Raw genomic sequence first — 211,085 nt, 5'->3', positions numbered from 1 at the left:
CCAATGGACAATGAGGTCAGATCGGCGCCGACCACCCCACGCGGCCGCTCCAAGGTGTACGGCAAGGAACGCTCGGGCAGCAGCCCGGTCAAGCCCTTCGCCACTCCCTCGTACGATGCGGGCCAGCCCAAAGCCCCGCGCAAACCCCGCCGGATCGGCCGGAAGATCCTGATTGGCCTGGCCATCTTCCTGGTGTTGCTACTCATCGCCGGAGTAGCCGGATATTTCTGGATCAGCTCAAAGATGAACAGCGTCGATGCCTTCACCGACTACGACGGCCGCCCGGCCGAAACCCCGGGCGCGGACTGGCTCCTGGTCGGCTCCGACAGCCGCGCCGGGCTCTCGGCCGCCGAGCGCAAGAAGCTCGCCACGGGCAAGGCCGTCGGCAAGCGCACCGACACGATGATGCTCCTGCACGTCCCCGCCGGCGACGGCCGCCCGACCCTGGTCAGCCTGCCGCGCGACAGCTACCTCCCGATCAACGGCCACGGCAGCGACAAGCTCAACGCCGCGTACGCCTTCGGCGGCCCCAAACTCCTCACCAGAACCGTCGAAGAGGTCACCGGCATCCGCGTCGACCACTACATGGAGATCGGTTTCGGCGGCTTCGTCGGCATTGTCGACGCGATCGGCGGCGTGGAGATCTGCGTCAAGGAAGCCATTGAGGATGAGAAAGCCGGAATCGACCTGAAGAAGGGCTGCCAGGTCATGGACGGCGGCACCGCCCTCGGCTATGTCCGTACCCGCAAGACCGGTGCGATTCCGGACTTCGACCGGACCGAGCGGCAGCGCCAGTTCTTCTCCGCCGTCGTGAAGAAGGCGGCCAGCCCTGGCACCCTCATCAACCCCTTCTCCTCCGTCCCGCTGGCCCTCAGCGCCGCCGAGTCCGTCGCGGTCTCTCCGGGTACGGGGATCTTCGACCTGCTTTCGCTGGGTCTGGCCATGAAGGGCAACCCGGTGACCACCGCGGTCCCGATCGGCTCGCTGCCCACCATCAACGGCCAAGCCGTCGTCAAGTGGGACAACGCCAAGGCCAACAAGCTCTTCGAGGCGCTCGAGAAGGACAAGCCGGTCCCGAAGGAAGTGATCACGAAGTAGCGGGGGTCAGCCCGCTCCCCCCGCCACCGCGGCCGCGATCACCGCGGCCATCACGGCGGCGTTGACGGCCTCGATGGTGGCGCGGACCGCGTCCGCTGCCCAGGCGCCCGCGGCGACTTCCTTGATCCGTTCCTTGTCGGCTTCGGGGAAGGCTTTGCGGGCCAGTTTGCAGGCGTGCATGAGCGCGATCAGCACGCCGATCCGCTCGTCCGGATCGGCCCCGGCGAGCACGCTCTGCACGCGCTGGCGGAGGTCGCGTTCGACGCTCCCGTCGAGTTCGGGGTATCTCTTGGTGGGGAAGATCCCGAGCAGCTTGCGCTGCTGTTCGGACAGGATGCCGCGTTCCGCCAGCCCGGCCAGCAGTCGTTTGCGCAGCTTGTCGGAGCTGAGCTTGCTCACGAACCAGGAAGGTTTGCGGGGTTTCTTCTGGTTCTCGGTGACGATCCGGGCGAGCACGGCGTCCAGCTCCGCATCGCCCACCGGAGCCGGATTGACCACAACAAGTGTCTTGTCCTGCACCGCGATCCGGTCGGCGATCGCCAGTTCGGCCAGCAGCGCGCCGGCGAGCGCGAGATCGAGCTCGCCCGCGCTGATCAGCGGCGTGCCCTTGTCCTCGCGGTAGGCCAATAACAGAACGTCTTCGGCGATAGCGCTCATGGTGCCGACCCTATGCCGTAAGAGTGTCGTAAGGCGCAACCCGGCTTCTGTCATGGCTTTCACGTGCTCTTCTGTCAGGAACGAGCAACGGAGAGGGACCATCGTGAAGATCGTGCTCCGCCATCCGGCCACGTGGATCGTGGTCGCCGCCGGCATCGCAGTCGCGCTGTACCTGTTCCAGCCCTGGCGCCTGTTCACCACGGTGGTGGTGAACGAACCGCCACCGGTGTCCATCGGAGAAACCATGACAGGGGAGGCGATGACGGACGACGCGATGACCCCGACGGCTTCCCCGGCATCCCCACGCGTCCTGTCCATGGGCAGCTTTATCACCCATGAGCACGAAACATCAGGAACCGCGAAGGTGCTCCAGCTCCCCGATGGCAAGCGCGTGCTCCGGATCGAGAACCTGAACACCTCCGACGGCCCCGACCTGCGCGTCTGGCTCAGCGACCAGCCGGTCAAAGAGGGCGAATGGCGGGTCTTCGACGACGGCGAATGGCTGGAACTGGGCGAACTGAAGGGCAACCAGGGCAACGCCAACTACGCCATCCCGGCCTCCGCCGACCTGGACACGCTGACCAGCGTCACGATCTGGTGCCGCCGCTTCGCCGTCTCCTTCGGCGCGGCCGGCCTGACGGCCTGATCAGACGTCCCAGAAGGCCAGCTCATGCGCCATACCCCGGGTGAAAAGATCGGCCGCCCGCCCGGGGTCCGGCCCCGCCTCGTCGATCATGACCGCGATCCGCTCGGCCAGCGCCGCGAACCCCGGATCGGCGTAGGTCTCCACCCACGCCCGATACCTCGGCTCATCCGGCGGGTTCGCCGCCAGGCGGCGTCCCAGCATCGAATACCCCCACATGCACGGATACAGCGCCGCGAGCCCGCTCGCGTAGTCCGCCGCCGCATCAAGCAGAAACGCGGTGTACGCCGTGCAAGCGGCCCCTTTCTCCGCCCCCTCCAGATCGGCCCCGAACTCAGCGGACAACGACCGATGCAAGCGCAACTCATCGTGAAAGGTGGAATGCGCCAGATCCACAAGATCGCCAAGATGCCCGTCGGGCGCCTGCCAGGCCAGCCGCGAGAACACGCGTACGTAGTCGAGCAGGAACAGATAGTCCTGCTCCAGCCACCTCCGGAACACGTCATCCGGCAGATCGCCACGCCCGATTCCGGCCACGGTGGGATGGATCAGCTGCGCCTCCAGCAGTGGACGCCCGATCCGATGCAGTTCACCAGAAATCCCCATGATCCTTATCCTGCCACCCGGCCAAGTTATCCCCAGCCTGTGGATAAAGGATCGGTACTGTGGTCCTATGCCGGAACTACCCGAGGTGGAGTCACTCGCCGAGTTTCTCCGCGAGCGCGCCGTCGGCCGTACGATCGCGGCCGTCGAGGTCGTCGCCTTCCACGCCCTGAAAACGTTCAACCCCCCGGCGAGCGCGCTGGGCGGCCTGACCGTGACCTCGGTGTCCCGGCACGGCAAGTTCCTCGACCTGGACTGCGACGGCCTGCACTTCGTCACCCACCTGGCCCGCGCAGGCTGGCTCCGCTGGCGCGACGACCTTTCAGCCGCCAAACCGGTACGCCCCGGCAAAGGCCCCCTCGCCGTCCGGGTACGACTCGCGCCCGACGATTCCGGCATGGCCCCCGGTTTCGACCTCACCGAGGCCGGAACCCAGAAACGCCTAGCCGTCTATGTCGTGAAAAATCCGGATGAGGTGCCGGGGGTTGCCAGCTTGGGTCCTGACCCACTGGCGGCGGATTTCACCCCCGAGGCGCTGGGGGAGATCCTGCGCGCGAGCCGTACCCAGATCAAGGGCCTGCTCCGGGACCAGAAAGTGATCGCGGGCATCGGCAACGCCTACTCGGACGAGGTGTTGCACGTCGCCAAGATGTCCCCGTTCAAGATCTCGGCGACCCTCACCGACGCCCAGGTGGCCGACCTGCACGAGGCCATCGTGACCACCCTCAGGGACGCCGTCGAGCGGGCGCATGGCCTGGCCGCCAAAGATCTCAAGGCGGAGAAGAAGTCGGGGCTGCGGGTGCATGGCCGTACCGGCGAGAAATGCGAGGTCTGCGGGGACACGATTAGGGAAGTGTCGTTCGCGGACTCATCCCTGCAGTACTGCCCAACCTGCCAGACCGGCGGCAAGCCCCTAGCCGACCGCCGCTTGTCCAAACTCCTCAAATAGCGCCGCTGATCAGAATGGCTCCTCTGACCGCGCTTTAGGGCCCGCAGAGAATCAACTTGCGTGCTCACCATGGGTTCGCCGAGGTCAGTGGCTTGAGGATCTATGAGTTATTGCTCTGCGGGCCCTTAGGGCATAACAGAGCTGCATTGCCCCTCTTGGTGCCGGTACGGCGAGAACCATCACCCGCGTAACGGCGCCGGATAACGGCGAGCAACCCGGCGACCTGTGTTGGTGCTCTCGGCGCCCACGTTGCCCGTGATGGGCCTATTGCGCCCACGGGGGTGAGATCACTGTGTCCCCGAGCGTGCCCTGAATGCCTGCGGATGTGCACACGGTCGCCAGCACGGCCTCGGTGTCGGAACCGTTGGCCAGCCAGAACAGGGTGTTCACCGGAATGATCAGAGCGTCGCCCGGTTCGGCTTCGTGCGCCACGCCGTTGATGGTGGCTACCAGCCGCCCAGCCTGGACCACGAACACCTCTTCCCGATCGACCGAATGCTCCGGCGAGCGCGCCCCGGGCGCGAACTCCAGCGACCAGACCGCGAGCTCCTTCGACCCCCGCGACGGCACCGCGAGCGAGTGGATCGTGGTCCCCGGCTGCTCGAACACCGGCGCGTCGGCCCGGCTCGCTGTGGTCATGCCATCCTCCTATAATGGTCAATCTGATTGACTACATTGAAGAAGGTAAACCGCGTTGACTAGTTCGTCAAGACGCCGTGGTGAGATCCCGCTCCTGCTGGCGATGATCTATCGCGCCATGAACGACGAGATCCACGACCGCCTGGCAGCCGAAGGCCGCGAACCCCTGCGCCCCGCTCACGGCTACACCTTCCGCCTCCTGCTCGCCCGCGACGACGTCACCACCGTCGCCCTCGCCGACCACCTGGGCATCACCAAGCAGGCCGCCTCCAAGATCGCCGCCGAACTGGAGACCTGGGACTACCTCGAACGCCGCCCCCACCCCACCGACGGCCGCGCCCGCGTCCTCGCTCTCACCGCCAAAGGACTCGCCTACGTCCGCCACGCCGACGAACTCTGGGGCCAGGCCGAAGACCGCTGGGCCGCCGTGATCGGCCCCGACCGCCTCGACCAGATCCACGCCGACATGCGCGCATACGTAGACGCCTCCGGGGGCAGAGCCGCCCTCCGCCCAGTCTGGTGATCACCACCTTGACCAGCGGATTCGACGAAAATTCGTCATTTGGGCAGCCACCGCCTGTGTGGCCTTCTTTGCGACTGGTTTCTCGTTGACTCGGCCCTAGTATGGGCGCATGACGCTCCAAGAGATCGCCGCGCAGGCCGTCCCCGAGAACGCGCACCTGCTCGACGTGCGCGAACTCGACGAGTGGCGGGCCGGTCATGTCCCCGACGCCCAGCACATCCCGCTGATGGAGCTGCAGAACCGCGTCGGCGAGGTCCCCCAAGGCCAGCCGGTCTACGTGATCTGCCGCGTCGGCGGCCGCTCAGCCCAGGCCACCGTCTGGCTCAACCACGTCGGCTGGGAAGCCGTCAACATCGAGGGCGGCATGCAATCCTGGGCCGCCGCCGGCAAACCCATGATCAGCGAAACCGGCCACCCACCCTACGTGGCCTAGCAGCCGGGGATCGCGTACCGCGCGGTTCTCAGGGCGTGATGATGGCGAAGTCAGGTGCCGGGTCGTCCAGGACGGCGGCGAGGCGTCGCAGGACGCCCACGTCCCCATCGTGATCCAGCATGTCGGCGCCCTTGCCCGCGAGCAGGCCGAGCAGTTGCGGTTTGGTGAGCCGTACGGTGAGGTCCACGGTGGCGGCGGGTGGGTTCGGCTGCTGGATGAGCGCTCCGTTCGACATGGTGGTGCGGTAGCGCTCGCCAGAATCGATAAGGTGCCAGTCGATGGCGAAGCGCTCGTTCCACGCCTGGGGCCCGTTGACGCGGATGGCCAGCGAATCGAAGATCTGCTCCACGGTCAGAGCGGCGATCATGTCGGGTGAGGTGACGTCGATCTCGGCGGGCACGATGTCGCCGTTCAGTTCCAGAGCGCCCATCAGGTAGACGTTGCGCCAGGTGCCGTTCTCCGCGCCGCGGCCAAGAGCTGTGTACACCTCGGCGAGCAGCTTGCGGGCCTCCGTGTCGTGCTCGTCGGCGAAGACAGCGTGATTGAGCAGCGTGGCGGCGAAGCGCAGATCCCCCTCGCCCACGTAGCGGCGGGCCAGCCCGACGACCGCGGCGGTGCCGCCCAGGCACTCCACATACCGTCTGGCCTGTTCGACCGGCGGATGTTCCCACAGGTGGGCCGGGTTGCCGTCGTACCAGCCCAGGTAGCGCTGGTAGATGGCCTTGACGTTGTGGCTGACCGACCCGTAGTAGCCGCGGGTGTGCCAGGCCTGTTCCAGAGCGGGCGGCATCTGCATGACCTCGGCGATCTCGATGCCAGTCAGGCCGCGGTTCATCAGGCGCAGGGTCTGGTCGTGCAGGTAGGCGTACATATCCCGCTGCTCTGCCAGGAAGCGGACGATGTTGTCCTTCCCCCAGGTGGGCCAGTGGTGCGAGGCGAAAGCGACGTCGGCCTCGTCGGCGAACAGCACGATCGCCTCGGTCAAGTAGCGGGCCCAGACGCGGGCGTCGCGCACCAGCGCGCCGCGCAAGGTGAGGATGTTGTGCTGGTTGTGAGTGGCGTTCTCGGCCATACACAGCGCGCGCCGGTCGGGGAACAGGAAATTCATTTCCGCCGGCGCCTCGGTGCCGGGGGTGAGCTGGAAGATGATGCGTACTCCGTCGACCGTTTCCTCCTGCCCGGTGCGGGTGATGTCGACGGTGGGCGCGATGAGGGAGAAGGTGCCGGTCGACGTGGTCATTCCCAGACCGCATCCGATCTGTCCTTCGGGCGAGCGGGGCAGCGCAGGGCCGTACATGTAGACCGTTCGTCGGCTCATGGCGATGCCGGCGTAGACGTTCTCGGAGACCGCGTGTTCCATGAACCCGGCCGGGGCGATGATGGGGATGCCCGCACCGTCGGTGATGCCGCGTACGCCACCGAAGTGGTCGCCGTGGGAGTGGGTGTAGATGACTCCGGTGACCGGGCGATCGCCGCGGTTGTCGCGGTAGAGCCGCAGCGCGGCGGCCGCGCACTCGGTGGAGATCAGCGGGTCGATGACGATGACGCCGGTGTCGCCTTCCACGATCGTCATGTTCGACAGGTCCAGGCCGCGTACCTGGTAGATGCCGTCGGCCACCTCGAACAGGCCCTGCTTGGCACACAGCTGGGCCTGGCGCCACAGGCTCGGATGAGCGCCCTTGGGACACTCGGCGTTGACGAAGTCGTACGAGTCGTTGTCCCAGACAACGCGGCCGTCGGCGGCCTTGATCACCGCCGGGCTCAGCCGCGCGACGAATCCCCGCTCGGCGTTGTCGAAGTCTGTCCGGTCATGAAAAGGAAGGTCAGCCATACTTGGCGACCTCCCCCACATGCAGTCTGTCCAGGGCGAAAACACCCCAAAGGTTCGGCCATGAGCGGTTCGGCCGCTGACAACTGCCAGCCGCCATGCGGCGGTCGGCGGGCCGACGGCCATCGGAACTGGCCATGGCCGCGATCGAATCATCCGAAACGCACTCGGGTCACCGTGTAGCCGACATGCTGCTCCAGCGGAACGTCTGGGCGACCCCCAGCAGCGCCAACGCCACCAGACCCGGCCACCACGAAAGGTTGCCGCCCGGCCGCAGGATCGGGGTGAGGCCAAGGCGATCCAGCACCATCGCCGCAGCGAGCCCGGGAAGCGCGCTACCGACGATCCCTGCCACGGCGACCGCACCGGCCAGGCCGGCGATCCGGGCCGAGTTGCCTTGGCGGAACGGCTCGCCGTCCAGGATCGACAACATCAGCTGGTAAAGCAGCACGGCGCCGAAACCGGCACAGAGACCGATGACCGCGACATCGCCACGCGCGAGCACCTGCTCCAGCACGGTCGAATCCCAGGCGAACAACTCCGTCCCCACCAACCGCACTGAGGACGGCAAGACAGCCCCGGCCGTTGGATCGACAACAACGACCACTTCGGCCCCCGCCTGAGTGACACCGTTCACGACGTAGGCGACACCCCACACCGCCGCGCCAGCGCCGATCCAGAGCGTCATCGCGATCAGGAAGGGGACACGACGACGCAAACTCCTCATCATTTGACGATACGAGTTCTTCAGGCCGCTGTCCCCGGCCTCAGCGATCTGGCCCGCCCAAGACCCTCACCGACCGCTACAACATCAGCGACGACACCGGACGGCGCCAACGCAGGCGTTCGACCCGGAAGGCTTCCTAGACCACCTCACTGCCCAGGGCGTCACGTGGTAGGTGGCTCGGCAGATAGGTGCACCAGCACCGCTTTGACGCGTTTGTGGATCTCCTGTTCCTCGGTCAGGCCGAGTGTGCTCAAGATGCTTGCTTCTCGACGGCTCGGACGGTGAGGACCAGGGCAGCGGCGATGGCCGGGTTGTCGTGGCCGGTCGCCATCCGGGCGCAGGACCGGACCGCTGCCTCCCGGGATCTCGTCACCGCCCTCTCCTTGATCAGGGGGCAGGTGGCTGCGTGTCGGCTCAAGCGTCGTCGGATTTGGTGAAATAGGCGGCGCCTTCGGCGTCCGTCGGGTAGTACAACTCGATCGCGACCTCGTCCAGGGTGATGTCCACCGGGGTGCCGAATGTGGTGGTGGTCGAGAACAGCCGCAGTTCTCGTCCGCCGAAGCGACGGAAGCCGGGGCCCGCTCATTCAGGACCAGATCGACGCGGCGGCATGTCCAGTGAGGAACTCGCACGGCTCGCCTCGCTGATCATTGCTTTGCATAACACCGCGAACAACACGAGGAGCTCAGGTCAGGCACCTGATCCACACCATGGCGAGTTGTTCCGGCGCCTCGGCGGATGCGGGGATCTCGATGGTTGCCAGCTCTACTTCTTTATTGGCAAGAAACTGCTGATCCGTTGTGTTGTTGAAGTCGGCCCGCAGGCAAGGCGGAATACTGTCTCTATGCAGGACATCCCTTGTTCGTTCCAGCCAGGCTGGACGTAGGTCGGTAACGAAGACGCTATCGGACCGCTCACGAACAGTGATCATCCGAGTCGAAAGATCAACCTGCGTAATCGTGGCGGTACGAACCTCGATATCCGCGCCTCTGACCAGATAGCCGAGGTAGAACGCGGCGCCAAGAGCAGCGGCTACCAGAAGGCATTGGATTCCACGCAACCAGACGGTCTTCAATGATTGGCTCGATTCTGCGGCCTAGCTCAGCCCCGGTGTCACGGCATTTTAGATGGACTTCGAATCGGGGTATGGGCCGAAACTCTGACCGGAACCGGCCGATGGCGGGCGGGATGTCGACATCGGACCCGGCGTCCACGCCCCCGTTGCCGAGATTGCCCGCCGGGTCAGGTCGGATACGTTGCCGGCCACGGTCGGCGTGGCGGCGCACCTCCGCAGAGTCGCCGATCTAGAGGGACAAGTTCGCGTCCATGACCAAGATCTTTTCGACATAGCGCGGTCGCGCCTCGTACACATGGGCGAGACGGAGGTGAGCTTGCTCCGCTTTCATCCGGACATTCATCCCGGACGCAACGCCAGCACGCTGACCGCTCAACCGACTGAGCAAGTTAGCGGGCAAGGCGGCGTTCTGGCTGTTCAGCGGGTTGATGCTCAGTAAGGCATATGAGGCAAGTAGGGGGTGCCTAGCGCGCAGGTTGAGTTCGTTGTGTTTCGTGCTCCCGGCCGCTCGCCGGGCGGGCTCGATCATGCGGTCCCGCCCGGGGCGCGGCAGCTGTCAGTCGTCGGTCTCGTAGTGCCCGACGGCGGTGTCGGCGAAGTCGCCGACAGGAGTGCCTCCGCTGATCTGTCCGGCCGTGTCGACGACGATCTCGCCAGCCTTGGTGACGAGCGGGCCGACGATGGGAACGATGTCGATGACCTGGCCGGTTTCTCCCAAGATCTTGCCCAGGCAGTGGATGACTCCGGAACACTGGGCGATCTGCTGCACCTTGCCGTCCGGCCCCGGGCCCGACAGGGCGCCAGCGGGTGCCGAAAGTGCAGCGAGGGTGATCACAGGAACGGCGAGTAGCGTGGCGATCGAGATGACGCGCATAGTTTCCCCCTGGTCGAGTTGCTGGTGCTCAGGAGCCGCAAGTTAGCCGACCGTCTGCCAGGCGACCTCCTGCTGCGCGCAAAGGCGTGGCCTGGCCCTGGGGAGCAGAGCAGCCTGATCCGACCTAGGTCATCCTGCGGCTGGCTCGGCGAGCCGGGCTTCCAGGTCGGTGATCATCTCGGTGAGCAGACCGGTGTTGTGGCGCCTGACCACCTGAGGGCCGATCTTGTCGATGCCGGCGATCTTCGTGATGTATTCGCCTCGCGACTGTACGATTCCGTGCAGATCGACCTGTGCCCTGACCAGGGGTGATGGGCCGAAAAGTACAGCTACCGTCCTGCACGTAGCTGTACGCCGGTGGACATCTACGGACGGTTGTTCGAAATCTGCGAACCCAAACTCGTGGTAGATCTTTGTCCGGTTATGGGGCATCATGGGGGTCGCACGCAGGGTTGATCCCGGGCGTGTCTTCAACTTCAGACCGCGGGAGCTCGGGCGTAACCGGGCTGAGAGGGTAGCCAGCGCTACCGACCGCATGAACCTGTCCGGGTAATGCCGGCGTAGGGAGCGTGTGTCAATGGCGCGTGTCGTCGTGGAGTCGGTTGAGGCTCCGCTCACTCTGGATGAGGCGCCGCCGAAGGCGTTGGGGGTGCTCGATCAGGGGGCGCTCTGGGCCAATCTCGGGGTCAGTCTGCTGGGGTTTTCGGGGGCTGTGGCGCTGGTCAATCCGCTGGGTGATCGGCCGTTGAGTTTTGTCGCGGCGTTGACGGCGGCGGTGGTGGGGAGTCTGGTCGGGACGGCGATGGTGGGGCTCGCGGCGATTCCGGGGACGCGGACGGGGGCTCCGGCGATGGTCCTGCTGCGGGGGCTGTTCGGGGCGAAGCTCTCGTATCTGCCGACCGTGCTGAACATCGTGCAGATGCTCGGGTGGGGCGCGTTCGAGCTGTGGGTGATCGCGCAGGGGGCGAAGGCCATCGCGGGGACGATGGGGGTCACCGTGCCGGATCCGGTGTGGGTGATCATTGGGGGAGCGATCACCACGGCGTTGACGATCCGGCCGCTGGGGGCGGTGCGGCTGTTGCGGCGGTACGTGACGGTCGGGGTGATCGTTTCGATGGTCTACTTCGGTTACGTGTTCTGGCAGCGCGGGGCCGAGTTGGGCAGCGGCTCGTGGGAGGCGTTCGCGCCCTCGGTGGACTACGTGATCGCGCTGTCGGTGTCGTGGGTGCCGCTGGCCGCGGACTTCTCGCGGTTCTCGCGGTCGAGCCGGGCCGCGTTCGGCGGGGTGGTGGGCGGTTACACGATCGCGCAGGTGGCCTGCCTGACCCTGGGGATCGCGGCGATGGCGCTGGTCGGCAACGATCCGGCGAAGGTCTGGGATCCGTTCGTGGCGGCCTCGTTCGGGGCCGTCTTCTTCGGGATCCTGGTGCTGCGGGAGACCGATCAGTCGTTCGTGAACGTGTATTCGACCACGATGTCGGTGCAGAACCTGATGCCCCGGGTGGACCGGCGGATCATCTCCGGGGTGGTCGGGGCGTTCGTCACGCTGCTGGCGATCTTCGTGAACGCGGATACGTACGCGGCGTTCCTCGGGATCATCGGCGCGGTGTTCGTGCCGATGTTCGCGGTGCTGGTGGTCGACTACTTCCTGCTCGGCGGGGCCGCGCGGTGGGACGTCTCGGAGCGGGCGCCGTCCCGGTGGCTGATGGTGCTGCCGTGGGCTCTCGGGTTCTGCGCCTGGTGGCTGCTCGGCGCGCTGCCGCAGGTGCCCTGGTGGGAGTCGCTGTGGATGGGCATCAGGAACGGTCTCGGGTTCACCCCCGCGCCGTGGATGAGCGCCGCGCTCGGCTCCTTCCTGGTCGCGGCGCTGGTGACGCTGCTGGTGGGCCGCCGCCGCACCTGATCGAGGTACGGCGACGGGAGACCATCAGCGAATCGACGCGAACGCGACACCGGCGGCGGAGGCGATCACGGTCGCCAGCACCACCAGCACGAGCGGCGACTTCAGCGGGTTGGGCCGCTTCAGCGGCGGCTCCGCCAGGTGCCTCCTGACCTTCGGAGGCGACGGCGACGGCGACGGCGACGGGCTCGGCGTCGCCGAGCTCGTCCGGACCATGGGGATGACCGTCCGAGGGGACGGCCGGGGCGCGGGCGACCGCGTCGGAGTGGGGCTCGGCTCCGGCGCGGGAGAACTCGGGGCCGACGTCGGATACGGTTCCGGCGACGGCAACGGTGTCGGCGTGTGCGGCGGCTGGTACGGAGGATGCGGATCGGGCGGGCAGGGATAGCCCCCGATCCCGATGCCCACGCGGAGGCTGACCACGAGGTTCACGTCAAGGCAGACCTCGATCAGCCCGTGCTCATCCCCATCATCCAGCGAGGAAGCAGCCGCGGGCCCCGCCGCGACGCTCAACCCGACGAGCACCCCCGCCAGCACCACAGGAAGCCGCATCTCAGCCCATCCCGGAGATCCGCTGGAACTCCTGCAGCGCCGCCGAGAACGCGTCCGGCCGCACCGCGAGGCCGCCATCGAAGACCCGGACGATGTCAAAGGTCAGGAACACCCCGACCCCGAGCAAAGCCGCCATCGCCAGCAACGGCACCAGCGTGGCCCCCCGCGGCCGGGCCCCCGCCATGAACGGGAACAGCAGCACCATCAGGCCGGTCACCACCGTCAGCACCAGGATCCCGGTGGGCGGGGTGGCCTGCGCGTCGGCGGCCCGCTGGCGGCGCGCCGAGGTCAGGTTCTGCACCTGCTCCAGCACCGCCATCTTGGCGTCCTCGGTGGTGCCCCCGGTCGTGTCCAGGCTCGCCACCTGGGTGCGGAGCGTGTTCAGCCGGGTGGAGCCCTCGGGGCTGAGGTTGCCCTTGGCCATCACCCGCCACTCCTCGTCGATCACGAACCCGACGTAGTCCCGCAGCTCGGTCTGGACCAGACCCGCGGTCGGGAACGGCAGCGCGCTGGCCGCCCAGTACGCCTCCACGGCCGCCTGGCTCTCCGCATAGGTGTTCTGCCGGGCCGAGTCCGCCGTCGTCCACGGCACGATGATCGCGATCGCGAAGACCAGCAGGAACAGGGCCGACAACATCGCCCCGGCGTGGCCGACGGTGGGGCCGCCCGGGTCCCGGTCGTCGGATCCGCGGTCGAGCTTGCGGAATAGGAAGGCGGCCAAGGCCACCACGCCGACCGCCGTCGCGATCGCGAAAACGCAGGCCACCATGGCCACTCCTCGTCACTTTGCTGATTGCATGCCGTGACATAGCTATCACATTAAGTGACGATCGCAAACCCAAGGTGACTAGTTCAGCACGCCTTCCATACGAAGAAGATGCTCTTTGGCGGGCGTGCCCCCCGCGTACGACCCGATCGAGCCGGAGGAATCGATCGCCCGATGGCAGGGCACGACCAGGCAGACCGGATTGGCGGTGATCGCGTTGGCCACCGCCCGCAGCGCCTGCGGTCGCCCGATCCGCCCGGCGATCTCCTGGTACGTGGTGACGCTCCCGTATCCGACGGCCACCATCATCGGCAGCACCGTACGCGCGAAGGGTGTCGCCAAGCGCAGGTCGAACGGCACGGTGAAGGCGCGCAACTTCCCGGCGAAGTACGCGTCGAGCTCGCGCCGTACCGGATCCAGGCGGCGCGGGTCAGGCCCGATGAACCTGCCCACATCACGATAAATCCGGGCGAACACCGTGTGCTCTGATTCGAAGCTGCACGCCACGACACCGCGTGCCGTCACCGCCAGGACCACGCCCCCGACGGGCGTTTCCGCCGTGCCGAACGCGACATCCGGCGGGGTCTCCCCGACGTAGTTGGGCGCGGTCACGCGAAGCAGGGCTTCGAGGTCCCCCGTGGACACCCCTTGAGACATGGCCCCACTTCCTCTCGCTCTCCCGAGCAGCGTAGCGGAGCCATGAAAAACACCAAGATCACGACCGGAAAACAGGCACGATGGAGGGATGGAGAGTGATCACAGGGACGAATGGGACACCGAGGACGATGGTCTGGCCAAGGCCGTGGTGGCCGCGGCCGCCAACGCCATCGTCGCCCTGGACCGCGACCTCTCCGTGCTCAGCTGGAACCCGGCCGCCGAGCGGCTGTTCGGCTGGCCCGCCGCGGAGCTGCTCGGCCGCCGCGCGCCGCTGGTGCCGAGCGAGCTGATGGCCGAGCACAACGCCGTGCTGGAGCGGGTGCGCAACGGCGGCCAGGTCTCGCTCAGGACCAAACGGTTCCGCCGCGACGGCCAGCTGCTGGACGTCCAGGTCGACACGAGCGCGCTCCGTACCGAATCCGGCACGCTACTCGGATATGTCAGCGTTTATCACCTCACCGAGGAGGACGAGGCCGCGCGCAGCCGGGTGGTTCGCCGGGCGCGTCTCGTCCGCCGCCTCACCGACGTGGTCGGCGACATCAACGCCGAACTGGACCTGCCGGTCGTGCTGGACCGGATCGCCGCCAGCCTCACCGAGCTGACCGGCGCGGACGCGGGCGGTTTCGTCCTGATCGAGAAGGACCGGCTCAGGCTGGTCGGCTCGCACCAGTTGCCCGACTCGATCCGCGGCGCCACCGCCGACCTGGGATCCAGCCTGGTCGGCAAGCTCCTGCGCACCGGCAAGCCGGTCATGCTGGAGACCGGGCACGACGGGCTCCAGGACCTCATCTGGGCCAAGCTCGACGGCCTGCACACCATCGCGGTCGGCATCGCGGCCGTCGGCGGCCGCCCCTATGGAGCGCTCTACGCCCTGTTCGCCAAGCGCAAACCCGGCCACCTCGAACTCGAACTGCTCGAACTCCTCGCCGGCCACGCCGGCATCGCGGTGGCCAACGCCACCGCCTACCAGGACGCGGTACGGCAACGCGCCCACGAGCGCGCGGTCTTCGACGCCAGCGCGGACGGCATCGCCGTACTGGACGGAACCGGCTGCGTGATCCAGTGGAACCCGGCCGCCGCCGAGCTCACCGGGTTCCCCGCGGACGAGGTCATCGGCGGCCCGCCCCCGTTCGCGCTGCCGCTGCCCGGCGAGAAGCTGACCATCCAGCTCCCCTCCGGACGCTGGCTGGACGTGCTCTGCGCCGAGATCGACGAGACCGGCGAGATCGTGGTCGACTTCCGCGACATCACCAGGGCCAAGGAGCTGGAGGAGGCCAAGGACCTGTTCCTGGCCACCACCAGCCACGAGCTGCGCACCCCGATCACGGTGGTGCGCGGGTTCGCCAGCACCCTGGACGCCCGCTGGGACAAGATGTCCGACACCGAGCGCCGCTCCGCCGTGCACACCATCGCGGAACGCGCCAAATCCCTCGGCCAGCTCATCGACCACCTCCTGCTCGGCGCCCGGGCCGGCGCGGCCGAGCCCCCGGTCCGCTCGGAACGTTTCGACCTGGCCGAACGGGTGCACGCGGCCACCCTCGGCCTGCCCGTGCTGTCCGACCGGCACCGGGTCGAGGTGACCATCCCGGAGGACCTGCCGGCCGTGCACGGCGACGCGCTGGCCACCGACATCCTGCTCGGCCAGCTGCTGGAGAACGCCTTCAAGTACTCCCCGGACGGCGGCCTGATCCGGGTCGAGGCCTGGCCGGAGGACGACAGCGTGGTGCTGGTCGTGGACGACGAGGGCATCGGCATCCGCCCGGCCGACCGGGAGCGGGTGTTCGAGCGTTTCGTCCAGGGCGACAGCGGCGACCGCCGCCGGTTCGGCGGGGTCGGCCTCGGGCTTTACATCGTGCGGAGTTTGGCCCGGGCCCAGGGCGGCGAGGTGACCGCGCTGGCCCGCCCCGGCGGCGGCACCCGGATGCGTTTCGTGCTCCGGGTGGACGCCGGGGAACCCCATTACAGGACCGGACTCACCGGCGCGGTAACGGACGGGTAACGGTACGTGTGACCTATCGTCCAATGTTCACAAGCTGTAATGGTCGATCGGTTTCCGCTCTCAGCTAAGCGGGCATTTCGGTCGTACTGGGGTGCGCGGTCCCTAGCGACCCTCAGCGGTACGGGAATACGGGGAGGTGAGTGCGTCGAGCGTCATCATGTTGCCGTATGCACTGGCGAGTGTCGCCGTCGCGCGACAACGCCTCAGCGCCGATCTGCTCGAATCCGGGGTGTACGCGGGAGCGGTCGACGACACCGTGCTGGTGATGAGCGAGCTCCTCAGCAACGCGCTGCGGCATGCGCACCCGCTCGCATCCGGGCAGCTCAGAGTGGCGTGGAGCTGTGCTGAGGGCCACGTGGAGATCTCCGTCAGCGACGGCGGCGCGGCCACGGAACCGCGCGCCGGCCGCCCGACGCTGTCGTCCCTCGGGGGCCGCGGGCTCGGCATCGTGGAATACCTGGCCGAGCGCTGGGGCGTACGGCACGAAGGGGAGTCCACGACCGTCTGGGCGATCCTGCACGCCCCTCAGCCTGCCCGAAACACGCAGACGCGGACGACCGGAATATGCGCGCTGCGCGAGGTCGTCTAAACGGTCCGTAGGGAACGTTCGGCGGTCGTCCAAGCCGTGCTGATCACGAGATAGATACCCGCGGCGAGCGGGAGGAATCCGGCGGCGATCACGCTTCCATAAGGCAACAGTCGAAACAGCCCCGACATCGGCACGTCCGGCATTTCGGGAATCAGCCGCGTCGACTGCCAGGCGACCAGCGCCAGCAGCACGAACAGCCCGAGGAAGATCAGCGAGGGCGCGCCGAACAGTCCCGAATGCGCGACCACCGCACCGAAATGTTCACCTAGTGGTACCCCAAGCGTACTTTGTGCCAGCAGGAGATTCGGCTGTCCTGCGATCGTCGCGGAGACGAACAACCGGTACATCACCAGGAAGAACGGGAGTTGCGCGAGCCCGGCGCCGAGCCCCGCGAACATGGACGTGCCCTCGCGGGCGTAGAGGGCGCCGAGTTCGCGCTGGAAACGTTGCGGATCGCCGGCGAACCTTTTGCGGAGTTTCGCCACGTCCGGGGCGAGCCGGGTCTTCGCCCGCTGGGCGCGGGCCTGGCGGAGACCGAGCGGAAGCAGGAGCAGCCGGACGCCGACGGTGAACAGGATGATGGCGAGCGTGGCGCCGGTCAGATCGGTGAGCGCGGTGAGCAGGTCGTAGGCAGGGGAGAGCACGAAGTCGAACATGGGTGGGAAGCCTTTCGTCAGGGTTTGAACATGACGAAGGCGCTCGCGGTCAGGCGAGCGCCGGGCTTCCCGATGGGGCTCTCGGGCGGGGGCGTCCGGCGGTGCCCGGGTCGCGAAGCCGTACGACGACGGCTTCGACGCCCGCCCCGAGCAGCGCGGACACGATCCTGGGCGCGGCGGCCAGCCGGCCGAGCGCCCAGGTGAGGAGCAGCAGGCCCACGGCGGCCAGCACGCCCACGCCGGCAGGCAGGGCGAGCAGTCCGAGCAGGGCCTGGAGGATCATCGTGAGCTCTTGCCCACCAGGGTGATCGTCACGACGACGGCGAGCGCGATCAGCGCGAAGATCAGCAGGAATTTCAGCGTCGCGAACAGGGCGGGGATCAGGAAGCTGACCACCAGCCAGATTGCGAGAAGGATGCCGACGACGGTCAGCGCGGTTCGGGCCATGACCTCAAAATACGCGCTGCCACCGACAGTCGCGAGAAGATCAGCGGTTTCACGTGAATCAATTACGGCGTTCTAACGGGTTCGCGGGGGTGTGGGGGGCGCACCCTAGTCTGGGAAGGTGACTGTCAATCCCGCCGCGCGCATCCTCGTTGTGGACGATGACCCGACCGTGGCCGAGGTGGTGGCCCGGTATCTGGAGCGGGACGGGCATGAGGTGGAATGCGTCGGGGATGGTGCTGAGGCGCTGCGGCGGGCGCTGGCCAATCCGCCCGATCTGCTGGTGCTCGACCTGATGTTGCCGAAGATGGACGGCCTGCAGGTGTGCCGGAAACTGCGCGAGCGCTGGCCGGTTCCGGTGATCATGCTGACCGCGCTGGGCGAGGAGATCGACCGGGTGATCGGCCTGGAGACCGGCGCCGACGACTACGTGACCAAGCCGTTCAGCCCGCGCGAGCTGGCATTACGGGTGCAGTCGGTGCTGCGCCGGGCGCGTGGCGCGCTGGTCCCGACCGGCACCGGGGTGCTCAGGGACGGCGACCTGGTGGTGGATGTGGGCGCCCACGAGGTCCGGCTCGGCGGCGCCGAGATCACTCTCACCGCGCGCGAGTTCGACCTGCTCGCCTACCTGCTGCGCAACCCACGCCAGGCGTTCAGCCGGACCGCGTTGCTGGATCGAGTCTGGGGCTGGTCGTTCGGGGATTCGTCCACGGTGACCGTACATGTGCGCAGGCTGCGGGAGAAGATCGAGGCTGATCCCACCGATCCGCGGAGGATCGTCACGGTCTGGGGTGTCGGCTACCGCTACGAGCCATTGTCGTGATCATCCAGGCCCTCGCCGTCAGCGCCGGGTTCGGCCTGATCATCGCGCTGCTCGGGGTCGCCGTGCTGCGCCTGCTGCGGCGGCGGTCGATCGGCGTGATGCTGAGCGTGGTCGCGGTGATCACCGTGCTGGCCACGCTGGCGGGGGTCGTGGCGATCACGATGGCGATGGTCATCGACGGGCGGCCGCGGGACATCGTGCTTACCATCATCGCGATCGGGGCGATCGTCGGCGTCGGGGTCGCGCTGGTCACCGCGCGGCGGCTGGTGGCGGCCAGCAAGGCGCTGGTCACCGCCGTCGAGGAGACCACCGAGACCGGCGAGTACGTCGCACCCGGCCGGATCGCGCTCCCCGCCGAGCTGGAGAAGGTCAGCCAGGCGCTCGACCAGGCGTACGCGCGAATTCGCAACGGCCGGGAGCGGGAGCGGACCCTGGAGAGCGCGCGGCGCGAGCTGGTCTCGTGGGTGAGCCACGATCTGCGTACGCCGCTGGCGGGCATGCGGGCGATGGCTGAGGCGCTGGAGGACGGCGTGGTCGACGATCCAGCCACAATCCGGCGCTATCACGCACAGATCAGGCTGGAGGTGGACCGGCTCTCCGGGATGGTGGACGACCTGTTCGAGCTGTCCCGGATCCATGCGGGTTCGTTCCGGCTGGCGAAGGCCCGGGTGGGGCTGGGGGATGTGGTCGCCGACGTGCTCGCGGGCGTGGAGCCCCTGGCTCGAGGAGTGCGGTTGAAGGCGGACGTGGAGCCAGTTCTACCGGTTCACGCCGATCCGGGGGCGATCGGGCGGGCGCTGCGCAACCTGCTGGTCAATGCGATCCGGCATACCCCGTCGGATGGTTCGGTATCGATCAGGGCGGTGACGGACGGGGAGATGGTGAGTTTGTCGGTCCTGGATGCGTGTGGGGGTATTCCGGCGGAGGATCTGGCGCGGGTCTTCGATGTGGCCTTTCGTGGCGAGCTGGCCCGCACGCCTGGGCCCGACGGCGGCGGGCTCGGTCTGGCGATCACGAAAGGCCTGGTCGAGGCGCACGGCGGCACGGTCACCGTGGCGAACGAAGGCCCAGGCTGCCGCTTCGAGATCCGCCTGCCGACAGCCCGACTCTGACGATCAGAACGCATCCGACATAGCGCGAAATGTCGGGCAGGGCCAGCGCCACATGCAACTGCGGCAGCGCAGGATCGGGTGCGCGGTATCGCTGGTGATGCCGCCCGCATCCCGCGGCTGATGCAGATCGAGCAGGCGCAGCCCGAGCTCGACGAAGCTGAGCACTTCCTCCCGCGCCCCGGCCAGGAAATCCAGATCCTCGACCGCCAGCTTCGCCTTGATCGGCACATACCCCTCACGATTGACGAGCGAGCGCAACGTCGCCGACGACTCCCGCCACGAGGTCGCCTTGTCGGTCCTGACCTGGATGAGCTCCAGCCGTTCCCGCAGGCGGCGGCGCAGCGGGTCTTCCGGAAGTTCTGTGTTCATGCGTGCTGTGGGCCCCGGTGACAGCCAGGGCCCTTCCCCCTTCCGGCCAGGCCGGTATCGTAGTGTCAAGCTTCGCGCACTCTGCGTTTACGCGGGGCCGAAATCGGGGACAAAGGGCGAACGACTCTTCGGTAATTCCCAGGAAACGTGACCCAGGGCGGGGACGGCGCTAGTGTGCGCGCTGTGGAGCTCAAAGTCTCGACGCGATCCCACGCCGGCCACGCCGTCATGGCCATCGCTGGTGAAATCGACCTATATACCGCGCCTCGCCTGCAGTCGGAGTTCACCCGCCTGCTGGAGGAGACCGGTCCCGACCGGGTGGTCATCGACATGTCCGGAGTCGAGTTCTGCGACTCCACGGGCATGAACGTGCTGCTCTCCGCGCTCAAACGGCTCAAGGAACGGGGCGGCGTGCTCGAAGTCGCCGCGCCCCGCCCGGCGGTCCGCAAGATCCTTCAGGTGACCGGCCTGGACTCGGTCTTCACCGTGCACGAGAGTGTCCCGGCGGACCTGGCGGAAAAGACCGGATGACCGAGGTGGTCCCAAGTCCGGATACCGCGGTCATCATCTCGGCGCGGGACGAGGGCGAACGGATCGCCGCCACGGTGACCGCCGCCCGCGAGCTGCCCGGAGTCGATCTGGTGGTGGTCGTCGACGACGGCTCGACCGACCAGACCGGCCGGCTGGCCAGGGCGGCGGGCGCCACCGTGGTCCGGCACAGCCGCAACCGTGGCAAGGCCGCCGCGATGGAGACCGGCGCGGAGGCCGTGCGCCTGCTGGAGGAGGGCCGGTCCGATCCGGAAGGACGGCCCTCGCACCGGCACCTGCTGTTCCTGGACGGCGACCTGGCCGAGACCGCGCTGGCCGCCGCCCCGCTGATCACGCCGGTCCGCACGGGCGAAGCCGACATGACCATTGCGATCTTCGCGAACCGGGTGAAACTGGGCGGTCACGGCATCGTGGTCAAGCTCGCGAAGGAAGGCATCAAACGCGCGACCGGCTGGGACGCCACCCAGCCGCTCAACGGGCAGCGCTGCCTGACCCGCAGCGCGTTCGAGGCGGCCCGGCCGCTGGCGCACGGGTTCGGCGTCGAGACCGGTCTCACCATCGACCTGCTGCGCCGGGGATTCCGGGTGGTGGAGGTCGAAGTCGAGATGGCGCACCGGGCCACCGGCACCGACTGGCGCTCCCAGCTCCATCGCGCCAAACAGCTGCGCGACGTCTCCCGCGCCCTCGCCAGCAGGGAACCCACGGTCACCAAGGCGCTGGATTCCCTCAAGCCGAAGTGAAAGTCTCGCTTGGGTGCATCGGCGGCTCACTGCTGCTGACGATCACCGTCGCTCTGCTGGGCCCGTCGGCCATGGTTCCCGAGCTCCCGGGCCTGGCCGGGCAGCCGCCGTACTCGCTGGAGATTTACCCGGACGGCCACCTGGTCATCGCACTGGCCGCCGCCGCGCTCGCGCTCGGCGCCATCGGCCTCCTCACCGGCCTGCGCGCCGACGGCCCTCACCCCCGCCTGCTCCTGATCACCGGCGGTACGGTCGCCGCGATCCTGGCCTTCCTCCCGCCCTTCGGCTCCGCCGACCACCTCAACTACGCCGCGTACGGATATCTGGCCACCCACGGCTTCGACCCCTACGTAACCGTCCCTTCGGACATCCCACTTTCCTGGGTCGAAGAATGGACGCACACCCCCAGCGTCTACGGCCCGCTCGCCACCGCCGCCCAGGCCCTCGCCAGCGGGATCGGCGGCTCCGTCCGCCTGACGGTCTTCATCCTGGCCCTGATCAACGCCGCCGCGTTCATCGTCACGGCCCTGCTCCTCCACCACGCCACCCGCTCAGATCCGGTACGGCAACGCCGCGCCGCCCTGCTCTGGACGGTCAACCCCCTGGTCGTCTACCAGCTGGCGGCCGGAATGCACGTGGACACCTTCGCCATCGTCTTCATGATCGCCGCTCTGGTGGTCGGCTCGCGTTTCGCCGTACGGCGAGGGATTCTGCTCGGTCTGGGCATCGCGGTGAAGGTCACCGTAGGACTGGTCGCGCTTGGCCCCGCGTGGGAGTCTCGCCGGAACCTGCCCAGGCTTGCCCTCCTCGCCGGGGTGGCGACGGCGACGGTCGGGGTCGCGTACTGGCTGGCCGGGCCGCACGCGTTCGATCAGGTCCTCAACGCCAGCAAGTCGATCTCCTGGGCGACTCCCTGGAAACTCGTCCAATACGGCCTGCAGGGGCTGTTCGGGGCGGGTGCTTACCGCGTCTGGATCCAGATCGCCTCCTTGCTCGTGTTCGTAGCTCTGGCTTGGGGTTTGGTGCGCAGGCTCGGCCAGGACACGGTGGCGGTTTCGCTGGCCTTCGTGGTGGCCTGGCTGTTCGCGAGCCCCTATGCGCTGCCCTGGTATGACGGACTCGCCTTCGCGCTGCTCGCCCTGATTCCGGCCTCCGCTCTGGATGGCTTCATAGCGGTACGGCTGGCTGTGCTCTCCTTCGCCTATCTCCCGGCCCGGCAAGCACACCAACCGCCCGATCTGGGCTGGCTCGTGGACGTCGTCAGGGCGCAGCTGGTGCCGTGGACGCTGCTGGCGCTGACGGTGGCGCTGGGGGTGTGGGCGTGGCGAGGCGCAGGGCGCGTACCGACGCCGCCAGGGTCAGCGGCACCGCGACCGTCAGCGCCATCGCCGGAATCGCGATCCCCGAGTCGTTGATCAGGAAGCCGGCCAGGGCGGCGGTGAGCGCGCCGAACAGGCCCGCGCGCAGGGCGGGGGCATAGCCGTACGCAAGGCTGAGCGCGGCCGCGCCCACCCTGGACGGGCGGGCCAGGACCAGGTAGAGGAACGCCAGCGCGACCAGGGAGAGCAGGGTCAGCGGGAGGTTGCCGAGGGTGCTCAGCATCGCGCCCAGTTTGCGGCCGATGACCGAGCCGCCTTCGCCGTCCATGACCTGCTGGACGAAGGCGCCGAGGTGGGTGCGCTGGTTGGGCGGGCGGAGCCAGTCGGCGGTCGCGATCGCGGCGATCAGGGCGGCTCCGGCGGCGGCGATGACGGCCAGCCTGGTGATCGAGACGCGGTGGCCGGAGAGCATCAGCATGAAGACGGCGAAACCGAGCACGAACGAGGGCACTCCGCCGAAGTCGGCGCCCCAGCTGGGCCAGCCGTCGGCGAAGATCGCTAGTAGGCCGTAGGCGAGGCAGAGGGCGATGGCCAGGCGTGGGCGGCGGCGCAGGGCGTGGGCCAGGCCGGCGAGGGCCAGGATCGTGCCGGTGGAGTAGATGGCGAAGGCCATGTTGCCGAAGCCGTAGAAGCGGCCGCCGGTGACGGGTTCGTAGCCGGTGACGGCGTTGACCTGGAGGTGGGAGCCGGTCATGACGTCGATGAGCAACGCGAGGGAGGAGACGGCGGCGACGATCGTGAGAGGGCCGAGCACGTCTCTGCGCCAGGGGCCGGCGAAGGCGGCGGCGGTGATCAGGGCGGCGGTGGCGAGGATTGTGGTGATGAGGGCGGGCATGGGGTTGCTCGCGCTCCACCACGGGATGAGTTGGGCCAGGAAGGTGGAGATCGGGATGGCGCCGCTGAGGACGGCGACGGTTTGGGTGGCGATCAGGGTACGGCGGCGGTGGGGGGTGGATTGGCGGCGGATGGCGATGGCGGCCAGGGCGTAGAAGATCAGTTGGAGGGCGACGAGGGTGAGGAAGAACGGTTCGCGGACGTCTCTGAGGACTTGGCTGGCGAGGTCGGCGTCGGAGAGTTGGGCGATGGTTTGGGGGGTGGTGTCGGGGGTGTCGCCGTTATTTGTCCAGGTGCGGCCGATCTTGGGAGTGGGGAGGGTGAGTTCGCTGAGGATGGTGGCGGTGGTGTCGGTGATCGTTACTAGGGCGTTTTGACGGGTGGAGGTGGCGGTTAGGAATTTGTGACGAAATTTCGGGCCTTGGGCGAGGGCGACGTGGAGGTGGGCGGTGGTGCTCGCGTCGGCTAGGCCGACAATGAGGACGGTGGAGTCTGGGGGGACTCGGTCGAGGATGGCGCCGACTGTTCTGTCAGCTTCGGTAGCGGCTGCTTGACGGGTGTTGTCGTCGAGGTCGCCTGATATTTCGGGGGATGTGGCGGATTGGGATTGGGTCCAGGCGCGGGATAGTTCATTGGCTTCTGCGGTGATGAGGGAGTAGGGGGTTAGGTCGGGGAGGTCTGCGGGTGTTGGCGCATATTTCTGGATATTTCCGGATTTGTCGGCGGCGGCTAGGGCGGCTCCTGGGCCGATCGCGGCGACCTTTCCGCCGGCGTCGGTGATTGTTTGGGCGAGCAGGCCGATTTCCGCTTGGAATGAGCTTGCTTGTTGGAATGCTAGGTATTCATCCCAGGCGGGGATTTTCGCGGAGCCGTCGGGGGCGATGGTCGGTGGTTCCGGCAGGCCGCAGTTGTCCGATCCAGCGCGCTGCCCGGCGGAGACGGTGAGCCATCCGGCGACGGAGCAGGTGATTCCCCGGCCCTCCGGGGGGATCGCACGGGTGGACAGGGAGGCGGACGCGCCACGTCCGACCAGGTCCCACAAACGCGGTGTCCGCGTTTCGTCCAGGTCGCTCCACTCCAGCCCGGGAACTCCGATAAGGACAACACGTCCCGTGGGAGCTGTCTTTCCGCCGGAAACCGCTCGTCCAGCGAGAGGCGTGGTGTCAACTCCGTCGTCGACAGCGATCCGCGAGCTGGTGAGACCCGCCTCTCCGGTGGAAATCGTGGCCTGACCTGTGGGGGTGAGGGTTGTGTGCTCGGTGGAGGCTGCGGCACGTGTGCTGCCGAGGGCGCCGATAGGTGCCGTGGAACTCGAACCTCGTGTGGCATTTGCGCTGTTGAGGGCGCCGATAGATGTCGAGGTGGGAGTTGGGCCTCGTTCGGTGGAGGCGGTGGCGGGGGCCGTACCGAGCAGGAGGAAGGCGACCACGAGGGTGAGCCGGGTGAGGGCTCGGGTGACCTGGGGTGATGGCACGAGGGCCGGATCCTCTTCTGGTGGGGCGGGCCGGATGAACAGCGTCCACGGTAGCCTGCCTGGTCGTGAGCACTGGCGAACCGGTAACGCTGAGCGTGCGGCGGCCCTGGTGGGGTTGGGCGTTGTCGCTGCTGATCATTGTGGTCGCCGCGTGGCCGCTGGTGGCGTACTGGCTGGGCAATCCGGAAGATCAACGTTTGGTCGATCTTGATGTGTATCGGACCGGGGGCTGGGCGCTGCTGCAGGGGCTTCCGGTCTATGACGTGATCACGCCTGCGCCGCAGTTGTTGCCGTTCACGTATCCGCCGGTCGCGGCGATGCTGGCCGTGCCGCTGGCGCTGATCTCCTGGGAGACCGTGCAGTGGGTGTGGATTGTCGCGATCATGCTCACGCTCGGGGTCACTGTTTGGTACGCCTTTCGGGACTCGCTCGGTCGCGTACCAGGCATTCCGGTGCGATCGGGGGGTGGCTCGCCTCAATCACCTTGGATGTCCGCCGTTTTCGTGCCGATCATGTTCGGGGTCGTCACTGTCGCCTGCCTGTATCTGATGCCGATCCGGGATCAGATCAGGTTCGGCCAGGTAGATCTTTTCCTGGTGGCGCTCTGCCTCCTCGACTGCGTGGTCCGGCGGCCCTGGTGGCCTCGGGGCATACTGATCGGCATCGCCACAGCCGTAAAACTCACCCCCGGCGTTTTCCTGATTTATCTCGCTATCACCGCCTGGCGCGACCCCACGCAGCGCAAGCCCTTCTTCACGGCGGCAGGCACCACGGCCGTCCTCACTTTGCTGCCATTTATCGTGATCCCGTCGGACGCCACCGACTTCTGGTTCTCCGCCCTGCTCGACTCCGAACGCCTAGGCGCCAACACCGCTACCACAAACCAGTCCATCCGCGGCATGCTCCTACGCCTGTACTGGCCCGACACCCTCACCACCATCCTCTGGCTCGCCGCCGTCGCTTTCATCGGCTGGTACGGCTTCCGCGCCGCCTACCGCGCCCACCGCGACGGAGACACCCTGACAGCGGTCGCGCTGACCGGACTGATGGCGGTGCTGCTCTCCCCGGTCGCCTGGATCCACCACCTCGCGTGGATGATCGTCGTCATCGCCGCGCTCGCTATCCGCAGGCCGCTCTTGGCGGCGGGGGTGTGGGCGTACTACGTGCTCCCGATCCCCTGGTGGGGGGCCTACATCAAGCTCTGGGAGATCCCCGTGCTCAGCCCCACACTGGGGAAGATCGTCCAGAACGCGTTCGGTCTGGGGGCGATCGCGCTCGTCTGGGTGCTCGCGCAGCGGAAATCGGGCAGGTCGGCGAAGGCTTGACTGTCTCCGCTCGTCTGGTTGTTCGCGCAGCGGAATGCGGGAAAGTCCGCGAGGACCTGACCATGCCTGCTCGTCAGGGCGTCGCGCAATGGAAGGCAGGAAAGCCCGTGAAGGCCTGACCATGTCCGCTCTTCAGGGCGTCGCGCAGCGGAATCCGGGAAGTCGGCGAAGGCCTGACCATGCCTGCTCGTCTGGGTGCTCGCGCAGTGGAATCCCGGGACGTCGGTGAAGGCCTGACCATGTCCGCTCGTCTGGGTGCTTGCGTACCGGAAGGCGGGAAAGTTGGCGAAGGCTTGACCGTGCCGTTACGCTCAGTGGCGTGCTGGTTACCGTTCTGGTCGTTGTCGGGGTCGTCGCCGGGGTCACCGGGGTGGCGATCGGCCTGCTGGCGTTGCGGAACGCGCGCGGTGCGGTCGAGGAGTGCCTCGACGTGCTGGCCCGGCGGTCGGCGGTCGAGGGGGTCGTCGACACCAAGGCCATCCGCGATGTCGCGGTCTACCGCTATGACGCTCTGGAGGAGATGACCGGGCGGCTGTCGTTCTCGGTCGCGCTGATCAACAGCCTGGGCGACGGCATCGTGCTGACCTCGATCAACGGTCGGACCGAGACCCGGACCTATGTCCGCCCGGTTCGCGGCGGCAAAGGCCAGCAACAACTGTCCCCCGAAGAGGAACAGGCCGTGCGGGCGGCCCGCCTGGGCTTAGGCCCAGAGATCGAAGCCAGCCTCGCGTCCGGAGGGTCCTGGTTACGCCCAGGAAATCGCTGACGCGCCGAAGGCTCTGCGGATGCTCATGGGCGCGCAGACCCGCCTGGTCTGGCCCGCCGGCCACGGCCTGCGCCGCATCCCGGTGACCGACCCGACGCCCGTCTACCCGCACTCGCTCCTGTGGCACCGCGACAACCCCCGCCCAGCGCTGGCCACCCTCCGCGCCCACCTTGCCGCCACAGCGGCCGGCCACGACGCCGCCGGGACCTGGACGCCGAACTGGGTGGCCCGGCCCCGGCCCCGTCCGCCGGAGCGCGCGGTTCGTATGACGTCGCCGCTGTTCGACGCGGTCATGGCCGGCGTTTCCGGTTACGTGCTCAAGCAGATCCACGGTTGGACCTGGTCGGCGCGGTGCGCGCGGTAGCGGGCGGCCATTCGCTGCTGGATCCCCAGAGCTGGATCCCCAGAGCTGGATCCCCAGAGCCGAACCCTAGACCACGGCCGCGATGCGGTTCGTGCGGACTGACCGGCCTTCCGGCACCGTCCGCCGAGGCGGGAGCGGCGGGTGTCGGGCTCCAGGCATTGGCATCGGTGGTGGTTCGCGACACGGGTGAGGCTTTTCGCGGGACTCGGTAAGTATTCACATACACCACTTGCGTGAGTCGCTAACCTGGTCGTATGTCGAAGCTCGCGTACCTGGGCCCAGAGGGCACCTTCTGTGAGGCCGCCCTGCGAATCCTGGCGCCCGACGCCGAGCGCCTGCCGTGCGCCAACGTCGGCGCCGCACTTGACGCCGTCCGCAGGGGGGAGGCCGATGGCGCGGTCGTGCCGCTGGAGAACTCGCTGGAGGGCGCCATCACGCAGACCCTCGACGAGTTCGCGTGGGGCGAACCGCTGCTGATCATCGCTGAGCTGCTGCTGCCGGTCGAGTTCTCGCTGCTGGTCCGGCCGGGGACGGAGATGCGGCAGATCAAGCGCCTGGTCACCCATCCGGCCGCGCACACCCAGTGCCGCAACTTCATCGAGCGCGAGCTGCCGGGAGCGGTGGTCATCCACGCCTCGTCGACCGCCGCCGCCGCGCAGGAAGTGTCCAACCCGGAATCTCCGTACGACGCGGCGATCAGTCCGGCCATCGCCGGTGAGCTTTACGGGCTCTCCGAGGTCGCCTCGGGGGTGGGGGACCGCACGGATACGGTCACCCGTTTCGTGCAGGTCTCTCCGTGTGGGCCACTGCCTGAGCCGACCGGTGCGGATCGCACGTCCATGGTCGCTTTTCTGAAGGATGACCACGCCGGAGCGCTGCTGGAAATGTTGAGCGAGTTCGCGGTGCGCGGAGTCAACCTGAGCCGGATCGAATCCCGCCCGACCGGTGATGGAATCGGCCGTTATTTCTTCCATTTCGACTGTGAAGGGCATGTCGCGGACGCCCGAGTCGGAGAGGCGCTTTCCGGCTTGCATCGGATTTGCGGAGATCTACGCTTCCTGGGCAGCTACCCTCGGGCCGACCAAGTCCCCACACAGATCAGGACCGGCACCGGCGACGCCGAATTCGCCGAGGCCGCCGACTGGCTGACGCGAATGCGCGCCGGACAAGTCTAGATTTATCGACTTCCGTAATTACGGTGAACATGCGTTCACTTGACATGCCGTTGAACATCCTTATCGTCGCCTTGTAAGGCGACGATAGTGGGTATTCGATTACCCGGATTTCCTTGGATTTCTCGGGTATTCGGGGCTATTGCCTGATTCGTCGCCGTGGTCATCGGCGCGGATTCGGGGAGTGCGAGCTGGGCGTCAGTGTCGGCCCGCGCCGCCGTGCCCATGACCGAGAGCACGAGGGACAGGGCGAGCCGGGGAGCGCTTAACAGGCGAAGAAGCCTCGTTTTCATGGCATGAACATTTATCGCATTCTGCTCACTAACATGGCTTCGAGGCACAGGCACAAGCGGGACGATTTCTACATCGTCGGCGAAGGCGTCCACGAGAAGTCCGCCCTGCGGCGGCCCTCCACTACCGAGGAGGTCCGCCGGCTTCCGCTTCTCCCGGCTCGGCCCGGTGGGGCCCGTCGTCGATCCCGCGTTGTGCGCCAAACTGGCCAGAGCGATGACCGCGCCGGAGGCCGTACAACAGGATGGCCGGATTGGCGCGGCTTTCACCTACCTCGGCCAGTTCGTCGACCACGACCTCACCATGGACCGCACCGCAGCCGCCCTCGGCGAGGACATCACCCTCCCCGAGCTCATCCAGGGCCGCTCCCCGACCCTCGACCTCGACTCCCTGTACGGCCCGCGGCCCGCGCTTCTTCGAGCCCGACGGCGTAGCCTCCGGATGGGTAGGACCGCGCCCGCCCCCGGCTTCGACGGCCTCCCACGTCGGCCTCCCACGTCGGACGAGCCGGCAGCGCGCTCATCCCCGACCATCGCAACGACGAGAACCGCGCCGTCGGGCAACTGCATCTGGCGTTCATCCGGTTCCACAACCGGGTGGTGGATCAGCTGGCGGATGCGGGCGTGCCAGGGGCGTACCTGCGTCGTGCTCACCCCCGACACGCTCATCAGCACAGAACGCGACAACCTGCTCTCCGCCACCCCGCTGTGGTTCTACATCTTCCGCGAATCAGAACTCAACGACGGCCTCCTCGACGGCGTCGGCGCCCGCATCATGGCCGACGTCTTCCACCGTTCCATTGAAGCCAGCCACCACTCCATGATCCGCGACCCCGCCTGGCGCCCCTCACTGGGCCCCGACTCCCACACCTTCCGCATAGTCGACCTCCTTCTCCACGCCTTCGAAGCCAACGCCGACCTCCTCAACCCCGTAGACGCCGAACCGGTCGCCGCCATCCGACGGCGCCGCCGACTCGGATAGCCACCCAAAGTTCGCCGCTGCGACGACCAAGGCTGCTGGTTTGGCGCAGCCGCGGCGAGAACTGCGGCAAACGGCGCCGGATAACGGTGAGCAGCATGGAGATCGCCTGCGGTGTCTATATGGCGCGCGAGCGGTAGTCGTATCTCGGTAGCCTTTGATTGTGATTGACCTGCGAACCCTCCGTGATGATCCGGACCGGCTCCGAGCGTCGCAGCGTGCCCGTGGCGAGGATGACTCGATCGTGGACGCGCTGCTCTCGCTCGACGAGCGCCGACGTGCCGCGCTGACCTCGTTCGAATCGCTGCGCGCAGAGCAGAAGAGCATCGGCAAGTCGGTGTCCAGGGCGTCGGGGGATGAGCGGCAGGTGCTGCTCGATCGGGCCAAGGAGCTGGCGGCGCAGGTGAAGGCCGCCGAGGTGGCTTCCGAGCAGCTCGGTGGCGAGCTCGACGAGCTGGTCATGCAGGTGCCCAACCTCGTCGAGGACGGCGCCCCGCACGGCGGCGAGGACGACTATGTGGTCCTGGAGGAGGTCGGCACGCCACGCGTGTTCGATTTCACCCCGCGCGACCACCTGGAACTCGGCGAGATGCTGGGCGCCATCGACATGGAGCGCGGCGCCAAGGTCTCCGGATCGCGGTTCTTCTTCCTGCGCGGAGCCGGAGCCCGGCTGCAGCTCGGGCTGCTCAACATGGCGATGCAGCAGGCCATCGAGGTGGGCTTCACGCCGATGATCACACCGGTGCTGGTCAAGCCGGAGTCGATGCAGGGCACCGGATTCACGATCGCCCACGACAGCGAGATCTACCGGCTGCCCGAGGACGATCTCTACCTGGTCGGCACCTCCGAGGTGCCGCTGGCCGCCTACCACGCGGACGAGATCCTGGATCAGACCTCCCTTCCGTCGCGCTATGCGGGCTGGTCGTCCTGCTTCCGCCGCGAAGCCGGGTCGTACGGCAAGGACACCCGTGGCATCATCCGCGTCCACCAGTTCGACAAGGTGGAGATGTTCTCCTTCTGCCGTCCTGAGGAGGCGTCCGAGGAACATCGGCGGCTGCTGGCGTGGGAGAAGGAGATGCTGGACAAGGTCGAGCTGCCGTACCGGGTGATCGACACCGCGGCGGGTGATCTGGGGATGTCGGCGGCGAGGAAGTTCGACTGCGAGGCGTGGATTCCGACCCAGGGCCGGTACCGGGAGCTCACGTCGACGTCCAACTGCACGCAGTTCCAGGCACGCCGCCTGAAAGTGCGCTATCGCGACGATGGCGGCCGTCCGCAGCATGTGGCGACGCTGAACGGCACCCTGGCGACCACACGCTGGATCGTGGCGATCCTGGAGAACCACCAGCAGGCGGACGGTTCGGTCGTCGTGCCCAAGGCGCTACGGCCGTATGTGGGGCTGGATGTGCTGGAACCGCTCAAGTAGGGCCGTACCCGATCTAGACGCCGAAGGCGGGCTCCTTGTGGGGGCCCGCCTTCGGTGTGTCAGTGGTCTAGATCGCTATTTCGCGACCCCGCGGCCTGGTCGTGGCGACCGAGCGTCGCCCGATCGCGTCCGATAAAACCCGGAATGCACGAAATATCGGTTTCTAGAGGGCGCGTACCTGCGACGCCTGCGGGCCCTTGGGGCCCTCGGTGACCTCGAACTCCACGCGCTGGCCGTCTTCCAGGTTCCGGTAGCCGTTACCCGAGATCGCGGAGAAGTGGACGAACACGTCCGGCGCGCCGCCGTCCGGGGCGATGAAGCCGAAGCCCTTTTCCGCGTTGAACCACTTGACGGTTCCCTGAGCCATTAACGCTCTCCCTAAGGAAGTGAATCTTGGGGTACACACCTCGCGCACCCCGGTGTGTCGCACAGCTCCCCGGGTGGCTCATATCAGTCGAACTGGTTTCGCGCTTGCGGGAACAGCTAATACAACGCCATGCCATCTAACACTATGGCGGACCCGGGGTGTTCCATGTCCGGGGGAGAATTCCTCTCCTGACATCCCCTTGTACGGCGCGCGCGCATCACAGTGCAAACTGGAACGTGTTATGGCTAGCCCGCATCTCCATCACCGCCCATCCCAGCTTCCTCGTCTGATCGCGACAGACCTGGACGGAACCGCCCTGCGCTCCGACGGAACCATCTCCCCCCGCACCGCCGCCGCCTTCGCCACCGTCGAACAAGCCGGTTCCACCCTCGTCTTCGTCACCGGCCGCCCGCCCCGCTGGATGCACACCGTCGCCGACGTGCTCCACCACCGTGGCCTGGCCATCTGCGCGAACGGCGCACTCGTCTACGACCTGCACACCGAGACCATCGTCGAGTCCCACCTGATCGACCCGCCGACCCTCGCCGAAACGGTACGGCGGCTGCGATTCGAGATACCCGAATTAACGTTCGCCGTGGAGTACGAGGGCGGATTCGCGCACGAATCAGCCTTTCGATTGGGCAGCTGGGACGCGGACCGCATCGGCGTCGCGAGCGTACGCGCACCCACGCTGATCTCCCGCCCCTGCGCGAAATTGCTCGCACTCCATCCATCGATGGGACCCGACGAGCTTTATCGGCGTGTTCATGCGCTTGTGGGGGATTTGGTAACTGCGACCCATTCGAGCGGGCGCGCGTTGATGGAGATGAGTGCCCACGGCATCACAAAGGCCTCCGCATTGGCCGGGCTCGCCGTACGCAACCAGATCAAAGCCGAAGAGGTGGTGGCATTCGGGGACATGCCCAACGACCTGCCGATGCTGACCTGGGCCGGAACCTCCTATGCCGTCGCCAACGCCCATCCCGACGTCCTGGCGGCCGTGGACCACGTGACCAGCACGAACAACGACGACGGAGTGGCCCAGGTGCTGGAGCGCCTGTACCGAAACTAAAACCAGATACGGCCGCGACTGCGGCCGATCTGGGCGGATTTAGAGGTACGGGCCGGACGCGCGCTGCCCGTGATCGTCGGGTTGGCCCTGGTTGAGGCCACCGGGCAGGGCACGCCGCATTTGTTCAAGTTGAGCGCGAGCGGCCATTTGCTGCGCGAACAGGGTGGTCTGGATGCCGTGGAACAAGCCTTCCAGCCAGCCGACCAGCTGGGCATGCGCGACCCGTAGCTCGGCCTCGCTCGGCGGCTCGCCCTTCTCGTCATCGGTGAACGGCAGCGAGAGCCGCTCCAGTTCGTCCACGAGCTCCGGCGCGAGACCGTCCTCCAGCTCCTTGATGGAGCTGGAATGGATCTCTTTGAGCCGTTTGCGGCTCGGCACGTCCAGCGGCGCCGCGCGGACCTCTTCCAGCAGCTGGCGGATCATGCTGCCAATACGCATCACCTTCGCCGGCTGTTCGACCAGGTCGGCGATGGAGCGCTCTTCGGGTTCCTTGTCCCCACCGAGCGAAAGTCCCTCAGGACCCACGACCACCACGTGCGGGGTGCTTTCCTCAGCGTTCATAGCTCTCAACTTACTAGCAGGATCTTCCCGACGTGGTCCCCGCGTTCGAGCAGCCGATGCGCCTCCGCCGCGTGCTCCATCGGGATCCGGGCGTGGATCACTGGCTTGATCGCTCCCGCGCTCACCAGCGGCCAGACATTCTCCGCCACACCCCGGCAGATCACCCCCTTCTCATCCGCCGGACGGCTCCGCAACCCCGCCGCCATGACCGACCCCCGCTTGCCGAGCAGCTTGCCGAGATCGAGCTCCCCGACCCCGCCGCCCTGCAACCCGATCACCACAAGCCGCCCGCCGGTGTTGAGCGCATCAACGTTCTGTTTGAGGTATTTCGCACCGATGATGTCGAGGATCACGTCGGCCCGCCTGGTAGAAAAGTCCTCCTCTCGGTAGTTGATTCCTTCATCTGCTCCGAGCTCCAGACAGCGCGCGACCTTCTCCGCCGACCCCGCGGTGACGATCACCCGCGAGCCGAACGCCTTCGCGAGCTGGATGGCCATCGTGCCGATGCCGCTCGCGCCGCCGTGGATCAGCAGCGTCTCGCCCTTGCGCAGCCGCGCGCTCATGAAAACGTTGGCCCAGACCGTGCAGGCGACCTCAGGCAGCGAAGCCGCGTCGACGAGCGCCGTCGGCGCGGGCATCACCTGCTGCCACGGTACGGCGACCCGCTCGGCGTACCCACCGCCCGCCAGCAGAGCGGTCACCTCGTCACCGATGCGCAGTCCGTCCACACCGGATCCGATTTCGGAGATGACACCGGAACATTCCAGTCCGGGGATTTCGGAGGCGCCCTCCGGCGGCGGGTAGAAGCCCTGCCGCTGCAGCAGGTCCGCCCGGTTCACCGCGGAAGCGGCCACGTCAACGACCACTTCACCCGGCCCGGGCACCGGATCGGGGACTTCCTGCCAGGTGAGTACGTCCGGCCCGCCGGGGGCCGAAATCATGATGGCTCGCATGTGACCTAAAGTAACGGAGAGGCGAACTCGACGGTTGGTCACGTTCGTTGTGTTACGGGGCGCTAACCTTCAATGTGGTTGCTGCCCCTTTAGCCCATCCCGAGGGGGAAACACGGTGGCAAGACACGATCGTGAGGATCCCCATTCTCTCGAAGACCAGTTGGCCTGGCTAGACGCGATCAAGGAAATGCCGGACGAGGTGGACATCGCGGTAAGCGCTGTCACCGCGTCCTCTTTGGCGTCCTCTGCCCCCGTAGGCCCTCCACCGGCGCCCCCGGAGGAGGCTTCGCCCTACCCCAAAGATCCATGGCTGTCGGTTCCGTCCGAACCGTCCTCCGGCCAACTGTTCCGCTCTTCGGTCGATTCCGGGTACGGCACCGACGCCTCCCCGGCTTCGGACGACGACGCCCCAACCAACCCACCCGCAGAGCCAGGCCCCTTCGTTGGCGGTCGAGGCGCGTTCGGCGAGTCACCGGTTGATACGGATTCGTACAACGTCGGAGCATTCGGCGGTTCGGACGCCCGGGTCTCGCACGCGGGCGATCAGGACGCCGCCGACGAGCCGGTCCGCGGCTGGCTGGAACCGGCACGACCGGTCGCCGACTCCGACCCCGGCGAGGCCGAACGTTTCACTGGACCGATCCCGATCGAGCGCTTCGGGGCCGCTGGGCGGGACGAGCACACCACCGAGCGCTTCGGCGGGTACGGCACGCGGGACGGCGTCTCCGGCCAGGACAGTTCATTTGGGACGCAGGAGGGCGGCTTCGGAGGAACGGAGCGCCCCTTCGCGAAGGACAACCCGTTCGGGGCGGAGGATGGTCCGTTCCGGAAGGACAGTTCAACCGGCCAGGACAGCTCGTCTTCCGGTGCGTTCCGGCAGGACAGTTCATTCGGCACGAAGGACGGCAAGTTCGGTCAGGATGGCTCCTTCGGACAGGACGGTGCCGAGGGTTCGGCTGCCTCCAAGGAGAGCTCGTTCGGGAGGAGCGGCGCGTTCGGGTCGAAGGACGGGCAGGACAGCTCATTCGACACCAAAGACGATCCTTTCGGCGCGAAGGACAACCCCTTCGGCGCCAAGGGTGGCCCGTTCGGATCCAGAGAGAGCTCCTTCGGCACCTCGGAGACCGCTTTCGGGGCAAAAGACGGATCGTTCAGCACACAAGAGGACGCTTTCGGCGCGAAGGACGACTCATTCGGCGCCAAGGGCGGCCCGTTCGGATCCAAAGGTGGCTCGTCCGGCACCCTCAGTGATCGCTTCGGTACCCGGGATGACACCCTCGGCTCTCGCGACTCGGGCAACACAGGCAATTTCCCTGACCCGCGCGACCTACGGGACTCGGGCAACACAGGCAACTTCCCCGACCCGCGCGATCTCCGCGAGGGCCGCGACCATCGCGAATCAGGAGATCTCCGCGACGGCCGCGACACCGGCGAAATACGGGAATTTCGCGACTTACGCGACTCCCGCAACGACAGCGGTCCCTTCGGCCTTCCGGCAAGAGACGAGAACCGGTTCGGCGGTTCCCTCCGCGAGGACCTCGCGGACCGCCCGGCATTCGATCGTGACCGTGACCCCGACAAGGACCGCGAGCCGTACCAGGCTCGTCGCCGTCAGGCCACCCCGGCACCGGCCGCCGCGTTCGGCTCCCCGTCCCGAACCTCGTCCTCCCGCTCGGGCGGCAAACCCTCTGCGGACAGCCTCGACCCCCTCAGCCTTCTCAAAGGCCGCAGAAACGCCCCCGAAAACGGCTGGCGCCGCCTGATCTACAAGGCCTCCGCCGGCATCATCAAACCCGGCGAATCCTCCGAAGTACGCCGCCGCCGCGACCTGATCGCCCGCGCCCGCACCCCCGTCGCCGCCGGCCACCACCGGGTAGCCGTACTCAGCCTCAAGGGCGGCGTCGGCAAGACCACCACCACCGTCGGCCTGGGCGCCACCCTCGCCCAGGTACGCGGCGACCGAGTCATCGCCGTGGACGCCAACCCCGACCGTGGAACGCTCTCCGACAAGGTCGAACTAGAGACTTCCGCCACCATCCGCGACCTTCTCAACGAACGCGCTCAGATCCGCCGCTACGTCGACATCCGCGCCTTCACCTCCCAGACCCAGTCACGCCTGGAGATCCTCGGCTCCGACCGCGACCCCTCGGTCTCCGAAGCCTTCTCCGCCGCCGACTACCAGGCGGTCTCCCAGGTCCTGGAAAACTTCTACTCCATCTGCATCACCGACTGCGGCACCGGCCTCCTCCACTCCGCCATGTCCGGCGTCCTCGGCCTGGCCGACCAACTAGTCCTGGTCAGCTCCCCCTCCGTGGACGGCGCCCGAGCCGCCTCAGCCACCCTCGACTGGCTCGAGGCCCACCACTACGCGGACCTGGTCAAAGCAGCCTCAGTCGTCCTGTGCAGCGTCCGCCCCCGCTCCAAATCCACGGTCGACCTCAACCGCCTCGAAGCCCACTTCGCGGCCCGCTGCCGCGCCGTCATCCGCGTGCCGTACGACCCGCACCTGGAAGAAGGCGCCGAAATCGACCTAGACCGCATGCAAGAACCCACCCAACAAGCCTTCCTCAAACTAGCCGCCTCCGTCGGCGACGGCTTCGCCGGCCCCCAGGCCTTCACCGAACGCCGCTACTCCGAAATCCCCGACCAGCTCTAGCCGCCCCCCTCTCCCGCTTCCCCCCGAACCCCTCCGAAGCGGGAGAGATCGTCTACTCAGTCGCGCCCCCACCCACCAACCCACTAAAGTGCACTCCAGACACACAACCAGGAGAGCTCGCCTAGTGGACGATGGCGGCGGTCTTGAAAACCGCTAGGCCGGGTGACCGGTCTCGTGGGTTCGAATCCCACGCTCTCCGCCCTACCTCCCAAAACGCCGCCTCACCAGCGCGTACGCCTGGCCGTAGCCAGGTGGATCAACGCCAGGTCAGGCAGCCGTAGGTCACCCTGAGCCGCTCTAGGTCGGTGTTCGCGGAATATACGCGGAATGATGTTGAAGGTGTTTGCCCAGGCGAGCTTAGAATCGGCCGGCGTCACGAAACCACACCATCATCAACATGGGTCCCAGCATGCTGACTGAATCAGCACTATTGGTGTAGTGCCTTAGGGAGATCGTTCCGTGCTGATGCTTGGCCCAGCCTTCGACTCCGCCAGGACTGCGGTTTCGTGACGTAGGTCGGGCGCTCCCCGTAGCTCAGCACACAACGGTGCAATGGAACGAACATTTATAGCACTTCACGTATATTGCCCACAAATGTATGACTTTGCGCCCTTTAGGTCTGGGTGTCGTATCTTGCGGACGCTACTGCAAAGCCGGTAAAGCAATACCAAGCGATCTATCTGGGTGGGATAGTGGTTATGTGAAGACTGAGAGTGCTGGGGATAAAGCAGAACGGCGAGCGCGGGAGGTCGCGGCGTATCTAGGTATCCCTGACTTCGTTTATGGGCAACCGCTTGTGCGTAAAGGCGCGGGGTGGCGGGAGGTAGGTGATGGGATGCTCATTGTTGGTGACCGTGGCGCCATTCTTCAGGTTAAAGCACGGGACCGACGAGCTGGACTTCGAGATTCTTCGGAAAAAGCGGAGCGCGTCATCCGGAAATATATTGATTCTGCCATTAGGCAGGGGTATGGAAGCAAGCGTACGATCCAGCAGTATCAAAAAGGGAAACCGCTAAGGGCAACTCCGGTCCGAGCGCTCGACTTTCCAGAGATTCGTCGACCCGATTTTGAGTTGGAGCTTTCCGTTCATTGTGAACGGTGGCCAATCATAGTAATTGTGGATCACCCGAAAAATCCAGAGTTCGTAGTCAACTTGCCGCGTAGGGTATTTTGTATATCTCTTGGTGACTGGGAACAGCTGCATGGACACATTCGGTCTGTGAGCGGAATTCTGCACTATATCGACTTGGTAGAAGAGTCGGGGATTCCGACGATCGTTGGTCGGGAGCAGGCCCGATTCTTCGAAATCTGCCACATCGCTAAGAAAGCGGGAGGGAGATCAAAGACATCCCATCCCTGGTTCTCATCTGCGGCATATGATGATCCGTTGGGAATAGAGCTGTATCAGGAGCTCATTGCAAAGGTTTGGAGTGGTCTTCCGCGTGGTCCAGGCCTTAGTCCTAAAGATATTCGTATGATCCTCGCATTTCTTGACGATGTTCCAACAAGCATAATGGCCACTGTGGGCCAGTGGACACTACAGAAGCGTCGCGAATTCAAAGAGGCTGCAATCTCGGCCAGTGGAAATATCGTCATTCAGGATAAGCTTCTTGTCTACCTTTGTGGATCTGAGAAGCATTGGCGTGATCAGTTCCAGTGGACCGCTGAGCTCTTTTATCTAACACTAGTGAGAATGAATGAGTGGGCCGAAACGCGCAAGACTAAAGTCGAGGCGCTAGGAATAGGGGTTCGCGAGGTTGCCCATGGTGTGGAATATACACACGTATACCTGGATGGGGTGAGTCATGTTCCAAAGGGTATTCGCGAAAAGATAGAATGGAATTATGGTGTAGCGAATCATATGTTTGGACACACTCGACCCTTCAGTCCAGGTCGCAATGACCCATGCCCCTGTGGTAGCGGACGCAAGTTCAAGCGCTGTCATCGCCGCTAGCTGTAGCCGGCTGTGTAGTGGCCGAATGTCAACGTAAGCGAAAAGGACCTCGGCATAGCCGTGGCCCTATAAGCGTTGGCGTGCTCAAGTTGTGAGGGCATCTTCTATCCGTTGATTCGCGATCTCCGCACCGCCGTCGATGCACTTCGCGTAGACCTTGAGCAGAACGTCAACGCCATGCCCCGCGCGTTCAGCAACGTCCGGAGGTGCAACACCAGCGTTCAGCCACAGGCTTACCGCCGCATGTCTGAGGTCGTAGGGGCGAGCCGCCATCGGCGAGGCCGTCTGTTCGGGCGTCATCGCGAAGGTCCGGGCCGCCCTCCACGCCGCACAGTAGGTTCCGATCGAGATGATCCCGCCACGTGAGGTCCGGAAGAGACGGCCATCCTCGTGGAAACCGAATTCCTCGATGTGCTCCCTCAAGATGGTGACCAGCTCGGGCGGGATGGGCACCGGCCGGCCTTCATCGTCGGCGCGATGCTTGAGGCCGCGATCGTCATGAGCCTTCCCGCTGTTCGTCCACCGTCTGTTCGCCTGTGGCTTGGATTTGGCGAGTAGGAGGCGTCCCCAGCCCTCATCTGGGAGGTAGCAGTTCTGAATACGCAGGTCGAGAGCCTCAGCAGGGCGTAACCCTGCGAAGTAGAGGGAGGCAAAGAACGCCCGCAGGTGACGGCCCCGGTCGAGCCTTCCCACATATGTCACTGCCGTTAGTAATTCGCGCGCTTGGCGTGGGTTAACGACAATCCGCCTATCTACGACCTCACGTACTTTGGGTGGCCTCCATGCCTTGACCTTGTCGATGGGATTGGACGTCAATTCTTCGAGGTCAACCGCATATTGCAGAGCATTGTAGAAGACTGAACGTTTTCGGGAAATCGTGGTAGCAGCGGCGGCCTCTCCGTCGAGACGCAATGTTATCGCGTCAAGGCCAAGTCGTACGTTGCGTACTTTCGCGAGGTCGGTAACCGGCAGGGAGTGTCGTTCCAGCCAGGTGAGAGCTGAGCGGATCGCCGAGGGCGGGTCGAGTCGCCGGGACGCGGGAGGGAGCGCGTATTGGCGAAGCGCCTCCCTGAGCACGTGGGGATCTGGCTTGTATGGGGCGTTCTCACTCACCAGGGCAGGCGTTACGGTCGCGAGTGCGTCCGTAAGGCTGTCTCTAGTCTTCGCGGCGGCGTGCGGCCATTTCATGTCCACGTACGCAAGTGCGAAGCCGTACCATGTGGTGGCGTTCTTGACCTTGATCATAGAAACCGGGAGGCCGGTATCTAGGTCGAATGCCTCACCTTGCTTTGCTGCCTGCCGAAGATCGGAGAGGAAACTTTCAGCAAGAGCTTTGGTCCGCAGCGTTTTGGACTTTTGGCGGCCGCCGACCTTCCACCGGACGACATAGGACGGCGTCTTACTCGACTGGTTCCGGCGGATCTCCCAGAACTTCACATCGTAGGAGGTGTTCATGACATCTCCCGCAGGGATTCAAGCCATGTGGTGAATTCGCTCCGGTAGATGCGGATTTCGCCGTTGGGCAGTTTGAGGCCCTTGGGCGCGTGGCCGAGTTCGCGCCAGCGGTAGAAGGTCCGACGCGAGACGCGCAGTTCGTCGAGGACCTCGGGGACGCCCATTAGTTCGTCGCGGCGGCTCATCGCGTACCGTCCGTGATCGCGTCGGCCACGAGCATGTCGCCGGAGGTGAGGCCACGTCCTGCGTATTTCCAGTCGGAGAACACGTGGACGGATTTCGAGTCCAGGTGGGGATAACGTCCACTGGCGATCAGCTGACCCATGACGTGGTTAGCGCGGTCGGCTCGGAGCGCGCTGAGAGTGGTGGAGTAGTGGCGGGATCGGGTGGCGAAGTGCCCACGGAAGCCGAGCATGTGAGCCCAGTGGATGAGCCGGAGGTGGCTCAGGTCGTTGCGTGTGCCCAGGCGGAGGCATTCGGCGATCATCCGTCGCGCATGATGGCGGATGGGGAGGGCGGACAGGTCTTCGAGGGGGTAGATACGCCGGTCGAGTGTGCCGGTGCATTCGGCGGCTTTGGTGGCGTACTTGCTTATGTAGGCCGCTACGGCTCGTGCCGTGAGGCCGCCGTCCAGGGTGATCGGGCGAATGTCGAGCTGGTTGCCCCAGCGCAGCGGCTTGTGGCCGTCGAGACCTACGGCGGAGACGACGTGGGCGGCCCGTCGTACCGCATCGGCCAAGGCTTCTTCCGTTGCCCAAATTGGAGGTGGGGAACCGGGTCCGGCTGGGCCGTCAAGGCGGATCACGGCGTGGAGGTGGACCACGCCACGGCGTTGGTATTCGGCAACTTTGGCGAAGGACATCACGACCTGTTCGCGGAGTTCCTTAACGGTCAGGTCGGCGCTCTTGGCCAGGTGACGGCGCAAAGCGTCGGTAAACCGCTTCCACAACAGCGGCGCCAGTGCGTTGAACAGCACCGAACCGGTGTAGTCGTAGCAATCGGGACACAGTGGTTCGCCGAGGCCCGGATCGTCGGAAGCGTGGCGAACCGTGCAGGACATGACGATGCCGTGTGGGCAGGTGGCGGCAGAGCGGCGGGCGTGGCACGGGAGCGGCCTACCGTTTCGTGCATGGTGGGTGTGGACGGCGCCGAAGGACGGCGCGGTGAGTGTGACGAACAGGCACGGGTGAGCGGTCACCGTAGCGGGAACGCCCTTGCCGCCGGCCAGGCCCGCGCGAATGAGTTGGTAGGTGTCGGCGCGGTAAGTCTTGGCGCACGCCTCGCAGCGTGAGGACCGTCGCGTCTTGCAGGCGATCCGCAGGGCGCCGCCGGGTTCCAGGCGGGTGCTGTAGCGGTGGATGAGGGTACCGGTCGTGGTGTCCCGGTGTTCGACTTTGCCGCGTAGGTGGATCGGTTGCCGGCAGCCGCCCGCGCGTCGGATCTGAGCGGCCCATCGGTCGAAGTCCGGGCGGTTGAGTCGGGTGATCACCCCCGTGATTGCGTGCGTGCTGGTGGTGTTTCGGGGCAAGATGGGGACCTCCTTTCACTCGTTCGGGTGAGGGGATGGCCTCCGACCTGGCAGGCGTCTTGGCGGATGTACGGCCAGGCCGGAGGCGCTTGCGCATTCATGCGCCGTGGTTGTCGATCCCGATTCCGTCGCAGTCGCGGCAGCGTTCGCCGTCGCCGTCGAGGCCGGTTCCGTTGCAGGTGCAGCAGCGGTAGCGGATCACCGGGAGTGGTTCGTCTGAGGGGTCCACCTCGTTCAGGTGGCGCAGGCCGGGATGTCGGGAGTGACGCAACCGAAGTAGGAGGTCTCAGCCTCGTAGGTGGCGCGTCGGTGGGCGAGGACGGCCAATGCGGTGTACTCGACCGGTCCGAAGTGGACTGAGGTGCGGTAGTACCCATGCGGGACGTCGTTCCTGTTGATCTCGCTGCCGAGCAGTGCGGCGACCTTGTCGACTTCGGCGCACATCTCGTCGTCCGCGTGCCGCGCCGGGAAGTGGTGAATGGTGACGTTGCGGGGAGCCGGGATGTTGGGATTGGTCTCCAGGAAGTCGGCCAGGTCGCGAAGGCCGGTGATCATGTCGTAGCGGTCGTTGGTCATGGTGGGGTCTCCTTTCGTTCAGGCGGGTTCTCGTACGGGTCGAAGGTCCCGGAGTAGCTGTGAGGCGAGTTGGTTGGAGACACCCAGGCGGGCGCGCAGGGCGTCGCGGGTAATGGGTTTGCCGTGTTTGGTGTGGTGTTCGTCGGCCACGCGCCGGGCGTAGTCGAGCAGCACGGGAGCCGGATCGGTCGTTTCGTCCTGGTTGGAGGAGTCGGCGGGGACGAGGACGGGACGGTCCGGCAGCGAGGACGGCATGGGGACGGGTTCCGTCTGAAGACCCGCCTCCGGCTTGGGGTCGGTCGCGCGGCGTTCGAGCATCGAGACCGCGACGAGGAAGGCGCCGGCGGGGATCGCAGCGGTCAGCCAGCCCCAAACGGTTGGTTCGGCCTGTTGCAGGTTGGCGGCCAGGGATAGCACGATTCCGGCGACCAGGACGAGCGTTGGCCAGGACATCAGTCCGTGCCGGGTGCGGCCGGTCCGCTTGTCGCGTTGCCGTTCCCGTGCGGCCATGACGCATGTCAGGTCGACGCAGACCGCCACCGCCCACGACATCCACCCGGTCTGCCCGTGATCGATGGCCGTGTCGCGAATGTGGGTGAACGATCCGGCACCCGCGATAGCGGCCAAGACGATGACCGGGCCCGAGTCGAGCAGCATCAGGGCAAGGCGTCGCATCGTTCCTCCTCTCGTGTTAGGCGGGGATGTCGTGTGGTTCGGGATTGAGGACCCGGTCCCAGTCGGGTGCCAGGTGGGCGTACGTTCGCGCGGTATGCTCCGCGGTGGCTTCGGCCACGTAGAAGGAGCGAGCCCGGTACCACTGGCCGTCTTGTCCGGCGACGATGGCGATGCCGGGTGTCTCTGCGGGGATGGCACGGGCGGAGACGAGAGCGGCCGGGTCGAGGTCGCCGAGCGTCATCGTCGCGGTCTCGGGATCGTTGACCCGGTGGCAGATCCGGCCGGAGCACTGGGCGCGCAGCGCGGTCACGCCTGGCCCGAGGTCGGAGCCGATCCGCTGGCCCGAGCAGAACAGGTAGATCCCGAAGGCCCGCCCAAGCTGGGCCACCCGCAGGAGTGCCGTCGAAATCCGGGCCACCTCATCTTTTTCGGACTTGTCGCCTATCAGGTACAGCTCTGCCAGTTCGTCGACAAGAACGACCACGGGCACGGGACGAATCGCCGGAGGAAGCCGCCACACGTTACGAGCGCCGGCCATCCGGCACAGGCCCATCCGGTCGATCATCAGGGCGATCAGATCAGCGAGCAGTGCCGAGCATTCGGCGCGTGTGGTGGCCAGTGCCGACAGGCGGGGTTCGTACGGGGTGAACTCAACACCGCCCTTGAGATCGAAGCCCACCAGGGCGACCGGTTGAGGAGCCAGCCCGACGATCAGAGCGTTCGCCAAGTTCGACTTCCCGGACTGGGTGGCACCGGCGTTAAGCCAGTGAGGGATCGTCTTGAAGTCGATCATCCACGGCGTACCGGATTCCAGGCGGCCCACAGTCACCCGGAGAAGTTCCGTGGAGGGTGGAAGCTGATCTATCCGGACGAGCGGATCTCGCACGGTCGCGGCCAGGACGACTCGCCCCGGACGTGGCGAAGAGGCTCGTACGGCGTGGACTCCCCAGGAGTGCGCGAGCCGTTCCGCAGCTTCGGAGTAGTCGGTGGGAGTCTGCCCTTCAAGGGTGTGCAGGGTGACGCGCCATCCGTGCCGGGTCGGCTTGGGGAGCCACATGAACGGGCGGGTGTCGACCGAGACCCGCTGGAAACGTCGCTTGACCTTGACCAGGCCGGTGGAGGCGACGCTTCCCGGTACGAGGGTGAACCAGTAGCGTTGCCGCTTCTTGGTCAGCCCGCAGCCCAGCGCCACTCGTCGCCAGGAGGCCCACACCGATAACGCGGTCATCGGGTAGCCGGCCACCAGCCAGAAGGACCGGTAGTGCAGGCGACGCCAGCCCGGCAGCCCCGCCGCCATGACGAGCACAGCGGCGAGGACCAGCAGCGGAAGGTGTAGGGACTCAGGCAACGCCGTCTCCCCGGGCGGAAGTGAAGGCGGTAGCCCGGTAGGAGATCCCCCACCGTCCGGAAATCTCCCAGACGTAGCCCGCCAGGTCGACCGGGATCACCTCGTCTCCGGAGGTGACGGGCGGTTCGCCGGAGACGGCGACCTTGACCAGCTCGATCCGTCCCAAGGTGTCTTCCACCGAGCAGATGACCTCGTAGACGACCTGTCCGGTCTTGTCGGTCTTGATCTCCCCGGTGTCCTTGTTCAGCAGGCGGGGGCGTGGTGACTTCACGCAGGTGAAGGTGAGCCTGTTCGTGTCGACGGGGATCGGGATGGTTCGCATGTCGTAAACCTCCTTAGCTCATAGCCAACATAGTTGACCTAGTTGGCTTGGTTGTCAATGTGCTCATGGTTGGCTTGGTCGGGTCTGCCGTGGTGAGATGAGCGCGATGGTCAAGAAGACGGGCAGGCCCGGATACCTTCAGATCGCCGACGAACTGCGGGAGCGGATTCGCGGCGGACTTCTCGCGCCCGGTGAGCCGTTGCCGTCCACCGCCCAGCTGGCCGAGCAGTTCGACGCCTCGTTGTCGGTCGTGAAGATGGCCGTGGGGATCTTGCGCAACGAGGGTCTTGTCGTCGGCCAGCAGGGCAAAGGCGTGTTCGTCCAGGAGGACGGGCAGCCGGAGCAGGATTCGGATCTACGGACCGAAGTCACTGCCCTGCGGAGTGCCGTGCAGGACCTGACCCGCCGCCTGGAGCAGGTCGAGGCGGCATTGCCCGCAGCCGATCCGAAGACACGTAACTAGCGCGGTCGTCGTAGACGTGGCAACCGGTCACCCGCCGGGCGAACGCCGACGAGACGGTCGGCGCATTGCTCGGGAGGTGCCGGCTGTTGTCCTCGCGGCGCATCCCGATCAGGACCACGACGAAGCCGACCAGTACGACTGCGGCCAGAATCGCCGCGACGATCAACGGAAGCCAGGTCATGACGTGGCGCCCACGATGGGCGTGCGGTGCGGGTCGCGCGGAGGGCGACGGCTGAGGTTGCGACGCCGCTTGAGGCGCAGCCGGGCCGCCTGACGCTTGGCCCAGCGTTCGCGAGCCGCGCACTTGCGGCAGAGTTTCTGCCCCTCGGCCAGGGCCGCGCCGCAGGCGCAGGTGGCGGGTTCCTCACCCGGGGCGGTAATCGTGTTGGTCAAGATCACTCCTCCTTTTCCTCGGTGGGTTGGTGCTCCATACCGAGGGTGCGAGGAAGTGTCAGGACGAGATCACTACACGACCGGACGTGTGCAAGACGTCCGGCTTAGGATGAACGAGTCCCCGAACGTCCCAGGCGGGCAGGTGAGATGGCGAACGAGCGACTACGCGCGGCTCTCTTGGAGCGCGGGGTAAGCGTCGTCGAGCTGGCCGCAGCCATCGAGGTGGACCCCAAAACCGTTGAGCGGTGGATCACCAAAGGCCGCGCACCATACCGAAAGCACAGGTACGCGGTCTCCTCACATCTCGGAATGGACGAGTCCTATCTCTGGCCGGAAGCGCTGACACGCGAACAGGTGGCCTCAGCATCAGAGAGCGAGATCGTCACCGTCTACCCGCACCGCTGGGCCGTCCCGCGTGACACCTGGGGACGTCTGTTCTCCGACGCCGCCGAGCAGATCGGCATTCTGGTCTACAGCGGCATGTTCCTTGCCGAGGATTCCGGGCTGGTCCGAGTTCTTGGCGAGAAGGCCCGCACCGGCGTTCAGATACGAATTCTCCTGGGCAATCCCGACAGTGCAGAGGTTGCCCAACGGGGTGTGGACGAGGGCATCGACGAAGGGATGGCGGCCAAAGTCCGCAACGCGCTGGTCCTCTACCGGCCCATCCTCCGCATTGACGGCGTACAGATCCGGCTGCACAGCACGATCCTCTACAACTCGATCTATCGCGCCGACGACCAGCTTCTCGTCAACACCCATGTCTACGGCGCCCCTGCCGCCAACGCCCCGGTTCTCCATCTACGCCGGGTCGCCGGCGGCGACATGGTGACCACCTACCTCGAAAGCTTCGAACGCGTGTGGTCCGAGGCCACCCCGGTAGAGTCCTGACCATGGGCAAACGGATCGACTTCTACGACGACCCCGACGCTCCCGCACCCAACAGCCTCGTCCCCTCGGTCAACGTCGTGGTGACCAACACCGCCGGAGACATCCTGATGATCCGCCGCAGCGACAACGGGAACTGGGCCGTCCCCGGAGGTGCGATCGATCTCGGCGAATCACTTCCCAACGCAGGCATTCGCGAGACCCTCGAAGAGACCGGAATTGTCTGCGAGATCACGGGACTGGTCGGGACCTATACCGATCCCCGTCACGTGATCCTCTACACCAGCAACGGCGAGGCCCGGCAGGAGTTCTCCATCGTTCTCACCGCCCAGGCCGTCAGCGGCGAGCCCACCCCGAGCAGCGAGTCAACCGAGGTTCAATGGGTGCCACGCGACCAGGTGGCGGATCTGAAGATGGATCGCTCGATGCGCCTGCGGATCGGCCACTACCTAGACCAGGCAGTCAAGCCGCACATCGGATAGCGCCAACCGGGTCTCCACGGATCGGACCGCCGACAGAATGTGCGGCTCAGCCCGATTAATGCACCAGGTGACTTCGTCGTCGGGTCCGTAGCGCGAGCGGATCTCGGCCAGCCGATCCATCACGGTCAACGGCAGCCCATCCGGGCTCGTGGTCATGTCGCAGAACGTCAGCGCCTCCACCAGGTCGCCGCGCTCCTTCGGGAACTCACCGGTGAGAATGTCGAGAAGGCCACGCTGGCCCGCCTCGATCTCAGCGCAGGTGTGGTGGGCCACCAGACGGCACAACAGTTCGTCGGCGCCGTGCACGTCGCGGAGATATCGGCCGCCGTCGATCGGGTGGAATCCGGTGTCGATCAGTTCAAGGGCGTAACCGATGTCGTGCAGCCACGCGGACGCGGCCAGGATCTCCGCGTCCTTGCCGAGGATCGGCGCCAGCGATTCGGCGCGACGGCCCACCCCTTGCGAGTGCTCCCAGCGGCGTGGCAGATGCCGCTCCAGAACCTTGCGTGCCAGCTCACGAGCCCATTCGACTTGTCTCATGCTGTTCACGATAAGGAGGTGACCCCGGGGGACATCTAGCCTTGCTGGTTGGACGTCCCGGGACGTCCTATTTCCGCAGGTGCGCGGCGGGTGACGTACCGGCCCTTGCCTTGTCTCGTCTCTAGAAGTCCCTCACGTTCGAGAACGGCCAGAGCCGAGCGCACGGTGTACCGGGAAATACCGAGTTCCTGCCGCAACATTGCTTCGCTGGGCACCGGGGCACCTGGTGGCAGGAGACCGGTCTGGATTTGCTCGCGGAAGACCCGGGCGATGCCCTCGTACTTGTACCGGTCCTGCTGTGGACATGCCTCCGCGACGACTACCCACCCCTTGGAAGGGATCGTATCCAGCAAGCCTTCTCGTTTGAGTTCAGTGAGCGCCCGCCGCAGCGTATTACGTGCGATCCGAAGTTCCTGGCATAGAGCGTTCTCGGAGGGGAGCAGCGATCCCGGCTGATACCCGGCCGCCGCGATCCTCTCGCGGATCTTCGTGACGATTCTTGGATAGACGAGTCGACGATTCAGCCGTTCCGGTTCGTCGTTCATCGACCCGTCCAGGACGTTGCGGTTGGTCAACGTAGGTGTCCCGACTCGCCAAGACGATCTACGCCTAGCCTGATCGGCCGGGCGTGGATTCGATTGATCGATGAGGCGAGCGTGTGATGTTTCATGCTGGTCGAGCCTCTAGCGGGAAGAAGGACCTATCCACCCCACACGAGGGACGTCTAGGGACTTCTTATGTTAGCGTCGCAGGCAGAGCCCACGCCCACGAGAGGTGCCCGTGAGCGACAACCTGCGATACGCCCTGATCAAAGCCCGCCTACGCCCCGTCGACGTAGCGTCCGCACTGGCCGTGGACCCCAAGACCGTCGACCGCTGGCTCAAGGGCCGCATCCCCTACCCACGACACCGCTGGGCCATCGCCGACCTCCTCCAGATCGACGAAAGCGAAATCTGGCCGGAAACCGTACCGCGCCGCCAACACGTCTCCAACGAGATCCTTGCCGTCTACCCCCACCGCTGGGCCGTCCCGCACGCAACTTGGCAAGCCCTCTTCGAGGGTGCCACCGAGGAAATTGGCATCCTCGCCTACAGCAGCCTCTTCCTCGCCGAAGACGCCGGCTTGCTCCGTACCATCGCCGACCGAGCCTGCAACGGCGTAAGAGTGCGCGTCCTCCTCGGAGACCCCGATAGCCAAGAAGTCGCCACCCGAGGAGCCGACGAACGTATCGGCGGCAGTACCATCTCAGCCAAGATCCGCAACGCGGTCACCCTCTTCCAGCCGCTCCGAGGACTCCCCGGCGCCGAGTTCCGGTTCCATCGCACGGTGCTTTACAACTCGATCTACCGAGCCGACGATGAGCTACTCATCAACGCACACGTCTACGGGACACCAGCGGCCGACGCCCCCGTGGTTCACCTACGTGCCAACGGAGACCAGGGCAGCTTCCCCGTGTACCTGACCAGCTTCGAACGGACCTGGGAGACGGCAGACCCCGGCACATGATCGAAAGAAACTTATCTCTACTTATTCAAGCCGCTATCGCGGAAGGCGGGGGTGGGGGAAGAGGAACGCCCGTTGGGGAGAGGGGCGCAGCTGGGCGATCCAGCAGAGAAGGCGGCCCCGCGGGGAGCGGACGTGTCGGGGAAAGGTTCGGGCGGCAAGCTATTCCTTCAGGCTGCTTCCCGGGCACTTCTGGGTTGAGTTCGAGGTCTTGAGTGGTGCAAAGCGCTGCCCAGATGCCATCACAGTCCGCACGAATGAGGGCACACGACGATGAGTTTCATGTGTTGGTCCGCGCGCTCGCCCGCCGGCGGCTGCGGCCTCTTCGGGCCGGTCCGCCGGCAGCGGCGCGCACCACGCCGACAAGCGGCGTGGGACATAGATGGCGGCAGTTGATTGTGCCGATGGGGTTCTCTCCCCAGCACGGTGAACGGGTCATGGCGGGGAAGAGGGTATGAGCCGAGAAGATTCCCGGAGACCAGTAGGACGACACTGGCGAAAGAGAGAAAGCCGGAGAAGGAGGAGGGATGAGCGAGAAGGTTGAATGGAGGGAAGACCTTGGGGCGCTGCCCCAAACCCCGGGGCACTCCTGCATCTGGGAAGCTCGCAGATCAAGAAGCTAAGACCCGTGAATGGCTGAGGACCCTGATCGTCCCGCCCGCCATCAACCCGGGCAAGCCCAGCAGACCAGCGACTCCAGCTCAAGCCCGGCTGTGCCGGCAGGGCAACCAGCGCGCGAGGAATGCCACCGGGAACATGTACACGCGAAGCCGAGCTTGACCCTCCGTCACCGGCCTACTGCCCCTCCGGGGCGGGTCGATAGCGGACGGGAAGATCAGTGCAAAGGGAAAGATGTGTGGGACTACCCGAGCTTGCCCCGTGAGTTGGACGATGGCGTACGGAGAGATCAGGCTGCGTACCGCAATAGCCGCCGATTGAAGACTTACTTCGGTGAGGGGGGCGCTATGAGCGTAAGCTGGACTGGGTGCCGGCCGTAGTAGAGAGCTACTTTTTCCTTTAGCTCTGTAATGGTTTCACACGTCTTGGCGATGCCAATCACTTGATTAATATGTGTTACAAGCTCTTTGAGTCCTTTGTGCTCGGTTAGCCACTGATGATAGTTCTGTCCGTGTCGTGGATCTGGTTTTGTATCCCTAAGCGCTTTGGCTACATCCGGATCGAGAGCCTCGTAGATCAATTCCATCACAAGCTTTCCCCACCACTTAGGGCGAGAGTGCAAGGGTCCTTGCCATCGTGTCAGGCGGCCAAATTCTTCCCAGAGCTGATCAGGAAAGGTCTTTTCCCATTCTCTAAGTTCTTCGGAAATGTAAGCGCGAAGTTTGAGTTGTAGTGCATCTTCTGCGCGCTCATACTGGTAGCCAGTCGCTTCGTCGATCAGAGCGATAAGGCCGACCTTTGCGCACGCTGAAAGGAGGATGCTTGCCCGAGTCGCGACCTGGTTCTGGCGTTCGGTACTCAAGCCGTTATCTGCTAGCGCACTTACATATGCATGGCAAATTTCAAGAAACGACTCCGCCCGGATTCCCTTGCCCGTGAATTGGGTTCCAGGAATGTGATATTCGATCGCAGATTCGAGAATTTCTTTGCTGTTCAGGTAAGGCTGCAGGCTTTGGGCGCCAATATAATTATCGAGATTGCCGCTATCAGTATCTGTGAGTGCACGTACCACCTCGCGCAGGGCGAGTACCCGCTCACCGTTGTCGAGGACATAGCACTCGATCTCATGGCGCCCGAGAGGCAAGATCCCACGGTGCTTAGCGAAAGGGCTGGGGGGCACAGACGCCCTATCGATGGCGCTCATCGAATCCTCCGAATAGGAGTAGTGGCGAAGACTGCGCGCTTGGCTTAAGTACACAGTCGGATAAATAGTACAATATGCGGCTAATAAGACAATACGGATGAAACGGGCGTCCCTGCGTTGTGCCTGTCACATCATACGGAGAGAATTAGGGCAAGCTAGTGCCGACGTTCGCACGGAATGACGATAAGCGCGGAGTAGGTGGCTTTTGACGTCACTTTCTCCGCGCTCATCACCTAGAGCTTCGCCGATGGAGCCGGTTCATGGCCTACTTAGATAGAGAGGCCAGCAGGTGGTCCTGCCCGTTGCTCTCCAGAATCTTCTGGATGTCCGGATCGTAGCCTATGACGTTCAGCAGGACAGCGGCGGCGGTCTCCCAAGCTGTGCGGCCAGCCTGGAGCTTGCCGGTTTCCGGATCGATGAGGTTGCCGGCGAAGATGGTGTCCTCGGTCGTGATGCCGGAGGTCTTTGCGGTGCGGTCGAAGTTCACTGAATCCAGCGCTCTCACGGCGTCCTTTACCGGGATCTTCAGTAGGAAGTGCGCCTGGTAGACCGCGAGGGCGATGGCGTACAGGACGCCAGCAGAGGTCAGATAGGTGGCCTCCCGCAGTTCAGGGGTCTTTATCTCACCGTCAACGACATCTGCGAATCGGACTAGTTCGCCGAGCGAAGTCCAGAACTCGGTCAGTTTCGCACGCGCCGCGTCGGCGTCGCTGACGACGGTGCCCTCGAACTTGGCGTTGACTGCCTTGTCCATGGTCGCCGGACTGCGGTAGCCGTTGCCGACCAGCAGTAGCCCGGAGACGTAGCGGACCGTCTTGAAGGAGAACAGCTTCGCCGACAGTTTCCCCGGGTTGTCCTTGAAATATTCGACGCGGTCGTTGAACAGGGGTACCACGTCGAACATCTCGCTCAACTCGCGATTGATCGGCTGTCGGCGGTCCATCGACTGGGCGAGGGATGCGGTAGGTGTCTTGACATTGCGCTGCAGGTCGGTGAAGTCCTGGGCGCGTCGCTTGGGGTTGTCGTCGATGACGATGATCATCGGCTGCCCTGATTTTGCTAGACGCTCCAGTACAGGGTCGTCATCGTCGCGCGTACTCACGATGTGTTCGTGGGCGCCGATGCGGTGCTGACCGTCGCCGATGTCGAACTTGGCGCCGATGTCCACGGCTAGCGTGCCGATTTTAGCGGCGTCGCTCTCGGTCGTGACGCCGGGGAGCTCTGCCGGGGTGAACGTGGCCTCCTTGGTGGTCAAGTAGAGCACCGCCGCCCCGAGGACGAAGTGCTCTTCCTCCACCAGGTACTTGACGATTCCCTGAAGGTGAGCGGGATCCCGGGGACGGTTGCCATGGGTGGTGGTCTTTACCGGGTCCCATGCTTCCGGCTTGGAGACCATCCGGACTAGATCGACCGGGCTCATAGCAGTAACCAGCATCTGCCGGCCACCCTGCTCGTAAGCGATCACGGGAATGTGGATCTTGGGCATAACGCCTCCATGCGTGCCCTGACGCAGATTCGGGGGAATCGGGAGGGCGTCAGGTGCCGAAATGGACTGTACTACGCAGGAATGGCATCTGGCAAACGGCTCAAATCCTGCGTAGTCATGAATACTTCTCGCGTAGTACTTCATTGGTGTGATGACGTGCAGGAATGGCTCGTTAACGCCTGCTGGCGGAGAAGACGGCCGAGCTGATGTCCCTCACTAGGCGCCCCCAGCCGCCAGCGTCGGCTGGCGGCTTCCCGCGCACTGGCCTACAGGGTGAAGTCGGCCTTGCTGGTCGCGTAGCCGCCCTTGACCGGCCAGATGACGACGATGTCCTGGCCGTGGGCGAGCGAGAGCAGGTCGGTGCGGGGCTCGGTCGGAAGCAGGATGGCTCGGATGGCTTCCGTGAGGAATCGGCCGTAGTCGGCGAGCTGACCGATTGCCATGCGGACGTTTTCCCGGGTGACGCTGCCCTTCGCCTCCACCAGAAGCGTCAGGTCCTTGTCGTACAGGTCGGTGAAGAGTGGTCGCGTTTCGCCTTTGGGAAGCATCTGGTGCCGGCCCACTGTGTGTCCCTTGCCGCGCAGGTAGTCAGCCAGGGCCTGTACCAAGCTGGCCTCCTTCCGTTCCGCTTCGTACGGCTCCTGCGCGGGGTTGACGAAACTGCGCTCGGTGAGCTGCTGCTCCAACGGAAGATCCTGCACCTGATCCTCAGCTTCAGGCTTGTCGGCAGCGGCGAGCAGGCGAGCAAGCTTGGTCTGCGGCGGTTGGGGGTCGGTGTCGAGCGGCTTCAGGCGGAAGACGATGACACGGCGCAGCGGCCCACCTCCGCTCTCGGGGGCGTCCGCCTCGTACCACGGGTCCTTGTTGTACACCTCGAACCTGCCGAGGTAGGTGATCGTTCCGCGAGCGCCCTGGAAGACATGCAGAGCCCTGCCTTCCTTCTGGTGGTTGAGGATGCTCGCGTTGCCGGAGATCATTCGCTGGTCGCCGTACTGTCCTTCGCCGCTGTAGTGGAACAGCCCATCGGGCATCCAACCGTCGAAGTAGCCGTGCTTCTCGCCCGCGATGGGGTCAGTGAAGATGAAGACGTTCGGCGTTCGGCTGGACGGGCCGATGCCGCCCTGGGTACGCCCGCCGAAGTGCTCGTGAAGCTTCTTACGTTCGATGGTGCCACCGGGGACGAGGGTCCACGAGGGGGATGCCTGGGGAAGGGCCGCGGTCATGCTTGCCTCGCTAGGTCGTGATCAACTACGCGGATCGTAGTGTCGACCCATATTCCTGGTCAAATCTGGACATAGGAATCGGATGTCGATTTTCGGCATCCGATTCACCTCCTGACTGGAAGGCCCAGGGGTGCAGGCGTGCCAGTGCTGCGCATCGCGAAGGGGATCGGCCTGCAACGAAGACTGCTCAATGCACCTCAACTCAATGCACCTCAACGACAGCCGAAGGCGGGGACCACTTGGGGACCACACGTCCTGCACACAGCCGAGCAACCCGCACGTCACTAGACGTCGTTCATGGCCACCTGACGGCCGCTGAGCTGCAAAATCGCCTACCCCACGCCCTGGGGGTCAAGAGGTCGCGGGTTTCAAATCCTGTCGTCCCGACCAGATCCTTCCTGGCCCTAGGGGTTTCGGAGATCATCCGAGGCTCTTTTCCGATCTTTGGGGAGCCAAACCCGGTGGCTCTTTCCGGGGTAAGGGTGTGTCCTCAACGAGGTCCGCACCGCACGCGACCGCGATCCTCTTGCGCCACACTCCCGGATCGGGCCACTGGTCCGGTGACGCCACGAAGGTCCCGCGCGATTGGCGGTAGAACACCCAACCCGCTTCCTGCAATATCTTCATCGCGTGCCGGACCGTATGCACAGAGACCTCATACTGCTTGCTCAGCGCGCCACGGGTGGGGATCGGCTTGTCCGGCGGGTAGACGCCCGCCCGGATCTGCGTGGCCAGGTCCCGGGCGATCAGCGCATACGCGGGCATCGAATACGGCGAGGGCGTGACGTCCCGCCGTCCGACGAAGGTTCCCATCGCCGGCACCGTGTACGCCAGGCCGCGCGTGCGCAACTCTCGATGCACCTGCCGCGCCGTACCCCGCGAAATCCGATAGGTCCGCAGCAGTTCCGTCTCGCCGGGAACCTGGTCCCCGATCCTCAGCTTCCCTCGCTTGATCCGGTCCGTCAGGATGTCGGCCACCTGGAGATACAGCGGTTCCGGGCCTTCCCGGTTCAGCTCATCCGGCTTTGCTCGCCGCCACTGCTCGTTGTTCATGCCAGCTCTTCCTCCGCGTATCCCGCACAACAGGTCGCCGTGCCCATCCCGAACCACAGCGCCTCATTCACCGCCAACCCCCACGCCCGCATCGCCGCGACGGTACGAACCACACCTCCACTTCCCTGACCGCTGCCGGGGCTGGTGGGGCAACCGGTGTCGTCTTGATCCCGAGGCGCGTGATGCAGGAAACGCCCCGCCAACCCCTCACAGAACGCCGCGTACTCACGGGTGTGAAGGATGAACACGTGCCACCCGACACCAACACGGGGCGAGAGCACATAGCCCCCGCCGGGCGCTCCGGCCAGTAGCCACAGAAACCCAGCGCCTCATTCATGACGCCTTCCGCCGAAGGCAGGTACAGACCCGGATGCTCGTGCACGATCCGCCGCGTCAGCCTGCCCCACAACACGTCATCGACCAGCTTTCGGACATGCTCCCGATGCGGCAACTCGGCGCTGAGCGGGGATTCGGGGAACAGCTCGGTCATTCCTCTGCCACCCTTGCGATCCGCGCCGCCGCCCTGGTGTCGAACACCTCGATACGCTGATCCCGGCTGCGGCCCCAGGTGAAAACCCATGCTCCATCCGTCAACCACGCCATCACCCGTATCGGGCCACGCGCCCGCGAGATCCGCACCGCGGGCACCCGCTCAGGCCCAAGCTCAACAGCCGGACTCACCCCCAGCGTGTGCAGATCCCACGCCAGCCGCACCAAGTGCACGTACTGCTGCTGGGCCATCTCCAAGGTCGAGCCTTGCTCAGTCGCCGCCGAGCTCATCTGGGTTCCCAGGATCCGTGGTACCGCCGCAGGCAGCTCCATCACGCACCCTCGTTTCCCATCGCTATGGCAACAGCCGACGCCGCCACCGCGTTGGCGACCAGTCCCGTGCTGACCAGGTGCGCACACGCGATCGGAGGGTTACTGCATAGGGGGTGCATATCGACTCCCGACGTCTTTGGCGATACGTCGTTGAGCCTCGTACAGCCCTATGGTCCCCCTACACCGCGACTAGGGACGTCTTGGGACATCTTCAAGGAAGTGCGGTACGTCCCTTCTCTTCCGGTCCCATGGCATGACCGCCATCTGCGCTGGCTTCCACTCGAAGGCATCGGGTGGCCAGGGCCGCAACGATCGCTCACTTCGGTGCGCGTTGTATAGGGTCGGGGCGATTAAGGCCGCGTCCCTCCTTCGTCGGGCCTCGGTACCGTGTTGACATGGTCAGCATGGCGATCTTGCTAATGGGTTTGCTGACAGCAACCGCCCAAGAGCGCATCGGGACAACAACCAGATCTAGGCGGGTGTCGTGCGGGATATGTGCGGGATGATCTTACTAGGAATCGTGCTCAGCTTGACTTTTGATGCAGGTCAGAGGCTAGGTACTGGCACGATGCTTAGTGGTCTTGAAAACCGCTAGGGGCGGTGACGTTCCTCGTGGGTTCGAATCCCACGCTCTCCGCTTAGCTTGGAAAACGTGGCTTGACCTGGTGGTATGGGCGCCAGGGGGACCGGTGCTCATTTCCCGGGTGTGCAGCCGTGGGCCGTCGTGAGCGACTCCATGTCGTTGATCACGGGATATTTCCGGGATGATCTTGGTCGCGTTTCTCCAGGTCGCTGCGGACATAGACGCTCCTCCATGTGATCGCCATCCGGGGCCGGTGTTTCCTGGGCGCACTACGGGCCGGCGCGCGTAGGCGAGGACACGGCCTGCGCGGTTGATGGGCCTCACTCATCACAGCTCAGCGGGACGGGGTGACAAGCGCGGGCTGTGGATGATGCCATCTAACGCCCAAATGACTGGTCGTCGCTTACCCGTCGGATTCCCGCGTACCTCGCCGCTTCAGGTGAAGTCATGGAGCCGTGTTGGCTGTGGCGTTTGGCTCGGAGGACCTGGGAGTGCGGACGCAAGCGCCCGCACCGACACCTCGCCCCCGCCATGGAGTGGCGGACCCAGGAGTTGCGTCCCCGAGTACCCTGCCGTGATGGCTACCTGGGGTGCTGAGTCCTCTGTGAAGACTACGGCTTGCCTAGGATCCCGGAGATGCGCTCGATCTGCAACCGGAGGAACGTGTGACCTCAATCGCCGCATGGGTTGGCGTTGACTCGCGGGCTATTTCGTCGCTTTACATTGTTAGCGATAGCAGAATTTCGTGGGGTGAGACAGACAGATGGGATCAAGGAAGAAAGGTTTTTGCCTGTTCGAATGAACCCCATCTTTTTGGATACTATGGTGATGTACTCTTCCCCGCTTTGGCGATCCCGAACATTGTTGACCGGATTGATCGCGGATTATTGCGCGAGGGTCCCGGTGGGTGGGGAAATAGCGTTCAGGAAGCATTGAGGCGATTGGCTTCCGACTATCCGATGGGTCGGCGGAGTAACTTCGGAGTCCTCCATGGCTATAGGTGTGGTGTCGGTATGGATAGCGTTTTTCGGCTGGAAATAGTCTCATATAACGCGCCGAGCCGCAAATGGTCAACCACTACCCCTGTCGTTCCCGCTGTGTCGTCGTTTCTGCACATAGCGGGAAGTGGGCACGCCTCGGTTAGAGACGCCGATGCGCTCTGGAGTCAGAGCCCCGATGGAAGTACTAGCCGAGCGGTATATTCCGCATTCCATGAATCGGTGGCCAGTGGAAAGGATTCAAAGTCGGGTGGAGCGCCGCAGCTGGGAGGGATATATCGTGTTGGTCCCGCTCGACTGATAGGGATTATTCAAGATGGTGTAAGGTATTTTGCGGGAGCGCCACTAATTGGACATGAGGATACGTCTGTGGTCGAGTGGCGAAATGAGCTCTTCGAGCGAATGGATGGAGCGAAAAAGAAACGGCTTCCAGCGGCTCAGCGGCATCGTTCGCGTCCGATGGAGTAATTCAAGAAGGCGCCGTCATCCGCGTCGAGCTGGGCGCGATCCTGCCCGGCTGGCCCGACAGGATCGTGCCCGCCATGGGCGGGCTCGGCAGTGTCCACCTGGTGGAGCACCAGGGCCACCTGCAGTAGCTCGACCTGTACCTAGCGCCCGCCGACCGTATCCCCGCCATCGCGGGACTGACCCGCGGTGTCCTCGTCTACACCAACCCGGACGCCGAGCCGGAGCCGCCTGACCCGGCTGTCGAGGCGTTCGTCCGCGACCGCCTGGCCGTGGCCCCGAGCTGTCGCGAGTTAGTCGTGGAGGCGCTCGTGCTGGCGAGCATGCTGCGCAAACGGCTGGCACACCAGCAGCGCATGATGGCGTACGCCGAGTACCACATGCTCGTCACGGCCGTCCGGTCCCTGATTCGCACGGCCCTGCAACCGAGCCGGGCGGCTTACGGTTGGTACCACCTGGACACCGAGATCGGTGCCTCGTCGCTGGGCCGTGCCTGCCTGAGCGACCTCACCACGCTGATGGACGCGCCCTCCGTGCCCACGTGCGATTCCCTCGCCCACGCCCTGGAGGTAGTCATCACAGTCGCCCACCGGGTGACCCCCGACACCATGGACGACCTGCGCCTCGACCTCGACGCCTATCTCCACCACATGACATGACCGCGCGTTCCACCCCGCGCCGGGCGGGGCCTGCGGTAGCGTCCACGCATGACCTGTGATCGGCGAGCTACCAGCGCCGGACGGGAAAGGGCCGCAGCAGCCTGATCCCGCCCGGTGCTTGGCCATGCCCATCCGCCGTCCGATCACGAAGGCTCCACGATGTCCCCTGCTGTTCGCCCGTCCTGGAATGACCTGCCCCAGGGCCTGCGCGACGCCCTTGTCCGTCGCCTCGGCCACGTCAGCACGGCAGAGGTGCAGTCGGGGGGATTCACCCCCGGTGTCGCCGTCCGCCTGGCCGCCGTCCAGGGCCGCGCGTTCGTCAAGGCCGTCCCCGCCGACCACGACCTGGCGCCGAAGTACCGCGCCGAGGCGGCCGTCGCCGCGCGACTCCCACACACCACGCCTGCGCCCCAACTGCGCTGGACCGGCGACCTAGACGGCTGGGTGGTGCTCGTCTTCGACGACATCGCCGGCCGGTACCCCGACCTGTCGCCGGACTCGCCGGACGTGCCGGTCGCGGTCGCCGAGGTCGCGAGCCTGGCCGCGACCCTGACGCCGAGCCCTGTCGATGCCCCGCTCGCGCCGATCGCCCGCGGCGGCCAGTTGCACGGCTGGGGCGAACTGCTCCGTGCCGGTGCCGGGGACAGGCTCGTCGCCGGACTCGGCCCGTGGGAGCGTGATCGGCTGCCACTGCTGGCCGAACTAGAACGCGCGTGGGTGCCTCGCGCGGCGGGGCCGTCGCTCGTCCACGGCGACATCCGCCCGGACAACTTGCTCATCCGCGACGAGGACGGCGCGCTCATGGTCATCGACTGGGCACAGCCGTCGATCGGGGCGCCCTGGCAGGATGTCGTGGACCTGATCCCCCACATGATCATGGCCGGGCACGAACCTCGCGCTGCGGAGAAAACCCTCATCGGGGTGCCCGCGTGGGAGGAGCTGCCCGCCGAAGTGGTCACCAGTTACGCTGCCGCCTACGCTGGCTACTGGACGCGTATGAGCAGGCAGCCTTCGCCGCCCGGCGTTCCGAACCTGCGCGCCTACCAGGCGCGCGCCGCCCAGGCCGCGCTTGCGTGGACCCGTGCCAGGCTGCTCCAGTGATTGCCTTGCTGGCCAGGAAGATGTAAGTCGGAAGCCTCCTCCTCCGGGAGGTCGCTCGTGGGGTTTGCCATCCATCGGACAGTAGCGGCAACCCTGATTTCCGGGGCTCGCGGCAGCGGCAACGCGCCAGTTTGCCCAACATCAGACAGGCTGCAGCCGACAAGGATGCCGCCAGGCGGCGCGTCGCGAGCGGGGATCGGTAGGGCTGGAATCACGTCAGCACGTCCGCACCACGTACGGGCAGGGTACGGATCTCCGGAACTGGTTGCCCGCCTGTGTAGACCACACCGGGTTGACACCGTGATCGCCGCTTCACGGACTCCGTTCCTGCGGAAGTTCCGGATCCCCCGCCTCGGGATCACGCTTGGCAAGCACGCGCAGGACTTCAAGGGCAGGCCCGCTTTCTCGGCCGGGCGTCTACGGTTTGCGGCCCACGCCGCCGTGGGTGTCGAGGGACGGAGCAGAGGGGTCGGTACCCCACCGGGTGATCTCGGTGAGGCCGGGTGGGACGAGGTCGAGGCCCTCGAAGCAGCGGGCCAGCTGCGCGGGGCTGCGCAAGTGGTAGGGGGCCGCGCCGGCCTCGATGAGGGCGGCGCCACCATCGTTGACTTCGGTGCTGGTGTTGGTGCCGTCCCAGAGCACGAGATGGCTGCCGGAGGGCATGGGCGCCATGGTGCGCGAGACGATGGAGCGTAGGACGGTGAAGTCGCCGACGTAGCCGAGCACGCCCATGAACATGACGGCGACCGGGCGGGTGAGGTCGAGCCCGGAGGCGCCGATGATGGCCTCGGGGTCGTGGTAGTCGGCCTCCAAGTAGGTGACTGATCCAGAGTTGTCTCCGAGCAGGGCGCGGCTTTGTTCGATGACCAGGGGATCGTTGTCGACGTACACGATCCGGGATTCGGGGGCAATCTCCTGGGCGACTTCGTGGGTGTTGGACATGGTGGGTAATCCCGTACCGATGTCCAAGAATTGCCGGATTCCGGCTTCGGCGGCGAGGAACCGTACCACCCGGATGAGGAACTGGCGGGACTCCAGAGCCATGGTCACGATGTCCGGGTAAACGTCGGCGACGGCCTTTCCGGCCGCGCGGTCGGCTGCGTAGTTGTCGGTGCCGCCCATCCAGTAGTTCCAGATCCGGGCGGCATGCGGAATTCCGTCGTCGAACCGATCCACGGGAACTCCCAAGAAACGAGTACGGCGGGGCTGGTCAAAGCGGTAATGCCAAGAAGGTCGTGCGTGGCCACCGTCCGGGTTCACCAAGCGCGGTGGCCAGTTCCGTCAGTACTTGATGGACCTGACCCCCAGCACACCACCTGACTCCCCATCACCACAAGATGATCGCTTCGGGCCAGTTCTTCGGTCGACGATGCCCGGTTCCGTCGGGCGTGACAGTGACGGCTACCCCGCCATAACCGTGGTCAGCGCCAGACAGGGGTGACGCATCCGGGCGGGGTGGCCATTGCGATCGGCAACCCGCTCACGTCGAACAGTCGGCCGTCGACGGCCCACCCCCCACAGCGCGGCACCGGACTCACCGCCAGTTCGTCAGCCCCGTGGACGGGCGTTCTAAGTGCGTAGCAGGGTGAGTACGGCGAGTACGCGGCGGTTGACGTCGGCTGAGGGTTCGAGTCTGAGTTTGCGGAACACCTGGGAGCAGAGGGCTTCCACCGTGCGTTCGCTGAGGCCCAGGCGGGTGGAGATTCCGGTGTTCGAGCGACCTTCGGCCATCAGGCCGAGGATTTCGCGTTCGCGTGGGGTGAGTTGGTTGAGTGGGGTGCCCGGGCCTGTGGCGCGCATCAGGCGGTTGACGATGGTGGGGTCCAGGACGCACTCGTGTTCCAGGACCCGGTGGAGCGCGTCGATGAGGATGGCGATGTCGGAGACCCGCTCTTTGAGCAGGTAGCCGAGCCCGGCTGGCTGTTCGGCGAGCAGGCGGCGCGCGTAGCGGGGTTCGAGGTACTGGCTTAGCAGCACCACGGCCGTCTCGGGGAACCCCTGCCGGATTCGATGTACGGCGACCAGACCCTCGTCGGTCTGGGTGGGCGGCATGCGGATGTCGACGATGGCCACGTCAGGCCGTTCCAGGGCGACGATGCGCAGGAGTTCGTCTGTGTTCGCGGCCTCGCCGACCACCTCCACTCCGGCGTCGGTGAGCAGCCGCGACAGGCCTGAGCGGATCAGCATGACGTCGTCGGCGACCACGACTCTCATGGGATCACCACGGTGAGCACCGTTCCCTCCTGGCTGAGCCGGTGATGCCCGCCGACGGCGCCCACCCGGTCGGCGATCTCGGTGAGATCGGTGCGCCAGACGGCATCGGTCTCGATTCTGGCCGTGAGCGGGTCGTCGGAGACGACGATATCGGCCGTACGCGCGGGATGGTCGAGGGCCCGGGCGACGGCGGCGTAGATCGCCATCGCCGTGTCCTGGTCGGGGACGCGGTTGAGCCGGACGTCGAGGCTCGCCCGTACGCCGGATGCCGCGACCAGATCGTCGAGCGCCGCGGCGAGGCCCTCGTCGGCCAGGACGCGAGGGAACAGCCCGTGGCTGAGCGTCCGGAGCGAGGCGAGTGCCTTGTGGACGGCGTCCTCGATCGCGGCCACCTGGTCGGCGTCCTGGCCCACGCGCGCCCTGGCCAGCCGCAGCTGGAACGCGGCGCTGACCAGGCGCTGCTGCGCGCCGTCGTGGAGGTCGCGCTCGATGCGCCGCCGTTCCGCATCGGCCGCGGCGACGACCCGTCGCTGGGACGCGCGTACGTCGGCGATGTGGACGTGGGCGAGCGCCGCGAGCCGGGCGTTCCGCAGGCCCCACTCGATAGCGGGGGTGAGCCCGGCGAGGACGTCGCCGGGGTCGGCGTGGCGGGAGACCAGCAGCCGGAGCCCGGGCCCGGCGGCGACCGTGCGGGTGCCCTCGGGCGGTTCGGCGTCCCAGCCACTCGCGTCGATCCACCTCGTCGTGCCGGGTACGGCGAAGTGGACGGCCCTGATCGGCCCGGCCGTGCCGGTGGCCAGCTGTACGGCGAGACGTTCGAGGGCGCGGCGCGTCCGGAGGGTGGCGAGGCCCGAGGCCCAGACTGCGCCGCTGGCGCCCGCGACGGCCAGCGGTCCGACCGCGATCAGCACGTCCGGCCAGGCGAACCCCTCCCACCAGGCCCAGCGAACCCCCCACCCGGCCGCGACCACCGCCGCGGCGGCGACCGCGGTCGACATCGGTGCGCTGGCCATCGCGACGGTCGCGGCGGCGAGGAGCCCGGTGACGATCAGTACGGTGGTCCTGGTGTCGAGGAACGCGAGGCCGAGCGGGTCGCACGTCCGCGGGCAGTTCGGATCGTCGAACGGCTCATATCCCACGAGGTGGACGGCCGCGGCGGCCGAGGCGAGCGCGACCGCCGAGCGCGTGCCGCGCGGGAAGGCCGCGCGGACGTCACGCGGCCAGTATCCGCGCCCACCACGTCGGGTCCTTCTGGCGGCGCGGGCACCACGTGGCCGGGTCAGCGCCAGACCCGCGACCACGAGCGGTTCCGCGGCCAGGGCCGCCGCGCGCAGCCAGGGAGGCAGGGAGCCCACCCCGCCCAGCGTGGGGAGCGCGACGGCGGCGGCCGCCACGAGCAGCCCGGCGGCGGTATGCGGTCGCAGCCCTCGCACCGTCCACGCCCCGCAGCAGGCGACCAGCACAGCCGCCACCACCACGCCTGTCATGTCTGGAATTGTGCGCCTGGACGGCTTCTCCGCGAACCGTGTTTTCCGCAGGATCGTGGTGAGGCACCACGGTCGTCGGCGTACGCCCCCGTCTTTAGCGTTCGAGACGATCAGAGAGGGGTCGACATGACCACGAGGCTAAGAAAGATGGGTTGCGCGCTGGCGGTGCTGGCGTTGGCTGGGTGCGCGCAGACCGTGGACAGGACGGGCAGCGGGGTCATCGAGTTGAGGCTCGCCACGATCGACGGGGTTCCCAACGCCAACGGGCAGTCGTACGGGCCTGAGGTGTTCGTCGCCAAGCTCGCGGATCTCTCCGGCGGGCGCATCAAAGTCGAGCTCGTACGGGAGTACGGCGGCGGGTCGGCGGAGGCCGAGTCGGGCATTGTCCGGGCGATCATCTCCGGCGAGGTCGACGGCGGCTGGCCCGCGACCCGTGCCTTCGCCAAGGCGGGCGTCCCCGGCCTGGAGGCGGTGGAGGCCCCGCTGACGGTGACCAGCTACGCCGCCGCGAAGGAACTGGTCACCGCTCCTGTCGCCGCGCGGCTGCTCGGCAAGCTGGAGGGCACCGGCGTCCTCGGCCTCGGGCTCGCGGTGGGGCCGCTGCGCCGACCCTTCGCTGCCGACGGGCCGTTGCTCGGGCCCGCGGACTGGAAGGACCAGACTTTCCGTACGTTCAACTCGGCGGTGCAGGCCGAGACCGTGACGGCGCTGGGCGCCGTGCCGGCGAACCTCAGCATCGCCTTCATCGACCAGATCCGCTCGGGCAACCTGCGTGGCGCGGAACTCGACATCCCCCAGTACTGGCACAACGGTTTCGCGCTCGAAGCCGGCAACGTCACGGCCAATGTGGTGCTCTGGCCGAAGGTGTTCGTCCTGGCGATCGGGAAGAAGAGATTCGACGGGCTAACCGAGGAGCAGCAGGGCTGGATAAGGGCCGCCGCGAGCGCGGCCGTTCAGGCGTCGGTCTCGCAGACCTACGACGAGAGCACACCGGCGAAGGCCCTGTGCGCGAGGGGGGTCCGGTTCCGCGACGCGTCGCCCGCGCAGGTGGCGGAGCTTCGGACCAGGACACGCCCGGTCCTCGACCGGCTCGCCGCCGACCCCTCCGGCGCCGAGATCCTCACGGAGATCCAGGCGATCGCCGCCAGGCATCCGCAGGTGGAGCTTGTGGACGTGCCCGCCAACTGCCGTACCGGCGTGGCCAGCGAGGGGGAGATCGGCGCGATCCCCACGACGGCGGCCGCGCTGCCCGAGGGGACTTACCGGGTACGGATCACCAAGCAGGACGTCGCGCAATTCGGCGGCGACGTCGCCGATTCGCACCCAGCCGGGACGTGGACGTTGAAGGTCGAAGGCGGGACGTACCAGGGGAGCTGCCGCCCGGTCGCGGACCCGGGCGACGACTGCGGCACCTCGGACTCCACGATGCCGCTGGAAGTGGGTGACCTGCGGGGTTCCGGGGACACCGTCTACTTCGTCCCGAATCCTGACCTCTTGGCCAAACTAACGGGGTGCAAGCTGCCTGTATCGTCGCAGCTTGCCGACCACTGCGGGCCCGGCGATCCGTACCGGTTGACGTGGAAGCTCGCGGACGGGCAGCTGACGTTCGCCGTCGACGGACCGGTCGGCGGCATGCAGAGCTACGTGATGCTGCCGTGGAAGAAGATCGCCTAGCCGGGCAGGGTCGCGGTGACCACGGTTCCGGCTCCGGGTCGGCTGTCCACCCGGAGCCGTCCGCCGCGTGCGGCCAGGCGGTCGGCCAGGCCCTGCAGTCCAGAACCCGCCGGGTCCGCGCCGCCTTGCCCGTCATCGGCGATTGTGGCGACAAGTCCCTCTGGTGTACGGGCGAGCGTGATCGTGACAATGCTGGCGGAGGCGTGCTTGACGGCGTTGGCGAGAGACTCGCTGCAGACGTAGTAGAGGGCGCTCTCGGCCTCCGAGGTGCCGCTCGCGCGGACGGACAGGGTGACGGGGACCGGGGAGGTCGCGGTCACCGTCTTCAGCGCCCGCTCGATCAGGCCGCCGCCCAACCGCGGGAGGCCGCCGATGAGTTCGGAGATCTCGCGGGTGGCGGCGTCCAGTTCCCGGTCGACCAGATCGAGCATCCCCGCCGCCTCGGGGTCGGTCGTACGGGCCCGGACCGCGCGCAGATCACCCCGGGCCGCGAGCAGCGGATCGCCGACGCCGGCCCTCGCCTCCGCCGCGATCCTGGCGCGTTCGCGGTCCGCCGTCGCCACCAGCCGGGCGCGGGACGCTTCCAGATCGCGGAGTAAGGCCTGGCGCTCGTCCTGGAGTCGCAGCCGGGCCGTCGCGAGCCGGACGACGGTGGCCACCGCGTCGGCGGTGGCCGGGTCGCTCCCCGTGTATTTTACAGAGGCGACGTTTTCGCCGGGGACGAGGTGGATGCGCAGGCCAGGGTCGCCGAGCTCGTGCCCGAGCGCTGTCGCGAGCTCGTCGAGCCCGATGGGCTGCTCGGCCAGCAACCGGTCGGCCAGGCGCCGCCGGGCGGCGACCGTCGCGCGCGCCGCGAGCGGGAACACCGTGGCCACCAGGAGAAGGAGCACGTCGTAGGCCGCCAGCGCGGCGGCGAGATCGAAGTTCTCGACCTGGAATCGCACGAGGGCCCATTGCGCTCCGAGGAACAGGCCGATCCCGGTGGCGGCCAGCCTGGGGAACAGCCCGCCCGCCAGAGCGGCCATGGCGCACAGCGGAATGACGCCGGGCGGCCACAGCAGACTCATCGGTACGGCCGACACGGCGACTGCCCACCCCGCGACCCCTCGAGGCCGGCCCGAGGGAAAGCTCGCGAGCGCGATCAGCAGAGCGCCCTGATGGAGCAGCCCGAGCGGCGGGAACACCGTCCCCGCCGTCCAGGCGACGGCCACCGCGCAGAAGAGCAACCGCTCAGCAGCCGGACCCCCGGCCGCCAGCGCCGACACTCCGAAGGCCACGCCGATCAGAAGGTCGAGCACGCCCATGAAGGCATGCTGACACTCCAGCCCGGCCCGGCCAACCAGTCTTGAGTGCATTGCCATGGTTTCCCGGGAATCACGCCGTTTCGGGCGTGGTATTTCGGACATGGCCCTCCCATTATGTCAATAGATCTTGACTCTTGGCGGGAATTCGGGCCAGATAGAGGGTGCATAGTGTGACAAAGCGCTTGATCGTGATGGGGGCGAGGGGCGTGTTGGAAAATCGTGCACGGGATGGGACACGGGAGCCGGTACTCCTGGGGGCGTTGGATAACATCGGCGAAGGTCATCGGAAACCGCTCGCCTTCCGGCAATTCATATTGAAGATCAATAGCAGGTGCAACCTATCTTGCCACTATTGCTATATGTACGAGATGGCCGACCAATCATGGCGGGCTCAGCCGATCAGCATGGCGCCCACGGTCATCGACGCGATCGCCCAGCGTATCGGCGAGCACGCGCGAATTCATGACGTCGCCGAGCTGGAGGTGATCCTTCACGGGGGAGAGCCATTGCTGGCCGGACCCGAGCTCATCGCGCTCGCCGTGAAGACGATCAGACGTGCGGTCGACGTCGGCACTCAGGTCCATGTGATCATCCAGACCAATGGTGTTCTGCTGAGCGAGAGCTACCTACGCCTCCTGGCCGGTCTGGGGGTCCGCGTGGGGGTCAGCCTGGACGGTTACCAGGCGGCGCAGGACAGGCACCGGGTGTTCTCCAACGGCAAAGGCTCCCATGAGCAGGTGACCGCCGCCTTGCGCAGATTGACCACCGGGCAGTACCACCATCTGTTCAACGGCATCCTGTGCACCATCGACATTCGCAATGACCCGATCGCGACCTACGAGGCCCTGCTCGAGTTCGATCCCCCCGCCGTCGATTTTCTGCTGCCGCACGGTAACTGGTCCACCCCGCCACCGTTCCGTGATCCGGAGTCGATGCGGACGCCGTACGCGGAATGGCTGATAGCCGTTTTCGATCGCTGGTACGGCTCGACTCGCGTCGAGACCGACGTGCGCCTCTTCTCCGAGATCATCCGGCTACTGATGGGCTTCCCTTCGCGTACCGAGGCGGTGGGGCTTTCGCCCGCGCGTATGGTCGTCGTGGAAACCGATGGCAGCATTGAATTGTCCGATATTCTGAAGTCCACGTACGAAGGCGCCGGGGACACCGGAATGAATGTGCTGCGGGACTCCTTCGACGCGGTGGCTCGCCATCCCGGGATAATGGTCAGGCAACTCGGGGCCGACGGGCTCTCGTCCGTATGCCGAGGCTGTGAAATCCATGCCGTCTGCGGCGGCGGGCTCCACGCGCATCGTTACAGCGACGCCACCGCGTTCGACAACCCTTCGGTGTACTGCCTTGACCTCTATCAGCTCATCGATCATATTCGCCGGCGCGTCGCCCATGACGTTGCCATGACCCGGAGCGATCGATGACAAGGGTTCATCGTATTTCCGAGGAAACGATCAATTCCCTGGCTACGGGAGGCGGCGGGGAAGCAGTCGTTGGTGAGTTGCGCGCTGTCCAGTGGAGCAAGCACCGGCTGCTGGTCCTGGCGGTAGTCCGGGAGGCTGCTCGGGCGCGGCATCCCCACGCGGAAATGGCGGCGCGCGCTTTCACGGCCCTATCTCAGCTCGAAGCGTCGGCACCGCGCAGCGTGGAACGCGTGCTTGGATATCCCTCCGTGGGAGGCTGGATGTGGCGGCAGCTGGGATCGTCCACCCCGATGGATCCTGGGCTGCTGGGCACGCTGGCGCTTGCGGCCGCGGTGAACGCGGGACTCGCCTGCCAGGTGGACCTACCGATTCACGGGACCTCGCTGATGCTTCCCTCCTTGGGCCTGGCCGTGCTTCCAGCCAACATAAGGGGCACTGTCACGGCATCGGTCCGCCCGGATTCCGGCGGAGGCGCGATTCTGACCATCGCCCCGAAGGAGACCGAGCCGGTCACCATTCACCTGAAGGCAGGGCAGGACGCGCCGGGCTGGCAGGCGCTTCGAGATATGTCACTCTCCACTGAATTCACCCTGACGATCGATGATCTCGATCCCTTCCGCTGGCCGAAGACCGAATCGGCGCGATCGAGGCTGCCCGCAGAGGTTCATGACCGATGGACGGCCACGGTGACGGCGGCATGGGATCTCATCGTGGCCGCTCACCCAGGCCTGGCAGCGGAAATCATGGCCGCGGTGCGCGTCGTCGTCCCGCTCAAGACACCGGCCCAGGGCTTGAAAAGCGCAACCGCGCGCGAGGTTTTCGGCACGATCGCCATGTCCGAACCGCCCGACCCGCTCACGGTCGCCGCGACTTTCGCGCACGAACTCCAGCACGCCAAGCTGACCGCGCTCCTGGATTTGGTCCAGCTCACGGTAGCGCCGCACCACGACCTCTACTACGCCCCTTGGCGGGACGACCCGCGCCCGGTGTACGGCCTGCTGCAAGGGACCTACGCCTTTCTTGGCCTGACCTCGTTCTGGCGACGCCAGCGGCTCATCGAGCCGATTTCGGAACAGGCCAGAGCGCACACGGAGTTCGCCCGCTGGCGTGAGGCGGCTTACGCGGCGACGGCCAGCCTGCTGGACGGCAAAGGCCTGACACCGGCCGGTCGCGATTTCGTGAGCGTGATCCGGAGCACTCTCGAAGAATGGCTGACCGAACCGGTGCCCGCCGCCGCGCTGAATCAGGCGCGCGCCGCCGCCATCCGGCATCGGCGCGAATGGCGGGCGCGTAACCCCGCATACGCCTAGATCGGCGGCGGGTCGAAGTCGAATTCGATCCGCACGCCGTTCACCACGGCGGTGGCGTCCGGATGCCCCATCCTTACGGCTTCGCCGTACCGGTCGAGGACCTGGTCTCGCAGCTGGACGGCTTCGGACTGTACGCCGATCGCCTGCAGATCGAGCACCAGATTGGCGGCACAGCACAGCGTCATGTAGTGGGGTGCGCCGAATAGGTCGACAAGCCGCTGGTAGGAACTGCGGCCGAGCGCCACCGCCTCGGTGTGCTCGCCCAATTCGGCCAGGTCGCTGGCGAGGTTGTGGGCGCAGGTCAGCGTGTAGTCGTGATTGGCGCCGAGGCGCTCGCCCAGTTTTGTAAAGATCGTCTGGTTGAGTTCACGTGCGCGCTCCGGTTCACCGCGAAGGCGATACAGGAGGGCGAGGTTGATCTGGCATCCAAGGGTGTAAGGGTGGTTCTCTCCGAATACCACGGGGTAGCGCGCCAGCACGTCGGAGGCGAGGTCGAATGCCTCATTCAGGCGTCCTGCCGTTCGCAACGTGTTGGAAAGACTGATCACCGCGGCCATGGTGTCGGGGTGGTTTTCGCCGAACAGCTGCTGGAACTGCTCGTGGGTCTTCCCCGCGAGCTGCAGCGCCTCCGGAAGGTCGCCTTTCCGGCGGCGGGCGATGGACAGATCCTTGGCCGCCAGCAGGGTGTTCGGGTGATCGGCCGTGAATTCACGAATGGCGTAGGCATAGGCCGCTTCCCCGAGGTCGCAGGCTTCGGTGTAGTCGCCCAGCAGGCGAACCACGCGGGCCAGCCCGTTCCAGGAGATCAGCATCGATGACTTGCCCGCTTGAGTGCGCTGGACGATCTCCTCCTGCCTGAGATACGTCGCCATGTGCAACTCACGAGCGGACTCATAATCGCTGGTGAGGGCGTGGTCCAAGGCGATGCTGTTGCGCAGGCGCAGGTGATCCAGGCTGTCCTCCGCGAAGTACCGGATGAAGGCGGGCTCCGAATCCTCGTCGAGCTTGCGGGCGCTGCGGAAGTCACCCCGGGAGCGCAGGTCCGCTCCGACACTGTTGCTCATCCACAGCCACTCCTCGGACTCGACCGGCAGAACCTGACGCATCTCTTCGAACGTCAGCTGATTGCTGTGGTACGCCTCGGCGTAGCGGCCGAGCGCCCTGAGCACATTGCCCCGGTGCCGGCGCGCGGACAGGACCATCGGATGCATGGTGCCCAGCACGGGATTCCAGCGCTCAAGCAGTTGTTCGATGAAAGCCAGCGCTCCTTCGTAGTTGCCCGCGCGATACAGATAACGGATCGCCTTGATGGCGAACGCGTGGACGTCCGGGTCCTGCGAGAGAATCAGCCCGGATGGCCCGACATGGGTGAACAGGGCGGAGAATTCCGGCCAGCGCGCCGAGTCGTCCGGGTCGTTCGGCGCCGCCCTGGCCAGCAGCAGGTGGACATCGGCCCGATAGGCCGCCCGTTCGTCTGGCGTCAGCTCCTTCTCCAGCAACGACTGGACCAGGCGGTGGACCTGCAGTGTCCCGGCTGTCGCGTCGAGTCTGGTCAGGGCGAATCGGCCCAGTTCCCCGAAGATCTTGTCCCGGAGAATGGGATCGGAGAGGACCGCTTGGAGGCGTGGCGCCCCCTCGCTCCGCCCGCGTTTGAACACCGAGGTCGGGATGGGTTCCGGGCCGAAGAACGCGCAGCATCGCAGTACTTCGAGTGCCTGGGGCACCTTGCGTTCCAGACCGGACACCGAGAGTTTCCAGACGGCGGTCATCGACATCGGGTAACCGGGCGCCCTGTTGAAGTCCAGCAGCCTGCTGGTCTGCTCTTCGAGAAGCTCGATGTATTCCTCGGCGGTGGCGCCGGTCTGCGCCTGATAGGCGCCGGCCTGCTCCAAGGCCAGGGGCAGGTCGCCCAATTTGGTGGCGAGCAGATCCGTGACCGATTCCTGGGCCGCCCGGGGCAGTCTCTTGCCGAGGAATTCCACGCTCTCCGACCGGCGAAAGACGTCGACGCGAATGGTCTTCTCGTAGTCGTCCCAGCGGGGGTTCCGCGAGGTGATCAACACATGCCCGGCGCCCCGGGGAATGAACTCCCTGATCTCCTCGGGTTCTTCCGCGTTGTCGAAGACCAGCAACCAGCGCCGGTACGGCTCACCGCGCTCCAAAGCGTCCTTGACCGCTCGCGCGGTGGCTGAGATTCCGGTGGTGGACGACGGCAGCAGTTTCAGCGAGGGCGCCAGCGCCGCCAGCGCCGCAGGCAGCAGACGGGTCTGGTCCGCGGAGATCCAGGCCACGAAATCGTAATGGGAGCGGTATCGCCAGGCATACTCGGTCGCCAGTTGTGTCTTTCCGACGCCGCCCAGGCCGTGAATCGCCTGGGCCTGGGGAAGGACCGCGGTGACCGCTCCGATGCCGTCGCGCAACTCGGTCAGGAGATCATCGCGTCCGGTGAAGTTCGCATTCCGTTCCGGAACGTTGGCCCATATCTCTGGTCTGCGGTCCGGCATCGCGTGTGCCGCGAGCGATAAGTTCGACATGTCCAGCCTCCGCCTCTGGCCAGCCTGGAATTCAATCCCTATGCCATCCTAAAGGTATAGAGGTTGTTTGAACCGCGCGCGAGTTGGAGAATCATCCTGAAGCCGGGGAATGGGTGCGGACCAGCATGATGGTTTCGGAGGAAAGAAAAGTAGTTAAGTGTCCGCGCTAATTCCATGATCTGTGTCACCGAAGAGAACCAGGAGCAGAGATGTCCGATGCACCCATCGAGGCGGGCACCACCCTCATCGACATCAGCGGTCTTTCCCTCGACGAACTCGCCGATCTTCCCAGCGCCGCGCTCGAAATGGTGCTCACTTCGCTGTTCCAGGAGGGCGCCGAGGGCGATTCGGTGGCGGCCTTCGACGCCTCCATCTGACCTGGCGGCGTTGCCGTTCCGCGTCGAGCACGGCACAGACCATGGCGCGAGCGCGAGGTGGTTCCGCAGATGGGTGAGATGGATGACGCCGCCTGGGATCGGCTCCTGCACCAGCTGCGGAATGGCGACTGCACCCCATTCCTGGGCGCGGGCGCCTGCGGCGACAGCCTGCCCACCGGCAGGAGGCTGAGCAGCGAGATGGCCAGCGAATGGAGATACCCGTACGACGACGGAGAGAATCTCACCCGAGTGACCCAATTCGGGGCCATGATGTTCGGCGATCACATCCACGTCAAGAACCTGATTCGCGATCGACTGAACGGAACCGGCACCCCCGACTTCAGTGACCCCCTCGAACCGCATGGCCTGCTGGCCGGCTTTCCGATCTCCGTTTACCTGACGACGAACTACGATGATTTCGCCTACCAGTCGTTGGCGGCCAACGGAAAAACCCCGAGCCGGGCTTCCTGCGCGTGGAACCCTGATGTACGGTACGCCCGCGAGCTTTTCGGGAGCAAGGCCGGCTGGAACCCCCAACCAATGACGCCACTCGTTTACCACCTGCACGGGACTCTGGAAGATCCACGATCCCTTGTCCTCACCGAGGACGACTATCTCGATTTCATGGTCAATCTCGCCCGCGACCGCATCACCGTTGGCAAGCGTATGCTGCCGCCCACCATTCAGGCCGCACTCACCAGGCGTTCCCTGCTTTTCATCGGCTACAGCCTGCAGGACTGGACCTTTCGCTTCATGTTCATTCGGCTGGCGCAGACGATGCCCGGGATCAACACGCGAAGGCACGTCAGCGTGCAGCTGCCACCGGAATTCCCAGTAGGCAGGGCCGAACCGGAGAAAATCAAGCGTCAGCTGGAGCGGTACTACGAGCGCTGGAAGATCTCCATTTTCTGGGGCACCGCTCAGGAGTTCTGCGCCGAGCTGCGCGCACGGATGGGAACGACATCATGATTCCTGACATCGTTCCCGCGGCTTCGATCGACGAGCCCTACGTGGGTCTGCGTGCTTTTCAGGCGGACGAGAGCGGCAAGTTCTTCGGCCGCGAGCAGGAGGCCCATCAGCTGTCGGATCTCTGGCAGGCCAATCGGATGACGATCCTGCACGCTCCGTCGGGGATGGGTAAGACGTCGCTGATCCAGGCGGGGGTGCTCCCGCTGATCGAACCGTACAAGACCGATGTGCTGCCGATCGGCCGGGTCATTTACAGCTCGTCGTTTCCCACGCCGGCGCTGCCCGAGCACAATCCCCACGTCTTCGCGCTGCTTTCCTCCTGGTCGCCGCAGGAGGCGCCGATGCGGCTGGCGCGGATGACGTTGCGTGGCTTCCTGGCCAGGCGGTTGTCGAGGCTCGACCCGTACGGCGATCCGGTCCTGGTGCTCATCGCGATCGATCAGGCGGAGGAGTTGTTCATCGACTCGATCGAGCGGCGTCCCTATCGGGAATGGTTCATCGCGCAATTGGTGGAGGCGCTGGATGACGATCCCAACCTGCGCCTGCTGGTCTCCATCAGGGAGGATCTGCTCGGTGAGCTTCAATCGTACGAACTGCAGCTGGCCGGCATCGACCGGGAGTATTTTCCGCTCGCTCCGTTGAGTTGCGCCGAGGCCGTTCACGCGGTGGAGGATCCGCTCGCCGAGCCGCGGCGGGCATTCACCGCGACACGGCGGGCATTCGCCGATGGCGTGGCCGCCGCGCTCGTCCAGGATTTACGGATGGTGGACATGGCGTCCGCCTCGACGGCCGAAGGTGCGGACCTGCCGTTGCTGGAGACGGTGGAGCCGGCCCGGCTTCAGGTCGCCTGCTCCACGCTGTGGCGGGCGCTGCCACCCGAGGTCACCCTCATCACCTCCGCGCATGTTCGCCAATACGCGCTGACCGATCCGTCGCTGACGGAATTCGGTGACGGAGTGCTGGCGGGGGTCGCCGCCAGCCATTCCTATCCTGGCGGTCCGGCCGGGCTCAAGGCCTGGTTGCGTGCCAACTTCGTCGATCAGGCGGCTCACCGCCGGCGCGTTTACCAGGGGCAGACCCTGACGGCGGGAGTTCCGAACGCGATCGTTCGCTCTCTCGCCAGCCGTAACATTCTCCGAATCGAGAAGGTGCTCGACGAACATTGGTGCGAGCTTTCCCACGATCGGCTGGTGGAATGGGTCACGCGGGATGCGTACACGTCGATGGTGGACGAGAGGCCGCCCACTGCGGAGCATTTCCTGCACCAGGCTGAGCTCGCCCTGGCGGAAGGCAATCTCGTGGTGGCCCGTGGACAGGCCGAACTCGCCGCCTCGGTCACAGCCGACGATCTTCAGCTGAACGCGGAGATCGAATCGTTTCTGGGAAACGTCGCGTACAAGCAGGACGAGTTTCAGCGGGCGGTGGATCACTATGAAGTGGCCGCGACGCTGTTCACCAGGCTCGGCGACGCCACCGAGGCGGTGGGCAGGCTGCTGGCCGCGATCGGCCGGGTGCGGATGTACCAGGGGTTCCCCGACCAGGCCGTCAGAGAACTCACGGCCGCGCTGGATCGGGTCGGTGGCGGGGACGTGAGCATCATGACCCAGCTCGGCTGGGCGCTGTGGTACGGCGGGGAGCCGTCCCGGGCGAAGGAGATCCTGGACGGCCTGCTGCTCCAGGAGGGCAGAGTCGCCGAGGCGTTACGGGCCAGAGGGGAGATCCTGGCCGATCTCGGCGAACCCGCGGCGGCGCTGCGGGATCTGGACCAGCTGGGTCCGTTGCAGTATCCGAGCGCCCGCGCCGCGCGCGCCTTGGCCCTCGGGCAGGTCGGTCGGCGGGCCGAGGCGGAGCTGGAGATCGCCGAGGCGCTGTCGGAGGCCCCTGACCAGGCCACAGTGCTGATCTATGCGGCCCGGCTGCGGCGGCTGGCCGGGGATCGGTCGGATGCCGCCGGCCTGGCCAGGCAGGCGCTCGCGGCTCCGCCGCCGATGCTTCCCGTGCATCTTCGGGTCCTGGCCGCCGAGCTGATCGGACCCTAGCGCAGCGCGGGCCACTTGCCGTACCCCCAGACGGTGAACGTCACGAACAGGGTTGCCGACAGCGTCACCACGGCCAGCACCCAGGTCGCCGGAGTGACGGTGAACCAGGCGACGAGCGCGGCGCCGGTCGGAGCGGCCACCGAGGAGGCGACCCGTCCCGCCAGCCGTGAGGCGCTGGCCACCCGCGCGCGCCATTCGTCCGAGACGTGCTCGGCTTCGAAGGTCTTGTGCGCGACATTGTTCAGGCTGCCACTCAGGCCGCTGAGGAACATGGCCAGCGCGAAGCTGAGCGGGCTGTGCCAGGTGGCCGCGATGAGCAGGGCCGGTGTCCAGATCCACAGTTGCAGGAACCACATTCCGGCGGGGACGGTGAATTTCATCGCCAGCAGCGAGCCGAGAACGCCGCCCATGCCGCTCGCGGAAAGCACCAGACCGACGACGGAGGGGGACAGGTCGTAGGAGCCGGCGATGAACACCATGATCAAAGCTTGGATCATGAGGTTGGTGAACGCGGTCGTGGAGGTGACGGCGAGGAGGAACTTCCGTCTGCGCACCACTTTGAAGCCATCGATGGCTTCGGCCAGCAGATTGCGGTCGACGGGTTGGGGCACCGTCTCCGCCTTGACTCGCCGGAGCAGGACGTACGAGCTGATGAACAGCACCGAGCTCAGCAGGAACGGCGCGAAGTGCGCCAGGCTCATCAGAAAGCCGCCCAGCGGGCGGCCGGACAGTGCGGCGCCGTGCGTTCCCAACTCGATCCGGGCGTACGGCCCTGCGCTCGTCGCCGTGTCGCGTTCGTCCAGGAGTGTCGGCAGCACAGCGGTCTCAGCGAGGGTGTAGAAGACCCACATCAACCCTTCGATACCTGCGGCGATGAACAGGTGGATCAGGAAGAACTGCCCGAAGGCGAAGGGAATGAGCACGCTCGCCATGACGATCACACGGGTGGCCTCGGTCCAGAGCATCACCCTCCGGGGGCCGACTCGATCGATGATGGCGCCGGCGGGCAGGTAGAGGATCACGCCGGGGATCGTCCAGACGAAACCGACCCAGGCGGCGATCGCCGACGACCCCTGTGCGTAGTGCAGTGCCAGCAGTGGATAAACCACGCCGAGCGTGCGGAAGGCCACGCCGGAGCAGATCGAGGCAGTCCAGAGCCGGGAGAAATATCCCAGCCCGGGGTTCTCCTGTTCGGTCTGCTGGACCGGAGTCACTGGTGGAATTGCCCTTATTTCCAGGTCGGCCGTCACGTTGAAGCCGTCTAAAGTGGTTGTCGCGGTGGATGCCGGCTCCGGTCGGGTAAGGGTTTGCTCGCTCATTTTTGTTCTCTTCGATAGTCCGGGATTCTTGAGCTGATGTCGTCAGCGGCAGGGGTTGAAATTTCCGGAATATCGAGATGTCGCGTGAATTCTGCGTAACGAGCGGTGCATGGGCGGTTGGTCCTCTCGGCCGAAAGGGCCGGAGGTCGGCGGCCCGTGGTGGAAGGTGCTCATGCCCGTGATTCCGGGCCAGAGCCTGCCATCCCCGATGTGGTTCATGCCCGGGCTTCCGGTTTGGTCGCGCTGGAAAGGCGCTTCTGGTGCTAAAAGCGCCAGAACCACACTGCCAGGAGGCCAGGGCGATGGTCTAAACCATACCCAACATGATCTTGGTTCGCTATAGATTCCACCGGGAAGATGCCTTCGCGGGGCGAAAAGCTTTGGTATAGTGATCCGCTTCTGGCGCGGCATGGAGTAGTTCAGTGCTACTCCTCGTGGCGCCGCCTCCATTGATTGATTGCAACCCGATCGCGTGTCCTGGATTATCCGGCAGGTGCGGGCGTTAAGAAATTTCTCGCATTCGCGGTGACCCGCCTAAAAGGTGGCCGGAGTGGCGGACTATGGGGCGTCCAGGTCGACCGTGAACGGATTTTTGTCGCAAAAGGAAGCGGTTGGCCGCTCCGTATGCCGCGTTCACGCCGATGAAGACGCCGGGGATGCCGTACAGCAGAGATGCTGCACCTCCGACTGCCTGAGCAGTGATGTTCACGCCCGGACGTTGGAGATTTCGGAGGGTGGTGGCCGAGCCCATGATGGCCAGCGTGGTGAGGATGGAGGTGATGACCAAGCGACGAAACACGGGCACTCCGAGGAGGGTGATTACTTTGAGTAGTCACTTCCTCTGGGAGAGTGGCGTTTAACGCTCTGTCGCGTCATGATTTCGTCAGATGCCTTTGAAGGACTGCGTGATCCTGCGGAGGGCGGGCCGGTCGCGGTCGGCGTTGGAGGCGAAGGTCCAGGTCATCACTCGGTGGTAGTTCTTCGCACCCTCGATCACGGTCATCCAGTACACGAGTTTGAGGCCGTTCAGGGTGATGTCGAACTCGTACTCCAGCGCAGGGGAGCCATTGATGGTGAGACTCTTGGGCTCGGACTGGTGGGTCACGTCCATGGACGTGCTCAGCTCATCGATGCTGAGCTCGGCGAGCCCCGTCAAGTCCACATCGAAATCCTCCCGAGGCTGGGACAACACCAAGAGGTATTGCGTGACCTTGGGATCCACCAGCTCGATCTTGCCGATCGGGTTGAGCTCGTAGGGCTTCCAGTCGTTGGGGACGGTCACCTGGGCGGATTTGTCGTCGGCTGTGACGACCTTGCGCGATCTGATAGGGGTCGGGCTCGGACTGGCGGTGGTCTGCGTGATGACCGCCGCGGGTTGCTGGGTGGCGGCCTTGTTGCCCGCTGCCACGATCGACGCGACCATGATCGCCGTCACGCCGACGAGGGTGGCCGCGCCCACGATCCACGGGGCCAATGACGTCTTCGCCGGAGGCGGCGGAGGCCCGATGGTGTCCTGCGGATATCCGCCGGGGCTGGGCAGCTGCCAGGGGTTTCTCTGCTGATCCTGGGGCGGTTGCGGTGGCCACATGTGCGGTGCTCGTCCTTTACCGGAGACCGGACCGGGACCGCCCGGACGGTGAGGTTTCGACGAGCGTAGAGGCCTGTCATCGCCTTCTTCTGCGCAAAATTACGCACCCGCCCCCGTGTGATTCCCCGCCCGCTGGGTCAACCATTGCCCAAGGCGCGTCGCTCCTGGCTTTTTTACGCGGTACGGGGAATAGATGCCCGAAGGCAAAGATGTGCGCACCTGGGTTGACCTGGTCTTGAGCGTGGATATGTTGGAGGGGTCGCGGTTAATCCTCGACCCAAGAAGCCGCAAGGTCCGCGCTCTCGGTCACCCCCGTTTGGCAAAGCGGACACAGCCCCACTGTCTACAAAAAGCAGCTCCAGGCTTGCCGTCCTGCGGCGCGGTCTCGTAAAGCCGGAGTATCGCTCTTGGAACCAATGACGACTTACAGCGACGCCCTGCTCAAGGTGGCCGACTCCCAGCTGGGATACGCCGAAGTGAACGGTGCCTCGAAGTTCGGCGAGTGGTTCGGCACGCATGTCGCCAAGAAGCCCGGATTCAAGGATGCCGCCTGGTGCGACATGTTCGTCTCCTGGGCGGCTCACCAGACCGGCCAGGCGGAGAACGTCGGCCAGTTCGCCTGGACCCCCGACCACGCCAAGTGGTTCCAGAAGCAGGGGGCCTGGGGCAGCACTCCCAAGCCCGGCGCCGTCGTCTTCTTCGACTGGGGTCACTCCAAGAACGTGAACGCGATCGACCACGTCGGCCTGGTGAAGTCCGTCATCAGCGACACCGAGATTCGCACCATCGAGGGGAACATCTCCAACGCGGTGGTGAGCAAGATCCGCGATCACGACACGATCGTCGGGTACGGATACCCGGACCAGGTCCGGGAGAACCAGGCGAAGGCCGTCGCGGCCACCGCGCAGACCAAGCCGATTCCGCCCATGCCGGGCGATGCCTCCACCCCCGACCCCGTGGCCGCGGGCGCCCTGCTCCTCCCCGTCGCGTTGATCTTCGCGTACGCCAAGAAGCACGGCAACCTGCACCGGATCCTCTCCCCGCTGGTCCCGCGCGCCAAGCGCTGACAGACCTGGAACCGGGGCAGACGCCGAGATCCCCCTGCTGGACGTCTGTCCCGGTTTTGCTGTGCATGCTCAGAGTTGGGCGATCAACCAGCTCGGGCCGACGACCAGGGCGCCCAGTTCGGTCACCCGCTCGCGTAGACCGCGGTCGGCGGTGATGACCAGGGCGCGTTCCCAGGGGCGTACGGCGCCGACCACCTCGACGATCGTGTCGTCGCCGCTGCCGGGCGCGGGCAGGACGGACAGGGCGGGGTTGAGCGGCGGCGGGGTGGCGGCGCGGGCCGCGCCCTCGACGACGGCGACCATGCGGGGGTAACGCCAGGCGAGGTCGGGGACGCCGTCGATCGGGCGCTGGAGGCCTCGGTCGGCGAGCGCGCTCAGCTCCTCCAGCAGCCGGGTCGTCGCGCCGGCCCGGTCGCGCCACCAGCCGTGCTGGGCGCGGGCGCCGATGATGTTGGCCATGTCCAGGATGAGGACGAGCGGGTCCAGCGTGGGCCGCACCTGCGGCCAGGTTTCGGCGAAGCCGGGGTGGAGCTTCTTGCGGTTGATCCGGTCGGCGGAGACCCAGCGCAAGGCGATGCTCTCCCCGTTGGCGGGCGCGGCGAACAGCAGCTCGGACGCCTCGGCGATCACGGTGTGGAACGTCCAGCCGCCGTGATCGTCGAGATAGACGCCCTGCACGCGAAGCCGGTCGCCGGTGAGGGCGGCCTCCTCGTGAGCCTCGCGCAGGGCGCTGGCGATCGCGTCCTCGTGGCTGTCGCGCGCTCCGCCGGGCAGCCCCCACGTCCCGCCGTGGTGGCTCCACCAGGAGCGTTTTTGCATCAGCACGTACGGACCTTCGGGGGTGTGGTGGACGGCGAGCAAGCCGGCCGCGCCGTGCACGCCCCAATGTTGGTGCCCCCGATCACATCGGGCCCAGCCGTCACCATCCTTTTCCGCCATGAGTCCAGTTTCGCTCACCAGGCTTCTAACGGAACCGTCATCCCTTGCTCGAACAGGACGATGCCGTCCTCGAGGCGGACCACCACGATCTGAGTCGCCAGGCCGGCTGCCTGGACTCCTTCCGCCGCTTCGTGGGCGAACTCGGCGAAATGGTAGCGGTCCACCGTGGTGAAATCGGGGGCCGGACGGGTGCAGCGCACCTCGTACCGATCCGCGGGCCAGATCGTCGGTAGGGGGCTCGAACGGAGCCACTGTTGCATCGTCGTCTCCTGTCGCGCCGCGTCACCCTTGACCACGGTCGCCGCAAGCAGTTGACCGTGCCAGCGCCGATACCGCTAGGTTGTGACGCGGCCGATGACTGATCGTTATGGAGTGGTAAGCCATCCTTCCTGATCTGTCCTCATCCGAGGGTTAACGTATGGTCCCTCACCTGCGATCTGCCACTTCCAGCAGTAGTGGGCTGCCGATAGCACGACATTCCTCGCCCGCCCCACCTAGTGGTGGGGTGGGCGTTAGGGTGATTTTTCATGAATCGACTCGTTCCAGTTTTTGCTGTTGCCGTCTTTGCCCTTGCTGGGTGTTCCGGGACGGACACCGCGGCTCCCGCGGACCCCGGCACCGTCGCCAGTTCGGCGGCGGCGAACCCGACGGAGTCGGCCATCACGATCGCCGCCGCTCCCGAACTCTCCGACGCCCAGAAGCAGGAGTTCCTCACGGCGTTGAAAGAGGTCGACGCGGGGTTGGCCACCAACGAGGTCCAGGCTCTTTCGGTCGGAATCCAGGTGTGCGAGAAGATCATCGCCTCGCCCGACGACCCCATGACGTTCTCCCAGTTCGCGGCCGACCAGCTGGCCGTGGACCTGCCCAAGGCAGAGGGTTTCGTGGCCGCGGTCAGCATGTGGTGCAACCCTGAGTGACGCGGTCATCCGCCGAGCTGTCAGCGCGTGGATGTCGTCCCTTAGTGACCCTTGGTGATGAAGGGATCTTTGGTGATGAAAGGTCGCGCTTCCGAGGTAATCCGGTCCCCGTCCATCTGCCCGGGATGGGGATCATCCGGATAAGCAGGTGAGGGCGTCTTCGCGCAGGTCGAGGGCCTGGAGTTGCTCGATGAGCGCACGCCGGTCGGCGGGAGTGAGCCTGGCGTGGACGAGACCTCGGGGGACGAGGATGACGTCGCCGGAGGCCGGGCACGGGAGGAGGTCGAGCGGGAAAGCCATGGCCCGATCCTGGCAGACGGCACCGACAGTTCTGCGGTTACCCATCGCTGACCTGCTGGTTCGAGGCGGGTTCGTCGCGCAGGCGCTGATGGATCTGCAGCACGAACGGCGATGATGTCCGGCTGGATCCTGTCTAGCGGCCGCTCTTGGAGAAGTGCTGGTAGTCCTTGATGCCGGACCAGTCGCCGCCCCAGCCCCAGCCGATCGCCGCGAAGGCACGGACGACCTTGTCGCCTGGGTTGATCACTCCGGGCTTGTCGAGCGGGCGCTTGACGTACGCGTCGGCGTTCCTGTGGGCGTTGGAGCCGTCGGCCTCGAGGTAGGGGTTCTCGCGCGGGTTGAGGTCGACCGCGAAGCCGTACGCGTGCTGGGACCAGTGGGTTGAGCCGGTCGCGGCGCGGCAGTTGAAGGCGGAGGTGTTGTCGACGTCGATCGAGTCGTAGTCGTCGCCTTTGTAGACGTCGACGAGTTCCATACGGCGGATGGGGTAGCGGTCGTCGTACAGCTTGCGGAAGACCGAGACGACGTCCTTGGCGACCGAGGCGTTGAGGACCATTTCGCCGGTGTGGGCCTTTTTGTCGAAGCCCCAGTAGGTCATGGTGACCAGGCGCAGGTCGTTCAGGGCGACGGGGCAGCCTTCGCGCCAGGAGTATTTGACCTGCTGGCGGGTGACTGGGCTGATCTTCGCGGTGAATTCGGGGGGAGCGGTGGGGGTCGCGGCCGGGGGTGAGGCTGCTGGGGTCGGGGGCGTCTGGGTCGAGGGGGGTTCTGGCGTGAGGAGCGCCTGGGAGGCGGTCTGGGCTCCGCATGCGGACGCGCCTAGGAGCGCCAGGGCGATCACGATGGCTGACCTGCGGGTGGACATGGGTTTGAGGGTACCTACACCGCTCGCGGGGGTCCCGGGAACGAGAAGATGGATGTAATGCCTGGTCAGGCGGTGTTTCCGCGCTCGTGCGAGCCTTGTTGTGACACGAAACCCTTGCGGGTCCTTGGGCGGCTTTTAGGGGAAATATCATCGCTCTTTGGGCGGGTCTTGGTTGTGGGCCGTGGTCGAGCTGCCGCTTGGTCTCGTCGTACGCCCCTGCTGACTGCGCCGCGCGGACGCTGTCGCGCTATATCCCGACATAGCCGGGCCTAAACGATCTTTGAACGAGCTTTTCTCGGGAAAGGCTCGCGCACATGTTCGATCCCGCGCTACAGTCATCGGCATCGGATCGAACATGGGTTCGTACCGGGCTCCCTTGGGAGGCGGTCGCCCATACGCGCAGGTGAGGAGGAGCGCATGGCACTGCTCGCGGCTCCGATCCCGCCCACCCGATGCCCCGGCACCCGCCGTTCCGCGACACGCCGTAGCGCTTTCTATGGAAATCTACGACGGCCGCTATATCCGGTCATAAAGTCCGACAGCGTGGACCCTGTGCGTAACCCCTACGCCCCCGGCGCCGGCCAGCGTCCCCCCGAGCTCGCCGGCCGTGATCGTGAGCTCCAGCAGTTCGAGGTCGTCCTTGAGCGGGTGGCCCGCGGCCGCCCGGAGCGAAGCATGGTCGTGACCGGGCTGCGTGGCGTCGGTAAGACCGTGCTGCTCAACACCTTCAAGTCGATGGCCATCCAGCGCCTCTGGGGCACCGGCAAGATCGAGGCACGGCCGGACCAGTCGATCCGCCGCCCGGTCGCCGCCGCGCTGCACATGGCGATCCGCGAGCTGGCCCCCCGGCATCGCGGCCCCGAGCGTATCGATGAGTTCCTCGGCGTGCTCAAGGCGTTCGCGATGCGCGACCCCGGGGCGGCCAAGGGCACCTCGCACTGGTCGCCCGGCATCGACGTCCCCGCCAGCCGGGGGCGCGCCGACTCCGGCGACCTGGAGATCGACCTGACCGAGCTGTTCGTGGACGCGGCCAGCGTGGCCACCGACCTCGGCGTCGGCATCGCCCTGTTCATCGACGAGATGCAGGACGTGCCGGCCTTGGACGTCTCCGCCCTCTGCGCGGCCTGCCACGAACTCTCCCAGACCAGCGGCCGGTTGATCGTGGTCGGCGCGGGACTCCCGCACCTTCCCTCGGTCCTGTCGGCCAGCAAGAGCTACTCCGAGCGGTTGTTCAGGTATGCGCGAATCGACCGCCTCGACCGCGAGGCCGCCGACCTGGCGCTGATCGCCCCCGCCCAGGAGGAGGGCGTCGCGTTCACGCCGGAAGCGCTTGACGCGCTCTACGAGGCGGCCGACGGCTACCCCTACTTCGTCCAGGCGTATGGCAAGGTCGCCTGGGATCTCGCGCCTCGGAGCCCGATCACCGCCGAGGACATCAAGGTGTCCGCTCCGGAGGCCGAGGAGGAACTCGCGGTCGGCTTCTTCGGCAGCCGTTACGAGCGTGCCACCCCGGCAGAACGCGACTATATGCACGCGATGGCGCAACTCGGGGACGAGCCCGTGCCCACCGCCGATGTGGCCGACGCGCTCGGCCGCAAGCCGTCCAGCCTTTCCCCGGCGCGCGACAGCCTGATCAAGAAGGGCCTGATCTACAGCGCCGAACGGGGGCAGATCGCCTTCACCGTCCCTCACTTCGGGAGGTTCTTACGTGCCCAGCCGATCTGACCGCTGGGCCCATTGACCTCTCTACGGCTTTCTAGCGGGGAAGCTAGAGAGCCGTAGAGAGTCCAATCGCCGCGCCTGGATTCAGGAATCTACGGCTCTCTAGTGTCAGGCCGATACAGGGATAGATTCCTGCAGAGGCGCCTGCCGCCCGTCCGCGCCCACGATCGCCGCGCGGACGGGCGGGCGACGGCCGCTCAGGTAGACCGCGAAGACGACATCCGATCCATCCACCGCGTCGAACGCGAAGAAGCGCCAGCAGAGTTCACGCCAGCTGTCGGAGGGCTCCTCCGATTTCAGCATCGGGTAATGGGCGCGCCAGGCCGTGCTCGACCGCAGCCGGGAGAAGGCGCGGTCGGCGGGGAAGGGGCGCTGTTCGCAGGGGGCCCGGTAGCGGAGCCGGGCCAGGGATTCCTCGATCTCGGGGGAAAGGATCAGGAGCAGCATGATGCCGCCGCCGAGCCAGGCCGCGAAGGTCCACGTCAGATGGGGCAGGCCACTGGTGTTGTGGAGCGCGATCATGATCGCCATCGTGGTCAGCACCACCGTGCGGCCGATGGATCGCAGACCGACCGGTCTGGCGCTGACCTCGCCGAAGCAGCCGCAGCCCACGTCAGGGCGGCGCCTTCGCAGGTCCCACAGGACATATGTGGACACGGCGAAGAACGCGACCGTCATCCAGCGCGGGACGGGGTGGTCGAAGAAGACCAGGCCGATCGCGAGGCCGAACTCGACCACGGCACAGAAGATCATCGCTGGCCGGCGGAACCGTGCAGGCATCAGCACCGCTGGGCCCAGCCTGGCCAGCGCGCCGGGCTCCGCGTCACTGCCGACGCTGGCCAGCTTGGCCACGCCGCCCAGCGCGAACATGAACACCAGGATCGGCTCCGCCGCCGCCGCGATCGTCTCGCTCACCCAACATCCTCCTTCTGCCCCGAGCCGTCGCGCGTCACGTCAACCCCACCCGCGCGTTGAAGCACCCCTTGGTCAGATCCCCGCCGAGCTCGACGTACGAGGTGGCCGAGAGTTCCACGATGCGGCCGCGCGGCGAGGTCCCGCATTCCACGCATCGATCGCAGAAGCGTCCGGCCAGGCAGCCGCACGCCACGATCGGCAACGCCGCCGCCCGCCCCGCACAGACATTCCGCACAGACAACATCGACCCGAGCGCTAGGTAAGGCAGCCCGGCGCACGAGACGCCCGCATCCTCGCATTCCGAGTCGGACCGCTCCAACATCGCATAAGCCGCGCCTCGATCGGTGAAGTCCGACCAGACCGCGGTCCCGGAGATCTTCGACTGGACCCCGCCGTAGGCCGGGGGCGGCGGCGGGACGGATTCAGCCCGGTAGGCGGGCTGCGAGGTGGCCGGAAGCTGGGCGAGCGGAGTGCCGTCGCGGAGCACGCCGATGGCGTCGAAGAGATAACCCGGCTCCAGCTTCGGATACCGCACCCGCACTCGCCCGGAAGATCGATAGGGGATCACGATCGACCGGTGTCCGCGATGCGGGCCGCAGTCAAGCTCGATGGCGAGGTCGGTCCGGCCGCTGACCGAGCGGATGATGCCGGTCATCCTGGTGATATCCGCCCAGATCCGGTCCACTACCTTGCCGGAACGCAGGGCCCTGATGATCACCCGGGACCCGACCGGAAGATCTGCCGGCGTGGTGGTCCCACCCCGCCACGCGGTCGCCCACGGCGCGATCACGAGCCGCTCCTCGTCACCGTCATCGGTCTCCACGATGATCAGGTGCGGGCTGACATCGAGGATCACGCCACTGACCGCGTCCAGCATCACGCCGTCGTCGGCCGCCAGCCGAGCCGGATCAGGATCCCGGCCGAGTACGGCTGCCGCCAGCGCGCGCCTACGTTCAACATGCATCGCCACACCCACCAGCCTCACATGATGTCTAGCCTGATAGGGGGATAATTTCCGCGCTGGGCGGTGTGTGGTAGCAGAATTCCCACTCCTGGTGGAATCCGTTGACCCCGAGTCGGGGCAAACCCGACCCTAATCGGCTGTGCCGTACCCGATAAAGAGCAAAGTCGATCGTGTCAGCGGGCTTAAATGATCTTTGCGGTCAGCAGTGCGAAACCTTGATTCCGGCTCAGCCGGACGAACGGCTCGGGCTGGGATTCTGATCGCATGATCGCAAGCCACGAGGAGTTCCGGGAGTACGTGGTGACTCGCGGGTCGGCCCTGCTGCGCGCGGCGAACCAGCTTACGGGCAACCCCGCCGACGCCGAGGATCTGCTGCAGGCGGCGCTGGCCAAGACATATGTGGCGTGGGACCGGATTCAAGATCGTGCCGCGCTGGATGGGTACGTGCGCCGGGCGATGGTCAATATCAATATCTCATGGTGGCGCCGACGAAAGCTGGAGGAGTACCCCTCCGACGAAATTCCTGACATTCCCGTCTATCAGGATCCCGGTCATCGGTACGACGAGCTGGAGAACGCGCTGAGCCGGCTACCGGCCCGGCAGCGGACGGCGATCGTTCTGCGGTACTACGAGGACATGACGGAACCCGAGATCGCCAAAGCGCTGGGGATCAGCGTCGGGACCGTGAAGAGCACGGTCTCCCGGGCCATGGCGAAGCTCCGCGGCGACATGCTCATCCCTGGCCAGCGTCAACCCTTGGGTTGATCACCCCGGCGGTGGCGCAGGGGCGTACCACATCACGAATAGTCCGGAGCATGTCCAGAAATATCGTGAGTTGTTCTGGGGTCAGCAGGCCGGTGAACCAGAGTTCGATGTCCGCCAGGTGCTGGGGGAGCACTTGCTGAAGGCGTGCGTTGCCCGCCTCAGTGATCACCGCGTAGGACGCCCGCCGATCGGTCGCGCATGCCTCGCGCACCACCAAGCCTTCGCGTTCCAGCCGGTCCACGACCCGGGTGATCCCGCTCGTCGACAATGACGTCTGGGCGGCGAGGTCACTCATTCGCAGGCTCTGCCGGGGCGACCGGGCGAGCCGGATCAGCGTCTCGAAGTCGACATCCGACAGCCCTGCCTTCGCGATTCCGGCATTGGCCTTGTCGGCTATCCCGGTGTAAACCTCGGCGAACAGCCCCATCGCTGTCAGCCGAGGATCTTCAAAAGCGTCCATGCTCAGAAGTCTACGCGACGGTAGTTGACGTGAGGAATATTCCTCGTGTAGACATTTGTTGCTGCAAACATCCGCAAGGCAACAATCTCTGGAGATCAGCTATGAGCGTTCGTGAGTGGCAGGGCATCACCATCCCGGTCGCCGGTGAGTTCGCCCTCGACGGGGCACACACCCGGGTCGGATTCGTCGCCAAGCACATGATGGTCAGCAAGGTCCGTGGCAACTTCGCCGAGTTTAGCGGCAAGATTGTCATCGCCGAGAACCCGGCCGAATCAGCCGTGGACGTCACGATCCAGGCGGCGAGCATCAACACTGGCGTTGGCGACCGCGACACCCACCTCCGCGGCGACGACTTCCTGTCCGCCGACAAGTTCCCCGAGGTGACGTTCCGCAGCACGGCCGTCCAGGACTTCAGCGGAGACGAGTTCACCCTGGTCGGCGACCTCACCATCCGCGACGTCACCAAGCAGGTCGCGCTCAAGGCCGAGTTCGGCGGCGCCGCCACCAACCCGTGGGGCCAGGAGATCTTCGGTTTCTCCGCCGAAGCCGAACTCGACCGCGAGGTCTTCGGCCTGACCTGGAACCAGGCCCTGGAGGCCGGCGGCTTCCTCGTCGGCAAGAAGATCAAGATCGAAATCGAAGGCGAAGCGGTACGGCAGGCCTGAACCCCCTACGAGGGACAGGCGCGCGCAGCCGGGCCGCAGAACTCGCCCATCCTGACCGCGACCTGACATCGAGGCGAGCTCGCGCAGCACGGTCCCGTCCGATCAAGCCCGAAGCCGCTCTGACCTCAGGTGGAACGGCCCGCATGCCATCCACACCTTGCGCACAGCCCTTATCCACAGCCTGTGGATAAGGGCTGTGCGCTTCCCGGACCCCACACTGGACTGCCCGCCCTGCGCCACACCTCAATTCACTTTGCCGCCTCGCACGATCGCCGGTACTCTGTCCTGAGCCACATCGGCTACCGGGAGGTTTCGCCTAGTCCGGTCTATGGCGCCGCACTGCTAATGCGGTTTGGGTCTTAAGCCCATCCGGGGTTCAAATCCCCGAACCTCCGCAGTTCAATGGCCCTCTCCCAGCCCGGGAAGAGGGCCATTTTGATCTTAATCAAGATCAAATCCTCGATGTGATGCCGATGTGAGGCCAAGATCGCGGAGCCGTCGCTTCCGGGGGATGAGCGCAGTGGCCGCCTTGGCGTCTGTTTTCAGTCCGGGAAAGGCCATTCTTGACCTCTAGACCACTCCGGTGGGCACATGGTGGGCACGCCCGGAGGCGATCTCGCTTTCTGGACCAAGAACCTTCGGGCTGATCAGTTGCCGATGTGGAGGACCGCTGCGCCGTTCATGCGGTCGGCGGCCAGATCGGTGAGCGCGTCCGCGGCGTTGGCGAAGTCGTACGGGACGGTGGTGACCTGGAGGGGGTTGTGTGCGGCGAATGCCAGGAACGCGTGGCCGTCCTCGCGGGTGTTGGCGGTGACGCTGCGCAGGACGCGCTCCTGGAAGAGGTGTCGTTCGTAGGTGAGGCTGGGGATGTCGGTGAGGTGGATGCCCGCGACGGCGAGCGTGCCGCCGCGGTCGAGCGCCTCCAGCGCCACGGGAACGAGATCACCCACGGGGGCGAAGAGGATGGCCGAATCGAGTGGTTCGGGCGGTGCGTCATAGGCGCCCCGTGCCGACGCCGCCCCCAAGTCGAGGGCAAGCTCGCGCGCTTTCTCCGACCTTGTCAGCACATGTACAGCAGCGCCTTGGGCGATGGCCACTTGAGCGGTGAGATGCGCTGACGCGCCGAAGCCGTAGATGCCAAGCCGGCCACCGGGCGGGAGGTCGGCCTGGAGCAGTGCACGATATCCGATGATTCCGGCGCACAGCAGCGGAGCCAGCTTCTCCGCAGGATGATCCTCCGGCAGCGGATAGACATAGGCCTCGGGGGCGAGAAGGTATTCGGCGTAGCCGCCGTCCGCATCCCAGCCGGTATACGTGGAATACGGGCAGAGGTTCTCCGCCCCGCGCAGGCAATATCGGCATGTGCCACAGGTCGACCGCAGCCAAGCCACCCCGACCCGAGACCCGACCGTCAGGTCCGCATTCGTCGCCCCTGCCACGATGTGCCCGACCGCCTCGTGGCCCGGAACCGTGCGCGGCCGATGGGGTTCAAGGTCGCCTTCGGCGAGGTGCAGGTCGGTACGGCACACCGCGCAGACCTCAACCTTGATCAGCACCTGGCCCGGAAGGGGTTCGGGCACCGGAATTCGCACCCGCTTCAACGGCTCAGTCGACATCGGCCCTGGCCGATCAACGACCCAAGCGTTCATCTCGTCCGGAATCCGCACCATGAGTCCGACGATAGGGCGGGCAGGGCGGACCGCGCGTCAGGGCACCTCTCTCATTAGGCCAACGTTCGATCAGCGCGTCCTTGAGCCGCGCACAAGACAGTGTGGCGGCTGGAGCAGCATCCCCCCACAGGCGACTATTCACGTCAGCTGTGAGAGCGGGCATCCAAGGGCGGCCGAGCAGTGCGTTGTCGAGAGCCTGGGCACCTACGGGAGCTCCGGGCCAGCTTCCAAGAGTTCCCTCAACCACGTCATCACGCATGGCGATGAGTCTGACACCCGCTGTTACCCGTCATTCGGTATGACCACGAGAAGTCATTGAAGATGAGCATGCTGGGGACCGAAATCCTGCGAAGGTCAGCGACACTCTCGTGAGCACGACGAAGAGTTGACATCATGGCTCGTGCTTGCCTGGGCCCGGACGCGCCCAGGCTCGGGACCGTGACGTCGTCCTCTTCTGCCGAGATGAGTGACACCAGTCGAGGATTGGTGAAGTTCACCCTCGTTCCAGTCTAGTTGAACTTGTGATTACGCTACGGCCACAGTAGCGTCGTTCTACTTGCTCCTCAGGACTGGGTATGGACAAAGTTCGCTATGCCTTCGCCTGGCGTCTTCTGGCTTCAAAGAATCATTTGGATCTTCGACCGACGTAGGTCTGTAACAGCAGCGGGCGCGGTGGTAATGACCGGATCGCTAGTCGGATTGGTGTGGACTGTTGCTGAGGCCGCGGGGGTCAAGGGTTCTGTGCCCCTGGCCGTCCTCCTTATCTTGTTTTCCGGGCTAGGAGTCGTACTAGTTTCCGCTGTGGCGGGCCCTCTTAGATGGTTTATTCTGTTTCGGGCCGTGCGGGACTACGTTCATACCCGCCTCCTTCGTGAGCTGACTGCGGAGAAGGTCCTAGTCGGGATTGGCCCCGGAGGGGCGATCGCGGTTGGGATGGTGGCGAAGGCGATTCGAGACCTGGGATACGAGCCACCGTCCGTCCTTGTCTTTGACATGCGGTACGAGACTCGTGGAAAAAACCCCCGGATCGGCGCTCTTTGGCCGGAAAGCTATCAACTAGACGGCAACCGCTGCTGGATCATTCAAGGGAATGTCAGCAGTGGACGCTCGCTTCAGGAATTGCGGGAAAGGTTCTCGCTTGCCGATTGCCCTGTCTTCGCATTCGTCGTCTCGGAACATGTGGCGGTTCGAGAGAATATTGCCGCTTACATGGCAATCGGTAGTCGTAACGTCCTACCGTGGATCACTGAGCAACCTACTTCATGACAATCCATCAGCTCTACCCCAACAAGTCGGGAACTGTTGCACCCCACATATAACGCGCACTAATCTGCCGCGAAGAGCGCAGCGTCGACGACAGCACACGCCGTGCAATTGGGCGCTGGCTACCGCCACGACGAGCATCATAGCGTCGGCATGAGCATGACTGGCGATTATGGGTCAGGACATATTGCAGTGATGATGCTCACCGGGAGCGACGCACCGTGCTCATGACCAGTGACGCTCAACACCCGCCACCGACAGAATCCTGAGCCCGCCGTCCGGCAGCGTAATTCCCGAAAATCAGATGAATGCTGGAAAGCATCCTTGTTACCGTTCTTATGCCGGAACGGTAAACCGGGTGTGGGGCAGTTTGGTCAGCCCGCCTGCTTTGGGAGCAGGAGTATCGCAGGTTCGAATCTGCCGCCTGGACGTGGTATTCCAGCAGGAGCTGAGCACTGGTGAGCTCATTCGGTTGTAACCCGGACGCATTGCTGTGGTGGTTCGAATCCATCCTCCTGCACTTGCCCGAGAGGGCCACTTTAGCCTGGAACGCGAGGCCAAGTGGTTCTGTCGGTCGCGGCTGATAGCAATTACTCTGCAGCCCAGCGCGGAGTCCGAGGGGCTCGGGTGTCCCCCTACAGATATTGAGGTGTGAAATGTCGTCTCTTACCGCTACGGTCGTGCCGTGACCAAGCTCAACCAGATCCTCGCCGTGGAGAAGGGCGTCAAATCCGACGTCCAGCGTAAGGTGGCCGACGCGCACAACCTGATCAACAAGCCTCCGCTGCTGTCCGGCATCTCCCGGACGTACCAGCCGATCGACGATGAGGGCGAGCAGCTTCCGCCGGAGTCGACGCGGGTGCAGGTGCAGGCCGAGCAGGTGCTCACGGATGTGACGGTGACGCTGACCCGGCTCTTCGACGTGACCGCGACCAAGGATGTCGCGAACTGCTCGGCGAAGGCCGACGTGAAGATCGACGGGGTCGTGCTGGTGCCCGACGTGCCGGTGACGTACCTGCTGTTTCTGGAGAAGCAGCTCGTCGACCTGCACAATTTCATTTCACGGCTGCCGACGCTGGATCCGTCCGAGAGCTGGGCGCGCGACGAGAACACCGATTCTTGGCGAACCGAGCCGGTGAAGACGACGCGGACCAAGAAGGTGCCGCGCAACCACGTCCTGGTCGCCGCGACGGAGAAACACCCGGCGCAGGTGCAGGTCTACAACGAGGACGTCATCGTCGGCTACTGGACCAAGGTCGGCTTCTCCGGCGCGGTTCCGCAGCGCCGGGTGAACGAGTTACTGGCCCGCGTCGTCAAACTTCAGGAAGCCGTCAAGTATGCCCGCGAGGAGGCCAACGGCACCGAGATCGTCGACCAGCGGGTCGGCGAGGCGCTGTTCGGCTACCTGCTGGGCTGGCACGTCATGGACCCCCGTTCGCGAGAGCGGGTGCGCGAGGAGCGCAAGCTGAAAATGAAGCTGAAACTGAACCACGGTGAAAAGTTCGGGTTCGATCCCCGACTCCGGAACTCACGCCGGAGTAGCCCAATGGTAGAGGCAGCCGTTCAATCTCAGGCTCTCGCTCCAGATTCAGCATTATCCGTCGGGCGCCAGAACAATTGAATGTTGACAGAGCAGGTCGGGGTGCGGGTTCGATTCCCGCGGGGTGCTCCACATGCGCCCCTAGCTTAATAGGAAGAGCACGATCTCTTTAGACTGACCAGCATTCTTAAACGAGCTGACGTCCTATATGACGGAAACTTCAGACCCCCGGGCCCAGGGCAGGTCCCGGGGGTCGCCGTCGCTCTACGAGGTCGAAGGCGTCGTGTTGCCGGGACACTACATTCCCGCGTAGTACGCCGCTGCCTGCGCCCGGCTTTGCAAGCCGAGTTTCGTGAGCACCCGGCTGACGTGCGTCTTCGCTGTCGGCTCGGCGATGTCCAGCTCGCGGGCTATCTCCGCGTTCGACAGCCCTCGGCCGAGGCATTCGAGGACTTCCCGTTCGCGGGCGGTGAGTCCTTCGGGTTCGGGTCGCTCTGCCGTACGCGTCTGGGCGAAAGCGCTGATAAGCCGCCGGGTGATCGACGGCGAGATGAGACCGTCGCCACGCGCGACCAGCCGCACGGCCTGGACGAGCGTGTCCGCGTCGGCGTTCTTGAGCAGAAACCCCGCAGCTCCCGCACGGAGGGCACCGAAAACATACTCATCCTGGTCGAACGTGGTCAGGATGATCACGTCCGCGACGCCGTTCAGTTCCGCCGTGGCCGCGATTCCGTCCAAGCGCGGCATGCGTATGTCCATGAGCACGACATCTGGCCGCATTTCGAGGGCCATGTCCACCGCGGTACGCCCATCCGCCGCCTCACCGATCACCTCAATGTCGGAAGCTCCACCCAGAATCAGCAGCAGCCCCGCGCGCACGGCTGCGTGATCGTCCGCGACCAGCACCCTGATCATGGCGTCTCCTCCGGAAGGGGCAGCTCGGCGCGGACCCGCCAGCCGTTCAGGTACGGCCCCGCCTCGAACGCGCCCCCGATGAGCGTGGCGCGTTCCCGCATCCCGACCAGCCCCGCCCCTGCCCCCGGCAGGATCGGGTGATGATCGCCGACCGGATTGTCGACGGTCACGATGACCATGTTCGGACCATAATCGAGGGTGACGTCGGCGGGAGCCGTACCGTGCTTGAGGGCATTCGTCAGGGATTCCTGAAGGATCCGATAGGCGGCGAGATCGACAGCGGCGGGCAGATCGCGAGCCGAACCGTTGACCGTGAGCGTGGCCCGAAGTCCCGATCGTTCGATCAGGTCCCCGGCGTCGGCGAGCCTGCGCCGCGTCGGTTCGTCCTGATCTGGCGTCTCCGCACGAAGCAGGCCGATCATGGCGCGCATCTCCGCCATCCCCTGAACGCTGTTCTCCCTGATTGACTCCAAGATCGCCTGTACGGCCCGGGGTTCCAGGTCCGAGCGGGAGAGCACCCCCGACGACTGGATGGCGATCGCGCTGAAATGATTGGCGACTAGGTCGTGGAGCTCCCGGGCCATTCGCGTGCGCTCGGCGGTGATCGCCAATTGCTGGTCGAGTTCGGCCAACCGGGCGATCTGCTCCGCCCGGGTCCGCTCGGCCTCAGCCTGGTCACGATGCTGGCGAACGATGACCGCTGTGATCACCGGGCCGATTCCGATCAGGCCGGCCTGAACGCCCACGATCGCGATCGCCCGCCAATCCTGGGCGGCATATCCGGCGGCCGCGCCGATCACGAGCGTGATCACCGGAGTGATCCGGAGAAGCGCGCGGGACAGCGGCGCAGGGCCGTACAGGGCGGCGGCATAGATGTTGTCGGTAAATATCAGGACTGTGCCCAGGGAAGGGCCGAGGAGGATGTCGCCCAATAGGGAGACAAATCCCAGCACGAGGGTGAGGATCGGCGCCCGGCGGCGTAGCGCGATGCCGGCGCAGCTGATCGCGAGCGGTCCGATGAGCAGGCTCGGCGGCGTCGCTCTCGGGATGAACACACCCGCGGCGAGCAGGACAAGACCGGCGATGAAGAACACGCCGGCCATCCAGGTGTCCTGCCGGAGGGGAGCCATGCCTCTATCTCATCATCAGGCGTACATCGAAGGATGTATCCCGGTTCGTTCACGTTGACGAGGACTACAGGAGGCCGGGCACCCACGATGGAATCAAGGAGGTGTCCGGCATGCTGGCACTGATCATCGCGTGCGAGATCGGCTTCTGGGTGTTCCTCGGCCTCGGCCTGATCGCCCGATACGGCCTGCGGTTGTCCCGCGTGAGCGCAATCGTGCTGCTATGCGTTCCGCTGATCGATGTGGTGCTGCTGGTGGCAGGCGTGATCGACATGCGTTCCGGAGCCGTGGCGACCTGGCAGCATGGGCTCGCGGCGACGTACCTCGCGTATTCCGTGGTGTTCGGCCACCGGACAATCCAGTGGGTCGACGCACATGTCGCCCACCGTTTCGCCGGCGGCCCGCCGCCCTGGAAGCCACCGTCGGGCGGCTCCGCGCGCATCCGCTACGAATGGGGCTTCTGGCTGAGAATCGTCCTCGCGTACGGCATCGCCTGCGGACTCCTCTTCGCCGCGATCGTGATGGTTGGAGATGATGCACGGACAGAAGCCCTGTCCGCCTTCATGCTCGGCGCGCTGAAAGTCCCCCTCATCGCCGCGATCTGGCCGATCAGCTACACCCTCTGGCCAAAGAAGGACCAGGTCACGACGGGGTAAGCTCGGTTGGCAGATACGCGTACACGCGCCAGCCCCCCGCATACGGTCCCACCTGCACCGTCCCGCCCACCGGCGTAGCCCGTTCCCGCATCCGCTTCACCCCAGAATGCCGGGTGGGCCTCCCGCCAACCGGACTGTCAACCGTAAGCGTGATCGCACTCGGCTGATACCCGATGATCACCGTGGCCGTATCCGTCCCATGCTCGAGGGCATTCGTCAAAGCCTCCTGAACAATGCGATACCCCGCCAGATCCACACTCCGCGGCAACGGCCTCTGCGCCCCCGACACATGCAGCCGCGCCGCCAGCCCCGCCTGCCGAGACCGCTCCAGCAAGATCACCGCATCCCCGAGCCCTCGCCCATCGGCCCCCAGCGTCCCCTCGACCATCTCAGCCAGGACCCGCTCCGTCTCAATATCCACCCGCCGCCGCCGTACAGCCTGCACGACGAACAACACCACAAGAAAAAACGCAGCCGTAACGACGATGCCCAGGTTCATCAGCATCAGCCCCATCGGGTGAGATTGGGTGGTTATGTCCCTTTTCATTGCCCAAGCAATTGCACTCCACGCCCATCCGCTGAGATCTTTGACCCTTCTTGGCAGGGGCAACTAACCCGTCCCCCACCCAACCCGCCCCCCAAACCCCAAAACCGATAAACGATCACATCCCTCAAGGCCCACCAGCACGTCAACACGCCATCCACCTTCGAAGACCTGGCCATCCGCCCCCTCCGCAACTCGGACGAGTCGTACATCACCCTCCGAGACGCCCTCCCCACCGCGGCGACGCAATCAGCCCCCAAGCCGCGCAACCGCCCGCCCGCCCTGGCGCGTCCAAGTGCTTGCCCTTCCCCAGATCACACCCCTGGCCGACGACTCCCAAGAAGATCGACAGCCTCGCCGCGAGAGGGCGCGGCCCACGGGATAATTGGCTCGATCAGGCGCACCCGACTGGTACAGTTGGATCCGTTGCCGACGACAAGCCGCTCAGAGGCAGCAAGCAGGCGGCCGTAGCTCAATGGATAGAGCATCTGACTACGGATTAAATCATAACTTCCAACGTACAAACAGCATGTGCGCAGGGACTGGCACAACCAACGTACAACTGGAATTAGACGCTCAATCTTTGATCTTCCACAGAGCCGCATCACCGCAGGTTGACCCCCGTTCCATCCTCGGATGGCGGGGGTTTTGTCATGTCCGGAGTTCCTCCGGCGGCTGCGGAAGATCTCCGCGCGAGAGCATTCGGCGCCCTCGTGATTGGCTTGTTCCGGCGTTTCCTCGACGCGTTTGATTTCAATTCGAGCGTTCGTTTATGGACCGTTAGTCAGCCTCTATTCAGTGGCCTATTAGCATGGTCGCAGGCTCGCCGAATTGCGCAATCTGACTTAGGCTAACCTACCGGTTACATTTCCCTTACCTGGATAGTGGCGCTCCGAAACGCAGATCCGGACATACCCACGCAATAGCCTGGGACCCCAACTACGCCCTGTGCATGTCCGATGAACACGCAGGTGAGAGCGCTTGGCTTCTCTTATGAAACGGTCCAACACCGGGTTCACATCGAGCACACGGGCACCTACAGTGGACATTTCTCGCCATCTCACCCTGGGAAGTAGATCGCGGATTATGGGCCCGGCACACGGGGACGCCGGACCGGAAAGGCACCACCAGTGGACGTTGCCAGCCACCCGACCGCCACAATCCTCGTCCGCCTGTCCATCGGGGCGGGGGCCCTCACCATCGCCGAATTCACCCTCGGCATCCTCGGCACCACCTTCGCACTCCTCTCCGGGATGGCTGCCGGAACCCTCGCGCTCTGCGGCATCGGGCTGCGCATCCTCATCGCCATCAGGACCGGCGTGGCGAGGATCATCGCCGCGATCGAGAGCCAGGGCCGGGCAAACCGCGAGAAGGTGTCCGCGGTCGACGCCCACCTGGGCGGGCTGATCGAAGCCGACGGCCGGGCCAGCCGGGAGAACATGGAGGCGGTAGCCCGCAAATACACCCTGACCCGCCGCGAGTGGCTCAGCATCGGGGCACAGGCGTCATCGCGAGCTCGCATGGACGCCGAGCTGGCGTTGGGTATCGCTGACACGGGTCCGTTCAGGGCGTTCGGAAACTAGTCGTCGATCCCGTACTCGCGGAAGGTCTGCCGGCGGAGCTCGGCCAGATCCTTGAGGATGTCGTTCTTCTCGTCGTCAGGAATGTTGGGTGACTGCTCGATCTTCCTGACGACGGAATCCCCGCGCACCTGATCGCTGATCTTCAGCTCTTTCGGTTCGGCCAGGCCGCGCTCGACGAGGATCTCACCGAGGGACTTCCCTCCGGCTGTGGCGGACACTCGGAGGCGCTCGATTGCTTCGCGCTCAGCGTCTCCCTCGGTCATCAAAGCACTCGCGCGTTCGGGTGGGGGATTGCCCTCGGGGTACCCGGCGGCGGCCAGGAATCGGCTCACAAGGTCGGCCAATTCCGGGTGGCGCACAACGATTGCGCGGGCAAATCGAGTTGCAGCGTCCACGTTGGGCTGATTCTTCCCTTTGAGCCAGCGATGGGCTGTGGTCCTGTCGCGGCCGGCCAGTTCCCCCACCCCGGTCGGGTTGAGGTTGGCCGCTTTCATGATCTCCGTTAGCGCATCGCGAAGTAGGTCGCGGTCCCACTCTGTCGTGTGCACGCACGCACCATAACACGCAGGTTGACAGGTCCTATCGCAGGTGACGGCGTTGCTACCTGGTGGGTAAGTGTGCGTGCACGTGACATGCGCACCTCGTGATGCTTCCGTTACGGAGGAGTCAGGTGGGAGGTGTTGCGTGCATGCACACCACCATGAGAGAGTGCGTGCATGCACACCACAACCGCAACGACGCGGCCCGCCATCCGGCTCCGCCGTAGCCAGTGGGACCGGCGCATGAACGAGAAGGGTCTGACGACGGCCCTGGCCCGCGCCGAGGCGATCGGCGTCAGCAGGTGGACGGTCGGGCGAATCGAGTCGGGCGAGATGCGGCCGGGCGAGCACTTCATCGCCGCCGTCCTGCTGGCCCGCCCCGACATGAAGTTTGAGGAGCTCTTTGAGGTCGTCGAGGAGTCGTCCTGATGGCCCGGCCCCAGAGCGAGCTCTCCGCCGTCCGTCGCCGCGCCGTCGACATCTCGTGGGCGCGCACACCCGACCGTGCCGAGCGCACTCAGCCCGCCACCAACGCGTCCCCGGTCAGCCTCGCCCACTGGGTGAAGAAGGTCCGCGAAGAGGGGCTCGTCAAGAGCGAGGCCGACATCCTCAAGGCCGCCAAGAACTACCACCGCGCCTACATGACCCAGCTGTCGCTGAAGGCTTCCGCCGCCCGCAGGACAAAGGCCGCGAAGGCTGCCGGCCGATGAACGAGCTCGCACTGACGGAGTCCCCGTCCCTTCGCGCCCAGTTCGCCGACCGGGTGGACGTCCTCGACAAGGTGAAGGCGATCAGCCTTCTCCCCGACGGCGTGCACACGACGACCGAGATGGTCGCCGCCTATTACGAGGTCGAGGCGGAGACGATCCGAAAGGTCGTCCAGCGCAATCGGGTCGAGCTCGCGGCGAATGGCCTAGTGGTCTTGAGGGGTAGCGACCTCCGCGAGTTCAAGCGCTCCACAGAGGGACTCGGTGTCCCTCTGCCAGCAAACCTCAATGCGCTGACGCTGTTCACCCGCCGGGTTGTTCTGAACATTGGCCAACTCCTCACCGAGTCCCAAGTCGCCGCCGACGTCCGCGCCTACCTCCTGAACGTCGAGGAGGTCGCGACCCGCGAGCAGCGCTCTCAGGCCGTCGACATGGTCGAGCTGTCCAAGGCGCGCGTGCAGATGCTCGCTGCGGCGTTCGGCTACCTCGACGACCAGTGGATCAAGGCGAAGATGCGGATCCAGGTCGCCATCGGCCTGGGTGGGCAGCCCGAACTCGACCCGCTGGACATGCCGCTCTACGTGCCCGACTTCCTGAAGTCCAAGGGGCTGCGGAAGAAGGACGTCTCGTCCGAGCAGTCCTGGTTCGGCAAGCGCGCCGCCTCGCTGTACGAGGCCGAGCACGGCAACAAGCCGGGCCTGCGGGCCACCGACATCCCTGACGGCAGCGTGCGGACGACGCTCGCGTGGACGCAGCGGGATCTCCCGATCTTCGAAGAGGTCTGGGACCGCTGGTACGCCGCGAAGTACACGCCGGCCCCGGACGACGCGCTCTTTCTCACCCCGTAATGCCGCGAGCCCCGACCATGCCGGGCCGGAGCTCGCGATGACCCCGCCCTCCCCACGCCAAGCAGAGAGAGCAGAACCAATGACCATTCTTCCTGACGCGGAGGCCACGGCCACCCCGCCCGTCCTCATCGCCTCCGCGACGCCCGCCCAGATCTGGGCGCACGTCACGACGTGCTCCGCGTGCACCCGCGACCGGCTGGTCCGCTACCACGCCGGTCGGCGCATGCTGGAGACGGACGCGGCCGAGCGCCAGCGCTTGGAGGCCGGACTGCGGGAGCGGGTCGGCGAGCTGCACGGCCAGTCCATCCCGGTCCCGGGCGTCGAGCCCGCGCTCGACCTGATCGCCGCCGCGCACTGGAGCGACCTGCAGGACGCCATCGAGGCGGCCGGTTTCGCGCTCCTCATCCAGGGGCCGAGCGCGCACCGCCAGCACTGGATCATCTCCATCTCCGAGGGCCAGGGCGGACGCCTGGCTGAGGGGGTCACCAAGCACGCCGCGCTGGTGGAGCTGGCCCGCGACATCCCGTCGGTGCCGGGCTTCTTGGCCGCTCTGGCGGAGGGCCGCTCGAGCGAGGCGCAGTCGATCGTGGACGCTCTCGTCGAGTACGCGGCCCAGACCAACTCGTCGACGTCTGACGCCCGGGGCGCACTGGTCGCGGCTCTGCACGTCGGGCAGGGCCACACCGCGAGCGAGGCGGCTGATCTGGCCGAGCGTGGCTACGACGCCCTCGCTGAGGCGGACGTGCTGTGCGACCACGACGCGTGTGTGAGCGAGGCGCGGGACCTGGCCGACGACCTGATCGAGCGGTCACGGCGCGCGGCGCTGACGGCGATCGACGACGCACGCGAGGCCGATGCCGACCTGGGGGACCAGACGGTTCCGGCCGTGCGTGACCGCTCCCACCTGCACCCCCGCCAGCAGGCGGCTCTCGTGCGGCTGGACGAGATGTTCGCGGCCCGCGAGGCGGAGGTGTCGGCCCGATGAGCACGTCCCCCACCGTCCGCCGCGTCCTCCTGATCGCCTGCCACGTGCTCCCGATCGTCGCCCCCGGCGTGCCTCTCTCCGAGGTGATCACCCGGGTCGTCGGTGCGATCAAGGCTCCTGGCCTCGCTTGTGAGGTGGCTGTCGCCGACTCGCTGGCGGCGGTCGTCGCCCACCTGCGCATCGGCATCAAGCGCGACCCCGCCAAGATCGTCGACGACTGGGCCGCCAACCGCAGCCTCCGCGAGGTACGCCGCCTCCTCGCCGAGATCGCCGGTGACCACGCCGTCGTGCAGCAGCTGTGTGACGAGCACGACGCGGAGACGCGGCGGCTGGAGCGGGGTGGGCTCGATGGCTGACCACTGGGACTACCTGTACAGCCTCACCTCCGACGAGCGGCGGGCGGAGCTGATCACCGGCCTGGACCGCCTCGCCGCCCTCCTCCGCGCCGAGCCCGGCCTCTCCAAGCCTTCGGTGAGGGTCGAGTTTGACCGCTACTCGTCGCGGCACCGGCCTGCCGCTGAGCAGATCGCACAGGCGTTGGTCCTCATCGGCGAACTGGCCGACTCGTCCATCGCGCTGGAAGTCGTTAACGGCACCCCGTACGCGAAGGTGATGATCCGGGGCCGTCTCGCGGGGCTGCCTGTCGAGATGACCCTGTGGGCCGAGGGGCTGTGCGAGCACCGGCCGAACGAGAAGCGGAAGCGGGACCGGTGGGTCATCCCCGCTGAGCTGGTGGACGCGGTGGCCGAGCGTAACCGGATCGGCGGTGGCGTCGATGAGCACTGACCGCGCTGCGTTCACGGCAGGGCTGCGCCGCCTGGCCGACCTCCTCGACGCCAACCCCGACATGGGCCTGCCGTTCGACGGCCGCGCCGTGCCGATGTCGATCTACCTGGACGGCGACACTGCGACCACGTCGGCACTGGCGCTCATCGCCGCTATGAACGAACCGGCCAAGCCCGTCATCGAGAGCAACTTCCTGAAGATCGACGGACGTGTTCACGGGCTCCGCGTCGAGATCTGCCTGAAGCCTCGCGAAGTCTGCGAGAAGCGAATCAACGCCGCCTACCGGGACTCGCAGGGCGTGCAGCACGAGGTCACCGAGTGGGTGATCCCGCCCGCGCTGACCGAGGCGGTGGAGGCGCGCCGTACGGCGGGGCCGCTGCCGGTGCTACACCACCCGACCTACTGCGGCGAGTGCGGCCACGACATCAGGCCCGTGCCGATGACCGACATCCAGCGGGTGCTGGACCGTCACGCCGCTGAGGTGACGGCCGACGAGCCCGACGAGCCTCACGACCAGTACTGCGACTGCCGCGACTGCGCCGATCGGGCGCGGGCCGCCTTCCGCGCCGCGAAGAGGGAGGCCGACCGTGGCTGACATCAGCATCCCCCCGGGGCCGATCGGCGACGAGCCGTACGACGCGATCCGCCCCGTCGGCCGCGAGCGGCAGAGCGACGCCAACAGGGCCGCCCTGAGCGAGGCCTTGGCCGGGATCGAGCTCGGCAGCTACGACCGGCGGATCGTCGCCGCACTCGCGGGCCAGGACGGCTCCACGGTCGCGGTGATCTGCTCCTGGCTCCAGCGCGCCCGCGCCGCCCTGCCGGACGGCGTGATCGTCCTCCCGGAGCCCGCCGAACTCGGCCTTCCCTGGACGGACGGCGGCGACCTGCTGGCCCTGCGCGGGCCGGAGATCGTCCTGTTCCCCGACGGCGCGGACGAATGGACCATGGGCGCGACCACCGCCCGCGAGATCGCCGCCCAGCTGGCCGCGATGGCGCAGGTGCTGGACGAGCGCGCCGCCGGGGGTGGTGCGTGATGCCGCTCTGCTGCCCTGTCGCCGACCCCTGCGACCGCCACAAGACGAAGCTCACCGGCGCCGAGCCCGACTGGAACGTCCGGACCGAACGGCTGCTTGAGGCCGCCCTGTACGCGCTGCGGTCCGAGGAGGACCCGCTGCCGCTGATCAGCGCCGCCGAGACCGCGTGCCGGATCAGCGTCGGCGAGCTGCCCGCCGCCGAGATGGACGGCTACCCGTTCCCCGGCGAAGACAGCGGACCCGAGTGCACGTGCCCGACCGACCTGAAGGCGCGTGGCGGCTTCACGAGCAGCTGCCGGGCTTGCTCTCCCGCCATCCCACGACCCACCACCAGCGAGCCCAGCGAAGGAGGCTCGCGATGAGCCACAACTACCAGCGCGGCGAAACCCTCCGAGTCACCTTCAACGTCAAGGTCGAGGACCTCCACGACCGGCTGCCCACCTACGTGACCGTCCACATCCCCGGCCAGGACGCCGACGACTACCTCACGCAGCTCGACCTCGCCCACCCGGAACTCACGGTCGAGCGGGTCCTGCCCGCCGACGGCGACGCACAAGAGGGCGACCTGTGGCGGGACCGGGACGGCGGCCTGTGGTTCGCCCAGCTCGTCGAAACCGACGACGCCAGCGACACCCCGTACATCGAGCTCCGGCCCGAGAGCACCCGCAAGCGGGCCCGGGGCAGCGACTACAGCTTGCAGGGCGTCAACCGCGCGCACGGCCCGCTGGTCCTGGCCTACCGCGAGCAGCCCGCCGAGCCGGAGCAGCAACTGACGGCCGCCGACCTGCCCGGCATGAACGACGCCCGCGTCATCATCCCCGGCGTCCACCGCGACCAGCCCATCCGGATCGTCCACGCCAACCGCGACGAGGGCGACGACATCGTCCACGTCCGCTGGCAGGACCTCCGGGCGCTCTACCCGGCGTCCTCGGTCACCGTCCCGGCCACCACGGCGATCCGCCTGGCCGGAGGCGCGTGATGGCCATCCGCTTCTACGACATCGGCCAATCCGACTGGCCCGACGACATCAGGCAGTGCGCCGAATGCTGCGCCCTCGTCCTGGCCGTCAACACGTACGCGCACGCGGCATGGCACGAGCAGATCAACGAAGCGCTGGAGGCGGGCCGATGAGCTGGCACGCCGACCCCGACATCGAGGACGACCGCTACCGCGAATGGGCCGACGACGCCCTCGACCACCTCAACGACGACGACCAGGACGACGACGAATGAGCCTCTACTACAGCCCCGAAAACTACGGGCTCACCACCATCGGCGAAATCGACTGGTCCGACGGCTGCTACCAGTTCGACTACACCGTCATCTGGCGCAACCAGGACGGCCAGCTCCTCTACGGCGAAGACACCGGCTGCTCCTGCCCGTCCCCGTTCGAGGACACCGGCCTCGACGACCTGACCGCGTGCACGCTGCCCGAACTCCAGGCCCACCTGGAGAAGCGGCTCGACGAGGAGTTCCCGGCGTCGGAGACCGACGAGCGGTACGCCGAGAAGCGGAACACCCGGGCCGCTGTGATCGTCGACCTGATCAGCCGGGCGCGTGGCTGATGGAAGGCCTCTACACGCCCACCGGCCGCTACCTCGGCACCTGGCCCAACGGTTCGCCGGAGTGGCACGCCGCCCGCGCCGCCCGGCTCGGCGGGTCCAGCATCGCCGCCGTCCTCAGCCTCTCCCCCTGGGAGTCGCCGTACAGCCTGTGGTGCCAGATGGCCGGCATCGTCACCCCCGAGCCGGAGACGAACGAGCAGGCGCGCGGCCACTACCTGGAGCCGTCCATCGCCAACTGGTTCGCCGACCAGCACCCCGACTGGCACGTGTGGGAGACCGGCACCTGGACGCATCAAGAGCGGGACTGGCAACTCGCCAACCCCGACCGGCTCATCCGCCACCACCGGCCCGAAGGCGGCTGGCCGGTCGGCTGGTACGACATCGAAGTCGGCGCCCTCCTGGAGATCAAAACCGACGCCGACGGCAGCGGCTGGGGCGAACCCGGAACCGACCAGGTGCCCCTCTATTACAGGTGCCAGGCCCAGTGGTACATGGACGTCCTCGGCCTGCCCCGCGCCCACTTCGCCGTCCTCACCGGCCGCCTGGAGTTCCGGGAGTACGTCGTCGACTACGACCCCGCCGACGCCCAGGTGATGCGGGAGGCCGCGGTCGAGTTCCTCGACTCGCTGCTGTGGGGCGAGATGCCGGAGCTGGACGCGCACGTCGCCACCTACGAGGCCGTGCGCCGAGTCCACCCCGACATCGAACCCAAGCTCGACCTCGACCTCGACGACAACCAAGCGGCCGAGTTCCTCACCGCGCTCGCCGACGCCGAGCAAGCCGCCGCGGCCGACCAGGCCGCCCGCACCCGCCTGCTCAACGCCATGGGCAAGGCCCGCCGCGCCCGCTGGCGCAAGCACACCCTCGCCACCCGGCAGACCCGCAACGGCGGAGCGCCGTTCCTGGTGGCCGGACGCAACCTCCCCGACCCTGCCGAACTCATCGGAGTCGCCGTATGACGCTGGAGAGAAGGCCGCTGGCTGAGCGGCTATGGGAGAAGGTCCAGCGCGGCGGCGAAGCCGAGTGCTGGGTCTGGTCCGGGCCGAAGACAAACGGCTACGGAGTCATCGGCGAGGGCGGCCGTGGAGCCCCGACGCTCCGCGTGCACCGCGTGGCGTACGAACTCCTCGTCGGTCCGATCCCCGAGGGCCTGCACCTCGACCACCTGTGCCGTAACCGCCCCTGCGTGAATCCCGCCCACCTGGAAGCGGTCACGCAGGAGGAGAACAACCGGCGCGCTGGACAGGCCCGCACCCACTGCCCGCACGGCCACGAACTGCCCGCCAGCGGCGCCGATGGTCGCCGCTACTGCAAGACCTGCCGCAAGGCCTACGACCGCAAGCGCTACCTGACCAAGAAGAGGTCCCGATGACCATCGACACCATCGCCGTCCGGCAGGACTCCCTGCCCGAGCGGATCGAATACTCCCGCGCCCTCGCGGTCTCCAACCTGCTACCCAAGCAGTACCAGGGCAAGCCGGAGAACGTCCTGTACGCCATCGAGTTCGGGCGGTCGCTCGGCATCGAGCCGATCGCAGCCATCACCGGCGTACACATTATTGAAGGCCGCCCGTCGGCGTCCTCCGGCCTCATCTCCGCACTGGTGCGGCGGGCCGGGCACCGGCTGCGGGTGTGGGTGGAGCGCGACCAGGCGGGCCGCGTCCTGGCCGCCGTCGCCACGGTCATCCGCAAGGACGACCCCGAGTTCGAGTTCCGCGCCACGTGGACGCTCGCCCGGGCGCAAGCCGCCGGGCTGACCGGCAAGCAGGTGTGGAAGTCCTACCCCGAAGCCATGCTCAAGGCCCGCGCCATCTCCGAAGTCGCGCGGGAGGCGTGCGAGGAGGAGCTGTCCGGCGTCGGCTACACCCCGGAGGAGTTGGGCGCCGAGGTCAACTCGGACGGGTCCGTGGTGGTGACGACCGCGGTGGCGCGGGAGAACCGGCCCGGCCAGACGGTCCGCGAAGCCGTCGCCCCGGCCGAGCCGCCGCCGGTGCCGGAGGACATCGAGGAGAAGATCACCGGTCCGCAGCAGAAGAAGATGGGCGCCCTCATGAGGGAGCGCGGCATCACCGACCGCGACACCGCGCTCGCGTTCGTCGCCGACGTGATCGGCCGCGAGGTCGCCAGCCGTAACGAGCTGACGAAGGCCGAGGCCGGACGGGTGATCGACCACCTGGAGAACCCGCCCGCCGAGGCTGCCGAGGAGCCGGTGGACGCCGAGGTTGTCGACGACGACGAGGCCGAACGCCTCCTGGCCCTGATCGTCGCCGACTGGGAGACCGCCGGAGGTGTCACCGCCGAGCTGACCACCGTGTTCCGGGCGGCGGTGGGCGTAGGCCACCGGGAGGCCAGCGAGGCGCAGCTGCAGCAGTTCCTCGACCAGCTGCGCGCCGGCCAGTACCAGCCGACCGAGCCGGTCCTGTGACGCCGCGCCTGGGGTCCTGCCGGATGGCGGCCTTCGACCTCGAGACCTCCTCCGCGAACCCGGAAGAAGCCCGGATCGTCGAGGCGTATCTCGGCTGGGTCGGTGGCGGTATGGCGCCGATCGACCACCCGCCGATCCTGGTGAACCCAGGCGTGGAGCTCGCTCCCGACAACATCGAGATCCACGGCTACACCAACGAGTACCTGGCCGAGCACGGCGACCCAGCCGACGCCGGCGTGCAGACGGTCGCCTCGCTCGTCGGCGACGCCTGGCGGGAAGGCCTGGCCCTGGTCGGGCATAACGTCGTTTACGACCTCACCGTTCTCGAGCGCGAGCTGGCCCGGCATGGGCTTCCGCCGCTGGCGGAGTGGGCGGGCGGCCGGATCGGGCTGGTCGTCGACACCCGCGTCCTGTCGGTCCACGTGGATCCCTGGCGGAAGCGGGTCAGCGAGAAGCAGGGCGCGCACACGTTGAAGACGTGCGCGCAGGTGTTCGGCGCCGGGTGGGTGGACGAGAAGGCGCACGGCGCCCGCTATGACGCGCTGATCTCGCATCGGGTGGCGCGGCGGATGGGCGAGATCGCGCATCTGCCGCGCGAGTCGCGGCCGCGGATCCAGTCGGGTTACGGCGATGACCGGCATCTGTTCGACGACCTCGCCGTGGACCTTCCCGCCTTGCACGTCGCGCAGAAGCGGTGGGCGGCGGAGAAGGCGGCCTCTTACCAGGAGTACCTGCGGTCGCCGAAGGCCAAGGAGAAGCAGGACCCCGAGGCCGTGATCTGTGGCGAGTGGCCGATCCAGTACGCGCCGGCGGCCCGCCAGGAAGCCCTCACCCCCTGACAAGCAGAAACCCCTGCCGCCCTTCACGCGGCAGGGGCCCTACCTCCCGAAGGAGCAAGTAAATGACCAACAACATTCAGCCTACCGGCAGCGGCGCCATCGAGCCGATCCCGTCCGGCGATGACCCGCTGACCCTGCCCCTACACCTGATCGACCGCATGAACGCCCACCTCGACGCGGAGATTGCGCACATGCAGGGCAGTGGCGGGGAGTTGATCCGCCAGCTGGAGGAGCAGGCGGCGGCGGTTCGGGCCGATGCGGATCGGCGGATCGCGGAGTTGGCGGCCGAGGCGGAGCGGGTCCGTTCGGGGGTGGACGCGGATGTGGCTCGCGTGCACGCGCTGGGTGTCGAGTTGGCTCGTCGGGCGCAGGCGGCGGGGGTGCGGTCGTGAGCCGCCGGGGCCGTCACGAGGGGCGGCGACGTTACCGGCTGCTGCCGTCGCGCCCTCGCCACACCGTTGAGGCGGTGTTCCGGGCGTGGCTGGCTGCTGGTCGTCCGCCGCTGCGGCTGGTGCCGCCGGTGTCGTGCGCGCCTGAGTGCGCCTGCCACCCCGAGGCCGCCGAGACGCGGCGGTATGTCCACCCCTACGAGATCCGGAGCGCAGCATGAGCGCGATCACCCCGCCCACGCCGGACAACATCGCCGCGATGCTGACCGACAGCGACAACGACTACCACGACGGGAACGACTGGCACCTGGGGATCTCGGCGGCCGGGAACGTGGTCTCGATCGAGGTCACGCCGCACGACGTGGCGCACGAGGAACTACCGGTCGAGCGTTTCGAGGCTCACGTCTTCGCCGTCGAGCCCGCGCCGCCGGTCGCCTCCGCGCCGGTCGAGCTGGACGCCGAGACGGCCCGGGAACTGACCTACGACGGCCACGGGGCCACCATCGACGGCTGGACCGTCGTCGCGCAGGTCGAGACCGGCAGGAGCCGGTGGACGTCCCATCACCGGCTGGTCATCCGCAACGAGACGGGCGAGCACTTCGCGGCCACGTTCCGGCGGGGCCTGACCGAGATGCAGGAGACCCAGCCGTGGGAGGACGAGCAGGTCGCGAAGTTCACGCCGGTCGCGCCCCGGGCGAAGGTCGTCCGGACGGTCGAGTGGGTCAAGCCGCCTGCCCCGGCCCCGGATCTGCTGATCGATCCGGACTGCCGGGACGGCAAGTGCGGGTCGTGCGTGGGCGGCCCGTGCGAGCACGGCTGCCACCAGGGCGGTGGCTCGTGATGGCCCTGCCGGAGATCACCAGCCCCGCCGAAGGCCACCTGGACGAGCTGCTCATCCGCGTCGCCCAGATGCAGACCCTCAACGTCGAGGCCGACGACATCGTGACCGACCTGGCGGAGGACCTGGACGCGTGCGATCTGGCCGACGCCCGGCGCGAGGTGTCAGTGATCGCCCATGCCCTGCGGAATCTGACGCGGATCGGCGAGGCGCATGACGCGAAGCTTCGGGAGGGCGGAGATGACTAGTCGCCCCTCCCCGAACGAGTTGTACGAGCAGGCGGGCGGCGATCCCGACCGCTACCGCGCTCTGATGATCGAGCACGGCCACCTGATCCCCGGCAAGTCGGAGCCGCTGCCGTGCGGCTGGACGCCCCGAGCAGCCGCGCCTGAGCTGACGCCCGCCGACGAGATCCGCGCCGCCGCCGATCTCCTCCGTGCCACCATCCCGGGCCAACCGGCCGATGTCGTCGCCCGGGTGGTGCAGTCCGACAGCGAGAACATGGACGCGGTCGCGTTCTGCGACCAGCCCGCCCACGAGCCGTACGACACGTGCGACCACTGCCACACGGTGGAGGTGCACAGCGTCCAGCTGGCCGCGCTGATCGCCGCGCTGTTCAACGCCCGCGAGCCGATCGCCCGGCTGTTGGAGATCCACACCGAGATCTGCCATGGCGACGGCTGCGCAACGGTGAACGTCGCCCGCGCGTTGAACGGGGGCGACCGTGACTGAGCCGATGACAGACGACCGCCGCGCCGAGATCCAGCAGCGCCGCGAAGCCCTCGACCTGCACGCCACCGCAGGCGAATGGCGCTACCTGGGCGATGACTGCGTGCTCGTCTTCCCCGACGACGGCGGCATGGCCGAGAACGTCGCGTCGATCACCGTCTGGGGCGAAGCCGGATCTGAGGAGGAGTCGGCGCTGGGCGAGTTTATCTCCCACGCCAAGGACGACATCCCCGACCTGCTGGCCGAGGTCGCCCGGCAGAAGGCCGTGATCGACGTGCTCGCCGCGCGCGTCGGGCACGACCTCACATCCAGCGCCTGCCTCCGCCGGGCCGAACTCCAAGCCGGGCTCAGTCCGACCGAGAAGACCGCGCCGATCTGGGACGGGCCGTGCGAGACGTGCACCGCCCTTGCGGAGGTGAACGGTCAGTGAACGAGTCCCTGCCCGACGACCGCCTCGCCGAAATCCAGACGACCATCCCCGAGTCCTACGACCCGCCGTGGACCTACCAGCCCGGCGAGGACGCCAACGGCTACCTCGTCTGGCTCGTCGCCTCCCACTCCGGCGAGGTCCTCATTGCCACCGTCCCGGACTACGGCGAGCAGCTGGCCCAGTTCATCGCGGACGCCCGCGCATCCATGCCCCAACTGGTCGCCGAGGTGGTTCGGCTTCGCGCTCTGCTTGACGGCCCGTGCGGCTCCTGCCACCCCTGCGACAACTACCGCGACGAAACCTGGCGGGAGGCCGGGCGGACACCACCGCACGTCATCGAGTGGGACGACCTCCGGGCCGAGAACGAGCGTCTGGAGCGGGAGAACACCCGCCTGGAGGCCGCGCTGCTCGAAGCCCAAGGGCGGCTCAACGACGCTCAAGCGCCCGCCGGGGAGGTGGCCCGGTGACTCCCGACCTCATCCCGCAGCTCGCGTGGTGGCTGCTCGTCGTCGGCGGACTCGCCTACGGCCTACGCCGCCCCATCCGCACACGTCCGAAACCGTCCGGGAACGTCCGGAAGCGTCCGCGACCGTCCCTCAAGCGCCTCGTCGACCTCGACCACGTCCTCCCCACCGACCTCCTCGTCAAAGACCCGCCGGAGAAGCCATGACCGCCACGCTCATCATCCTCGCCCTCGGGGCCGCCTTCATGATCGGCGGCTGGAGCGGCTACAAGGCAGGCAAAGGCGACCTCGACGACGTCAACGCCCTCGCCAACGACGCCGAAACCCAAGTCGACGACCTCATCATCGAGCGGGACCAGGCCCAGGAGGGTGTCCGCAGCGCCCGCGAACAGCTGGACGCGGCCGAACAGCGCGCCGGGCGTCACCTAGCCGACCTCAACCTCGAGCGTGCCGACCACGCCTACCTGAAGGCCGGACACCAGCACCTGCTCGACCAGCTCGCCCTCCAGCTCCAGGCGTGGGAGGACAAGGGCACGACTGGCTCCATCGAAGCCGCCCGCGACCTGCGCAAGGTGATCTACCCGCCCGACGTGACCGCTGCGATCGACACCGCGCTCGCCGCTGAGGAGCGGATCGCCGCCCAGATCGAGGGACGGTCCGCGTGATCGACCTGACCGCCGCAATCTCCGCCTCGGCCGCTTCCCCGGCCGAGGCGGCACCCGACATCACCATCACCGTCCACGGCACCCCAGCCCCGCAAGGCAGCAAACGCCACGTCGGCAACGGCGTCATGGTCGAATCCAGCAAGAAGGTCAAGCCATGGCGGCAAGACGTCAAAGCCGCCGCCCTGGCCGCCATGGAAGCCCGCAGCACCGTGCTCTACGGCGGGATCGGACAGGTCTCCCTCGTCCGCCTGACGGGCGCGGTAGCCCTCGACATCACCTTCACTTTCACCAGGCCGAAGAGTCACTACCGGACGGGACGCAACGCTCATCTGCTGCGCGACGCCGCCCCCGTCCGCCCTATCGGCTACCCGGACGCCTCGAAAATTCTCCGCTCTACCGAGGACGCTCTTACCGAGGCTGGGGTGTGGGAAGACGACAGCCGCGTGGTGGACGTGTCGGTCGCCAAGAGGTACGCGCTCGAAGGGCCGGACACGCTGCACGTGCCCGGCGCGGTGATCCGCATCTGGGCGCTCACCCCGCAGGCGGTGACCCATGGGTAAAGGCGCGATCATCACCTGCCGGTGCGGCTGCGAACGCACCGGACACAACCACGGCAACCACCTCCTCGCAGGCTGCCACAAGAGATGGCGGCGCGCCGGAAAGCCCGCCATCCCGCCCCGCCCGCCCGCACCCCGGGAGACGCAGCCGCCCTGGGAGCCGACCACGCCCGCCGTGATCGCCGCCGCTATCAAGGCCGCCCAGCTGAGTGACCGCCGCTACTCCATCGAATGGATCGCCGGCCATCTCGACTGCAGTGACCGGCACGTCTACCGGCTGGCCGCCGCTGGACGCCGGATCCTCGCCGCCCAGCAAGAAGGCGAGGACGCATGAGCGTCATCGGCCAGGAGGAGGGGATCAAGCACGGCACCCGGGCGGGCTACAAGCAGCACCTCTACCGCAAGGTGGACGCCTGTGAGGCGTGCCTGGAGGCGGAGCGGGGAGGCCCGCGCAAGCAGGCCCCCGCCTCATCGAAGCCCGCACTCACGAAGCCGGCACGCCCCAACCCCGATGCAGGGCTTCCCGGCGGCGTCACCCGGGAGGCCGCCCTGACGTACATCCCCTACGCCGACGCGCAGGGCCACGCCATCGCGCGCCGCGAGCGGATCAAGGCGGCAGCCGCCGCGATCCTGCTCGGCGCGCCGGACGTGATCGAAGCGCTCGGCGTGCCGGATGACGAGGTCGCCCTCGCCCGGCAGTTCGCCGACCGGCTGACCCAGCAGAGCGAGGCGGCATGAGCACCCGCGCCCACGGCACCCGAAACCGGTACGTCCACGGCCCCGACGAACACGACCAGCCAGGACCCTGCCGGTGCACCCCCTGCCGCGCCGCCAACGCGGAAGCCCAAGCCCAATACCACCGGGTGACCGCGCAACGAGCATGGGGAGCCGCCCCACCCGCCTACGTGGACGCGGCACCAGCCCGCGCCCACCTCAAGATGCTCGCCAAACACGGCATCGGCTGGAAACGCGCCGCCGCGCTCTCCGGAGTCGCCAACGGCGCCGTCTCCCGCCTCCTGTACGGCCTGGGCGAGCAGCCGCCCTCCGCACGGATCCGCCCCGAAACCGAGGCGAAGATCCTCGCCGTACAGCCCAGCCTCGACGTCCTCAGCGCCAAGACGCCCGTGGACGCCACCGGCACCCGCCGCCGCGTCCAAGCCCTCGTCGCGCTCGGCTGGTCATTGTCCGAACTCGCCCGCCGGATCGGGTGGATCCCCACCAACATGCCGACCCTGGCCCACCCGGCCACCACCACCGTGCAAGCCGCGACCGCCCGGCTCGTCCGCGACCTCTACAACCAGCTGTCCATGCACCCCGCCCCGGTGGGCGGATCCGCGACCAGGGCGCGACGCATGGCCGAAACGAAGGGCTGGCTGCCGCCGCTCGCCTGGGATGACGACCTGATCGACCTTCCGGACGCCGACCTGAAGACCGAGGTGGAGCGCCGGGCTGCGGACATGGACGACGAGGAAAGCTCGCGCTGCTGGTCGGCCCGCTACAAGCAGGGCGATCTGTCGCCACTCATCGCCGCCGGAGCACGCGAGCATGTCCGGCGGCTCAAGCAGGGGCAGGCGGCGTCATGATGCCCCCGACCCCGGCCCAGCTCGGCGCCGCCGCCACCGCGGCCGCCCGGGACGCGCGACGTAACCACTACGCCCGCCTGCTCGCCAAAGGCAACGACCGCGAGCTCGCAGCCGAAACCGTCGGCATCTCCGAGCGGACCCGCCAACGCTACGAGGCGCAACTACGGGAGGCTCGATGACGCGCCTCACCGTCCCCGCCCTCGCCAAGATGGCCAAGACCGCCTCCGGCGACCCCGCCGCCCTCACCCTCGCCACCCACCCCACCTCGGGAGACCGATACGCGGCCTGGTCCTACGGCTGCATCCTCCTCCCCACCGCCACCAGCCAGCAGCTGGCCGCCACCGACGGCCGCTACACCATCACCACCAAAGGCGCACTGACACCCGCCGAACGCGAAGGCTTCAGCGCCGCCCTCGTCGTGCAGAGGATGCTGCCGATCCTCGACCTGCCGCGCGAACACCAGGCCATGCCCAACGGCTGGGAGCACACCGTCGGCGAATTCCGCCGCGTCTACCTCGTCACCCCCGACTGCTCCCTCGCGGTCATGGACGACCTCTGGCAGGCATGGCGCACCTACGCGACCGGCCTCACCTGGGCCATCCGCTCCCCGGCTGGCACGGCCATCACCTGGGCACTCGATGAGACCGCGCGGGCGACCGCCCTGCTGCTCACCGTTCACCCCCGCACCGTCCCCACCCCGCCCGACTGGACCCCCGAAGGACCAACGGAATGACGCGCATCGACCTCACCACCAGCGAGCTCCACGAACTCCTTGTCCCCGTCCTCCCGCACGCATCCACCGACAAGGACTGGCCGGAGTACAACGTCGTCCGCCTCGAAGCCCGCCCCAGCAAGGACGCCCGCACCGGGGTTCTCGCCGCCATGGCTACCGACCGCGTCACCCTCGCCGCCACCCGCCACCACATCGACGAGCCCGTCGACGAGTTCGACATCAGCATCGACCGCGGCGACGCCACCAACTTGCTGCGCGTCTTCAAGCCGACCAAGAAATCCGACCCCAGGTTGCGCTTGATCGTCGAGGAGACCTCGCTGCCCGGCGGCCAAGGCCGCGGCCTCATGCTGCGGATCGACTCCGAAACCGGGCAACGGCTGGAATTCCCCGACTGCACCCCCACGGACCTACCGAAGATCCACACCTCCTGGCGCGGTACCCTCGCCCGGCTTACTGCCCGCCCGCTCGTCCCCGCGCCGCCGACCTTCAGCGTGGCCGATTGGGCGCTCGCCCGCTGGGCCAAGGCTTCCCGTTACGACTCGCCGCGCTTCTTCCTGCCCGAAGAGCGGGACGCGATCCTCGTCACGGCTGGTGGGTCGTTCATCGGCCTCTGGGGGATGCGGTGGACGGACGCGGAGCCAGAGGCGCTGCTGCGGGAGTCGGCGTGGCTTGACGACCTGAAGGACGTAGAGCACGTGGACCTGCGCGATTCGCTGGTCGTGCAGGACGCGACGCCGGTGCCGCCGGAGGAGGACATGGTCGTTCGGGCGGCCGAGCTGTTGGTGACGACGCAGTTCGGTTCGACGTCGTTCCTGCAGCGCAAGCTCAAGGTGGACTACGGCACGGCGGCCATGGTGATGGACCTGCTGCAGATGTACGGCGTCGTCGGCGAGCCCGACGGGAGCAAGCCTCGCGAGGTGCTGGTCAAGCCGGACGGGCTCGCTGAGGCGCTGGAGCGGGTGCGAGCGGGCGAGTTGGCGGAGGACGCCGGTTCGGGCGATGCCGGGGCTGGTGTCGAGTGAGGCCACCGATCTGGTGCGGACGTTACTACCGCGGTGCGATGCGCGAGCGGCGCGCGGACAAGCGGGCCGCGGCCGAAGAGCGGCAGAGCCGGGAGGCAGAGCGCGACTTCTGGCGGGCCATCGGCCGGTCGGCTGAGTACGAGCGCGCCATGGCGCTGGAAATCGCGAGCAGCCGGTGAACTTCCTCCTCGGCGTGCTGACCCTCGCCGCCATCCAAGCCGCCGGACTCGGCCTCTGTCGGTGGCGGGCTCCTCAGGATGCCCTCGACATGGCGGCATGGCTCGTAACCGCCACCTTCTGGTGGCTCATCCTGCCCTGCGTGGGCGTCCGGGAATGGTGGCTGGCACGCCGAATCAGAAGGGCGGGCCGCTAATGAGCGCGACCATCCACATCGCCGGGCCCGCCCAGCTCGGCGGCCTCTACCAGACCTGTGAGCGGTGCGGCTTCGTGCTGCAGGACTACACAGGCAGCACGCCCATGGTCGTCGAGGGCGAGGACCCCACGATCGCGAGCTGGCCGGAAGGCGGCCGCATCGGCGTCATCGGCAACGCCACCTACACCCTCCCCGACGACCGGCCGCTGGACGACGACGAGACCGAGTGCAGGCCCACCTCATGACCACAAAGAAGAACGCATCCGCCGAATACCTGGACGCGGCCACGATCGCCACCGAGCTCGGGCTGTCCAAGATGAGCATCTACCGGCTCATACACACGGGCGAACTGCCCTGCCTGCGCATCGGCCGTACCTACCGGGTGCCCGTCAATGCCTATCGGGCGTACCTCGCCGGTGCGGTCGTGGGGCCGCGTGACGGCCTGCAGCTGATTCAGGCCGCGCTTGTTGCCGAGTGGCCAGAGCTGGGCGAGGACCCGGTGTACCTGGCGCGGCTGGCCGAGGTGGCGCTGGGGGCGCTGGGCGTTGGCGACGATGGCTGAACTCATCACGTGGTGCCGCATGTTCCGCGTCGGCCCCGTCTGCCCCAAGCCGTGCGACGACTGCCGGCGCACCAGCCGCCAGATCGCCGTGCACGGCGTCGATATCTCTCTGGCCCGCGCGCACGCGGACCTCGGCATCACCAGTACAGAAGGAGAGCTCAACGTGGATGCCCCCACTCCGGCCCCGGAGGCGTTGCAGCCCTGCAACGGGGCTGACGACCCGCGTGAACGCTGCGGACGCCACCACTTCACGGAGAACGGCGCCGTCGGCGGCTACGCCTGCTGCTGTGGGGCCGCCTGGGCCTTTGATCGGTGCCGGACTGGCGCGGCCGACGGAGAGCCCGTCGCGGCGGCCGTCGGCCCCAACGAGTTCGACCGCTACGTGGTCGCATCCCACAGCGACGTCTGGCTCACCTGCCCCCACGACGGCTGCGAGACCCCGGAGGTGCACGAGAGCGAGCCGCGCCCCAGCGACCAGGTACTCACGCTCGGGGACCTGATCGACCTGGCGCTCGACCACGAAGGCGAACAGCACGGCGGCTACCGGCCGCTCTCGTGCGAAGTCGTGGATGCCCCCGGCGGCCACGTCGCCGTCATGGCCGATCAGCCGCTCACCGAGGAAGACCAGGCCGCGCTCGGCGAGCTGGTCGAGGCCACCCGTGCGCGCGGAATCGACCCCGACGGGCCGCTCACCCAGATCCTCGACCACGACCTGGCCCTCACCGTCAGCGACCGCCCGGGCGTCGGCGCCCGAATCCGCGCCGCCCGCGAGCAGCTCGGCTGGACGCAGACCGAACTGGGCAACCGCACCGGCTACACCCAGGCCACTGCCCTCCCGCATCGACGAGTCCACCCCCAACTGCGACGCCTGACCGCGTCCCCAGCCCCCTGGAGAAATGACCATGTTCACCACCAAGCGGTTCGCTCTCGCCCTCGCTGTCGCCGCGCTCGTCGTGACCAGTTGCAGCGGCATCCCGGACGACATCAAGCAGAAGCGCGCCAACTACGAGGCCGCCGAGAACGCGGTCCCGTTCCCGTCCGGACTGGTGGCCAAGTCCCCGACTGAGCGCATCAACGTGGCGGAGAAGCTTAAGCGCGATAGCGACGCGAACCGGCTCAGCTACATCTACATCATCGACCACGGCCTGGTCGTCGCCCACTACGTGGCCAAGGGCAAGGTGTCCTCCTCCGACTCCCAGCTCCTCCCCGAGCAGGAGTATCGGGACATGTGCGGCGACGGCTGCGTGGACTACCAGATGGTCACCGCCGCCGGAGACGACGCCACCTATGGCGATCGCGAGCCGGGGATCTTCTTCTTCACCCCTGAAGGGATGCTCGTCACCACGACGCTCGACTACCTGCAGTTCGACCGGCCGATGAAGGTCAACACGCCGATCTCGCTCGTCGCGGACGCGAACTGATGGCCTTCGGTGGGCCGCCGCGGCGCAACATGCGGTTCCCTCGACGGCCCTGGTGGCAGTCGGCCGCTCTGGTCCTGGTGGTGTTCGCCGTGGTGACCACCGTGGCCGTTCTCGCCCAGCTCTCTGTCTAGCCCTTCTCCGGTGTCGTGCCGCTCGGGGGCGGCACGGCACCCAACCCCACACCCTGACCAGAAAGGCCCGTCATGCCACACAAGAACCCCGCCAAAGTCCTCGCCATCATCGCCGCCATCCTCTTCGCCCTCTCCCTCTTCCACCTCCTGACCGGCGACACCGACGAAGCCGTCCTCAGCGCCACGATCGGCGGACTCCTACTCGGAAACCGCGCCCAGTACCAGAAGAACCAGCGCCTCCTGCGCAGCCTCCTGCGCCGCCTCCACGAACTGGAAGCCGGGTACGGCCGCAGCGAGAACCCCAAGGCACGCGGATGAGCCTCGGCGACTGCCTTTTGCACCGCACCCACCACGAGATGACCGGGCAGTGCTGGAACACGGTCATCGACCGCTACTTCCACCTCACCCAACCCGCCCCCCACGGCAGTGGCCTCACCGATGAGCAGGCGCGCGAGCGGTACAAGGCCGAATACGAGCGGGCGTGCCTCGACCAGCTGCGCAAGCCCTTCCGGTGCGCCGACTGCCGCTGCGACCCCGAACAGTGCGCCGACGAGGAAGGCGAACACTGCCACGACCGGCGGTGCACATGGTGCATCCACGGATGCCCCAGCGTGGATGAGGCCAAGTGCTGCCAGGTGGTGGCCGCCGATGCGTGAGCCCACCACCACCAGCCCAGCCGACCTGGAAGCCCGGCACGGCTACACCATGCGCGACCTCGACCGCCTCGCCCACGCCGCAGTACGCACCGCACGCGGCACCGGCACCAACTACCAAGACCGGGCCGACGCCGCCTGGCACGCCATCGCCGAAGCCCTCGTCGCCGCTGCCGAACGCCCGACTGGGGGCGACCTCACGGCAGCCGGGTGGAAGGCCGTCAACCGGGCCGTGGCCGACGAGCGCCACCGCCACGGCGCCCACCCCGACGGAGGCAAACGGCGCGGCTTCATGCGCTACTGGGAAGGCGCCGGCTGGCACCCGCAAGAGCCAGACGCCGCCGCGGAACGCGTCGCGCTCGCCCAGATCTGGCCGCGCCTCACCCCCGGCGAACAACGCGTTCTGGCGGCCCTGGCCGAGCACCATACCTACACCGCCGCGGCGGCCGCGCTCGGCCTCGGCTACCACTCCTACGCCTCGCTGCTACGCCGCGCCCGCCACAAGTGCCAGGCGCTCTGGCACGGCGTGGATTCCCCCGTCGGCGAGAGGAAAGCTTGCATGCCCGACAGCCCGCCCAAGTACGCGAACCTCAACCGGATCCTGGCCGAGCGGATAGTACGGCTCCGCCGGGCGCGCGGCTGGTCGGCTGAGCAGCTCGCCTCAGCCCTAACCCGGGCGGGACGGCTGACGAACCGCAGCACGCTCGCCAACGTGGAGACACTCCACTCCAAGATCCCCGCCGATCTGCTGGTCGCCCTGGCCGAGGTGTTCGCGGTGCCGGTGGCGAAGTTGGCCGCGCTCGAATGCGGTGTGTGCGAAGGGGCGCCGCCTGCCGGGTTCACCTGCACGGCGTGCGGGTCCGCGGCCGGACCAGTGGGAGGCCGGGCCGATGGGTGACACAGCCCTCAACGCCCGCCGCGGCCGGGCAGGCGCCGGACAACTCGCCCTCTTCAAACCCAAGCCGCCGCGGCCCAAGAAGCCCGCGCCCCTGTGGTGCGCCTGGCTCCAAGAGTGCGCCCTCCACTCCAGCCAGCCCGCCCTCTACGCCTGGTGGATCCCCTGCCGCTGGATGCTCGACGACCGAGGCAAAATCCGCATCCTCGCCTGCGCACCACCAGGCGACGAACTCGAAATCGGCCCGTACGAGGACCGCGGCGAGCCGGAGTTCTTCGTCGACCACCTGATCGCAAAGGGCGTCGTCAAGTCGATCATCAAGGTTCGCCGGTGGGATCCCAGCCTGGTCGGCATCGGAGGCGGGCGATGAGCGGGCGTAGCCGGGCAGGCCGGGATAGCCGGCAGAAGGAGGACGGGGAGGGGCGGTCAAAACGGCGGTTCATCCTGCGGCGACACAACCCGGCGGATTCTGTCAAGCAACCGCAACACCTCCAGGCGCTGCGCCCCATCGATCACACCCGCGTCATCAGCGGCCGGCGTCGGGCGCGGCGGCTCGTACTCGACGCCCGGCTCCTCCGGGACGAAGTCGTCCTCCGGGCGGTACCAGGACGGATGCGCAGGCGACCACGACAGGCCATGCACACGCGTTGCAGCGTTCGCATCGTCCACGAACAGGCTCGACGGGCGGAACAGCAGCACCGAGGAGAGCAGGCTCAGGCGCGTCACCGTCTGGCCGTCCGGGCCCAGGTGGAACTCCTGATCCTTCCCGGTGTCGTCCGGCGGCAGGAGGAAGAAGGCCACCGGCACACCGAAGACGCGGCCAAAGGCCACCAGCTCCTCCGCGTTGAACTCCCTCAGCCGGCCGACCTCGCGGGCGCGTTCCGCGGCGCCGACGCTGTTCTTCGTCCACTTCCGCCCGGTCGCCTCACTGAAGCGGGCCGCGGCCTCCTCCTGCGTCAAGCCCGCGCGCCGCCGGGCCAACGCCAATCGATACGACACAACCTCGTTGACCGTCCACGTTGATGATTCAGACACAACGCGGAGCCTAAGCGGCGAGCCTGGGTTTACACAACCAGATCCAGGCTTTGACGTTGCCCTGAACTCATCGCTACCACTAGGGTGATCTCATGTCTGTGTCCACCAGGGCAGAAACTGGTAATACCCAGGAACACTCCCGTCTCCGCGAAGCCAGGCTCCAGCAAGGCCTCAGCCTCCGCCGCACCGCCTCCCTCGCCGGAATCGACATGGCCCACCTATCCCGCGTCGAACGCGGCCAGGCCATGCCCAGCGTCGACGTGCTCTACCGGCTCGCCGGCGTCCTCTACCTCCGCCAGCTGCGCAACGCACTCGCCCCCTACATCGCCGACCAGGACCAGCCCCCTCGAAGAACCGCCCCCACCCCCTGACCGCCGTCAGGGGCCCGCGGTCACACCAGCCAGCACCACAACAGGGGGGCACTTGAACCACCAGCAGCACCGCCGGCGGGAGTCCAGCGGCGCAGAACCCGCGGGCACGCGAGGCGAGCCGTGACACCCCTGCGCGACACCGCGCGCCAAGCACACGCCAACGGCCTGTGCCTGATCCCCGCCGCCACCAACGGCACCAAACAGCCATGGCCCGACGGTGCCTCCTGGAAGCGGTACGAAACCGCACGCCCAACCCCCGACCAGCTCGACCGCTGGTTCGCCAACGGCCGATACGACGGCCTCGGCGTCGTCTGCGGCCGGATATCGGGCAACCTGGAAATGCTGGAGTTCGAAGGCCGCGCCATCACCGAAGGACTCGTCAAAGAGATCGGCATCATCGCCAACGACTCCGGACTCGACGACCTGTGGGCACGCGTCGCCAACGGCTACCGCGAGACCACCCCCTCCGGAGGCGTCCACCTCCTCTACCGGGTGGGCGGACCCGTCTCCAAGAACACCAAACTGGCCCGCCGCCCCTCCACCCCCGAAGAACTCGCCGCATGGAAGGCGCAGCAGCAGGCCGACATCGACAAGGAACGCGATCGGAAGCGCAAGGCCAAGCGCCAGGAGAAACTCGACCAGGTCATACGCGGCGAGCAGGTCCCCCAGGTCCTCATCGAAACCCGCGGTGAAGGCGGCTTCGTCGTCATCGCCCCCTCCGCCGGACGCACTCACGCCAGCGGTCGCGGCTGGGCGCTCACCGCCGGCGGCTTCGACACCATCCCCACCATCACCCCTGAGGAGCGCGACGCCCTCCACCGCCTCGCCGCCGCGCTCGACCAGATGCCCGCGGCCCGCGAAGAGCCCACACAGGCATACACCCGGACCGCTCGCGCTGAAGGGGCGGCCCGGGATGGGCTACGGCCCGGCGACGACTTCAACAACCGGACCACCTGGGACGAGATCCTGATCTCGATCGGCTGGACCAAGACCTGCACGCGAGGCTCTGTCACCTACTGGCGACGGGCGGGGAAGGACCGTGGCGTCTCCGCCACCACCGGCCGCAACGGCGCCGACAACCTCTACGTCTTCTCCACCTCCACCGTCTTCGAGGCGGAGGTCCCGTACAGCAAGTTCGCCGCCCACACCCTCCTCACCGAAGGCACCGTCACCCCCGCCACGCTCAGCGCCGCCGCTAAGCAGCTCTACGCCCAGGGGTACGGGACCCAGCGCAGCCCCCGCCCGGTGGCCAGCAGCCACGCCGACCTGCCACCCCACCCCGCCGACGACCAGGCCTACGAACCCGACGAGGGCGATGAGGACGATGAGCCCGACGACGCCGACTGGGAGAAAGGCCCCGTCCGCCGCCGCGGCATGCTGCCCGAAGACTTCTGGGCGGCCCGGCCCGTCCTGCAACACATCAGGCAGGCAGCCCACGCCCGATCCCGATCCGGAGACATCGTCCTCGGCGGCCTGTTAGCCCGCCTATCTAGCCTGCTCCCGCCCGAACTGAAGGCGGACACCGGCGTGGGCTCGCCCGCGTCCGCGAACCTGTTCGTGATCCTGCTCGGCCCCTCCGGGTCCGGGAAGTCGTCGGCCGCGTGGATCCCGCGTCAGCTACTCCCGCCGCCCCTGCTGCTGGACTTCCTCGACGAACTCCCGCTCGGCTCCGGCGAAGGCATCGCCGAGGCGTACATGGGGGAGCGAGAGCAGGCCACCGGCGAGATGTTCATCAGTGGCCCGCGGCGCGGCACCCAGAAGACCGAACGCGTCCGCATGCAGGTGCGCCACAACGCCCTCTTCTACGCCGACGAGGGCGAGAGCTTCACCAAGCAGCTGTTCGGCCGCAACGGCACCACCGTCGGCGAGTCGATCCGCCGCGCCTGGACCGGCGGCACCATCGGCCAGTTCAACGGCAACAAGATCAACACACGGGTCATTGAATCCGGCAGCTACAGCCTCGGCCTCGTCGTCGGCTTCCAGCCCGAAACCGCGCTGCCGCTCCTGGAGGACGTCGCCGCCGGCACCCCGCAGCGCTTCCTCTGGGTCAGCAGCACCGACCCCTCCATCCCCGAGGAGATCGTCGAAGACCCAGGCCCGCTCAACCTCACGCTCGTCCGCCACGGGTTCGGCACCAATCCGCGCGTACGATTCGCCCCCACCCTCGTCAAGGCGATCCGCGAAGAGGACCGGGCGCGCGCCACCGGCGCCGTGAAGCTGCCGCCTCTGGACTCCCACAGGCCGCTGATGCTCGTCAAGCTCTCCGTCCTGCTGGCGATCCTGGAGAACCGGCTCAACGTCACAGAAGACGACTGGGAGCTCGCCACCATCATGTGGCGCACCTCCTGCGAACTCCGCGACTACCTCTTGGAGTACGGCGCCCGCCAGATCGCCGAGGACGCCGAGAAGAAGACCCGGGCGCACATCGAGCGTGAGGTGCGGGCGCACACCGCCAAGGCGGCCACCGAGCACGACGTCGAACGCGTTGCTCGTCGCGTCGCCAAGCGCGTCCGGGATGCCGGGTCGATGACCCGAGGCGCCCTCAACAAGGACACAGCCTCACGCGACCGCGGCTGTCTCGCGATGGCGGTCACGCTCGCGGAGGCGCGCGGCTGGCTTGCTGTCGAGGGTGACGCCCTCACTCCCGGGGACTCGATGCCGGCATGAGTGGACAGGTGGACACGACCCCAGAGGTGGACAAGTGGACATGTCCACCGACGCCTCAGAAGCCCCTTAACACGCGGACATATTTTCAAACTCATTTTCCCTGTTCAGGGGTTTTAGCAGTTTTGCAGAAACTTTTTTTCTTCCGCCCGGCATGTCCACCGTCCACCTTTGTCCACCTTTTCGAGACCCGGGAGGGGAGCACCCAACCAATGATCGAATTCGTCATCCGAAACGGCCCACCCCAAGCGCTCATCTGCCCCGAGTTCATCTGCGACACCTGCCGCAAGCAAGTCACCGCAAGCGGCAACCTCCTCTACGCCCGCCGCACCGACCCCCGCCAGACCAGCCCCGTCTTCGTCGCCCACAAGGGCGCTTGTGACCGGGCCCTCACCAAGTGGCTCGGCACCGCCTACCCCGAGGCAGACGGCTGGCATCACTCCTGGGAGGAAATCCAGTTCTTCCTGAGCAACCTCGTCCACAACTTCGACCACCCGTACGCCGACGACCCCGACGGCGAATACCTCGACCACCAGCTCGTCCTGCCACTGGCCGGAGCGAAGAGCCGGACGCGATGACCGCCACCATCGAGCAGGAGACGCTGTGGGGCCCGGACGTTCCGCCCGCGCCCAAGTCCCGGACCCGGGCCAAGCCGAAGGCGCCCGAGAAGCCGAGGCGCACCCCCCGGCACCCCGCCCAAGAGCACTGGCACCCCGTCGACTGCCTCCCGACATGCCTCGTATGCGAGCGCCCCGAAGGCTTCGGCATCTGCCCCAAAGGCGAGTGCGCCGTCGTCTGTGGCACGCCGCGACCCCGACGCAAAGACGGCAAAGCGCCCGTCGACGTCTGCCTCCTCCAAATGACCGACCACGTCACCGCCACACCCGCACCCGGCGGCGGCTACCTCGCCTACGTCATCTGCCCAGGCTGCGGCCAGCTCCACTGGCACGGCGGGACCACCACACAAATCCGCGTCGGACCGTGCGGGACGCCGTACGTCGTCCACCACCCGAGAGAAGAACGATGAACGCCACCAACTTCCGCCAGCGCATCACCCAAGCCGCCAACGCCCACGCGGACGCGCTCGCCCGCAAGGACGCCGCCACCACGGACAACGTTCCGGCCGAAAGCTCGCGCGCACAGCCGGTCCCGCTGCACGTCCGGCTCCGGCAGGCCCGCGAAGAAGCTGGCCTCACCCAGGGGCAGGCCGCCGAGAAGTTCGGCTGCGCTGTCAGCGGCATCCACCAGATCGAGAACGGCACGATCCGGCTGCTGCCTCGCCGCCTGGAAGACCTGCTCAGCATTTACGGCGTGCGGGTCGAGCTGGTGCCGGTCGAGGACGTGGCGCCGTGACCGAGGCCATCCAGGCCATCCTCGGCCGTAACGTCCTGGCCCTGCGCACCGCCCTCGGTCTCACCCAGGCCGGGCTCACCGCCCTCGGTCTCACCCAGGCCGGGCTCACCGCCCAGGTCGGCCTCACCCGCTCCTCCATCGCGAACCTGGAGACGGGCCGCCAGAACATCACCGTCGCGACTTTGGAGGCGCTCGCCGCGGCGCTGGCGACGACGCCCGCCGTTCTCCTGGCCGCGCCCGGCACCCTCATCGAGGCCGCGGCCGAGGCCGGCGACGAGGTGCAGGTGCGGCTGATCGAGTCCGCCCGCCAAGCCACGCGTGAGCTCGACGCGGCCCGGGCGCGGTTGCGCAGGGACGTGGAGGCGTGTGGGCGAGTGCTGGCCCGCCACGACGAGGCGGGTGAGACGCCGTGACCGAGACCCTCGCCCTGCTCGCGATAGCCGCCCTCGCCGTGGCCGGGATCATCGCGCTCGGCCGACGGGTGTTCGCCGACGAGCGCCCGCCGCCGCGGCGGTCGCGGGATCCGCGATGCACCTGCATGGTCATCGGCGACCAGGCCGACGCCGACTGGGTCGAGCCGATCGTGATCGCCGACAGCTTTTGCCCGGTGCACTCGGACGGCAGCCGATGAGCGCCGAGCGGGCCGAAGTCGCGCCGGCCGCCCGGGTCCGCCAGCTCTTCGAGGAACGCGGCCTCACTGCGGCCGAGTTCGCGGTGCTGGCCGATCTGGACCCGGGCGTGATCGAGGGCGGTCTGAGCGGGACGCGGTCTTTCACGTCTCTCGACCTGGCGCTCATCGCTGAGGCGCACGGCGTCACGGTCGGCTGGCTGCTGGGTGATGACCGGGTCGCGCCGACGAGCGTGTATCGGCGGCAGCGCGACGAGCAGGCCGAGACCGAGCAGCTGCGCGCCAAGGTGGCCGCCTACGAGTCGGCGATCTGCTGGGAGACCACCTGCACCGGCTGCGCGCGCCTGCTCGGCCAGTGCCGCGCGGCCGAGGAGCGGGCGGAACGGGCCGAGGCCGAACGGGACCAGCTGCGCGCTGCGGTCCAGAGCGCGGCCGGGGCCTATGTCGAGGCGCACGGCACCTGCGGCTGCGCCAGCGCCGAGTGCCTGCTGGTCGCCAGGCTCCTCGCCGCCCTCGCTGAGGGGAAGCCCGCAACACCCGCCACGCGGCCCTCACAGGCCGCCTCAGCCACAAGCGCGCCCCGAGACGACCTGACGGACGTGGCGGGCTCCGGAACCGGCACGGGCGATCTCAGCGCCGCGCAGACCGGTTCGAGCGCGCCGGTCCCAACCACCCAGCCCGACCCCCCGGGAGACGGCTCATGACGACGACCACGATCACCATCTGGCGGTGCGACCACGCGGGCTGCTGCACCACCGCGCCGAAGCTGACCCCCGGCTGGGCGGACGCGATCTACACCCACGGCTGTCCTGAGCATGCCGAGGAGATCCGCGCCCATCGGGCCGATCTCGACGGGAAGCTCTCCGGCCGGGGCCGTAAGGAACACACCTGGTGGACCCTCGTCTGCGCGTGCGGGTGGACGCCGCCCAACATGCCCGCCATCGGCGTCAAGGACGGCTACTTCCAGTTGCAGGCCGCGCATCTCGCGCACGTCGCCGCCCGGACCCTGGTCACCGTCGCGGAAGGGCGGGAGCCGTGAGCCGCGCCGCGACCCTCGACCAGCCCGGCCTCTGGGACCTCCCCGAGCAGGAGCCGAAGCCCGCGCCAACAGTTTCCAAATCCGACATAGTTCGCCCCCGCCGCCGTCACCTCCTCGGCTTCGAACGCCTCAAGCGCGACAAAGCCTGGAACGCCGAACCCTGCGCCCCGGCCTGCCTCGTCTGCGGGAAAGCGGAAGGCCGCGGACTCTGCCACGCCCCCAACCGGTGTGCGGTCGTGTGCGTCCACACCCGGCAACCAGCACGCGCCGAAGTGTGCATCATCACGGCCCGCGTCACCGCAGAGCTCGTGTACGGCGTCCGCAGCGTGATCTACCCGGCGCCCCGGCTCGCCGTCATCACCTGCCCCGAATGCGGCAAACGGCACTGGCACGGAGCCACACCCGGCGTCCACATCCGCACAGGACCGTGCGGGGCCTGCTACGTCGTCCACCTCGCACGACCCAAGATCACCGCCGCCGGAGAAGAGCGATGACCATCCCCGACCAGCTCCTGGCAGCCATCCACGCCGCCACCGAACACGACCGCAACGGCCGACCGCCAGGCCGAAGGTGGAGTCGCGTCCCCGACGACCAGGTCGCCCGACTGCTGGAAGGGCTCATCAAGCACGGGCTCGTCCAACTCGTCGACCCGGTCGCGGCACTCGGCGACGTCATGATCGACCGGTCGACCGCCCTCCTGCACTGGCTCATCGCCGCCGGAGTCGACATCACCATCGGCGCCGCGCAACACCAGGGCACCGCCGTGATCCGGGTCGCCCTCAACCTCGACGGGCCGATCACGCTTTACGGCTGCAACCTCGCCGGGCTGCTCGCTCAAGCGCGGGCGTGGTGCGAATACGAAGGGATCACGCCGTGACCACCACCGACTGGCCGTACGACGCCGACCGCGACGACCCGCTCACCGAACTCCGCATCCCCGTCACCTCCTTCAGCCCGAACTGGAAGTACACGGCCACCTTCGACCGCGAATCCGAAGCCCGCCCCACCGACCTGGAAGCACGCCAACTCGCCAGCTTCATCGACGAGTACCGCGAGCAATGGTTCAACGAGACCTGGAAGGCGAAGCTCGCGGAGCGTCCATTCGACATCGACAGCGGCACCCCGACGAAGATCTTCCACAAGTGGGCCGACGACGACTGGTCCTACCGGGTTGTGTCGTGGACCAGGGGGCCTGTCTGGGTGCCCGTCTTCCCCCGCCTGCGCGGCACCGACCTCGACGACCGGCCGAACTGGGCGGGGCCGATGACGCTGGTCGAGGTGATGGACCGCACCCACACGGTCAGCGACGAGCCGATGAAGCGCTGGGTCGAGTGGAAAAGCACTCACCCAGAGGCGTTCCCCCGCATGGAGAACTCAGGGACGGCAGGCGAACACCGATGACCCCCGACGACTTCACCACAGCCGCCGAACGCCTGCGCGCCGCCAGCACCGCCCACGCCCCACTCCTCGACGGCAGGCGCGGCACCATCGTCGCCCTCTTCCTGTGCGAGGAGACCCACCACCACTTCGGGCCGTGCCCCGACTGCCGAATCTTGGAAGCCCGCTACAGCGGGACCACCCGCCACCTCACCCGCCTGCTCGACGCCCGCACCCCGCTCGCCGACCTCTTCGACACGGCCGCCGCCTTCCTCACGGACTATCCCGCCCTCGGCCGCCCGCATGTCGACGGCGAGCCGTGCGAGGACCACGCCTGCCGCATCGTCACCCAGCTACGCGACCTCGCCCGAACCATCAACCCGCCCGTGACCGGCCAGGCAGGCGAACAGCGATGACCACCACCGAAGACCTCCGCCAGCGCATCGCCGACACCATCGGCCAGAACATGATCCTCCGCAGGCCGGTAGAGCAGATCGCCGCCGACGTGCTGGCCCTACCCGAGCTGCGACAGCTCCGCGAAGACCTGGAAACCGAGACCAACGTCGCCCAACGGCTCACCGCCATCAACCGCCGCCTGGAAGTCCGGCTCGCCCGCGTCCGCGCCCTGCACAAAGGCCCACGTACCGACCGGCCCGGGTCAGGGTGCGTCCAATGCGGGATCGTCTGGCCCTGCCCCACCAGTCGCGCCCTCGACGGGCCACCACAAGGCCCTGAGGGCGAATCTGCCGGACCAGAACCCAATCCCTCGCGCCGCGCCTGAAACGCCCGCCACCGCCCCCGGAAGGACCCAACGTGACCCAACCTCGCGCGGCAACAACCGAACCCCGCGCACACACGAACGACGGCACCCGCCCCTGCGCCCGCGACCAGCGATGCAGCGCCGCAACCATCGACCCCGACACCGGGAAGCGGGAACCCGCATGGTCGCCGCGGCCGCTCTGCGACACCGACCGCGACGCGCTCCAGTTCGTCATCACCCAGTTCCCGCGCATGTACGTCCGCCTCCACCAGCAGTTGCTCGTCACCGGCGCGGGCTCGGCCGGCGGGCCGAAGGTGTCCACGTCGAAGTCGGCGCCGATCCCGCTCAACACCTCAGCGGATGAGCTGCTGCGGCTCCTGGTCGCCACCCTCGTCTCGTGGGAGGAGCGCGTCCGGGACGTCGCGAGGCTCTCCCCACTGGACACCGAGAACTCGCGCCGCCGCCGCGACAGTGTCGCCGTCGACCAGGCCGTGAAAATCCTCACGCCGCGTGTCGACGCGCTCATCGCCCTCCAGGCCGAGCCGATGATGCGGGACGGCGAGGTGGTCGAGATGGGCGGTGCCGACGCCGCGCTGGAGCTCTTCCACCTGCACTGGCGGTGCCGGGCCGCGCTCACCGACGGCGACGCGCCGGCGCGGCCGTTGTCGACGCCGTGCGCGTGCGGGTTGCGTCAGTTGGTGGAGGTGGTGGATTGGGAGGGTCGGCCGGATGGTGCGAAGTGCCGGTCGTGCCGGGCCGAGTACAGCCAGCAGGAGCTTGACGATCTGACGTTGGGTGCGTCTGCGGATGCGCGTGCTCGTGTGGCTGCGCAGGTTGCGGCTCATCGGGCGCGGCAGGAAGCCCTGATCGTGTCGCGTGCGGCTGAGCAGGCGGTTCATCACGCGTGCCGGGCGGACAGCGATGGGGTGCGGAGCGTGCTGGGGGGTTTGTCGGCGGCGCAACGGGAGCGCGTCGCCCACGCGGCGTACGCGGTGGCCCGAATGGCCAGCGAGCCTGTCAACGAGGGGAACTGACCATGCCCACGAGGCGAACTGTCGAAGTCGAAGCCGACGCCACCGACCCGAAACGCGGCATGACCCTCGACGAGATGGCCGCATTCGTGCAGGAAGCGATGCGCGCCGAAGTCCCGGGCGACACCCCGGTCAAGATCCGGGTCAACTGGAGCAGCGGCATCAAACGACTGGAGATCAAGGGATGAGCATCCTCACCAGCCAGGCCCGTCTCGCCTTGGCCGTCCAACTCGACGACGCCGAACACCTCGGCATCCCGAAAGCCCACCAGATGGTCCAAGAGGTGTGCGCGTACGGCCCGGCCAGCACCCACTTCGGCACCGTGCTGCCGTACGTGGTCGCGTGGGTGAACGGCATGCTCGCCGCGCTCCGGCCGCTATGGGAAGCGATCGACGAATCCATCACCGAAGAGGCGCAAGACGGCATCGCCGACATCGAACGACACCTGAAGAGGCAACCGTGAACGAGCAGGACACCGGCAAAATGCACATCCACCCCGAGGCGTCGGACCTCATCGACGAAATCCAAGACCTCCACTGGAAGCCGCCCGCCAGCACGCTCACAGACCCGGTCCTGGCTGAGGTGTTCGCCCAGTACGGGCACGGCCGCCGACTCCTCCACGACCTCGACGTCATGGCCGCCATGGGCAGTGCCTACCACGGCCGCCTCGACGAGGCTCGCCAGCTCATAGCCAAGATGACCCCCGAACAACGCCAGAAGATCGACGAGGCCACCGCTGTGATCGGCATGCTGGTGGCCGAGTTCGAGACGGAGAGGTCATGACGCGCCAGAACTCGCCAGGCGACCACCTGCACGCCATCCAGATGAGGGAAGCCCTGGAGTCCGCCGTCGACGGCAACCTCACGGCAGCCCGATACGTACTGGAGCACATGAGCCCGCGACGGCGACGGCGCTTCGCCGAAACCGCCGCCGCGATCATCGAGACCATCAACACGATCGACTGCACGTGCGTCTCGCCCGGCCTCACGGGCACGCCCGACGACGACGGCGTGCTGGTGTGGGACCGCGACTGCAAGGCGTGCGGCCTCGACCTGGTGCATCGGGCGGACGAAGTGCTGGACGCGATCGACATGCGAGGGCCGCAACGGCTCGGAGACGTCGAGAGGGGAATGCTATGACGACCACCCCCGCCCGCCGCTACCAGACCCGACCCGCCGAACCCCGACAGGTAGAAGCCGTCCTTCTCACCGACGACAACCTCGACGCAGTCAGAGACTGGCTGAAGCGGTGCGGGTACAACGCTCAGCGCGCGCACGGCCAGATCAACGTGCTGGTCGGCCTGGGCTACCAGGTGTTCAGGCCGGACGACTGGCTCATCAACGACGGCAAACGCCTGTGGGGGCTCAACCCGGACGACTTCAACACCGCGTTCGAGCCCGCCGCGCCTACGTCCGAGGAAGGGGTCGAATGTCGCTGATCGTGCGCTGCAACGGGTGCGGCACCGAAGTCGACGAGATGAGCCACGGCAAAGACACCGGCCACGCCCTCACCGGCACGAGAGTCGGGAACGTCGGTGGCGGCGGCATGCCATCCGGCCGGTTCGACCTGTGCGTCGCCTGCGGCCGAATCGCCTTCACCGCCATCCGCGAAACCCGCCCGCCCGCCCGCCCCGCCAACCTCGCCGAACGACTCAACTCGATGACGCTCAACCAGGTCATCAGCAAAGGACTCCACGCCGCCCTCGCCGACGTCGCGGAAGACTTCATCAGCGCACCGGACGCAACCGCCGGGCTCGCCACCGGGACCAGCGGCGAAGCGATCATCAGACTCACCGTGGAGGACATCGCGCGGATCGCGGCCGATGCCGTGCGCGAATGGAGCAAGGGAGCATGAGCGCGACCGACGACATCCTCGCTGGCATCAACGCTGCCACCAGAGACATCATGGACGACGGCCGGGACACCTGGATCGCCGAGCTGCTCAAGAACGCCCCGACGTGGCGCGAACTCATTGACGAGGGCATGTGCACCGAGGAGCAGGTGAAGGCGAAGTTCCCGGACGCGATCACCGGGAAGATCGTCCCAGGGCAGATCATCGCCGATGGCGCAGAGGTCACCGTTCAGGTGCTCAACGAGCGCGGCGAACTGGAGGAGGTGCGAGGGCGATGGGAAATCCGGCCGTGACCGACCTGGTCGCCCTCGCGCGCGCCCTGCTTCACCGCCACCGCTGGGAACCCTTCACCCTCACCCTCCCCAACCGGGCCACGGCGACCATCCGCACCTGCCGATGCGGCAAACAACGCTGGGAGAGCAGCAACGACTGGCCCGAAGACCTGAGGATTAGGCTCTTCGTGAGTGCAGAAGGGGATGGCTGTAGTGGATGACCTGGCCGCGTTCCTGCGGGCGTGGCATCACGGCAAAGATCCCCACGAACGGTGATCCGAAACGTCAGCCGGGCCTGCCAGAATCGGGGGTATGGCCGTTCACCGGATCAACCGCGACGAGTGGAACATCATCGACGACCTGATGTTCGCACTCGACACCTCACCCGCCCCCGAGGTGATCGGCGAGATGGACTGGGGCACCGACTACACCCAGACGGACGGCACCATCACCGGCCTGCTCTACATCCCGGACGCGGACGGCATTTTCTACATCGACCCGAGCGGGCCGGACTGAAGGCCAAAACGTCAGTCCAGCCTGGAAGAATCGGGGCATGGCCCTCCCCGCCCTCCTCCCGTGCCCCATCACGGGTGACGTCATCCTCGTCCCGGTCGGCACTGTGTCCACCCGAATGACCGCCGACGAACGGCGGGAGCTCATCCGCCGCCTCGCCGAGTTCGACCGCACCCACCCGGAGGCCAGCGCATGAATGCCAGCGACGGCACCGCCGAAGCCCGCACCGCAGCACGCTGGTGGGCCGACCGCCTCATCGAAGAAGCCGACCCAGACACCGGCGAAGACGCCACCGACGCAGCGATCTGGACAGCACGGAAACTCGCCCAAAGACCCACGCTGGAGCAGGCAGAAGCCTTTCGGCAGGCCCTCGAAGAAGCCATCCTCGACGGACCGGTCAGCCACCCCTCCTGGCAGACAGCGATCGAGCGCGATGATCCGAAATGGGGCTCCGGACTGCGCGACATCGGCACCGACTGGGGGCCTGACGAGACCCTCGGCAACGCACTGGAAGCCGCAGGGCTGGACGGCAGGAGCCTCGGCCTGCTGCCCGCGAAGACGGTCATGTGGATCAGCCCGGGCGAGGTCGGCGTGGCGCTCGGCTACGGCGGGCAGGTGCAGCGACTTGACGTGTCGTAATCGCGGCGACACGCCGAAGATCCTCCCCGGACTTGACTAGGCGACCCAAGTGCACGCAAACTCTCGAAAGTAAGGTGTGTGATCTAGGCCCTCGGAACCAAAAGCCGAGGGTTTTCGCATATCCGGGGGTGAACATGCCCCCAGCCCTCCAAACGACCCAATGGGCAACCCGCGCCGACGCGGCCCAACGGCTCGGCAAGGCACGCGGCACCATCGCCTCCTGGATCACCCGCTACGGCGTCCGCAAGCGAAAGAACCGCGACGACGTCATGGTCTACGACTACGACGACCTGGCGATCATCGAATGGTTCATCCGCATCGACTGGTACGGCCAGACCGGCGAACAGATCCCCGCCACCCCGGCCGAGCGCGCCCGCGTGCACGCCGACACCCTCGCCCACACCTGAAGGACCCCGATGCGCATCAGCGACGCCATCGCCCGCCACGTCGAGAACCTCATCACCGTGAACGCGGTCGGCGAGCCGCTCACCTACGAGGTCATCCCCACGATGCTGCCCACCCCGGGCGGACCCAAGCCCGTCTGGGTCGTGATGGTCGTCGGCCGGTCGCTCGCGCTCGACGAGGCCATCGCCGGACCGCTCATCACCATCGACAAGCCTGACGCGACCGAGGAGCAGCTGAAACCGCACGTCCTCAACGCCATCCGGCAGATCAAGGCAGCCAAGCAGAAACTCGCCACCGGCGCGCCCGACGCACCCAAGAGGCAGCCGCAGCGGACACCGGCAGGGCTGTACATCAACTAGCCGCGAGGGGGTGAGCGATGTCGGGCATCCCCCTCTCCGACGACGAACTCCAGCAGATCCGCGACCTGCACGCCCAAGGCCTCTCCTGCAGCGCCGTCGCCGACACGATCGGCCGCTCCCGCGCCGCCGTCTCCCGCGCCGCCGCCAAAATGGGCCTCGCCTGGGACCGATCGCAAACCAAAGCCGCCACCGAGGCGCGCGTCGCCGACGCCGCGGCCAAACGCGCCCAGCTCGCCCTCGACCTCCTCGACGACGCCGCCCGCATCCGCGCCCAGCTGTGGGAACCGTGCATGGCGTTCAACTTCGGCGGCCGCGACAACACCTACGCGGAACACCAGCTGGAGCGGCCCGACTTCGCCGGCCAGGAGAAGATCCTGCGCGGCATGGCCATCGCGGTCGAGAAGAGCCTGCGGTTGACCGACTACGACACCGGCGACGACGCCGCGAAGGTTGGGTCCCTGCTCGGCAGCCTGTTCGCGAGCTTCCAGGACAAGCACGGGACGGGCGACTGACCATGCAGGGCGTCGACCTGCGGCTCTCGGAGAAGCAGGAAGAGTCGATAGCCCACGCCACAGCCCGAATTTGCATATGGGAAGGGTCGGTGAGGTCGGGTAAAACCGTCGCCTCCCTGCTGCGCTGGCTCGTCTACGTCGCGTCGGCCCCGCGCGGTGGCCAGCTGGTCGTCATTGGCAAGACGTTCGACACCGTGTGGAGGAACGTCTTCGGCCCGTTGATGGACCCGGCGATCACCGGCCCGGCCGCGCGGCTGATCTCCTACACGCGAGGCGCTCCGACCGCGAAGATCCTGGGCCGCAGCATCGAGATCATCACCGCCAACGACAAGGCCGCGGTGGGCCGCCTGCGTGGCGGCACTTTCGCGGGCGCCTACGTCGACGAGGCGACGCTGATCCCGGAGGGCTTCTGGGACATGCTCCTGTCCCGTCTCAGCGTTCGGGGCGCGCAGTTGTTCGCCACGACCAACCCCGACTCGCCGGCGCACTGGCTGCGGAAGAGGTTCCTACTCCGCAAGGGCGAGCTCAATCTGCGCAGCTTCAAGTTCGTGATCGACGACAATCACGCGCTCGACCCGGGCTACGTGGCCTCGCTCAAGATGGAGTACGTCGGCCTGTGGTACCGGCGGTTCATCAAGGGCGAGTGGGTCGCGGCGGAGGGTGCCGTCTACGACATGTGGGACGAGGACGTCCATGTCGTCGACATCGTTCCGCAGATCACACAGTGGATCGCGCTCGGTGTAGACCATGGCACGACTAATCCGTTTCATGCCGGTTTGCTGGGTTTGGGCATCGATCGCCGGTTGTACATCGTCCGGGATTGGCGCTACGACTCGAAGCTGAAGCATCGGCAACTCACGGACGTCGAATACTCGAAGCGGCTGCGTACATGGCTGGACCAGGTGCCGATTCCGGGTTCGGACGCGAAGGGTGTCCGCCCGATGTTCACCGTGGTGGACCCGAGCGCGGCGAGTTTCAGGGTGCAGCTGCACGAGGATGGCATCGCGTCAGTGCTGGGCGACAACGAGGTGCTGCCCGGGATTATGACGGTGTCGTCGCTGCTGGCGACGCAGCGGTTGAAGGTGCACTCGTCGTGCAAGGACCTGATCGAGGAGTTCCCGGGCTACAGCTGGGACGACAAGAAGTCCGCGAAGGGCGAGGATGCGCCGATCAAGATCGCGGACCACGGGCTCGACATGGCCCGCTACGCAGCCCATACGACACGGGCGACCTGGCAATACCAGCTGTGCGAGCCGCAACTTCTCGTGGCCGCCTAGGTCAGCTGACCTTCTCCCAGCCTTCCGTCTCGTCGCTCCACCGCGCCGCGAGGACAACATCGCACTCGACGAGGTTCGGCGCGTCCCTCGTCGAGTTGATCGCCACCGCCACCGCTACCACCCGCCACCGGGCGCGTTTCACCGTGAACTGGAGTCCCGGCGTCGGTAGTTCGTTGAACGGGAATTCGGCCACCTGGCCGTCTTTGCCGTCGAGGGTCACCCGGTAGCGCGGCTGGCTGCTCATCGGCCCATTGTCCCGGCCATGGAAAACCCTCTCAACCGCACCCTGGAGCTCCCGAGATGGACCGCAACCCCGGCATCGGCGACATCGTCCACTACGTCAGCCACGGCACGCCGCCCCGCGCCGATGGCACCCAGTCGTACCCGCCCGCCTGTCGGGCTGCGATCGTCACAGCAGTCCTCGACCCGGCCGGGCAGGCGGGCGGCGGCATCGTCTCCCTCATGGCGGTCAACCCCGAGGGCCTGTTCTTCCTCAGGGAGTGCTCGCACGTGTTCGCGGAGCACCAGGTGGGCGGCTCGTGGCACTGGCCCGAAGGCGTCTTCCTCGGTGAGGTTGAGCAGAGCGATGTCCGGCCGCTTCGCCTGGACATGGGTTCGGTCTTCGAGATAGACGGCGAGCAATTCCAGATCCGCCGCCGATCGGTCGCCACGCTCCCGAATCCCGAGGGCAGGTACGCGAAGCACCTGGATGTGCACCTCGAACTGGTCCAGATCCCCGAGGCGACCTGATGAACGCCGGTACAGCCCCACTCCCCGTCCAGCTCCACATCGGCGGCTCCGCCGTCCTCGACCTCGGCACCCTCGACGCCCTGGAAAACCCGGAGGACTGAATGGCCGAACGCCCGGCCAAGTCCGACGACTTCGATCGCGGGCTCGACGTGATCCGCTACAGCATCCACACCGCGACCGCGCAGCTACGACCGGAGCCCGCCCCAGTCCGCCCGGGGCCGCGCCTCGTCTTCGGCCCGCCCACCTCCCCGGGCGACGTCCCGATCGAGTTCCCGCACCTGATCCTCGCCGCCGCCCACCGAACACGCCCTGAGCAGAGCCGGTGATCGGCCGCCTCCGCCGCCACCTCGTCCGCGAACTCGCCGCCCTGGTCCGAGACATCCGCGCCGAACTCGACCCGCCCGCCGACGCCGGTGGAGACGTCAGCGTGAGCCTCACCATCGCGGACACCCAACTCGCCTACCAAGACGAGCCCCAGGAGCTCCGCTTCGGCTTCCAGCCGTACGACCGGAACCGCCCGTCGTGAAGGGGGGACCGCGTGATGTCCCCAGCCCCGAACCCGCAGGCCGTCGGGGCCCAGTGGGAACGCGAACGCGCCGCGCTGGTCAAGTGCGCCCGCGCGCTCGCCTTCACCTACGGCGGATCGCAACGCCCCGCCGAATCCGACCCGGAGGGCCGGGCGCTCTGGGACGCCATGCACGCCGCCTACGACGCGCTCGGGGTAAACGACACCCGCGACCTGCCCTAACGGAGAACCACGTGGCCCGCTACCGCACCAAGCCCACCGAGATCGACGCCATCCAGTGGACCGGCGACAACCTCACCGACGTCATCGCCTTCACCCACTGCCGGGCCGACCCCCAACCCGACGGCGGACTCATGGTCATGACCGCCGCCGGAAGCCTCTGGCTCCGCAAGAACGACTGGATCGTCAAGCACGGCGACGGCCAGCCCGGCCAGGTCTGCCCGGCCGCCGACTTCGCGGCCATCTACGAGCCGGTCGCCTAAGCGGCGTACGCACCATCCACGGCAGCGCTGACCGTAAGAGGAGGTGATGCCTCATGCTTCCCACCTCCGGGCCCTGGCCACCTCGCCACCTCGCCCCGGTAAGCGCCAAGCTTGCCGAGTGGTCGGCGTGGTATTGACTCGGGCGACCCCGACCAGCTCTCCGCCATCTACGGCGGCGGAGCCCAAAACGGCGACACCACCGGCTTCTTCGCCAGCGAACGCGGAGGATGGCGCGCCACAGTCGGCCGCAAACTCGGACGCTTCTTCTGGGGCACCCGACCGCGCGGCAACGAAACCCGCACCAAACTCCACGTCCCCCTCGCCAGCGACATCGCCGTCACCGGCGCCAACATGCTCTTCGCCGAACCCGTCAAGATCACCGCCAGCGACAAGGCCACCAACGCCCGCCTCGAAACCCTCGCCGACGAGTACGGCTTCCAGTCCACCTTCCATGAGGCCGCCGAACTCGGCGGAGCCCTCGGCGGCGACTACTTGCGCGTCTGCTGGGACAAAGACGTCCGCCCCGACGGCCCGTGGTTGGCCCCCGTCCACGCCGACGCTGCCATCCCCGAATTCCGGTACGGCGCCCTGGTCGCCGTCACCTTCTGGCGCGTCCTCGCCGAAGACGACAACACCGTCATCCGGCACCTCGAACGCCACGAAATCGGCGCCATCCTGCACGGGCTCTACGAGGGCACCTTCGACGACCTCGGCCACATGGTGCCGCTCACCGAACACGAAGCCACCGCCTACCTCGCCCAGCACGTCGAAGACGGAACCCGCATCCCCACCCGGATCCCGTACCTGACCGCCGAATACTTCCCCAACATGCGGCCCGCCAAGATCTGGCGGAACCAGCCCGCCGCCGCCTACCTCGGCCGCGCCGACATTGAAGGCGTCGAGCCGATGCTCGACCGCCTCGACGAGGTCTACAGCAGCTGGGACCGGGACATCCGCCTCGCGAAGGCCCGGCTCATCGTCCCGCACAGCTACATCCAGTCGCAGGGCCCCGGCAAGGGCGGCCTGTTCGACCCCGACCAGGAGCTGTACGAATCCGTCGGCGCGATGACCAAGGGCGAAGGACTGGAGATCAGCGCCCAGCAGTTCAAGATCCGTGTCCAGGAGCACATGGACACCACAGCCGCTTGGACCGAAGTCATCGTCCGCGGCGCTGGCTACAGCATCCAGTCTTTCGGCGGGAAGGGTGATGTCGCGGCGGTGACGGCGACCGAGGTCATCGCCCGCCAGGAACGGTCGTTCACGACGCGCGGCAAGAAGATCGGCTACCGGCGCCCTCGGACTTCCAACATTCTGCGGGCGCTGCTGGCGATCGACCGGGTGGTCTTCGGCACGACGGTGGAGGTCGAACGGCCGAAGATCGAATGGCCTGACGGTGTCGCCACCGACCCGAAAGCCCTCGCCGAAACCCTTGCCCTCTATCGGCAAGCCGGAGCAGCGAGCACCGAGGTCATGGTGCGGATGCTCCACCCCGACTGGGAGGACGCCGACGTCATGGCCGAGGTCGAGAAGATCCAGGCCGAGCTGGACGCGGGCGGGTCACTGGTCGACGACCCGTACACCATCCGGCCACCCGAGGCCGACCAGCCAGACGAGCCCGCCACCACCGAGGACGGCGGATACCCGGGAGCCTCGGACGAGGAATAGCCCGGCGGGGAGGTCGTCGTGCCCGCCGACCCGGACCTCCTCGACGCCATCGCCGGATCGCTGGCCGACCTCTACCGCGACGTCGAGGCCAGCCTCATCAAGGTCATCGCCTACCGCCTCGGCCGCGACCTGCCCACCGAGCGGCAAGCAGCCAAACTGGGCGGCGTCCAGCAGCTCAGTAAGGCCGTCCAGATCCTGATCAAGCGACTGGCCGGCCAGAAGGGGCCAGCTGCCCGCGTCATGGTGGCCGAGGCGTACAACGCGGGCTGGACTTCCGCCCTGGCGGACCTGCACGGCAATAAGGCCCTGGTCGCCAAGGCCGTGGAGGCGATCCCGAACGCGGCCGCGATCGAGCGGGTCGCCAGTTCGGTGTCAGCCGACCTCGGCCGCGTCGAGGCCAACATCTTGCGCAGCAGCGTGGACGCCTACCGGGCCGTGCAGGCCGCTGGTGCCGCCCGCATCCTCGCGGGGACGTCTACGCGGCGTCAGGCGTCGCAGGCGATGTGGCAGCGGCTCACCGACCAGGGCATCGTCGGTTTCACCGACTCGGCGGGGCGGAAGTGGAAGCTGTCCACGTACGTGGAGATGGTCGCGCGGACGAACGCGGCGCGGGCCGCGATCCAGGCGCAGGTGGATCGGCTGACGGCGATTGACCAGGACCTGGTGATCGTCTCCGACCATGGCGGCGAGTGCGCTTTGTGTCGTCGTTTCGAGTCGGCCGTGCTTTCCCTGTCCGGGCCGACCGGCGATGTGCAGGTTGAGCACGCGATCAACGACGACGAGATGATCACCGTCCACGTCGAAGCCACGCTGGAAGAGGCTCAACTGCGGGGCCTTTTCCACCCGATGTGCCGTCATTCCATTTCGTCCTATTTGCCTGGTGTGACGAAGACGCCGAAGAACACGGCCGACCCGGCCGGAGACAAAGCCCGCCAGCGGCAGCGCGCGATCGAACGCAAGATCCGCCAGTACAAGGAACGCGAACTCGGCGCGCTCACCCCCGAGGCGAAGGCCGCCGCCAAGGTGAAGGTCAAGCAGTGGCAGGGCATCATGCGCGACCACCTGCGCGCACACCCGAAACTCAAGCGGCAGCCCCATCGAGAGGCCATCGGCGCCGGGAGTATCCCACGCGTCGCCAGTGACGCCCAGGTCGCACCCGTGGCCGACGTGATCCCGCAGCAGGTCCTGGATTTGGACGTGGATCGGGCGCGGGCGCGCCGCGAGCAACTGGAGGCGGAGCGGGTAGAGCGGCGGCGGCTTGAGGAGCAGGCGCGGGCTCAGGCCGCCGCTCTGGCGGAGGAGCAGCGCAGGGCCGAGGAGGCCGACGAGGCCGAGCGTCAGCGCCTGCTGGTCGAGGCGGAGAAGGCGCGGCGGGAAGCGGAAGCGGCGGCCCGCGCCCTGGCTGAGCGGGAGGAAGCGGAGCGCAAGGCCGAGGAAGAGCGGCTCCGGCTCGAAGCGGAGGCGGAGCGCGTCCGGCTGGAGGCCGAAGAGCGTGAACGGCAGCGACGCCTGGAGGAGGAGGCTGAGCAGGCGCGCCGCGAAGCTGAGGCGAAGGCGGAACGGGAGCGCCTGGAAGCCGAAGCCCGCGCCGAGCGGGAACGACTGGAGGCTGAACGTCGAGCCGAGGAAGAACGCGCCCGGCTCGAAGCCGAAGCCGCCGCGCGCGCCACCGTGCCGAACGGCGACTTCAGCAACCTCCGCCAGATCGGCCCCCAAGGCGGCAGCAACCCCGGCGGCTTGTTCGAAGACGCCGACGGCAACCGCTGGTACGTCAAAACCCAGAAGTCGGAGCAGCACGCGGCGAACGAGATCGCCGCCGCACGCCTGTACACGGCCGCCGGCATCCTCGCGCCCGAGATCCACGCCGGCCGCGGAGCCCCGGGCCTGCCCGACGGCCCGCAGACCGCCAGCCGGGTCATCGAGGGCCGCGAGGCTTCCCCCGGCGAGCTCCGGATGCCCGCACGGGCGGGGTTCGCGGCCGATGCCTGGTTGGCCAACTGGGACGCGGCGGGCCTGGATTTCGACAACATGCTGCTCACCCCGGGCGGCGACGTCGCCAGGATCGACACCGGCGGAGCGCTGCTGTACCGAGCGCAGGGCAGCCCCAAGGGCTCCGCATTCGGCGACACCGTCACCGAATGGGACACCCTCCGCGATCCCGGCACGGCACCGCAGGCGGCCAAGCTGTTCGAGGGGATGACCTCCGCTGAGCTTCAGGACTCGCTGGAGCGGGTCGAGCGGGTCAGCCCCGAGGAGATCCGGCGCATCGTCGCCGAGTCCGGCCTGCCGGACGACGTGGCCGATCGTCTCCTCGCGCGCCGCCGGGACCTGATGGGCCGGCTGGAGGGACTGCGGGAGGCGGCAAGGCTCGCCGAGACGACGCTCGCCCGGCTGCTCGACCACAAGGACGACCTCAACGCCGAGCAGCTGCGGGATGACCTGCTCAACAAGCGCGGCACCGAGGCCGAGCGGGAGGCGTGGGCGCGCGCGCTCACGACGTTCGACAAACTCGCCGACAAGGGTGGAGCGCAGGCAGGTCACAAGAAGTGGCTCGACACGCTCACCACCTCCGACGACCCGGAAGCCGTCGCCATGCGGCGGCTCGGGCAGGTCAAGTCTTCGGAGCTGCGGGCAGCCGCACTACGGGCACTGGCCGAGGAGCTCCGTGCGCGCGCAGCACGTTCCGGCTCGCCGGGCATGCGGCACGGCCTGCGCTTCCACGACAACCACGAAGGCCTGACCTGGGCGCAGGAGAATCACCCGCTGCCCGACCTCACTCCCGACGAGATCGACGCGGTCAAGAAGTACACCGGGCAGAACTACGAGGTGCTGAACAAGGGGCTGCGCGGCCATCCGCCGACCGACAGCATGCGCCGTGCCTGGTACGACAACATCATCGCCAACATGGATGCCGCCTTTTCCAAGGCGGAACTCCCGGAGTCGGTCATTGTGCACCGGGCCGTCACCGACGCCTACGCCGAGTTCCTGGGCGCGGACGTTGACAAGCCTGAGACAATGAAAGCGCTCGTCGGCCGGGACTTCCCCGAGCACGGGTTCATGTCCACGTCGATCGGCAAGAATAGCGATTTCTCGGGTCACGTCCTGATGATCCGGCTGCCGAAGGGCCACAAGGCGCTCAACGTCATGAGCATCTCGGACTACGGCACCGATGAGCGGGAGATCCTCCTCGGCCGGGGAACTCGATATGTGGTTCACGGCGTTTATCAAGGGACTCGGGAAGGCTACAAGGTCTGGGGCATGGAACTGGAAGTCGTCCCCGACGACTGGGTGAAACCAGCCGACTGGGCCCCGGACCCATACGGCGACATTTTCGACGGATATACGTAGAGAAGGAGGCGAGAGGCTGTGACTCATCCACGCTGGACCGACGCCGCCTTCGCCCCCTTCGACGTCTCCACCCCGATCAGCTACTCCGGTGACGTCGTCGGCGAGGTACGGCGCGCGGCACTCCACGACATGGACGGGCTCCTCCTCGGTCACGTCTGGACCGACGACCAGGCCGCGGCCGGCTTCCTTGACGCTGACGGTGTCGGCCCTCCGGCTGTGCGCGCGAGCACGTACGTGTGGCAGGTCCATAAGCGGCTGTTCGACGCGGGCCGCCCCGCCTCGGACGTGATGGATCCCGCCTTGTACGCGCCGTTGTACCGGCTCGCAGCGCCCGAATAACCTCAGCCATCCCTTAAGGCCCGGCCCACACCCCCATGTGGTCCGGGCCTTTCGCATGCCCTGACGGCGTGCCCCCTCATCTTCGCCGCGCAACGCGGCGGACCCCTTGCCCGAAACGGGCGCCCCCTGATCCCGAAACGGGAGAACACACATGCACATCCCCCTGCCCATCCACCCCCGCACCGGACTCCAGGCCATCGGCGTACTGCCGTCCGGCCGAGTGATCTGGCCCGTCATGGGCGGCTCCGGCGAAGGCGACGCAGGTGGGGGCGACACCGGCGGCACGGAAACCGAAACGGGAACCGGCGACGCCGACATCAGCACCACCACGGACACCGGCACTGGCACCACCGACCAGGGCGGCACGACCACCGACGGCAAGCCCGAAACGGGCAAGGCGAAGGACGGCGACGACCTGGCCAAATGGCGGGAGCTGGCGAAGCAGAACGAGGCCCGCGCCAAGCAGAACAAGAAGGACCTCGACGCGGCGAACGCGAAAAACCAGGCCACCCTCGACGCCATCGCCCAGGCCCTCGGCCTGAAGAAGGGCGAAGAAGTCGACCCGGCCAAGCAGATCGAGACCCTCACCGCCGAATCGGCCAAGAAGGACTCCCGGATCCGCGAGCTGGAGATCCGCGACGCCGTCCGCGACGTCGCCGGCCAGCACGGCGGAGACGCCAGCGCGCTGCTCGACTCGCGCGGCTTCCTGCGGGCGGTCGCCGACTTCGACCCGGCCGACAAGGGCTTTAAGGCTGCCGTCGCCGACGCGATCAAGACGGCCGTCAAGGACAACCCGAAGCTCGCCGCCGCTGCCGCCGCTGCCGAGGAGAAGAAGCCCAAGCCCGCCCCGGTTTCCGGTGGCGAGTTCACCGGCGGCTCCGGCGAAGGCGGCCCCATCACCGAAGAGCAACTCGCCCGCATGACGCCCGACCAGATCGCGGCGGCATTCAAGGCCGGGAAGCTCAAACACCTCATGTAAGGACTGAGAGGCACCCGTGGCCATCACCCGGTTCCGGCCCGAGATCTGGTCCGCACTCCTGCTCACCAGCCTGAAGAAAGCCCACATCTACGCGGCGCTGTGCAACCGCGACTACGAGGGCGAAATCACGGCTGCAGGCGACACCGTGCGCGTCACCAGCGTCTCCCGCCCTACCGTCAACACCTACTCCCGCAACACCGACATCGCCTACGAAGAGCTGACCGACGCCCAGCGCACCCTGGTCGTCGATCAGGAGAAGTACTGGGCCTTCTCGCTGGACGACGTCGACAAGGCTCAGGCCAAGGGCGACGTCATGGGCCCGGCCATGGAGGAATCCGGATACGCCGTCAACGACGTCGTCGACTCCTACGTCGCCGGCCTCTACACCCAGGCCGCCGCCGCCAACGCGATCGGCACCGTCTCGGTCACCACCGGCGACATCGCCTACACCCAGATCCGCCTGCTCGGCCTGCGCCTCACCAAGGCCAGCGTGCCTCGGGCGGGCCGCTGGGCGGTACTCCCGCCGTTCATGGCCTCGCTGCTGCTGGAGAACGGCAAGTTCGTCAACAACGCCAACCCCGGCGTCAACTCCAGCGCGCACCTCATCGAGGGCTGGATCGGCCGGGCACTCGGTTTCGACCTCTATGAGTCGAACAATGCGCCCCTGGTGACCGGCGACGACTACGCCGTCCTGGCGGGCAACAACCGGGCCATCACGTTCGCGTCGCAGATCACCAGGACCGAAGCTCTGCGCAGCGAGGTGCGGTTCGCCGACCGGATGCGTGGCCTGTACGTGTACGGCGCCAAGGTCATGCGCCCGGACGGGCTGGCCACGCTGGTCGCATCCGAGACCTGATCAGGTCCCCACCCCGGACAACAAGGCAGAAAGGATCTGATCAATCATGGCGCGCACCGCCGCACCGCTCGTCGAGGTCGGGCTGAACACCTCCACTCTGGATGGCACAGGCACCGCCTACGACGTCTCCAACGGCATGTACATCCCCGCCATCCCCGCAGGCCGCGACCTGCTGGTGCGGCTCACCAACACCGACGACGACACCGCGCTGACGGTCACGTTCCTGGCGGGCGACTACCCGCCCGCGATGGCGTCCGGGCAGGGCAACCTCGCCGTGACGATGGCGTTCGGGACGACCCGATGGGTGACCCTGGAGTCCGGCCGCTTCCTGCAGTCCGACGGCACCATCCTGGTGGACGTCACCGTCAACACCGGCAAGATCACGCCGCTGGTGCTGCCGAAGGGCCTCAGCTGATGGCCGAAGCCAAACCTCGGCCGGAGACCGGCTGGTTCCTCACGGAGGGCGGATCCATCATCGAGATGGATCTGCCCCTCCCCGAGGGCATCGCGCAGCGCGTCCTCAAGGGCGCCATCACCCGGGTCGCCAACGCCGACGGCGACCCCTACGAGGAGCCGGTCAGCCCCGACGGGACCGGCGACCTCGACCGGGTCGCCATGTACGCGCCGCCCCCGCCGTCGGCTTCCAAGGCGGCCTGGGTGGGGTACGCGGTACGCCACCACGGGCTGAACCCGGACGCCGCCGACGGCATGACGAAGAACGACCTGATCGATCTGGTCAAGAAGTCCGGGAGGCGCTGACATGGCACGCACCCTGATCGCCCCCACCGCGCTCACCCTCGCGGGTATCGACCCGGGCGACGTCGATGTGGCCGCGGAGCTGACCGACGGCAACATGTTCGCCTACCGCGAGGGCCGGATCTTCTACTGCCTGAACGGCGACGACGCCGCGCTCACGGTCACCGTCCCGACCCCCGTCACGGTCGGATCTGGCGCCCTCGCGGTGGCCGACACCACGGTCACCATCCCGGCTGGGGAGTACCGGCTGATCAAGGGCTTCGGGCCGGAGCATCGCCAGGCCGACGGGACGGTGCACGTCAACTACGCCGGGACCACGCCTACGGGCGTGATGGTCGCCGTCTTCGACTAAAGGACGCGCGGGCGGGCGAGGCGTGAGGGTGCGCGCCCGCCCGCGACCACATTAAGAGAGGTGGGGCCAGTGGCCCAGCTGAGACTCCGGCGTACCCGCGATGGCGTGCTGCGCATCGACGGAGATGTCCCCGACGACCACTACTTCTCGGCCGGGTGGATCGCCGACCGGATCGCCGCAGGCGAGGCCGAGGTCACCGTGACCCTCAACGTGGAGGGCGGCCCTGTTACGTGGCGGCTGGCCGGGCTGGAGAACGAGGACGGCTCGCCCGCGAAGTCGTCCTGGCATGTCGTCCGGGACGGTGAGTGACCGATGGGTAACATTGCGTTCAACATTTCGTTGGGGCGGATTGTCTACGACATGAGCCTGCCCGGCGCGAACGACGCGCTCATCATCATCCCGATCGAGGCGTCCGGCATCGAGTCCGACAACACGCTCCGCGACTACGACGACCTGGGGTCGATCCTGGCGGCGGCGAACAACGAGCAGTCCACGATGGGCCGCAAGACGGTGACCAGCGTGACCGTCACGATCAACGACACCGACAACCGGGCCGAAGTCGACATCGCCGACCAGACCTGGACGGCCGCGGCGGGCAACGCCATCGCGGCGCTGATCTTCGCCTACGACGGCGACACGACCGGCGGGACGGACAGCAACATCAGGCCGCTGACCAAGCACGACTGCTCAATGACCCCGGACGGGTCCGACTTTACGTCGACCATTACGGACTTCTTCCGCGCCAGCAGTGCGGCCTGAAAGGTGACGACCCTGAACCTTCCCCGCTTCCTCGCCGCCGTCGGCCTGGTCGTCTCCGCTGTCGCCCTCCCGCTTCCGGCGCGCGCCGATGGCCCGTGCCCGGAGGCGACCGTCGTCGTGGACACGCCCGCCGAACTCGGTACCGCGCTGGCCGGCGCGGTGCCCGGCGACGCGATCCACATCGAAGACGGCACCTACGACGGGGGCTGGGCAGCAACCGCGGACGGCGCCGAGGAGGCGCCGATCTGGCTGTGCGGCGGCCCGGCCGCTCAGCTGACCAACGACGGCCACCAGGGCGGCTATGCGCTTCACCTGGACGGCGCGTCGTGGTGGCACCTGCACGGGTTCACCGCACGGTGGGCGCAGAAGGGCGTCGTGGTCGATGACTCCCACCACGTCACTGTCGAGGGCCTCACCGTCCGCGACCTGGGCGACGAGGGTATCCACCTGCGCAGCTTCACCACCGACAGCCTGGTCATCGGCAACACCGTGTTCGATACGGGGAACCGTCGGGAGAAGTTCGGCGAGGGCGTCTACATCGGCAGCTCCGACGCGAACTGGGGCGCACTCACGGGTGGCATGCCCGACGCGTCCGACCGCAACGCCGTGACCGGCAACACGATCTACGACGTGACCGCCGAGGCCATCGACGTCAAAGAGGGCACCTCAGACGGGATCGTCTCGGGCAACACCTTCGACGGCTCCGGGCAGACCGAGGAAGGCGCCGACAGCTGGGTGGACGTCAAGGGCAACGGCTGGCTGATCACCGGCAACAGCGGCCAGTACAGCCTGCTCAACGGATTCGAGACCCACCACCGCAACCTCAGCAAATCGGGCCTCGGCAACTGGGGCCTGAACAACACCTTCACCGGCAACACCGCCGACGTGCAGGGACCGGGAAGGGGCTTCTACATCCACGACCCATCCACCACGGGCAACGTCGTCTACTGCGACAACACGGTGACCAACGCCGGGCTCGGGTTCGCCAACCTCACCTGCACGCCGTAAGCGGGAGGTGCCGCGATGGCCGACTGGCCGCTGTACGACGGGCAGGGCACCGAAACCGCCGGGGCCACCGCCGCGTCCTCGATCGGCGTGGCGGTCACCGCGGGCGGCTCCACGAACACCAAGGGCAGTTGGGTCGAACTCATCGCAGCCACGGCCCACAAAGCGGTCGGCCTGATCGTCAACGCGGGCAGAGGCCACACCGCCACGGCTGATTTCCTGGTTGATATCGGAGTCGGGGCGTCGTCCTCGGAGACGGTGATCATCCCTAACCTCAAGTGCGACAACGGCAGCAACAACCTCGGCCCCGGCCAGATCCTCATCCCGATCGGCATCCCCGCGGGGACGCGGATCGCGGCGCGCTGTCAGGCCACCTCGGCTTCGGCGGTCACCCGCCTTCAGGTGATCCTGCTCTACGGGTCGTGGCTGGGCCAGCCTCCACTCGGCCGGGTGACGGCCTACGGCGTCGCCACCGCAGACTCGGGTGGCGTGTCGGTCGATCCGGGGCTGGCGGCCAACACGAAGGGCTCCTGGTCGCAGATCACGGCGTCCACGACGAACCCGATGCGGTCCATGCTCGTCTCGATCGGCCAGCAGGCAAACAGCGGGCGGAGCGTCAACACTGACTGGCTGCTCGACATCGCCATCGGCGCGGGCGGCTCCGAGCTGATCGTCATCGCCGACTTGCACGCGGAGGTCTCCACCTCCGACGACGCGGTAGAGCCGCGCTACATCGGACCCATTCCCTGCAACATCCCGGCGGGTACCCGGCTTGCCGCCCGGTCACAGGCCAGCAACATAACTGACCCCACCGACAAGTTGTTCGACGTCATCATCTACGGCTTGGACTGAGCGGGGGTTGATCGATGTCCATCACCGTGATCGCCTCCGGCACCCAGTCCGCCACCCTGACCACCGAGCATGACCTGGCAACGGACACGGCCTCGCATGTCTACGTTCTCGGGGTCGATACCGGCGCGATGGCTCTCGCCGACATCCTGGAGGTGCGGGTCTACACCAAGATGCTGAGCGGCGGAACGGAGCGGCTGGCCTACTCGGCGACCTTCTCCCACGTGCAGGGGGAGCCGCAGAAGTACAGCCCGCCCATCGTGGCGAACATCTCCATCAGGGTCAGTCTCCTGCAGTCCGCCGGGACGGGCCGCTCCTACCCGTGGGCTTTGCTCGCCCTTTCGTGAGCGAGGCGTAGATGAGCACCCGGTATCTCGCCGCCTACCTGCCACCAGCCGACGACGGCGGGCAGACCATCGCGGTCGGCACCGCCACCGAGACCAACACCGCCGTCGCCCTGGGCGCGGCCAAGACGCGCGCCCTCACCGCCGCCGAAGAGACCGGTACGGCGCAGCCGCTCGGCCGCACCAAAACCCGCACGGTGGACCCGGTAGGCGAGGTCGGCACCGCCCAGCAGCTCGGCCGCGCGAAGGCACTCACTATCGGTCCGGCCTCCGCATCCGAAGCCGCACAAGACCTCGGCAGGGCAAAAGCCGTCCAGCTCGACCCCGCCGTCGAGACCGACCAGGCCATCGCTATCGAGATCAGCGACGCGCCGTTCGCACTCGCCCCGGCGGCCGAGACCAACGCCGCACAACCGCTCGCACGAGCCAAGACCCTCGCTCTCGGCCACGCCGAGGAGACCGGCGCCGCGCAGGCCTTGGCCGCGGCCAAGGCCTGCGCCCTCACGCCAGCGCAGGAAACCAGCACGGCCCTCACCCTCGCCCCCGCGAAGACGGCCGCCCTGGGCGCAGCGAGCGAGACCGGCGCAGCACAACCCCTCGGCCGGACGAAAACCGCAACACTCGGCCCCGCAGGAGAGACCGGCAGCGCCCAGCCCATCGGCCGCGCCAAGACCCTCGCGGCTGGCCCCGCCGTGGAGACCGGTACGGCGGTCGGCCTCGCCCGCTCGAAGACCACAACCGTGGCGGCCGCGGTCGAGCAAGACGCCGCCCAGGCCGTCGCCCCGGTCAAGAGCATCGCCCTCACCTCCGCCGCCGCGGCGGAGACCGCCCAGACGCTCGGCCGGGCGAAGGCCAAGCAAGTCGACGGCGCGACCGAGACCAACCACGCGGTCGCGATTGGATCCAGCGGTGCCGTCATCTCGATCAGCCCCGCCGGCGAGACCGACACCGCCCAGGCCGTCGCCCGGGCCAAGGCACGTCAGCTCACGCCGGCAGCCGAGCTCGACGCCGCGGTGCTGCTGGCTCGGATCAAAACGCGGGCGCTCACGCTGGCCGGCGAAAACGGCACGGCTGTGGCCCTGGGCCGGGCCAAGCTCAGGCCGCTGGGCCCGGCCGCCGAGACTGCGGAGGCGATCGGGTTCGGGTGGGCCAAGGCGCGCCTGCTCGGGACGGCGATCGAACTCGACGTCGCGATGCAGATCTCCTCGACCGGCGGCGCCACCCCGGTCGCGCCCGGCGTTCTGACCCCGGCGCTGGCCGGCGCGACGCTCACCGCCTCGACCGCGGGCCCGACGCTCACGCCCTCAGCGAGGGGCTCTGTCCTGACCGCGACTGCCAGCCCGTAGGAGGTGGTTGTGCTCAACGCCGGAGATCCCCAGATCGCCTCGCTCCTCATCAACCCGGGCGACGGTACGACGGCCGCCACGCTGACCGTGTACGCGCCGGACGGCACCTCAACCACGGCCGCAGTCACGGTGTCCGAGACGGACGACGATGGCGTGCGCATGGCCTCCGCCGCGGTCACTTACCCGGTCGCGGGCTTGTACGTGCTCGCGTGGGTGGTCACCGGGATCGGCGCCGGAGTCGAGCACCAGCAGGTTCCGGTCGCCCCGGCGGTCACCACCGTGCCGCAGGGCCGGGTGTATGCGACGACGACGGACCTGGCGAACAAGCTGCGGAAGGCTCCGCCGTTGAACGCGCCCATCCTGCTCGAACGGGCGTCCCGCCTGGTGGACAAAGAGCTTCTGTGTGCGATCTACGACGTGGACGACGACGGGCTGCCCACCGATCCGGTCCATATCGAGGCGATGCGGGACGCGACGGTTGAGCAGGTGGCAGCGTGGTCGCCGATCGGTGAGGACGGCACCGGCGTGACCGACCACTACACGAATGTGAAGCTCGGGTCTGCCTCGATGAGCCGGGGCGGCGGTTCCAGCGGTGGATCGCAGAAGGGCTCGGCGGCTGAGGAGTTGGCTCCGCAGGCGCGGATGATCCTGCAGCAGGCCGGCCTGACCGGGCATGGCCCATGGACCCCGTACTGATGGCCGGCCTGCCGGAAATCTGGCTGGTGCATGAAGTCCAGGTCGAGCCGTTCGCGGGTGCGGGCGCGTACGGCGACACCTTCGGCCCGGCCGTAACCAGGGCCGGGTTTATGGAGGAGAAGCGGCGGAAGATCCGCGACAAGAACGGCGCGGAGGTCGTCTCCAACAGCACCTTCTACACGCAGCTCGACCACGTCGCGGACTTCCCGGTCGGCTCGCGGGTCGCGTACGCGGGCCGTGTCAGCAAGGTCCTGACGGCGGATCGGCACGACGGGGCTGGCCTGCCTCTGCCCTCGCATCTGGAGGTCTATCTCCAGTGACGAAGAAGGCGATCGTCAAGTTTTACGGGATCAAGGTGAAGGCGGCCGAGCGGAAGGGCGCGGAGCGCGGCCTGAAGCTGGCGTTGGAGCACCTACTGCAGGTGGCCCGGACGCAGGTTCCGCATGAGGAGGGCGTGCTCGAGGATTCGGGCGATCCGGATAAGCGGCCTGGCGCGGCGAGTCTGGACGGGCTGCACGGGGCTGTTTCGTTCGATACTCCTTACGCCGTAAGGCAGCACGAGGAGATGGACTGGCAGCACGACGACGGCCGCAAGAGCAAGTACCTGGAGGATCCCCTGGCCAGCGAGGACGCGACGATGCGGGCACTCATCGCGGCTCAGATTCGCCGGGAGATGAGGAAGAAGACGTAGAGGCGTTGAGCAGCGCCCGCATGTCGGCGACGGCGTGCTGGAGGAACTCGGCGACCGCCGCCTGCTCGGCCGCGCCTCGCACGTCTACGTCGGCGACGGGGTGGAAGTCGGTCGGGACCAGCACCGGCCCGACTCGGTAGAAGTCGCCGTACTTCTCTTCCTCGAACAGCTTCTTGGTCTCTGACCAGTCGATGCGCTCGACCGCTGCAAGGCGGCGCGCGATCTGCCCCGCCCGGATGCGGCGGAGCCGGAACGTCTCCGACCTCGCCATCCTCACCCTGCACTGGATGGAGAAGCATCCCGAGCGATACGCCGACCTCCACCCGGACGTCCGGCCGTACCTCGTTGACGCCGGGCTACTCGCGGCCTAGTCGAGAGGCTGCGCGGCGACCCACCGGTCCACGAACGCGCGCCCCTCACTCGTCAAGACGTAGGTGTCGGTCGCTGACAGGTCGATCGAGAACACCCCGCCGACGCTGGCCTGCTGGGTCAGGTTCAGTTCGGGTTTATGAGCCAAGAGGCCGTCTTCCACCAGGTACATGACCAAGAGATGCATGAGCGGCGGAAGCAGGATGTGGTCGTTGTCCCGGACCTTGGCGAAGTAAACGAGGATCCGCCGCTCAAGATCTCCGTAGCGGCTGTTCAACAGCGCCAGGTTCGCCTTGTACTGGCGTAGCGCCTTCCGGTCGATCTGGCCCGGCCCGTTGCCCTTGCGGCCGTGGCAGTTGGCGCACAGCACGATCATGTTCGCGAACTCGTGCTTCTTGACCCGCTCCCAGTCGTCGATGTGCTCAAACTCCAGCGGAGCCGCAGCACGACACGTCGGGATCGCGCAGCGGTGCCCGGCCTCCACCAGTAGGTCGCGCTTCAGCTGAGCCGGTAGTGCGGGTCGTCCAGCAGGCATCCCACAACCCTAGAGCCGCCGGGGGGTGGGATGAGCCTCCTGGAAGAGTTCGCCCAGCTCTTCGACCTACTCGACCTCGGCACCTACAAGGCGGACGGCAGCGTCGGCGGTGACATCTTCTTCCCGCGTATGCCGGAAGCCCCCGACCGCGCGCTCGCCCTCGCCCGCTACGGCGGCGACGAATCCTCTCTCGCCGACGACTACGACGAACCCCGCATCCAAGCCCGGGTGCGCGGACCGGCCGATGACGCCCGCAACGCCGAGCGGTGGGCCGAGCAGGTCTACGACACCGTCAACGGCCTCGGCATGCGCGAACTCCCCGGCGGCACCTGGCTCCAGCTCGCCGTCGGCCTGATGGGCGGCCCGGTCTTCATCGGCCAGGACAAGAACGACCGCCCCGAATTCACCGTCAATTTCCGGGCCGAAATCTCCCGGCCGAGCACGAACAGGAGTAACCCGTGAGCCAGGTGAAGATCAACGCCCGCGACATCATCGTGGAAGTCGAATCCGCCACCCCCGACACCTTCCTCCGCGTCGAGAACCTCGCCAACGTCGTCATCAACAAGAGCGAGAACGAGGAGACCGTCGACACCACCGACTACGACAGCCAGGGCGTCTACGAGCAGGAGGTCATGCAGCGCGGCGCGTCCATGGAGCTGGAGGGCATGGCGAAGAAGGACCGCCTGACCGGCTCACTGCAGCCTGGCCGGGCGCGGGTGGAGGAGATGGCGGGCGAGGACAAGGTCGGCTACGACAGCCTCGGTCGGGTCCGCTTCCGCCACCCGATGGACACCGAGTGGAAGATCTGGAACTGCACCTTCAGCCTGGGCGAGCAGGGCGGCGGATCGAACGACAAAACCTCGTGGGGCGCGACCATCACCAAGTCGGGCCCGACCGAGTTCGAGGATGTCGCCTGATGACCGACATCAACGACGACTACAACGACGACCTCGACGACGAGCCCGAGGACGCGCCCGAGACGTTCGAGACCTGGGACGGCTTCTGGACCGAAGTCCGCGCCGAGGAGGACTCCGAACGAACCGGCCCGGACACCGTCGTCATCCGGGGAGTCCGCGTAGAGGTCCCGCGCCGGCTGCCGCTCAAATTCCTCCTCAAGGCCGAATCCGTCGCCAAGGCCTCAACTGTCGATGCCCTGCACGACACCGTCGGCGCGCTCTTCGGCAAAGAAGCCCTGAACGCGTGGGTCGAGGACGGAATGGACGCCCCCGAACTGCAGGTGGCGCTCACCTGGGGCGTCGCACAAGGGTCCGGCAAGGACATGACCTTCCGGGAGGCGTACGCCGCCGTGAAGGAGCAGGAGGGAAAAGCCGAGCAGGAGGAGGAGAAGGCGGCGGCCTCACCCCCGAAGAGAGGCAACTCCGCCGCCACTGGGGCGCGATCGTCGCGGACTTCCGCCGCGAATACCGGTTCACGCCGCGCGAGATCGCAGAGCTGACCCCCTTCTGGTTCGGCATCTACCTCGCCTACCTCTCCCCAGAAGCGGTCTACCGCAGGCTCACCGCGAACGAGCCGATCGAGCTCAGCGGCGAGCAGGCGCAGGCCTTCATCAACACGCTGTAGGCGCGCACGGGAGGTGACCTCCCTTGCCGCTGACTGTCGGCGAGCTCGTCGCCTACGCCTCCGTCGACAACAAGGCGTTCGAGCGGGGCACCAACCAGATCGAGCGAACGCTCCAGCAGACCGCCAAGGTCGCCGACGCCGAACTCGGCAAGATCCCCGCCGCCGCCCGCGCGGCCGGGGAGCAGACGGGCGAGCAGTTCACCGTCGGCGCGGACGGCAAGCTGCGCGACTCCAAGGGGCGGTTCGTCGCCACCGGCCGCAAGAGCGGCGACGCAGTCGGCCGCGGCTTCGGCCTCGGCATGAAGTCCGGTCTCGGCGGCATCGTCGCCGACGTCGCCAAGCTGGTCGGCAAGGCGGGCGTGCAGGTGATGGGCCTGACCGCCAACGTCGCCAAGGTCGGCCTCCTGGCTGGCGGGCTGTTCGCTGCCGCGCAGGGCGCCGGGGCGCTGGTGGCCGCACTCGCGCCCGCAGCTGGCCTGGTGGCCGCCCTCCCGGCGGCGTTCCTGCTGGCCAAGGCGGCGGCAGGCACGCTCAAGGTGGCCCTGCTCGGGGTGCAGGAGGCGATCGGCGCAGCCCTGACGGGCGACGCCGCCGCCTTCGAGGCGAGCCTGAAGGGGCTGTCCCCGGCCGCGCAGTCGGTGGCTCGGGAACTTCGGGCGGTCAAGCCGGAGATCGATGGGCTGAAGGCCAGCGTCCAGGACGCGTTCTTCGAGCCGCTGAAGGGCCAGCTCACCGCCGTCGCAGCTGCCCTGCTCGGCCCCGTCAAGGCGGGGATGACCGGGGTTTCTGGAGAGTTCGGCCGCCTCGCCGCAGACGTCGGCAAATTCGGCCGGAGCAAGGCAGCGGTCGAATTGGTGAAGGGCGCTTTCGGCACCCTCAAAACCGAGATCGGCTCCATCCAGTCCGGCACCTTGCAGAAGCTGCTGGAAGCGATCTCGAATTTCGCCAAGTCGACGCTGCCCGCTTTTAAGGGTCTCGGCGCTGGGATCGATGGCGCGGCCAAGAGTTTCACTGATTGGCTGAATGCGGCGACGGCTGCCGGGAAGCCGATGGAGTGGATTCAATCCGCGCTCGATGTTCTCGCGAAACTGGGCGCGGTCTTTTCCGATATCGGCGGAATCGTCAAATCCGTCATGGGCGCGATGGGGAAGGCGGGTGTTTCCGCGCTCGGCCCGATCGGCATGCTTCTCGACAAGGTGAATGCGTTCTTCGCTTCGGCGAAGGGCCAGGACATTCTCATCAAGATCTTTCAGTCGCTCGGAAAAGTAGTAGACGCGCTTTGGCCCATTTTTGAGGAGCTCGCCTCAGCCGCCGCCCTCGTAGCTCCCGTGATCGCCGACGTGGCTGCCGCGCTGGGTCCTGGCATCGCTGCCGCGATCAAGGCCCTAGGTCCGGCCCTGGCTGCCATGGGGCCCGGGCTGGTGGCCATAGCGGACGCGATGGCAAAGGCGTTCGCGGATCCGACCGTCGCATCATCGCTCCTCTTGCTGGGCCAAGCGATCGCTGGGCTCCTTAAGGGTTTCGCACCCTTAATTCCGGTGGTCGTGAAAATCGGAGCCGCCTTAGTGGGCGGGCTTTCGAAAGCCATTCTTGCCATAACACCGCATCTGCCGGATCTGGTGGCTGCTTTTGGCGAGCTGCTTTTGACCATGATCCCGCTAATCGATCCGGTCGTGGATCTGGTTATAGCGCTGACACCGCTGATCCCGGTCATGACCGATCTGATCAAGATCACGACCGAGATCAGCAAAATCCTCGTCACGGTCCTAGTGTGGGCCATAAAAGGCGTCACAGATCAAGTCCGGCGATGGGTCAATGATTTCCGCGCCAGCTGGGATCAGGGCAAGGCGATAGTCCTCGGATTCGTCGACAAGGTCAAATCCATTCTCGCCTGGTTCGGCGAATTGCCGGGCCTGCTCGGAAAATGGGTCGGCCAAGCCAAAACCGCCGCCACCGACAAATTCGGCCAGCTCGTCGAATGGGTCAAGAAACTACCCGAAAAAATAGTCGGCGCACTAGGCGACCTCGGAAAGATGCTACTCAAGGTCGGAAAAGACGCGATCCAAGGACTCATAAACGGGATCAAGTCGAAGGCCGAAGAGGTCTCCAAGGTCGTGACATCCCTACTCAGGGGCGACGTCCTCGGCGCGGCTGCAACGGCGATCGAGGCGCACTCTCCCAGCCGGGCGATGCAGCGCCTCGGCGTGTGGACCGTGGAAGGCTTCATCCTCGGCATCACCGGCAGCCAGGAAAGAATGCGCACCACCGTGACCAACCTGGTCACCCTGGTGCAGAACGCGTTCAAGGCCGCGCCCGGTCATGGCGATCATCTCGCCAACTGGGTGAAGGCCAACACCGACGTCCTCGGCCAGCTCGCCGACCGGCGCGAACAGATCATCAAGCGCATCGCCGACGCCAAGGCCTACGCCACCCAGATCGCCGGGCAAGCCGCTGACTTCGCTGCGATCACGAACATCGATCTCGGCGAGGGCGGCGGCATCGGAGACCTCACCACCGGGCTCGCCAACCGGCTCTCCGCCATCCGCGACTTCGCCAACAACATCAAGACGCTGGCGGCTCGCGGGTTGAACAAGACGATCCTCAAGCAGATCATCGACGCCGGGCCGGAGAAGGGCGGCACCCTCGCCGACATGCTCGTCGGCGCTTCCGGCGCAGACCTGAAGGCGATCAACCGGGCGCAAGCCCAGATCGACAAGATCAGCAAAACGCTCGGAAAAACGGCGGCCGACGCGCTTTATGACACCGGCAAGCAGGCCGGGCAAGGCTTCCTCAAGGGCCTGAAAGGCCAGCTGAAGGAGATGGAAGGCGCCATGGCCGCCATCGCCAAGGCGGTCGTGGCAGCAGCCAAGAAGGAACTCGCCTCCCACAGCCCCAGCCGGGTGTTCATGGGCATCGGCAAGGACACCCTGCTCGGCTTCCAGCTGGGCATCAAGGCCCTGGCCGGGACGACCATCAGCGCCGTGGCCGGGGTGATGGGGAAGGCCGTCAACGCGGCCTCCGGACTCCAGCTCACGATGCCGAAGTCGCAGATCCTCCAGCCGATGACCGGCCCGACCTCGGCTCCGGCCGGCCCCGGCTTCGTGGAGGGCTCGCAGGGCGGCGTGACGGTGCACATGCACGGCACGACCATCCGCGAGGAGGCCGACATTCAGCGGATCGGCGCTGAGTTCGCGTTCGGCGTTCTCTCGGCCCGCGGCTGACCGCCGCTCACACATCCCTATCTGTACGAGAGGCGGTTTCCGCATGCCCGAAGAGCCCCGAGAGCTGACCTTCCGGGAGAAGTGCCTGACCCTCCAGGTCAACACCGGCCGCTCCAGGCCGGTACGGCGAGAGCCGCTGGACGCGAACGGCCGGCGGATGAGGACGGTCGAACGGCCGACGGATTCCGGCGCGCACGTCACCGTCACCAACCGGTCCGACACACGCGGCGACCATCAGGACGTCACCGTCGACATGGGAGTCATCGACGCGCGGCGGCCGCAGTGAGCGCGCGGATCAAGGCGCGGCGGGCGTCGGAGGAAGCCGAGATGCTCACCATCGTCGCAGAGATGCAGGAGAAGCTGGCCGACGCCAAGGCGGCAGCCGACGCGGATCCGAGCCCGGAGAACCTGGCCGCCCGCCAGGAGGCGATGGATGAGGTCGCCGAGTTCCGGTCCTGGGTGCGCGGCGTGGCGAGGATCCGCAAACTCCGCGACCTCCTGGCTGACTCGAAGCTCCCCGATGAGAAGCGGGAGAGGTGCGGCGAGGAGCTCGCGTCCCTGGAGGAACGGCTCGGCGGGTTCCTGGCCGAGCTCGAACAGCTCGGGTCGAGCGCGGGCCAGGTGCCGCTCCCGCCCGGCTCGGTCGAAGCCAACCCGCAGCCCGCGCGGTCGAAGTCGCGTCTTCCGCAGCCGGGGGGTGGTCGCTGATGGCCTGGTCTGCACCTGGTCTGTTCGTCGTCACCCAGCTCGCGGTCTTCACCAACACGCTGACGACCCTCAACTGGGGCGCGGAGGACCACAAGTTTGCGTTCTGGACGGCGAGCGCCACGCCCAACTACGGCACCGACACCGCCTACGGATCCGCGCCATGGAACAGCGGCGAGTCGTCGGGTGCGGGTTACTCGACGGGCGGACCGCTGCTGCTCGGCACCACCATGACCCACGTCTCCGGGTCGATCAAGTTCGACGCCGACAACATCGAACTGGCCGACAGCACGATCACCGCTGAGGGCGGGGTCGGCTACGCGGACGCGCTGAGCAATCAGCTGCTTTTCGGGGTCTGGTTCGGCGAGCTCCTCGAAACCCAAGACGGCCTCTTCTTGATCACCTGGGACTCACTCGGGATCGCTCTCCAAGACCTCACCCCGGCGTAGGAGGCCAGCGTGGCGATCATCAAGCAGTACCTCCTCCCCGAGGAGGCGCAGCAGAGCGGCACGAGCGGCTTCGCGCCGTTCGATAAGGCGGTCGGCACCAACTTCCCGGTCGGCCGCCTCCTGTACGACGCCACCGCCGACGAGGCCGCGTTCTGGCACCTCGAAGCCACCAATTACGGCACGGGCGACTGGACCGTGGACATCGACTGGTACGCGGTCAACGCCACATCCAACGTGGTCCGGTGGGGTGTGGCGGTAGCGGCGATCACCCCCGAGACCGACAGCCAGGATGCGGAGACCAAGGCGTTCGATAGCGAGACGATCTTCGACGACACCCACCTAGGCACGACCAGCAAACGGATCATGCGGGCCACCATCACGGTGGCCTCCGCTGACCTGGATGGTGTCGCGGGCGGGGATGAGTGCTGGCTGCGAGTCCGCCGCATCGGCTCCAACGGGTCGGACACGATGGCCAACGACGCCGCCTTGACCATGGTCCGGATCAGCTACAGCGACACCTGATCGGGGGTTGCTGTGGCGATCAGGTTCGATGCTGACGGCGAGGATTTCACCCGGGCGCTGTCTCTCGGCAGTCAGACGCAGCTCACCGTCACCGGCTGGTTCAAGATCAGCGTCGACAGGGGCCAATTCACCACGCTGTGGGCCGTCGCCGAAAGCGATTTCGACTCCTTTTTGATGCTGGCCGCCGACGGCACCGGCACCGGCCTGCAGGTCATCAACCACACCAACGGCACCGCTCTCACCACCCTGACCGTCGGCACCTGGTACTTCGTCGGCGTCGCGATCAACGGAACCTCCCAGACCATCCTCGTACGCTCCGCCTCCGCCTCCAGCTTCACCGTCACCACCAACTCCAGCGGCCCCTCCTCGGCTGTGGTCGCGGACGTCCTCGGTATCGGCGAGACCCCTCCGCCGGGCGGTTTCGAATGGCTCAATGGCGCGGTCGCCAACTTCAAGATCTGGGTCGGTGCGACCCTTACCCAGGCGGAGATGGAGCGCGAGGCCTGGACCTACCTGCCGTGGAGGACGTCCGGGTTGACCGCCTGGTACCCGTGGGCGGGTAGCGGATCCACGGTTGACCTGTCCGGCAACGGCCGCACCCTCTCCGGCGGCAGCGGCACCAGCCTTGAGGACGGTCCGCCGATCGCGTGGCGGCAGGGACGCCGCCGCCTCTTCCTCCCCACCTCCATCGACGTCGAAGCCAACCCGGCCCCGATCCTTGCGCCCTGGTCGATGCCCGCACCGGCGGTCTCAGCCGGGGCGTCGACCGCGCCGGGTGTGATCGAAGCCCCATGGTCGATGCCCGCGCCGGTCGTCGAAGTGTTCGAGGGCCTGCCGACAGTGGCCGAGCCCGGCGTGATCCTCGCCCCCTGGTCGATGCCCGCACCTCTGGTGGACGCCTTCAGCAACGCCACCGCCGCACCGGGGCCGATCCTCGCGCCGTGGACCCTCCCCACCCCCGCCGTACTCGTCCCCATCGTCCCCGGCGACCAGATCACCGGCCCCGGCCAGATCGAATGGAACGGGTTCTTGCTCGGACGCGGCACCCCCTACGGGCTCGGAAACCTCGAAGGCTGGTACGACCTGCCCGCCATCGACACCGGCAACGTCGCCCACCCCACCCGGCACGGCGCAGAATCAGGCAGGGATCTCAGCCAGGAACGGATCGTCACCTACTCCGGCCTCACCCGCGCACCCCGCGACGACTGGGAAGAGACCGTCGAAGACCTCATCCTCGCCACCGGCGTCGGAGAAGACGACACCGAATACCCGCTCGCGATCCGGCTCCTCGACCACGTCTACACCGGCATGGGCAAGGTCACCCGCCGCGCCGTACCAGTCGACAAACACTTCCGGCTCGGACACTCAAGGATCGTCGTCCAGTGGACGCTGTCGGATCCCCGGCTGCTGTCCAAGCTGAACAGCGCGGTGATCGCCGACGGGGAAACCCAGACGATTTTGAACGCGGGCAACACCGCCACCAGCCCGCTGATCCGGATCCCCGGCCCGAGCGTGATCCCGCAAATCCTCTTCGAACCCCTGGTCGGCGGCGAGGTCGTCGACGAGCGGCTCATCGAGGTCGATCTCACCGTCGCCGACGGGGAGAACCTCATCATCGACGTCAAGCTCGGGACGATCAGCATCGGCGACACCGACCACCTGGACAAGCTGACCGGCACCAGCACCAGCGTCCCCGACCTGGTCCTACCGGCCGGGCAGGTCCGCGTCTCCTACACCTCCGAAGAGGGCGACGCGCCCCCCGCCACCGTCCTCTGGAAGCACGCCATCCTCTGACCAGCCGGGGGAGGTACTTGTGCCCGCCTCCTACCGGTCCGCCTCCCAGCTCGCCTACCTCGGCGACAACCCAGTCCTGGCGCGGCCACCGGGAATCCAGGCGGGCGACCTCCTGCTGGTCGTCCACTTCGCCGACTTGGGCGGCTTGGGCGACATGACCATCAGCGGCGGCGCACCCTGGCCGACCCCGATCGCCACACGGACCGCTGAAGTCGGAGGCGGCGGCACCAAGATCTACCGCCGGTACGCGGGGACCGACGAGCCCGACTTCTACACCCTCACCCAGTCGGCCTCCCCGCTGGAACTCGCCGACTCCACCATCGTGATGATCGCCGTCAAGGACGCGTCCGCCAACGGGATCGTCATCGAGCAGACCGGCGGCGGATCCTTCGGCCCCCCCATCGGCTCCGTGACCACCCCGGCCGCCACACCGCCGACCGCCAGCAGCCTGGAAATCCGCGTCGCCATCGGCTTCCCGATCAACGCCTTCCCCCCGCAGGGCCTCACGCCCGTGACCTGGTCGGCGATCCCCGGATTCTCGGTTAAAGCGAACCCGCAGAGCCGGAACTACGTGGCCATGCAGGTAGCAACCCGCGACCTGGTGTCGTCCGAACGCGTCGGCGAGAAGACCACCTCACCGACACCGGGCGTATTCGGCTACCACGGCTTCACGATCATCGTGCCCAGCGCGGAATCCTCAGCGCCGACGCCCCCACCCATCCCGCCGTTCACCCCCGGCCGCGGTGTGAGCCCGTACCGGTACACGGTCCACGACATGGCGACTGGCACCTACAAGGCCGACATCACCCCCCGGGACGTCACCTTCGACCGGCGAATCGGCGAACCCGGCCTCTTCAGCGGCACCCTCGACGTCCCCAACCGCCGCAAAGCCGCCAAGATCGCCAAGGTCATCCCGCCCAAGTCCGACGACCTCACCAGCGGACCCGGCATGATCGCCATCTACATCTGGCGCGGCGGAGCCATGTGGGGCATCTACTGGATCCACGGCGCAAGAATCCAAAGGTCCCGCCGCGGAGCCGTCACAATCACCCTGCGCGGCTCCACGCTGGACGCCTACCTCCTGCACGTCACCGTCAGCGAGGATGTGGAGTTCACCGGCGAGCAGATCGCCAACGCCCGCGCCCTGCTCACCCATCTCCAGGCCGACCCGACCGCGAACATCGGCCTGTCACTGATGGCCGGATCGTCCGGAACCCCTTCACGGACCCTGACCGTGAAGGAGGGCGACGACAAGAGCTACGGCGACGCCCTCTGGAGCTACTCCAAGGCATACGGCGGGTTCGAGTGGACCATCGATCCGCAGATCACCGGCAACACCGTCTCACGCAACTGGATCTGGGGATACCCGCGCATCGAAGGCGACACCGTCCACACCTTCCAGGAGAGCCCGACCGGCGGCGACATCGTCGAGTGGGGCGAAGAGATCGACGCCCTCCGCGGAGGAACCCGCGTGAAAGTCCGCGGCGGCACCCCCGAAGCGACCGACGCCACCGAAGGCAGCGTCCCCAGAGTGAGCGCCTGGATCTCCGCCACCGCGCACCTGCTCGCCGGATGGCTACGCATCGACCGCCTCGTAGACCACCCCGGCCAGTCCACCGACACCACCCAGCTCGACGACTACGCAACCCGCTGGGTCGCGACCTTCGCCGGCGCGGTCCGCGTCTACTCCTGCACCGTGCTGCTCGGCAAAACGCCGTCCATCTCGCCATCCTCGCTCGGCGACCAGGTCAAGAGGGTCATGGTCAACCCGTGGCACGGCCGGACCAACGGCGCTGCCGGATTCAACATGAGCCAGCGCCTGATCGGCATCGCCATCACCCCCATCTCCCGCACAACCGGCAAAGAGGAAGCGCAGCTCATCCTGGAGGAGCCCACCGTTGACTGACCAGATGCCCGGCGGCCTGGAACGCGTCCTCGCCGACATCCAGCAGCGGCTCGCCCGCCTGGAGCGCGACGCCCGGACGATCGCCGCCACCCCGGTCGCGAAGGCGTCCGCGCCGTTCTTCATCCCGGACGGAAGCCCGGGAACCCCAAGCGGCGGGTTCGTGGCCTACGGGTCGTCCGGGGAACCGCGGTTCAAAACCTCGTCCGGCGACGTGATCGCGCTGCCAGCCGGGGACGTCTCCGACCACACGATGACGTCCAGCTCGGTGTCCAACCCGCCGACCCAATCCCAGGTCAACGCCATCCGCACGGATGTCTCCAACCTGTCCCAGCAGTTCAACAACGCGCTGGCCAGCCTGCGGGCCGACAACGTGATCGGCTAGCGGGGTGTGAAACCGGGCGGGATCTGCTGCTGCACCGGGACGGTGCGGGTGACGTTCCAGCCGATGAAGGTCACCGGGATGGCGACGAACAGCCACAAGCCGATGGTCAGGAACGTCAGCCAGGAGTGGACGAAGAACCACAGGCAGGCGTGGACGCCGAACGTGACCGGGTTGAAGGCGCGTTCTTTGACCTGCATGGTCTGCACCGGCGCGTACCCGTACTGCGGCGGCATCATCATCGGCGGCTGGGGCGGCTGGTAGGGGCCGTTGTACGGCTGCTGCCCGTACGGAGGCTGACCGTGTGGCGGATAGCTCATCGGGGCTCCTGATGTCAGGTGATGCGTATGTGACGTGCGCGATCACTATCCGGTTGTCACCGGCAGCTGTCCGCATCCGGACGCGGAGCGGCTAGGCGCACTGGCCCTCGGCCTCGGCCTGGGCGACGATCTGGTCAATCGTCTGGGTCTGGTACTCCTTGCGAATGTCCGGCTGCAGCCGGTACCGCCACCGGCCGTCCTCGTACACGAACGTGTAATCGTCGATCAGGTACAGCCGCTGAGCCCGGACGGTCGCCCGCTCGCCCTTGACCGTGACGCGCTTGACCGTCCAGTTGATGCCTTCAGCGCTCGACGGGCAAAGCCGGTGCCGCCGCTGGTAGTCCTTCCGCGACACGACCTTCTTGTCCGCAGCCGCCCACGCATCCCAGTAGGTGCCGTAGTCGCCGACCGCATATGAATCCCACAACGCCTCAGCGGCGGCCTTCACTGCTGCGCGGGTGCGCGGCTGAGCAGGCGGGCCGGTCGGCTCCTCGGCGACCTGCTCGGCCTGCGCCGACGGCGTGGACACCGTAGCCGCGCCCGACTGCCCGGCTGGCCGCTGCAGCAGCTCGTAGGCCAGGAACGCGACGGCGATCAACGCCACGGCAGCGACCGCCGACACGATGATTAGCGCTAGGTTCCCGCCGCCACGGCGCCGTTTCCTCGGCGGTTGGGCGGGCTGCTCGTACGGATAGGTCATGACATCTCCAGAGATGGGCGATGGCTGTGAGACGCACGTGATCACGCCCTGGTTGTCACCGGTAACTGTCCACGTCCGGCCAGAGGGGGGCCCAATGCGGAAACGTGCAGGCCGTATGCTCCGCCGCCTGCTCCATCGAGTGGGCCGCCGCGGCGCGAGCCTGCTGTTCCTCGCACTCCTCGATCTCGTGTACGCGGTCGGCCTGCTCACCGCGCCGCCGGAGACGCGGGAGAGTGACTCGTTCGTGTTCCTCACCGGCATCATGCCGCTGGAGGTGTGGGCCGGGGCGTGGGCGCTGGTCGGCTGCCTGTGCCTGGTCTACGCCTTCTCCCTTCGGGACCGGGTCGCGTTCATCGCCGCCAGTCTCCTGAAGGCCGTGTGGGCGAACGTCTATCTGGTCGGCTGGACGGCCGAGGAGATTCCTCGTGGCTACGTGAGCGCGGCCGTGTGGCTGGCGTTCGCGGGCTTCATCCAGGTGATTGCGGGGTGGCGTGAGAACTGGGAGCGGTGATCGGTGATGGATCCGGCCATCGTGGTCGCGGTGATCGGGGTGCTGGGGTCGATCGCTTCCGTGGGCTATACGGCCCGGTCGGCGCGACGGGCGACCCGCTTGCAGGAGGAGCAGAGGGCTGAGCAGGCCGCCCGCGACTCCCGGCTGAAGGCTGAGGACGCCGCGTACGGACGGGCGAGCTCCTACGACATCGGCGTCCAGGAGCGGCAGCAGAGGGAGATCAACCGGCTGAACCGCCAGGTCGAGTTGCTGCAACGGCAGGTGGCCATGTTGATGCGCCAGGTGGTCGGCGCCGGGCTGGTGCCGGTGACGATCCCGGAATCCGACGAGAAAGAGGTGTAGGCCATGCCGTACTTGACCAGTCTCGCGGCGGTCGCCCGCCGTACCGGCTTCCCGGTCACCGAGGTCGCGGGGTGGACGAGCCGCGGCCACGGCCCGCAGCCCGCGGTCCGCGGGATCGTCTGCCACCACACGGCGGGGCCTGCGGCGGGTGGGGATTACCCGTCGCTGGCGGTGGTCCGCTCCGGTCGGCCTGGTCTGGCGGGGCCGCTGTCTCAGTTCGGGCTGGGCAGGAGCGGCCGCATCTATGTGATCGCGGCGGGTCGTTGCTGGCACAACGCGCCGAGCACGAGCGGCCTGCACACCAATAGCGCCAGCATCGGCATCGAGGCGGAGAACAACGGCAGCCAGCCGTGGCCCGAACCGCAGCTGGACGCCTACCGGCGGCTGTGTGCCGAGCTCTGCAAGGAGTACGGGCTGCCGGCCAGCGCGGTGAAGGCGCACCGCGAGGTCAACCGAGGGAAGCCCGACCCGCACGGCGTCAACATGGCGGACTTCCGGCTGGCGGTGGCCCGGCTCATGGTCGGCGAACAGGAGCCGGAGCTTGAGGTGCGGGACGGCGTGCCGGTGTTCAGTCGGGCGCTGAAGGTGGCTAATCCGCTGCTGCGCGGTGCGGACGTGCGGGCGTGGCAGTCCGCGGCGCGCGTCTTTGTGCCGCGGCTGGACGTCGACGGCCTGTACGGCAAGGACTCGCAGGCCGCCTGCAAGAAGATCCAGGGCCTGTTCGGCGTCGACGTGACCGGCGTCGTGGATGAGGAGACGTGGGTCCTCACCTTCGTGGTGGAGCCCGCAGATTTGGAGGACTCATGAGGAAGATTCTTGCCGTCCTGGCGGCTGCCGTCCTGGCGGCTGCGGTTCTGGCGGGCAGCCTGTTCGGTGTCGGCCTGGCCGCCGCGGTGGCTGCGGAACCGGCGAAGCTGTACGGCGGCTGCGTGAACCAGAAGACGGGTTTCCTGCGGATTCTGGAGAAGACGAACCTCGCCAGCTCCAAGGACGGGAAGTGCCGGAAGGGCGAGACGAAGATCGTGTTCTCGTCGGTGACCGGCGTCACCCCGGCGAAGGAGATCCGCAAGTTCCCGGGCGGGGTGACCGAGACGTGCACGCTGGCGTCCGCGACCGCGACGAGCGTGACGCAGAACTGCGTGCGGGTGACCGCGTCGCCGAGCGCGTCGCCGTCCCCGTCGGCCTCGCCGACGTCCTGATCAAGGTGTGGTAAATCCGCTGATTTTATCGCCGGTCCTTACCACCCGCCCCTGACCAGCCTTTTTCCCGGATCCGGGAAATGGTTTGGATCACGCCTGCTTGGTTTCCCGCCCCGATCCGAGGGCGAGCACGGGCCTGAACTCCCAACAGTCGTGGCCGCCGTGTTGGATGTGCGGCCCATTCCTCCAACGGAGGTTGCATGAAGACCATCTTCGGCCGGGAGCCCGCGCTCTGGCTGACCCTCATCCAGACCGTTGTCGCGCTCGCCGTCGGCCTCGGCCTCAACGTCACCGGCGAGCAAGTCGGCCTCATCAACGCCGCGGCGGGAGCCGTACTCGCACTGGTCGCCGCGGTCGCGGTCCGGCCGTTCCCGGTGCCGCTGCTCATGGGCGCCATCCAGGCGGCGATCGCGCTGGGGGTCGGCTTTGGCCTGGCCCTGGACGGTGGTCAGGTCGGCTTGGTGAACGCGGCGGCAGCCGCGCTTGTCGGCATCGTGCTGCGCATGCACGTCTCGCCCGTGGAAGCGAAGCCTGTTCGGTACTGATCCGTCGGTGCCCGGCATGCGATCGGCCCGTCCTCCTCCGGGAGGGCGGGCCGATTTCGTCATGTCCGGGGCGTCAGCCGAGGACGATCGCGCGCAGCTCCAGCCAGCGGGGGTCGGTGTCGTGGACGTAGCCGAGCTCGGCCTTCGCGCGGGCCTGGGCGACGGTGCCGTAGTGGCGGAGCTGGCGGACGAGCTCTCCGGTGCGGGGGTTGATCACGTTCACGACCTGGAAGCCGACGCCGTCGGTGAGCCGCTCGGCCGGGATGCGGACCGCGACGAGACGGCCCTTCGGGAATCGGCGCGTGCGCCGGGCTCCCGGCCACCACCGGTTCTGCTCGTCGGGGCCTTCCGTGATCTCGACGTATCCCGGGAAGTCGCTGGACTCCTGGACGTTCAGGATTCTGGCGGTCTTGCTGATGCTGTCCGGGGTCAGCCACATCACGTGGTCGTCGATCTTCAAGTCTCCGGCGGGGATCTGGGCGGTGGTGGCGGTCATCGGGGGTCTCCTTGTGGTTGGGGTTCGGGTGGGGTCTCACTCCCTCCCGACACCTCAAAATCTACACGAGTCCTGCCCGAAGCGCAAGGGCTCCGGGGAGATTTCCCCACCCGGCTACACTCGGAGGCTCGGCTCCCGGTTGGGGCCACCGCGCGCCCGGCGGGGACTTCTCACCCCCATCAGCCGGGCGCGCACCCCCGCGCCTCAGCCCGCCTTACGAGGCCGGCCCGGCGCCCCAGGGTTGTCCCGCCGGTACTCCAGCTCGCCCCGCCAGTAGTGCGGCACCCCGCACACGTCCACTCCCGCCAGCCGTCCCTCCGCCCGGTAGCGGTGCAACGTGTCCGGCTCCACACCCAGCAACTCGGCCGCCTCGATCGTGTCCAACCGGTCCAGCGGGTGCCCGCCCGTGCCCACCTTCCACACCGGCAGCTCCCGGCCGGCCGCGTACGCCTCCCACTGCGCACGGTCCCACAGCGGCGTCTTGCGGCCCGGCACGGTGAGCGGCTTCGGCGCGCCCGCCTGGCGGGCGACGCCGCGATTGCGGAACGTCTTCGGGTTCAGGCCCATGATCTCGGCGGCCTGGGCGCCGGTGATCGCGGTGCGTCCGTGCGGGATCATCCCGGGGTCCTCTCAATGCGTGAGGCCCGCCCCGTGGTGGGGCGGGCCTGGTCGGTGTCAGATGGTGCTGTAGGCCAGGGCCAGGATCGCCACGATCTCCCAGTCGTCCCACAGGTCGGCGTTGCCCCGCACCCAGCCGCCCTCGGGGGTCAGGGTGGCGGTGCCGCGGTAGGTGATGGCCTGCTTGCCGTACTTGTCGCGGGCGCCGATGGTGTTGGTGACCTCGACGTGGCCGATGCGGTAGCCGCGGGTGGTGCGCTCGCAGGCGTCGCGGGCGATCTCGGTGGCGCGGGCGATTTCGGCCTTGGTGAGGTCCCGGCGGAGGGTGCTGCTGCTGTTGGCGAGGGCCTTGGCGACGATGTCGGCGGGGAGGGTGTGGGTGGCGGTGGCGTTCATTTCGGGGCTCCTGTGTGGTTGGGGTCTGTCGGGGCTCTCACCTCCCGACACCTCAAAATCTACACGAGTTCCGCCCGGCCGTCTAGGGGTCTCCGGGGAAATTTCCACGAGTTCCGCCCGTGCCGCGCCCGCGCCTGCCTACTGCCCCTTCCTGGCGGGCTCGATGCCGTAGTCGCGGGCGAGCTTGCGCACGTACGTGGCGGCCAGTCATCAACTGGCTACGTGCCCCATCAGCCGAATCCCGAACGGCCCATGCCTCTGGTTGAGCTGAGTCCATGTCGCCACTCCGCGCCGCCGTCCATCGCCGATACATCGCCACCAACCCCCGGCCCGCCGCCACATCAGGCCCTGCGGAGACACGCGAACAACCGCCCCTTCGGGTGGCTCGGGCTCTGCATCGATCCGCAGTCCTCTCGCCTGTAGTGCGCTGACGTACCAGGGGTTCGCCAGATAGTCCGCCGCCTTCTGGTGACTCATGTGGTGAAGGCTGGAGTTGCACCGGTTGCACAGCAAGCCTCGGACCGCCCAGTCTCCACGGAGCGCGTCGTGATCGATGAAGAGGATCCCGGCGGGAGTCGCCTTGGCGTCGGTCCCGCAAACGCCACAGCGCTCTCTGAATCCCTTCAGTAGGGCGTCGTAGTCGTCGCAGGTGAGCAGGTACTTGCGGTGAGTACAGGGCCTTCCTTCCGGCTTCGCGTGCGCTGGGCCTGTCACTGACCGCCGCCCTTTCGGGTGCGCGCCTGCCGCACGGCTTCGCGGATCGCTGGGTCGAGTGCTTGCCGCATTGCTTCGCGGCTCATGCCGGTGATGCGGACGAGATCGGCCTGTTTGCGGCCGGAGGTCACGGCCGCGCGCAGGCGCTCGTCTCGCTGCTGCATGGCCTGCTCGAGTGCAGTTTCGTAGTCGGCTTTGATGGCGCGGATCTCGTCATTGGTCATCGGCTCCATGCCCACATTCTGCCATTCCAGCTTGGCCATGTCCATTTGGCCCAACGCGCTTGACAGTCCAACAGGTTGGGCCTAACCTGATTGGCATACAGGAACACGCCGACCAGGGGGACGAGAGATGGAAATCCAGGTCACCACCGCAGAGGCCGCCACCGCCCTCTCCGTCTCCCGCCGCACCATCCAGCGCCACGCCAAGGCCGGCAAGCTGGCCGCCACCAAGAACGAGCGCGGCCACTACGTGATCACCCTGGTCATCGCCGACGAGTACAAGCCCGCCCAGGTCGCCAAGGCGCTGGAGCTCGTCGAGCAGGACGGCATCCACGTCACCAGCGACCACGGCACCTTCGTCGCGATCGGCTCGGACGGGGAGACCTGGTACTCGCTTACCCGCCACACCTGCGGATGCCACGCCGGGCTGCGCGGCCTGAAGTGCTACCACCGCCTCGCCGCCCACCTGATCACCCCCACCAGCTACCGGAGCGCCGCATGACGACCACCGCCAGCACCCAGGCGCCGAAGGCCGGAACGGGCCGCACGCCTAGGCGATCTCAGTGATGCTCAGCGGGATCAGCGTGCGATCTTCCGAAGCGTTCTTCTTCCAGCTGGCACAGCACCCGACGCACAGCCGATCCTCGCCATCGGCGTGCTTCCACCGGTAGGCGGCCGGAGCGGCCCGGCAGTACGTACAGTCCACGGGCCCTAGACCTTCTCCTGCTCGGCGCGGTGCTCCGCGAGGGCGTGCGCCATCGTGCCGGACTTCTCCGCGCTGCTGCACGGGCACTTCGAGACGCGGTCCCATATCGCCTTATCTGCCTTGTCGGCCTGGCTGAGCAGGAAGGCGCAGCCGAACACGCTCTTCCGCCCACCCTCACACAGCGCGGCCGTGCAGCAGTCGCAGTCCGGGCAGTCGTCCGGGGCCGGGCGCCTCCAGGCGTGCCCGTCGGGGGCGTCCATGCCGGTGTCGATCCAGCGGGTCATGTCCATGTCCTCCAGTGTGTGCGGGGCCGCAAGAGCGGCACTAGCGGAGCTCTAACGCGGGCGGCCACCTCAGGCCGCCTCGGCGAGCAACTGGTCGCGCTCGACCTTCGTCGTGCCGCCCCAGATGCCCTCCTCGTCGTGCTCGATCGCCCACTGCAGGCACCTCACGCGCACGTCACACCCCCGGCAGATCGCCTTGGCGAGCAGCTCTTGCGGCCCGGGCGTGGAGACACGCTCGGTCGGCACGCGCGGGAACCACAAGTCGGGGTCGATCTCCGGGCAGAGCGCAGACCCCATCCATTCGGTGGCGGGGTCATGGGCGAGGCCGGCCAGGTCGGCGAGCGCGTCCATCAAGCTCATGACGTGATCACCTTCCGTAGCCGAACGCTTGTCGTCGCGATGTCCACATGATCTTGGCCTGAATGTCCACGAACCCCGCTTGTGGACATCCACCCCCCGCGCGTACGTGCGTGTGGAGCCGTGGGGGTGCCCGCCCGTGGACGGCGGGGGAGGGGAGGGGTAGTGGTCACAGCCGGTCACCACCCCGGGGGGATGATCTACGGGACCGGATCGCCCGCTCCGCCTCCGCCACACCCTCCCGGAGGGCGCCCTCCTCCTGCACCTGGAGGGACCACGACCCCCTCCCCACCGGCCCGATCAGGCCCCTCCTCTGCCACTCCCGCCTCCGCTCACTGGCCCACTGCCGGGACCGCCAGCGGGCCACCGCCGCGTCCAGCTCCCCGGTCGTCGCGACTTCTTTGCCGCGCAGAACATCGAGCATTGCGACGATCGCGTCATCCAACTCTTCGCCGCCGTCGCCCGCAGCGTTGTCCACGACGTCATCCGGCAACTGCTCGTGGACAACCAGCCGCATCGTTGACGCCGCGGCGGTGCGTACCCTCCCGGTGGGGGAGGGGAGCGGTCCGGCATCCGCGAGCGCCAACTGCTCCTCCGACGCGTACGCGCGCAGGTGCTCGGGGAGCCGGGACCAGCGATCGGCGTAGTGCGGCAGCCCGGCCGCAGTCGACTCCTCCATGCGCGGAGCGAGATGAGCGGTCTCGGCGGCGGCCTGGAGCAAGTCGGCGTCGCACACCTCCGGCGTGAACAGCAGGCCCGGGTGGGATCCGCCGGGCACCTGCGTGTAGAACGCGCCGGTCGGCAGCGCGGTCGCGTCCACGCGGGTGTAGTCGCGCAGCAGGAACTGGGCGTCCGCCCGCGTCCGCGTACGTCCGGCGTAGGAGCGCGGGAACAACGGCTTGAGGTCCGGGTGCAGGCTGGTCTGGCTGAGGTACTGACTGGCGATCTCCGCGCCCCAGCCGGTCGCACGGCCCTGGGAGAACACCGTCTTGGCCGCCTGCACCGCGCCCGCATTCTGGCGCCCCTTGCCGAGCTCCTCGGCGAACTCATCGAACAGGATCAGCACGGCGGGCACCTCAGGCGACAACGGGAGCAGCTGGTTGTGTTGCGGCCTCAGCAGTCGGCCGCGGAGCGGGATCCCCGCCGCGGCGGCCTCCAGCATCCGGATCGCCTCCTCGCGGGTGGTCGCGATCCAGTCGATGCGCGGCAAGAGGCTGGCGAACGTCAAACCGCTGTTCTTGCGGTCGATCACCCAGATGAGCAGGTCGGGGCAGTAGGCGCGCAAGGCCGCGATCAAGCGCAAGAGGTTGGACTTCGCGCTGCCCGGCTCCCCGCCGAACAAGCCGCGCGTCATGCCCTCGACCACGTACTGCGCGATGGCCACGGTCTTGCCGTCGGCGTCCTCGCCGCACCACACCGGGTCGTAGATGCTGGTCGGGGCGCGGCGGAGATCGAGGCGGACGTGCCGGGCTTGGATCTTGCCGTCCTGCCAGACGAGCACCACCCGCGCCGAGCTGGTGTGTGCCGGATCTTGGACGATTTCGCGGATGCTCCCGGCAGGCCAGTGCATGCCGGACTCGATTTGGCGGCGCATCCGCGGCGCCTCCAACGTCTCCCTGGTGATGCCCACGGGCAGCCGGAGCGGGAAGCGCACACGGCCGTCGCCCAGCACGGCCGGGCGAGCGGCGAGCACCACCCCGGCCGCGCCGAGACCGGCCAGCACGGTCGGCAGAGCGGCGGCCCAATTCCGCACCCGGGTCCGCAGCGACCGCCACGCCCGGGCGGCCCGGTTGCACCCCCATGTCGCGAACACGAGCAGCGTCAGCCCCGCCCAGCCGTACCAGACCTCGGTCCGCAGCCCCCAGTACAGTGCGGCCGCAGTCCACGCCCCGGCCGCCACGAGCACCCCGGCGAGGGCGTCCGGCTCGACCGGCAGCCAGTCGTACCTCGCCTCGACCGCCCGCGCGGCCGCCGCGACGAGGACCCAGCCGCCGGCCGCCCACCACGGCACACCCAGCCCGGCGCCGATGGCGGCCACGCCGAGCACGACCAGCGCGGCCCACCAGGTGGCGTGCAGGTCCCGGTACCGCCACAGCACGCGGCCGGTACGGCGGAGCAGCCACCACACGGGTCCGCGAAGCAGCCACCACAGCACCCGCACGAGGACAGGCGCCCGCGGCGGCTGGGGCGGGGCGGCGACGGGGACGAGTTCCTGGCGGGTCATTCGTCGCGGGCCTCGGCGAAGGCGGCCCGCACCTCGTCGTCTCCTGCCCGGGTGAGGCTGGCCCACGTGGCGCGGATGACGAGCCGCAGGACGGCGGCGATGGCCAGGACGGAGATGGTCGCGAGGACCCAAAAGGTTGCGGGCATTTCAGGCTCCGATAGCGCGGGGAGAGTCAGTGAGGGCCACCACGTGCGCGCCGATCGCGGCCAAGGCGATGCAGGCGCCGATGAGGACGTGGACGGCCAGGGCGGCGGCGGTGCGGGCGGCGCACGCCAGCAGCAGAACGAGGAACAGACCGGTGAGGCCGAGGACGACCAACAGCATCCAGACGAGTCCGCGGGCGCGGACGGCGGCGAGCAGCTGGTCGACGGCGGACGCGCACGAGGTGGCGCGGCTGGCACCGAGGAGGACGGAGAGCACGAGGAGGGCGAAGGCGGCGGTCACGAGGACACCCGCTTGAAGTGGTAGATGAGGCAGTAGCCCCCGCGTTGTTCGGTGGAGACCAGCTCCCAGCTGTCGCGGCCGAGGGCGTTCAGCTCTTCGCCCGAAAGATGGGGGTTGCCGTACGCGACGTGATACTCCCAGCCGGTCATGGCCTGCTCCTGCGGCGTGGCCCGGCACCGCTCGGCGTGCTGCTGGGCAGCCTCCCTGGCCTCGCGCAGATCGCCGTAGCCGGGGTCGTTGTAAGTGTCGCCTTCGCGCCCGTACTCCTTGCAGCCAAGGCAGCGCCAGTTGAAGCCGTCCATCTCGTAAGGCGTGGTCGCCGCGTACGGGGCACCCCGGTAATCCCATTTCGTGGCGAAGCGGAGGGAGTGCAGATCGACGGCGGCGCCGCCGACGTTGACGAACCGGATGAGGACGTCGGCAGGCCAGGCGGCCTTGCGGCGGAGGACGGTCATGGCCGGGCTCCGGTCCCGTTGGCGCGGGCGCGGCTGAGGGTGGTGAGCCCTGCGGCGGTGAGTGCGTCTGCGGTGGCGGACTCGGTGGTCTGCTCCGCCGGTTTCTCGGTCGATCCGTTGTGGTCTACACCCGTGAGCGCCCAGTTGAGTGTGTCGGTCAGCGAGTCGGCGGAGTCTGGCGTGGAGGGCTGCTCGTCGGGCTGGGCGGCGGCGCGTTCGGCGTCGACTTCGGCTTGGATCTCCGCCACCTCGTTCTCGGTCAGCGCCCACGTGTCCTTGAGTGGGCGGCGGCCGAGGCGCCGCTGCCCGGGCTGGAGGCTTTCGGCGTAGGCGAAGCGGCACGCTTCGAAGCGGTCGCGCGCCACCAGGTGTTCGACGCGCACCACCTCGACGGGCATCTCGACAACCTGGGGCACGATCCGCTCGATGACCTCCGGCTCGGCCGCTGACTCGACGACTTGACCGGACCGAACAAGCCACATCAGGAGTTCATACGCCCCGACGAACGCCACCGGCGCGAGCGCGCTGAGCAGCCGGGATCCGGTTCCGCCGTCCCATCCGTGCGCCACGTTGGCGACGAGGGTCACCAGCCCGCCGAGGGTGAGCGCCGCCCAGGCGAGCAGTGGCGCGGGCTGGCGACGCCGCGAGCAGTGGACCATGACGAGCGAGGCCATCACGATCACACCGTCCGACATGGCGGGGTAGAGGAGCGCCATGTCTCGCCGCTCCCCGAGCGCCAGGGCGAGCTCGTAGAAGTGGTGGTAGGAGACGTAGGCCGCGGCGCCTGCGACGGCGAGGAGGACGGCTACGGCGACGCCGCGGATCCACCAGTCGGCGGCGGTCGTTTCGGGCTGGCGGCGGGGTGGCGCGGCGGGGGCGGTTCGGTGCCTCCGGATCGCACGGGCGGTACGGCCGAGGCGGGTCCGGAACGCCAGGGCGAGGAGGGCGATCGCGCCGGCGGCGAAGAACACCCACACGGGTGGGAGGAAGTCGACGAGCGAGAGCCCGATTTGTGGGGCTGGTGCGGTCGCCTGCTGGCGAATATGTTCCATGAGCCGGTGATCCTCTGTTCAGGCGGAGGTGATCTCGGTCGGCCCTTTCGGGCCCGGCCCCTGTCGTGCGCCTTGGTCGCGCTGGCAGGGGCCGTGTTCGTCTAGTCCCAGTTCGGGGGCGGATTCTTCGGTGCCGGGGTCTCGCACTCGCCGGCGTGGTCTTGGGTGTCCTGGACGGTGCCGTAGTCCCTAAGGCCGCACCCTTTGCACCGGATGTTGCCTTTCTTGGGGCTGGCGGGATCGGGATCCCAGATCACCGGAGCGTCGGCTTTGTTGCGGGTGGTGTATCTATTCGCGTTCGACGGGCGGTAGTTCTGGAATGGCCACACCATCTCGGACTCCTGCTGGATGGGGAATTGGGGGAGAAGGCCGGGCCCCTGGAACGGGGTGTGGGGGGCCCGGCCGTGGCCCCTCCCGCAGCGCCAGCCGGGTGGGGCCGGTGTCCGGGGCGTCGGGGCGTCTTCCCCGCCCGCGCCTCACGGACGATCAGTGGTCCCGCCCGCACCCCTCCAGCGAGGGCGGGACCACATCCGGGCGCCGTCCCGAAATGGCGCCCGGAGTCTCGGTGTCAGCTCTTTTCGGCCAGTCGATCAAGGAAGTTCAGGAGCATCTCGCCCGCACGGTGCTGCGCTCCCACCCACGTGGTGTGGTGCTCCAACTTGGCCGCGCCGTGCTCTCCCGGCAGGAGGGATTGGATCTCCAGCCCCTTGAAGGTGTCGACGATCCGGGCGATACAGACCTTGCCGACCCTGCCCCTGATGGCACCGCTCGGTCTGCGGTCCCATCGGATCGTCCAGGCGTCTGCGTGGGTCTCCTCTAGCCAGCCCTGATTGGTCCGTGTCACGAGCGGGCCTCGTCCCTGACGGGGGGCAGGGGGGCAGCCGAACCGCCGCACATCTCGGGGGCCGTGTCGATCAAGACCACAGCCCAGGTCAGATGCCCCTCTCCGTCCAGCAGGTCCTTCACCCGGGAAAAGTGCGCCAGCCGCGATATCTCCGCAAGCTCGGGCCCGGGGACACGACCTTCCACCGGCAGCGCCGGATCGAGGATCTCGAACCGCATCTGCCGCAACCCGAACTCGGTGGTCAGGATGAAAGTCGCGTCCGGCGGCGTACGGGTCAGCGCGTCGATGGCGAGCGCACGAACCAGCCGCTCGGCGACCTCCGCAGCATCGCGGCCGAACGCCCGCCTAGCGGCGCCGTGCGCGTAGCTGGCGGCAGCCTCGGCGCTCTCGGGGAGCCCGGCGTAGTCCTGTCGGTGCAGTGTCATGCCGTGTGTCCAGATCTTTACGGTACCCAAATTCGACCTTAGGGTTCCCAGCTTGAGGTTTGGGTGCCCAAACCGTCAAGCTTGGTCACGTGGAACCCCTGCCTCCGCTCTTCCGGCGCATCGCCGACGAACTCCGCGCCAAGATCCGCTCCGGCGAACTTGCGCCCAACGCGCAGCTGCCGACCCAGGCCGAGCTGATGAGGCAGTACGACGTATCCGACGGCGTCATCAAGGCCGTCATGCGCACCCTCGCCTCCGAGGGGCTCATACAGGCGAGGCGCGGCGCGGGCACCTTCGTCAAGGCCAGGCCCACGCGGCAGCGCCTCCCGCGCTCTTGGTGGCGGCCAGCCCGCGGCGGCTCCCCGTTCTTGCAGGACATGGCTGCTCATGGAATGCACGGGTCGTGGGCGTTCGACTCCGAGACCGTTCAGGCGTCACCGGAGATCCGCGATCGGCTCGGCCTGGATGAGCCGGACAGTGAACTGCCTGACGTCATGCGCACCGCCTACACATTCATGGCCGACGACGAGCCCGTGCAGCTGGCCACCAGCTATGAGCCGTGGGCGCTGACCAAGGGCGAGCCGATCGCCTACCCCGAGGCAGGACCGCACGCTGGGCAGGGCGTCGTGGAGCGGATGGCCGTCATCGGGATCACTGTGACGCACTGGTCAGAGGTGGTGTCGGCGCGGCCGGCTTCCACGGTGGAGGCTCAGGCGTTGAAGATCGGTGCCGGCGCCTTGGTGCTGACGATCGAGCGCACATACTTCGCCGAGACTCGGCCGGTAGAGACTGCCGACATTGCGATTCCGGTCGACCGCTACGAAATCGTGTACGGAGCTCCGGTTCGCGAGGCGTCGGGGGAGTAGCCACAGACGAGGAGGCCGTCTCGCCCAGCGGGGAGGCGGCCTTTCTCGTCGCCGAACTCATCCATGCTCGTTCACGCTCGTACACGCCTGAGCATGCATGTTCCTGCATGTCACTGGACGTTTGCTCACAGCTAAGGTCCGGCGACGTGCCAGAATTCCAACGCCGCCACGACGTACACCTATGGGTGCAGATATACGACACTGTCCGAGAGCGGATCGAGGACGGCACGTACCCGGCGGGGATGTCCATCCCGAGCGAGAGCGAGATGGTGGATGAGTTCAAGGCCGCCCGCAACACCGTTCGGAAGGCACTGAGGCATCTTCGGGATGATGGGTGGATCTACACCGTCGCGCAGCTGGGGAGCTTTCCGGCGGCGCCGTCTGATCCGATGTCGCCCCCTGGACGGCCACCCCGGCAATAGTCCTGCCGGGGTGGTCCGCCCCCTTTTCGGGCCGCACCGCCAGCACATCACCCTGGGAAAGGACTGTGCCGACAGTGCGGCGTCAATCCCTCGCCTCGGCGCGGGTGATCAGGATCGTAACCCACGGACACGCCTGATGTCAGTAGCCATTCGTCACCCTCTAGCTACTTTACGTGGGCACATTTGGCCCTAGATGCGATCCCCAGGGGACAACCGGGCATGAGTCTCCCGAGCCCTATCCGCCGCCAGTTCCCCCGCGTACCGGTACACCATCTCCCGCGACCGCCAGCCCAGGATCTGCTGAACATCCCCATCGTTCGCCCCGGCCGCCAGCAACTGGTGCGTCACCGAGCCCCTGAACCGGTGGGGCGTCACCTTCTCGATTTCCGCTTCCTCGCCGCGGCGACGGAGCATCGCCCGGACTCCGCTGTGTCCAAGGTGGGAGGTGCCTCGCCCCTGTACTCCGAGCCACAGCCAGGGCGAACGCCCGGCCTTGGGGTGGGCTGCTCGGATGCGGAGGTAGCGGTCGATCGCATGCACCGCCTTGACGCCGATAGGCGCCCAGAACTCGTCGCCGCCCTTGAGCCGGATCTTGATCTTCCGGCCCTTCAGATCGAGGTCCTCGGTGAGGATGTTCGCTAGGCCGGACACGCGCACGCCGTTGTCCATGAAGATCCTGATGATGGCGGTGTCCCGACGGGATTCGAAGTCATTGCCGGCGCATGCCTTCAGGAGCGCCGTGAGGTCGTCGTCGGTGAGGTACTTGCGGACCTTGTTGGGGACGTTCGGCGCGTCGGCCGCCATCACGGGCGACTCCCAGGTGCGTTCCTTCTCCCGGATGAGCCAGTTGAAGAACACCCGCAGGTTACGGAAGTGGGTGGCGGCGGTGGCCGCCGAGGTCCGCTCCCGTTCGGCGATCAGGAACCGCCGGATGTGGGGGGCCTCGATGTTCTCGGCGTCGTCCGGCACGTTGTTCTTGCGCGCCCAGCGGTGGAAGGCTCGGGCGGTGTCGGTGTAAGAGCGGATGGTCTTGTCGGATTTACTGGCGGCATCCAGGGAGATCTGCCAGGACTCGATCAGCCCCGGCAGGGGTGCTCCCTGGGGGCGGAGTGGCTTGTTCTTGGGTGCGCTGGTTCGTCGTCGGCCTCTGCTGATGGGGGTGACGGTTGCGGACATGCCAGAGCCTTCCTGGGGCGGAGCCGGGCCGCTTCTGCTGCCTCGGGTGCGGCTGCGCCACGCGAGGATTATTGGCTTTATCACCAACGTTCAACTGCTATGATGGTGATCGTTGCCAAGAACCAGCAGCTCAGAGGCAACAAGCAAGCGGCCGTAGCTCAATGGATAGAGCATCTGACTACGGATCAGAAGGTTGGGGGTTCGAGTCCTCCCGGCCGCGCAGCAGGTCAAGGGCCCATCGTGATCGTCGCGGTGGGCCTTTTTTGATCTTCATACAGCAGCGAAATACAGCAACCTCATCAGCCGGTATCGAGTTGCAGCCGATCGCGTAGCCTCGACTTGGATCTTGGTGAAGGTGCCCCATCGTCACCCGTCTCGAAAAAGAGCAACAACGACAGTGGGCAAGGCCTCTACGGCACAACGCCGCTGGTGACCCATCAATGACATGTGAGTGCCGGAGACCCCCCCAGATTGATGATCTGTTGGAGGAGCCTCCGGCATCCGCAAAAGGAACTATTGTGTGATCGTTTTGCACGCGACGGGCAGCGAGACCGCTATCGCAAGAGTCAGCAGCAGGGCGCAGAGACGGACGGTGTCGCTCGTGCTTCGAATCGCGATCTGCACCGTCCGTCCGGTCTGCTTGATTGCCTCCAACCGCCAATCAGGTGTGTATCTGGACATGGCATCCTCCTTCCACTGTGGTGATCGGGCGTGTGAGACAGCACCATATGCGCGACCCAACGCAAGAAGGTAGCTCGGGTAAACACGAGGTGATCACGGAAATCCAGGCTAATCGGATGGAATCTCCGTCCCCGGAGGGTAAATCTAACCCTGGTTAGATGAGATCAGTACCGGACGGGCCGATATTGTCTAGGAGCGACATGTCGACTACTCGACATAAGGTTACGATCCTCGGGTGTTCAACACCGATGTTCAGTCCGGTAGTGATGAGTCCAACCTGGAGTTACTTCGGGTCAGGATTCAGAGCGCGAGGAACTATAACGATCTCACCGAGGATCTGATTGCGGTAATTCAAACAGCAAAGGGAGTCGCGATTGATAGCATAACCATCCATGGTGAACGAGGAAGTACCACATTACGGTTCTATTCTATTACGATTCAGGCCCAGGCTGATCCTGGTGAAAAGATAGCTGTCGTTATGCCATGGTATTCGGATGGCCATACCGAGAACCTGAATGTGGACGAGTTTATTCAGCGGGAATTAAGAGAAATCAAGCCGCTGTGGGAAGTCGGTGCTTGTGCACCTTCTAGGAGATCATGGTTCTATGAAGATCCCGAGCAGGCGCTCGCTATTTATATGCAGATAGTCAGAACCTATTTGGGTCGCAAAGCGAACAATGCCCTTAAGGGGCGGCAGTTGGCACTAGAAGATGTGTTCAAGCATGTATTTTCCGACTTGTTTGAGCTTGAGGGGAAGGCGTTGCCAGCCGACCCCCAGGATAATTTCACCAGTCATAGGACGGTTAATCTAGGAAATCTGGCCGCCGCTGCGGTGGAGGCGCGTTTGGGCGGCGCTTCCGTGAAAGTTCGCAGACGGATAGCGGTTGATCTGCATCGGAATGGTGAAACGAATATTCGAAGGATCTCGAAATTGACAGGGCTTTCCCGTGACACGATTTACAAAGAGCTGGGATCGGAATAGCTCGGTCGGATGCGCTCAATTCAGACATGACTGCGATGCCATTCGGATCGGTCATCTGCCCGTGCACATTCAGTGCCCGCTGCGATCATCGCAACGGGCCTGAATCGTAGCACCTGTGGACAAGGTAATCTGTTCAGCCGGTGTCGAGGCTCTGGTTTAGTCGGTCGAGGGCCTTCCGTGTTTCTGGACTTGGGATCTGTGTGTATACATTCATTGTCATCGAGATTTGCGAGTGGCGAAGAATGCGCATTGCCACGCGAGGATGAACATTGAGGGCGGCCAGAAGCGAAGCGCAGGTGTGCCGAGTGTCATGCACTCGAATTCGGGGAACGCCAGCTTTTGCGCAGTGTGCGTCAAACGCGCGGTTAAGATTGCGTGGTTCGATAGGCGTGCCATTTCGAGTAGTAAACACAAGATCTGACCCCCGCCACTTCTCGCCAGCCGTCTTCTCGGCACCTTCCTGTATGCGTCGGCGATGTTTGAGCGCCGCAACGCAGAGACCAAGCAATGGAAGTGAGGCATCCGAGTCTTCCGTCTTCGTTGTGTTCCGGTGGAGAAGTTGACCGCCAACGCGTGTGAGCTGACGAGAAATCCAGAGTTGTTCGCCCGGCAAGTCGACACAGTCCCAGGCTAGGCCGAGGACTTCACCTCGGCGGAGCCCGAGAAGCAGGATTAGTACATAGAGCGCGTAGAGCGGGTCGTCTGTGGCCCTGAGATGTTCGAGGAAGCGCCGGGCCTCGTCGACTGACCACGTGGTGTGCTGCCGCTTCTTCTTGGTCTTGCTCGCGCTGGGCAGGGTAGCGAGCCCGGCAACGTTTCTCGAAATTACTTCTTCCCTAATGGCGTTGCCGAGTGCTGACCGGAGGACGCGGCGGATGCCTGCGATCGTGCTCCGAGACGGATAGCCCTTGCAGCATTTACCGACCGAGCAGCAGCGCCGTTTGTTCTCAGGTCGTTTCTGGTCCTTCTTCTGGTCGCAGCAGGTGCAGAGCGTGGGCAGGGTGTTCAGCCAGGTCTGAACGTCGCGGACGGTGAGCTTGTCCAGACGTTTCTTGCCCAGGCCGGGGATGATGTACAGCCGGACCAGAGGCTCGTAGGCGACATAGGTTGTCGGTTCGCGATTCGGTTGGATCACCTCGTCGAGCCAGCGGGTCAGGTAGACGGCTACGGTGGGGCACTTGGTGGGCACCGGCCCTTTGCGTGTCAGTTCATGGAGTTTGAGCCACTTCTCGTGAGTCTCCTCACGGGTTTTCCCGTAGGCCCACTTGCGGGTCTTGTTGCCCTCGGGCGTGGTGACCCAGACGTAGCCCGCCCAGCCGTCCTTGTAGGGAAAGATCGAGCCTTCCCCCGTTTGACCGCTTGCCCATCAGAGGCTCTCCTCACAGAGTCGGCTCACGTAGTCGTCGATGGCGGATGCGGGAATGCGGCGGCAGCGGACGCCAACGGTGATCGAGGTGAGATCTCCGGAGCGGATCAGGTTGTAGATGGTCCAGCGGCTGACCCTGAGAACAGCCATCGCATCGGGGACGGTCAGGAGCTCAGAAGTCATGGGGGCCACCAGGCCGACTTGAAGAGGTACTGGTCAGGGCACCGGCAATGACGGCGTCTCCCACCGACATGCCGCGTCCGGCGCATTGCCATTCCGCGACCACCAGGACGGTGTCTTCTTCGAAGAGTGGGAGTCGTCCCGTGGTGATTGCGTCCTGGCGTTGGTGTTCTTCGCGGGCGGCTCGTAGTGCGCCCAGGGTGGTGGAGTATCGGCGGCTCTTGGTGGAGAAGTGGCCGCGGAATCCAAGCATGTGGGCCCATTGGGCGAGCCGGAGTTCGGTGAGCTCGTCGAGGGCTCCGAGGCGCAGACATTCGGCGATGAGCCGTCTGGCGTGTCCGCGAATGGGGTGTTGCGCGACGCTCGCGATGACCACGTATGCGACGTTCGCGGTGACCATCAAGATTCCGACAATTCGGGCAGTGGTCGGAGGTCTTCGGAAGGGTTCATGGACACGCTGTCGCTGTCCTGCTCATGCTGACGCGGTCGGCGTCATGGCGATGACCGGGATGGTCATCGCGAGTGTCGCCGGTCACGGTGGTACCCGAATCGGGGCATGGCAGAGCCGGGCGTGGCTCGGTGTTCAGTCCGCGCGGGCGTCCGCGAGGAAGTGACCGCCGCAGATCATGGCAGCGATTCGCCACAGGCAGACCGATTCCAGACGGTGTCGCCGGGCGGTGGCGACGGCCGCGGCGAACAGCATGTTCAGCGCGTCGGCCAACGCTGAGCGCAGCGGGGCGAGTCGGCCGAACATGTCGGGGTCGATGTGGAACAGGGCGCCGGCGGCTCGCCGGCGGATCCGGTCGACGCTGCGCCTGGCCTGGCGTAGCCACCGGCGGACGGTCTCTTCGGGGATCTGCAGGCCGGCGGCGATCGGGCGGTGCCCGAGGCCTTGGGCGGCGTGGCTCAGCAGCGCGGTGCCGACGATGCTGAGGCCGTAGCCGCTACGCGGTGGGCAGGCGACGGGGATCAGCACGTGGGTCACCCCGCAGCCGCGGCAGCGGGCGCGAGCAGGACGGACGCTGTGCGGGCCGTCGGCCTGGCGGACGGCACGCGTTCGGGCCGAACCCCACGGGCCGAGCCTGGCGGGGCAGGCCGGACACGACAGCATGCCCTTGGCCAGCGCGGCGCGGGCGGCGTCCTCGTTCAGGACCACGATCAATGCTCGTCCTCGGTTCCATCCGGCCAGCGTTACCCAGCGGCACGGACGCCGGGAGGGGTCAGCTGGTGTTGCACCGGGCCGGACCCTACCCGCCCGTCATGATCGGTTCACCGGAAGCGGCGAGAACGACAGCATGTCCACGAACTGCGAGGCACGATCAGACGCTCACCTGCGGCGATGTGGTTCATGCTCACCAGCGTGTCGCGTCACCATGTCTACTACTCTGCCCAGTCCTCCGATCACGGATGCTCACGCCGGATGACGGGAGAGCCCTCTCACGTGACCACAGGAAGTGACGGCTAACATGGGGAGAGCCGCCAAATCGTCCATTGGGTTCAGTCGCCGGTCGAGCGTGCCCACACATTCGGCCGCCTTCGTGGCGTACTTGGCGATATAGGCGGCGACCGCCTGTTCAGTAAGTTCGCCGTTCATAGTGATCTGCCGTACGTCGAACTGGTCGCCCCACCGCAGGAGGTGGGCGCTTTTGCCGGGAACGGTGGCCGGGACGGAGATGACGCCCGCCGCATGCCGTACGGCGTCGGTGAGCACATCGGCGGTGGCCCACGCCGGTGCGGTCGAGTCCGGCCCGGTGGGGCCGTCGAGGCGGATCACCGCATGGAAGTGGACGACGCCACGGCGCTGGTACTCCGCGACTTTGGCGAAGGAGATCGCCAGGCATTCGCGGAGCTCCCGAAGGGTCAGACCGGCGCTCTTGGCGACGTGGCGGCGCATGGCTTCGGTGAAGCGCCGCCACAGCTCAGGGGCTAGGGCGTTGAAGAGGACCGAACCTGTGTAGTCATAGCAGTCGGGGCACAGCGGTTCGCCGAGCCGGTCATCGTCGGGCCGGTGCTTGGCCGTGCAGGACATCACCGTGCCGTGCGGGCAGGTCACGGCGTCCCGCCGGGCATGGCACGGGAGAGTCTTGCCGTTCTTCGTACGGTGGACGTGGACCGCCCCGAAGGAGGGCAGAACGGGTCCCGCGAGTAGGACAACACCATGTGGAAGGAGTAGACCTTGCCGATCCCGGCATGGGCGAGCAGGTCGCCTTCGTCGCCCCAGTCCACCTGGGCTTGGGCACCCGGCGTGGTCTCGAACCGGCGATGCAGCCCGCGCATCCGCTCGGTCTCCACCTCGGTGCCGGCCTCGGCGGCCAGACGGGGCCGCGCCTGGGTCACATACAGCTTCACCCGCTGGTAGGAGCGGTCATAGCCGTGCTCGGCGACCAGTCGTTCGTAGAGGACCGACGCCTTCATCGTCAGATCAGCGCGGAGCATCGCGTCGATCACTCCCGTGTACGGGGTGATCACCTGTGGCTGGGTGCCCTTGCGCGAAGGTGCGGCCGGAGGAGTCGCCCCGACTGGTTCGGTGAGGTACTTCTTGACGGTGCGCCAGTCCACACCGCACGCCTCGGCGATTTCTTTGTAGGTGGCGCCCGCCTCGTGCAGGGCGCGGAACCGTCGTATGTTCATCCAGGACTCCGGATCCAGGATCATGAGAGTGGTCATCTTTCGGGTTGTCTGCTTGGCCGCCGACAATCCGAAGGATGATCAACTTCATGGCGAGTAGTCAGGTCAACTCGCCGGAGCCCCACCGACACGTGAGGTCGTACCGTCAGCTACATGTGAGGTCGTACGCGGACACCCGGTCAAACTCGGCGATCAGCGTGCTGATCCTGGCCAGAGTCCATCGCTGGTCCTGCCACCCGTGCGCGGCCGGACCGCGTCCCAGCTCCGACACCAGGACCGCGATCTGCCGGTCGTCCAGCCGGCACGGCGATCCTTGTGGTCCTTTGGAGGCCAGCGCGGCCTTCCCGCCGTTTCTTCCAGGCCCGATGCCACAGGTTGGCCGACTCGCGTGTCACCCGCAGCTTGTGGGCCACCTGCGGTGGCGTGAGTCCGGCCGCGAACAAGTCCGCCGCCTCAAACCGAACCTGCTCCGGCTTCGTCCGGCCCTCCGCCGTCAACCCTCCACATCCGGGTATCGCATACCTCGGTTGTACTGCTTAAACACATCGATGTAATTGACCGGTGACGCTACGAAACTCTACCCATTCAAGATCTGTAGGATCGTCGTAACAGAGTTATAACGAAGAGTTCGTGGTACCGGACTGACCGACATGAGCGGCGCAAGCTGGCGCTTATCCGACCTGGAGCGGCACTGTCCTAGACATGCCCGCGCCATATAATTGTGCGTCGCGTTGTCCGCGCTACAGCGATCCATCATTTTAGCGAACGAGGTCCCAAGAGTGAGACTGCTTCGGGAATTTACCACGAGTAATGTGCTCAACCGTTGGATGGTCTCTGCTCTATCTTCAATAGGAATTTTAGCAGCGGTTGCCGGTATTCTGGATGCTTTCTTTCCTGATGTGTTCGAACCAAGGGGCTGGGCTTATCTGGGGATCGTTTTCGCAGTCTCAGTTCTGTGGGCAACGTTCGATGCATGGCCGCTAGAAAAGTACACGAGAAACTTTTCGGAATTGAACACCACAATAACGATCGAAATTGGAGATCTTTTCGAGCAGCCGGGTCACCTAGTTATTGGAATGACTGACACGTTTGATACAGCGTTGCCGCGAATTATCACGGAGCGAAGTATTCAAGGGCAGTTGCTGATGCGAGAATATGGAGGAAAGGTAACAAAGCTTGATCGCGAAATTGCTCGAACGCTAAAAGATGTGCAACCGATCAAGGTTGAAACGGTTCAGAACAAGCCTGACGGCAAGAGGAAGCGATATTCTATTGGTACTGTGATTTCGTTAGGTTCTGTCCACAGGTATTACTACTGTTGTGCGTACAGCTATATGAGCAATGCACTGGTTGCACAGGCCACCCCAGAGTCACTGTGGACGGGACTATTCAATGTCTGGCAGGCAGTTAGAGATTCTTCTCAGCAAGCCACAGTCTCTATGCCTCTTGTTGGTTCGGGGTTAGCTAAGCTGTCCAATCAGTTATGTCGCAAAGATATACTAAGGCTGATACTTTTATCGTTTGTAGCAGCATCCCGCGAAAGGGTGGTCACGAAACATTTGAAGATCATTATACACCCAGACGATGTGCGTGATATCTCTATGATGGAGCTAATTGAGACTCTGAAAGGGATATAGATGTATTGGTGTCAGTACAAGGGGATGCAATAATGCCATCGGGAATTCGAGAGTTGACCATCTTTATCGCCTCACCTAGCGATCTTGACAGTGAGAGGGAAACGATAAGGAGCGCGGTCGACAAGATTAACATTGCGGTCGGCGCAAACCATGACCTCAGGCTGAGGGTAACAACTTCCGAGAATGCTGTAAGAGATTACGGGCGCCCTCAAAGCCTGATCAATCCACTTGTGCGTGAGTGTGATCTGTTCATTGGGCTTCTGAGTCGCCGATGGGGAACTCCAACGGGTGAATACGACTCTGGTTTCGAAGAGGAGTTTGAAACGGCGATAAGTCGTCGTCGTAACGAAGATCGACCTCAAATCCTAATCTGGTTCAAGCAGCCCTCGGCCGAAGAACTGTCCGATCCTGGCGAACGGCTGAAGAAGGTTCTCGAATTTAAGTCCAAGTTGGAGAAGGAGCACATTACTTACATTCAGACGTTCCGGGAGATTGCGGAATTCTCTGATCAGCTCCAGCTCTCTCTATTCCGCGCGGTTCTGAAAGAACTTCAGCATGATCAGATTCATTCTCCCGAAGGGTCAATGTCCAGCGGCCATGCGATTGCTGAAGCTCCCTCTGAACAGCCAGTTGATGAAGCTCGTGAGCAGATCGCGTCCACGCTTGAGGCGTACCTCAGCTTAGTGACTGGGAAAGCGGGTGAGCATCGTTATGATTCGGATCGGTTGCTGCTCTTCTCGCTCGCGGCTAGCAAAGATGATGAGCCGATTCCACCTCACACGGCAAACCGCCTGTATTCCAGAAGGCAGGATATTTCACTTTCTGTAGCTGAACACCGTCTTTGGACGCGAGGATTTCTATCAGATCTTTGGGTTGGAAGAACTGATTCGACGCGGCGCGTACTTCCTTTCTGGTACTTCCTGTCGCCCTATGAAGGATGGACTCTAGAGGACCTATCAGACTATGTCTATCAATTTCTGAATGATAGTGATCTTTCTGTAGCTTGTGGGGCTCTTGAATTTATGCGCCGGATCGTGATCCGTCCGAAAGCGCTATGGGGCGATGTGACAACAGACGCGGCCATTGATCATCAGGACATAGCTATACAAGTTCCTGGTTCAGTTGTCGAGCGGTGGCAAGAGATGCTGAATGGGGGAGGCCGGCAGGAAGCAGCCATCTCTTATTTGGCCAGCATGGCAATGAGCCGTGATGTTCCACTTTTGAACATTCTCATTGCTAAAGTTATTGATCCTACCATTGTGGTAGACGTGAGAGCCATACGGGACAACATCTGCGGAGATCCTTCTGGGCTGATTGGTCTAGCAGTGAAATCATTTGGTGTTCCTTTGGAATGGCAGCGCACGCTTATTCTGCATGGGGTGCCGACAGCGAATCCCTCGAATCTTGAAGCTTTGCTGCACGGGCGTCACAAGGACGATGGGCTTCGACTCCTTGCTTTCGAGCAATTGTCAAAGATGGGTAAATTAAGCGCAGATGGACTTGCTGCTCTCTTATGGGCGGAAGATGTTGAGCTACAACATCGTGCTCTTCAGTATGCGTTGAGGGATGAGACGCCAGATTATCGGTCGGCTGCCGGGAAGGCGTTTGCTCAAAAGTCCCCATCTGATAAGCAGAAGCAGAGGGACCTAGTTCTATTGGCCCTAATTTCGACTGCAAGTGAGCTGGAATCTATGGCCTTTGGGCCCACCAAGAGCATTGATGCTTGGGAGGCGCTATGTCTCCAGGCTAACGAAAGTAATCTGGAATTGGCGAGAAAGGTATTCGACGCCGATGGTGATGAATTTACAGATGTCCTAAAGGGTGTGGCCAATATTGATTCGGATGTGCTCGATTATATAGCTGCAAAGGTTCGTAAAGCGTCGCTGATATATCTTACACGTGTTAAATCATCCAGCCGGACTGAGGGTGATGGCGATCGTGCGAGGAAGGAATTTCATAGGAATCACTGGCTGACGCTAGAAGCTGCAAGATTTGCACTAGCTGTTTTGGGTGCTGGTCAAGATGTCACGGCCCTCACAGTTGCGCAGGAGCGAGACTACGTCCGCGACCCGCGTGTCTGTAGGGCGTTGATTGATCTGGCCGGCACTAGTGTCGCAAAGAAGTTGATACAAGGAAACAACGCCCGAGACGCTGAAATCGCAGCCACCTGGCTAGCCAATAGTCCGGCTGCGTCTGAGCCGGACTTCCTTGATCTACTTTACAGCGCTCATGGAAATGTGAGAATGATAGCGCTGAGGGCTCTAGCTGCGCGTTCTAGCTATGAAGAGCTCATAAATCTGATGGCTTCTTATCGCCAGAGAGCGGAGGGTTACTTTTACAACGTAGTTGTGGAGCTGGACAGACTGCTTTATGCCCCGGGGGGAAAGCATCCACTTCATCCGAAGCTTTCGATTGATTTGCCGATAATATAAGTCATGTCCCCTCGCGGTTGTTGCTCTACCCACTGAACGTGCCGGTTCTCACTTGCCCGGGCGTATCCATTCACGCCTGTGATTGATCAGGCGTTTTGTGGTGGCATCCAGGAGTTTCCGGACAGGGCGTCGCGGAGGGCATCCAGCGGGTGGATGCCGTGGTTGCGGGCGGTGCCGAGGTAGGAGCGGATGAGGCAGTAGCGGGCGGCGGTGCGCACGCTGCGCCAGCAGCCGCCGATCTTCATCTGTAGTTTGACCATGCGCTGTGGCTGCTCGCAGGGGTTGTTGGTGAAGGGCACGGCGAAGTCGACGGTGAAGCGCCAGACCTGCGTGGCCCGGGTCTGCGGCCGTCGTGCCAGGATGTAGCCGGGATGTCGGCCATTTGGCCAGTCGCGATGGGCGTTGGTGGCGATGCCCCAGGCCACCGCCTCGTCATAGCGGGCGCGCAGCCCGTCCAGAACCTCCGCATCCACGACGCTGAAGCCGTCGGCGCGGGCCTTGGCGACCGCGGCCTTGGCGTCGGTCAACGCGCTCATGACCGGCTCGGTCCAGCAACGCTGCACCCGGCTGCCGTCGGCGTCCAGCTCGCCGATGCCGCGCAACGATCTGAGCAGATGCGCGCAACACAGCTGCACTGCGGCCAGGTCCTTGTCGTACTTGGCGTAGCCGGTGTAGTCGTCGCGGACCAGGGTGCCACGATAGCCCGGCAGAATCCCAAAGCCGTCCAAGGCGTCATGGCCGCGGTTGTCGGCGGCGCCGAACCAGACCAACCGGCCGGCGCGGGCGGTATAGACATACAGCAGCCGATCCTCATCATCGGCGGCGACCCTCGCCGGAGTCTCGTCGTGATGCAGCACCGGCGCAGCCCGCAACGCGTTCTTGAGCGCGGTCTCGAACGCGGCCAGCCGTGAGGCGACGCGCTTGACCAGGCCGCCGGTGAACCCGGTGGAGACCGGCGCGTCCAGCAGCACGCCCATCAGATCCGCGGCCCGCTCGATACTCATATGCCCGGCGCAAGCCAGCAGCGCGGTCGCGGCGCGGACGTTCGGGCCGTAACAGCAGGGCCCGGCCATCCCCGCCGGGGTGGCCGCCCGGGTCGTCCGACGACAGGCCGGACAGGTCACCTTGACCATCCGATATTCGGTGACCTGGAGTTTCACCGGCGGGGTGTCGAACACCTGCACCCGCGCGGCGACCTTCCCCCGCAGATCGGCCAGCCTGTAGCCGCACCCGGCGCATGCTTGGGGGGTGATGATGGTGATCTGACCCGGATCGCTCCGCCAGGCCAGCGCGTGCCCCTCGTGGCCGGCCTGCCCGCCGCGCGGCCGGGGCGAGCGCTTCTTCGGTTTCCTGCCGCGTTTAGCCCGCGCTGCCGGGCCGTCTGAGCTCGGCGGCATCGAGGAGTTGGAGGAGTCCATCCCCACCCGACGTTTCAACTGCTCGACCTCAGCCAGCAACGCGGCGATCACCCTGTCCCGCTCGACCAACGCAGCCAGCAGTTCCTCACGGCTCCAACTCGCGGGATCGGGGGTCACCCGCTCAAAGTATGACGACCCATCCCAAGATCCCCGCATTCATCGGAAACCGGCGCGTCTACCCCAAACCACCTTCAGCTCAGCGGCAGGCGTGAATGGATACGCCCGGGCCGCTTCTGTTCCGCGGAGTTGTTGCCATCATGCTCACGAGTGCGGTGGCGGGGCTTGTCGTGGGTACTCTCAGCGCTCTTAGAAAAGTCCCTGCCATCCCGCACCAGACCGACAAGTAGGACGAGAACGCCGCCGAAGCTACCGCGCGGGTATTACCAACGGTTTGGTTCCATCCCCAGTTCAAGAAAGGTTTCGGGTGGGGACTCGGAGCCGCTGCCGTGCTCCTTGTAGCGGACTCGCCATCACCAACGACTCCACACCTAGGCAGTCGACACCCACCCCCACATTTTCGGCTACCGTTCCCCAGTAAGACGCCCCTCCTTGAGATGAGGCGACGGTAGGCGGCGACGATGGCGACGAAGACCTGATCGAGAGCTAACTCAGACTTGTGTGTCCCTCCTACCCAAGCCCGCTACAAAGTCGACCCGAGGCGGGCCGAGGGGGCCCCATTCGTCGAAGCTGGATACTGCGTTTCTAACCAGGACGCGAGTGGCCGACGTCCACTCCTCGGCCGTGGTGGCGAACAGCAGTTGGTCGGCCCGAAGCCAAGCGGCCGCACGGCACTTCTTGAGTACCTCCCGCTTGCCCTTCTTGCCGGTGAGCTCGCCGGGGCTCTTGCACTCTGCCACGGTTAGGACATCGTCGGTATACACCACCAAGTCCACCTCGACTTGTGGCTGCTTCCCCCGCAAGAACTCGACCTCCTCCACGTCGTCGAACGTCCCGCGCTGCTCCTTTCGCTGCTTCATCAGGTATGCCGACAGCAGGGCGGACACCTCGCCGTGTGCGCTCAATACATGCCGCCCCACCGGGTACAGGTCGTAGAACCACGTCGGTTCGTCTGCGGGAAGCTTCCATGCGTGCCGATCAAGGTCGTTTAGCGCGTCGCAGCGGATACACGGCCAGCGCTGGCCGAGTTTGTCAATTGTCTGGAACTGCTTCTGCTCACAGGTCGCGCAACCGAGCACCATTCCTCGCCGTAGCACTCCGGCGCGAAGCGCCGCATCGACTTGATCGCGGACGTCGGCCAGATCCAAATCAGCCACTCGGGCACAGATCCCGGCGAATGTCAGCACACCCTCGGTCGATGAGAGCGAGACACCATCATTGTCGGGATACGCCTTGTCGCTTGTTGCGCTGGTCGCAAGCATGGCGCGAATGGCTGGCAGCAACGGGCCGCCGAACAGGTCGACATATTGCCGACGCCCGCCAAGCATTTTGGCCAGGAGCGAGGTGCGTCGTCCAGCGTCGCTGGGCGACGCAGTGAGGTTGTGTTCGGCTGCTTTCGCTCGGATCCACGCGGCAAGGCTTAGGTCTCGGAGCGCGGCACGTGCGAGTGTGTTCTCCGACCGGGTTCCTGCCAGAACGACGTCATACCGTCGCGACTGATACGTCATGCCGTGGCGACTGCTGCGCGCCCATGTGTGCATGAACGCCGGGCGGTCGGCGAAGAGCTCTTGGCTGTCTAGGCCGCGTCGGCGCACGGTGTGGCCCGGCTGCCATTGAACGTCGGTATGCCACTCCAGATCCGAGTGCGTGGCCAGCTCAGTGCTTACGAGCACCGGTGCCGGCAGCGGCGCGGCCATTCGGCGCGTGCCGTCCTCCGCCACGGCTATCGGCACGGTGACCTGACTATCCCACTGATCCTGCACGGCCAAGCCGACCGTCGCCCCCTGCCGCCACGACAGCTCCAGGTTCGGGATGGCAGTGATGGTGATGTCTTCGTTCCCTGGACCTATTGTCGGGAATGCGGCCAGCAGGCGGTCACGCGTAAGCTCAAGATCACCTTTTGATCGCGACATCGATGTGATCACCAGGCGACTAGAGTGCCGAGCGAGGTCCCGCGCGATCCTCATCACGCCATATCCGATGGGCCACGGCACGGTGTCCTCGTCCATGCCCAGCACGGGCGGCAGCCAGTAAGCGTTGCCGAATGTCAGCTGCCAGAGGCGCGACAGCGCGAAATCCTCCGCGCTGTCGCCCACCACCAGGAGCCCCGTACGGCGGAAACCGAGGCCGGTGACGATCTCGACCAGATGCGTCTTGGTGCGCTCATGCGCGGTCGGTGTCGTCCGTCTGTCCACCCCGAAGGCCGGGCCAGGATGCCACAGCAACTCGTTGGGCGCTACGCCGCCCGGCTGGCCTAGGAGCCAGGACGTTAGGGCGGTCCGGACATCGTCATCAAGCTCGGGTTCCTCCGCGTCGCGCGACGGCGAGGCGGCAACCCCAGCATGGGAGGCCACCGCGGCACCGAGCGCGCCGCCCCAGCCTGTCGGGCAGGCGAGGACAGAGGCCTGCCACGTACCCGGCATGTCAAGGACGCTCGCGAAATGGCCACTCGGCTCCTCGTCCAGTGACATGACGTGCTCATGCCACCCATCACCCGCCAACCGGGATCGGTAGGACGAACACGCGCCGACAATCTGCTCCCGAGCCGCCTCGTCCTCGTTGCTCGGCACATCGTCAGTACGTGCCATGGCGAGCAATCGATCCCGATCGGCTCCTTCAAGGGGTTGGCCGTCCCCTCCGCCTATCGAGATGAAGCCGGGATAGAAGTGCTCGACATCCGCGACCGTTGGGCTGTACGTCACCACGAAGTCTGGGTCGTACGCCTCGCACGCCCGCAGCAGCACTGGCTTCACGCGCCCGCCCTGGTGCGGGACAACCGCGAAGCTAGCACCGCCCCAAACCTTGTCCGCGCGATAGAGCGCGCGGCGCACCCAGTAACTCCAATGCTCGCCACCCGTGACCACGATGATGACTCGCGGCGGACGCGGGGTAATACTGACCGAGGCGTACGACAGGGTCTCGTTGGAAGTCACGTCCGAACTAAACCATGGCCTACCGACAGTTACTCCATCAGTACAACATCGGCGACTGCCGCAGACGCATGGACCAACATCGGTCGTTGCCCACGGAAAATTGGGTGAGGACTGGTGTTGCCAGCGCAGAGGGGCAACCGCTGTACAGCTGCCCGTACAGCAACACCGCCTTACGTCATCACACGTCACCACGCCGTATCTACCGCCTGAGCAGTGCGATAAGCCATCGACGAGGTAGCTGCCCTTCCCTACGGATCAGAAGGTTGGGGGTTCGAGTCCTCCCGGCCGCGCATCAGAGTCCCCATCAGCTAATACGCTGGTGGGGATCTTTTTGTCCCCCCACTATGGCGCTTCGTAACCATCTGATCTTTCAAGATCGCTTACGGGCTCTACCGATATGTCTGACACCCCCCGCAACAGCACCCCGTACGGCTAGGGCCTGTACAGAGTCCGGATCTTCATGCAGGTCGGAGCTCCGGATCCACAAGATGGCCCGCGTAGCTGGAGACCGGCGAGATAGCTTGTCGAACCGGGAGGCCGGACCGCGCCACTCCTTGATCCGTTTGGTGCAGCGTTCGGCTGTGTTGCGCTCCTTGTACTCACCAGGACCGCCGGAGGCTTAGCGCGCGAACTCGCGCGGTTCCTCAACCCCCGAATCCCGGTAAACGCCCGTTGGCCCGGCGCAACATCCCGGGCTCGCCGGGACCATGACCCGTGACACCGGGACGCGGCATCGCCGACCCTGACGGTCATGAGGACGAAGGCGGTCAGCAAGAGCGGGCCTGACGGCCTCCGCGGCGACCTGCCTCATCGGCTCCCTGACGGAATCGGCGTCCGCCTGGGTCGCGTGGAGCGTCGGCGCATGGTTCGCCGTCGTGGCGGCCGCGATCAGCGTACGGCGACATCGCACGGCACTCCCGCCGTATGCCGACCGCTGTCGCCCTCGCCCTGGTGTGCGTGGTCGCGGCGGCGTCGACGTTGCGGGTCGCTGATCAGCCGTGGATTGTGGGGCACCTGATCCCGCTGTTTGGTACGCCCTGCTCGCCGGAGCGATCCGATTACGCATGTCGAAGAGACGGACCGGCATTACAGAGCCACTGGAGAGTCAACGGTGAAAACTGGTGTTCCATGACTGCCCGTATCGGTGCGATGGGGGGCGTTGGTCAGCGGCGTCATCGGCCTGATCGCGGTGGTCTTCCTTGTCCTGTTCTACGTCACCACGAAACCCTGGACCGATCCCCCGGCGAGAGCTGGTTCGGCCTAGCAAATGACATCCTCACCCCGGTCCAGTACCTCGCGCTCGTGCCGGTGATTCTCGGCCTGGGACGCCTCATGACCGGCGACGCCCGAGCTCGCGTGTGGACCAGGGTCGGGCTCGCCGCCGCCGCGCTCATCGTGCTCCAGGTTCTGCTGCTCACGGGCGCGCTGCCGTTCCGGTTCCAGGTCGTCCCTGTGAGTTTGAGCGCCGTGGCGACCATGTGCTGGGCCGGTGCGATCGGCGCCGCAGGAGCGCGTACCCGCACGCTGCCCGCGACCGTGACCCGCCTCGGCCGCATCATCGTGATCGGGCTACTGATCACCGCAGGGGCACTCGCGATCGGCGCCTTCGTCACGGTGGTCTTCGACGTGTCCTGGGCCTGGGTCGCTGGCGGGATACCGGGTGCCGTGAGTTGGGCGCTATTGCCCGCCTGGACCCTGATGCTCGCCCTGAACCCAGTCAAATCGAGTCCCGGAGCTCAATCTCCCGAACCGGCCGGGACATCAACCCCGTGACGACGGGACGCCCCGTCCCCAACCCTGACGGTCATGAAACGCAGGCGGTCAGCGGGCCGGGCTTGGTGGCAAGTTTCGTCCGCTGGACGCGGTCGTCTTGGACAGGCCCGAAGAGATGCCGATCGCGGGTGGAGAACGCAACCACGGCCCCTGACCAGTGTGCATGTGGTCAGAGGCCGTGAGTCGCCTGCGCGTACCGCCACTCGATGGCGAGCCGGTCGGACCGGCCGCCCCGCTTCCCGTTAGCCGCGGCAACGCGTTCAGTTTTAGGGGCTCGGTGCTAGTAGACGACGTAGCAGTTGACGCCGTCCGACTCGCGGTAGCACTTCGCCGTCTCGAGGCCGTTGATCTTGGTGTAGACGTTGGCGTTCAGCCTGCGCCACGATCCGTGGAAGTTCAGCCAGTAAGCCTCGTACTGGACCGTGAACGCGTCGGTGTCAGCCCAGATGTTCCAGCTGTAGGTGTGGCCGTTCATGCTGCGCGTGTCGCAGTTGCCCCCGGGGTTCACCGGGTTCCAGACGTTGCCCCCGCCCCAGTTCCAGATGTTGCAGTTCGACCCCTTGCCGACGTTGGTGGCGTTGATGTTCGCGGCGACGACGACGTTCTGGATGCTGTCGTAGCGAATGACGAGACCGCAGCACTCCACCGCAGCGGAGGCGTTCGCCGCGACCGGAGCCTGGAAGCCTACGGCCGACACGGCCAGCGCGAACGAGATGGCGAGGTAGCGGACTAAGCGGCGCTTTCCTGGTCCCATGTGTGGTCCTTAATCGAGGTCTGGGAGTACGACGATCAGGTCGGGCGCCGATGCATTGGTTGCTCGCGAACGAGTCGGCGTCCGTCCCCCGTAACGTGAGACAGAGTGACAGCAACCGCCACCACCGACAATGTCCAGACACTCTCCTGGGAAGCTGGGACGAAAACCCTCCTCCCACCTGCACGAACCCAGAGAAGTGGGACGCCTCACCACCATCGGCGCGTTCGCCGTCAGCCTGTTAGGACCGAGATTCGATGAGGATCGGCTCTTCGGTGACCGTGATCGAATCTCCTGGCTGGATGGCCTCCGTGGTGCCGTCCAGTCGACGCACCGCGCGGACGCTAGGGCCGGCCGTGGTCTCGGCCGTTCCGCCGATCGTCCAGCGGATCGTCGCCTTGTGGTGATCCCCGGGCTTGGCGACGGTGACCTCGCACTGCCAGACGTTCTCTGGCAGGTTGATGGCCATCCCGTGGCCGCATGACCGGCTGCTGGCGTGGATCAGCCACCGCTGCAGTTGTTCCACTGCCAGCGCGGCGCGGGTGGGGACTCCTCCTACCGCTTGCAGGACGATCGGGATTTTGGTGCCGCCCCAGTTGTAGAAATACATGCGTTCGAGGTTGAAGTTGCGCGCGTACAATCCGGTGAGAAAGAAGCGCACGGCATAGTTCTGGGCTCTGGTCTCGTCCAGTGACCCCTGCAGCGGAATCGAGTAGGTGGTGCCGGTGTTCCACAGCCGGGGATGGATACCGGCCTCGTGGAACGTCCGGTCGACGGTGGTGACGAGTTCCAGCATGCTTTCCGGCGGGTCGGACGGGGTGCGTTGGTAAAGCTTGATCCCGGCGACGTCGCAGTAGCCGTACCCACCGAGCGTGGCGAACCGCTGAAGTTTCTGACGGCCTTCGGCGGTCCACAACTGCCCCATACCGGGGCATATTAGGGTCGCTTTGGGGTCCGCCGCCCGAATGATCTGGCTGGCTCGGCGCGTCATCTCCACCAGGCTTTCCATGCTGCCCGCGTAGAATCGTCGATCGTTGCCTAACACCCACAGCTCGTAGGCCTGGATGCGCCCTCGGTAGCGCTTCACCACAGCGCGTACGAATGTGTCCCAGTCGTTCAGGTCGTCTGGCGGCGCCGCTCGCGAGCCGTCCGGGTAGGGGGCCAGGGGACCTGTGGGACTGGCCCACGCGGGAGTGCCACCCGCGACGAACAGCACGGGGAGCCCGGCCTTTTCTGCGCCGTCGATGTGCCGGTCAAGCACTGACCAATCGAACGTGCCCCGCTCCGGCTGGATCTCTGCCCAGCGTGTCCCGCCGTCCCACAGGCGCACCGCGCCGACCCGGAACGCCGGCATGGCCCCGGTCGCGCTGTTGACGGTGACACCGAAGAGCGTGCGCGGCACCGGCGCCTCGGGCAGGGTCCACGAGGGGCCGTTCACCCATTGCGGCGTCGGCCGGATAGATTGCCGCATGGGCGATGTGCTCGCCGTCAGGACGAACGCGCACAGGATCACCAGTCCCATACCGAGGAACGTGAATCCGTGCCGTACATCGATGTACCTGGATCGCCACGAGATCACGCCCCTCGCCAACGGATCCGGAGCCCTCCCGGCCGCCTCCTGATCCAGCAGGTGCCGTCCCGTCACCTGCTGATCCGGGGTCGGTGCGTGCTCGGCGGAGCCGATCTCATCAGGCTCTGTGGGATGTTGCGACGGCACGAACTTCCCGCCGTGTTCCAGAGAGGTGATCGCGTGCGTCCAGCGCCGGTACAGCTCATCCAGCTCGGCTTTGGTCGCACCACACGCTTTGGCGATGCGCTCTACCGTTCCATAGTTGTCCGGTACGATCTCGCCGCGGCAGTAACGGTGCACCGTGGATCGGCTCATGCCGGTGCGGCGTCCCAATGCCTCGTAACTGCGGCCGCTGCGCTGCTTCAGCTCGGAAAGCAATTCGGCCAGATCTTCCGCCGACGCTCCTCCCACCTCTCACCTCCCTTGATCCGGAATGGTGGAGCCTCTTAGGCCGACATGAAGGATTGAGGTGACCTTGGGAATGTGGACATAGGGGTTTTATGTCGCGAGTGGGAGCTTAGCGGCTTTCTGGTGTTGCTGTTCGCCGCGTTGCTCGGCGCGGCTGATGGGAGGCTCCGGGAGGGCTTGGGCCAGCCAGCTACCTTGCGACGCGGAATCGCAGGTGCGTCACGTGCGGTGACTCGATCAACCTATTTCGTTCCAGCTCGATGTGATTGGTGCCTAGGTGGTCGAACAGCCGGGTGCCTGAACCGAGCAGCACGGGCACCAGTTGAATCTGAATCTCGTCCACGAGCCCGGCCCTCACGAACTGCTGTGCGGTGTTTGCCCCACCCATGATGAGGACGTTCTTGTCGCGCGCCGCCGCTCGGGCCTGCCGGAGCACGCTCTCGATGCCGTCAGTGACGAAGGTGAACGCTGCGCTTTTCATGACCAACTGTTCGCGGGCTTGATGGGTGAGCACGAAGCAGGGCACGGGGAACGGGGTGTCCCCCCACAGCTCCACTCCCACGTCAAACGTGCGTCTGCCCACCACAACGGCTCCGGTCGATGCGAAAAGCTCCTGTGCGACCTGGGCGTCCACTCCATTCGGCGATGTGCCGCCAGCGGCTACAGCCCGATCCGAACTGCTGTTGAACAGCCACTCGTGGAGCCGCTCGCCGCCTTCGCCCATGGGGTGCTCGACGGTCACATCGGGTCCGGCGCTGAAACCGTCCACCGACACACTCATGTTCAGCACGACGTTTTCCATGAGGTTCTCCTTTCGCTCGTTCCTTGCGGTACCAACAGGGGCGCGGCCGAAGCGGCCGTCAAGTGATGTCGCCGGCCCTAAGGTCGAGCCACGCGGGGGCCAGCGCGGTGAGCAGCACGATGGCGGTGACGGCGAATCCCACGGGGTAGCCCATCGGCACGGTCAGGAGGCCGAACACGACTGCCCCGACGCCCATCCCGCCGTCGTAGGCGAGGTTCCACAGCGCGCTTACCCGACCAAAGTCGGACTCGGGGGCGCGCTCGAACATCAGTGCCAGCGTCACGTTTTGGGCCAGGCCGAACCCGATCCCGAACAGCCCCATGCCGGCCATCACCGCGATCGGGCTGCCCACCCAGACGAGCACGGCCGTGCCAACGGTGGCCGCGAGCACTGCGGGGACGAGCAAGCGGGCAGCGCCATGACGGTCGCCGTACCAGCCCGCGCCCCAGCGTGCGAGCGGAGCAGCGCAGGACTGCACGAGCAGAGCCCCCGCGGCCACCTGATGCGACTCGGCCGGTACGGCCACGGGGAGGAAGGTCAGCAGGGCGCCGGCCGCCAGTGTCACGGTGGCGAAGATGACCATCGGCCTGGCGAGCCCACGGATACGAAGGGCGCCGAGAACGCTGGCGTGCTCGATCCGAGCCGACCGGGCCGGCAGGCCAGGTACGGCGGCCAGCGCGAGCAACGACAGCGCCGCCCCGGTGATGAACACCGGCCCGTACCCGACGTTCCCGACCAGCCACAGACCCAACGGCAGGCACACGATGGACGGGACCCCGACGGCTGCGCCGTACAACCCCAGCCCCTCGCCGCGGCGATCGGTCGGCACGAGCTCGGCGACGAGGGCCGCGCCGGTCACAACGACGATGCCGAGCCCTGCGCCACGCACCAAGCAGACACCTAGCACCAACGGCAGTGAGGAGGATGCCACCAGTACCAACGCCGGCGCCCCGAGCAGAAGCAGGCCCGCGGCCATCACAGCGCGGTACCCGTACCTGTGCAGCAGGCCCGGCACTGCGAACTCCATCAGTACGGTCCCCAGCATCAGTGCGCCGGTGGACATGCCCGCGCCCGCGCCGCCCACCCCGGCCGTGGCCACATACAGGGGGACGACCGACAGCAGCAGATAGAAGCTCCCGGGAGAACACACCGACATGATCAGCAACAGAACCATCGGACGGGTCAGGATCGGTTGCCGATCCACGACATCCCCGAGACGAACCGCGACCCTGCCCACCGAAGCTTGCTGATGATCCATAAGCCGACCGTAGAACGGGATCCGGTTCAGCAGTAAGGTCCAGTTTCATGCCGATCGACTGGACCGGTTCCGGACCACAACTCCTGTTGCAGGTCGACCGAACCCGACCTGAACCCCTGCGCGACCAACTCGAACGCGCATTGCGGGAGGCCATCCGCGCCGGTCGGCTCGCCGCCGGAGAGCGACTCCCCTCATCCCGCGCCCTGTCCCGCGACCTCGGCATCTCTCGCGGCCTGGTGACCGAGTGCTACGCGCAACTGCAGGCAGAGGGCTATCTGGTCAGCCGCGGCGGCTCGGCCACCCGGGTTGCGCCCACCGCGCGTTCCTACACGGCAGAGCTGCCGGCACCCGCAGCCATCGAGCCCGCCAGAATCGACTTCCGACCCGGCGTACCCGACCTGTCGAGCTTCCCGCGCGAGTACTGGAGCGGCGCCCTTCGCCGTGCCTGCCGAGACGCGCCCAGCGACCTGCTCGGCTACCTCGACCCGCACGGCGATCCGACACTGCGCGACGTGCTCGCCGCCTATCTACGGCGAGTCCGCGGCGCCGGCACCGACCCCGGTCACACCGTCATCTGCGCGGGCTACGCACAAGGGCTCCAGCTCGTCCTGCGGTCCCTGGCGGGCCAGGGCGTACGCGTCGTGGCCTTCGAGGACCCCGGCGACCCCGACCACCGCACCATCGCCGCGATGCTGGGCCTCGACGTCATCGCCGTCCCGGTCGACGAGCGCGGCATCGACACCGACGCACTCGCTGCCACCGACGCACGCGCCGTCGTGCTCACACCCGCCCACCAATCGCCCACCGGTGTCGTGCTCGCGCCTGACCGGCGACAAGCCCTGATCAACTGGGCCACGGCACGGACCGCGACGATCATCGAGGACGACTACGACGCCGAGTTCCGCTACGACCGCGAACCCGTCGGCGCGCTACAGGGCCTCGCCCCAGAGCGGGTCGCGCTCCTCGGCTCCGTCAGCAAGTCACTCGCGCCGGCTCTGCGACTCGGCTGGGTTCTCAGCCCACCTCACCTGACTCCCGATGTCGCCCGCTACAAGCAGCTCGCCGACCGCGGCTCACCGGTCATCGACCAACTCGCGCTCGCCGACCTGCTGAAGTCCGGCCGCTACGACCGCCACCTGCGCCACATGCGGCAGCGCTACGCCGCCCGCCGCGCCGCCCTCCTCGAAGCGATCCAACGACACGCACCCGGCATCGAACTGCGCGGGCTGGCCGCCGGGTTCCACACCGTCGCCCAGCTACCAACCGATGCCGACGAGCGTGCCATAATCGCGGCCGCACGCCGTCGGTCCGTCGGACTGTACGGAATGAGCACCTACCGCATGGACCAGCACCCACGGCCCCCGCAGCTCGTACTCGGATTCGGCAACCTGACCACAGCCGCCATCTCCGACGGCATCGAGACCATCGCCGACCTGCTACAGCCACGCCGAGTGAGCCAGCGACCCGCCTGAGGCCCTCGATGACCGGGCACGTGTGGGCCTACGCGGGACAGGCCTCCCGGTAGCTCTGGTCTGCTCCCACGTGCTCGCGCCACTCTTCCTGAGTGAGCTGGCGTCCCGCCCGCTCGCATACGGCCGGGACGGCCCGCGCGGGGTCGGCCGGCAGGTCCTGGAACGCGCCGTCGTGCCCCACCACGCGCAGGAGTGAGCCGTCGGCCGTGAAAGCGAGCGCGGGCATGGGGTCGTCCATCGCGTACGGATCGAACGTGCCGGTGGTCACGGTCCAGGCGGCGCCGAGCTGTTGGCCCGTGACCGTGTCGAACAGCGTGACCTTGGTGTCGTGGGCGATCGCCAGCGTTCGCCCGTCGGGGGAGAACCTGGCCCCCACCACGTCTCCCGGCACCCTGAACACCTGCCCCGTCGTGCGCCAGGTGCGGGTGTTCCACAGGGCCACCGCCCTGCTCCCGTACGGCGAGGCGGCCAGCGGGCCCTTCGGCGCGAGCGTCATCCACCTCTCCGCGAGGGTGCCGGGGCCTTCCGCATGGGGAAGCACCGTACGGGAGACGAGGTCGATGACGTCGGCGCCCCCGTCGTCGGCGGTGACGAGGAACCTGCCGTCGGAACTGAAGGACAGGGCGCCTCCCGCGACGGTGCCGAATCGCATCACCTGCCTGCGCTGCGCCAGGTCGATGATGACGACGTCGCCTTGGCCGTAATAGTCGTTGGGCAAGGTGTAGCTGATGGCGAGCAGGCGCCCGTCAGGGCTGATCTGCATGTCCGCCGTTTCTTGACCCGGTGTTATGGGCACGTCGCCCAGCTTGCGCCCGGACGCGGCGTCCCAGAGCGTGGGGGGCGCGAGCTGATTCGGGCGATAGGTGACCACCGTACGTCCGTCAGGGCTGACCCGCACGATCGGCTCCTTCCCGGTGACGTCGAGCCGGCCGGTCTCCGTGAAGCCGGGCACCGACCAGCTGCGCACGGTGCCGCCTGTCAGGGCGAACAGCGCCTCTCCTGAAGCGGTGAACCGCCGGTGCAGAGCATCGGGAGGCAGGACGGGCCGGGGACCGGTCTGCCGGCTGATGTCATAGGTGGTCACCTGTCCGGCGTCGGTCAGGATGCTCAGCGTGCGATTTCCGGAGTCGAGCCGCGGGGATCCGACGATCCTGGACGCGACGGTGAGCCGGAGGATCGGGGCCGCGTCCTCCAGCCGCCACAGCGTGAGACGCCCTCCAGCGGAGTTGGCGAAGGTGATCAGAAAGCGGCCGTCAGGGCTGAAGACGGCGTCGCTGGCGATCCCGGGAAAGACCCGCCGGTCCCGCTTGCCGGTGGACAGATGCCACAACGTCGTGCTGTCTCCCTGCACGACCGCCAGCGCGCCGTCGGGGCTGAAGGCGAGGAGCCCCGACAGGCGGCTGGGGAGCTGCTTGCCCGCTGGCGCTCCCTCATCGGGGAACGTCCGCAGCACCCCGTTGATGGTGCCGAAGCGGTCGCCCGGTCCGAGCCGCGCGTCGCCCACGTACCCGTCCAGCTTCTCCAGCGTCCGACGTGCCACATTCCACAATCCGACGTACGGCCCTCCGATGTTGTCGCGGACGATGATGTAGCCACCGCCGGGGCTGAACTCCAGGCTTTCCGGGCGGCCGTCGTTGTTTGTCATCTCCTCCGGCCCCCACCGGCCCGCACCCAGCCGCTGGCCGGTCCGCAGGCTCCACAGCTCCATCTCCCTGCCCCGCGCGAGCGCCAGCGTGTCACCGTCGGGACCCACCGCGGCGGTGACGGGAGCCTCGCCGATCCCGTCGAAGGTCCTGACCTGCCGTCCCGTCACCACGTCGTAGGCGGTCACTCGGCCGGCACCAGCGCTGACCAGCGTCCGCCCATCGGGGCTCAGCGCCCGTCCTTCGTTGGCCGGGGCGGGGTCCATGAAGACCGACTGCTCCTGCTGGGCGAGCGAGCTCAGCACCGCGGATTCCGCCTCGGGGACCCGGGCGATGCGGTAGGCCGCCACGCTGAGCAGCATCGCCTTCACCGGGTCGCTCCCGCGCAGCGCGTCCGCCTGCAACGCCACCCGCCTGGCCGTGGCCCGCGCCCGCTCGTCGGCCAGGTGCCTGCCGGTCTCGTCGCTCCTGACCGACTGCTCCCAGGCGAGGCCGCCGGCGGTGAGCGATGCGATGAGCAGGACCACCACGCCACCGGTGACCAGGCGCCGCCGCCTGTTCCGCCGTACCGATCCGGTCCTGCTCGCCTCGACGAACTCCCGCTCCGTGCTATTCAGGGTCAGGTGCGTGACGCCCGTCCATTCCAGCGCCTGGCGCAGGGCGGTGCCGCGGAGGAGGTCCTCAGGGCGGCGACCGCTGCGCGCCCATCGCCGGGCCGCCTCGCCCAGCTCGCGGTGACGGCCGAGCGCGTCGCGGTCGCCGGTCACCCATTCGTGCAGTCTGGGCCAGGCGTACAGCAGGGCGGCGTTGCCGATGGCGACCGTGTCTCCCCGGCGGCGGACCAGTACGGCCTGCTCAAGCGCGGCGAGTACCCGTTCGGCGGCCGGATGCCGTACCTCGATCAGCTCGTCCAGGGTGGCGGTGCGTGGCACTTCCTCGCCGTCGCGGACGTCCACCAGCCGCAGCAACAGGTCGCGCGCCACCTGACGCTCGGACGGCGGTAGTTCGGCGTAGACCTGCTCGGCCACCGCTCCGAGCGTCGGCTCGCCGGCCAGCCCGCTGGGCGGCCGTACGTCGGCGGCGGCCTGGGCGCCCTCGGCCAGGATCGCGCCCCCGCCGCCACCGAGCAGCGCCAGCAGCAGGCGCTGCGCGGACGGACGCGCGGCCGGGTCCTTCGACAGCGCGGCGCGAACCAGCTCCCGCAGCCCCTCGGGCAGGACATCGACGTCAGGGTCGTGATTGAGCAGCCGGTTGATGACCGCGAACGTCGTGGGGGCGGTGAACGCGTCGCGTCCCGTCGCGGCGAAAAGGACCATCGCGCCCCAGGCGAACACGTCGGCCGCCGGCTCGGCGCGTCCTCCGGAGAACAGCTCTGGCGCCATGTACATCGGGGTGCCGGCCAGCTCGCCCATCGAGGTCATCGACAGGCTCGGGGCTCGGGCGATGCCGAAGTCGATCACTCGTGGCCCGCCGGGCCCCAGCAGGACGTTCTCCGGCTTCAGATCACGGTGCACCACATTCGCCTGGTGGATGGCAGCCAGCGCGGTGGCCATGCCCACGGCCAGCCGGTGCAGCGGGTCACCCGAGAGCGAATCCTCCCGTACGGCCGTGCGCAGGCTTGGGCCGGGGACGAACTCGGTGACGATGTAGGGGCGCTCGCCCTCGAGGTCGTGGTCCAGGATGCGGGCCGTGCAGAACGACGCCACCCGCTGAGCGGCGGTCACCTCCCGGGTGAAGCGGCGGCGTAGGGGAGAGTCGCCCGACAGATAGGCGTGCAGGACCTTGACCGCCACGCGGTTGGCCGCCTCGTCGTAGCCCTCGTAGACGACGCCTTGGCCACCCGAGCCGAGCCGGCTCGCCAGTCGGTAGCGGCCCAGCCTCGACGGGTCCCCTGGGCGCAGCGTGTCTGCAGTCATGGTTGCTTAGATGGCGGATCACTGGCCTTGGTTCAGCCCACATCTCGCACTTCGCACTCGCAAATCTAGGCATTAGGTGCCATATGCGACCTCGGGCTACGGGGATACGTTCCGGAAAACCGCCCGGTCGGAGATTTGCCTGTCTCGAGGCCCCTTGGAAGGAGCCACATGCACTTATCCCTCCGCAGAGCCGTCACCGTGGCTGCGGCGCTCATCCTGCCGTTGTCCCTGGCCACCCCGGCCAGCGCCGGACCGATCGATGACGTTTTCGCCAAGTTATTGGTCAAACAAGTCAAGGGTGTGAACGTCAAGAAACACCTGGATTCGTTCCAGGCGATAGCCAACGCCAACGGAGGAACCCGCGCCGCGGGAACCCCAGGGTATGACGCCTCCCGCGACTACGTCGCCAAGCTGCTCCGCCGAGCGGGCTACAAGGTGACCCTGGATCCGGTCAACTTCGTCCAGAGCTGGACCGAGAACAACCCGCCCACGTTGAACCTGACCGCGCCCGGCAGCAAGACCTACGTCCCCAACGAGGACTTCTACAGCTTCCAGCCCTCACCCTCCGGTGACGTGACCGCGCAGGTGCAGGGAGTGGACCTGACCCTGCCGCCAACACCGACCTCCACGTCGACCAGCGGCTGCGAGACGTCGGACTTCGCCGGCTTCGTCGCCGGGCGTATCGCGCTCATCCAGCGCGGCACGTGCCCGTTCGTCACCAAGGTGCTCAACGCCGCGAGCGCGGGCGCGACCGGGCTCATCATCTTCAACGAGGGCCAGCCCGGACGGACCGACGCCTTCCCGCTCGACATCGGCGAGTGGCGCGCGGGAATCCCGATGGTCTTCGCCGACTTCGCCGTCGGCAACGAACTGGCCGGCACTCCTGGGGCTGTCGTCCGGCTCAAGGTGGACGCCACGCTCGGGCTGGGCACCAGCCACAACGTGATCGCCGAAACCCGCTTCGGTGACTCGCGGAACGTGGTGATGGTCGGCGCCCACCTCGACAGCGTGCCGGAGGGGCCGGGTATCAACGACAACGGCTCGGGCAGCGCCGCGATCCTGGAGACCGCGCTGCAGATGAAGCACCTCCCGGTGCGGAACAAGGTGCGCTTCGCCTTCTGGGCCGCGGAGGAGCTCGGGCTGCTTGGCTCCGACCAGTACGTCAACGAGCTCACCCAGGAGCAGCGTGACCGCATCCGGCTGTACCTGAACTTCGACATGATCGCCTCGCCCAACTACGCGTACAAGCTGTATGACGGCGACGACTCCGACGGCGTCGGCTCTCCCGCCGGTCCGCCTGGCTCCGCCGAGATCGAGCAGCGGCTCAAGGCCTTCTTCACCGGCCGCGGCCTGCCCACCGTGGGCACCGACTTCGACGGCCGCTCGGACTACGGCCCGTTCATCGCGGTCGGCATCCCCGCCGGCGGCATTTTCACCGGCGCCGAGGGGGCCAAGACCGCCGAGGAAGCGGCCCTGTTCGGCGGTACGGCAGACGTCGCCTATGACGTCTGCTACCACCAGGCTTGCGACACCATAGCCAACCCCAACATGACCGCGCTGGATGTCAATGCCGACGCGATCGCCGACTCGGTCGCCAGGTACGCCTTCAACACGAGCGCCATCCCGGAGCGTACGGCCGCGCTGACGGCTCGCGCCGCCGTACAGGACACCGTGAACTAACACCGGAGGGCGACTCCCGTCGGGGTCGCCCTCCGCCATGGGGCCTTCGTCGAGGGTCAGGCGGTGGGCACTTGGTCCAGGAAGCCCAGGACCCGGCGGATCTTGCCGTCTCCGGCCAGCTCCACCACGTCGAACCCGGTGGCGACCGGTGCTCCGTCCGCCGGGCCCAGGTGCCAGGTGAAGCGGGCGATGTGGTGGTGGGCGTCGTACAGCTCGCCGGGCGTGAACACCAGGCCGGGGAACATGCCCTGCGCGGCCTCGATCACCGCGGCGATTCCGGCGTGTCCGGCCACGTCGGCCAGGGGGTCGGTGTAGGTGCCGTCCTCGGTCCACAGCTCGGCCACCGCCTTGGCACGGGCGTCGGCGTCGGTCTCGTTCCACGTGGCGACGTAGCGCTCAACGAGGGTCATGTCATTCTCCTTCGGTGCGGGACTTGCGGAGGCCGGTGATCTGGAGTTCGGCGAAGAGGGCGACCACCAGGGCCTGGGCGATGGCCCAGGCGGCGCCGATCGTGGTGAGCCCCGCCGCGCCGGTGACGACGGCCGCGATGCTGCCGAGAGGCCAGAGGATGTTCAGGGCGATCACGGCCCTGGTGGCGGCCGGGGCGATCGGGCGGCGGGTGGCCAGGAGGCCGACCGCGGCGCCGTACACGATCAGGAAGGCGCCGATCCCGCGCAGCAGCCCCGCGTCGGGGCCGAGCAGGGTGCTCACGGGCGCGGCGAACGCCAGGTAGACCAGCCCGTTGCCGCCAGTGACGATGGCGTCGGCGGCCAGCGCGAGACGCAGGAACTTCGTCCGGTCGGTGGTGAGGGGCAAGGCGACCATATCGGGCTCCTTCGGTGGTTCGTTGCGACAAGTGAAGGATGTCGGCCACGGGTAGGAGCCGCGATTACGCGCCAGGTAACGGCGGGCCGCGACCAGCGGGCCCACCTGGGGAGATGCCGGTGGTGTGAGAGCTGTCACAGCCCCGTTCGCCGGGCTTGCGTTAGGAGACGACCTTGTCCCCCGGCCACGGAGAACGCCATGATCAGCAGGTGCTGGGCGTCTCGTCCTTCCATGGGAACCAGGCGAGGTGCACGCGGAACCGGTAGTGGGCCGCGCGGCCGTTCATCGAGATGTCGGGCAGCCGGGTCCCGCTCATGGAATCGGTCCTCGTTGCCTGCGGTCGTGGGTCAGCATCCGGGGTATTTGTCCCACGGGAGGCGGCCGCCGGTGAACTGGGTGGTGAAGTCCTCGGCGAGTTCGGTGATGGCGTCTCTGCCTTCCAGGTGGGACAGCCAGCGCTGGGGGAGGGCCGCGTCGCCGTACCGCGCGCCGAGGAGGTTGCCGCAAACGGAGCCGGTGGAGTCGCTGTCTCCGGAGTGGTTGACCGCCAGCAGCAGTGCCCGCTTGATGTCGTCGCCGCTCACCAGCGCGCAGTAGACCCCGATCGCGAGTGCCTCCTCGGCGACCCACGCGCCGCCAAGCGTCTCCACCGTTTCCGGTGATGGTTTTGCGTTGCCGTCCAGGGCGACCGCGGCCTGGATCGCGGCGGTGGTCTCTTCATGTGCGGGCTGCTGGTTGAGCAGGTCAAGGGTGTGGTGTACGGCCTCCGCCAGCGGCCTGCCCTGGATCAGGAAGGAGATGATTGCCGCGAACGCCCCGGCCGCGAGGTAGCCGGTGGGGTGCCCGTGGGTGATCTGGGCGCAGTCGGCTGCGAGCTTGAAGGCCATGTGCGGGTCGTCGGTGGCCAGTCCGAACGGGGCGGACCGCATGACGGTGCCGCAGCCCTTGGAGCCGGGATTGACCGGCCCCGGCGTGCCGGGGGCAGCGATCGGGCCGGGGTCGGATCGCAGGCCGGACAGGCAGGTGTTGCCAGGTGCGCGACGCGAGTAAAGCCACGTCTGCTCGCGGAGCCGGCCGGTGCGGACGATATCGTTCGCGGGCGGCGGGGAGCGGTGTGCCTGGGTGTCGAGCCAGCGCAGGTAGGCGTGGCGGACGACATCCACTTCACCGCCGCCGATGCCTCTCTCCCGGACACGTACGTGGGCGCGGATCAGCCCTTCGACGGTGAACAGCGTCATCTGGGTGTCGTCGGTGATCAGACCGATCTCGCCGAGCAGGTTGGGCGCGAGGTCGGTCAGTCCCGCCTCGCCATGGTTGCGGCGGATGGCGGCAATCGAGTCGAACTCGACGGGCGCGCCGAGGGCGTCGCCGATTGCCCCGCCGAGCAGACAACCACGCACCCTCGTCCGGAATGGAATGTCGCCCGGGTCGGTATGGCTCATCACGATGATCCCCTCTCGCACGGCTGGACCGACCGTAGCGACAGAAGGCGACATTTGCGATCCACCGAGACCGGTTCGGGTCACACCAGTTTCGTACCGATGCGAGCGCGTCATCCTCGCGCTGGTGGCGGGGCCTGGTTTTGTCGGAGGCGATCTCTAGCGTTTGCGGCATGACGACTGCGACGCAGGCGTGTTCTCACGTCTGTTCCTCTATGCCCACCTCGGGCGGCCGTGTGTGGCCTGCGGAGGGGACCGGATGAGCGCCTGGGAGAGGGTGCGGAAGGCCATCGCGGATGGCGACGCCGCTCAGATGGCGGCCGTGGTGCTGGGCCTCGATACGGTGGGGCGCCGGGAGGTGGCCAACGAGCTGCCCGGTTACATCGGCTCCGCCAGGAGGGAAACCCAGGAACGATTCGAGCGTCGGCGGGCCGATGCCGACCAGGCCGAGGAGCAGGAAAGGAAGGAGTTCGTCCGCGCCGAGATGGCCCGGGGGCTCTCCCGCGACCTCGCGCACGAGAGGTGGTGGATGGGAGGCCACGACGACGTGTACCGGGTCGACTGGAGCATGAGGGAGAACTGGATCGAGCCCATGCGGGTCGCCGGGGCGGGCACGCTCGGCGGTGCGGCGGCTGTCGCGACCTGGCTCTACCGGCGGGACTTCGCCCGTTGGGCGACGGTGAACGACCCCGGTCCGCTGCTCCAGGTCATCGCCGCACGTCCGCCGGAGTGGCAGGCCGATCTCGCCGTACGGCTGGCACTGCGCCTGCGCGGCACCCGGGCTCAAGCCAGGGACGGCAGTGGGGACCTGGCGCTGGAACTGCTGCGCCGGACCGGGGCCGTCCCGCCGGAGCATGAACCCCTCGTGGTCGCCTGGGTATCCACCCCGCCCGACCTGGAGCGCGACCCGCTGACCGAGTATCTGGTTTCCCGGATCTTCGAGGCCGAGGGCGTGGGGCGGGCGCTGCGTGAGGACCGGCCCGATCCACCCGAACGGGCCTGGAACCGGGGCTCCTGGCTGCGGGCGCTCCGCGATCTGGCCGACGCGGGCCGGGTCAGCCGTGATCTGCTGGTGGACGGCTGCGTCCGGCGGTTCCTGCTCGGTGGCAGCGGCCCCGACCTGCGCTTCTTCGCCCGGCTGCACGACCTGCTCGACCCAGCACCCAGCCAGGAGCGCGCCCGCGACTACCTGCGGCTGCTGCCCGCCGCGCCGGGGCCGGTGGCCGAGCTGGCGCTGCGGCAACTGCGCGGCGCCGGCGGCCTGAGCGCCGATGAGGTCAACGAGGCGCTGGCGGCGCTGCTGTTCCGCGCGGAGGGCAAGCTGGTGCGAGCCGGGCTGACCTGGCTCGATCAGGCGGCCCGCGACGCCACTGGGGACCTCGACCAGCTGGCGCCCGCGCTCGCCTCGGCGTTCCTGTGCGAGTCGTACGGGGTCCGAGAACGCGCGGTACGGCTGGCCGTCAAGCATGCCCGGCGCTTCTCGCCGCTCGGTGCGGTGGCCGTGCGCGAGGCGGCTGTCATGCTGCCCGTGGATCTGGCGGCGCGGGTGTCGGAGGCGTACGGGGAGGTGGAGGCCCTGCCGGCGGAGGAGGACGAGTTCGAGGCCGTCCCGCTTCCGTCGTTCGAGGCGCGCGTCCGGCGGCCGTTCCCCGCCGCACTCGACAATCTGGCCGGCACGTACAACCGGCTTGATGACGGCGTCGCCTTCGAGCGGTGGCTTGACGGCTTCGTACGCAACCCGGCGGCCAGGAAGTCGCCGCACACGCGGGACGGGCTGTACAGCCATCGCCAGTGGTCGCGGATCGAACAATGGGCCGAGGCGTTGCTGCGCGAAGCTGCCCAACCCGGCCAGGAGCCGCCCATTCCCGAGCCAGAGCGGGAACCTGGGTATGCCAACCACGCCATCAGTGTGAGCACCGCCGAGGGCGTCTTCGAAGTCGACTTCGGCCGTCTTCCCGCCGATTGGCGCGAGAGCATCGCCACCGGTCTCACCGATCGCGGCGTCCCGCTGGGCAACCTTGAGCACTTCGAGGAGGGGCCGCCGTTCGAAGGGGAGATCCTCGAAATCTCGATGGCGTCGATGGGACACTGGCGCGAGCCGGAGGACGAGGCGGAGAAGCCGCGTGACCGGCTGCCCAATCCGCGCGCCGTCTCACCGCCGCACTGGGCCATGCTCCTGCGCTGCGCCGAGATCCACGCCGCCCTGAAAGAAGGGGCGCTCCCGCCGTACCTTCTGGCGACCCCGACCCTCACCTCGGGTCACCTGGATCCGGCGGAGCTGGTCAGCCGTCTGGAGGGCTACGAACGGGAGGGCGCGCAGGCTCTGCCCGCCGACCTGCAGCAGGCGTTGCTCCGCCTGCCGCGGGAGGTGGATCCCGATGTGGCGGACCGTGCCGCGAAGCTGGCCTCCGAGGCGGGTGCCACGCTGGCGCGCTGGTTGAAGGAACGACCCGAGCCAGTGATGCGCGTGGACTGGTCCCATGCCGGCGGCGACTACACCCACGACCAGCAGCCGGGGGAGCATTCCCCCGGACTTCACCCCCGTATCCGGCTGGAGCCGACGGGGATGGCACTGGTGGACACGCTGCTGGCCGACCCGCCGTCCTCCCGCTGGGAAGAGCACGGCGGCTACATGCCGGACTGGCGGCTCATGCTGCCCTCCGACCGGGAGGCGGTGGCCATGCATCTCCTGCCGCACCTGCTCAACGCCTGGGACCGGCCCGGCTACTTCCACCGTTATGTGGCCGAGCTGTTCCATCAGGATGGACCGGTGGGCGAAGGGCTGGCGCTGCTGATCGCCGCCCTGCTGGCCGAGCGTGGCGGGTTCCAGTCGCTTGAGCGGGGCCAGGAACTGCTGCTGCGGGCGGCCGCCGACGGCTGCCTGCCCGCCGTGGAGTGCGGCAGGCAGTTCGGCCTCGTCATTCGCAGGGGCTCGGCCAAGCTGGGCGACGTGACGACATCGCTGGAGGACTGCGCGCGGAAGGGCGCACACCGGGAGGTCTGGGAGATCATGACCGGTCTGCTTCCCGTCTACCTGCCAGAGCCGGGGGAGCGGGCACACGCCAGCCACACCCAGGCACTCGTATTCGCCGCCGAGGCCGCCCGCTGGGCGGACGCCAGCGGCACGCTTCCCGTGGTCGCCGAGATCGCCGCCCGCAAGGGGACAAGCGGGTTCGTCCGTGCGGCCCGGCACCTGCACCAGCAACTCGATCCGAGAGCCGGCGACCCGCCCCCTGAAAACCGATGACGTACATCGGCAACCCTCCTTGACCTGCTCCGGCTTGGCGTCCTCCGCCGGACTTGCCACTCAGCCGTCCAGACGTGATCTGATAGCCGAACCCCGGAAGGCTCAAGACACATGACCAAGTCGGTTAGGCACATCCTCACTGCCTCCGCAGCTCTGCTGACCCTGATGGTCACCGGAGCATCCGCACCCCCCAGCGAGAAATTCCCCCGGCGGTATGCCAACTACACGCACATGGAAACGGAGCCGACCACGCCCTGAGCACCCGAGCCGTCTTCTATATGAAGATCCCCCTGATCTGAGGGGTCAGGCTTGATATGCCTCCGGCAGAGGCACTCCGGCTCCAAGATGGCCGCGCTGCTACACGCTAGATTGAGCGACCTGTCGGGCATTTCCGAACGCGCTGGCGGTGCTTAAACGCTCTCATGCGAAGGCGGAGTAATGGCAAAGCTGTATCCGATTCCTCGGTCTTCGTCATCTCCCGATGAAGAATTTGTGCTGGGATCGGGACCCCCTTCTAGGCTATTTCGCTCGCTCGGGGGGATCAGCAGAAGACCACCGCAGCACCCGTCGCGATTGACTGGCGGGCTGCGGCCATCAACTGCAGGCACGTAAAGGATTCCACGCCGTACCGCTGCCAGCCCTCCAGGACTGTCCTCCGGTCCTCGATGGCTTCGTCGACCTTATCGGACCATGGATCGAGGTCCTCTGGTAAGCCGAGCCGCTCGGCGATGCGTCGGCACTCCTCAAGCAGCCGCTGGGATGAACCGATGTATCCACCGGTGACTCGTTCGTCGATGAGCACCGGCTCAAAGTCGACGGGCACGTAGAAGCCTTCGCAGTCGCTGTGCTGCACCAAATGATCGAAGCCACCGGTCGCGTCCTCGGCTGAGCCGATTACCCTGACCGAGTCACCGATCTCCACCGCGTAATGGGGGCGCCGCGTGTAGACCTCGGCTACCAGAGGATCGTCCGCAGCCTCCCGTGTATCGGCCAGGGCGGGCAGCGCTCCTGTTTCGGCCAGGTGGACGGCCAGACGGCGGAGACAGTGCAGCCCGCTGTAGCCGGACATCTGGAAATCGCCCGTCTCGGTGGGATCGAGGTCAGGCTCCGCCCAGTCGGGAAGCCCAGCTTTCGCCAGCGCCTCTCGGATCGCCGAGAATTCTTCGCCGACCTCGTCGGCCGCAGCTTGCAGTTCGGGGTCAGCGAGGATGCCCACGACGATGTTGAGTCCCATGGCAGGAATCCTGCCGCAAAAGCCACATGACTTTTGGCTCGGCAACAAGGGGTCGAGGTCCCTGTGGAGGAAGTGCTGTACAGCATCCCGTACAGCAACGCCGACTTACGCGATTAGGCGGCACTGGCCCGCATCTACTGGCCGAGCAGGGTGGCAAGCCATCAACGGAGGGCCTGCTCTTCCATACGGACCAGAAGGTTAGGGGTTCAAGCCGAGTTAGCTGGCCACCAGGCGCGCATCGCGGATGTGATCCTTGATGAGTGAACCGAGGAAGGCACGGGTCTCTTCGTCCACGGCATAGATCACAATGCCGGCCAGGGCGCGGGTGAGGAGCACCTTGTAGATGTTCCGTACCAGCTTGTTGAATTGTGGGTCGGTTACCGAGCGCGTGGTGAGGCTCCTGTCGAGGCTTGCGCTTCGCTGGGGGACTAACCGTCCGCCGCGGGCGATCAGGTCAGGCCCGATGATCACACCTGCCCAGTCGAACTCGAAGCCCTGCGCCGTGTAGACGCATCCGACCTGTTCGAATCCGCCGTCAGCTTTGGCCCAGAACGGTTGGGCGGGGGCGCTGCCAACCTTCTGGTCACCCTTGACGTTCCACGGGCGGGTCCAGCCGTCGATGCTGATGTCAT

The 211,085-nt window shown here is 66.9% G+C and carries 259 protein-coding genes, 5 tRNA genes and 1 riboswitch (1 of these 265 running past the window's edge); of the genes, 169 read left to right on the top strand and 95 right to left on the bottom strand.

Going from position 1 to position 211,085, the window contains the following annotated elements; translation table 11 throughout:
- Positions 1-1,098, top strand: a 1,098-nt coding sequence (locus Amac_RS05925; protein WP_307729699.1) for an LCP family protein, incomplete at its 5' end; no start/stop codon positions are given.
- Between the two features lie 6 nt (positions 1,099-1,104).
- Here the strand turns inward: Amac_RS05925 and Amac_RS05920 are convergent.
- A complete protein-coding gene (locus Amac_RS05920) occupies positions 1,105-1,755 on the bottom strand; it encodes a GOLPH3/VPS74 family protein (protein WP_155353280.1) in 651 nt (216 codons plus the stop codon).
- A 103-nt stretch (positions 1,756-1,858) separates the two neighbouring features.
- Here Amac_RS05920 and Amac_RS05915 point away from each other — a divergent pair, with 103 nt between their 5' ends.
- Positions 1,859-2,401: a DM13 domain-containing protein gene (locus Amac_RS05915; RefSeq protein WP_246268094.1), complete on the top strand. Its 543-nt coding sequence runs from the start codon at positions 1,859-1,861 to the stop codon at positions 2,399-2,401.
- Here Amac_RS05915 and Amac_RS05910 read toward each other — a convergent pair whose 3' ends face one another.
- Complete coding sequence (locus Amac_RS05910) at positions 2,402-3,004, bottom strand: TenA family protein (RefSeq protein ID WP_155353279.1); 603 nt, start codon at positions 3,002-3,004, stop codon at positions 2,402-2,404. It lies immediately after the preceding gene.
- A 67-nt stretch (positions 3,005-3,071) separates the two neighbouring features.
- Between Amac_RS05910 and Amac_RS05905 the strand changes: the two genes are divergently transcribed.
- The gene (locus Amac_RS05905; protein ID WP_155353278.1) at positions 3,072-3,950 is read left to right on the top strand and encodes an Fpg/Nei family DNA glycosylase; all 879 of its coding nucleotides are present in this window, start codon (positions 3,072-3,074) and stop codon (positions 3,948-3,950) included.
- Between the two features lie 264 nt (positions 3,951-4,214).
- On the opposite strand, the gene Amac_RS05900 is transcribed toward Amac_RS05905, so the two are convergent.
- A complete protein-coding gene (locus tag Amac_RS05900; protein WP_155353277.1) occupies positions 4,215-4,589 on the bottom strand; it encodes a cupin domain-containing protein in 375 nt (124 codons plus the stop codon).
- Positions 4,590-4,644: 55 nt separating this feature from the next.
- On the opposite strand from Amac_RS05900, the gene Amac_RS05895 reads away from it, so the two are divergent.
- Together Amac_RS05895 and Amac_RS05890 are read left to right on the top strand one after the other, a co-directional pair.
- Positions 4,645-5,112 (top strand): MarR family winged helix-turn-helix transcriptional regulator, encoded by a 468-nt coding sequence (locus Amac_RS05895; protein WP_218040890.1) that lies wholly within the window; start codon positions 4,645-4,647, stop codon positions 5,110-5,112.
- 109 nt (positions 5,113-5,221) lie between these two features.
- Positions 5,222-5,545 (top strand): rhodanese-like domain-containing protein, encoded by a 324-nt coding sequence (locus Amac_RS05890; RefSeq protein WP_155353276.1) that lies wholly within the window; start codon positions 5,222-5,224, stop codon positions 5,543-5,545.
- 28 nt (positions 5,546-5,573) lie between these two features.
- Here Amac_RS05890 and Amac_RS05885 read toward each other — a convergent pair whose 3' ends face one another.
- From Amac_RS05885 to Amac_RS05865, 5 genes are all read right to left on the bottom strand, one after another.
- Positions 5,574-7,376 carry an alkyl/aryl-sulfatase gene (locus tag Amac_RS05885; protein ID WP_155353275.1) on the bottom strand — a complete coding sequence of 601 codons (1,803 nt, stop codon included), beginning with the start codon at positions 7,374-7,376 and terminating at the stop codon, positions 5,574-5,576.
- Between the two features lie 169 nt (positions 7,377-7,545).
- A complete protein-coding gene (locus tag Amac_RS05880; RefSeq protein ID WP_155353274.1) occupies positions 7,546-8,100 on the bottom strand; it encodes a hypothetical protein in 555 nt (184 codons plus the stop codon).
- Between the two features lie 250 nt (positions 8,101-8,350).
- Positions 8,351-8,473, bottom strand: a complete 123-nt coding sequence (locus Amac_RS57185) for a hypothetical protein (RefSeq protein WP_281356247.1) — start codon at positions 8,471-8,473, stop codon at positions 8,351-8,353.
- A gap of 312 nt (positions 8,474-8,785) precedes the next feature.
- Positions 8,786-9,175, bottom strand: coding sequence for a hypothetical protein (locus Amac_RS05870; RefSeq protein ID WP_155353273.1), 390 nt, complete (start codon positions 9,173-9,175; stop codon positions 8,786-8,788).
- Positions 9,176-9,731: 556 nt separating this feature from the next.
- On the bottom strand, positions 9,732-10,049 hold the full coding sequence (locus Amac_RS05865) for a hypothetical protein (RefSeq protein ID WP_155353272.1): 318 nt from the start codon (positions 10,047-10,049) through the stop codon (positions 9,732-9,734).
- A gap of 18 nt (positions 10,050-10,067) precedes the next feature.
- On the opposite strand from Amac_RS05865, the gene Amac_RS05860 reads away from it, so the two are divergent.
- Positions 10,068-10,361: a hypothetical protein gene (locus Amac_RS05860; protein ID WP_155353271.1), complete on the top strand. Its 294-nt coding sequence runs from the start codon at positions 10,068-10,070 to the stop codon at positions 10,359-10,361.
- Between the two features lie 161 nt (positions 10,362-10,522).
- Positions 10,523-10,634: riboswitch (TPP riboswitch) on the top strand.
- Complete coding sequence (locus tag Amac_RS05855; RefSeq protein ID WP_155353270.1) at positions 10,627-11,952, top strand: purine-cytosine permease family protein; 1,326 nt, start codon at positions 10,627-10,629, stop codon at positions 11,950-11,952. Its footprint overlaps the riboswitch before it by 8 nt.
- 24 nt (positions 11,953-11,976) lie before the next feature.
- Here the strand turns inward: Amac_RS05855 and Amac_RS05850 are convergent, their stop codons facing one another.
- From Amac_RS05850 to Amac_RS05840, 3 genes are all read right to left on the bottom strand, one after another.
- On the bottom strand, positions 11,977-12,501 hold the full coding sequence (locus tag Amac_RS05850) for a hypothetical protein (RefSeq protein ID WP_155353269.1): 525 nt from the start codon (positions 12,499-12,501) through the stop codon (positions 11,977-11,979).
- 1 nt (position 12,502) lies between these two features.
- Positions 12,503-13,270, bottom strand: coding sequence for a bestrophin-like domain (locus Amac_RS05845; protein ID WP_155353268.1), 768 nt, complete (start codon positions 13,268-13,270; stop codon positions 12,503-12,505).
- 78 nt (positions 13,271-13,348) lie between these two features.
- Entirely contained in the window at positions 13,349-13,924 is a 576-nt protein-coding gene (locus Amac_RS05840) for a methylated-DNA--[protein]-cysteine S-methyltransferase (protein WP_246268093.1), read from the bottom strand.
- An 88-nt stretch (positions 13,925-14,012) separates the two neighbouring features.
- Here Amac_RS05840 and Amac_RS05835 point away from each other — a divergent pair, with 88 nt between their 5' ends.
- Both Amac_RS05835 and Amac_RS05830 read left to right on the top strand, forming a co-directional pair.
- Complete coding sequence (locus Amac_RS05835) at positions 14,013-15,923, top strand: PAS domain S-box protein (RefSeq protein WP_155353267.1); 1,911 nt, start codon at positions 14,013-14,015, stop codon at positions 15,921-15,923.
- Between the two features lie 157 nt (positions 15,924-16,080).
- Entirely contained in the window at positions 16,081-16,512 is a 432-nt protein-coding gene (locus Amac_RS05830) for an ATP-binding protein (RefSeq protein WP_155353266.1), read from the top strand.
- Here the strand turns inward: Amac_RS05830 and Amac_RS05825 are convergent.
- The 3 genes from Amac_RS05825 to Amac_RS53515 are packed head-to-tail and all read right to left on the bottom strand — an operon-like array spanning position 16,509 to position 17,615.
- Positions 16,509-17,168: a YidC/Oxa1 family membrane protein insertase gene (locus tag Amac_RS05825; protein WP_155353265.1), complete on the bottom strand. Its 660-nt coding sequence runs from the start codon at positions 17,166-17,168 to the stop codon at positions 16,509-16,511. The genes Amac_RS05830 and Amac_RS05825 overlap by 4 nt on opposite strands.
- A gap of 49 nt (positions 17,169-17,217) precedes the next feature.
- Positions 17,218-17,451: a DUF6412 domain-containing protein gene (locus Amac_RS05820; protein ID WP_155353264.1), complete on the bottom strand. Its 234-nt coding sequence runs from the start codon at positions 17,449-17,451 to the stop codon at positions 17,218-17,220.
- Positions 17,448-17,615 carry a hypothetical protein gene (locus Amac_RS53515; RefSeq protein ID WP_170317242.1) on the bottom strand — a complete coding sequence of 56 codons (168 nt, stop codon included), beginning with the start codon at positions 17,613-17,615 and terminating at the stop codon, positions 17,448-17,450. The genes Amac_RS05820 and Amac_RS53515 overlap by 4 nt, the downstream gene beginning before the upstream one ends.
- A gap of 118 nt (positions 17,616-17,733) precedes the next feature.
- Here Amac_RS53515 and Amac_RS05815 point away from each other — a divergent pair, with 118 nt between their 5' ends.
- Complete coding sequence (locus Amac_RS05815; RefSeq protein WP_155353263.1) at positions 17,734-18,435, top strand: response regulator transcription factor; 702 nt, start codon at positions 17,734-17,736, stop codon at positions 18,433-18,435.
- A complete protein-coding gene (locus Amac_RS05810) occupies positions 18,432-19,547 on the top strand; it encodes a sensor histidine kinase (RefSeq protein WP_246268091.1) in 1,116 nt (371 codons plus the stop codon). The genes Amac_RS05815 and Amac_RS05810 overlap by 4 nt, the downstream gene beginning before the upstream one ends.
- A 3-nt stretch (positions 19,548-19,550) precedes the next feature.
- On the opposite strand, the gene Amac_RS05805 is transcribed toward Amac_RS05810, so the two are convergent.
- Entirely contained in the window at positions 19,551-19,916 is a 366-nt protein-coding gene (locus tag Amac_RS05805) for a hypothetical protein (RefSeq protein ID WP_155353262.1), read from the bottom strand.
- 183 nt (positions 19,917-20,099) lie between these two features.
- On the opposite strand from Amac_RS05805, the gene Amac_RS05800 reads away from it, so the two are divergent.
- The 7 genes from Amac_RS05800 (at position 20,100) to pheA (ending at position 28,522) form a co-directional block, all read left to right on the top strand.
- Complete coding sequence (locus Amac_RS05800) at positions 20,100-20,447, top strand: STAS domain-containing protein (RefSeq protein WP_155350036.1); 348 nt, start codon at positions 20,100-20,102, stop codon at positions 20,445-20,447.
- Complete coding sequence (locus Amac_RS05795; protein WP_155353261.1) at positions 20,444-21,205, top strand: glycosyltransferase family 2 protein; 762 nt, start codon at positions 20,444-20,446, stop codon at positions 21,203-21,205. Before Amac_RS05800 ends, Amac_RS05795 begins: the two co-directional genes overlap by 4 nt.
- Positions 21,202-22,620: an MptA/MptB family glycosyltransferase gene (locus Amac_RS05790; protein WP_246268090.1), complete on the top strand. Its 1,419-nt coding sequence runs from the start codon at positions 21,202-21,204 to the stop codon at positions 22,618-22,620. The genes Amac_RS05795 and Amac_RS05790 overlap by 4 nt, the downstream gene beginning before the upstream one ends.
- A 2,337-nt stretch (positions 22,621-24,957) precedes the next feature.
- A complete protein-coding gene (locus tag Amac_RS05785) occupies positions 24,958-26,217 on the top strand; it encodes a glycosyltransferase 87 family protein (protein ID WP_155353260.1) in 1,260 nt (419 codons plus the stop codon).
- A gap of 319 nt (positions 26,218-26,536) precedes the next feature.
- Positions 26,537-26,983 (top strand): DUF4446 family protein, encoded by a 447-nt coding sequence (locus Amac_RS05780; RefSeq protein WP_155353259.1) that lies wholly within the window; start codon positions 26,537-26,539, stop codon positions 26,981-26,983.
- Positions 26,984-27,002: 19 nt separating this feature from the next.
- A complete protein-coding gene (locus tag Amac_RS55875) occupies positions 27,003-27,347 on the top strand; it encodes a hypothetical protein (RefSeq protein ID WP_246268089.1) in 345 nt (114 codons plus the stop codon).
- 254 nt (positions 27,348-27,601) lie between these two features.
- Complete coding sequence (gene pheA / locus Amac_RS05770) at positions 27,602-28,522, top strand: prephenate dehydratase (protein WP_155353258.1); 921 nt, start codon at positions 27,602-27,604, stop codon at positions 28,520-28,522.
- A 35-nt stretch (positions 28,523-28,557) separates the two neighbouring features.
- Here pheA and Amac_RS05765 read toward each other — a convergent pair whose 3' ends face one another.
- Positions 28,558-28,905 carry a hypothetical protein gene (locus tag Amac_RS05765; protein WP_155353257.1) on the bottom strand — a complete coding sequence of 116 codons (348 nt, stop codon included), beginning with the start codon at positions 28,903-28,905 and terminating at the stop codon, positions 28,558-28,560.
- A 73-nt stretch (positions 28,906-28,978) separates the two neighbouring features.
- Here Amac_RS05765 and Amac_RS05760 point away from each other — a divergent pair, with 73 nt between their 5' ends.
- Positions 28,979-29,791 carry a hypothetical protein gene (locus Amac_RS05760; protein WP_218040889.1) on the top strand — a complete coding sequence of 271 codons (813 nt, stop codon included), beginning with the start codon at positions 28,979-28,981 and terminating at the stop codon, positions 29,789-29,791.
- A gap of 160 nt (positions 29,792-29,951) precedes the next feature.
- On the top strand, positions 29,952-31,214 hold the full coding sequence (gene serS / locus Amac_RS05755; protein ID WP_155353256.1) for a serine--tRNA ligase: 1,263 nt from the start codon (positions 29,952-29,954) through the stop codon (positions 31,212-31,214).
- A 163-nt stretch (positions 31,215-31,377) separates the two neighbouring features.
- On the opposite strand, the gene Amac_RS05750 is transcribed toward serS, so the two are convergent.
- Complete coding sequence (locus Amac_RS05750) at positions 31,378-31,581, bottom strand: cold-shock protein (RefSeq protein WP_155350042.1); 204 nt, start codon at positions 31,579-31,581, stop codon at positions 31,378-31,380.
- A 241-nt stretch (positions 31,582-31,822) separates the two neighbouring features.
- Here Amac_RS05750 and Amac_RS05745 point away from each other — a divergent pair, with 241 nt between their 5' ends.
- Positions 31,823-32,653 carry an HAD family hydrolase gene (locus Amac_RS05745; protein ID WP_155353255.1) on the top strand — a complete coding sequence of 277 codons (831 nt, stop codon included), beginning with the start codon at positions 31,823-31,825 and terminating at the stop codon, positions 32,651-32,653.
- A gap of 39 nt (positions 32,654-32,692) precedes the next feature.
- Here the strand turns inward: Amac_RS05745 and Amac_RS05740 are convergent, their stop codons facing one another.
- Positions 32,693-33,214 carry a bacterial proteasome activator family protein gene (locus Amac_RS05740; protein ID WP_155353254.1) on the bottom strand — a complete coding sequence of 174 codons (522 nt, stop codon included), beginning with the start codon at positions 33,212-33,214 and terminating at the stop codon, positions 32,693-32,695.
- Between the two features lie 5 nt (positions 33,215-33,219).
- A complete protein-coding gene (locus Amac_RS05735; RefSeq protein ID WP_155353253.1) occupies positions 33,220-34,167 on the bottom strand; it encodes an NAD(P)H-quinone oxidoreductase in 948 nt (315 codons plus the stop codon).
- A 115-nt stretch (positions 34,168-34,282) separates the two neighbouring features.
- On the opposite strand from Amac_RS05735, the gene Amac_RS05730 reads away from it, so the two are divergent.
- The 3 genes from Amac_RS05730 (at position 34,283) to Amac_RS05720 (ending at position 38,777) form a co-directional block, all read left to right on the top strand.
- Positions 34,283-36,823 (top strand): MinD/ParA family ATP-binding protein, encoded by a 2,541-nt coding sequence (locus tag Amac_RS05730; protein WP_246268088.1) that lies wholly within the window; start codon positions 34,283-34,285, stop codon positions 36,821-36,823.
- Between the two features lie 110 nt (positions 36,824-36,933).
- A tRNA-Ser gene (locus Amac_RS05725) sits at positions 36,934-37,022 on the top strand.
- A gap of 501 nt (positions 37,023-37,523) precedes the next feature.
- Positions 37,524-38,777 carry an SEC-C domain-containing protein gene (locus Amac_RS05720; RefSeq protein ID WP_170322341.1) on the top strand — a complete coding sequence of 418 codons (1,254 nt, stop codon included), beginning with the start codon at positions 37,524-37,526 and terminating at the stop codon, positions 38,775-38,777.
- Positions 38,778-38,861: 84 nt separating this feature from the next.
- Here the strand turns inward: Amac_RS05720 and Amac_RS05715 are convergent, their stop codons facing one another.
- From Amac_RS05715 to Amac_RS05685, 7 genes are all read right to left on the bottom strand, one after another.
- Positions 38,862-40,232, bottom strand: coding sequence for a tyrosine-type recombinase/integrase (locus tag Amac_RS05715; protein ID WP_155353251.1), 1,371 nt, complete (start codon positions 40,230-40,232; stop codon positions 38,862-38,864).
- Entirely contained in the window at positions 40,229-40,417 is a 189-nt protein-coding gene (locus Amac_RS05710; RefSeq protein WP_155353250.1) for a helix-turn-helix transcriptional regulator, read from the bottom strand. Before Amac_RS05710 ends, Amac_RS05715 begins: the two co-directional genes overlap by 4 nt.
- A complete protein-coding gene (locus Amac_RS05705; RefSeq protein ID WP_170322340.1) occupies positions 40,414-41,760 on the bottom strand; it encodes a replication initiator in 1,347 nt (448 codons plus the stop codon). The genes Amac_RS05710 and Amac_RS05705 overlap by 4 nt, the downstream gene beginning before the upstream one ends.
- Positions 41,761-41,994: 234 nt before the next feature.
- Entirely contained in the window at positions 41,995-42,336 is a 342-nt protein-coding gene (locus Amac_RS05700) for a hypothetical protein (protein ID WP_155353249.1), read from the bottom strand.
- A gap of 18 nt (positions 42,337-42,354) precedes the next feature.
- A complete protein-coding gene (locus tag Amac_RS05695; RefSeq protein ID WP_155353248.1) occupies positions 42,355-43,011 on the bottom strand; it encodes a DUF2637 domain-containing protein in 657 nt (218 codons plus the stop codon).
- 16 nt (positions 43,012-43,027) lie between these two features.
- On the bottom strand, positions 43,028-44,359 hold the full coding sequence (locus Amac_RS05690; protein ID WP_155353247.1) for an FtsK/SpoIIIE domain-containing protein: 1,332 nt from the start codon (positions 44,357-44,359) through the stop codon (positions 43,028-43,030).
- The gene (locus Amac_RS05685; RefSeq protein ID WP_155353246.1) at positions 44,352-44,681 is read right to left on the bottom strand and encodes an SCO3933 family regulatory protein; all 330 of its coding nucleotides are present in this window, start codon (positions 44,679-44,681) and stop codon (positions 44,352-44,354) included. The genes Amac_RS05690 and Amac_RS05685 overlap by 8 nt, the downstream gene beginning before the upstream one ends.
- A gap of 97 nt (positions 44,682-44,778) precedes the next feature.
- On the opposite strand from Amac_RS05685, the gene Amac_RS05680 reads away from it, so the two are divergent.
- The gene (locus tag Amac_RS05680; protein WP_246268087.1) at positions 44,779-45,144 is read left to right on the top strand and encodes a GntR family transcriptional regulator; all 366 of its coding nucleotides are present in this window, start codon (positions 44,779-44,781) and stop codon (positions 45,142-45,144) included.
- 177 nt (positions 45,145-45,321) lie between these two features.
- On the opposite strand, the gene Amac_RS05675 is transcribed toward Amac_RS05680, so the two are convergent.
- The gene (locus tag Amac_RS05675) at positions 45,322-45,537 is read right to left on the bottom strand and encodes a hypothetical protein (RefSeq protein ID WP_155353245.1); all 216 of its coding nucleotides are present in this window, start codon (positions 45,535-45,537) and stop codon (positions 45,322-45,324) included.
- 147 nt (positions 45,538-45,684) lie between these two features.
- On the opposite strand from Amac_RS05675, the gene Amac_RS05670 reads away from it, so the two are divergent.
- Together Amac_RS05670 and Amac_RS05665 are read left to right on the top strand one after the other, a co-directional pair.
- Positions 45,685-46,425 carry a DUF5919 domain-containing protein gene (locus Amac_RS05670; protein ID WP_155353244.1) on the top strand — a complete coding sequence of 247 codons (741 nt, stop codon included), beginning with the start codon at positions 45,685-45,687 and terminating at the stop codon, positions 46,423-46,425.
- Between the two features lie 2 nt (positions 46,426-46,427).
- Entirely contained in the window at positions 46,428-46,904 is a 477-nt protein-coding gene (locus tag Amac_RS05665; RefSeq protein ID WP_155353243.1) for an NUDIX hydrolase, read from the top strand.
- On the opposite strand, the gene Amac_RS05660 is transcribed toward Amac_RS05665, so the two are convergent.
- Both Amac_RS05660 and Amac_RS05655 read right to left on the bottom strand, forming a co-directional pair.
- On the bottom strand, positions 46,872-47,444 hold the full coding sequence (locus tag Amac_RS05660; protein WP_155353242.1) for an HD domain-containing protein: 573 nt from the start codon (positions 47,442-47,444) through the stop codon (positions 46,872-46,874). The genes Amac_RS05665 and Amac_RS05660 overlap by 33 nt on opposite strands.
- Before the next feature lie 35 nt (positions 47,445-47,479).
- Positions 47,480-48,019, bottom strand: a complete 540-nt coding sequence (locus tag Amac_RS05655) for a GntR family transcriptional regulator (protein WP_155353241.1) — start codon at positions 48,017-48,019, stop codon at positions 47,480-47,482.
- A gap of 205 nt (positions 48,020-48,224) precedes the next feature.
- On the opposite strand from Amac_RS05655, the gene Amac_RS05650 reads away from it, so the two are divergent.
- Positions 48,225-48,950, top strand: coding sequence for an XRE family transcriptional regulator (locus Amac_RS05650; RefSeq protein ID WP_155353240.1), 726 nt, complete (start codon positions 48,225-48,227; stop codon positions 48,948-48,950).
- A 940-nt stretch (positions 48,951-49,890) separates the two neighbouring features.
- Here the strand turns inward: Amac_RS05650 and Amac_RS05645 are convergent.
- The 6 genes from Amac_RS05645 to Amac_RS05625 all read right to left on the bottom strand — a co-directional run bounded on the left by Amac_RS05645 (position 49,891) and on the right by Amac_RS05625 (position 55,356).
- A complete protein-coding gene (locus Amac_RS05645; protein WP_155353239.1) occupies positions 49,891-50,769 on the bottom strand; it encodes a P63C domain-containing protein in 879 nt (292 codons plus the stop codon).
- Positions 50,770-51,034: 265 nt separating this feature from the next.
- Complete coding sequence (locus Amac_RS05640; protein ID WP_170322337.1) at positions 51,035-52,255, bottom strand: DNA sulfur modification protein DndB; 1,221 nt, start codon at positions 52,253-52,255, stop codon at positions 51,035-51,037.
- A 266-nt stretch (positions 52,256-52,521) separates the two neighbouring features.
- A complete protein-coding gene (locus tag Amac_RS05635; RefSeq protein ID WP_155353237.1) occupies positions 52,522-53,478 on the bottom strand; it encodes an SRA domain-containing endonuclease in 957 nt (318 codons plus the stop codon).
- Positions 53,479-53,898: 420 nt separating this feature from the next.
- A complete protein-coding gene (locus Amac_RS53505; protein WP_170322336.1) occupies positions 53,899-54,531 on the bottom strand; it encodes a GntR family transcriptional regulator in 633 nt (210 codons plus the stop codon).
- Positions 54,528-54,812 carry a UCP032817 domain-containing protein gene (locus Amac_RS58460; protein WP_507762638.1) on the bottom strand — a complete coding sequence of 95 codons (285 nt, stop codon included), beginning with the start codon at positions 54,810-54,812 and terminating at the stop codon, positions 54,528-54,530. Before Amac_RS58460 ends, Amac_RS53505 begins: the two co-directional genes overlap by 4 nt.
- 205 nt (positions 54,813-55,017) lie before the next feature.
- A complete protein-coding gene (locus Amac_RS05625; protein WP_218040888.1) occupies positions 55,018-55,356 on the bottom strand; it encodes a hypothetical protein in 339 nt (112 codons plus the stop codon).
- A gap of 2,342 nt (positions 55,357-57,698) precedes the next feature.
- On the opposite strand from Amac_RS05625, the gene Amac_RS05620 reads away from it, so the two are divergent.
- Together Amac_RS05620 and Amac_RS05615 are read left to right on the top strand one after the other, a co-directional pair.
- On the top strand, positions 57,699-58,058 hold the full coding sequence (locus Amac_RS05620; RefSeq protein ID WP_155353235.1) for a hypothetical protein: 360 nt from the start codon (positions 57,699-57,701) through the stop codon (positions 58,056-58,058).
- 159 nt (positions 58,059-58,217) lie between these two features.
- Positions 58,218-59,159, top strand: coding sequence for a phosphotransferase family protein (locus Amac_RS05615; protein ID WP_155353234.1), 942 nt, complete (start codon positions 58,218-58,220; stop codon positions 59,157-59,159).
- Between the two features lie 417 nt (positions 59,160-59,576).
- On the opposite strand, the gene Amac_RS05610 is transcribed toward Amac_RS05615, so the two are convergent.
- The 3 genes from Amac_RS05610 to Amac_RS05600 form a co-directional block, all read right to left on the bottom strand.
- The gene (locus tag Amac_RS05610; protein WP_218040887.1) at positions 59,577-60,335 is read right to left on the bottom strand and encodes an SAM-dependent methyltransferase; all 759 of its coding nucleotides are present in this window, start codon (positions 60,333-60,335) and stop codon (positions 59,577-59,579) included.
- A 393-nt stretch (positions 60,336-60,728) separates the two neighbouring features.
- A complete protein-coding gene (locus Amac_RS05605; protein WP_155353232.1) occupies positions 60,729-61,373 on the bottom strand; it encodes a response regulator transcription factor in 645 nt (214 codons plus the stop codon).
- Positions 61,370-62,860, bottom strand: a complete 1,491-nt coding sequence (locus tag Amac_RS05600; protein ID WP_155353231.1) for a sensor histidine kinase — start codon at positions 62,858-62,860, stop codon at positions 61,370-61,372. Before Amac_RS05600 ends, Amac_RS05605 begins: the two co-directional genes overlap by 4 nt.
- A 126-nt stretch (positions 62,861-62,986) precedes the next feature.
- On the opposite strand from Amac_RS05600, the gene Amac_RS05595 reads away from it, so the two are divergent.
- A complete protein-coding gene (locus Amac_RS05595) occupies positions 62,987-64,534 on the top strand; it encodes a TRAP transporter substrate-binding protein (protein WP_170322335.1) in 1,548 nt (515 codons plus the stop codon).
- Here the strand turns inward: Amac_RS05595 and Amac_RS05590 are convergent.
- Positions 64,531-65,838: a sensor histidine kinase gene (locus tag Amac_RS05590; RefSeq protein WP_155353229.1), complete on the bottom strand. Its 1,308-nt coding sequence runs from the start codon at positions 65,836-65,838 to the stop codon at positions 64,531-64,533. The two genes, Amac_RS05595 and Amac_RS05590, sit on opposite strands and share 4 nt — an antisense overlap.
- A gap of 191 nt (positions 65,839-66,029) precedes the next feature.
- Between Amac_RS05590 and Amac_RS05585 the strand changes: the two genes are divergently transcribed.
- Together Amac_RS05585 and Amac_RS05580 are read left to right on the top strand one after the other, a co-directional pair.
- The gene (locus Amac_RS05585; protein ID WP_155353293.1) at positions 66,030-67,271 is read left to right on the top strand and encodes an FxsB family cyclophane-forming radical SAM/SPASM peptide maturase; all 1,242 of its coding nucleotides are present in this window, start codon (positions 66,030-66,032) and stop codon (positions 67,269-67,271) included.
- A 260-nt stretch (positions 67,272-67,531) separates the two neighbouring features.
- A complete protein-coding gene (locus tag Amac_RS05580) occupies positions 67,532-68,581 on the top strand; it encodes an HEXXH motif domain-containing protein (protein ID WP_246268085.1) in 1,050 nt (349 codons plus the stop codon).
- Here the strand turns inward: Amac_RS05580 and fxsT are convergent.
- Complete coding sequence (fxsT, locus tag Amac_RS05575; RefSeq protein ID WP_155353227.1) at positions 68,578-71,115, bottom strand: FxSxx-COOH system tetratricopeptide repeat protein; 2,538 nt, start codon at positions 71,113-71,115, stop codon at positions 68,578-68,580. The genes Amac_RS05580 and fxsT overlap by 4 nt on opposite strands.
- Before the next feature lie 209 nt (positions 71,116-71,324).
- On the opposite strand from fxsT, the gene fxsA reads away from it, so the two are divergent.
- The 3 genes from fxsA to Amac_RS05560 all read left to right on the top strand — a co-directional run bounded on the left by fxsA (position 71,325) and on the right by Amac_RS05560 (position 74,500).
- Positions 71,325-71,492, top strand: coding sequence for an FxSxx-COOH cyclophane-containing RiPP peptide (fxsA, locus tag Amac_RS05570; protein WP_155353226.1), 168 nt, complete (start codon positions 71,325-71,327; stop codon positions 71,490-71,492).
- 69 nt (positions 71,493-71,561) lie between these two features.
- The gene (locus Amac_RS05565) at positions 71,562-72,461 is read left to right on the top strand and encodes an SIR2 family NAD-dependent protein deacylase (RefSeq protein WP_155353225.1); all 900 of its coding nucleotides are present in this window, start codon (positions 71,562-71,564) and stop codon (positions 72,459-72,461) included.
- Positions 72,458-74,500 (top strand): tetratricopeptide repeat protein, encoded by a 2,043-nt coding sequence (locus Amac_RS05560; protein ID WP_155353224.1) that lies wholly within the window; start codon positions 72,458-72,460, stop codon positions 74,498-74,500. The genes Amac_RS05565 and Amac_RS05560 overlap by 4 nt, the downstream gene beginning before the upstream one ends.
- On the opposite strand, the gene Amac_RS05555 is transcribed toward Amac_RS05560, so the two are convergent.
- Positions 74,497-75,714 carry an MFS transporter gene (locus Amac_RS05555; RefSeq protein ID WP_170322334.1) on the bottom strand — a complete coding sequence of 406 codons (1,218 nt, stop codon included), beginning with the start codon at positions 75,712-75,714 and terminating at the stop codon, positions 74,497-74,499. The two genes, Amac_RS05560 and Amac_RS05555, sit on opposite strands and share 4 nt — an antisense overlap.
- Before the next feature lie 988 nt (positions 75,715-76,702).
- Entirely contained in the window at positions 76,703-77,407 is a 705-nt protein-coding gene (locus tag Amac_RS05550; RefSeq protein ID WP_155353222.1) for a hypothetical protein, read from the bottom strand.
- Between the two features lie 416 nt (positions 77,408-77,823).
- Between Amac_RS05550 and Amac_RS05545 the strand changes: the two genes are divergently transcribed.
- Entirely contained in the window at positions 77,824-78,474 is a 651-nt protein-coding gene (locus Amac_RS05545; protein WP_155353221.1) for a CHAP domain-containing protein, read from the top strand.
- A 69-nt stretch (positions 78,475-78,543) separates the two neighbouring features.
- On the opposite strand, the gene Amac_RS05540 is transcribed toward Amac_RS05545, so the two are convergent.
- On the bottom strand, positions 78,544-79,413 hold the full coding sequence (locus tag Amac_RS05540; RefSeq protein WP_155353220.1) for an NUDIX hydrolase: 870 nt from the start codon (positions 79,411-79,413) through the stop codon (positions 78,544-78,546).
- Positions 79,414-79,427: 14 nt separating this feature from the next.
- Entirely contained in the window at positions 79,428-79,673 is a 246-nt protein-coding gene (locus Amac_RS05535; protein ID WP_155353219.1) for a hypothetical protein, read from the bottom strand.
- Positions 79,674-79,940: 267 nt separating this feature from the next.
- On the opposite strand from Amac_RS05535, the gene Amac_RS05530 reads away from it, so the two are divergent.
- A complete protein-coding gene (locus Amac_RS05530; RefSeq protein ID WP_155353218.1) occupies positions 79,941-80,330 on the top strand; it encodes a fimbrial protein in 390 nt (129 codons plus the stop codon).
- Positions 80,331-80,462: 132 nt separating this feature from the next.
- On the opposite strand, the gene Amac_RS05525 is transcribed toward Amac_RS05530, so the two are convergent.
- Both Amac_RS05525 and Amac_RS05520 read right to left on the bottom strand, forming a co-directional pair.
- Complete coding sequence (locus Amac_RS05525; RefSeq protein ID WP_155353217.1) at positions 80,463-80,630, bottom strand: hypothetical protein; 168 nt, start codon at positions 80,628-80,630, stop codon at positions 80,463-80,465.
- 133 nt (positions 80,631-80,763) lie between these two features.
- Positions 80,764-81,495, bottom strand: coding sequence for a M15 family metallopeptidase (locus tag Amac_RS05520; RefSeq protein WP_155353216.1), 732 nt, complete (start codon positions 81,493-81,495; stop codon positions 80,764-80,766).
- Positions 81,496-82,038: 543 nt separating this feature from the next.
- Here Amac_RS05520 and Amac_RS05515 point away from each other — a divergent pair.
- Positions 82,039-83,220 (top strand): ATP-binding protein, encoded by a 1,182-nt coding sequence (locus Amac_RS05515; protein ID WP_155353215.1) that lies wholly within the window; start codon positions 82,039-82,041, stop codon positions 83,218-83,220.
- A gap of 105 nt (positions 83,221-83,325) precedes the next feature.
- On the opposite strand, the gene Amac_RS05510 is transcribed toward Amac_RS05515, so the two are convergent.
- Both Amac_RS05510 and Amac_RS05505 read right to left on the bottom strand, forming a co-directional pair.
- A complete protein-coding gene (locus tag Amac_RS05510; RefSeq protein WP_155353214.1) occupies positions 83,326-84,132 on the bottom strand; it encodes a MauE/DoxX family redox-associated membrane protein in 807 nt (268 codons plus the stop codon).
- 34 nt (positions 84,133-84,166) lie between these two features.
- Positions 84,167-85,096: a hypothetical protein gene (locus Amac_RS05505; protein WP_155353213.1), complete on the bottom strand. Its 930-nt coding sequence runs from the start codon at positions 85,094-85,096 to the stop codon at positions 84,167-84,169.
- A 264-nt stretch (positions 85,097-85,360) separates the two neighbouring features.
- On the opposite strand from Amac_RS05505, the gene Amac_RS05500 reads away from it, so the two are divergent.
- Positions 85,361-85,861 carry a SigE family RNA polymerase sigma factor gene (locus tag Amac_RS05500; protein ID WP_155353212.1) on the top strand — a complete coding sequence of 167 codons (501 nt, stop codon included), beginning with the start codon at positions 85,361-85,363 and terminating at the stop codon, positions 85,859-85,861.
- Here the strand turns inward: Amac_RS05500 and Amac_RS05495 are convergent.
- Positions 85,830-86,321 (bottom strand): MarR family winged helix-turn-helix transcriptional regulator, encoded by a 492-nt coding sequence (locus Amac_RS05495; protein WP_155353211.1) that lies wholly within the window; start codon positions 86,319-86,321, stop codon positions 85,830-85,832. The two genes, Amac_RS05500 and Amac_RS05495, sit on opposite strands and share 32 nt — an antisense overlap.
- Before the next feature lie 101 nt (positions 86,322-86,422).
- On the opposite strand from Amac_RS05495, the gene Amac_RS05490 reads away from it, so the two are divergent.
- Together Amac_RS05490 and Amac_RS05485 are read left to right on the top strand one after the other, a co-directional pair.
- Entirely contained in the window at positions 86,423-86,986 is a 564-nt protein-coding gene (locus Amac_RS05490; RefSeq protein WP_155353210.1) for a YceI family protein, read from the top strand.
- 305 nt (positions 86,987-87,291) lie between these two features.
- Positions 87,292-87,381 (top strand) — tRNA-Ser (locus Amac_RS05485).
- Positions 87,382-87,633: 252 nt separating this feature from the next.
- On the opposite strand, the gene Amac_RS05480 is transcribed toward Amac_RS05485, so the two are convergent.
- Positions 87,634-88,656, bottom strand: a complete 1,023-nt coding sequence (locus Amac_RS05480; RefSeq protein ID WP_373869804.1) for a zinc-binding alcohol dehydrogenase family protein — start codon at positions 88,654-88,656, stop codon at positions 87,634-87,636.
- Positions 88,657-89,496: 840 nt separating this feature from the next.
- Between Amac_RS05480 and Amac_RS05475 the strand changes: the two genes are divergently transcribed.
- The 4 genes from Amac_RS05475 to Amac_RS05460 all read left to right on the top strand — a co-directional run bounded on the left by Amac_RS05475 (position 89,497) and on the right by Amac_RS05460 (position 91,540).
- Entirely contained in the window at positions 89,497-89,922 is a 426-nt protein-coding gene (locus tag Amac_RS05475; protein WP_155353209.1) for a hypothetical protein, read from the top strand.
- A gap of 351 nt (positions 89,923-90,273) precedes the next feature.
- Positions 90,274-90,348: transfer RNA gene (locus tag Amac_RS05470), tRNA-Pro, on the top strand.
- Between the two features lie 12 nt (positions 90,349-90,360).
- Positions 90,361-90,439: transfer RNA gene (locus Amac_RS05465), tRNA-Tyr, on the top strand.
- Between the two features lie 165 nt (positions 90,440-90,604).
- Positions 90,605-91,540 carry a DUF7873 family protein gene (locus Amac_RS05460; protein ID WP_246268084.1) on the top strand — a complete coding sequence of 312 codons (936 nt, stop codon included), beginning with the start codon at positions 90,605-90,607 and terminating at the stop codon, positions 91,538-91,540.
- 216 nt (positions 91,541-91,756) lie between these two features.
- Here Amac_RS05460 and Amac_RS05455 read toward each other — a convergent pair whose 3' ends face one another.
- Both Amac_RS05455 and Amac_RS05450 read right to left on the bottom strand, forming a co-directional pair.
- Positions 91,757-92,374, bottom strand: coding sequence for a response regulator (locus tag Amac_RS05455; protein ID WP_155353208.1), 618 nt, complete (start codon positions 92,372-92,374; stop codon positions 91,757-91,759).
- Positions 92,371-93,504 (bottom strand): sensor histidine kinase, encoded by a 1,134-nt coding sequence (locus tag Amac_RS05450; protein ID WP_155353207.1) that lies wholly within the window; start codon positions 93,502-93,504, stop codon positions 92,371-92,373. Before Amac_RS05450 ends, Amac_RS05455 begins: the two co-directional genes overlap by 4 nt.
- 110 nt (positions 93,505-93,614) lie before the next feature.
- Here Amac_RS05450 and Amac_RS05445 point away from each other — a divergent pair, with 110 nt between their 5' ends.
- Positions 93,615-94,157 carry a hypothetical protein gene (locus Amac_RS05445; RefSeq protein WP_155353291.1) on the top strand — a complete coding sequence of 181 codons (543 nt, stop codon included), beginning with the start codon at positions 93,615-93,617 and terminating at the stop codon, positions 94,155-94,157.
- On the opposite strand, the gene Amac_RS05440 is transcribed toward Amac_RS05445, so the two are convergent.
- A complete protein-coding gene (locus Amac_RS05440; RefSeq protein WP_155353206.1) occupies positions 94,144-94,671 on the bottom strand; it encodes a sensor histidine kinase in 528 nt (175 codons plus the stop codon). The two genes, Amac_RS05445 and Amac_RS05440, sit on opposite strands and share 14 nt — an antisense overlap.
- Before the next feature lie 1,160 nt (positions 94,672-95,831).
- Between Amac_RS05440 and Amac_RS05435 the strand changes: the two genes are divergently transcribed.
- The gene (locus Amac_RS05435) at positions 95,832-96,284 is read left to right on the top strand and encodes a hypothetical protein (RefSeq protein ID WP_155353205.1); all 453 of its coding nucleotides are present in this window, start codon (positions 95,832-95,834) and stop codon (positions 96,282-96,284) included.
- Here the strand turns inward: Amac_RS05435 and Amac_RS05430 are convergent.
- Positions 96,281-96,832, bottom strand: a complete 552-nt coding sequence (locus tag Amac_RS05430) for a hypothetical protein (protein ID WP_155353204.1) — start codon at positions 96,830-96,832, stop codon at positions 96,281-96,283. The two genes, Amac_RS05435 and Amac_RS05430, sit on opposite strands and share 4 nt — an antisense overlap.
- A gap of 168 nt (positions 96,833-97,000) precedes the next feature.
- On the opposite strand from Amac_RS05430, the gene Amac_RS05425 reads away from it, so the two are divergent.
- The 42 genes from Amac_RS05425 (at position 97,001) to Amac_RS05225 (ending at position 117,824) form a co-directional block, all read left to right on the top strand.
- Positions 97,001-97,252 (top strand): helix-turn-helix domain-containing protein, encoded by a 252-nt coding sequence (locus tag Amac_RS05425; RefSeq protein ID WP_155353203.1) that lies wholly within the window; start codon positions 97,001-97,003, stop codon positions 97,250-97,252.
- Entirely contained in the window at positions 97,252-97,533 is a 282-nt protein-coding gene (locus Amac_RS05420; protein ID WP_155353202.1) for a hypothetical protein, read from the top strand. The genes Amac_RS05425 and Amac_RS05420 overlap by 1 nt, the downstream gene beginning before the upstream one ends.
- Complete coding sequence (locus Amac_RS05415; RefSeq protein ID WP_155353201.1) at positions 97,530-98,378, top strand: hypothetical protein; 849 nt, start codon at positions 97,530-97,532, stop codon at positions 98,376-98,378. The genes Amac_RS05420 and Amac_RS05415 overlap by 4 nt, the downstream gene beginning before the upstream one ends.
- A gap of 79 nt (positions 98,379-98,457) precedes the next feature.
- Positions 98,458-99,363 carry a hypothetical protein gene (locus Amac_RS05410; protein WP_155353200.1) on the top strand — a complete coding sequence of 302 codons (906 nt, stop codon included), beginning with the start codon at positions 98,458-98,460 and terminating at the stop codon, positions 99,361-99,363.
- On the top strand, positions 99,360-99,719 hold the full coding sequence (locus Amac_RS05405) for a hypothetical protein (RefSeq protein WP_155353199.1): 360 nt from the start codon (positions 99,360-99,362) through the stop codon (positions 99,717-99,719). Before Amac_RS05410 ends, Amac_RS05405 begins: the two co-directional genes overlap by 4 nt.
- Complete coding sequence (locus Amac_RS05400; RefSeq protein ID WP_155353198.1) at positions 99,712-100,149, top strand: hypothetical protein; 438 nt, start codon at positions 99,712-99,714, stop codon at positions 100,147-100,149. Before Amac_RS05405 ends, Amac_RS05400 begins: the two co-directional genes overlap by 8 nt.
- Entirely contained in the window at positions 100,139-100,744 is a 606-nt protein-coding gene (locus Amac_RS05395) for a hypothetical protein (protein ID WP_155353197.1), read from the top strand. The genes Amac_RS05400 and Amac_RS05395 overlap by 11 nt, the downstream gene beginning before the upstream one ends.
- On the top strand, positions 100,737-101,183 hold the full coding sequence (locus tag Amac_RS05390; protein ID WP_155353196.1) for a hypothetical protein: 447 nt from the start codon (positions 100,737-100,739) through the stop codon (positions 101,181-101,183). Before Amac_RS05395 ends, Amac_RS05390 begins: the two co-directional genes overlap by 8 nt.
- Entirely contained in the window at positions 101,183-101,545 is a 363-nt protein-coding gene (locus Amac_RS05385; RefSeq protein ID WP_155353195.1) for a hypothetical protein, read from the top strand. Before Amac_RS05390 ends, Amac_RS05385 begins: the two co-directional genes overlap by 1 nt.
- A complete protein-coding gene (locus Amac_RS05380; RefSeq protein ID WP_155353194.1) occupies positions 101,542-102,162 on the top strand; it encodes a hypothetical protein in 621 nt (206 codons plus the stop codon). Before Amac_RS05385 ends, Amac_RS05380 begins: the two co-directional genes overlap by 4 nt.
- Complete coding sequence (locus tag Amac_RS05375; RefSeq protein ID WP_155353193.1) at positions 102,162-102,314, top strand: hypothetical protein; 153 nt, start codon at positions 102,162-102,164, stop codon at positions 102,312-102,314. The genes Amac_RS05380 and Amac_RS05375 overlap by 1 nt, the downstream gene beginning before the upstream one ends.
- A 97-nt stretch (positions 102,315-102,411) precedes the next feature.
- Positions 102,412-102,747, top strand: a complete 336-nt coding sequence (locus Amac_RS05370; RefSeq protein WP_155353192.1) for a DUF7574 domain-containing protein — start codon at positions 102,412-102,414, stop codon at positions 102,745-102,747.
- Complete coding sequence (locus Amac_RS05365; protein WP_155353191.1) at positions 102,747-103,706, top strand: YqaJ viral recombinase family nuclease; 960 nt, start codon at positions 102,747-102,749, stop codon at positions 103,704-103,706. The genes Amac_RS05370 and Amac_RS05365 overlap by 1 nt, the downstream gene beginning before the upstream one ends.
- Positions 103,703-104,119, top strand: a complete 417-nt coding sequence (locus Amac_RS05360; RefSeq protein WP_155353190.1) for an HNH endonuclease signature motif containing protein — start codon at positions 103,703-103,705, stop codon at positions 104,117-104,119. The genes Amac_RS05365 and Amac_RS05360 overlap by 4 nt, the downstream gene beginning before the upstream one ends.
- Entirely contained in the window at positions 104,116-105,171 is a 1,056-nt protein-coding gene (locus tag Amac_RS05355; protein WP_155353189.1) for a recombinase RecT, read from the top strand. The genes Amac_RS05360 and Amac_RS05355 overlap by 4 nt, the downstream gene beginning before the upstream one ends.
- On the top strand, positions 105,168-106,010 hold the full coding sequence (locus tag Amac_RS05350; RefSeq protein WP_170322332.1) for an exonuclease domain-containing protein: 843 nt from the start codon (positions 105,168-105,170) through the stop codon (positions 106,008-106,010). The genes Amac_RS05355 and Amac_RS05350 overlap by 4 nt, the downstream gene beginning before the upstream one ends.
- A gap of 62 nt (positions 106,011-106,072) precedes the next feature.
- A complete protein-coding gene (locus Amac_RS05345; RefSeq protein WP_155353187.1) occupies positions 106,073-106,402 on the top strand; it encodes a hypothetical protein in 330 nt (109 codons plus the stop codon).
- Positions 106,399-106,620 carry a hypothetical protein gene (locus Amac_RS05340; protein WP_155353186.1) on the top strand — a complete coding sequence of 74 codons (222 nt, stop codon included), beginning with the start codon at positions 106,399-106,401 and terminating at the stop codon, positions 106,618-106,620. The genes Amac_RS05345 and Amac_RS05340 overlap by 4 nt, the downstream gene beginning before the upstream one ends.
- The gene (locus Amac_RS05335; RefSeq protein ID WP_155353185.1) at positions 106,617-107,240 is read left to right on the top strand and encodes a hypothetical protein; all 624 of its coding nucleotides are present in this window, start codon (positions 106,617-106,619) and stop codon (positions 107,238-107,240) included. The genes Amac_RS05340 and Amac_RS05335 overlap by 4 nt, the downstream gene beginning before the upstream one ends.
- The gene (locus tag Amac_RS05330; protein ID WP_155353184.1) at positions 107,240-107,485 is read left to right on the top strand and encodes a hypothetical protein; all 246 of its coding nucleotides are present in this window, start codon (positions 107,240-107,242) and stop codon (positions 107,483-107,485) included. Before Amac_RS05335 ends, Amac_RS05330 begins: the two co-directional genes overlap by 1 nt.
- Positions 107,478-107,969 carry a hypothetical protein gene (locus Amac_RS05325; RefSeq protein ID WP_155353183.1) on the top strand — a complete coding sequence of 164 codons (492 nt, stop codon included), beginning with the start codon at positions 107,478-107,480 and terminating at the stop codon, positions 107,967-107,969. Before Amac_RS05330 ends, Amac_RS05325 begins: the two co-directional genes overlap by 8 nt.
- A gap of 4 nt (positions 107,970-107,973) precedes the next feature.
- The gene (locus tag Amac_RS05320; RefSeq protein ID WP_155353182.1) at positions 107,974-108,396 is read left to right on the top strand and encodes a hypothetical protein; all 423 of its coding nucleotides are present in this window, start codon (positions 107,974-107,976) and stop codon (positions 108,394-108,396) included.
- Positions 108,393-108,863 carry a hypothetical protein gene (locus tag Amac_RS05315; RefSeq protein WP_155353181.1) on the top strand — a complete coding sequence of 157 codons (471 nt, stop codon included), beginning with the start codon at positions 108,393-108,395 and terminating at the stop codon, positions 108,861-108,863. The genes Amac_RS05320 and Amac_RS05315 overlap by 4 nt, the downstream gene beginning before the upstream one ends.
- Positions 108,860-109,066, top strand: coding sequence for a hypothetical protein (locus Amac_RS05310; RefSeq protein ID WP_155353180.1), 207 nt, complete (start codon positions 108,860-108,862; stop codon positions 109,064-109,066). The genes Amac_RS05315 and Amac_RS05310 overlap by 4 nt, the downstream gene beginning before the upstream one ends.
- Entirely contained in the window at positions 109,063-109,524 is a 462-nt protein-coding gene (locus Amac_RS05305; protein WP_155353179.1) for a hypothetical protein, read from the top strand. The genes Amac_RS05310 and Amac_RS05305 overlap by 4 nt, the downstream gene beginning before the upstream one ends.
- The gene (locus Amac_RS05300) at positions 109,521-110,084 is read left to right on the top strand and encodes a RusA family crossover junction endodeoxyribonuclease (protein ID WP_155353178.1); all 564 of its coding nucleotides are present in this window, start codon (positions 109,521-109,523) and stop codon (positions 110,082-110,084) included. The genes Amac_RS05305 and Amac_RS05300 overlap by 4 nt, the downstream gene beginning before the upstream one ends.
- On the top strand, positions 110,077-110,415 hold the full coding sequence (locus Amac_RS05295; RefSeq protein ID WP_155353177.1) for a hypothetical protein: 339 nt from the start codon (positions 110,077-110,079) through the stop codon (positions 110,413-110,415). Before Amac_RS05300 ends, Amac_RS05295 begins: the two co-directional genes overlap by 8 nt.
- Positions 110,412-110,819, top strand: a complete 408-nt coding sequence (locus tag Amac_RS05290) for a hypothetical protein (protein ID WP_155353176.1) — start codon at positions 110,412-110,414, stop codon at positions 110,817-110,819. Before Amac_RS05295 ends, Amac_RS05290 begins: the two co-directional genes overlap by 4 nt.
- A complete protein-coding gene (locus Amac_RS05285; protein ID WP_155353175.1) occupies positions 110,816-111,664 on the top strand; it encodes a hypothetical protein in 849 nt (282 codons plus the stop codon). Before Amac_RS05290 ends, Amac_RS05285 begins: the two co-directional genes overlap by 4 nt.
- Positions 111,661-111,843, top strand: coding sequence for a hypothetical protein (locus tag Amac_RS05280; RefSeq protein ID WP_155353174.1), 183 nt, complete (start codon positions 111,661-111,663; stop codon positions 111,841-111,843). Before Amac_RS05285 ends, Amac_RS05280 begins: the two co-directional genes overlap by 4 nt.
- On the top strand, positions 111,840-112,397 hold the full coding sequence (locus Amac_RS05275; RefSeq protein WP_155353173.1) for a hypothetical protein: 558 nt from the start codon (positions 111,840-111,842) through the stop codon (positions 112,395-112,397). The genes Amac_RS05280 and Amac_RS05275 overlap by 4 nt, the downstream gene beginning before the upstream one ends.
- Complete coding sequence (locus tag Amac_RS05270) at positions 112,394-113,419, top strand: DNA translocase FtsK (RefSeq protein ID WP_155353172.1); 1,026 nt, start codon at positions 112,394-112,396, stop codon at positions 113,417-113,419. Before Amac_RS05275 ends, Amac_RS05270 begins: the two co-directional genes overlap by 4 nt.
- Positions 113,416-113,598 (top strand): hypothetical protein, encoded by a 183-nt coding sequence (locus tag Amac_RS05265; RefSeq protein WP_155353171.1) that lies wholly within the window; start codon positions 113,416-113,418, stop codon positions 113,596-113,598. The genes Amac_RS05270 and Amac_RS05265 overlap by 4 nt, the downstream gene beginning before the upstream one ends.
- Positions 113,595-113,792, top strand: a complete 198-nt coding sequence (locus Amac_RS05260) for a hypothetical protein (protein WP_155353170.1) — start codon at positions 113,595-113,597, stop codon at positions 113,790-113,792. The genes Amac_RS05265 and Amac_RS05260 overlap by 4 nt, the downstream gene beginning before the upstream one ends.
- Complete coding sequence (locus Amac_RS05255; RefSeq protein WP_155353169.1) at positions 113,792-114,037, top strand: hypothetical protein; 246 nt, start codon at positions 113,792-113,794, stop codon at positions 114,035-114,037. The genes Amac_RS05260 and Amac_RS05255 overlap by 1 nt, the downstream gene beginning before the upstream one ends.
- Positions 114,034-114,354 carry a helix-turn-helix domain-containing protein gene (locus Amac_RS05250; protein WP_155353168.1) on the top strand — a complete coding sequence of 107 codons (321 nt, stop codon included), beginning with the start codon at positions 114,034-114,036 and terminating at the stop codon, positions 114,352-114,354. Before Amac_RS05255 ends, Amac_RS05250 begins: the two co-directional genes overlap by 4 nt.
- Positions 114,347-115,420 carry a helix-turn-helix domain-containing protein gene (locus Amac_RS05245; RefSeq protein ID WP_155353167.1) on the top strand — a complete coding sequence of 358 codons (1,074 nt, stop codon included), beginning with the start codon at positions 114,347-114,349 and terminating at the stop codon, positions 115,418-115,420. The genes Amac_RS05250 and Amac_RS05245 overlap by 8 nt, the downstream gene beginning before the upstream one ends.
- 354 nt (positions 115,421-115,774) lie before the next feature.
- Entirely contained in the window at positions 115,775-115,906 is a 132-nt protein-coding gene (locus Amac_RS57180; protein ID WP_281356246.1) for a hypothetical protein, read from the top strand.
- Between the two features lie 72 nt (positions 115,907-115,978).
- Positions 115,979-116,224, top strand: a complete 246-nt coding sequence (locus Amac_RS05240; RefSeq protein ID WP_155353166.1) for a hypothetical protein — start codon at positions 115,979-115,981, stop codon at positions 116,222-116,224.
- Entirely contained in the window at positions 116,221-116,562 is a 342-nt protein-coding gene (locus tag Amac_RS05235; RefSeq protein ID WP_155353165.1) for a hypothetical protein, read from the top strand. The genes Amac_RS05240 and Amac_RS05235 overlap by 4 nt, the downstream gene beginning before the upstream one ends.
- Entirely contained in the window at positions 116,555-117,457 is a 903-nt protein-coding gene (locus tag Amac_RS05230) for a helix-turn-helix domain-containing protein (RefSeq protein ID WP_155353164.1), read from the top strand. The genes Amac_RS05235 and Amac_RS05230 overlap by 8 nt, the downstream gene beginning before the upstream one ends.
- Positions 117,450-117,824 (top strand): hypothetical protein, encoded by a 375-nt coding sequence (locus Amac_RS05225; RefSeq protein ID WP_155353163.1) that lies wholly within the window; start codon positions 117,450-117,452, stop codon positions 117,822-117,824. The genes Amac_RS05230 and Amac_RS05225 overlap by 8 nt, the downstream gene beginning before the upstream one ends.
- Before the next feature lie 56 nt (positions 117,825-117,880).
- Here Amac_RS05225 and Amac_RS05220 read toward each other — a convergent pair whose 3' ends face one another.
- Complete coding sequence (locus Amac_RS05220) at positions 117,881-118,414, bottom strand: hypothetical protein (RefSeq protein ID WP_155353162.1); 534 nt, start codon at positions 118,412-118,414, stop codon at positions 117,881-117,883.
- A 167-nt stretch (positions 118,415-118,581) separates the two neighbouring features.
- On the opposite strand from Amac_RS05220, the gene Amac_RS05215 reads away from it, so the two are divergent.
- The 29 genes from Amac_RS05215 to Amac_RS05080 all read left to right on the top strand — a co-directional run bounded on the left by Amac_RS05215 (position 118,582) and on the right by Amac_RS05080 (position 133,540).
- Positions 118,582-118,860: a helix-turn-helix domain-containing protein gene (locus Amac_RS05215; RefSeq protein WP_155353161.1), complete on the top strand. Its 279-nt coding sequence runs from the start codon at positions 118,582-118,584 to the stop codon at positions 118,858-118,860.
- A 120-nt stretch (positions 118,861-118,980) separates the two neighbouring features.
- Complete coding sequence (locus tag Amac_RS05210) at positions 118,981-121,527, top strand: bifunctional DNA primase/polymerase (protein ID WP_155353160.1); 2,547 nt, start codon at positions 118,981-118,983, stop codon at positions 121,525-121,527.
- A 209-nt stretch (positions 121,528-121,736) separates the two neighbouring features.
- A complete protein-coding gene (locus tag Amac_RS05205; protein WP_155353159.1) occupies positions 121,737-122,102 on the top strand; it encodes a hypothetical protein in 366 nt (121 codons plus the stop codon).
- Entirely contained in the window at positions 122,099-122,551 is a 453-nt protein-coding gene (locus Amac_RS53500) for a hypothetical protein (RefSeq protein WP_170322331.1), read from the top strand. Before Amac_RS05205 ends, Amac_RS53500 begins: the two co-directional genes overlap by 4 nt.
- Positions 122,548-122,877, top strand: a complete 330-nt coding sequence (locus tag Amac_RS53495; protein ID WP_170322330.1) for a helix-turn-helix domain-containing protein — start codon at positions 122,548-122,550, stop codon at positions 122,875-122,877. The genes Amac_RS53500 and Amac_RS53495 overlap by 4 nt, the downstream gene beginning before the upstream one ends.
- A complete protein-coding gene (locus Amac_RS05195) occupies positions 122,874-123,290 on the top strand; it encodes a helix-turn-helix domain-containing protein (RefSeq protein WP_170322329.1) in 417 nt (138 codons plus the stop codon). The genes Amac_RS53495 and Amac_RS05195 overlap by 4 nt, the downstream gene beginning before the upstream one ends.
- Positions 123,287-123,508, top strand: a complete 222-nt coding sequence (locus Amac_RS05190; protein ID WP_155353156.1) for a hypothetical protein — start codon at positions 123,287-123,289, stop codon at positions 123,506-123,508. Before Amac_RS05195 ends, Amac_RS05190 begins: the two co-directional genes overlap by 4 nt.
- A complete protein-coding gene (locus Amac_RS05185) occupies positions 123,505-124,209 on the top strand; it encodes a helix-turn-helix domain-containing protein (protein ID WP_155353155.1) in 705 nt (234 codons plus the stop codon). Before Amac_RS05190 ends, Amac_RS05185 begins: the two co-directional genes overlap by 4 nt.
- Positions 124,206-124,544, top strand: a complete 339-nt coding sequence (locus tag Amac_RS05180) for a hypothetical protein (RefSeq protein WP_155353154.1) — start codon at positions 124,206-124,208, stop codon at positions 124,542-124,544. Before Amac_RS05185 ends, Amac_RS05180 begins: the two co-directional genes overlap by 4 nt.
- Positions 124,541-125,038 carry a hypothetical protein gene (locus Amac_RS05175; RefSeq protein ID WP_155353153.1) on the top strand — a complete coding sequence of 166 codons (498 nt, stop codon included), beginning with the start codon at positions 124,541-124,543 and terminating at the stop codon, positions 125,036-125,038. The genes Amac_RS05180 and Amac_RS05175 overlap by 4 nt, the downstream gene beginning before the upstream one ends.
- On the top strand, positions 125,035-125,421 hold the full coding sequence (locus Amac_RS05170) for a hypothetical protein (protein ID WP_155353152.1): 387 nt from the start codon (positions 125,035-125,037) through the stop codon (positions 125,419-125,421). The genes Amac_RS05175 and Amac_RS05170 overlap by 4 nt, the downstream gene beginning before the upstream one ends.
- Entirely contained in the window at positions 125,418-125,945 is a 528-nt protein-coding gene (locus Amac_RS05165) for a hypothetical protein (RefSeq protein WP_155353151.1), read from the top strand. The genes Amac_RS05170 and Amac_RS05165 overlap by 4 nt, the downstream gene beginning before the upstream one ends.
- Positions 125,942-126,337 (top strand): hypothetical protein, encoded by a 396-nt coding sequence (locus Amac_RS05160; RefSeq protein WP_155353150.1) that lies wholly within the window; start codon positions 125,942-125,944, stop codon positions 126,335-126,337. The genes Amac_RS05165 and Amac_RS05160 overlap by 4 nt, the downstream gene beginning before the upstream one ends.
- Complete coding sequence (locus Amac_RS05155; protein ID WP_155353149.1) at positions 126,334-126,702, top strand: hypothetical protein; 369 nt, start codon at positions 126,334-126,336, stop codon at positions 126,700-126,702. The genes Amac_RS05160 and Amac_RS05155 overlap by 4 nt, the downstream gene beginning before the upstream one ends.
- Positions 126,703-126,734: 32 nt before the next feature.
- Positions 126,735-127,715 (top strand): hypothetical protein, encoded by a 981-nt coding sequence (locus Amac_RS05150; RefSeq protein WP_155353148.1) that lies wholly within the window; start codon positions 126,735-126,737, stop codon positions 127,713-127,715.
- Between the two features lie 2 nt (positions 127,716-127,717).
- Positions 127,718-127,900: a hypothetical protein gene (locus Amac_RS05145; protein ID WP_155353147.1), complete on the top strand. Its 183-nt coding sequence runs from the start codon at positions 127,718-127,720 to the stop codon at positions 127,898-127,900.
- On the top strand, positions 127,897-128,175 hold the full coding sequence (locus Amac_RS05140) for a hypothetical protein (protein ID WP_155353146.1): 279 nt from the start codon (positions 127,897-127,899) through the stop codon (positions 128,173-128,175). Before Amac_RS05145 ends, Amac_RS05140 begins: the two co-directional genes overlap by 4 nt.
- On the top strand, positions 128,172-128,495 hold the full coding sequence (locus Amac_RS05135; protein ID WP_155353145.1) for a hypothetical protein: 324 nt from the start codon (positions 128,172-128,174) through the stop codon (positions 128,493-128,495). The genes Amac_RS05140 and Amac_RS05135 overlap by 4 nt, the downstream gene beginning before the upstream one ends.
- A complete protein-coding gene (locus Amac_RS05130; RefSeq protein WP_155353144.1) occupies positions 128,492-128,851 on the top strand; it encodes a hypothetical protein in 360 nt (119 codons plus the stop codon). Before Amac_RS05135 ends, Amac_RS05130 begins: the two co-directional genes overlap by 4 nt.
- On the top strand, positions 128,848-129,150 hold the full coding sequence (locus Amac_RS05125) for a hypothetical protein (RefSeq protein WP_155353143.1): 303 nt from the start codon (positions 128,848-128,850) through the stop codon (positions 129,148-129,150). The genes Amac_RS05130 and Amac_RS05125 overlap by 4 nt, the downstream gene beginning before the upstream one ends.
- Positions 129,141-129,566: a hypothetical protein gene (locus Amac_RS05120; RefSeq protein WP_155353142.1), complete on the top strand. Its 426-nt coding sequence runs from the start codon at positions 129,141-129,143 to the stop codon at positions 129,564-129,566. Before Amac_RS05125 ends, Amac_RS05120 begins: the two co-directional genes overlap by 10 nt.
- Positions 129,563-129,856 carry a hypothetical protein gene (locus tag Amac_RS05115; RefSeq protein WP_155353141.1) on the top strand — a complete coding sequence of 98 codons (294 nt, stop codon included), beginning with the start codon at positions 129,563-129,565 and terminating at the stop codon, positions 129,854-129,856. The genes Amac_RS05120 and Amac_RS05115 overlap by 4 nt, the downstream gene beginning before the upstream one ends.
- Positions 129,857-130,147: 291 nt before the next feature.
- Entirely contained in the window at positions 130,148-130,351 is a 204-nt protein-coding gene (locus tag Amac_RS05110; RefSeq protein ID WP_155353140.1) for a hypothetical protein, read from the top strand.
- 37 nt (positions 130,352-130,388) lie between these two features.
- Complete coding sequence (locus tag Amac_RS05105; protein ID WP_155353139.1) at positions 130,389-130,544, top strand: hypothetical protein; 156 nt, start codon at positions 130,389-130,391, stop codon at positions 130,542-130,544.
- Positions 130,541-130,987, top strand: a complete 447-nt coding sequence (locus Amac_RS05100) for a hypothetical protein (protein WP_155353138.1) — start codon at positions 130,541-130,543, stop codon at positions 130,985-130,987. The genes Amac_RS05105 and Amac_RS05100 overlap by 4 nt, the downstream gene beginning before the upstream one ends.
- 134 nt (positions 130,988-131,121) lie before the next feature.
- The gene (locus tag Amac_RS05095; RefSeq protein WP_155353137.1) at positions 131,122-131,394 is read left to right on the top strand and encodes a hypothetical protein; all 273 of its coding nucleotides are present in this window, start codon (positions 131,122-131,124) and stop codon (positions 131,392-131,394) included.
- Between the two features lie 9 nt (positions 131,395-131,403).
- On the top strand, positions 131,404-131,751 hold the full coding sequence (locus Amac_RS05090) for a hypothetical protein (protein WP_155353136.1): 348 nt from the start codon (positions 131,404-131,406) through the stop codon (positions 131,749-131,751).
- Between the two features lie 17 nt (positions 131,752-131,768).
- On the top strand, positions 131,769-132,263 hold the full coding sequence (locus Amac_RS05085) for a helix-turn-helix domain-containing protein (RefSeq protein ID WP_155353135.1): 495 nt from the start codon (positions 131,769-131,771) through the stop codon (positions 132,261-132,263).
- 2 nt (positions 132,264-132,265) lie between these two features.
- Positions 132,266-133,540 (top strand): PBSX family phage terminase large subunit, encoded by a 1,275-nt coding sequence (locus Amac_RS05080; RefSeq protein WP_155353134.1) that lies wholly within the window; start codon positions 132,266-132,268, stop codon positions 133,538-133,540.
- Position 133,541: 1 nt separating this feature from the next.
- Here the strand turns inward: Amac_RS05080 and Amac_RS05075 are convergent, their stop codons facing one another.
- Positions 133,542-133,784, bottom strand: a complete 243-nt coding sequence (locus Amac_RS05075) for a hypothetical protein (RefSeq protein ID WP_155353133.1) — start codon at positions 133,782-133,784, stop codon at positions 133,542-133,544.
- A gap of 56 nt (positions 133,785-133,840) precedes the next feature.
- On the opposite strand from Amac_RS05075, the gene Amac_RS54420 reads away from it, so the two are divergent.
- From Amac_RS54420 to Amac_RS04965, 22 genes are all read left to right on the top strand, one after another.
- A complete protein-coding gene (locus tag Amac_RS54420) occupies positions 133,841-134,290 on the top strand; it encodes a hypothetical protein (RefSeq protein ID WP_174900143.1) in 450 nt (149 codons plus the stop codon).
- 101 nt (positions 134,291-134,391) lie between these two features.
- Positions 134,392-134,616 carry a hypothetical protein gene (locus tag Amac_RS05065; protein WP_155353132.1) on the top strand — a complete coding sequence of 75 codons (225 nt, stop codon included), beginning with the start codon at positions 134,392-134,394 and terminating at the stop codon, positions 134,614-134,616.
- On the top strand, positions 134,613-134,816 hold the full coding sequence (locus Amac_RS05060) for a hypothetical protein (protein WP_155353131.1): 204 nt from the start codon (positions 134,613-134,615) through the stop codon (positions 134,814-134,816). The genes Amac_RS05065 and Amac_RS05060 overlap by 4 nt, the downstream gene beginning before the upstream one ends.
- Before the next feature lie 15 nt (positions 134,817-134,831).
- On the top strand, positions 134,832-135,038 hold the full coding sequence (locus tag Amac_RS05055; protein ID WP_155353130.1) for a hypothetical protein: 207 nt from the start codon (positions 134,832-134,834) through the stop codon (positions 135,036-135,038).
- Positions 135,039-135,049: 11 nt separating this feature from the next.
- On the top strand, positions 135,050-135,298 hold the full coding sequence (locus Amac_RS05050) for a hypothetical protein (RefSeq protein WP_155353129.1): 249 nt from the start codon (positions 135,050-135,052) through the stop codon (positions 135,296-135,298).
- Positions 135,299-135,409: 111 nt separating this feature from the next.
- A complete protein-coding gene (locus Amac_RS05045; RefSeq protein WP_218040886.1) occupies positions 135,410-136,963 on the top strand; it encodes a phage portal protein in 1,554 nt (517 codons plus the stop codon).
- An 18-nt stretch (positions 136,964-136,981) separates the two neighbouring features.
- Positions 136,982-140,311: a phage minor capsid protein gene (locus Amac_RS05040; RefSeq protein ID WP_155353128.1), complete on the top strand. Its 3,330-nt coding sequence runs from the start codon at positions 136,982-136,984 to the stop codon at positions 140,309-140,311.
- Positions 140,312-140,329: 18 nt separating this feature from the next.
- Complete coding sequence (locus Amac_RS05035) at positions 140,330-140,650, top strand: hypothetical protein (RefSeq protein WP_155353127.1); 321 nt, start codon at positions 140,330-140,332, stop codon at positions 140,648-140,650.
- Positions 140,651-140,801: 151 nt separating this feature from the next.
- Complete coding sequence (locus Amac_RS05030) at positions 140,802-141,629, top strand: hypothetical protein (protein ID WP_155353126.1); 828 nt, start codon at positions 140,802-140,804, stop codon at positions 141,627-141,629.
- 16 nt (positions 141,630-141,645) lie between these two features.
- Positions 141,646-142,485, top strand: coding sequence for a phage major capsid protein (locus Amac_RS05025; protein WP_155353125.1), 840 nt, complete (start codon positions 141,646-141,648; stop codon positions 142,483-142,485).
- A 46-nt stretch (positions 142,486-142,531) separates the two neighbouring features.
- A complete protein-coding gene (locus Amac_RS05020) occupies positions 142,532-142,900 on the top strand; it encodes a hypothetical protein (RefSeq protein WP_155353124.1) in 369 nt (122 codons plus the stop codon).
- Positions 142,900-143,244, top strand: coding sequence for a hypothetical protein (locus tag Amac_RS05015; protein ID WP_155353123.1), 345 nt, complete (start codon positions 142,900-142,902; stop codon positions 143,242-143,244). The genes Amac_RS05020 and Amac_RS05015 overlap by 1 nt, the downstream gene beginning before the upstream one ends.
- Position 143,245: 1 nt before the next feature.
- Positions 143,246-143,593, top strand: coding sequence for a hypothetical protein (locus Amac_RS05010; RefSeq protein ID WP_155353122.1), 348 nt, complete (start codon positions 143,246-143,248; stop codon positions 143,591-143,593).
- A 69-nt stretch (positions 143,594-143,662) separates the two neighbouring features.
- On the top strand, positions 143,663-143,902 hold the full coding sequence (locus Amac_RS05005; protein WP_155353121.1) for a hypothetical protein: 240 nt from the start codon (positions 143,663-143,665) through the stop codon (positions 143,900-143,902).
- A 3-nt stretch (positions 143,903-143,905) separates the two neighbouring features.
- The gene (locus Amac_RS05000) at positions 143,906-144,352 is read left to right on the top strand and encodes a hypothetical protein (protein WP_155353120.1); all 447 of its coding nucleotides are present in this window, start codon (positions 143,906-143,908) and stop codon (positions 144,350-144,352) included.
- Between the two features lie 3 nt (positions 144,353-144,355).
- Positions 144,356-145,360, top strand: coding sequence for a right-handed parallel beta-helix repeat-containing protein (locus Amac_RS04995; protein ID WP_155353119.1), 1,005 nt, complete (start codon positions 144,356-144,358; stop codon positions 145,358-145,360).
- 15 nt (positions 145,361-145,375) lie between these two features.
- On the top strand, positions 145,376-146,209 hold the full coding sequence (locus tag Amac_RS04990; protein ID WP_155353118.1) for a hypothetical protein: 834 nt from the start codon (positions 145,376-145,378) through the stop codon (positions 146,207-146,209).
- 14 nt (positions 146,210-146,223) lie between these two features.
- Positions 146,224-146,553 carry a hypothetical protein gene (locus tag Amac_RS04985; protein WP_155353117.1) on the top strand — a complete coding sequence of 110 codons (330 nt, stop codon included), beginning with the start codon at positions 146,224-146,226 and terminating at the stop codon, positions 146,551-146,553.
- A gap of 11 nt (positions 146,554-146,564) precedes the next feature.
- Positions 146,565-147,896, top strand: coding sequence for a hypothetical protein (locus Amac_RS04980; protein WP_155353116.1), 1,332 nt, complete (start codon positions 146,565-146,567; stop codon positions 147,894-147,896).
- Between the two features lie 9 nt (positions 147,897-147,905).
- A complete protein-coding gene (locus Amac_RS54695) occupies positions 147,906-148,592 on the top strand; it encodes a hypothetical protein (protein WP_218040885.1) in 687 nt (228 codons plus the stop codon).
- A complete protein-coding gene (locus Amac_RS04970; protein ID WP_155353115.1) occupies positions 148,577-148,912 on the top strand; it encodes a hypothetical protein in 336 nt (111 codons plus the stop codon). Before Amac_RS54695 ends, Amac_RS04970 begins: the two co-directional genes overlap by 16 nt.
- Entirely contained in the window at positions 148,909-149,283 is a 375-nt protein-coding gene (locus Amac_RS04965; RefSeq protein ID WP_170322328.1) for a hypothetical protein, read from the top strand. Before Amac_RS04970 ends, Amac_RS04965 begins: the two co-directional genes overlap by 4 nt.
- Here Amac_RS04965 and Amac_RS04960 read toward each other — a convergent pair.
- Positions 149,240-149,554, bottom strand: a complete 315-nt coding sequence (locus Amac_RS04960) for a hypothetical protein (RefSeq protein ID WP_155353114.1) — start codon at positions 149,552-149,554, stop codon at positions 149,240-149,242. The two genes, Amac_RS04965 and Amac_RS04960, sit on opposite strands and share 44 nt — an antisense overlap.
- 96 nt (positions 149,555-149,650) lie before the next feature.
- The gene (locus Amac_RS04955; protein ID WP_155353113.1) at positions 149,651-150,187 is read right to left on the bottom strand and encodes an HNH endonuclease; all 537 of its coding nucleotides are present in this window, start codon (positions 150,185-150,187) and stop codon (positions 149,651-149,653) included.
- Between the two features lie 30 nt (positions 150,188-150,217).
- Here Amac_RS04955 and Amac_RS04950 point away from each other — a divergent pair, with 30 nt between their 5' ends.
- From Amac_RS04950 to Amac_RS04900, 11 genes are all read left to right on the top strand, one after another.
- Entirely contained in the window at positions 150,218-150,649 is a 432-nt protein-coding gene (locus Amac_RS04950) for a minor capsid protein (RefSeq protein ID WP_155353112.1), read from the top strand.
- Positions 150,646-151,104, top strand: a complete 459-nt coding sequence (locus tag Amac_RS04945; RefSeq protein WP_155353111.1) for a phage tail tube protein — start codon at positions 150,646-150,648, stop codon at positions 151,102-151,104. The genes Amac_RS04950 and Amac_RS04945 overlap by 4 nt, the downstream gene beginning before the upstream one ends.
- Positions 151,104-151,643, top strand: a complete 540-nt coding sequence (locus tag Amac_RS04940; RefSeq protein WP_155353110.1) for a hypothetical protein — start codon at positions 151,104-151,106, stop codon at positions 151,641-151,643. Before Amac_RS04945 ends, Amac_RS04940 begins: the two co-directional genes overlap by 1 nt.
- A gap of 148 nt (positions 151,644-151,791) precedes the next feature.
- Positions 151,792-154,989, top strand: a complete 3,198-nt coding sequence (locus Amac_RS04935; RefSeq protein WP_155353109.1) for a phage tail tape measure protein — start codon at positions 151,792-151,794, stop codon at positions 154,987-154,989.
- Between the two features lie 43 nt (positions 154,990-155,032).
- Positions 155,033-155,275 carry a hypothetical protein gene (locus tag Amac_RS04930; RefSeq protein ID WP_155353108.1) on the top strand — a complete coding sequence of 81 codons (243 nt, stop codon included), beginning with the start codon at positions 155,033-155,035 and terminating at the stop codon, positions 155,273-155,275.
- Complete coding sequence (locus Amac_RS04925; RefSeq protein ID WP_155353107.1) at positions 155,272-155,697, top strand: hypothetical protein; 426 nt, start codon at positions 155,272-155,274, stop codon at positions 155,695-155,697. Before Amac_RS04930 ends, Amac_RS04925 begins: the two co-directional genes overlap by 4 nt.
- Positions 155,697-156,143 carry a hypothetical protein gene (locus Amac_RS04920; protein WP_155353106.1) on the top strand — a complete coding sequence of 149 codons (447 nt, stop codon included), beginning with the start codon at positions 155,697-155,699 and terminating at the stop codon, positions 156,141-156,143. Before Amac_RS04925 ends, Amac_RS04920 begins: the two co-directional genes overlap by 1 nt.
- A gap of 9 nt (positions 156,144-156,152) precedes the next feature.
- Entirely contained in the window at positions 156,153-156,665 is a 513-nt protein-coding gene (locus tag Amac_RS04915) for a hypothetical protein (RefSeq protein WP_155353105.1), read from the top strand.
- A 12-nt stretch (positions 156,666-156,677) separates the two neighbouring features.
- Positions 156,678-158,459: a LamG-like jellyroll fold domain-containing protein gene (locus tag Amac_RS04910; protein ID WP_155353104.1), complete on the top strand. Its 1,782-nt coding sequence runs from the start codon at positions 156,678-156,680 to the stop codon at positions 158,457-158,459.
- A 19-nt stretch (positions 158,460-158,478) separates the two neighbouring features.
- Complete coding sequence (locus tag Amac_RS04905; protein WP_155353103.1) at positions 158,479-160,365, top strand: hypothetical protein; 1,887 nt, start codon at positions 158,479-158,481, stop codon at positions 160,363-160,365.
- A complete protein-coding gene (locus Amac_RS04900) occupies positions 160,358-160,747 on the top strand; it encodes a hypothetical protein (RefSeq protein WP_155353102.1) in 390 nt (129 codons plus the stop codon). The genes Amac_RS04905 and Amac_RS04900 overlap by 8 nt, the downstream gene beginning before the upstream one ends.
- On the opposite strand, the gene Amac_RS04895 is transcribed toward Amac_RS04900, so the two are convergent.
- The gene (locus Amac_RS04895; RefSeq protein WP_155353101.1) at positions 160,744-161,064 is read right to left on the bottom strand and encodes a hypothetical protein; all 321 of its coding nucleotides are present in this window, start codon (positions 161,062-161,064) and stop codon (positions 160,744-160,746) included. The two genes, Amac_RS04900 and Amac_RS04895, sit on opposite strands and share 4 nt — an antisense overlap.
- Before the next feature lie 91 nt (positions 161,065-161,155).
- Positions 161,156-161,764, bottom strand: a complete 609-nt coding sequence (locus Amac_RS04890; protein WP_155353100.1) for a hypothetical protein — start codon at positions 161,762-161,764, stop codon at positions 161,156-161,158.
- A gap of 94 nt (positions 161,765-161,858) precedes the next feature.
- Here Amac_RS04890 and Amac_RS04885 point away from each other — a divergent pair, with 94 nt between their 5' ends.
- The 5 genes from Amac_RS04885 (at position 161,859) to Amac_RS04865 (ending at position 164,361) form a co-directional block, all read left to right on the top strand.
- Complete coding sequence (locus tag Amac_RS04885; protein WP_155353099.1) at positions 161,859-162,275, top strand: hypothetical protein; 417 nt, start codon at positions 161,859-161,861, stop codon at positions 162,273-162,275.
- Between the two features lie 6 nt (positions 162,276-162,281).
- Positions 162,282-162,617 (top strand): hypothetical protein, encoded by a 336-nt coding sequence (locus Amac_RS04880; protein WP_155353098.1) that lies wholly within the window; start codon positions 162,282-162,284, stop codon positions 162,615-162,617.
- Between the two features lie 3 nt (positions 162,618-162,620).
- A complete protein-coding gene (locus tag Amac_RS04875) occupies positions 162,621-163,424 on the top strand; it encodes a peptidoglycan recognition protein family protein (protein ID WP_155353097.1) in 804 nt (267 codons plus the stop codon).
- Positions 163,421-163,816 (top strand): hypothetical protein, encoded by a 396-nt coding sequence (locus Amac_RS04870; protein ID WP_155353096.1) that lies wholly within the window; start codon positions 163,421-163,423, stop codon positions 163,814-163,816. The genes Amac_RS04875 and Amac_RS04870 overlap by 4 nt, the downstream gene beginning before the upstream one ends.
- Before the next feature lie 200 nt (positions 163,817-164,016).
- Positions 164,017-164,361 carry a hypothetical protein gene (locus Amac_RS04865; RefSeq protein ID WP_155353095.1) on the top strand — a complete coding sequence of 115 codons (345 nt, stop codon included), beginning with the start codon at positions 164,017-164,019 and terminating at the stop codon, positions 164,359-164,361.
- Between the two features lie 73 nt (positions 164,362-164,434).
- Here the strand turns inward: Amac_RS04865 and Amac_RS04860 are convergent, their stop codons facing one another.
- The 5 genes from Amac_RS04860 to Amac_RS04840 form a co-directional block, all read right to left on the bottom strand.
- Positions 164,435-164,857 carry a hypothetical protein gene (locus Amac_RS04860; protein WP_155353094.1) on the bottom strand — a complete coding sequence of 141 codons (423 nt, stop codon included), beginning with the start codon at positions 164,855-164,857 and terminating at the stop codon, positions 164,435-164,437.
- 204 nt (positions 164,858-165,061) lie between these two features.
- Positions 165,062-165,475, bottom strand: a complete 414-nt coding sequence (locus tag Amac_RS04855) for a helix-turn-helix domain-containing protein (RefSeq protein WP_155353093.1) — start codon at positions 165,473-165,475, stop codon at positions 165,062-165,064.
- A 57-nt stretch (positions 165,476-165,532) separates the two neighbouring features.
- Positions 165,533-165,871 carry a hypothetical protein gene (locus Amac_RS04850; RefSeq protein ID WP_155353092.1) on the bottom strand — a complete coding sequence of 113 codons (339 nt, stop codon included), beginning with the start codon at positions 165,869-165,871 and terminating at the stop codon, positions 165,533-165,535.
- 210 nt (positions 165,872-166,081) lie between these two features.
- Positions 166,082-166,585 carry an endonuclease domain-containing protein gene (locus tag Amac_RS57835; RefSeq protein ID WP_155353091.1) on the bottom strand — a complete coding sequence of 168 codons (504 nt, stop codon included), beginning with the start codon at positions 166,583-166,585 and terminating at the stop codon, positions 166,082-166,084.
- Complete coding sequence (locus Amac_RS04840) at positions 166,582-166,848, bottom strand: hypothetical protein (RefSeq protein WP_155353090.1); 267 nt, start codon at positions 166,846-166,848, stop codon at positions 166,582-166,584. Before Amac_RS04840 ends, Amac_RS57835 begins: the two co-directional genes overlap by 4 nt.
- An 88-nt stretch (positions 166,849-166,936) precedes the next feature.
- Between Amac_RS04840 and Amac_RS04835 the strand changes: the two genes are divergently transcribed.
- Positions 166,937-167,308 carry a helix-turn-helix domain-containing protein gene (locus Amac_RS04835; RefSeq protein WP_155353089.1) on the top strand — a complete coding sequence of 124 codons (372 nt, stop codon included), beginning with the start codon at positions 166,937-166,939 and terminating at the stop codon, positions 167,306-167,308.
- 209 nt (positions 167,309-167,517) lie between these two features.
- On the opposite strand, the gene Amac_RS04825 is transcribed toward Amac_RS04835, so the two are convergent.
- The 10 genes from Amac_RS04825 to Amac_RS04780 form a co-directional block, all read right to left on the bottom strand.
- A complete protein-coding gene (locus Amac_RS04825) occupies positions 167,518-167,796 on the bottom strand; it encodes a hypothetical protein (protein WP_155353087.1) in 279 nt (92 codons plus the stop codon).
- A 69-nt stretch (positions 167,797-167,865) separates the two neighbouring features.
- The gene (locus tag Amac_RS04820; RefSeq protein WP_246268083.1) at positions 167,866-168,156 is read right to left on the bottom strand and encodes a WhiB family transcriptional regulator; all 291 of its coding nucleotides are present in this window, start codon (positions 168,154-168,156) and stop codon (positions 167,866-167,868) included.
- Positions 168,157-168,322: 166 nt separating this feature from the next.
- Positions 168,323-170,377: a hypothetical protein gene (locus Amac_RS04815; RefSeq protein WP_155353086.1), complete on the bottom strand. Its 2,055-nt coding sequence runs from the start codon at positions 170,375-170,377 to the stop codon at positions 168,323-168,325.
- Entirely contained in the window at positions 170,374-170,523 is a 150-nt protein-coding gene (locus tag Amac_RS04810) for a hypothetical protein (RefSeq protein ID WP_155353085.1), read from the bottom strand. Before Amac_RS04810 ends, Amac_RS04815 begins: the two co-directional genes overlap by 4 nt.
- Position 170,524: 1 nt before the next feature.
- Positions 170,525-170,821, bottom strand: a complete 297-nt coding sequence (locus tag Amac_RS04805) for a hypothetical protein (RefSeq protein ID WP_155353084.1) — start codon at positions 170,819-170,821, stop codon at positions 170,525-170,527.
- On the bottom strand, positions 170,818-171,276 hold the full coding sequence (locus Amac_RS04800) for a hypothetical protein (RefSeq protein WP_155353083.1): 459 nt from the start codon (positions 171,274-171,276) through the stop codon (positions 170,818-170,820). The genes Amac_RS04805 and Amac_RS04800 overlap by 4 nt, the downstream gene beginning before the upstream one ends.
- On the bottom strand, positions 171,273-172,328 hold the full coding sequence (locus Amac_RS04795; RefSeq protein WP_155353082.1) for a DUF2637 domain-containing protein: 1,056 nt from the start codon (positions 172,326-172,328) through the stop codon (positions 171,273-171,275). Before Amac_RS04795 ends, Amac_RS04800 begins: the two co-directional genes overlap by 4 nt.
- Before the next feature lie 101 nt (positions 172,329-172,429).
- Positions 172,430-172,660 (bottom strand): hypothetical protein, encoded by a 231-nt coding sequence (locus Amac_RS04790; protein ID WP_155353081.1) that lies wholly within the window; start codon positions 172,658-172,660, stop codon positions 172,430-172,432.
- Positions 172,661-172,896: 236 nt separating this feature from the next.
- Positions 172,897-173,172: a hypothetical protein gene (locus Amac_RS04785; RefSeq protein ID WP_155353080.1), complete on the bottom strand. Its 276-nt coding sequence runs from the start codon at positions 173,170-173,172 to the stop codon at positions 172,897-172,899.
- The gene (locus Amac_RS04780; protein WP_155353079.1) at positions 173,169-173,597 is read right to left on the bottom strand and encodes a hypothetical protein; all 429 of its coding nucleotides are present in this window, start codon (positions 173,595-173,597) and stop codon (positions 173,169-173,171) included. The genes Amac_RS04785 and Amac_RS04780 overlap by 4 nt, the downstream gene beginning before the upstream one ends.
- Before the next feature lie 89 nt (positions 173,598-173,686).
- Here Amac_RS04780 and Amac_RS04775 point away from each other — a divergent pair, with 89 nt between their 5' ends.
- Both Amac_RS04775 and Amac_RS57175 read left to right on the top strand, forming a co-directional pair.
- Complete coding sequence (locus Amac_RS04775; protein ID WP_246268081.1) at positions 173,687-174,463, top strand: GntR family transcriptional regulator; 777 nt, start codon at positions 173,687-173,689, stop codon at positions 174,461-174,463.
- Positions 174,464-174,570: 107 nt separating this feature from the next.
- Positions 174,571-174,885, top strand: a complete 315-nt coding sequence (locus Amac_RS57175; protein WP_155353078.1) for a GntR family transcriptional regulator — start codon at positions 174,571-174,573, stop codon at positions 174,883-174,885.
- A 189-nt stretch (positions 174,886-175,074) separates the two neighbouring features.
- Here Amac_RS57175 and Amac_RS04765 read toward each other — a convergent pair whose 3' ends face one another.
- Positions 175,075-176,061 (bottom strand): tyrosine-type recombinase/integrase, encoded by a 987-nt coding sequence (locus Amac_RS04765; RefSeq protein ID WP_155353077.1) that lies wholly within the window; start codon positions 176,059-176,061, stop codon positions 175,075-175,077.
- Between the two features lie 147 nt (positions 176,062-176,208).
- Here Amac_RS04765 and Amac_RS04760 point away from each other — a divergent pair.
- Both Amac_RS04760 and Amac_RS04755 read left to right on the top strand, forming a co-directional pair.
- Positions 176,209-176,281: transfer RNA gene (locus Amac_RS04760), tRNA-Arg, on the top strand.
- Between the two features lie 696 nt (positions 176,282-176,977).
- Entirely contained in the window at positions 176,978-177,724 is a 747-nt protein-coding gene (locus tag Amac_RS04755) for a hypothetical protein (protein ID WP_155353076.1), read from the top strand.
- Positions 177,725-177,857: 133 nt separating this feature from the next.
- Here the strand turns inward: Amac_RS04755 and Amac_RS04750 are convergent, their stop codons facing one another.
- The 7 genes from Amac_RS04750 to Amac_RS57830 form a co-directional block, all read right to left on the bottom strand.
- Positions 177,858-178,913 (bottom strand): site-specific integrase, encoded by a 1,056-nt coding sequence (locus Amac_RS04750; RefSeq protein ID WP_246268079.1) that lies wholly within the window; start codon positions 178,911-178,913, stop codon positions 177,858-177,860.
- Between the two features lie 177 nt (positions 178,914-179,090).
- Complete coding sequence (locus Amac_RS04745; RefSeq protein WP_155353074.1) at positions 179,091-179,273, bottom strand: helix-turn-helix transcriptional regulator; 183 nt, start codon at positions 179,271-179,273, stop codon at positions 179,091-179,093.
- A complete protein-coding gene (locus Amac_RS04740) occupies positions 179,263-179,670 on the bottom strand; it encodes a replication initiator (protein WP_174900142.1) in 408 nt (135 codons plus the stop codon). The genes Amac_RS04745 and Amac_RS04740 overlap by 11 nt, the downstream gene beginning before the upstream one ends.
- A gap of 183 nt (positions 179,671-179,853) precedes the next feature.
- The gene (locus Amac_RS04735) at positions 179,854-180,432 is read right to left on the bottom strand and encodes a helix-turn-helix domain-containing protein (RefSeq protein WP_155353073.1); all 579 of its coding nucleotides are present in this window, start codon (positions 180,430-180,432) and stop codon (positions 179,854-179,856) included.
- A 249-nt stretch (positions 180,433-180,681) separates the two neighbouring features.
- Complete coding sequence (locus tag Amac_RS04730) at positions 180,682-181,401, bottom strand: replication initiator (RefSeq protein WP_307729700.1); 720 nt, start codon at positions 181,399-181,401, stop codon at positions 180,682-180,684.
- Positions 181,320-181,937 (bottom strand): hypothetical protein, encoded by a 618-nt coding sequence (locus Amac_RS04725; protein ID WP_155353072.1) that lies wholly within the window; start codon positions 181,935-181,937, stop codon positions 181,320-181,322. The genes Amac_RS04730 and Amac_RS04725 overlap by 82 nt, the downstream gene beginning before the upstream one ends.
- A 140-nt stretch (positions 181,938-182,077) precedes the next feature.
- On the bottom strand, positions 182,078-182,395 hold the full coding sequence (locus Amac_RS57830) for a helix-turn-helix domain-containing protein (RefSeq protein ID WP_425544311.1): 318 nt from the start codon (positions 182,393-182,395) through the stop codon (positions 182,078-182,080).
- A 282-nt stretch (positions 182,396-182,677) separates the two neighbouring features.
- Between Amac_RS57830 and Amac_RS04715 the strand changes: the two genes are divergently transcribed.
- Together Amac_RS04715 and Amac_RS04710 are read left to right on the top strand one after the other, a co-directional pair.
- A complete protein-coding gene (locus Amac_RS04715; RefSeq protein WP_155353071.1) occupies positions 182,678-183,535 on the top strand; it encodes a macro domain-containing protein in 858 nt (285 codons plus the stop codon).
- Positions 183,536-183,588: 53 nt separating this feature from the next.
- On the top strand, positions 183,589-185,967 hold the full coding sequence (locus Amac_RS04710; RefSeq protein ID WP_170322324.1) for a DUF4062 domain-containing protein: 2,379 nt from the start codon (positions 183,589-183,591) through the stop codon (positions 185,965-185,967).
- Between the two features lie 86 nt (positions 185,968-186,053).
- Here the strand turns inward: Amac_RS04710 and tnpC are convergent, their stop codons facing one another.
- On the bottom strand, positions 186,054-187,502 hold the full coding sequence (gene tnpC, locus Amac_RS04705; RefSeq protein ID WP_170322323.1) for an IS66 family transposase: 1,449 nt from the start codon (positions 187,500-187,502) through the stop codon (positions 186,054-186,056).
- 491 nt (positions 187,503-187,993) lie between these two features.
- The gene (locus Amac_RS04700; protein WP_155353068.1) at positions 187,994-190,435 is read right to left on the bottom strand and encodes a hypothetical protein; all 2,442 of its coding nucleotides are present in this window, start codon (positions 190,433-190,435) and stop codon (positions 187,994-187,996) included.
- 1,302 nt (positions 190,436-191,737) lie between these two features.
- Here Amac_RS04700 and Amac_RS04695 point away from each other — a divergent pair.
- Entirely contained in the window at positions 191,738-192,208 is a 471-nt protein-coding gene (locus Amac_RS04695) for a hypothetical protein (protein WP_155353067.1), read from the top strand.
- Positions 192,209-192,488: 280 nt separating this feature from the next.
- On the opposite strand, the gene Amac_RS04690 is transcribed toward Amac_RS04695, so the two are convergent.
- From Amac_RS04690 to Amac_RS04675, 4 genes are all read right to left on the bottom strand, one after another.
- Complete coding sequence (locus Amac_RS04690) at positions 192,489-192,962, bottom strand: hypothetical protein (RefSeq protein WP_155353066.1); 474 nt, start codon at positions 192,960-192,962, stop codon at positions 192,489-192,491.
- A 238-nt stretch (positions 192,963-193,200) separates the two neighbouring features.
- Positions 193,201-194,940 carry a helix-turn-helix domain-containing protein gene (locus Amac_RS04685; protein WP_155353065.1) on the bottom strand — a complete coding sequence of 580 codons (1,740 nt, stop codon included), beginning with the start codon at positions 194,938-194,940 and terminating at the stop codon, positions 193,201-193,203.
- A gap of 187 nt (positions 194,941-195,127) precedes the next feature.
- Entirely contained in the window at positions 195,128-195,739 is a 612-nt protein-coding gene (locus tag Amac_RS04680) for a dihydrofolate reductase family protein (protein WP_155353064.1), read from the bottom strand.
- Between the two features lie 58 nt (positions 195,740-195,797).
- Positions 195,798-196,913 carry an MFS transporter gene (locus tag Amac_RS04675; protein ID WP_218040884.1) on the bottom strand — a complete coding sequence of 372 codons (1,116 nt, stop codon included), beginning with the start codon at positions 196,911-196,913 and terminating at the stop codon, positions 195,798-195,800.
- Positions 196,914-197,044: 131 nt separating this feature from the next.
- Here Amac_RS04675 and pdxR point away from each other — a divergent pair, with 131 nt between their 5' ends.
- Entirely contained in the window at positions 197,045-198,469 is a 1,425-nt protein-coding gene (pdxR, locus tag Amac_RS04670) for a MocR-like pyridoxine biosynthesis transcription factor PdxR (RefSeq protein WP_155353062.1), read from the top strand.
- A 28-nt stretch (positions 198,470-198,497) separates the two neighbouring features.
- Here pdxR and Amac_RS04665 read toward each other — a convergent pair whose 3' ends face one another.
- Positions 198,498-202,028, bottom strand: coding sequence for a WD40 repeat domain-containing serine/threonine protein kinase (locus Amac_RS04665; protein WP_155353061.1), 3,531 nt, complete (start codon positions 202,026-202,028; stop codon positions 198,498-198,500).
- 168 nt (positions 202,029-202,196) lie between these two features.
- On the opposite strand from Amac_RS04665, the gene Amac_RS57170 reads away from it, so the two are divergent.
- Positions 202,197-203,708: a M28 family peptidase gene (locus tag Amac_RS57170; protein ID WP_155353060.1), complete on the top strand. Its 1,512-nt coding sequence runs from the start codon at positions 202,197-202,199 to the stop codon at positions 203,706-203,708.
- Between the two features lie 56 nt (positions 203,709-203,764).
- Here Amac_RS57170 and Amac_RS04655 read toward each other — a convergent pair whose 3' ends face one another.
- The 3 genes from Amac_RS04655 to Amac_RS04645 all read right to left on the bottom strand — a co-directional run bounded on the left by Amac_RS04655 (position 203,765) and on the right by Amac_RS04645 (position 205,975).
- Positions 203,765-204,118 carry a nuclear transport factor 2 family protein gene (locus Amac_RS04655; protein ID WP_155353059.1) on the bottom strand — a complete coding sequence of 118 codons (354 nt, stop codon included), beginning with the start codon at positions 204,116-204,118 and terminating at the stop codon, positions 203,765-203,767.
- A 1-nt stretch (position 204,119) separates the two neighbouring features.
- Positions 204,120-204,533: a hypothetical protein gene (locus tag Amac_RS04650; protein WP_155353058.1), complete on the bottom strand. Its 414-nt coding sequence runs from the start codon at positions 204,531-204,533 to the stop codon at positions 204,120-204,122.
- A 347-nt stretch (positions 204,534-204,880) separates the two neighbouring features.
- The gene (locus Amac_RS04645; protein ID WP_155353057.1) at positions 204,881-205,975 is read right to left on the bottom strand and encodes an ADP-ribosylglycohydrolase family protein; all 1,095 of its coding nucleotides are present in this window, start codon (positions 205,973-205,975) and stop codon (positions 204,881-204,883) included.
- A 256-nt stretch (positions 205,976-206,231) separates the two neighbouring features.
- Between Amac_RS04645 and Amac_RS04640 the strand changes: the two genes are divergently transcribed.
- A complete protein-coding gene (locus tag Amac_RS04640; RefSeq protein ID WP_155353056.1) occupies positions 206,232-209,219 on the top strand; it encodes a DUF7824 domain-containing protein in 2,988 nt (995 codons plus the stop codon).
- A 111-nt stretch (positions 209,220-209,330) separates the two neighbouring features.
- The gene (locus Amac_RS04635) at positions 209,331-209,477 is read left to right on the top strand and encodes a hypothetical protein (RefSeq protein ID WP_155353055.1); all 147 of its coding nucleotides are present in this window, start codon (positions 209,331-209,333) and stop codon (positions 209,475-209,477) included.
- 283 nt (positions 209,478-209,760) lie between these two features.
- Here Amac_RS04635 and Amac_RS04630 read toward each other — a convergent pair whose 3' ends face one another.
- Together Amac_RS04630 and Amac_RS04625 are read right to left on the bottom strand one after the other, a co-directional pair.
- On the bottom strand, positions 209,761-210,453 hold the full coding sequence (locus Amac_RS04630; RefSeq protein ID WP_155353054.1) for a putative DNA-mimic protein: 693 nt from the start codon (positions 210,451-210,453) through the stop codon (positions 209,761-209,763).
- 216 nt (positions 210,454-210,669) lie between these two features.
- Positions 210,670-211,085: the 3' portion of a DUF2075 domain-containing protein gene (locus Amac_RS04625; RefSeq protein WP_170322322.1), read on the bottom strand. The gene runs 1,474 nt beyond the window's last position; the window shows 416 of its 1,890 coding nt (coding positions 1,475-1,890); its start codon lies off the right edge, out of view; its stop codon occupies positions 210,670-210,672.

The organism is Acrocarpospora macrocephala (assembly GCF_009687865.1).
Lineage (GTDB): Bacteria > Actinomycetota > Actinomycetes > Streptosporangiales > Streptosporangiaceae > Acrocarpospora > Acrocarpospora macrocephala.
The sequence above is the reverse complement of the archived record's forward strand: the minus strand, read 5'-3'. Positions and strand labels throughout refer to the sequence as shown.

What these genes read in the sequence shown, in the direction of transcription:
- Amac_RS05305 (WP_155353179.1), top strand. Translation starts at nt 109,063, where the DNA reads ATGACCGCCACGCTCATCATCCTCGCCCTCGGGGCCGCCTTCATGATC.
- Amac_RS05450 (WP_155353207.1), bottom strand. Translation starts at nt 93,504, where the DNA reads ATGGCTCCCCTCCGGCAGGACACCTGGATGGCCGGCGTGTTCTTCATC.
- Amac_RS04800 (WP_155353083.1), bottom strand. Translation starts at nt 171,276, where the DNA reads ATGACCGTCCTCCGCCGCAAGGCCGCCTGGCCTGCCGACGTCCTCATC.
- pdxR (WP_155353062.1), top strand. Translation starts at nt 197,045, where the DNA reads ATGCCGATCGACTGGACCGGTTCCGGACCACAACTCCTGTTGCAGGTC.
- Amac_RS05280 (WP_155353174.1), top strand. Translation starts at nt 111,661, where the DNA reads ATGATGCCCCCGACCCCGGCCCAGCTCGGCGCCGCCGCCACCGCGGCC.
- Amac_RS04930 (WP_155353108.1), top strand. Translation starts at nt 155,033, where the DNA reads ATGCCCGAAGAGCCCCGAGAGCTGACCTTCCGGGAGAAGTGCCTGACC.
- Amac_RS05670 (WP_155353244.1), top strand. Translation starts at nt 45,685, where the DNA reads ATGGCGAACGAGCGACTACGCGCGGCTCTCTTGGAGCGCGGGGTAAGC.
- Amac_RS05250 (WP_155353168.1), top strand. Translation starts at nt 114,034, where the DNA reads ATGACCACAAAGAAGAACGCATCCGCCGAATACCTGGACGCGGCCACG.
- Amac_RS04860 (WP_155353094.1), bottom strand. Translation starts at nt 164,857, where the DNA reads ATGACCGCCACCACCGCCCAGATCCCCGCCGGAGACTTGAAGATCGAC.
- Amac_RS05885 (WP_155353275.1), bottom strand. Translation starts at nt 7,376, where the DNA reads ATGGCTGACCTTCCTTTTCATGACCGGACAGACTTCGACAACGCCGAG.
- Amac_RS05330 (WP_155353184.1), top strand. Translation starts at nt 107,240, where the DNA reads ATGGCCCTGCCGGAGATCACCAGCCCCGCCGAAGGCCACCTGGACGAG.
- Amac_RS05805 (WP_155353262.1), bottom strand. Translation starts at nt 19,916, where the DNA reads ATGAACACAGAACTTCCGGAAGACCCGCTGCGCCGCCGCCTGCGGGAA.
- Amac_RS05085 (WP_155353135.1), top strand. Translation starts at nt 131,769, where the DNA reads ATGTCGGGCATCCCCCTCTCCGACGACGAACTCCAGCAGATCCGCGAC.
- Amac_RS04895 (WP_155353101.1), bottom strand. Translation starts at nt 161,064, where the DNA reads ATGAGCTATCCGCCACACGGTCAGCCTCCGTACGGGCAGCAGCCGTAC.
- Amac_RS05840 (WP_246268093.1), bottom strand. Translation starts at nt 13,924, where the DNA reads ATGTCTCAAGGGGTGTCCACGGGGGACCTCGAAGCCCTGCTTCGCGTG.
- Amac_RS05080 (WP_155353134.1), top strand. Translation starts at nt 132,266, where the DNA reads ATGCAGGGCGTCGACCTGCGGCTCTCGGAGAAGCAGGAAGAGTCGATA.
- Amac_RS05540 (WP_155353220.1), bottom strand. Translation starts at nt 79,413, where the DNA reads ATGGCGGAAAAGGATGGTGACGGCTGGGCCCGATGTGATCGGGGGCAC.
- Amac_RS05225 (WP_155353163.1), top strand. Translation starts at nt 117,450, where the DNA reads ATGGGTGACACAGCCCTCAACGCCCGCCGCGGCCGGGCAGGCGCCGGA.
- Amac_RS05145 (WP_155353147.1), top strand. Translation starts at nt 127,718, where the DNA reads ATGCCCACGAGGCGAACTGTCGAAGTCGAAGCCGACGCCACCGACCCG.
- Amac_RS55875 (WP_246268089.1), top strand. Translation starts at nt 27,003, where the DNA reads ATGCTCATGGGCGCGCAGACCCGCCTGGTCTGGCCCGCCGGCCACGGC.
- Amac_RS05820 (WP_155353264.1), bottom strand. Translation starts at nt 17,451, where the DNA reads ATGATCCTCCAGGCCCTGCTCGGACTGCTCGCCCTGCCTGCCGGCGTG.
- Amac_RS04850 (WP_155353092.1), bottom strand. Translation starts at nt 165,871, where the DNA reads ATGAACGCCACCGCCACCCACACCCTCCCCGCCGACATCGTCGCCAAG.
- Amac_RS05115 (WP_155353141.1), top strand. Translation starts at nt 129,563, where the DNA reads ATGAGCGCGACCGACGACATCCTCGCTGGCATCAACGCTGCCACCAGA.
- Amac_RS05335 (WP_155353185.1), top strand. Translation starts at nt 106,617, where the DNA reads ATGAGCGCGATCACCCCGCCCACGCCGGACAACATCGCCGCGATGCTG.
- Amac_RS05850 (WP_155353269.1), bottom strand. Translation starts at nt 12,501, where the DNA reads ATGCGGCTTCCTGTGGTGCTGGCGGGGGTGCTCGTCGGGTTGAGCGTC.
- Amac_RS04875 (WP_155353097.1), top strand. Translation starts at nt 162,621, where the DNA reads ATGCCGTACTTGACCAGTCTCGCGGCGGTCGCCCGCCGTACCGGCTTC.
- Amac_RS05735 (WP_155353253.1), bottom strand. Translation starts at nt 34,167, where the DNA reads ATGCGAGCCATCATGATTTCGGCCCCCGGCGGGCCGGACGTACTCACC.
- Amac_RS04960 (WP_155353114.1), bottom strand. Translation starts at nt 149,554, where the DNA reads ATGGCGAGGTCGGAGACGTTCCGGCTCCGCCGCATCCGGGCGGGGCAG.
- Amac_RS05400 (WP_155353198.1), top strand. Translation starts at nt 99,712, where the DNA reads ATGGCTGACCACTGGGACTACCTGTACAGCCTCACCTCCGACGAGCGG.
- Amac_RS05055 (WP_155353130.1), top strand. Translation starts at nt 134,832, where the DNA reads ATGTCCCCAGCCCCGAACCCGCAGGCCGTCGGGGCCCAGTGGGAACGC.
- pheA (WP_155353258.1), top strand. Translation starts at nt 27,602, where the DNA reads ATGTCGAAGCTCGCGTACCTGGGCCCAGAGGGCACCTTCTGTGAGGCC.
- Amac_RS05405 (WP_155353199.1), top strand. Translation starts at nt 99,360, where the DNA reads ATGAGCACGTCCCCCACCGTCCGCCGCGTCCTCCTGATCGCCTGCCAC.
- Amac_RS05425 (WP_155353203.1), top strand. Translation starts at nt 97,001, where the DNA reads ATGCACACCACAACCGCAACGACGCGGCCCGCCATCCGGCTCCGCCGT.
- Amac_RS05110 (WP_155353140.1), top strand. Translation starts at nt 130,148, where the DNA reads ATGGCCGTTCACCGGATCAACCGCGACGAGTGGAACATCATCGACGAC.
- Amac_RS05550 (WP_155353222.1), bottom strand. Translation starts at nt 77,407, where the DNA reads ATGTGGCCACCGCAACCGCCCCAGGATCAGCAGAGAAACCCCTGGCAG.
- Amac_RS05695 (WP_155353248.1), bottom strand. Translation starts at nt 43,011, where the DNA reads ATGCGACGCCTTGCCCTGATGCTGCTCGACTCGGGCCCGGTCATCGTC.
- Amac_RS04970 (WP_155353115.1), top strand. Translation starts at nt 148,577, where the DNA reads ATGGACCCCGTACTGATGGCCGGCCTGCCGGAAATCTGGCTGGTGCAT.
- Amac_RS53515 (WP_170317242.1), bottom strand. Translation starts at nt 17,615, where the DNA reads ATGGCCCGAACCGCGCTGACCGTCGTCGGCATCCTTCTCGCAATCTGG.
- Amac_RS05270 (WP_155353172.1), top strand. Translation starts at nt 112,394, where the DNA reads ATGACGCGCATCGACCTCACCACCAGCGAGCTCCACGAACTCCTTGTC.
- Amac_RS05320 (WP_155353182.1), top strand. Translation starts at nt 107,974, where the DNA reads ATGACAGACGACCGCCGCGCCGAGATCCAGCAGCGCCGCGAAGCCCTC.
- Amac_RS05685 (WP_155353246.1), bottom strand. Translation starts at nt 44,681, where the DNA reads ATGCGAACCATCCCGATCCCCGTCGACACGAACAGGCTCACCTTCACC.
- Amac_RS05560 (WP_155353224.1), top strand. Translation starts at nt 72,458, where the DNA reads ATGATTCCTGACATCGTTCCCGCGGCTTCGATCGACGAGCCCTACGTG.
- Amac_RS05580 (WP_246268085.1), top strand. Translation starts at nt 67,532, where the DNA reads ATGTGGCGGCAGCTGGGATCGTCCACCCCGATGGATCCTGGGCTGCTG.
- Amac_RS05500 (WP_155353212.1), top strand. Translation starts at nt 85,361, where the DNA reads ATGATCGCAAGCCACGAGGAGTTCCGGGAGTACGTGGTGACTCGCGGG.
- Amac_RS05750 (WP_155350042.1), bottom strand. Translation starts at nt 31,581, where the DNA reads ATGGCTCAGGGAACCGTCAAGTGGTTCAACGCGGAAAAGGGCTTCGGC.
- Amac_RS05920 (WP_155353280.1), bottom strand. Translation starts at nt 1,755, where the DNA reads ATGAGCGCTATCGCCGAAGACGTTCTGTTATTGGCCTACCGCGAGGAC.
- Amac_RS05445 (WP_155353291.1), top strand. Translation starts at nt 93,615, where the DNA reads ATGCTGGCACTGATCATCGCGTGCGAGATCGGCTTCTGGGTGTTCCTC.
- Amac_RS05375 (WP_155353193.1), top strand. Translation starts at nt 102,162, where the DNA reads ATGGCCATCCGCTTCTACGACATCGGCCAATCCGACTGGCCCGACGAC.
- Amac_RS05255 (WP_155353169.1), top strand. Translation starts at nt 113,792, where the DNA reads ATGAGCGCGACCATCCACATCGCCGGGCCCGCCCAGCTCGGCGGCCTC.
- Amac_RS05160 (WP_155353150.1), top strand. Translation starts at nt 125,942, where the DNA reads ATGACCCCCGACGACTTCACCACAGCCGCCGAACGCCTGCGCGCCGCC.
- Amac_RS04955 (WP_155353113.1), bottom strand. Translation starts at nt 150,187, where the DNA reads ATGCCTGCTGGACGACCCGCACTACCGGCTCAGCTGAAGCGCGACCTA.
- Amac_RS57175 (WP_155353078.1), top strand. Translation starts at nt 174,571, where the DNA reads ATGTCACTGGACGTTTGCTCACAGCTAAGGTCCGGCGACGTGCCAGAA.
- Amac_RS05455 (WP_155353208.1), bottom strand. Translation starts at nt 92,374, where the DNA reads ATGATCAGGGTGCTGGTCGCGGACGATCACGCAGCCGTGCGCGCGGGG.
- Amac_RS05015 (WP_155353123.1), top strand. Translation starts at nt 142,900, where the DNA reads ATGGCCGAAGCCAAACCTCGGCCGGAGACCGGCTGGTTCCTCACGGAG.
- fxsA (WP_155353226.1), top strand. Translation starts at nt 71,325, where the DNA reads ATGTCCGATGCACCCATCGAGGCGGGCACCACCCTCATCGACATCAGC.
- Amac_RS04795 (WP_155353082.1), bottom strand. Translation starts at nt 172,328, where the DNA reads ATGGAACATATTCGCCAGCAGGCGACCGCACCAGCCCCACAAATCGGG.
- Amac_RS05855 (WP_155353270.1), top strand. Translation starts at nt 10,627, where the DNA reads ATGGCGCGTGTCGTCGTGGAGTCGGTTGAGGCTCCGCTCACTCTGGAT.
- Amac_RS57170 (WP_155353060.1), top strand. Translation starts at nt 202,197, where the DNA reads ATGCACTTATCCCTCCGCAGAGCCGTCACCGTGGCTGCGGCGCTCATC.
- Amac_RS04725 (WP_155353072.1), bottom strand. Translation starts at nt 181,937, where the DNA reads ATGACCACTCTCATGATCCTGGATCCGGAGTCCTGGATGAACATACGA.
- Amac_RS54420 (WP_174900143.1), top strand. Translation starts at nt 133,841, where the DNA reads ATGGACCGCAACCCCGGCATCGGCGACATCGTCCACTACGTCAGCCAC.
- Amac_RS05120 (WP_155353142.1), top strand. Translation starts at nt 129,141, where the DNA reads ATGTCGCTGATCGTGCGCTGCAACGGGTGCGGCACCGAAGTCGACGAG.
- Amac_RS05640 (WP_170322337.1), bottom strand. Translation starts at nt 52,255, where the DNA reads ATGCCCAAGATCCACATTCCCGTGATCGCTTACGAGCAGGGTGGCCGG.
- Amac_RS04675 (WP_218040884.1), bottom strand. Translation starts at nt 196,913, where the DNA reads ATGGTTCTGTTGCTGATCATGTCGGTGTGTTCTCCCGGGAGCTTCTAT.
- Amac_RS04740 (WP_174900142.1), bottom strand. Translation starts at nt 179,670, where the DNA reads ATGGTCACCGCGAACGTCGCATACGTGGTCATCGCGAGCGTCGCGCAA.
- Amac_RS04885 (WP_155353099.1), top strand. Translation starts at nt 161,859, where the DNA reads ATGCGGAAACGTGCAGGCCGTATGCTCCGCCGCCTGCTCCATCGAGTG.
- Amac_RS05395 (WP_155353197.1), top strand. Translation starts at nt 100,139, where the DNA reads ATGAGCACTGACCGCGCTGCGTTCACGGCAGGGCTGCGCCGCCTGGCC.
- Amac_RS05525 (WP_155353217.1), bottom strand. Translation starts at nt 80,630, where the DNA reads ATGGCTTTCCCGCTCGACCTCCTCCCGTGCCCGGCCTCCGGCGACGTC.
- Amac_RS53495 (WP_170322330.1), top strand. Translation starts at nt 122,548, where the DNA reads ATGAACGCCACCAACTTCCGCCAGCGCATCACCCAAGCCGCCAACGCC.
- Amac_RS05605 (WP_155353232.1), bottom strand. Translation starts at nt 61,373, where the DNA reads ATGAGAGTCGTGGTCGCCGACGACGTCATGCTGATCCGCTCAGGCCTG.
- Amac_RS04880 (WP_155353098.1), top strand. Translation starts at nt 162,282, where the DNA reads ATGGATCCGGCCATCGTGGTCGCGGTGATCGGGGTGCTGGGGTCGATC.
- Amac_RS05530 (WP_155353218.1), top strand. Translation starts at nt 79,941, where the DNA reads ATGAATCGACTCGTTCCAGTTTTTGCTGTTGCCGTCTTTGCCCTTGCT.
- Amac_RS05245 (WP_155353167.1), top strand. Translation starts at nt 114,347, where the DNA reads ATGGCTGAACTCATCACGTGGTGCCGCATGTTCCGCGTCGGCCCCGTC.
- Amac_RS04815 (WP_155353086.1), bottom strand. Translation starts at nt 170,377, where the DNA reads ATGACCCGCCAGGAACTCGTCCCCGTCGCCGCCCCGCCCCAGCCGCCG.
- Amac_RS05595 (WP_170322335.1), top strand. Translation starts at nt 62,987, where the DNA reads ATGACCACGAGGCTAAGAAAGATGGGTTGCGCGCTGGCGGTGCTGGCG.
- Amac_RS05740 (WP_155353254.1), bottom strand. Translation starts at nt 33,214, where the DNA reads ATGAACGCTGAGGAAAGCACCCCGCACGTGGTGGTCGTGGGTCCTGAG.
- Amac_RS05545 (WP_155353221.1), top strand. Translation starts at nt 77,824, where the DNA reads ATGACGACTTACAGCGACGCCCTGCTCAAGGTGGCCGACTCCCAGCTG.
- Amac_RS05905 (WP_155353278.1), top strand. Translation starts at nt 3,072, where the DNA reads ATGCCGGAACTACCCGAGGTGGAGTCACTCGCCGAGTTTCTCCGCGAG.
- Amac_RS05205 (WP_155353159.1), top strand. Translation starts at nt 121,737, where the DNA reads ATGATCGAATTCGTCATCCGAAACGGCCCACCCCAAGCGCTCATCTGC.
- Amac_RS57180 (WP_281356246.1), top strand. Translation starts at nt 115,775, where the DNA reads ATGGCCTTCGGTGGGCCGCCGCGGCGCAACATGCGGTTCCCTCGACGG.
- Amac_RS05495 (WP_155353211.1), bottom strand. Translation starts at nt 86,321, where the DNA reads ATGGACGCTTTTGAAGATCCTCGGCTGACAGCGATGGGGCTGTTCGCC.
- Amac_RS05865 (WP_155353272.1), bottom strand. Translation starts at nt 10,049, where the DNA reads ATGCGCGTCATCTCGATCGCCACGCTACTCGCCGTTCCTGTGATCACC.
- Amac_RS05370 (WP_155353192.1), top strand. Translation starts at nt 102,412, where the DNA reads ATGAGCCTCTACTACAGCCCCGAAAACTACGGGCTCACCACCATCGGC.
- Amac_RS04665 (WP_155353061.1), bottom strand. Translation starts at nt 202,028, where the DNA reads ATGACTGCAGACACGCTGCGCCCAGGGGACCCGTCGAGGCTGGGCCGC.
- Amac_RS05830 (WP_155353266.1), top strand. Translation starts at nt 16,081, where the DNA reads ATGTTGCCGTATGCACTGGCGAGTGTCGCCGTCGCGCGACAACGCCTC.
- Amac_RS05125 (WP_155353143.1), top strand. Translation starts at nt 128,848, where the DNA reads ATGACGACCACCCCCGCCCGCCGCTACCAGACCCGACCCGCCGAACCC.
- Amac_RS05365 (WP_155353191.1), top strand. Translation starts at nt 102,747, where the DNA reads ATGGAAGGCCTCTACACGCCCACCGGCCGCTACCTCGGCACCTGGCCC.
- Amac_RS05615 (WP_155353234.1), top strand. Translation starts at nt 58,218, where the DNA reads ATGTCCCCTGCTGTTCGCCCGTCCTGGAATGACCTGCCCCAGGGCCTG.
- Amac_RS53500 (WP_170322331.1), top strand. Translation starts at nt 122,099, where the DNA reads ATGACCGCCACCATCGAGCAGGAGACGCTGTGGGGCCCGGACGTTCCG.
- Amac_RS05520 (WP_155353216.1), bottom strand. Translation starts at nt 81,495, where the DNA reads ATGTCCACCCGCAGGTCAGCCATCGTGATCGCCCTGGCGCTCCTAGGC.
- Amac_RS05065 (WP_155353132.1), top strand. Translation starts at nt 134,392, where the DNA reads ATGGCCGAACGCCCGGCCAAGTCCGACGACTTCGATCGCGGGCTCGAC.
- Amac_RS04635 (WP_155353055.1), top strand. Translation starts at nt 209,331, where the DNA reads ATGACCAAGTCGGTTAGGCACATCCTCACTGCCTCCGCAGCTCTGCTG.
- Amac_RS05285 (WP_155353175.1), top strand. Translation starts at nt 110,816, where the DNA reads ATGAGCACCCGCGCCCACGGCACCCGAAACCGGTACGTCCACGGCCCC.
- Amac_RS05490 (WP_155353210.1), top strand. Translation starts at nt 86,423, where the DNA reads ATGAGCGTTCGTGAGTGGCAGGGCATCACCATCCCGGTCGCCGGTGAG.
- Amac_RS04835 (WP_155353089.1), top strand. Translation starts at nt 166,937, where the DNA reads ATGGAAATCCAGGTCACCACCGCAGAGGCCGCCACCGCCCTCTCCGTC.
- Amac_RS05140 (WP_155353146.1), top strand. Translation starts at nt 127,897, where the DNA reads ATGAGCATCCTCACCAGCCAGGCCCGTCTCGCCTTGGCCGTCCAACTC.
- Amac_RS05835 (WP_155353267.1), top strand. Translation starts at nt 14,013, where the DNA reads ATGGAGAGTGATCACAGGGACGAATGGGACACCGAGGACGATGGTCTG.
- Amac_RS04765 (WP_155353077.1), bottom strand. Translation starts at nt 176,061, where the DNA reads ATGTCCGCAACCGTCACCCCCATCAGCAGAGGCCGACGACGAACCAGC.
- Amac_RS05665 (WP_155353243.1), top strand. Translation starts at nt 46,428, where the DNA reads ATGGGCAAACGGATCGACTTCTACGACGACCCCGACGCTCCCGCACCC.
- Amac_RS05380 (WP_155353194.1), top strand. Translation starts at nt 101,542, where the DNA reads ATGAGCCACAACTACCAGCGCGGCGAAACCCTCCGAGTCACCTTCAAC.
- Amac_RS05100 (WP_155353138.1), top strand. Translation starts at nt 130,541, where the DNA reads ATGAATGCCAGCGACGGCACCGCCGAAGCCCGCACCGCAGCACGCTGG.
- Amac_RS05355 (WP_155353189.1), top strand. Translation starts at nt 104,116, where the DNA reads ATGACCATCGACACCATCGCCGTCCGGCAGGACTCCCTGCCCGAGCGG.
- Amac_RS05680 (WP_246268087.1), top strand. Translation starts at nt 44,779, where the DNA reads ATGAGCGCGATGGTCAAGAAGACGGGCAGGCCCGGATACCTTCAGATC.
- Amac_RS05845 (WP_155353268.1), bottom strand. Translation starts at nt 13,270, where the DNA reads ATGGTGGCCTGCGTTTTCGCGATCGCGACGGCGGTCGGCGTGGTGGCC.
- Amac_RS04890 (WP_155353100.1), bottom strand. Translation starts at nt 161,764, where the DNA reads ATGACCTATCCGTACGAGCAGCCCGCCCAACCGCCGAGGAAACGGCGC.
- Amac_RS04940 (WP_155353110.1), top strand. Translation starts at nt 151,104, where the DNA reads ATGACCGACATCAACGACGACTACAACGACGACCTCGACGACGAGCCC.
- Amac_RS04645 (WP_155353057.1), bottom strand. Translation starts at nt 205,975, where the DNA reads ATGAGCCATACCGACCCGGGCGACATTCCATTCCGGACGAGGGTGCGT.
- Amac_RS05275 (WP_155353173.1), top strand. Translation starts at nt 111,840, where the DNA reads ATGACGCGCCTCACCGTCCCCGCCCTCGCCAAGATGGCCAAGACCGCC.
- Amac_RS05090 (WP_155353136.1), top strand. Translation starts at nt 131,404, where the DNA reads ATGCGCATCAGCGACGCCATCGCCCGCCACGTCGAGAACCTCATCACC.
- Amac_RS05170 (WP_155353152.1), top strand. Translation starts at nt 125,035, where the DNA reads ATGACCATCCCCGACCAGCTCCTGGCAGCCATCCACGCCGCCACCGAA.
- Amac_RS05290 (WP_155353176.1), top strand. Translation starts at nt 110,412, where the DNA reads ATGAGCGTCATCGGCCAGGAGGAGGGGATCAAGCACGGCACCCGGGCG.
- Amac_RS05030 (WP_155353126.1), top strand. Translation starts at nt 140,802, where the DNA reads ATGCACATCCCCCTGCCCATCCACCCCCGCACCGGACTCCAGGCCATC.
- Amac_RS04825 (WP_155353087.1), bottom strand. Translation starts at nt 167,796, where the DNA reads ATGACCCGCTGGATCGACACCGGCATGGACGCCCCCGACGGGCACGCC.
- Amac_RS05590 (WP_155353229.1), bottom strand. Translation starts at nt 65,838, where the DNA reads ATGGGCGTGCTCGACCTTCTGATCGGCGTGGCCTTCGGAGTGTCGGCG.
- Amac_RS04780 (WP_155353079.1), bottom strand. Translation starts at nt 173,597, where the DNA reads ATGACACTGCACCGACAGGACTACGCCGGGCTCCCCGAGAGCGCCGAG.
- Amac_RS05010 (WP_155353122.1), top strand. Translation starts at nt 143,246, where the DNA reads ATGGCACGCACCCTGATCGCCCCCACCGCGCTCACCCTCGCGGGTATC.
- Amac_RS05910 (WP_155353279.1), bottom strand. Translation starts at nt 3,004, where the DNA reads ATGGGGATTTCTGGTGAACTGCATCGGATCGGGCGTCCACTGCTGGAG.
- Amac_RS05710 (WP_155353250.1), bottom strand. Translation starts at nt 40,417, where the DNA reads ATGAGCCGCCGCGACGAACTAATGGGCGTCCCCGAGGTCCTCGACGAA.
- Amac_RS05105 (WP_155353139.1), top strand. Translation starts at nt 130,389, where the DNA reads ATGGCCCTCCCCGCCCTCCTCCCGTGCCCCATCACGGGTGACGTCATC.
- Amac_RS04950 (WP_155353112.1), top strand. Translation starts at nt 150,218, where the DNA reads ATGAGCCTCCTGGAAGAGTTCGCCCAGCTCTTCGACCTACTCGACCTC.
- Amac_RS05155 (WP_155353149.1), top strand. Translation starts at nt 126,334, where the DNA reads ATGACCACCACCGAAGACCTCCGCCAGCGCATCGCCGACACCATCGGC.
- Amac_RS04640 (WP_155353056.1), top strand. Translation starts at nt 206,232, where the DNA reads ATGAGCGCCTGGGAGAGGGTGCGGAAGGCCATCGCGGATGGCGACGCC.
- Amac_RS05440 (WP_155353206.1), bottom strand. Translation starts at nt 94,671, where the DNA reads ATGGGGCTGATGCTGATGAACCTGGGCATCGTCGTTACGGCTGCGTTT.
- Amac_RS05410 (WP_155353200.1), top strand. Translation starts at nt 98,458, where the DNA reads ATGACCATTCTTCCTGACGCGGAGGCCACGGCCACCCCGCCCGTCCTC.
- Amac_RS05600 (WP_155353231.1), bottom strand. Translation starts at nt 62,860, where the DNA reads ATGACAGGCGTGGTGGTGGCGGCTGTGCTGGTCGCCTGCTGCGGGGCG.
- Amac_RS04980 (WP_155353116.1), top strand. Translation starts at nt 146,565, where the DNA reads ATGAGCACCCGGTATCTCGCCGCCTACCTGCCACCAGCCGACGACGGC.
- Amac_RS05020 (WP_155353124.1), top strand. Translation starts at nt 142,532, where the DNA reads ATGGCGCGCACCGCCGCACCGCTCGTCGAGGTCGGGCTGAACACCTCC.
- Amac_RS04865 (WP_155353095.1), top strand. Translation starts at nt 164,017, where the DNA reads ATGAAGACCATCTTCGGCCGGGAGCCCGCGCTCTGGCTGACCCTCATC.
- Amac_RS05345 (WP_155353187.1), top strand. Translation starts at nt 106,073, where the DNA reads ATGACCAACAACATTCAGCCTACCGGCAGCGGCGCCATCGAGCCGATC.
- Amac_RS05215 (WP_155353161.1), top strand. Translation starts at nt 118,582, where the DNA reads ATGTCTGTGTCCACCAGGGCAGAAACTGGTAATACCCAGGAACACTCC.
- Amac_RS04690 (WP_155353066.1), bottom strand. Translation starts at nt 192,962, where the DNA reads ATGGGACCAGGAAAGCGCCGCTTAGTCCGCTACCTCGCCATCTCGTTC.
- Amac_RS04650 (WP_155353058.1), bottom strand. Translation starts at nt 204,533, where the DNA reads ATGGTCGCCTTGCCCCTCACCACCGACCGGACGAAGTTCCTGCGTCTC.
- Amac_RS53505 (WP_170322336.1), bottom strand. Translation starts at nt 54,531, where the DNA reads ATGAACAACGAGCAGTGGCGGCGAGCAAAGCCGGATGAGCTGAACCGG.
- Amac_RS05585 (WP_155353293.1), top strand. Translation starts at nt 66,030, where the DNA reads ATGGGGGCGAGGGGCGTGTTGGAAAATCGTGCACGGGATGGGACACGG.
- Amac_RS04810 (WP_155353085.1), bottom strand. Translation starts at nt 170,523, where the DNA reads ATGCCCGCAACCTTTTGGGTCCTCGCGACCATCTCCGTCCTGGCCATC.
- Amac_RS04920 (WP_155353106.1), top strand. Translation starts at nt 155,697, where the DNA reads ATGGCCTGGTCTGCACCTGGTCTGTTCGTCGTCACCCAGCTCGCGGTC.
- Amac_RS05505 (WP_155353213.1), bottom strand. Translation starts at nt 85,096, where the DNA reads ATGCATGTTGAACGTAGGCGCGCGCTGGCGGCAGCCGTACTCGGCCGG.
- Amac_RS05130 (WP_155353144.1), top strand. Translation starts at nt 128,492, where the DNA reads ATGACGCGCCAGAACTCGCCAGGCGACCACCTGCACGCCATCCAGATG.
- Amac_RS04840 (WP_155353090.1), bottom strand. Translation starts at nt 166,848, where the DNA reads ATGGCCAAGCTGGAATGGCAGAATGTGGGCATGGAGCCGATGACCAAT.
- Amac_RS04820 (WP_246268083.1), bottom strand. Translation starts at nt 168,156, where the DNA reads ATGAGCTTGATGGACGCGCTCGCCGACCTGGCCGGCCTCGCCCATGAC.
- fxsT (WP_155353227.1), bottom strand. Translation starts at nt 71,115, where the DNA reads ATGTCGAACTTATCGCTCGCGGCACACGCGATGCCGGACCGCAGACCA.
- Amac_RS05385 (WP_155353195.1), top strand. Translation starts at nt 101,183, where the DNA reads ATGCCGCTCTGCTGCCCTGTCGCCGACCCCTGCGACCGCCACAAGACG.
- Amac_RS05890 (WP_155353276.1), top strand. Translation starts at nt 5,222, where the DNA reads ATGACGCTCCAAGAGATCGCCGCGCAGGCCGTCCCCGAGAACGCGCAC.
- Amac_RS05565 (WP_155353225.1), top strand. Translation starts at nt 71,562, where the DNA reads ATGGGTGAGATGGATGACGCCGCCTGGGATCGGCTCCTGCACCAGCTG.
- Amac_RS04790 (WP_155353081.1), bottom strand. Translation starts at nt 172,660, where the DNA reads ATGGTGTGGCCATTCCAGAACTACCGCCCGTCGAACGCGAATAGATAC.
- Amac_RS05325 (WP_155353183.1), top strand. Translation starts at nt 107,478, where the DNA reads ATGACTAGTCGCCCCTCCCCGAACGAGTTGTACGAGCAGGCGGGCGGC.
- Amac_RS05825 (WP_155353265.1), bottom strand. Translation starts at nt 17,168, where the DNA reads ATGTTCGACTTCGTGCTCTCCCCTGCCTACGACCTGCTCACCGCGCTC.
- Amac_RS05295 (WP_155353177.1), top strand. Translation starts at nt 110,077, where the DNA reads ATGGGTAAAGGCGCGATCATCACCTGCCGGTGCGGCTGCGAACGCACC.
- Amac_RS05230 (WP_155353164.1), top strand. Translation starts at nt 116,555, where the DNA reads ATGCGTGAGCCCACCACCACCAGCCCAGCCGACCTGGAAGCCCGGCAC.
- Amac_RS05180 (WP_155353154.1), top strand. Translation starts at nt 124,206, where the DNA reads ATGACGACGACCACGATCACCATCTGGCGGTGCGACCACGCGGGCTGC.
- Amac_RS05360 (WP_155353190.1), top strand. Translation starts at nt 103,703, where the DNA reads ATGACGCTGGAGAGAAGGCCGCTGGCTGAGCGGCTATGGGAGAAGGTC.
- Amac_RS04630 (WP_155353054.1), bottom strand. Translation starts at nt 210,453, where the DNA reads ATGGGACTCAACATCGTCGTGGGCATCCTCGCTGACCCCGAACTGCAA.
- Amac_RS04990 (WP_155353118.1), top strand. Translation starts at nt 145,376, where the DNA reads ATGGCCGACTGGCCGCTGTACGACGGGCAGGGCACCGAAACCGCCGGG.
- Amac_RS05660 (WP_155353242.1), bottom strand. Translation starts at nt 47,444, where the DNA reads ATGAGACAAGTCGAATGGGCTCGTGAGCTGGCACGCAAGGTTCTGGAG.
- Amac_RS05745 (WP_155353255.1), top strand. Translation starts at nt 31,823, where the DNA reads ATGGCTAGCCCGCATCTCCATCACCGCCCATCCCAGCTTCCTCGTCTG.
- Amac_RS05000 (WP_155353120.1), top strand. Translation starts at nt 143,906, where the DNA reads ATGGGTAACATTGCGTTCAACATTTCGTTGGGGCGGATTGTCTACGAC.
- Amac_RS04680 (WP_155353064.1), bottom strand. Translation starts at nt 195,739, where the DNA reads ATGGAAAACGTCGTGCTGAACATGAGTGTGTCGGTGGACGGTTTCAGC.
- Amac_RS04745 (WP_155353074.1), bottom strand. Translation starts at nt 179,273, where the DNA reads ATGACTTCTGAGCTCCTGACCGTCCCCGATGCGATGGCTGTTCTCAGG.
- Amac_RS05535 (WP_155353219.1), bottom strand. Translation starts at nt 79,673, where the DNA reads ATGCAACAGTGGCTCCGTTCGAGCCCCCTACCGACGATCTGGCCCGCG.
- Amac_RS05075 (WP_155353133.1), bottom strand. Translation starts at nt 133,784, where the DNA reads ATGAGCAGCCAGCCGCGCTACCGGGTGACCCTCGACGGCAAAGACGGC.
- Amac_RS04870 (WP_155353096.1), top strand. Translation starts at nt 163,421, where the DNA reads ATGAGGAAGATTCTTGCCGTCCTGGCGGCTGCCGTCCTGGCGGCTGCG.
- Amac_RS05420 (WP_155353202.1), top strand. Translation starts at nt 97,252, where the DNA reads ATGGCCCGGCCCCAGAGCGAGCTCTCCGCCGTCCGTCGCCGCGCCGTC.
- Amac_RS05480 (WP_373869804.1), bottom strand. Translation starts at nt 88,656, where the DNA reads ATGGTGCGGATTCCGGACGAGATGAACGCTTGGGTCGTTGATCGGCCA.
- Amac_RS05715 (WP_155353251.1), bottom strand. Translation starts at nt 40,232, where the DNA reads ATGAACACCTCCTACGATGTGAAGTTCTGGGAGATCCGCCGGAACCAG.
- Amac_RS05795 (WP_155353261.1), top strand. Translation starts at nt 20,444, where the DNA reads ATGACCGAGGTGGTCCCAAGTCCGGATACCGCGGTCATCATCTCGGCG.
- Amac_RS05185 (WP_155353155.1), top strand. Translation starts at nt 123,505, where the DNA reads ATGAGCGCCGAGCGGGCCGAAGTCGCGCCGGCCGCCCGGGTCCGCCAG.
- Amac_RS04655 (WP_155353059.1), bottom strand. Translation starts at nt 204,118, where the DNA reads ATGACCCTCGTTGAGCGCTACGTCGCCACGTGGAACGAGACCGACGCC.
- Amac_RS05880 (WP_155353274.1), bottom strand. Translation starts at nt 8,100, where the DNA reads ATGAGGAGTTTGCGTCGTCGTGTCCCCTTCCTGATCGCGATGACGCTC.
- Amac_RS05415 (WP_155353201.1), top strand. Translation starts at nt 97,530, where the DNA reads ATGAACGAGCTCGCACTGACGGAGTCCCCGTCCCTTCGCGCCCAGTTC.
- Amac_RS05095 (WP_155353137.1), top strand. Translation starts at nt 131,122, where the DNA reads ATGCCCCCAGCCCTCCAAACGACCCAATGGGCAACCCGCGCCGACGCG.
- Amac_RS05235 (WP_155353165.1), top strand. Translation starts at nt 116,221, where the DNA reads ATGAGCCTCGGCGACTGCCTTTTGCACCGCACCCACCACGAGATGACC.
- Amac_RS05645 (WP_155353239.1), bottom strand. Translation starts at nt 50,769, where the DNA reads ATGAGCGCCATCGATAGGGCGTCTGTGCCCCCCAGCCCTTTCGCTAAG.
- Amac_RS05700 (WP_155353249.1), bottom strand. Translation starts at nt 42,336, where the DNA reads ATGACCAACGACCGCTACGACATGATCACCGGCCTTCGCGACCTGGCC.
- Amac_RS05635 (WP_155353237.1), bottom strand. Translation starts at nt 53,478, where the DNA reads ATGACCGCGGCCCTTCCCCAGGCATCCCCCTCGTGGACCCTCGTCCCC.
- Amac_RS04855 (WP_155353093.1), bottom strand. Translation starts at nt 165,475, where the DNA reads ATGATCCCGCACGGACGCACCGCGATCACCGGCGCCCAGGCCGCCGAG.
- Amac_RS05900 (WP_155353277.1), bottom strand. Translation starts at nt 4,589, where the DNA reads ATGACCACAGCGAGCCGGGCCGACGCGCCGGTGTTCGAGCAGCCGGGG.
- Amac_RS05240 (WP_155353166.1), top strand. Translation starts at nt 115,979, where the DNA reads ATGCCACACAAGAACCCCGCCAAAGTCCTCGCCATCATCGCCGCCATC.
- Amac_RS04985 (WP_155353117.1), top strand. Translation starts at nt 146,224, where the DNA reads ATGTCCATCACCGTGATCGCCTCCGGCACCCAGTCCGCCACCCTGACC.